Source organism: Alloalcanivorax dieselolei B5 (assembly GCF_000300005.1).
Classification (GTDB): Bacteria; Pseudomonadota; Gammaproteobacteria; order Pseudomonadales; family Alcanivoracaceae; genus Alloalcanivorax; species Alloalcanivorax dieselolei.
In genome coordinates this window covers 3,609,212-3,839,897 of the sequence record NC_018691.1, presented here as the reverse complement: position 1 = coordinate 3,839,897, position 230,686 = coordinate 3,609,212, and the positions used below count along the sequence as shown (strand labels likewise).

General features: G+C 62.8%; 207 protein-coding genes, 1 tRNA gene and 1 pseudogene (2 of these 209 cut by a window edge). 113 read left to right on the top strand and 96 right to left on the bottom strand.

Annotated features, from left to right (window positions below):
- Together groL and B5T_RS17050 are read left to right on the top strand one after the other, a co-directional pair.
- Positions 1-1,161 carry the 3' portion of a chaperonin GroEL gene (groL, locus tag B5T_RS17055; RefSeq protein WP_014995777.1) on the top strand. It extends 480 nt beyond the left edge of the window, so the window shows 1,161 of its 1,641 coding nt (coding positions 481-1,641); its start codon lies off the left edge, out of view; its stop codon occupies positions 1,159-1,161.
- A 412-nt stretch (positions 1,162-1,573) separates the two neighbouring features.
- A complete protein-coding gene (locus B5T_RS17050) occupies positions 1,574-2,518 on the top strand; it encodes an IS110 family RNA-guided transposase (RefSeq protein WP_014992481.1) in 945 nt (314 codons plus the stop codon).
- A 72-nt stretch (positions 2,519-2,590) separates the two neighbouring features.
- Here the strand turns inward: B5T_RS17050 and B5T_RS17045 are convergent, their stop codons facing one another.
- Complete coding sequence (locus B5T_RS17045; RefSeq protein ID WP_014995776.1) at positions 2,591-2,998, bottom strand: DUF1090 domain-containing protein; 408 nt, start codon at positions 2,996-2,998, stop codon at positions 2,591-2,593.
- A 57-nt stretch (positions 2,999-3,055) separates the two neighbouring features.
- Between B5T_RS17045 and rrtA the strand changes: the two genes are divergently transcribed.
- The 5 genes from rrtA to rimI all read left to right on the top strand — a co-directional run bounded on the left by rrtA (position 3,056) and on the right by rimI (position 8,184).
- Complete coding sequence (gene rrtA / locus B5T_RS17040) at positions 3,056-3,655, top strand: rhombosortase (RefSeq protein ID WP_014995775.1); 600 nt, start codon at positions 3,056-3,058, stop codon at positions 3,653-3,655.
- 37 nt (positions 3,656-3,692) lie between these two features.
- Positions 3,693-5,342, top strand: coding sequence for a DUF3592 domain-containing protein (locus tag B5T_RS17035; RefSeq protein ID WP_229682944.1), 1,650 nt, complete (start codon positions 3,693-3,695; stop codon positions 5,340-5,342).
- A gap of 62 nt (positions 5,343-5,404) precedes the next feature.
- Complete coding sequence (locus B5T_RS17030) at positions 5,405-6,952, top strand: 2-isopropylmalate synthase (protein ID WP_014995773.1); 1,548 nt, start codon at positions 5,405-5,407, stop codon at positions 6,950-6,952.
- Positions 6,953-6,986: 34 nt separating this feature from the next.
- Positions 6,987-7,733 (top strand): hypothetical protein, encoded by a 747-nt coding sequence (locus B5T_RS17025; RefSeq protein ID WP_014995772.1) that lies wholly within the window; start codon positions 6,987-6,989, stop codon positions 7,731-7,733.
- Complete coding sequence (rimI, locus tag B5T_RS17020; protein WP_014995771.1) at positions 7,726-8,184, top strand: ribosomal protein S18-alanine N-acetyltransferase; 459 nt, start codon at positions 7,726-7,728, stop codon at positions 8,182-8,184. Before B5T_RS17025 ends, rimI begins: the two co-directional genes overlap by 8 nt.
- Positions 8,185-8,194: 10 nt before the next feature.
- Here rimI and B5T_RS17015 read toward each other — a convergent pair whose 3' ends face one another.
- The 5 genes from B5T_RS17015 to flgA all read right to left on the bottom strand — a co-directional run bounded on the left by B5T_RS17015 (position 8,195) and on the right by flgA (position 11,533).
- Positions 8,195-8,650: a hypothetical protein gene (locus B5T_RS17015; RefSeq protein WP_014995770.1), complete on the bottom strand. Its 456-nt coding sequence runs from the start codon at positions 8,648-8,650 to the stop codon at positions 8,195-8,197.
- An 81-nt stretch (positions 8,651-8,731) separates the two neighbouring features.
- Positions 8,732-9,967, bottom strand: coding sequence for an EAL and HDOD domain-containing protein (locus B5T_RS17010; RefSeq protein ID WP_041717093.1), 1,236 nt, complete (start codon positions 9,965-9,967; stop codon positions 8,732-8,734).
- Positions 9,968-10,024: 57 nt separating this feature from the next.
- Positions 10,025-10,474 (bottom strand): flagella synthesis protein FlgN, encoded by a 450-nt coding sequence (locus tag B5T_RS17005; protein WP_014995768.1) that lies wholly within the window; start codon positions 10,472-10,474, stop codon positions 10,025-10,027.
- Positions 10,471-10,755 (bottom strand): flagellar biosynthesis anti-sigma factor FlgM, encoded by a 285-nt coding sequence (flgM, locus tag B5T_RS17000; protein WP_014995767.1) that lies wholly within the window; start codon positions 10,753-10,755, stop codon positions 10,471-10,473. Before flgM ends, B5T_RS17005 begins: the two co-directional genes overlap by 4 nt.
- Before the next feature lie 112 nt (positions 10,756-10,867).
- Positions 10,868-11,533 (bottom strand): flagellar basal body P-ring formation chaperone FlgA, encoded by a 666-nt coding sequence (gene flgA / locus B5T_RS16995; protein WP_014995766.1) that lies wholly within the window; start codon positions 11,531-11,533, stop codon positions 10,868-10,870.
- A 150-nt stretch (positions 11,534-11,683) separates the two neighbouring features.
- Between flgA and flgB the strand changes: the two genes are divergently transcribed.
- The 11 genes from flgB (at position 11,684) to flgL (ending at position 21,641) form a co-directional block, all read left to right on the top strand.
- Positions 11,684-12,091 carry a flagellar basal body rod protein FlgB gene (flgB, locus tag B5T_RS16990; protein WP_014995765.1) on the top strand — a complete coding sequence of 136 codons (408 nt, stop codon included), beginning with the start codon at positions 11,684-11,686 and terminating at the stop codon, positions 12,089-12,091.
- Positions 12,092-12,120: 29 nt separating this feature from the next.
- Positions 12,121-12,519 carry a flagellar basal body rod protein FlgC gene (gene flgC / locus B5T_RS16985; RefSeq protein ID WP_014995764.1) on the top strand — a complete coding sequence of 133 codons (399 nt, stop codon included), beginning with the start codon at positions 12,121-12,123 and terminating at the stop codon, positions 12,517-12,519.
- A complete protein-coding gene (gene flgD / locus B5T_RS16980; RefSeq protein ID WP_014995763.1) occupies positions 12,519-13,205 on the top strand; it encodes a flagellar hook assembly protein FlgD in 687 nt (228 codons plus the stop codon). Before flgC ends, flgD begins: the two co-directional genes overlap by 1 nt.
- A 14-nt stretch (positions 13,206-13,219) precedes the next feature.
- Complete coding sequence (gene flgE, locus B5T_RS16975) at positions 13,220-14,401, top strand: flagellar hook protein FlgE (protein ID WP_014995762.1); 1,182 nt, start codon at positions 13,220-13,222, stop codon at positions 14,399-14,401.
- Between the two features lie 17 nt (positions 14,402-14,418).
- Positions 14,419-15,159, top strand: a complete 741-nt coding sequence (locus B5T_RS16970) for a flagellar basal body rod protein FlgF (protein WP_014995761.1) — start codon at positions 14,419-14,421, stop codon at positions 15,157-15,159.
- A gap of 58 nt (positions 15,160-15,217) precedes the next feature.
- On the top strand, positions 15,218-16,000 hold the full coding sequence (flgG, locus tag B5T_RS16965; RefSeq protein ID WP_014995760.1) for a flagellar basal-body rod protein FlgG: 783 nt from the start codon (positions 15,218-15,220) through the stop codon (positions 15,998-16,000).
- Positions 15,969-16,661, top strand: a complete 693-nt coding sequence (locus tag B5T_RS16960; protein WP_051015531.1) for a flagellar basal body L-ring protein FlgH — start codon at positions 15,969-15,971, stop codon at positions 16,659-16,661. The genes flgG and B5T_RS16960 overlap by 32 nt, the downstream gene beginning before the upstream one ends.
- Positions 16,662-16,675: 14 nt before the next feature.
- The gene (locus B5T_RS16955) at positions 16,676-17,812 is read left to right on the top strand and encodes a flagellar basal body P-ring protein FlgI (protein ID WP_051015528.1); all 1,137 of its coding nucleotides are present in this window, start codon (positions 16,676-16,678) and stop codon (positions 17,810-17,812) included.
- Positions 17,812-18,726 carry a flagellar assembly peptidoglycan hydrolase FlgJ gene (flgJ, locus tag B5T_RS16950; protein ID WP_014995757.1) on the top strand — a complete coding sequence of 305 codons (915 nt, stop codon included), beginning with the start codon at positions 17,812-17,814 and terminating at the stop codon, positions 18,724-18,726. Before B5T_RS16955 ends, flgJ begins: the two co-directional genes overlap by 1 nt.
- Before the next feature lie 81 nt (positions 18,727-18,807).
- Entirely contained in the window at positions 18,808-20,427 is a 1,620-nt protein-coding gene (flgK, locus tag B5T_RS16945) for a flagellar hook-associated protein FlgK (protein ID WP_014995756.1), read from the top strand.
- 20 nt (positions 20,428-20,447) lie between these two features.
- Positions 20,448-21,641, top strand: a complete 1,194-nt coding sequence (gene flgL, locus B5T_RS16940; RefSeq protein WP_014995755.1) for a flagellar hook-associated protein FlgL — start codon at positions 20,448-20,450, stop codon at positions 21,639-21,641.
- 72 nt (positions 21,642-21,713) lie between these two features.
- Here the strand turns inward: flgL and fliR are convergent, their stop codons facing one another.
- The 13 genes from fliR to fliF form a co-directional block, all read right to left on the bottom strand.
- Positions 21,714-22,499, bottom strand: coding sequence for a flagellar biosynthetic protein FliR (gene fliR, locus B5T_RS16935; RefSeq protein WP_014995754.1), 786 nt, complete (start codon positions 22,497-22,499; stop codon positions 21,714-21,716).
- 3 nt (positions 22,500-22,502) lie between these two features.
- Complete coding sequence (gene fliQ, locus B5T_RS16930; RefSeq protein WP_014995753.1) at positions 22,503-22,772, bottom strand: flagellar biosynthesis protein FliQ; 270 nt, start codon at positions 22,770-22,772, stop codon at positions 22,503-22,505.
- Between the two features lie 13 nt (positions 22,773-22,785).
- Positions 22,786-23,490 carry a flagellar type III secretion system pore protein FliP gene (fliP, locus tag B5T_RS16925; protein ID WP_051015620.1) on the bottom strand — a complete coding sequence of 235 codons (705 nt, stop codon included), beginning with the start codon at positions 23,488-23,490 and terminating at the stop codon, positions 22,786-22,788.
- A gap of 50 nt (positions 23,491-23,540) precedes the next feature.
- Positions 23,541-23,942, bottom strand: a complete 402-nt coding sequence (gene fliO, locus B5T_RS16920; protein WP_014995751.1) for a flagellar biosynthetic protein FliO — start codon at positions 23,940-23,942, stop codon at positions 23,541-23,543.
- 3 nt (positions 23,943-23,945) lie between these two features.
- Positions 23,946-24,461, bottom strand: a complete 516-nt coding sequence (fliN, locus tag B5T_RS16915) for a flagellar motor switch protein FliN (RefSeq protein ID WP_014995750.1) — start codon at positions 24,459-24,461, stop codon at positions 23,946-23,948.
- Positions 24,454-25,485 (bottom strand): flagellar motor switch protein FliM, encoded by a 1,032-nt coding sequence (gene fliM / locus B5T_RS16910; RefSeq protein WP_014995749.1) that lies wholly within the window; start codon positions 25,483-25,485, stop codon positions 24,454-24,456. Before fliM ends, fliN begins: the two co-directional genes overlap by 8 nt.
- A 42-nt stretch (positions 25,486-25,527) precedes the next feature.
- A complete protein-coding gene (gene fliL / locus B5T_RS16905; RefSeq protein WP_051015526.1) occupies positions 25,528-25,995 on the bottom strand; it encodes a flagellar basal body-associated protein FliL in 468 nt (155 codons plus the stop codon).
- Positions 25,996-26,239: 244 nt separating this feature from the next.
- Positions 26,240-27,295 carry a flagellar hook-length control protein FliK gene (locus B5T_RS22375; RefSeq protein ID WP_014995747.1) on the bottom strand — a complete coding sequence of 352 codons (1,056 nt, stop codon included), beginning with the start codon at positions 27,293-27,295 and terminating at the stop codon, positions 26,240-26,242.
- A gap of 17 nt (positions 27,296-27,312) precedes the next feature.
- On the bottom strand, positions 27,313-27,768 hold the full coding sequence (gene fliJ / locus B5T_RS16895; protein ID WP_014995746.1) for a flagellar export protein FliJ: 456 nt from the start codon (positions 27,766-27,768) through the stop codon (positions 27,313-27,315).
- Complete coding sequence (gene fliI / locus B5T_RS16890; protein ID WP_014995745.1) at positions 27,765-29,123, bottom strand: flagellar protein export ATPase FliI; 1,359 nt, start codon at positions 29,121-29,123, stop codon at positions 27,765-27,767. Before fliI ends, fliJ begins: the two co-directional genes overlap by 4 nt.
- Entirely contained in the window at positions 29,120-29,830 is a 711-nt protein-coding gene (gene fliH, locus B5T_RS16885; protein WP_041717092.1) for a flagellar assembly protein FliH, read from the bottom strand. The genes fliI and fliH overlap by 4 nt, the downstream gene beginning before the upstream one ends.
- On the bottom strand, positions 29,823-30,839 hold the full coding sequence (gene fliG, locus B5T_RS16880) for a flagellar motor switch protein FliG (protein WP_014995743.1): 1,017 nt from the start codon (positions 30,837-30,839) through the stop codon (positions 29,823-29,825). Before fliG ends, fliH begins: the two co-directional genes overlap by 8 nt.
- A complete protein-coding gene (gene fliF / locus B5T_RS16875) occupies positions 30,826-32,517 on the bottom strand; it encodes a flagellar basal-body MS-ring/collar protein FliF (RefSeq protein WP_014995742.1) in 1,692 nt (563 codons plus the stop codon). The genes fliG and fliF overlap by 14 nt, the downstream gene beginning before the upstream one ends.
- A 265-nt stretch (positions 32,518-32,782) precedes the next feature.
- Here fliF and fliE point away from each other — a divergent pair, with 265 nt between their 5' ends.
- Positions 32,783-33,100 (top strand): flagellar hook-basal body complex protein FliE, encoded by a 318-nt coding sequence (fliE, locus tag B5T_RS16870; protein ID WP_014995741.1) that lies wholly within the window; start codon positions 32,783-32,785, stop codon positions 33,098-33,100.
- A 48-nt stretch (positions 33,101-33,148) separates the two neighbouring features.
- On the opposite strand, the gene B5T_RS16865 is transcribed toward fliE, so the two are convergent.
- Entirely contained in the window at positions 33,149-33,499 is a 351-nt protein-coding gene (locus B5T_RS16865) for a flagellar protein FlaG (RefSeq protein ID WP_014995740.1), read from the bottom strand.
- Positions 33,500-33,685: 186 nt separating this feature from the next.
- Positions 33,686-34,630: a LysR family transcriptional regulator gene (locus B5T_RS16860; protein ID WP_014995739.1), complete on the bottom strand. Its 945-nt coding sequence runs from the start codon at positions 34,628-34,630 to the stop codon at positions 33,686-33,688.
- 145 nt (positions 34,631-34,775) lie between these two features.
- Between B5T_RS16860 and bla the strand changes: the two genes are divergently transcribed.
- Complete coding sequence (gene bla, locus B5T_RS16855) at positions 34,776-35,672, top strand: class A beta-lactamase (RefSeq protein WP_014995738.1); 897 nt, start codon at positions 34,776-34,778, stop codon at positions 35,670-35,672.
- 112 nt (positions 35,673-35,784) lie between these two features.
- Here bla and B5T_RS16850 read toward each other — a convergent pair whose 3' ends face one another.
- Complete coding sequence (locus tag B5T_RS16850; protein WP_014995737.1) at positions 35,785-36,894, bottom strand: FliC/FljB family flagellin; 1,110 nt, start codon at positions 36,892-36,894, stop codon at positions 35,785-35,787.
- 331 nt (positions 36,895-37,225) lie between these two features.
- Here B5T_RS16850 and fliD point away from each other — a divergent pair, with 331 nt between their 5' ends.
- The 28 genes from fliD (at position 37,226) to B5T_RS16710 (ending at position 68,375) form a co-directional block, all read left to right on the top strand.
- Positions 37,226-38,575, top strand: coding sequence for a flagellar filament capping protein FliD (gene fliD / locus B5T_RS16845; RefSeq protein WP_014995736.1), 1,350 nt, complete (start codon positions 37,226-37,228; stop codon positions 38,573-38,575).
- 115 nt (positions 38,576-38,690) lie between these two features.
- Complete coding sequence (gene fliS, locus B5T_RS16840) at positions 38,691-39,119, top strand: flagellar export chaperone FliS (protein ID WP_014995735.1); 429 nt, start codon at positions 38,691-38,693, stop codon at positions 39,117-39,119.
- A complete protein-coding gene (locus tag B5T_RS16835) occupies positions 39,116-39,532 on the top strand; it encodes a flagellar protein FliT (protein ID WP_014995734.1) in 417 nt (138 codons plus the stop codon). Before fliS ends, B5T_RS16835 begins: the two co-directional genes overlap by 4 nt.
- Positions 39,529-40,635: a flagellar hook-length control protein FliK gene (gene fliK, locus B5T_RS16830; RefSeq protein WP_014995733.1), complete on the top strand. Its 1,107-nt coding sequence runs from the start codon at positions 39,529-39,531 to the stop codon at positions 40,633-40,635. Before B5T_RS16835 ends, fliK begins: the two co-directional genes overlap by 4 nt.
- Positions 40,628-40,915: an EscU/YscU/HrcU family type III secretion system export apparatus switch protein gene (locus B5T_RS16825; RefSeq protein ID WP_014995732.1), complete on the top strand. Its 288-nt coding sequence runs from the start codon at positions 40,628-40,630 to the stop codon at positions 40,913-40,915. Before fliK ends, B5T_RS16825 begins: the two co-directional genes overlap by 8 nt.
- Positions 40,916-41,246: 331 nt before the next feature.
- A complete protein-coding gene (gene flhD / locus B5T_RS16820; RefSeq protein ID WP_014995731.1) occupies positions 41,247-41,573 on the top strand; it encodes a flagellar transcriptional regulator FlhD in 327 nt (108 codons plus the stop codon).
- Between the two features lie 3 nt (positions 41,574-41,576).
- Positions 41,577-42,149 carry a flagellar transcriptional regulator FlhC gene (gene flhC, locus B5T_RS16815; RefSeq protein WP_014995730.1) on the top strand — a complete coding sequence of 191 codons (573 nt, stop codon included), beginning with the start codon at positions 41,577-41,579 and terminating at the stop codon, positions 42,147-42,149.
- A 152-nt stretch (positions 42,150-42,301) separates the two neighbouring features.
- Complete coding sequence (gene motA, locus B5T_RS16810; protein ID WP_014995729.1) at positions 42,302-43,189, top strand: flagellar motor stator protein MotA; 888 nt, start codon at positions 42,302-42,304, stop codon at positions 43,187-43,189.
- On the top strand, positions 43,186-44,046 hold the full coding sequence (gene motB, locus B5T_RS16805) for a flagellar motor protein MotB (RefSeq protein WP_014995728.1): 861 nt from the start codon (positions 43,186-43,188) through the stop codon (positions 44,044-44,046). The genes motA and motB overlap by 4 nt, the downstream gene beginning before the upstream one ends.
- Before the next feature lie 2 nt (positions 44,047-44,048).
- On the top strand, positions 44,049-46,052 hold the full coding sequence (gene cheA, locus B5T_RS16800; protein WP_014995727.1) for a chemotaxis protein CheA: 2,004 nt from the start codon (positions 44,049-44,051) through the stop codon (positions 46,050-46,052).
- Positions 46,049-46,549 carry a chemotaxis protein CheW gene (locus tag B5T_RS16795; protein ID WP_014995726.1) on the top strand — a complete coding sequence of 167 codons (501 nt, stop codon included), beginning with the start codon at positions 46,049-46,051 and terminating at the stop codon, positions 46,547-46,549. The genes cheA and B5T_RS16795 overlap by 4 nt, the downstream gene beginning before the upstream one ends.
- A gap of 59 nt (positions 46,550-46,608) precedes the next feature.
- Entirely contained in the window at positions 46,609-47,838 is a 1,230-nt protein-coding gene (locus B5T_RS16790; RefSeq protein ID WP_081586966.1) for a methyl-accepting chemotaxis protein, read from the top strand.
- Positions 47,831-49,492, top strand: a complete 1,662-nt coding sequence (locus B5T_RS16785) for a methyl-accepting chemotaxis protein (RefSeq protein ID WP_014995724.1) — start codon at positions 47,831-47,833, stop codon at positions 49,490-49,492. The genes B5T_RS16790 and B5T_RS16785 overlap by 8 nt, the downstream gene beginning before the upstream one ends.
- 19 nt (positions 49,493-49,511) lie before the next feature.
- Positions 49,512-50,339: a CheR family methyltransferase gene (locus tag B5T_RS16780; RefSeq protein WP_014995723.1), complete on the top strand. Its 828-nt coding sequence runs from the start codon at positions 49,512-49,514 to the stop codon at positions 50,337-50,339.
- 129 nt (positions 50,340-50,468) lie between these two features.
- Complete coding sequence (locus B5T_RS16775; RefSeq protein ID WP_014995722.1) at positions 50,469-51,521, top strand: protein-glutamate methylesterase/protein-glutamine glutaminase; 1,053 nt, start codon at positions 50,469-50,471, stop codon at positions 51,519-51,521.
- A 33-nt stretch (positions 51,522-51,554) separates the two neighbouring features.
- A complete protein-coding gene (locus tag B5T_RS23765) occupies positions 51,555-53,303 on the top strand; it encodes a methyl-accepting chemotaxis protein (protein WP_014995721.1) in 1,749 nt (582 codons plus the stop codon).
- 25 nt (positions 53,304-53,328) lie between these two features.
- Positions 53,329-53,718 (top strand): chemotaxis response regulator CheY, encoded by a 390-nt coding sequence (gene cheY / locus B5T_RS16765; RefSeq protein WP_041717688.1) that lies wholly within the window; start codon positions 53,329-53,331, stop codon positions 53,716-53,718.
- A 90-nt stretch (positions 53,719-53,808) separates the two neighbouring features.
- Positions 53,809-54,465, top strand: coding sequence for a protein phosphatase CheZ (cheZ, locus tag B5T_RS16760; protein WP_014995719.1), 657 nt, complete (start codon positions 53,809-53,811; stop codon positions 54,463-54,465).
- A 245-nt stretch (positions 54,466-54,710) separates the two neighbouring features.
- Positions 54,711-55,868 (top strand): flagellar biosynthesis protein FlhB, encoded by a 1,158-nt coding sequence (gene flhB / locus B5T_RS16755; RefSeq protein WP_014995718.1) that lies wholly within the window; start codon positions 54,711-54,713, stop codon positions 55,866-55,868.
- Entirely contained in the window at positions 55,865-57,949 is a 2,085-nt protein-coding gene (flhA, locus tag B5T_RS16750; protein WP_014995717.1) for a flagellar biosynthesis protein FlhA, read from the top strand. The genes flhB and flhA overlap by 4 nt, the downstream gene beginning before the upstream one ends.
- 22 nt (positions 57,950-57,971) lie before the next feature.
- Entirely contained in the window at positions 57,972-60,011 is a 2,040-nt protein-coding gene (flhF, locus tag B5T_RS16745; protein WP_014995716.1) for a flagellar biosynthesis protein FlhF, read from the top strand.
- Positions 60,008-60,457, top strand: coding sequence for a hypothetical protein (locus B5T_RS16740; protein ID WP_014995715.1), 450 nt, complete (start codon positions 60,008-60,010; stop codon positions 60,455-60,457). Before flhF ends, B5T_RS16740 begins: the two co-directional genes overlap by 4 nt.
- A complete protein-coding gene (locus B5T_RS16735; RefSeq protein ID WP_014995714.1) occupies positions 60,454-60,846 on the top strand; it encodes a flagellar protein FlhE in 393 nt (130 codons plus the stop codon). Before B5T_RS16740 ends, B5T_RS16735 begins: the two co-directional genes overlap by 4 nt.
- 424 nt (positions 60,847-61,270) lie before the next feature.
- The gene (locus tag B5T_RS16730; RefSeq protein WP_014995713.1) at positions 61,271-61,966 is read left to right on the top strand and encodes an RNA polymerase sigma factor FliA; all 696 of its coding nucleotides are present in this window, start codon (positions 61,271-61,273) and stop codon (positions 61,964-61,966) included.
- A gap of 81 nt (positions 61,967-62,047) precedes the next feature.
- Positions 62,048-63,628, top strand: a complete 1,581-nt coding sequence (gene prfC, locus B5T_RS16725) for a peptide chain release factor 3 (protein ID WP_014995712.1) — start codon at positions 62,048-62,050, stop codon at positions 63,626-63,628.
- Positions 63,629-63,851: 223 nt separating this feature from the next.
- Positions 63,852-65,453: an isocitrate lyase gene (locus tag B5T_RS16720; RefSeq protein ID WP_014995711.1), complete on the top strand. Its 1,602-nt coding sequence runs from the start codon at positions 63,852-63,854 to the stop codon at positions 65,451-65,453.
- Between the two features lie 373 nt (positions 65,454-65,826).
- Positions 65,827-67,383 (top strand): AMP-binding protein, encoded by a 1,557-nt coding sequence (locus tag B5T_RS16715; RefSeq protein WP_014995710.1) that lies wholly within the window; start codon positions 65,827-65,829, stop codon positions 67,381-67,383.
- A 23-nt stretch (positions 67,384-67,406) separates the two neighbouring features.
- Entirely contained in the window at positions 67,407-68,375 is a 969-nt protein-coding gene (locus tag B5T_RS16710; protein ID WP_051015618.1) for an NAD(P)H-dependent flavin oxidoreductase, read from the top strand.
- A gap of 14 nt (positions 68,376-68,389) precedes the next feature.
- Here B5T_RS16710 and B5T_RS16705 read toward each other — a convergent pair whose 3' ends face one another.
- Complete coding sequence (locus B5T_RS16705; protein WP_014995708.1) at positions 68,390-68,737, bottom strand: TraR/DksA family transcriptional regulator; 348 nt, start codon at positions 68,735-68,737, stop codon at positions 68,390-68,392.
- Positions 68,738-68,840: 103 nt separating this feature from the next.
- On the opposite strand from B5T_RS16705, the gene B5T_RS16700 reads away from it, so the two are divergent.
- Positions 68,841-69,407, top strand: a complete 567-nt coding sequence (locus B5T_RS16700; RefSeq protein ID WP_014995707.1) for an LOG family protein — start codon at positions 68,841-68,843, stop codon at positions 69,405-69,407.
- 38 nt (positions 69,408-69,445) lie between these two features.
- Entirely contained in the window at positions 69,446-69,745 is a 300-nt protein-coding gene (locus tag B5T_RS16695) for a hypothetical protein (protein WP_014995706.1), read from the top strand.
- Here B5T_RS16695 and B5T_RS16690 read toward each other — a convergent pair.
- On the bottom strand, positions 69,723-71,165 hold the full coding sequence (locus B5T_RS16690; protein WP_014995705.1) for a phospholipase D family protein: 1,443 nt from the start codon (positions 71,163-71,165) through the stop codon (positions 69,723-69,725). The genes B5T_RS16695 and B5T_RS16690 overlap by 23 nt on opposite strands.
- A gap of 254 nt (positions 71,166-71,419) precedes the next feature.
- Here B5T_RS16690 and B5T_RS16685 point away from each other — a divergent pair, with 254 nt between their 5' ends.
- The gene (locus tag B5T_RS16685) at positions 71,420-74,020 is read left to right on the top strand and encodes a DUF6351 family protein (protein ID WP_014995704.1); all 2,601 of its coding nucleotides are present in this window, start codon (positions 71,420-71,422) and stop codon (positions 74,018-74,020) included.
- A 45-nt stretch (positions 74,021-74,065) separates the two neighbouring features.
- Here the strand turns inward: B5T_RS16685 and B5T_RS16680 are convergent, their stop codons facing one another.
- From B5T_RS16680 to B5T_RS16670, 3 genes are all read right to left on the bottom strand, one after another.
- Positions 74,066-76,504: a membrane-bound PQQ-dependent dehydrogenase, glucose/quinate/shikimate family gene (locus B5T_RS16680; protein ID WP_014995703.1), complete on the bottom strand. Its 2,439-nt coding sequence runs from the start codon at positions 76,502-76,504 to the stop codon at positions 74,066-74,068.
- 163 nt (positions 76,505-76,667) lie between these two features.
- A complete protein-coding gene (locus tag B5T_RS16675; protein WP_014995702.1) occupies positions 76,668-78,470 on the bottom strand; it encodes a beta-ketoacyl synthase in 1,803 nt (600 codons plus the stop codon).
- Positions 78,471-78,735: 265 nt separating this feature from the next.
- Complete coding sequence (locus B5T_RS16670) at positions 78,736-79,917, bottom strand: acetyl-CoA C-acyltransferase (RefSeq protein WP_014995701.1); 1,182 nt, start codon at positions 79,915-79,917, stop codon at positions 78,736-78,738.
- 292 nt (positions 79,918-80,209) lie between these two features.
- Between B5T_RS16670 and B5T_RS16665 the strand changes: the two genes are divergently transcribed.
- From B5T_RS16665 to B5T_RS16630, 8 genes are all read left to right on the top strand, one after another.
- Positions 80,210-80,797: a superoxide dismutase gene (locus tag B5T_RS16665; RefSeq protein WP_014995700.1), complete on the top strand. Its 588-nt coding sequence runs from the start codon at positions 80,210-80,212 to the stop codon at positions 80,795-80,797.
- A gap of 232 nt (positions 80,798-81,029) precedes the next feature.
- Complete coding sequence (locus tag B5T_RS16660) at positions 81,030-81,908, top strand: hypothetical protein (protein WP_014995699.1); 879 nt, start codon at positions 81,030-81,032, stop codon at positions 81,906-81,908.
- 63 nt (positions 81,909-81,971) lie between these two features.
- Positions 81,972-82,056 (top strand) — tRNA-Leu (locus B5T_RS16655).
- Between the two features lie 217 nt (positions 82,057-82,273).
- Positions 82,274-82,870, top strand: coding sequence for an RNA polymerase sigma factor (locus B5T_RS16650; RefSeq protein WP_081586910.1), 597 nt, complete (start codon positions 82,274-82,276; stop codon positions 82,868-82,870).
- 117 nt (positions 82,871-82,987) lie between these two features.
- Positions 82,988-83,932 (top strand): FecR family protein, encoded by a 945-nt coding sequence (locus B5T_RS16645; protein ID WP_041717091.1) that lies wholly within the window; start codon positions 82,988-82,990, stop codon positions 83,930-83,932.
- 280 nt (positions 83,933-84,212) lie between these two features.
- The gene (locus tag B5T_RS16640) at positions 84,213-86,690 is read left to right on the top strand and encodes a TonB-dependent hemoglobin/transferrin/lactoferrin family receptor (RefSeq protein ID WP_014995696.1); all 2,478 of its coding nucleotides are present in this window, start codon (positions 84,213-84,215) and stop codon (positions 86,688-86,690) included.
- 25 nt (positions 86,691-86,715) lie between these two features.
- Positions 86,716-88,524 carry a hypothetical protein gene (locus B5T_RS16635; protein WP_014995695.1) on the top strand — a complete coding sequence of 603 codons (1,809 nt, stop codon included), beginning with the start codon at positions 86,716-86,718 and terminating at the stop codon, positions 88,522-88,524.
- Between the two features lie 67 nt (positions 88,525-88,591).
- Positions 88,592-90,781, top strand: coding sequence for a choice-of-anchor tandem repeat GloVer-containing protein (locus B5T_RS16630; RefSeq protein WP_148279289.1), 2,190 nt, complete (start codon positions 88,592-88,594; stop codon positions 90,779-90,781).
- A gap of 88 nt (positions 90,782-90,869) precedes the next feature.
- Here B5T_RS16630 and B5T_RS23760 read toward each other — a convergent pair whose 3' ends face one another.
- Positions 90,870-90,992: a hypothetical protein gene (locus B5T_RS23760; RefSeq protein ID WP_014995693.1), complete on the bottom strand. Its 123-nt coding sequence runs from the start codon at positions 90,990-90,992 to the stop codon at positions 90,870-90,872.
- A 76-nt stretch (positions 90,993-91,068) separates the two neighbouring features.
- Entirely contained in the window at positions 91,069-91,653 is a 585-nt protein-coding gene (locus B5T_RS16625; RefSeq protein ID WP_014995692.1) for a TetR/AcrR family transcriptional regulator, read from the bottom strand.
- Between the two features lie 137 nt (positions 91,654-91,790).
- Here B5T_RS16625 and B5T_RS16620 point away from each other — a divergent pair, with 137 nt between their 5' ends.
- Entirely contained in the window at positions 91,791-92,588 is a 798-nt protein-coding gene (locus B5T_RS16620) for a MipA/OmpV family protein (RefSeq protein WP_167321225.1), read from the top strand.
- A 21-nt stretch (positions 92,589-92,609) separates the two neighbouring features.
- Here B5T_RS16620 and B5T_RS16615 read toward each other — a convergent pair whose 3' ends face one another.
- The 3 genes from B5T_RS16615 to B5T_RS16605 form a co-directional block, all read right to left on the bottom strand.
- Positions 92,610-94,127: a purple acid phosphatase family protein gene (locus B5T_RS16615; protein ID WP_014995690.1), complete on the bottom strand. Its 1,518-nt coding sequence runs from the start codon at positions 94,125-94,127 to the stop codon at positions 92,610-92,612.
- Between the two features lie 153 nt (positions 94,128-94,280).
- Complete coding sequence (locus tag B5T_RS16610) at positions 94,281-95,078, bottom strand: alpha/beta fold hydrolase (RefSeq protein ID WP_014995689.1); 798 nt, start codon at positions 95,076-95,078, stop codon at positions 94,281-94,283.
- A 61-nt stretch (positions 95,079-95,139) separates the two neighbouring features.
- Positions 95,140-96,060 (bottom strand): LysR family transcriptional regulator, encoded by a 921-nt coding sequence (locus B5T_RS16605; protein WP_014995688.1) that lies wholly within the window; start codon positions 96,058-96,060, stop codon positions 95,140-95,142.
- Positions 96,061-96,152: 92 nt separating this feature from the next.
- Here B5T_RS16605 and B5T_RS16600 point away from each other — a divergent pair, with 92 nt between their 5' ends.
- From B5T_RS16600 to B5T_RS16590, 3 genes are all read left to right on the top strand, one after another.
- Positions 96,153-96,947 (top strand): NAD(P)H-dependent oxidoreductase, encoded by a 795-nt coding sequence (locus B5T_RS16600; protein ID WP_014995687.1) that lies wholly within the window; start codon positions 96,153-96,155, stop codon positions 96,945-96,947.
- Positions 96,948-97,046: 99 nt separating this feature from the next.
- Positions 97,047-97,379, top strand: coding sequence for a DMT family transporter (locus B5T_RS16595; protein WP_014995686.1), 333 nt, complete (start codon positions 97,047-97,049; stop codon positions 97,377-97,379).
- 106 nt (positions 97,380-97,485) lie between these two features.
- Positions 97,486-98,676 (top strand): multidrug effflux MFS transporter, encoded by a 1,191-nt coding sequence (locus B5T_RS16590; RefSeq protein WP_014995685.1) that lies wholly within the window; start codon positions 97,486-97,488, stop codon positions 98,674-98,676.
- Here B5T_RS16590 and B5T_RS16585 read toward each other — a convergent pair.
- Complete coding sequence (locus B5T_RS16585; protein WP_014995684.1) at positions 98,673-99,572, bottom strand: LysR family transcriptional regulator; 900 nt, start codon at positions 99,570-99,572, stop codon at positions 98,673-98,675. The two genes, B5T_RS16590 and B5T_RS16585, sit on opposite strands and share 4 nt — an antisense overlap.
- A gap of 117 nt (positions 99,573-99,689) precedes the next feature.
- Between B5T_RS16585 and B5T_RS16580 the strand changes: the two genes are divergently transcribed.
- From B5T_RS16580 to B5T_RS16555, 6 genes are all read left to right on the top strand, one after another.
- Entirely contained in the window at positions 99,690-101,414 is a 1,725-nt protein-coding gene (locus B5T_RS16580) for an acyl-CoA dehydrogenase family protein (protein ID WP_014995683.1), read from the top strand.
- Between the two features lie 198 nt (positions 101,415-101,612).
- Positions 101,613-102,827: a zinc metallochaperone GTPase ZigA gene (gene zigA, locus B5T_RS16575; RefSeq protein WP_014995682.1), complete on the top strand. Its 1,215-nt coding sequence runs from the start codon at positions 101,613-101,615 to the stop codon at positions 102,825-102,827.
- Positions 102,828-102,883: 56 nt separating this feature from the next.
- Positions 102,884-103,339: a transcriptional repressor gene (locus tag B5T_RS16570; RefSeq protein ID WP_014995681.1), complete on the top strand. Its 456-nt coding sequence runs from the start codon at positions 102,884-102,886 to the stop codon at positions 103,337-103,339.
- A gap of 122 nt (positions 103,340-103,461) precedes the next feature.
- Positions 103,462-104,508, top strand: a complete 1,047-nt coding sequence (locus B5T_RS16565) for a cyclase family protein (RefSeq protein ID WP_014995680.1) — start codon at positions 103,462-103,464, stop codon at positions 104,506-104,508.
- 36 nt (positions 104,509-104,544) lie between these two features.
- Positions 104,545-105,333: a helix-turn-helix transcriptional regulator gene (locus B5T_RS16560; protein WP_014995679.1), complete on the top strand. Its 789-nt coding sequence runs from the start codon at positions 104,545-104,547 to the stop codon at positions 105,331-105,333.
- An 86-nt stretch (positions 105,334-105,419) separates the two neighbouring features.
- Positions 105,420-106,049 (top strand): LysE family translocator, encoded by a 630-nt coding sequence (locus B5T_RS16555; RefSeq protein ID WP_202803015.1) that lies wholly within the window; start codon positions 105,420-105,422, stop codon positions 106,047-106,049.
- Positions 106,050-106,062: 13 nt separating this feature from the next.
- On the opposite strand, the gene B5T_RS16550 is transcribed toward B5T_RS16555, so the two are convergent.
- The 4 genes from B5T_RS16550 to egtB all read right to left on the bottom strand — a co-directional run bounded on the left by B5T_RS16550 (position 106,063) and on the right by egtB (position 109,565).
- Positions 106,063-106,575 (bottom strand): DUF1289 domain-containing protein, encoded by a 513-nt coding sequence (locus B5T_RS16550; RefSeq protein WP_041717090.1) that lies wholly within the window; start codon positions 106,573-106,575, stop codon positions 106,063-106,065.
- Between the two features lie 74 nt (positions 106,576-106,649).
- A complete protein-coding gene (locus B5T_RS16545; protein WP_014995676.1) occupies positions 106,650-107,201 on the bottom strand; it encodes a thioesterase family protein in 552 nt (183 codons plus the stop codon).
- A 113-nt stretch (positions 107,202-107,314) separates the two neighbouring features.
- Complete coding sequence (egtD, locus tag B5T_RS16540; protein ID WP_014995675.1) at positions 107,315-108,286, bottom strand: L-histidine N(alpha)-methyltransferase; 972 nt, start codon at positions 108,284-108,286, stop codon at positions 107,315-107,317.
- Entirely contained in the window at positions 108,261-109,565 is a 1,305-nt protein-coding gene (egtB, locus tag B5T_RS16535) for an ergothioneine biosynthesis protein EgtB (protein WP_014995674.1), read from the bottom strand. The genes egtD and egtB overlap by 26 nt, the downstream gene beginning before the upstream one ends.
- Positions 109,566-109,700: 135 nt before the next feature.
- Here egtB and B5T_RS16530 point away from each other — a divergent pair, with 135 nt between their 5' ends.
- Positions 109,701-110,471, top strand: a complete 771-nt coding sequence (locus B5T_RS16530) for a 3-hydroxyacyl-CoA dehydrogenase (protein WP_014995673.1) — start codon at positions 109,701-109,703, stop codon at positions 110,469-110,471.
- Between the two features lie 152 nt (positions 110,472-110,623).
- Here the strand turns inward: B5T_RS16530 and B5T_RS16525 are convergent, their stop codons facing one another.
- The 3 genes from B5T_RS16525 to dinB all read right to left on the bottom strand — a co-directional run bounded on the left by B5T_RS16525 (position 110,624) and on the right by dinB (position 113,513).
- Entirely contained in the window at positions 110,624-110,839 is a 216-nt protein-coding gene (locus B5T_RS16525; protein ID WP_014995672.1) for a DUF5683 domain-containing protein, read from the bottom strand.
- Positions 110,836-112,233, bottom strand: coding sequence for a nucleotide 5'-monophosphate nucleosidase PpnN (ppnN, locus tag B5T_RS16520; RefSeq protein WP_014995671.1), 1,398 nt, complete (start codon positions 112,231-112,233; stop codon positions 110,836-110,838). The genes B5T_RS16525 and ppnN overlap by 4 nt, the downstream gene beginning before the upstream one ends.
- Before the next feature lie 191 nt (positions 112,234-112,424).
- Positions 112,425-113,513, bottom strand: coding sequence for a DNA polymerase IV (dinB, locus tag B5T_RS16515; RefSeq protein ID WP_014995670.1), 1,089 nt, complete (start codon positions 113,511-113,513; stop codon positions 112,425-112,427).
- A gap of 184 nt (positions 113,514-113,697) precedes the next feature.
- Here dinB and B5T_RS16510 point away from each other — a divergent pair, with 184 nt between their 5' ends.
- Positions 113,698-115,356 (top strand): FAD-dependent monooxygenase, encoded by a 1,659-nt coding sequence (locus tag B5T_RS16510; protein WP_014995669.1) that lies wholly within the window; start codon positions 113,698-113,700, stop codon positions 115,354-115,356.
- Here B5T_RS16510 and B5T_RS16505 read toward each other — a convergent pair.
- The gene (locus B5T_RS16505; protein WP_014995668.1) at positions 115,323-117,029 is read right to left on the bottom strand and encodes a S1 family serine peptidase; all 1,707 of its coding nucleotides are present in this window, start codon (positions 117,027-117,029) and stop codon (positions 115,323-115,325) included. The two genes, B5T_RS16510 and B5T_RS16505, sit on opposite strands and share 34 nt — an antisense overlap.
- 67 nt (positions 117,030-117,096) lie before the next feature.
- The gene (locus B5T_RS16500; protein WP_014995667.1) at positions 117,097-118,047 is read right to left on the bottom strand and encodes a GGDEF domain-containing protein; all 951 of its coding nucleotides are present in this window, start codon (positions 118,045-118,047) and stop codon (positions 117,097-117,099) included.
- A 203-nt stretch (positions 118,048-118,250) separates the two neighbouring features.
- Between B5T_RS16500 and ppc the strand changes: the two genes are divergently transcribed.
- Positions 118,251-120,914, top strand: a complete 2,664-nt coding sequence (ppc, locus tag B5T_RS16495; protein ID WP_014995666.1) for a phosphoenolpyruvate carboxylase — start codon at positions 118,251-118,253, stop codon at positions 120,912-120,914.
- A 139-nt stretch (positions 120,915-121,053) separates the two neighbouring features.
- Here the strand turns inward: ppc and B5T_RS16490 are convergent, their stop codons facing one another.
- Positions 121,054-121,800: a dienelactone hydrolase family protein gene (locus B5T_RS16490; protein ID WP_014995665.1), complete on the bottom strand. Its 747-nt coding sequence runs from the start codon at positions 121,798-121,800 to the stop codon at positions 121,054-121,056.
- Between the two features lie 156 nt (positions 121,801-121,956).
- Between B5T_RS16490 and B5T_RS16485 the strand changes: the two genes are divergently transcribed.
- The gene (locus B5T_RS16485) at positions 121,957-122,367 is read left to right on the top strand and encodes a DUF3830 family protein (protein ID WP_014995664.1); all 411 of its coding nucleotides are present in this window, start codon (positions 121,957-121,959) and stop codon (positions 122,365-122,367) included.
- 81 nt (positions 122,368-122,448) lie between these two features.
- Here B5T_RS16485 and B5T_RS16480 read toward each other — a convergent pair whose 3' ends face one another.
- The 7 genes from B5T_RS16480 to B5T_RS16450 are packed head-to-tail and all read right to left on the bottom strand — an operon-like array spanning position 122,449 to position 128,765.
- Positions 122,449-123,063 carry an LOG family protein gene (locus B5T_RS16480; RefSeq protein ID WP_014995663.1) on the bottom strand — a complete coding sequence of 205 codons (615 nt, stop codon included), beginning with the start codon at positions 123,061-123,063 and terminating at the stop codon, positions 122,449-122,451.
- Positions 123,060-123,842: an ABC transporter permease gene (locus tag B5T_RS16475; RefSeq protein ID WP_014995662.1), complete on the bottom strand. Its 783-nt coding sequence runs from the start codon at positions 123,840-123,842 to the stop codon at positions 123,060-123,062. Before B5T_RS16475 ends, B5T_RS16480 begins: the two co-directional genes overlap by 4 nt.
- Positions 123,839-124,657 (bottom strand): ABC transporter ATP-binding protein, encoded by an 819-nt coding sequence (locus B5T_RS16470; RefSeq protein ID WP_014995661.1) that lies wholly within the window; start codon positions 124,655-124,657, stop codon positions 123,839-123,841. Before B5T_RS16470 ends, B5T_RS16475 begins: the two co-directional genes overlap by 4 nt.
- Entirely contained in the window at positions 124,639-126,111 is a 1,473-nt protein-coding gene (locus tag B5T_RS16465; protein WP_014995660.1) for a dihydroorotase, read from the bottom strand. The genes B5T_RS16470 and B5T_RS16465 overlap by 19 nt, the downstream gene beginning before the upstream one ends.
- A 10-nt stretch (positions 126,112-126,121) precedes the next feature.
- Positions 126,122-126,913 carry an SDR family NAD(P)-dependent oxidoreductase gene (locus tag B5T_RS16460; RefSeq protein ID WP_014995659.1) on the bottom strand — a complete coding sequence of 264 codons (792 nt, stop codon included), beginning with the start codon at positions 126,911-126,913 and terminating at the stop codon, positions 126,122-126,124.
- Positions 126,914-126,920: 7 nt separating this feature from the next.
- Positions 126,921-127,949, bottom strand: coding sequence for an ABC transporter substrate-binding protein (locus B5T_RS16455; RefSeq protein ID WP_014995658.1), 1,029 nt, complete (start codon positions 127,947-127,949; stop codon positions 126,921-126,923).
- Between the two features lie 42 nt (positions 127,950-127,991).
- Positions 127,992-128,765, bottom strand: a complete 774-nt coding sequence (locus tag B5T_RS16450) for a cysteine hydrolase family protein (protein WP_202803014.1) — start codon at positions 128,763-128,765, stop codon at positions 127,992-127,994.
- Between the two features lie 170 nt (positions 128,766-128,935).
- Here B5T_RS16450 and B5T_RS16445 point away from each other — a divergent pair, with 170 nt between their 5' ends.
- Positions 128,936-129,841, top strand: a complete 906-nt coding sequence (locus B5T_RS16445) for a LysR family transcriptional regulator (protein WP_014995656.1) — start codon at positions 128,936-128,938, stop codon at positions 129,839-129,841.
- 5 nt (positions 129,842-129,846) lie between these two features.
- Here B5T_RS16445 and B5T_RS16440 read toward each other — a convergent pair whose 3' ends face one another.
- Both B5T_RS16440 and B5T_RS16435 read right to left on the bottom strand, forming a co-directional pair.
- Positions 129,847-131,328, bottom strand: coding sequence for an amidohydrolase family protein (locus B5T_RS16440; protein WP_148279287.1), 1,482 nt, complete (start codon positions 131,326-131,328; stop codon positions 129,847-129,849).
- A complete protein-coding gene (locus B5T_RS16435) occupies positions 131,325-132,350 on the bottom strand; it encodes an ABC transporter substrate-binding protein (protein ID WP_014995654.1) in 1,026 nt (341 codons plus the stop codon). Before B5T_RS16435 ends, B5T_RS16440 begins: the two co-directional genes overlap by 4 nt.
- Before the next feature lie 244 nt (positions 132,351-132,594).
- Between B5T_RS16435 and B5T_RS16430 the strand changes: the two genes are divergently transcribed.
- The 9 genes from B5T_RS16430 (at position 132,595) to B5T_RS16390 (ending at position 140,545) form a co-directional block, all read left to right on the top strand.
- Positions 132,595-133,419, top strand: a complete 825-nt coding sequence (locus B5T_RS16430) for a GNAT family N-acetyltransferase (RefSeq protein WP_014995653.1) — start codon at positions 132,595-132,597, stop codon at positions 133,417-133,419.
- Entirely contained in the window at positions 133,419-134,213 is a 795-nt protein-coding gene (locus tag B5T_RS16425) for a lysophospholipid acyltransferase family protein (RefSeq protein ID WP_014995652.1), read from the top strand. Before B5T_RS16430 ends, B5T_RS16425 begins: the two co-directional genes overlap by 1 nt.
- Before the next feature lie 134 nt (positions 134,214-134,347).
- Positions 134,348-134,914, top strand: coding sequence for an elongation factor P-like protein EfpL (gene efpL / locus B5T_RS16420; RefSeq protein ID WP_014995651.1), 567 nt, complete (start codon positions 134,348-134,350; stop codon positions 134,912-134,914).
- Between the two features lie 20 nt (positions 134,915-134,934).
- Positions 134,935-135,954: an aminopeptidase gene (locus B5T_RS16415; protein ID WP_014995650.1), complete on the top strand. Its 1,020-nt coding sequence runs from the start codon at positions 134,935-134,937 to the stop codon at positions 135,952-135,954.
- Positions 135,951-136,775 (top strand): rhomboid family intramembrane serine protease, encoded by an 825-nt coding sequence (locus tag B5T_RS16410; protein WP_014995649.1) that lies wholly within the window; start codon positions 135,951-135,953, stop codon positions 136,773-136,775. Before B5T_RS16415 ends, B5T_RS16410 begins: the two co-directional genes overlap by 4 nt.
- Positions 136,776-136,866: 91 nt before the next feature.
- The gene (locus tag B5T_RS16405; protein ID WP_014995648.1) at positions 136,867-137,703 is read left to right on the top strand and encodes a TRAP transporter TatT component family protein; all 837 of its coding nucleotides are present in this window, start codon (positions 136,867-136,869) and stop codon (positions 137,701-137,703) included.
- A gap of 75 nt (positions 137,704-137,778) precedes the next feature.
- Positions 137,779-138,765 carry a TRAP transporter substrate-binding protein gene (locus B5T_RS16400; protein WP_229682946.1) on the top strand — a complete coding sequence of 329 codons (987 nt, stop codon included), beginning with the start codon at positions 137,779-137,781 and terminating at the stop codon, positions 138,763-138,765.
- A complete protein-coding gene (locus tag B5T_RS16395; RefSeq protein WP_014995646.1) occupies positions 138,765-139,259 on the top strand; it encodes a TRAP transporter small permease in 495 nt (164 codons plus the stop codon). Before B5T_RS16400 ends, B5T_RS16395 begins: the two co-directional genes overlap by 1 nt.
- Positions 139,256-140,545 (top strand): TRAP transporter large permease, encoded by a 1,290-nt coding sequence (locus B5T_RS16390; RefSeq protein ID WP_014995645.1) that lies wholly within the window; start codon positions 139,256-139,258, stop codon positions 140,543-140,545. Before B5T_RS16395 ends, B5T_RS16390 begins: the two co-directional genes overlap by 4 nt.
- Before the next feature lie 40 nt (positions 140,546-140,585).
- Here the strand turns inward: B5T_RS16390 and B5T_RS16385 are convergent, their stop codons facing one another.
- The 6 genes from B5T_RS16385 to B5T_RS16360 all read right to left on the bottom strand — a co-directional run bounded on the left by B5T_RS16385 (position 140,586) and on the right by B5T_RS16360 (position 144,706).
- Complete coding sequence (locus B5T_RS16385; protein WP_014995644.1) at positions 140,586-141,335, bottom strand: NYN domain-containing protein; 750 nt, start codon at positions 141,333-141,335, stop codon at positions 140,586-140,588.
- 154 nt (positions 141,336-141,489) lie between these two features.
- Positions 141,490-142,089, bottom strand: a complete 600-nt coding sequence (gene wrbA, locus B5T_RS16380) for an NAD(P)H:quinone oxidoreductase (RefSeq protein ID WP_014995643.1) — start codon at positions 142,087-142,089, stop codon at positions 141,490-141,492.
- A gap of 82 nt (positions 142,090-142,171) precedes the next feature.
- The gene (locus B5T_RS16375; RefSeq protein WP_014995642.1) at positions 142,172-142,426 is read right to left on the bottom strand and encodes a hypothetical protein; all 255 of its coding nucleotides are present in this window, start codon (positions 142,424-142,426) and stop codon (positions 142,172-142,174) included.
- A 64-nt stretch (positions 142,427-142,490) separates the two neighbouring features.
- The gene (locus B5T_RS16370) at positions 142,491-142,871 is read right to left on the bottom strand and encodes a hypothetical protein (protein WP_014995641.1); all 381 of its coding nucleotides are present in this window, start codon (positions 142,869-142,871) and stop codon (positions 142,491-142,493) included.
- A gap of 47 nt (positions 142,872-142,918) precedes the next feature.
- A complete protein-coding gene (locus B5T_RS16365; RefSeq protein ID WP_014995640.1) occupies positions 142,919-143,536 on the bottom strand; it encodes a hypothetical protein in 618 nt (205 codons plus the stop codon).
- Between the two features lie 117 nt (positions 143,537-143,653).
- The gene (locus tag B5T_RS16360; RefSeq protein ID WP_014995639.1) at positions 143,654-144,706 is read right to left on the bottom strand and encodes a YeiH family protein; all 1,053 of its coding nucleotides are present in this window, start codon (positions 144,704-144,706) and stop codon (positions 143,654-143,656) included.
- A gap of 99 nt (positions 144,707-144,805) precedes the next feature.
- On the opposite strand from B5T_RS16360, the gene B5T_RS16355 reads away from it, so the two are divergent.
- Positions 144,806-145,672: a LysR substrate-binding domain-containing protein gene (locus tag B5T_RS16355; protein ID WP_014995638.1), complete on the top strand. Its 867-nt coding sequence runs from the start codon at positions 144,806-144,808 to the stop codon at positions 145,670-145,672.
- On the opposite strand, the gene B5T_RS16350 is transcribed toward B5T_RS16355, so the two are convergent.
- The 7 genes from B5T_RS16350 to acnA all read right to left on the bottom strand — a co-directional run bounded on the left by B5T_RS16350 (position 145,673) and on the right by acnA (position 155,665).
- Entirely contained in the window at positions 145,673-147,382 is a 1,710-nt protein-coding gene (locus B5T_RS16350) for an ABC transporter substrate-binding protein (protein WP_014995637.1), read from the bottom strand.
- Positions 147,379-148,449, bottom strand: coding sequence for an ABC transporter ATP-binding protein (locus B5T_RS16345; protein ID WP_051015523.1), 1,071 nt, complete (start codon positions 148,447-148,449; stop codon positions 147,379-147,381). The genes B5T_RS16350 and B5T_RS16345 overlap by 4 nt, the downstream gene beginning before the upstream one ends.
- Entirely contained in the window at positions 148,436-149,470 is a 1,035-nt protein-coding gene (locus tag B5T_RS16340; protein ID WP_014995635.1) for an ABC transporter ATP-binding protein, read from the bottom strand. The genes B5T_RS16345 and B5T_RS16340 overlap by 14 nt, the downstream gene beginning before the upstream one ends.
- Before the next feature lie 30 nt (positions 149,471-149,500).
- Positions 149,501-150,454 (bottom strand): ABC transporter permease, encoded by a 954-nt coding sequence (locus B5T_RS16335; protein WP_014995634.1) that lies wholly within the window; start codon positions 150,452-150,454, stop codon positions 149,501-149,503.
- Between the two features lie 11 nt (positions 150,455-150,465).
- Positions 150,466-151,425 (bottom strand): ABC transporter permease, encoded by a 960-nt coding sequence (locus tag B5T_RS16330; protein WP_014995633.1) that lies wholly within the window; start codon positions 151,423-151,425, stop codon positions 150,466-150,468.
- Between the two features lie 538 nt (positions 151,426-151,963).
- A complete protein-coding gene (locus tag B5T_RS16325) occupies positions 151,964-152,524 on the bottom strand; it encodes a hypothetical protein (protein WP_041717088.1) in 561 nt (186 codons plus the stop codon).
- A gap of 396 nt (positions 152,525-152,920) precedes the next feature.
- The gene (gene acnA / locus B5T_RS16320) at positions 152,921-155,665 is read right to left on the bottom strand and encodes an aconitate hydratase AcnA (protein ID WP_014995631.1); all 2,745 of its coding nucleotides are present in this window, start codon (positions 155,663-155,665) and stop codon (positions 152,921-152,923) included.
- 224 nt (positions 155,666-155,889) lie between these two features.
- Between acnA and B5T_RS16315 the strand changes: the two genes are divergently transcribed.
- A complete protein-coding gene (locus B5T_RS16315) occupies positions 155,890-156,627 on the top strand; it encodes a TerC family protein (RefSeq protein WP_014995630.1) in 738 nt (245 codons plus the stop codon).
- Positions 156,628-156,793: 166 nt separating this feature from the next.
- Positions 156,794-157,984 (top strand): branched-chain amino acid ABC transporter substrate-binding protein, encoded by a 1,191-nt coding sequence (locus B5T_RS16310; RefSeq protein ID WP_229682947.1) that lies wholly within the window; start codon positions 156,794-156,796, stop codon positions 157,982-157,984.
- 63 nt (positions 157,985-158,047) lie between these two features.
- Here B5T_RS16310 and hpaR read toward each other — a convergent pair whose 3' ends face one another.
- The 9 genes and pseudogenes from hpaR to B5T_RS16270 all read right to left on the bottom strand — a co-directional run bounded on the left by hpaR (position 158,048) and on the right by B5T_RS16270 (position 164,716).
- Positions 158,048-158,476 (bottom strand): homoprotocatechuate degradation operon regulator HpaR, encoded by a 429-nt coding sequence (hpaR, locus tag B5T_RS16305; RefSeq protein WP_014995628.1) that lies wholly within the window; start codon positions 158,474-158,476, stop codon positions 158,048-158,050.
- A gap of 33 nt (positions 158,477-158,509) precedes the next feature.
- A pseudogene (locus B5T_RS22820) lies at positions 158,510-158,671 on the bottom strand (aldehyde dehydrogenase family protein); the annotation flags it as partial.
- Positions 158,672-158,745: 74 nt separating this feature from the next.
- Positions 158,746-159,546, bottom strand: coding sequence for a 4-hydroxy-2-oxoheptanedioate aldolase (hpaI, locus tag B5T_RS16300; protein WP_014995626.1), 801 nt, complete (start codon positions 159,544-159,546; stop codon positions 158,746-158,748).
- A 13-nt stretch (positions 159,547-159,559) separates the two neighbouring features.
- Positions 159,560-160,363, bottom strand: coding sequence for a 2-oxo-hept-4-ene-1,7-dioate hydratase (gene hpaH, locus B5T_RS16295; RefSeq protein WP_014995625.1), 804 nt, complete (start codon positions 160,361-160,363; stop codon positions 159,560-159,562).
- On the bottom strand, positions 160,363-160,752 hold the full coding sequence (locus B5T_RS16290; protein ID WP_014995624.1) for a 5-carboxymethyl-2-hydroxymuconate Delta-isomerase: 390 nt from the start codon (positions 160,750-160,752) through the stop codon (positions 160,363-160,365). The genes hpaH and B5T_RS16290 overlap by 1 nt, the downstream gene beginning before the upstream one ends.
- Positions 160,753-160,808: 56 nt before the next feature.
- The gene (gene hpaD / locus B5T_RS16285) at positions 160,809-161,672 is read right to left on the bottom strand and encodes a 3,4-dihydroxyphenylacetate 2,3-dioxygenase (protein ID WP_014995623.1); all 864 of its coding nucleotides are present in this window, start codon (positions 161,670-161,672) and stop codon (positions 160,809-160,811) included.
- Positions 161,673-161,708: 36 nt separating this feature from the next.
- Complete coding sequence (gene hpaE / locus B5T_RS16280) at positions 161,709-163,169, bottom strand: 5-carboxymethyl-2-hydroxymuconate semialdehyde dehydrogenase (protein ID WP_014995622.1); 1,461 nt, start codon at positions 163,167-163,169, stop codon at positions 161,709-161,711.
- Positions 163,170-163,172: 3 nt separating this feature from the next.
- Positions 163,173-163,943, bottom strand: a complete 771-nt coding sequence (locus tag B5T_RS16275; RefSeq protein WP_014995621.1) for a fumarylacetoacetate hydrolase family protein — start codon at positions 163,941-163,943, stop codon at positions 163,173-163,175.
- On the bottom strand, positions 163,943-164,716 hold the full coding sequence (locus B5T_RS16270) for a fumarylacetoacetate hydrolase family protein (protein ID WP_014995620.1): 774 nt from the start codon (positions 164,714-164,716) through the stop codon (positions 163,943-163,945). The genes B5T_RS16275 and B5T_RS16270 overlap by 1 nt, the downstream gene beginning before the upstream one ends.
- A gap of 119 nt (positions 164,717-164,835) precedes the next feature.
- Here B5T_RS16270 and hpaA point away from each other — a divergent pair, with 119 nt between their 5' ends.
- Positions 164,836-165,735, top strand: a complete 900-nt coding sequence (gene hpaA / locus B5T_RS16265) for a 4-hydroxyphenylacetate catabolism regulatory protein HpaA (protein WP_014995619.1) — start codon at positions 164,836-164,838, stop codon at positions 165,733-165,735.
- A 10-nt stretch (positions 165,736-165,745) separates the two neighbouring features.
- Here hpaA and B5T_RS16260 read toward each other — a convergent pair whose 3' ends face one another.
- Complete coding sequence (locus B5T_RS16260; RefSeq protein ID WP_014995618.1) at positions 165,746-167,647, bottom strand: FAD-binding monooxygenase; 1,902 nt, start codon at positions 167,645-167,647, stop codon at positions 165,746-165,748.
- A gap of 348 nt (positions 167,648-167,995) precedes the next feature.
- Here B5T_RS16260 and B5T_RS16255 point away from each other — a divergent pair, with 348 nt between their 5' ends.
- The 3 genes from B5T_RS16255 to B5T_RS16245 all read left to right on the top strand — a co-directional run bounded on the left by B5T_RS16255 (position 167,996) and on the right by B5T_RS16245 (position 170,934).
- A complete protein-coding gene (locus tag B5T_RS16255; RefSeq protein ID WP_014995617.1) occupies positions 167,996-169,048 on the top strand; it encodes a TRAP transporter substrate-binding protein in 1,053 nt (350 codons plus the stop codon).
- Positions 169,049-169,111: 63 nt separating this feature from the next.
- Positions 169,112-169,603 carry a TRAP transporter small permease gene (locus B5T_RS16250; RefSeq protein ID WP_014995616.1) on the top strand — a complete coding sequence of 164 codons (492 nt, stop codon included), beginning with the start codon at positions 169,112-169,114 and terminating at the stop codon, positions 169,601-169,603.
- Complete coding sequence (locus B5T_RS16245; RefSeq protein ID WP_014995615.1) at positions 169,600-170,934, top strand: TRAP transporter large permease; 1,335 nt, start codon at positions 169,600-169,602, stop codon at positions 170,932-170,934. The genes B5T_RS16250 and B5T_RS16245 overlap by 4 nt, the downstream gene beginning before the upstream one ends.
- On the opposite strand, the gene B5T_RS16240 is transcribed toward B5T_RS16245, so the two are convergent.
- A complete protein-coding gene (locus B5T_RS16240) occupies positions 170,912-171,805 on the bottom strand; it encodes a sterol desaturase family protein (RefSeq protein ID WP_014995614.1) in 894 nt (297 codons plus the stop codon). The genes B5T_RS16245 and B5T_RS16240 overlap by 23 nt on opposite strands.
- Positions 171,806-171,979: 174 nt before the next feature.
- On the opposite strand from B5T_RS16240, the gene B5T_RS16235 reads away from it, so the two are divergent.
- Together B5T_RS16235 and B5T_RS16230 are read left to right on the top strand one after the other, a co-directional pair.
- The gene (locus B5T_RS16235) at positions 171,980-173,545 is read left to right on the top strand and encodes a Na/Pi cotransporter family protein (protein WP_014995613.1); all 1,566 of its coding nucleotides are present in this window, start codon (positions 171,980-171,982) and stop codon (positions 173,543-173,545) included.
- 14 nt (positions 173,546-173,559) lie between these two features.
- A complete protein-coding gene (locus B5T_RS16230; RefSeq protein WP_051015616.1) occupies positions 173,560-174,549 on the top strand; it encodes an AraC family transcriptional regulator in 990 nt (329 codons plus the stop codon).
- Here B5T_RS16230 and B5T_RS16225 read toward each other — a convergent pair.
- The 6 genes from B5T_RS16225 to B5T_RS16200 form a co-directional block, all read right to left on the bottom strand.
- On the bottom strand, positions 174,546-176,504 hold the full coding sequence (locus B5T_RS16225; RefSeq protein ID WP_014995611.1) for a monovalent cation:proton antiporter family protein: 1,959 nt from the start codon (positions 176,502-176,504) through the stop codon (positions 174,546-174,548). The genes B5T_RS16230 and B5T_RS16225 overlap by 4 nt on opposite strands.
- 51 nt (positions 176,505-176,555) lie before the next feature.
- Entirely contained in the window at positions 176,556-177,050 is a 495-nt protein-coding gene (locus tag B5T_RS16220) for a DinB family protein (RefSeq protein WP_014995610.1), read from the bottom strand.
- Positions 177,051-177,368: 318 nt separating this feature from the next.
- Positions 177,369-179,012 carry an acetolactate synthase large subunit gene (locus B5T_RS16215; RefSeq protein ID WP_014995609.1) on the bottom strand — a complete coding sequence of 548 codons (1,644 nt, stop codon included), beginning with the start codon at positions 179,010-179,012 and terminating at the stop codon, positions 177,369-177,371.
- Positions 179,013-179,224: 212 nt separating this feature from the next.
- Positions 179,225-179,437 carry a hypothetical protein gene (locus tag B5T_RS16210; protein WP_014995608.1) on the bottom strand — a complete coding sequence of 71 codons (213 nt, stop codon included), beginning with the start codon at positions 179,435-179,437 and terminating at the stop codon, positions 179,225-179,227.
- Positions 179,438-179,572: 135 nt separating this feature from the next.
- Positions 179,573-180,886 carry a ribonucleotide-diphosphate reductase subunit beta gene (locus tag B5T_RS16205; protein WP_014995607.1) on the bottom strand — a complete coding sequence of 438 codons (1,314 nt, stop codon included), beginning with the start codon at positions 180,884-180,886 and terminating at the stop codon, positions 179,573-179,575.
- 140 nt (positions 180,887-181,026) lie between these two features.
- A complete protein-coding gene (locus tag B5T_RS16200; protein ID WP_014995606.1) occupies positions 181,027-183,906 on the bottom strand; it encodes a ribonucleoside-diphosphate reductase subunit alpha in 2,880 nt (959 codons plus the stop codon).
- 632 nt (positions 183,907-184,538) lie between these two features.
- On the opposite strand from B5T_RS16200, the gene B5T_RS16195 reads away from it, so the two are divergent.
- From B5T_RS16195 to B5T_RS16175, 5 genes are all read left to right on the top strand, one after another.
- Positions 184,539-185,261, top strand: coding sequence for a response regulator (locus B5T_RS16195; RefSeq protein WP_014995605.1), 723 nt, complete (start codon positions 184,539-184,541; stop codon positions 185,259-185,261).
- 97 nt (positions 185,262-185,358) lie between these two features.
- Complete coding sequence (locus B5T_RS16190) at positions 185,359-186,972, top strand: ATP-binding protein (RefSeq protein ID WP_014995604.1); 1,614 nt, start codon at positions 185,359-185,361, stop codon at positions 186,970-186,972.
- 203 nt (positions 186,973-187,175) lie between these two features.
- Positions 187,176-188,645, top strand: coding sequence for a glycerol kinase GlpK (gene glpK / locus B5T_RS16185; protein ID WP_041717087.1), 1,470 nt, complete (start codon positions 187,176-187,178; stop codon positions 188,643-188,645).
- 194 nt (positions 188,646-188,839) lie between these two features.
- Positions 188,840-189,928, top strand: a complete 1,089-nt coding sequence (locus B5T_RS16180; RefSeq protein ID WP_014995602.1) for a GGDEF domain-containing protein — start codon at positions 188,840-188,842, stop codon at positions 189,926-189,928.
- Positions 189,928-191,031 (top strand): GGDEF domain-containing protein, encoded by a 1,104-nt coding sequence (locus B5T_RS16175; RefSeq protein ID WP_014995601.1) that lies wholly within the window; start codon positions 189,928-189,930, stop codon positions 191,029-191,031. Before B5T_RS16180 ends, B5T_RS16175 begins: the two co-directional genes overlap by 1 nt.
- Positions 191,032-191,288: 257 nt before the next feature.
- On the opposite strand, the gene B5T_RS16170 is transcribed toward B5T_RS16175, so the two are convergent.
- Genes B5T_RS16170 through B5T_RS16160 form a run of 3 tightly spaced genes read right to left on the bottom strand, consistent with a single transcriptional unit; the run spans position 191,289 to position 194,442 of the window.
- The gene (locus B5T_RS16170) at positions 191,289-192,341 is read right to left on the bottom strand and encodes an ABC transporter ATP-binding protein (protein WP_014995600.1); all 1,053 of its coding nucleotides are present in this window, start codon (positions 192,339-192,341) and stop codon (positions 191,289-191,291) included.
- 14 nt (positions 192,342-192,355) lie between these two features.
- Complete coding sequence (gene argF, locus B5T_RS16165; RefSeq protein ID WP_014995599.1) at positions 192,356-193,264, bottom strand: ornithine carbamoyltransferase; 909 nt, start codon at positions 193,262-193,264, stop codon at positions 192,356-192,358.
- On the bottom strand, positions 193,261-194,442 hold the full coding sequence (locus B5T_RS16160) for an acetylornithine transaminase (protein ID WP_014995598.1): 1,182 nt from the start codon (positions 194,440-194,442) through the stop codon (positions 193,261-193,263). Before B5T_RS16160 ends, argF begins: the two co-directional genes overlap by 4 nt.
- A gap of 153 nt (positions 194,443-194,595) precedes the next feature.
- On the opposite strand from B5T_RS16160, the gene B5T_RS16155 reads away from it, so the two are divergent.
- From B5T_RS16155 to B5T_RS16140, 4 genes are all read left to right on the top strand, one after another.
- Positions 194,596-196,164: a hydantoinase B/oxoprolinase family protein gene (locus B5T_RS16155; protein ID WP_041717086.1), complete on the top strand. Its 1,569-nt coding sequence runs from the start codon at positions 194,596-194,598 to the stop codon at positions 196,162-196,164.
- 103 nt (positions 196,165-196,267) lie between these two features.
- Entirely contained in the window at positions 196,268-198,448 is a 2,181-nt protein-coding gene (locus tag B5T_RS16150) for a TonB-dependent receptor family protein (RefSeq protein ID WP_014995596.1), read from the top strand.
- Between the two features lie 117 nt (positions 198,449-198,565).
- Positions 198,566-198,898, top strand: coding sequence for a Grx4 family monothiol glutaredoxin (gene grxD / locus B5T_RS16145; protein WP_014995595.1), 333 nt, complete (start codon positions 198,566-198,568; stop codon positions 198,896-198,898).
- A gap of 83 nt (positions 198,899-198,981) precedes the next feature.
- A complete protein-coding gene (locus tag B5T_RS16140) occupies positions 198,982-199,584 on the top strand; it encodes a peroxiredoxin (protein WP_014995594.1) in 603 nt (200 codons plus the stop codon).
- A 130-nt stretch (positions 199,585-199,714) separates the two neighbouring features.
- On the opposite strand, the gene rnt is transcribed toward B5T_RS16140, so the two are convergent.
- Positions 199,715-200,383, bottom strand: coding sequence for a ribonuclease T (gene rnt, locus B5T_RS16135; RefSeq protein WP_014995593.1), 669 nt, complete (start codon positions 200,381-200,383; stop codon positions 199,715-199,717).
- A 222-nt stretch (positions 200,384-200,605) separates the two neighbouring features.
- On the opposite strand from rnt, the gene B5T_RS16130 reads away from it, so the two are divergent.
- The 7 genes from B5T_RS16130 (at position 200,606) to B5T_RS16100 (ending at position 208,677) form a co-directional block, all read left to right on the top strand.
- Positions 200,606-201,829 (top strand): argininosuccinate synthase, encoded by a 1,224-nt coding sequence (locus tag B5T_RS16130; RefSeq protein ID WP_014995592.1) that lies wholly within the window; start codon positions 200,606-200,608, stop codon positions 201,827-201,829.
- Between the two features lie 165 nt (positions 201,830-201,994).
- A complete protein-coding gene (locus B5T_RS16125) occupies positions 201,995-202,429 on the top strand; it encodes an ATP-dependent zinc protease family protein (protein WP_014995591.1) in 435 nt (144 codons plus the stop codon).
- Positions 202,426-203,334, top strand: coding sequence for a 30S ribosomal protein S6--L-glutamate ligase (gene rimK / locus B5T_RS16120; RefSeq protein ID WP_014995590.1), 909 nt, complete (start codon positions 202,426-202,428; stop codon positions 203,332-203,334). The genes B5T_RS16125 and rimK overlap by 4 nt, the downstream gene beginning before the upstream one ends.
- Before the next feature lie 125 nt (positions 203,335-203,459).
- The gene (locus B5T_RS16115) at positions 203,460-204,533 is read left to right on the top strand and encodes a succinylglutamate desuccinylase/aspartoacylase family protein (protein WP_014995589.1); all 1,074 of its coding nucleotides are present in this window, start codon (positions 203,460-203,462) and stop codon (positions 204,531-204,533) included.
- A 51-nt stretch (positions 204,534-204,584) separates the two neighbouring features.
- Complete coding sequence (locus B5T_RS16110; protein ID WP_014995588.1) at positions 204,585-205,706, top strand: App1 family protein; 1,122 nt, start codon at positions 204,585-204,587, stop codon at positions 205,704-205,706.
- Between the two features lie 290 nt (positions 205,707-205,996).
- Positions 205,997-207,904 carry an extracellular catalytic domain type 1 short-chain-length polyhydroxyalkanoate depolymerase gene (locus B5T_RS16105; protein WP_041717085.1) on the top strand — a complete coding sequence of 636 codons (1,908 nt, stop codon included), beginning with the start codon at positions 205,997-205,999 and terminating at the stop codon, positions 207,902-207,904.
- A 116-nt stretch (positions 207,905-208,020) separates the two neighbouring features.
- Positions 208,021-208,677, top strand: coding sequence for a TetR/AcrR family transcriptional regulator (locus B5T_RS16100; RefSeq protein ID WP_014995586.1), 657 nt, complete (start codon positions 208,021-208,023; stop codon positions 208,675-208,677).
- A 9-nt stretch (positions 208,678-208,686) separates the two neighbouring features.
- Here the strand turns inward: B5T_RS16100 and B5T_RS16095 are convergent, their stop codons facing one another.
- The 6 genes from B5T_RS16095 to recQ form a co-directional block, all read right to left on the bottom strand.
- A complete protein-coding gene (locus B5T_RS16095; RefSeq protein ID WP_202803013.1) occupies positions 208,687-209,082 on the bottom strand; it encodes a rhodanese-like domain-containing protein in 396 nt (131 codons plus the stop codon).
- A gap of 13 nt (positions 209,083-209,095) precedes the next feature.
- Positions 209,096-211,003 (bottom strand): AMP-binding protein, encoded by a 1,908-nt coding sequence (locus B5T_RS16090; RefSeq protein ID WP_014995584.1) that lies wholly within the window; start codon positions 211,001-211,003, stop codon positions 209,096-209,098.
- 476 nt (positions 211,004-211,479) lie between these two features.
- A complete protein-coding gene (locus tag B5T_RS16085; protein ID WP_014995582.1) occupies positions 211,480-212,220 on the bottom strand; it encodes an SDR family oxidoreductase in 741 nt (246 codons plus the stop codon).
- A 186-nt stretch (positions 212,221-212,406) separates the two neighbouring features.
- Entirely contained in the window at positions 212,407-213,771 is a 1,365-nt protein-coding gene (locus B5T_RS16080; RefSeq protein WP_014995581.1) for a DEAD/DEAH box helicase, read from the bottom strand.
- Positions 213,772-214,062: 291 nt separating this feature from the next.
- A complete protein-coding gene (locus B5T_RS16075; RefSeq protein WP_014995580.1) occupies positions 214,063-216,030 on the bottom strand; it encodes a metallophosphoesterase family protein in 1,968 nt (655 codons plus the stop codon).
- A 222-nt stretch (positions 216,031-216,252) separates the two neighbouring features.
- Positions 216,253-218,052, bottom strand: a complete 1,800-nt coding sequence (recQ, locus tag B5T_RS16070) for a DNA helicase RecQ (RefSeq protein WP_014995579.1) — start codon at positions 218,050-218,052, stop codon at positions 216,253-216,255.
- A 105-nt stretch (positions 218,053-218,157) separates the two neighbouring features.
- Here recQ and chrA point away from each other — a divergent pair, with 105 nt between their 5' ends.
- Positions 218,158-219,291 (top strand): chromate efflux transporter, encoded by a 1,134-nt coding sequence (gene chrA / locus B5T_RS16065; RefSeq protein ID WP_014995578.1) that lies wholly within the window; start codon positions 218,158-218,160, stop codon positions 219,289-219,291.
- Here chrA and B5T_RS16060 read toward each other — a convergent pair.
- A complete protein-coding gene (locus B5T_RS16060) occupies positions 219,278-220,807 on the bottom strand; it encodes a hypothetical protein (protein ID WP_014995577.1) in 1,530 nt (509 codons plus the stop codon). The two genes, chrA and B5T_RS16060, sit on opposite strands and share 14 nt — an antisense overlap.
- Before the next feature lie 157 nt (positions 220,808-220,964).
- On the opposite strand from B5T_RS16060, the gene B5T_RS16055 reads away from it, so the two are divergent.
- Positions 220,965-221,627: a TetR/AcrR family transcriptional regulator gene (locus tag B5T_RS16055; protein ID WP_014995576.1), complete on the top strand. Its 663-nt coding sequence runs from the start codon at positions 220,965-220,967 to the stop codon at positions 221,625-221,627.
- Complete coding sequence (locus B5T_RS16050) at positions 221,624-223,315, top strand: acyl-CoA dehydrogenase family protein (RefSeq protein ID WP_014995575.1); 1,692 nt, start codon at positions 221,624-221,626, stop codon at positions 223,313-223,315. The genes B5T_RS16055 and B5T_RS16050 overlap by 4 nt, the downstream gene beginning before the upstream one ends.
- A gap of 298 nt (positions 223,316-223,613) precedes the next feature.
- On the opposite strand, the gene B5T_RS16045 is transcribed toward B5T_RS16050, so the two are convergent.
- Positions 223,614-224,354, bottom strand: a complete 741-nt coding sequence (locus B5T_RS16045) for a ParA family protein (RefSeq protein ID WP_041717084.1) — start codon at positions 224,352-224,354, stop codon at positions 223,614-223,616.
- A 380-nt stretch (positions 224,355-224,734) separates the two neighbouring features.
- On the opposite strand from B5T_RS16045, the gene B5T_RS16040 reads away from it, so the two are divergent.
- The gene (locus B5T_RS16040; RefSeq protein WP_014995573.1) at positions 224,735-225,733 is read left to right on the top strand and encodes a DUF4062 domain-containing protein; all 999 of its coding nucleotides are present in this window, start codon (positions 224,735-224,737) and stop codon (positions 225,731-225,733) included.
- Positions 225,734-225,739: 6 nt separating this feature from the next.
- Here the strand turns inward: B5T_RS16040 and B5T_RS16035 are convergent, their stop codons facing one another.
- Complete coding sequence (locus B5T_RS16035) at positions 225,740-227,455, bottom strand: proline--tRNA ligase (protein ID WP_014995572.1); 1,716 nt, start codon at positions 227,453-227,455, stop codon at positions 225,740-225,742.
- Between the two features lie 180 nt (positions 227,456-227,635).
- Here B5T_RS16035 and B5T_RS16030 point away from each other — a divergent pair, with 180 nt between their 5' ends.
- Positions 227,636-228,049: a PaaI family thioesterase gene (locus B5T_RS16030; RefSeq protein WP_014995571.1), complete on the top strand. Its 414-nt coding sequence runs from the start codon at positions 227,636-227,638 to the stop codon at positions 228,047-228,049.
- Here the strand turns inward: B5T_RS16030 and B5T_RS16025 are convergent.
- Positions 228,042-230,686, bottom strand: the 3' portion of a protein-coding gene (locus tag B5T_RS16025; RefSeq protein WP_014995570.1) for a translocation/assembly module TamB domain-containing protein. Its footprint extends 799 nt past the window's final position; 2,645 of the gene's 3,444 nt are visible here — the last part of the coding sequence; its start codon lies beyond the right edge, outside the window; its stop codon occupies positions 228,042-228,044. The genes B5T_RS16030 and B5T_RS16025 overlap by 8 nt on opposite strands.

The window sequence follows — 230,686 nt, the reverse complement described above, 5'->3', positions numbered from 1 at the left end:
ATCGCTCAGGCCATGGAGAAAGTGGGCAAGGAAGGCGTGATCACCGTTGAGGAAGGCCAGTCCCTGGCCAACGAACTGGAAGTCGTGGAAGGCATGCAGTTCGACCGCGGTTACCTGAGCCCGTACTTCATCAACAACCAGGAAAAAATGCAGGTAGAGCTGGAAGAGCCCTACATCCTGCTGGTGGACAAGAAGATCTCCAATATCCGCGAACTGCTGCCGGTACTGGAGAACGTGGCTAAAGCCGGTCGTCCGCTGATGATCATCGCCGAGGACATCGAAGGCGAAGCCCTGGCCACCCTGGTGGTGAACAACATGCGCGGCATCATCAAATGCGCCGCCGTGAAAGCGCCGGGCTTCGGCGATCGCCGCAAAGCCATGTTGCAGGACATCGCCATCCTCACCGGCGGTACCGTGATCTCCGAGGAAGTGGGCCTGAGCCTGGAGAACGTTTCCCTGGAAGATCTGGGTAACGCCAAGAAAGTGAACATCGACAAGGAAAACACCACCCTGGTCGATGGCGCTGGCCAGCAAGGCGATATCGATGCCCGCGTCGAGCAGATCCGTCGCGAGATCGATAACTCCTCTTCCGACTACGATCGCGAGAAGCTGCAAGAGCGTGTGGCCAAACTGGCCGGCGGCGTGGCCGTGATCAAGATCGGTGCCGCCACCGAAATGGAAATGAAAGAGAAGAAAGCCCGCGTTGACGATGCTCTGCACGCAACCCGTGCCGCCGTGGAAGAAGGCGTGGTCCCGGGTGGTGGCGTGGCGCTGGTACGCGCTCTGGCCAACATGGGTGACCTGAAAGGCGACAACGAAGAGCAGAATGCCGGTATTACCATCGCCATCCGTGCTCTGCAGGCGCCGCTGCGTCAGATCGCCACCAACGCTGGCGCCGAAGCGTCCGTGATCGTGCAGGAAGTTCGCAACGGCAGCGGTAACTACGGTTACAACGCCGCCACCGGCGAATACGGTGACATGCTGGAAATGGGTATCCTGGATCCCGCCAAGGTCACCCGTTCCGCGCTGCAGGCCGCCGCTTCCGTGGCCGGTCTGATGATCACCACCGAAGCCATGGTGGCGGACAAGCCGGAAGAAAAAGGTGCTGCTCCGGATATGGGCGGCATGGGTGGAATGGGTGGCATGGGCGGCATGATGTAATCGCCGCTCCGGCTCCCACCGAAGCCTGAAAAAGCCTCGCCCGCAAGGGCGGGGCTTTTTTATGCAGGTCGTTGGTGCTGGCCTTGGAGACTGAATTCAGAGGTTGCTACATGGCCGTTGTAGGAGCTTGCCCTGCAAGCGAATTGGGCCTGTTTACAAAGAATTCGCTTGCAGGGCAAGCTTGTATGGTTTCCCGGCAAGTCTTAGAAAGAAAAGACTTGTCGGGGTGGAGGGACCAAGCAAGCTTCTGACCCTAGGGTACAGACTGTGGGAGATATGGCCCCACCCCGCACCTTCAAACGCCGATAAGGAATCCATCGGCTGAGCGCACACTCAGACCGACGATACTCTGCAAGCCAGCGTTACGGTGCGCCCCGACAAGCCCATTTAACCTAGCTGACAGGGGTGCCCCATGGCAATGCCGGCAAGCCGCCCGGAGATCGGGATTGATGTGGCCAAAGACGACCTGGTGATTCACCTCCAGGACCTGAACCAAACCGTCACCATCGACAATACCCCCCAGGCCATCCGCCAATGGCTGGCCACCCTCCCCAAGGGCTGCGATATCGCCATTGAGGCGACCAGCACCTATCACCTGGACATTACCGAGCGCGCACACGCCAAGGGCCACCGGGTCTATGTGGTGGACGGCTACCGCCTCAGCAACTACCGCAAAGGCGTTGGAGGGCGGGCCAAGACGGATCTGGCCGATGCCCAGTTGCTGGCCCGCTATCTGCGCAGGGAGAAAGACGAGTTACGCCCATGGAGCCCACCCCCAAAGGCGTACCGGGTGCTGCAGAGCCTGCTGCGTCGCCGCGCCGCCTTGGTTAAGGCCCGCACGGCATTACGCCAGAGCCTGAGCGGAGAACCGGAGCTCAAGGCCCCGCTACAGGCCCTGATCGCCGAAATGGACCGGATTGACACTCTGATCCAGAAACGGCTCAAGAGTGCGGTGAGGGCCGCAGGCTTACAGACCCAGGTCCAACGCTGCGACGCCATCGATGGGGTCGGCGAGCTCACCGCCACCGCCTTGGTCATGGCCTTCCTGAGAGGGGACTTCAAGAACAGCGATGCCTTCGTGGCCTTCCTGGGGCTGGATGTCCGAGTGCGTGACTCTGGTAAACTCACAGGCAAGCGTAAGCTGACCAAGCAAGGGGATACCGAGGTCAGGCGACTGCTGCACTGTGCCGCCATGAGTGCCTCTCGACACCCGGTCTGGCGCGCCTTCTATCAGCGCTATCGGGATCGGGGACTGCACACCACCCAAGCCTTGGTGATCCTGGCCCGGAAGATCGCCCGCACCGCCTTCACCCTGATGAAGCAGCAACAAGAATATTGCCCCGCAAAGCTCTTTTAAGCATTGCAGGACACCATAGAATCTCCTACAGCAGTGATCAGAGGGCAGGGCGTTGTACCGGAGGCTCTTTGCTCAGCGTACTTGCAGCAGTGCCTCCAGGTCGGCCTGTTCTTCCGCCCATTCCTGCCGCGCCTCTTTGAGCTTTTCCCGCCGCTTTTTGATATCGTCCTTGTCGCCTTTCCGGATGGCGGCATCCAGGTCGGCCTGGCGTTCGGCGACTTCCTGCTGCGCTGCGTCGACGGCGCCGCGGGCGTCGTCGATCAGGCCTTGATCGGTGCAGTCGTCCCGCAGCGCGTCCAGAGCCCGCTGCAGCCCCCGGGCTTTGTGATCGTGGCCGTGAGCGCGCGCTTCCGCATGCTGACGTTCAACTTCGGCGATCTTCTTCCCGCACAGGGGCTGGTCGGCGAAAACGGGGGCCGCCAGTGCGGCGTGCAGCAGGACCAGGGTGGCGGGCAAGGTGAAAAGAGATGATTTCGGCATGGGGCAAATCCGTTTGGGTGAGCCTGTAGGGTAAAGGCAACGACACGAGAGGACCAGATGGTCGTTCGGGACCGGAAACTGTGGCGCCATGTGGCGATCTTCGCGCTCGTCGTGTTGGCGCTGGGCGTGGCCCACCAATGGGTCAATCCCTGGCTGCGGTACGATCGCGCTGCTCTGGCGGCGGGCCAGGGGTGGAGGCTGTGGAGCGCCCACATCAGCCACCTGAATCTGTGGCATACGGTGATGAATCTCGCCGGCCTCGGTCTGATCGTCCACTTCTTCCGTGATTTGCTGGACCGCTACCGGTTCTGGAGCTGGCTGCTGTTTTGCGGGCTGTTTTCCAGCGGCGCGTTATATCTCTTTGATCCGGGGCTGGATTGGTATGTGGGGCTGTCCGGGTTATTGCATGCCTTACTGGTGTTCTGCCTGTTACTCGGCTGGCGTGGCCATCCGTGGTTGCATTCGCTGGTGCTGGCGGTGGTGGCCGGCCGCCTGCTGGTCGAGCAATGGCCCGGCTATGATGTGGATTATTTGCGCGGCTGGATCGGCGGCAGCGTCTACGTGAACGCCCACCTGTACGGGGCGATCAGTGGTGTTTTCTTGATGATGGGAGTGACAGGGTTTGAACGAAGCCGCATCAGACACAAGGAAAGGTAGCAAAGGGCCGGGTTGCCTGCTGAACGGTTTCGCCGCCGTGTTTCTTTTGGCGGGCCTGGCCGCGATGTACTTCATAGCATTGAAGCCATTGTTTCATTACTGGCAGACCGACAGCTGGGAGCGGGTGCCGGCCCAGGTGTTGGACAGCCGTCTGAATCGCAGCACGTCCGACGGTTCCACCACCTACAGTGTCAGTGCGCGCTATCGATACCAGTATCAGGGACGCACCTACACCAGCGAATCGGTGTCGCTGTACGGTGGCAGTGATAACTTCGATGATTTCTGGCAGCGCCTAGCGCGCCGCCTGGAGCGGGCCCGGCTGGCGCAACAGCCGGTGCTGGCCTGGGTGAATCCGGACAAGCCGGAAAAAGCTTATCTGGAACGCGGCCTGCGCAGCGGGTCGCTGGTGTTCGGCTTCGCCTTTGGCGGCGTGTTTGCCCTGGTGGGCGGTGGCTTGCTGTTTTTCTTCAATCGAAGAGCCAGAGCTTCGGGGAATTCCGAGGGCGGCGGCGAACCGGTCTACAACAGCAACCAGAAATCCGGACACGGGTTTCTGATTGTGTTCGGCTTGATTTTTGCTCTGGTGCCGGCGCCGGGTTATTGGCCCGCTGTCAAGGGCGTGCCGCAGGGCGATTACGCCATGCTGTTTATCTTTCTGTTCCCCCTGATCGGGCTGTTGGTGATGGCCGGAGGCTGGGCCGGTCGCCGCCGTTACAAGTTCTTCGGGCCGACACCGCTGACCCTGGATCCGAACCCGGGCTACGCCGGAGGGCAGGTGGGCGGTGAGGTTCTGATCAGCCGGACGGTACCGCATTCGGCCAAATTCACCGTTTCCCTCTCCTGCGTGCATCAGGAGACCCGCGGCAGTGGCGATGACCGCCGCACGGATACCACGGTGCTGTGGCAGAGCGAGCAGGGTGGCTATGTGGAGTCCGGCATGCGCGACAGCCGCGTTCAGTTCTGCTTCGATGTGCCGGGGGATTTGCCGCCCACCTATCAGCGTGGCCGGCAATCGGTGTACTGGCAGGTTTCCATGGAAGGAGAGATGGACGGTCGCGAATTGCATCGTGACTGGTCCATTCCTGTGGTGCAGGGCGACGCTGGCAGCCGCTTTACTCTGCCGGAGTCCCATGTGGAGGAGGATCGCCGCGAGCGCGAGGAAGCGGCACTGGCGTCGGCCAGGGAACAGATCGTGATCAAACGCACCGGCCTGGGGCTGACAGTGACCAGCCGCGCCGGCCGCAATCTGGGCCTGAAATTGGGGCTGCTGCTGTTCGGCGGCATTTTCGCCGCGGTGGGCACCTTCCTGCTGATGCTGGCCCTCGATGAAGGCGGCATGCTGTATTTGATGGCCGGCGTTTTCGGGTTGGTGGGCTACGGCTTGGTCCTTATCACGCTGTATATGCTCGGACGCAGCCTCCAGGTGGTGATTCGTGGCGATGAAGTACGCAGCCGTCGGCGCTGGCTGGGGATTCCGCTGCGACAGCGCCGCATGCGGCTGCGTAACGCCGATCAACTGGTACTCGACAGCGCGCTCAGATCCACCACCAATGGCCGGGTACAGGAATACATGAATCTCTACGCTCAGGACGAGAGCAGGCGGGTGCGGGTGGCGGAGGGCATCGCCGGGCAGCAGGCCGGGGAGCAGCTCCGCGAGGAACTGTTGCGGGAACTGCATCTGGTTTGATACCCCCGGTCCGGGCTGATTTGCTAGAATTGATGAACCCCCATACTTGGCGAGATACGACGATGAACAAAGAGCGCCTGATCATATTCGATACCACCTTGCGTGACGGCGAGCAAAGCCCCGGCGCCACCATGGACCAGGACGAAAAACTGCGCATCGCCAAGGCGCTGGAGCGGATGCGGGTGGATGTCATCGAAGCCGGTTTCGCCATTGCCAGCCAGGGTGATTTCGAGGCGGTGAAGGCGATCGCCGATACCGTGCGCGAATCCACCATCTGTTCGCTGGCGCGGGCCAAGGCGGAGGACATCGACCGCGCCGCGGAAGCGCTGGCCGGGGCCGAGTCCGGCCGCATCCATACCTTTCTCGCCACCAGCCCCATCCATATGGAGCACAAGCTGCGGATGACTCCGGACCAGGTGGTGGAGAACGCGGTGGCGGCGGTCAAGCATGCCCGTAACCGCATCGACGACGTGGAGTTCTCCTGCGAGGACGCGGGCCGTTCCGAACTGGACTTCCTGTGCCGCATCGTCGAGGCGGCCATCGATGCCGGGGCCCGCACCATCAACATCCCCGACACCGTCGGCTATAACATTCCCGAGCAGTTCGCCGACACCATCCGCTCCCTGCTGGAGCGGGTGCCGAACGCCGACAAAGCGGTGTTCTCGGTGCATTGTCATAACGACCTGGGACTGGCGGTGGCCAACTCCCTGGCGGCGGTGCAGGCCGGAGCCCGTCAGGTGGAGTGCACCATCAACGGACTGGGCGAGCGGGCCGGTAACGCCTCCCTGGAAGAGATTGTGATGGCGGTGCGCACCCGCCAGGATCTGTTCCCGGTGGACACCGGCATCAACGCCCGCGAGATCGTGCCGGCGTCAAAACTGGTCTCCACCATCACCGGCTTCCCGGTGCAGCCCAACAAGGCCATCGTCGGCGCCAACGCCTTTGCCCATGAGTCCGGCATTCACCAGGACGGCGTGCTCAAGCATCGCGAGACCTACGAAATCATGTCCGCCGAGGACGTGGGTTGGCACACCAACCGCATGGTGCTCGGCAAACACTCCGGCCGTGCCGCCTTCCGCGCCCGCCTGGAGGAACTGGGGATCCCGTTGGGCTCCGATGCGTCATTGAACATAGCCTTCCAGCGCTTCAAGGATCTGGCCGACAAAAAGCACGAGGTGTTCGACGAGGACCTGCAGGCGCTGGTCAGCGATACCCGGCAGGCGGCGGAACAGGAGCGCTACCAACTGGTGGTGCTGGAGGTGACCGCCTGTACCGGCGAGACGCCGAAGGCGCGTATCGTCATCAATGTGGACGGTGAGGAACGGGAGGCCACCGCTGCCGGCGCCGGCCCGGTGGACGCCACCTTCAAGGCCATCGAATCCCTGGTGCAGAGCAACTGTTCCATGTCTTTGTATTCGGTGAATGCCATCACCTCCGGCACCGACAGCCAGGGCGAGGTGACCGTGCGGTTGGAAAAAGGCGGGCGCATCGTCAACGGCCACGGGGCCGACACCGATATCATCAGCGCTTCGGCGAAGGCGTATCTGAATGCCTTGAATCACTTCGCCTCCGGGCTACAGCGGGCCCATCCGCAGGCGGCGGACGTATGATAGAACCTGACATCGGACTGGCGCGGAGCGCCCTATGAATGAACCGCAGCGGCAAAGCTATCTGAAGGCCCTGGGGCTGACGCCCTGGGTGGCGCGGGTGGTGCTGCCCGGCGCGGCGCCTTCTCCGGAGCTGGCGCCGCCCGAGCCGCCACCGGCCCCGGAGGCCGCGCCAGCGAGCACCGAAGCACCGCGGGTGGCGGTGGAAACGGAGACGCCGAAAGCGCCGCCGTCGTTGTCCAGTGAATTGGAACGGACGCCACCACCGGCGCCGCGACCCGTCGCAAGGGAACCCGCCACGCCGGTCCAGGCCGCTGCGCAGCCCGTTGCCGCCGATCAGGCGTTGGTCTTTACGCTCGAAGCGCACCTGGCCGGGGAAACCTGGCTGCTGTTTCAACAAAGCGATGCCAAGGCGCCGGGATTGGGGCGTCACGACGGTGCCCTGGCGGCATCACTGCTGGCTGTGTTCGCCGCCGTCCCGTCCCGTCCACGCCGGTTCTATTGTCCGCTGACCGACGATCAACCGATGGACCCTAATGCCGCTTCCCAGGCGTTGACGGCGTTTGTTGCCGGTCTGGCGCGGCTGGATGGCGGGCAGCGCGCTCTGTTTTGCCTGAACGAGACACTGGCGAAGCAGGTGCTCGGCACGGAACGCTATCAAGAGTTCAAACTCGGCGAGATGGGCGCGCTGGTGGTGAGCAGTCTGGATGAGATGCTCTCGGAGCCGGCGCGGCACAAGAAACGCAGTTGGCAGGCAATGGTGGAATCGGGCTTCCATGGCTGAAATCACCGATGACGTGCGCCTGCGCACCATGACCAGCGCGGATCTGGAGCGGGTGCTGGCGGTGGAGCAGGATTGTCAGTTGACGCCCTGGTCGATGACCAATTTCCGCAGCTGTCTTGCCAGTGGTTACCACTGCAAGGTGGCGACCCACGAAGGGGAAATCACCGGTTTCATGGTGTTGTCCACGGTGCTGGATGAAGCCCATCTGCTCAATATCGCGGTGGCGCCGGCCTGGCAACGGCGCGGTATCGCTCGCTGGATGCTGGAGCAGGCCATCGCCCGGGCCGTCGATGGGGGCATGTCGGTGATGTATCTGGAGGTGCGGGCTGGCAATCGGGGGGCCAGGAAGCTCTACAAACAGCTCGGCTTCGAGATATGCGGTCGCCGGCCCGGTTACTACCGGGCCGAAGAGGGTTACGAGGACGCGGTGCTGATGACCCTGATGCTGTGATTGAGACCGGTCACGGCCGGTCCCGGTCCGGCTTCGCTCCCAAAGCGCTTTTCATTTGCCAGCCCTGATCGCCTTTGCTGAATACCAGCCGCCGTTCCCGGTTGAAGGTGTCGCCTTCCTCGAACGGGCCGAACTCCACCCGCACCGCGGCCAGGGCCATGGTCATGGCGAAGCGGTCCATCGGCTCGCGTTCGTCATCGCCGCGGATTTCACCAGCGTAGTCGGCCAGACCCTTGCGGGCGCGTAACCGGTAATTCACTTCCACGCTGTAATCCCCCTGGCTGTCTTCTACCGCGCTGAGTTGTTCCACGTCTTCCACTTCCAGCAATTCGTCGAGATGCGCCTGTTCCAGTTCCGCGTTCAGCGCATCGCGAATCACGTTGTCGCCCGGACCGCTGTCGCAGGCGGTGAGCAGGGCGGCCAGGGTCAGCAGGAGTAACAGAGGCAGGGAGCGCGGCACGGTCATGAGATTATCCTTATTGGCGAAAGACCCATGCTAGCAAGGCGGCGGCGCGGAGCCCATTGACCGCACCGCCGTGATCGGGTGTCACAAACTGCCGAGGGCCTGTTGAATCTGCCGGGCCCAGGCCACGCTGTGACGATAGGCCACTTCGTAGAACGAGGTGTCGTTGAGCCAGGTGAGTCGATCGAAGCGGCCGTTTTCGTAGTGTTCCACTTCGTTGAGCAGATCCCCGAGTTTCCCTTCGCGGGCCACCAGAGCGCGTTTCACGTCCTGGCTCAGGGGGACTTGATCCATCAGTTCCGGCATGGCGATGTCGGTGATGACATCCAGTTGCGACAGCAGGCCGACGATGAAATGGTTCACCGGGACCTCTTCGCCGGAGAGCTCCGCCATCACTTCGCACATGCGTCCGCGCACCAGCATATTGCGGACCAGATGCGCGGGCTTGTTGTGGCTGCCGTGCACCAGCAGCAGATTGGCCCAGCGCCGCATCTCGTCCATGCCCAGCAAGGCGATGGCCTGGGACAGGGAACTCACCTCACGGCGCAAACCCAGGGCGGCGGAGTTGACCACGCGCAGAATGCGCCAGGTCAGATGGGCGTCCTGGATGGCAATGGCCTCCAGCGACGACGGCGTTGATTCCGGGTTGTGCAGTTCGGCGAGCAGCCGCAGTAACAACAGCTGATTACCGGCGATCTTGCGGCCTTTTACCGGTACCGCCGTGGCCAGGAAATCACCCTGGTAATAACTGAACCCCAATTCCAGGCAAACACGGAAACGGCGGCGATCACCCAGATGATCGGCAAGCAGATCGGCGCCGTGGGGCCGGAGCCTTTCCACCGTGGCGCGCAGTGTGTCGTCGTCGAAGCGGCGAACGTCCAGTTTGATGATGTGGACCAGATCCAGCAGCGCCGGATCCACTTTGTCAGCCGGTCCGAACCCGTCCAGTGCCAGCCGGTAGCCCTGGCCGGCCCAGCGCCGGGCCTGGTCCAGCAACACGTCTGGCTCGGCCAAGCCGTGGTCGAGGTCGAGGATATACTGCTTTTTGGGCAGATGGGGTAACGACCGGGCCAGCAGCACTTCCGGGGTCACGCGCAGAAAAGTCGGCACGGTGCGGGTGCGGCCGTCCTGATAAACCTGGGAATAGGTGCCCAGAATCACCGGATGGCTGGATTCAATGTCGGACAGCGTGACGCTGTCGCCGCCGCCTTGCAGCAGCAGTTGGAAGGCGGCCAGATCCTGATTTTTGCTGTACACCGGCCGACAGGCCAGCATGACATCCAGTGCGTCGTCGTCGACGACCGCCTGTTTGAGAGTCATTGCCACGTTGTCATTCCTGCTCGCAGAATACGGAAGAAGCGGAAACGAGCCCCCTTATCAAGCGGACGAGGACAGCCGTCCGCTGCGCGGGCCTGGTTGGCCATCGGGGCCGTATAACGGATTGCCGGCCTGTTCGCGCAGGGCGTTGAGCAGCCGCAGATTGTTGGCCGCACGCAGTTCGATCAACTCGCCGTTGACCCGGTTGTCCGCGGCCACGGCCCGGGCACGGGCCTGGATCGCCCGCCACAACGGCAGACAGCCCGCTTCGCGGGCCGCCTGTTCGTCGCCTTGAGGCGTGTCGTCGTAGCCGAGCCGCTGCAGAGCTTCCCGGCGCCGGCCTTCGAAAGTGTCCAGCGTTTCCAGCAGAGCGGCTTTGCGTTGTGCCACGGCGCCCAACTCCGGACCGTCGATGCTGCCCTGAACCAGCAAGCCCCGCTCTTCGGACAGCAACTGTTCCAGCGAGGCCAGATGGTCGTGTTGGCGCTGCAAATGAATGTTCAGGCTCATGAAGGGGCGGACCGCGTTTCCAGCTCTTCCCGAACTCGCTCAATCAAGCCGTCGGCGATGCGGTCGGCGCGGATTTCCAGGCGGCCTTCACTGATGGCCTGGCGGATTTCCGCCACCCGCGCGGTGTCGATGTCGCCGTCGCTGCGGTCGCGATGCAGATGGGTTACCGCCGCCGGGCTGGTCTCCGCGGGCTCGTTGGCGGAACGCTCGACGCTGCGCTCGGCGGCTTTCTCCGGCACCGGGCGGTTGGCGCTGAAGGGGTGCGGATGATCAATTTTCACAGCTGTCTCTCCATTGCGTTCGCGGAGGCACATAGAGCCTGTTCATGAGCCCGTTCAAGCTCTCCTCTCACGCTTCATCGGCCAAAAAGCCGGGCGCTTGAGTCCGGGAACGTCAAAATGTGACCCGGGTCCGGTTTGGCCCGCTGACCACCACCGTCAGCACCTTCCGGTCCGGCAAGCGCACCCGGATCCGTTCACCCAGTGCGCCGTCCTCCAGAGCATGGGCCGCGCGTTCGATACGAAAGCCGGTCCCGATGGCTTCCACCTTCACCGGTTGCCGCCGCCGTACCAGAGGCCGGACGCGTAAAACGCTGTCCTGCAGCACAGTGCCGGCGTTCAGCGGGCGGGTCAGTTCCTTGCCGACAAGCTCATCCAGGCGGGTGACCGCCCGGCGTGGCAGGGCGCTCAGATCCCCCTCCCGCACCCGCAGATCGTCTTTTTCCAGAAGAGTGCCGGCTTCCAGACTGTCCGCCGCCACCCAGTAGCGTCCCCGGGCGCTGACCCTGGCCTGCAGATAACGGACCTGGCCATCACAGCGCACGCCGACGGTCACCGGGCCGAGCAGGGGCCGCTGATGACCGGGCAGAAACGGTGTGGCGTCGTCACAGGGTGGCAACGGCGCGCTCGGGGATTGCATCGTCACTTCGATGTGATCCCCCAGCCCGGCGGCTTCCCGCAACAGAAAGGCCCTGGCCTGTTGCTCCATCGCGGTGGTCGCCGCCGCCAGCGAGGGAATCAACAGCAACAACGCGCTGATTGCCCATGGCCATGCCTTCATGTTTTGTCATCTCTGATTCGGCCCATGCCCATAGTGTACGAAACCCCGCCGATGGCGAATAAACGAAATGGCCATCAAATGCATGGCTGTTTATCCGTTTGCAGACCCGGGGCCCGTTTTAGTCTGGCTGTATCCAAAAGGAGTTTAGCCATGATCGATAAACTGGCTGGTGCCCTGAACTTCTATCAGCAGGCACTGCAACTTCGTCACGAACGTCAGGGGGTATTGGCCGGCAACATCGCCAACGCCGATACCCCGCATTTCAAAGCGCGTGACTTCAACTTCTCCGACGAGCTGGCGCGGGCCGTGGCCGGGGATGAGCAGGAGCGGGCTTTGCATTTGACCACCACGTCCGAGAGACATCTGGCCACCGGAGTGTCCACTGAGGAGGTGGATTTGCTCTACCGGGTGCCGGATCAACCGAGCCTGGACGGCAACACCGTGAACATGGATGTGGAACGGGTGCAGTTCGCCGATAACTCGGTCCGTTACCAGGCCGCGCTCACCATGATCAACAGTCGCATTCAGGGCCTTAAGGGCGCCATGCAGTCGGAATAAACATGCAATCGGAATAAAAGGAAACCGTTATGTTTTCCATCTTTGAAATTTCCGGCTCGGCGATGGTGGCCCAGGCCCAGCGCATGAACGTCACCGCCAGCAATCTGGCCAATGCCGACAGCGTCGCCGGCCCCGACGGCGAAGCCTACCGGGCGCGCCAGGTGATTTTCGAGAGTCGCCAAAATGGCGAAGGCAGTGCCGGCGTGTCGGTGCGGGAAGTGGTGGAAGATCCGGCCCCCCTGCGCCGCGAGTACCGGCCCCATCACCCGCTGGCGGATGAGCAGGGGTACGTGACCATGCCCAATGTGGAACCGGTTCACGAGATGGTCAACATGATCGCCGCTTCCCGTTCCTATGAAGCCAATGTGGAAGTCCTCAATACCAGCAAGCAGTTGATGCTGAAAACCCTGACCGTGGGAGAAAGCTGATGGCGGGCGCCACCCAGAACATTAGTAACTCCGTGCTGAACAGTATGAACGGCACTGGCGCTGGCCGTGACAGTCGCGGCGCCGCCGGCGAGCTGCAGGACAGCTTCATGACCCTGCTGGTGACCCAGTTGAAGAATCAGGATCCGATGAATCCGATGGAAAACGCGGAGATGACCTCGCAACTGGCGCAGATCAATACCGTCAGCGGCATCCAGGAGCTCAACACCCGCCTCGGCGAGATCAACGACCAGATCGATGCTGGCAAGGCACTGCAGGCCACCGCCCTGATTGGCCGTGGCGTGCTGGTGGCCGGTGATCGGGTGCTGGTTGGGGAAGAGGGTGCCACCACGCCGTTTGGCGTGGAGCTGGAGGAGGCGGTCGACAATGTGGTGGTCACCATCACCGATGGTTCCGGGCAGGTGGTGCGCCGCTTTGAACTGGGCGCCCTGGACGCCGGTGTCGAATCCTTTGTCTGGGACGGCAAGCTGGAAGACGACACCCTGGCGCCGGAAGGCGCCTATACGGTTTCCATGACCGCCACCAGCGATGACGAGCCGGTGGATGTCACCACTTTGAATTATGCCCTGGTCAACGGGGTGAAGATGGGAACCGATGGGCTGCCGCGTCTGGATCTTGGCGGCATTTCCGATCCGGTGACGCTGGACGACGTCCGGCAGATTCTCTGAACAGGAGCTGAAAGATGGGTTTTTCTCAGGCATTGAGCGGTCTTAACGCGGCCGCCAGTCAACTGGACGTGGTCGGCAACAATATCGCCAACTCTCAGACCGTGGGGTTCAAGGGGTCCTCGGTGCAGTTCGCCGATGTCTACACCGGCGCCAAGGTGGGGCAGGGCGTGCGTGTTTCGGGTGTGTTGCAGGACTTCTCCAACGGCACTCTGGAGAGCACCGGCCGCAATCTGGATCTGGGTATCAACGGGGCCGGCTTTTTCCGTTTCCTGCAGGGGGAGCAGATTGTCTATTCCCGTAATGGCCAACTGACCCTGACCAAGGAAGGCTACCTGGAGAACGCCCAGGGCGCCCGGCTCACCGGCTTCCCCGCCGGCGTGGGCACCGGCGGCCAGCCACAGGTGTTGCAGGTGCCGGCCGGCGGCATGAGCGCCAGCGCCACCACCGGCGTGGATGCCACCTTCAATCTGGACGCGGAGAGCGACGTCATCACCGACGCCTTCGATCCGGCGGACGACGGTACGTACTCCTACGCCAACACCGCCTCAGTCTATGACTCCCTCGGCGTACAGCACACCATGACGCTGTATTTCGTCAAAACCGGTGAGAATGAATGGGCGGTTCACAGTGCCGTGGACGGCACCGTGGATGCGGCCAACTCCGGTCAGTTGCGTTTCAACAGCAACGGCACTCTGGACCAGGCCAACAGTACTTTTCCGGACTATTCCTTTGCCATGAACAACGGCGCCGATGACGTGACTTTCGGCATCAACTTCGATGGCACCACGCAGTTCGGTGAGGAATTCGACCTGGGTTCGCTGGACCAGAACGGTTACACCGCCGGCAGCCTGGTGGGGGTCACCGTGGATGACGACGGCAACATCATCGGCAATTACGCCAATGAGCAGTCCCAGGTGCTCGGCACTCTGGCGCTGGCCAACTTCCGCAACCCCGAAGGCCTGCAACCGGCCGGCGATAACGCCTGGGTGGAAACCGGTACTTCCGGGCAGCCGCTGCTTGGCCTGGCCGGTACCGGCATGTTCGGCAACGTGGAATCCCAGGCACTGGAAGTGTCCAACGTGGACCTGACGTCCGAACTGGTGGATCTGATCATCGCCCAGCGCAACTACCAGGCCAACACCCAGACCATCAAAGTGCAGGACGAAGTGCTGCAGAACGCGGTGAACCTGCGTTAATCGCCGAGGCCTGAGACATGGACCGCATCCTCTATACCGCCATGGTGGCGGCCAAGCAAAGCCAGGATCAGCAGGCGGTGGTCAGCAACAACCTGGCCAACGCCACCACCTCCGGCTTCCGCGAGCAGATTCACGCGCTGCGAGCGGTGCCGGTGCAGGGTGACGGCGCGCTGCCGACACGGGTGTCGATGATGGCGACCACGCCGGGTACCGATTTCAGTATCGGCCCGATCAACGCCACCGGCCGTGACCTGGACGTGGCCCTGCAGGAAGGCAACTGGCTGGCGGTGCAGGGTGCCGACGGTGCCGAGGCTTACACCCGTCGTGGTGATCTGCAGGTCAATGGCGAAGGCTTGCTGACCAGTGGTGGGCGGCCGGTGATCGGTGATGGCGGCCCGATCGTGGTACCGCTCGGCGCCAGCCTGTCGATTGGCGCCGACGGTACCGTCAGCGCCATTGGCGCCGGGGAACAGCCGGACGCCATCGCCGAGGTTGGGCGTCTGAAGCTGGTCAACGATGCCGCCGGGAACCTGGAGCGTGGCGATGACGGCTTGTTCCGCGCCGGGGCCGGTGCGCTGCCGCGTGATGAACTGGGGCGCCTGCAATCCGGTGCTCTGGAAGGCAGCAACGTCAGCACCATGGAAGCCATGGTGTCGATGATCAACACCGCCCGCCGCTATGAAATGCAACTGCAGGTGATCGAGCATACCGACCAGAATTCACAGCGGGCCAACGCCTTGCTGTCGATGAACGGATAACCGCCGGGCCGGCCCTGATCCGCCGGTTTGACGACGACGACAAGAAGGGGACGTCAGCATGATTCGCTCTTTGTGGACCGCCAAGACCGGTCTGGAATCGCAGCAGGTGAAGATGGACGTGATCGCCAATAACCTGGCCAACGTCAGCACCAATGGGTTCAAGAAATCCCGTGCCGTGTTCGAGGATCTGCTGTATCAGAATCTGCGCCAGCCCGGCGGTCAGAACGATGTGCAGAACCGTCTGCCCTCCGGTTTACAGATCGGTACCGGGGTGCGGCCGGTGGCCACCGAGCGCCTGCATGCCCAGGGGGGGCTGGAACAGACCGGCAACTCGCGGGATCTGGCGATCAACGGCAAGGGGTTTTTCCAGGTGCTGATGCCGGACGGCACCATCGCCTATACCCGTGATGGCAGTTTCCAGCTGGATGAGAACGGCCAGATGGTGACCTCCAGTGGCTATCCGCTGGAGCCGGCGATCCTGATTCCCGACAACGCGCTCAGCGTCACCATCGGTCAGGACGGTATTATTTCCATCACCGAGCCGGGTTCCACCGATGCCCGCGAAGTGGGGCAATTGACCCTTTCTTCCTTCGTCAATGCCGCGGGCCTGGAAAGCATCGGTGAGAATCTCTACCTGGAGACCGCCGCCTCCGGTATGCGTACCGAAAGCATGCCGGGCATGAACGGGGCCGGCCGGATTTACCAATCCTATGTGGAAACCTCCAACGTCAATGTGGTGGAGGAAATGGTCAACATGATCCAGACCCAGCGGGCCTATGAGATCAACAGCAAGGCGGTGCAAACCTCCGATGAAATGCTTGCCCGGCTCACCCAGCTCTGATCCGCGCCTGTGGGGGCTGGCCCTGGGGCTGTCTCTGTTGGCGGGCTGCGCGCAACTGCCACGTCCTTCCGTGGTGGGTGAGCAGGAGCGGGTGGAGATCGCCCAGCCGCCGGCGCCCCAGGCCAACGGATCCATTTTCCAGGCCAGGCGCGGCTATCACCCCTTGTTCGAGGACAACCGGCCGCGCATGGCTGGCGATGTGCTGACCATTGTGTTCGACGAAGAAGTCAGCGCCAGCAAGGTGTCCAGCAGTAACGCCAATCGTACCGGCAACAGCACCTTCACGCCGCAGGTGCTGCCCAAGGGGCTGGAGGATCTGGCCGACTATGGTTTCGACCTGAGCGGTGCAAATACCTTCGAATCGGGCGGCGGTTCCCGGGCCAACAACAGTTTTACCGGCACGCTCACCGTTACCGTTTTGGAAGTATTGCGCAACGGCAATCTGCGCGTGCGGGGAGAAAAGCAGATCGCCATCAACCAGGGAACGGAGTTTATCCGTTTCGCCGGCGTGGTGGACCCCCAGGTGATTCGCGGCGACAACTCGGTACTGTCCACCCGGGTCGCCGACGCGCGCATCGAATACGTCGGCGACGGCTACATCAATGAAGCTCAGCACATGGGGTGGCTGCAGCGGTTTTTCCTGAATATTTCCCCGTTCTGATGACGGCGCCAACCATGAAACAGTTTGCTTTCCCTGGTCCCCGATCGCACCGCCCGAAATGGTTGGTGGCATGGTTACTATTGCTGTTGTCGTGGCCACTGTGCGCCGGCGCCGAAACCCTGCGGGAACTGGCCAGCTTCGCCGGCGTGCGCGACAACACCCTGGTGGGCTACGGCCTGGTGGTGGGACTGGATGGCAGCGGCGACCAGACCATGCAGACGCCATTCACCACCCAGGGGCTGATCAACATGTTTTCGCAACTGGGCATTACCGTGCCGGCGGGGACCAATATGCAGCTGCGTAATGTGGCGGCGGTGATGGTGACCGCCGATCTGCCGGCGTTCGCCCGCCCCGGACAACGCATCGACGTGGTGGTGTCCTCGGTGGGCAATGCGCGCAGCCTGCGGGGGGGCACCCTGTTGATGACGCCCCTGAAAGGCGTGGATGGGCAAACCTATGCGCTGGCCCAGGGTAATCTGCTGGTCGGTGGCGCCGGCGCCGAGGCTGGTGGCAGCAGTACTCAGATCAATCAGCAGGCCGGTGGCCGTATCAGCGGCGGTGCCATGGTGGAACGGGAGGTGCCGTTGCAACTCGGCGGTGACAACGGCGTGTTGGAATTGCAGTTCCATGACGCCGATTTCGATACCACCTGGCGGGCGGTGCAGGCGATCAATGAGGAATTCGGCTCGCCGGTGGCCAGTGCCGTCAACGGCGGCGTCATTCGTCTGGTCGGCCCTCGCGACGATAATCGGCGGGTGGCGTTCATGGCGCGGGTGGAGCGCATTCCACTGAATCCCTCGGACGCTCCGGCCAAGGTGGTGATCAACGCCCGTACCGGCTCGGTGGTGTTGAACGGGCGCGTCACTCTGCGCCCGGCGGCGGTGGCCCACGGCAATCTCTCGGTCACCATCGATACCCGCTTTGGCGTCAGTCAGCCCGCGCCCTTCGGTGAAGGTGAGACCGTGGTGGTGCCGGACAGTGATATCCGTATCGAACAGGAAAGCGGTGCGCTGCAAGTGGTGGAAGGCGCGGATCTGATGGAAGTGGTGGACGCACTGAACGCGCTGGGCGCCACGCCCCAGGACCTGATGTCGATCCTGCAAGCGCTGAAATCAGCCGGTGCGCTGCGCGCGGAGCTGGAGATTCTGTAATGGCGATTGGCGCAAGCGACAACCAGTTCGCCCTTGATTTGCAGGGGTTGCAACGGCTCAAGCAAAAAGCCGCGCTGGACCCGGAGAAACAGCTGGCGCAGGCGGCGCAACAGTTCGAAGCGTTGTTCCTGCAGCAGATGGTCAAGAGCATGCGCGATGCCATCCCGCGCGCGGATTTGCTCGACAGTAATCAGTCCCGCTTTTATCAGTCGCTGGCGGATCAGCAGTTGGCACAGCATGTGGCGGGTCGTGGTGTCGGTCTGGCGGAGCAACTGATCAGCCAGCTGTCGCCACAAATCGGCGGTAGCTCTGATCTCGCCACGGCTTTTGGTGGCGCGCCCCGCACCTTGGGGGCGAGGCAGGCGCTGCCGGTCACCGCCCCGGACACCATAGCCGGAGCGGTGGAGAGACAGGCGGACTGGAATAAGGACGCGTTCCTGCAGCGGCTCTCCGGTCCCGCCAGGGAAGCCAGTGAGCGCAGTGGTTTGCCGCAGGAATTGTTGTTGGCGCAGGCGGCCCTGGAAACCGGTTGGGGGCGCTACCGCATCAGTACCGCCGACGGTGCCGACAGTCATAACCTGTTCGGCATCAAGGCCGGGACGGGCTGGCGTGGCGACACCACCGACATCGTTACGCACGAGTACGTGGATGGCGAGCGAGTGCGTCAGGTGGATCGGTTCCGGGTCTATGATTCGTACGCCGATGCCTTCGCTGACCATGGCCGTTTGCTCACCGAAAATCCGCGCTATGCCGCGGTGGCGGCGGCCCCGGATGGGCAAAACGCCGCCCGTGCCTTGCAGGCGTCAGGTTACGCCACCGATCCGGCCTACGCGGAGAAGTTGATAGCGATTATGGAGGGGTTGCGCGGCACGTTGGTGGCGAGCCATGCAGAAAGGTCAGACGTCCGATCCTGACGATAAATAAAGCCGCCGTTGGGACTCAAGTACCGCCGGCTGCCGCCGATAACCTGACTAGATAACGCAGGGATACCGTCGATGAGCTTGTTTTCCATTGGCCTGAGTGGTTTGAACGCGGCCCAGAATGCGCTGTACGCCACCAGCAACAACATCAGTAACGTCTACACGCCCGGCTACAATCGGGAGCTGGTTTTGCTGGGTGAGCGTGGTGTCGGCAATGGCGTTCGGGTGAATGATATTCAGCGCCAGTTCGATCAGTACGTGGCCGAGCAACTGAACCAGTCCACCAGCAACGCCAGCGCTTTGCAGGCCTATGAGACCCAGGTCAGCCAGATCGACAATCTGCTGGCGGATCAGGAAGCGGGGCTGGCGCCGCTGATCCAGAAATTTTTCTCCTCCCTGGAAGACCTGGCCGGGGCGCCTTCCGACCCTTCTTCCCGGCAGGGCGTGATCGGCAGTGCTGATACACTGTCCGCCCAGTTCCGCTCGTTCCAACAATATCTGGACGACATGCAGAACGGTATCAACGGACAGATCAGTGACGAAATCACTCAGATCAATAACACCGCCGAACAGATCGCCAATCTGAACCGGGAGATCGCCCTGGCCAAAGCCAAGCAGGGCGAAGCGCCGAACGCCTTGCTGAATCAACGGGACCAACTGGTGGCGGAACTGAGCGAACGTATCGACGTCAAGCTGTCGGTACAGGAAAGCGGCACCTACAACGTGAGCATCGGCAATGGTCAGCCATTGGTGGCCGGAACCCGCAGTTTCGAACTGGAAGCGGTGGAATCGGAAACCGATCCCTCCCGCCTGGTGGTGGGCTACCACGATTCCGCCGGCAATCTGGTGGAGCTGAAGAGCAAGAATATCCAGGGCGGTACCCTGGGCGGCTTGTTGAACTTCCGCGAAGAGACTCTGGATAAAACCCAGAACGAGCTGGGCCGGTTGGCCGTGTCCCTGGCCCAGGCCTTCAACGAACAGCATCGCGCCGGTGTGGATCTGAACGGCGACGCCGGCGAGGATTTGTTCGCCATTGGCTCCCCACGGCTGTACAGCCATGCCGACAATACCGGTACGGCCACGCTGTCGGTTGCCTTTGGCGATGCCGAGGGGCTGACCACCAGCGACTACACGGTGACGGTGGTCGATCCCGCCACCGGTGAGTTCGCCATTACCCGCAAGGACAATGGCGAAACCGTCAATGCCATCCTGGATGCCAATAATCAACTCAGCTTCGGTGGCGTTGTCGTCACCATCGATGACCCGACACAGCTGGCCGTCAATGATCGCTTCGATGTTCAGCCCACCCGGTATGCCGCCGGCGGTATGGAAATGTTGATTCGCGATACCGCCGAGATCGCCGCCGGCAGCGACGCCGGCAGTGGCAACAACGAGAATGCGCTGGCGTTGCAGGAGTTGCAGAACCAGTCTCTGGTCAGCGGCAACGCGACGTTCAGCCAGGCTTACGCTTCGCTGGTGGGGGATGTCGGCAACCGCACCAACATCGTCAAGGTGAATCTGGCGGCACAACAGGGTCTGCAAGAGCAGCTCAGCGCCGTGCAGCAATCGGTATCCGGTGTGGACCTTAACGAGGAAGCCACAAACCTGATTCGTTTCCAACAGTATTTCCAGGCCAACGCCAAGGTGATCGAAGTGGGCAGCACCGTGCTCGATTCGATCCTGGGCCTGCGTTAACCGGTTGAGGAGCCATCGTTATGCGCATCAGTACGGTGACCATGTTCGAACAAAGCATGACTTCCATGAATCGCCAGCAGGCCAACCTCATGAAAGTCAGTCAGCAAATCGCTTCCGGGCGCCGCGTGGTCAATCCCTCCGATGATCCCCAGGCCGCCTCCCAGGCCGTGCGTGTGGCGCAATCCCTGGCGCTCACCGAGCAGTATGGTGACGCGCGGGTCGGTGCGCGCAATGCGTTGTCCCAGGAAGAGAGTGTGCTGAACAGCGTCAGCGATTCAATCACTCAGGCCAAGACGCTGATCCTGCAGGCGGTGAACGGCACGCTCAGCGACGCCGATCGCGACTCCGCCGCCAGTGAACTGCGTGGGATCTATGAAACGCTGCTCGGCCAGGCCAACGCCACCGACGGTAATGGCCGTTATCTGTTCGGCGGCTACCAGGACGACAGCCCGCCGTTCGTTAAAAACGGGGGCGGTGTCGATTATGTGGGCGATACCCAGGTTCGCCAGCAGCGTATCGATGCCTCCCGTTTGATGCCGGTGTCCGATAATGGCGAGGATATCTTCCAGAGTGTGCATGCCAGTGCCGGTTATCTGGCCCGCGCAGATGGCGGTAATAGCGGCTCGGTGACGTTCACCGGACCGGACGTGGTCGACGTTGACGATGCGGATTTCGGCGGCGCCTTTACCATCGAGTTCGCTGATGACGGCACGGATATCACCTACAGCGTCAACGGCGGTGCGCCGCAACCGTATCAGGAAGGCGAACCGATCCGCTTTGGCGGTCTCTCCATGACGCTGGAAGGTACGCCGGCGGACGGTGACAGTATTGCGGTGGATAAAGCCGCCGACATGGATCCGGACTTGTTCGCCACCTTTGAGCGGGCTTTGGCGGTGCTGGAGAATCCGGCCTCTACCGACGCGGAGAAGGCGGCGCGTACCAACACCCTCAATAACACGCTGCGTGAACTGGACAACGGCCTGGACAATGTCCTCACCGTGCGGGCCTCGGTGGGCTCCCGCCTCAACGAGCTGGACGTGGTGGATACGGTGGCGGACAACCGCACCCTCAACTACGAGCAGACCATGTCCGATCTGGTTGACCTGGATTACGTGGAGGCGATTTCCGAGTACGTGCTTCGCCAGGTCGGCCTGCAGGCCGCTCAGCAGAGCTTCATGGGGATCAAGGGGCTGTCCCTGTTCGATCGGATGTAGAAGGCCAGCTTCCCATGGCATGAGCTACGAAGCCGCTGTGGGAAGCTTGCTTGCAAGCGAATGAACGCCCCGTCACGTCGCCAAACGCTCCAGCAGATGCTGCAAAACGCCCAACCCTTCTCCAAACAAGCCTTGAAGAAAACGCCCGAGATCGCCCATCAGCACCGTCAACAGGAACAGGCCCAAGGTCAGTGTCAGCGGGAAACCCACCGAAAATACCGTCAGCTGAGGCGCGGACCGGTTAAGGATGCCGAGCGCCAGATTGGTGATCAGCAGGGCGCAGACCAGAGGCAGTGCCAGCATCAGGCCGGATGCGAAGATGGTGCCGCCATAGCGCACCAGCAATTCGAAGGCATCGCTATTGAGGCCGGCCAGCCCTACCGGCAGCGTCTGAAAGCTGCCCGCCAGCGTATCGATCACCATCAGGTGGCCGTTCACCGCGAGAAACATCAGCAGCGTTATCATGTACAGAAAGCGCGATACGATCATGGTGTTGGCGCCGGTATCCGGTGCCACGAAGGTGGCGAAGGCGAGGCCCATTTGCAGCCCGATGAAATCGCCGGCGGCCATTACCACCGCGAACATGACCCGCAACACCAGTCCCATGGACACGCCGATCAATACCTGCTCCACCGACACGCCGAGGCCGGCCCAGGACATCACCGGAATCGCCGGGGGCGTCGGCAGATGAGGCACGATCACGATGGTGATCAGCAGACCCAGGCCAATCTTCATCTGCCGGGGCACGCTGGAGTGGCCGAGCAACGGCGCGGCACTGAAAAACGCCAGAATACGCAGAAAGGGCCACCAGAAGGCGGTCAGCCAGGCATGCAACTGATCGAAGGTGACCTGGATCATGGCTCAGGACAACAGCAAGGGCAGGTTCTGAAACAGCTCGCGGGTAAAGTCGATGATCAAATGCAGCAGCCATGGGCCGGCCAGCACCACCACCGCGAATACGCCGAGGATTTTTGGAATGAACGACAGGGTCATTTCGTTGATCTGGGTGGTGGCCTGAAACAGACTCACCAACAGGCCAATCACCAACGCGGTGATCAGCAGGGGCGCCGCCAGCATCAGCGTTACCATCATGCCCTGATAGGCCAGGCTCATTACCGCTTCCGGGGTCATGGCGTTTCTCCGTTCAGACGAAAAAGCTTTGTGCCAGCGAGCCGATCAGCAATTGCCAACCGTCCACCAGCACGAACAGCATCAGTTTGAAGGGCAATGAAATGGTGGCCGGCGGCACCATCATCATACCCAGCGCCATCAGCACACTGGCCACCACCAGATCAATGATCAGAAACGGAATAAAAATGGTGAAGCCGATCTGAAACGCGGTCTTCAGTTCACTGGTCACGAACGCGGGCAGCAATACGCGAAGCGGCACGTCCTCCGGTCCATTCAGGTTCTCCGTCTTGGCCAGCCGGGCAAACAACGCCAGATCCGGTTCCCGGGTCTGTGCCATCATGAATTCCCGGAACGGCTCGCTGCCCACACTGAGCGCCTGCTCGAAGCCCATTTCATCGTTGGATAAGGGGACCCAGGCTTCCTGGTACACCCGGTTCAACACCGGCGACATAATAAAAAAAGTAAGAAACAGGGTAAGTCCGAGCAGCACCTGGTTGGGCGGAGCCGATTGGGTGCCCATGGCCGTGCGCAGCAGACTGAACACGATAATGATGCGAGTGAAGCAGGTCATCATCAGTAGCAGGGCGGGCAGGAACGCCAGACTGCTGAGCAGTAACAGCGTCTGCAGTTGGATCGACCATTGTTGGCCGCCGTCGGCGGTGGGCTGGCTGGTGAGGCCGGGGATGCTGGCCTGAGCCCAGGCCAGACCGGGCAGCATCAGAGCGGGCAGTAAAAGAGCCGCCAACAACCGCCAGCGCGGGCCGCGCTTCACGATCCGGCCCTGCCGTTTTTGCCGTTGCCGCCGAGCGCCCTGGCGAAGCGCACGGCGAAGCTGACGTCGTTGTTTTCTCCATCAAGCGGCTCGTGCGGTGATGTGGCAGGTGTTGGCGCGGGCATTTCATGAACCTTATTGATGCCGCCGCCGCCAACGCCCAGCACCAGCCAGGTACCTTCCACTTCCACCACCACCAGCCGTTCCTTTGGACCCAGGGCGCGACTGCCGACCACTTTCAATGTCTGACCCTGCCCGGGCAGACCGTTGAGGCGGCGCAGCAGCCAGGCGCACAACAGGATAATGGCGACGATCAGCAGCAGCGCGAATGCGGTTTTACCGATCATCGCCAGCCCGATCCAGCCTTCACCGTGTTGTGCCAGGGTCTCGGTGTCCATGGTTCAGCGATTCAGCTTCTGTACCCGCTCGGACGGGGTGACGATTTCGGTGATGCGGATGCCGTAGCGGTCGTCCACCACCACCACCTCGCCCTGGGCGATCAGGTAACCGTTGATCAGAATGTCCATCGGCTCACCGGCCAGACCATCGAGCTCGATCACCGATCCCTGGGCCAGTTCAAGCAGCTGTTTTATGGTGATGCGGGTGCGCCCCAGCTCCACCGTCAGCTTGACGGGAATGTCCATGATCATTTCCAGATCACGGGGACCGGAGCCGATGCCGGCCTCGCCTTCCAGCGGTTTGAACACCTGGCCGCCGGCATTGCGGGTGGTGTCGCCTCCGTTGTTACCGTTGCCCTGGTCGTTGCCGGGGGCCGCGGACTGCTGTTCGGCCAGGGCTTCGGCCCAGGGATCATCCTCGCCGCCGCTGTTCTGTTCGTTCAACGCTTCGGACCAGAGGTCTTCGTGGTCCGGCTTCTCCGGTTGATCCGGCTGATCGGGTTTGTTGGGATCACTCATCTTCGGATTCCTTGGGTTGCGGCGTGGACGCTTTGACGAACGGGGAGGTCGAAGGCGGGCCGGTGTGATCGATCATGCGTACCACGCGCAACGCCCGTTGGTCTTCACGGCTGCCGTATTCGCACTCCATGACCGGCACACCGTCCACGTGGGCGCGCACGCTGTCCGGTAATTCGATGGGCAATACATCGCCTTGCTTCAAGGCCATCACGTCCGCGATGCGGCTGGCCACGGAAACGAATTCCGCCACCAGTTCCACTTCGGTCTGGCGTAACTCGCCGGCCATCCGCCGGGTCCAGCTTTGATCGCCTTCACGGCCATTGGGCCCCAGATTGGTCAGCACATCGCGCAGCGGCTCGATCATCGAGTAGGGGATGCACACCTGAAAATCGCTGGCCAGATTGCCGACTTCCAGATGGAAGGTGGTATTGACCACGATCTCGTTGGGGGAGTTGGTGATGTTGGCGAACTTGGCCTGTATCTCCGAACGCAGGTACTGGACATCCAGGGCGAAGACCGTGGTCCAGGCTTCCTGGTAAGCGTCGATGGCGAGGCGCAATACCCGGCGAATGATCCGCTGTTCGGTGTTGGTGAATTCCCGGCCCTCGGATCGGGTCAGAAAGCGGCCGTCACCACCGAACAGGTTGTCCACCACCATGAACACCAGCCCCGGGGGGAACACCACCAGGGCGGTGCCGCGCAGCGGCTTCATGGCAATCAGGTTCAGGTTGGTGGGGACCGGCAGATTGCGGGCGAAATCCTTGAAACTCTGATAGCGCACGGAATCCACGGTGATGTCGGCGCTACGCCGGATCAGGTTGAACAGCGCCACGCGGAAATGACGCGCGAAGCGCTCGTTGATGATGTCCAGGCTGTGCAAACGCTCCCGGATCACCCGATGCTGCGAGGCCGGGTCGTACGGTTTGATGCGCGACTCGTCGGCTTTGCCGCTGTCGTCATCGCCGCCGGGGCCATTCAGCAGGGCGTCGATTTCTTCCTGGGACAGCAGATCGTCTTGGGACATGGCGTTATCGTCAAGCAGCTTCGGTGAATATCGGAAGGCGGGTCATTGGACAATGAACTCAGTGAACAGAACGTCGTCCACTCGCAGGGACGGCTGGCCGCTCACCAGTTCCTCTTCGAACAGGGCGAGGATCTTTTCGATCAGTGCCTCTTTCCCTTCCGGCGTCATCATCTCCTCGGCCTTCTGGCCGGAGGTCAGCAGCAGTAGCCGGCTGCGCACCTGGGGCATGAAGTCATTGAGGAAATCCTCGGTGGTGCTGTCGCCTACCTGCAGGGATATTCCCGCATACAGCAGATGGCGCCCACATAGATCGTCACGCAAGTTCACCGTGAAGGGGGCGACTTTGACATAGATCGGCGAACGGGCGGTCTGCGCCACTTTCGACGCAAGTTTGTCGCCGCCGTTCTTATCCATCAGCAAATAGACATTGGCCGCCGCCAGAGAGGTGGTCATCACCAACAACGCGGCGATCAGCCACACCAGTTTCCGTGAACCTTTTTTTTCGGCCATGCTCATCCGCCTGATCAACTACTTCTCACGCCGCCGAGTATGCCGCCGAAGAAGCTTTGACCATGGCCGGAATAGAACGCGCTAATGGGGTTATCTCGAGGTTTTAGCGGTGGGGAGAAGGCTAGTGGTGCATCATTCGCTGCCAAGGCAGGCTCCCACAGCGGCTACGTAGCTCCTCTTCTGTAGGAAGCTGGTCTGTGGGAAGCTGGCTTGCCAGCGAATAACGAGGCGGGAGCCCGGCATCTCAAGCGTACAAATCCACTCCCGGATTCATTGATACGCGAGCAGTCGGCGCGGCGGGCTCGGTGACTTCGGACTCCACGGAAGAGGGGCCGGCAGTATCATGGGTCTGGGCAAACCGGGACGGTTGCTGCTGCCCCGGTTGCTGATCACTAACGCTCGCCTCGCCCAGGTTGATGCCTTGCTGCGCCAGCGCTTCGCGCAATTGCGGCAGTGCCTGCTCCAGGGCCTGGCGGACCAGGCCGTGGGCGGAGAAGAACTGGGCCTGGGCGCCTTGGTCATCCACCTTGAGTGAGACCGACAGCGGTCCCAGCTCCGCCGGATGCAGATGCAATTCCACACGATGTTCACCGCGCTGTTGCCATTGCGCCAATTGCAGACCCAGCTCTTGTCCCCAGCCCGGCTGGCCCACGGTGGTGGTGATGGCGGCGCTGGTGGTACCCGGCGATGCCGGCGCCGGTGCCGTGATGGTGTGAGAACGCTCGGTACCCGGCGTGCTCAGTAGCGGGGTATCAGCGCCGGAGGGAGCCACCGTCGGCCGTGGCAGGTCCGCTGATTCCGTCGCGGCCACGGTTTGTGGCAAGGACGGCGCGGGGCCTTGGTTTTCCGGTTTGATGACCTGGGACTCCGCCGTGACCGGAGAGGGGGAAGTGGCGACCGCCGGCATGCGGGCTTCCCGTGATTCGGCGCCTGACTGGGCGTTATCGCCGGCGGGCGCCGCCGCGATGGCGGTCTGAACCACCGGCGCCAGCAGCGCCGTCGTCGCTGCCGGCTCGTCTCCGGCATCACTGTCCGCGGCGTGCTCCGGCAAGCCTTTCTGTTGAACCTTTGCCTCGCCGAGCAGGGGAGCGCGCAGTGCCTGACTGAGTGCGTCGTCGGTCAGCGGCGCCAGCGCCGTGGTGGCGGCAGCGCTGACCTGAAGCCCGGCCTGTTCTGGCAGGGCGGTATTCTGGCTCAGCAGCCGCAAGGCCGTGGCGAAGTCCGCGCCTTCGGCGGGGGTGGCGTTGGTGGCGGGCTTCAGGCCACTGCCGGGCAAGGTCAACAGAGATTGAATGTCCATGGGGCTCCTCCGACTCTTCAGGTCGCTGTGCCGGGTAACCGGCGTTGGTGCAGGTTGCCGGCGATGTCATCGGTTTGCCGCCGTTCCTGGCGCTGTTCCCGATGTTGCTGCTGCTGTTGCCGCCGCGTCGCCAGGGTGTCGAACGAGGACAGCCGCTGTTGCCGTTGACGCCAATGGTCCTGGCCGGCGTCGACGGCGCGTTGTTGTTCGCGCAAGACCTGCCGCGCCTGTTCGATGGCCTGATCCAGGGAAGCCAGGAAGCGGCGGTAGGTATTCAGCGTCAATGTATCCATGCCCTGGGCCAGGGCGTCCTGTAACCGGCCGGCGTACTCATTGCGGTAATTCTCCAGCGTGGACAACTGCGCCGTGGTGTTTTGCTGGCCGCGCCGGGCTTCGGCCAGGCTGTGCCCGGCCTGGTCACGGGCCTGGCGGGCCTGCTCGATCAAAGTGTCCAGCGGCGACGACGGTGTCATGGCGGATCTCCGATCAGGTGGGTCAAGGCGCCGTGGGCGTCCTGCAGCCCGGCGCATTCGTTGATGTCCTGGCGCAGCAGCGCTTGCAGACGCGGATACAGTTGCACCGCCTGATCCAGCTGCGGATCGTGGCCGGGGCTGTAAGCGCCGACGCCGATCAGATCGCGGTTGCGCTGGTACAGGGAAAAAAGCTGCTTGAAGCGCTGTGCCCGGCGCAGCTGCGCAGTAGGTACCAGTTGCGTCATGGCTCGGCTGATCGAGGCTTCAATATCGATGGCCGGGTAATGGCCGGCTTCGGCCAGGGGGCGCGACAGCACCACGTGGCCGTCGAGAATGGCGCGGGCGGCGTCGGCGATCGGATCCTGTTGGTCGTCACCCTCGGTGAGCACGGTGTAAAACGCCGTGATCGAACCGCTGCCGGGGGCGCCGTTACCGGCCCGTTCCACCAGCCCCGGCAGCTTGGCGAACACCGACGGCGGGTATCCTTTGGTGGCGGGTGGCTCGCCGATGGCCAGCGCGATTTCGCGCTGCGCCATGGCGTAGCGGGTCAGTGAATCCATGATCAGCAAGACGTTATGGCCGGCGTCCCGAAAGCCCTCCGCCAGCCGGGTGGCATAAGCCGCGCCTTGCAGGCGCTGCAACGGCGAGGTATCCGCCGGCGCCGCCACCACCACCGCCCGGCGGCGGCCTTCGGGGCCGAGGATATGCTCGATGAATTCCTTGACCTCGCGGCCCCGTTCGCCGATCAGGCCCACCACGATGACATCGGCGCTGGTGTAGCGGGCCATCATCCCCAGCAGTACCGATTTGCCCACGCCGGAACCGGCGAACAGACCCATGCGCTGCCCCCGGCCGATGGTGAGCAAGGCGTTGATGGCGCGGATGCCGACATCGATGGGCGTGTCGATGGGCGCGCGGTCCATGGGGTTGAGCGGGGCGCTGTCGAGGCCACCGTGGGGGCAGTCGCCGAGCGCCGCGCCGCCATCCAGTGGTACGCCGTTGCCGTCCACCACCCGTCCCAACAAGGTTTCACCGAGCGGGAAACGGCGGGTGCCGCCTTCATCGGCGAGCGGCAGTACCCGGGCGCCGGGTGTCAGCCCGTGCAGTTCCGCCAGGGGCATCAGATACAACCGCTCGCCGGCGAATCCCACCACCTGGGCCTCGGCGAAACCGCGTCCGGCCAGTTCGATACGACAGCCGCTGCCGAGAGGAATACGCAGGCCCACCGCTTCCAGCACCAAACCGGTGGCCCGTACGATGCGGCCGCTTTCCCGGTAGGGGGGCGTGCTGGTCAGGCGCTGACCGACCCGTTGCAGGGTTTCGCGCCAGTGGTCGTGGTGGGCGGCGGCATTCATGTTTCGCTCTCGCGCGGTTGGCGCCGCAGTTTGGCCAGTAGCATGTCCCAGCGGCCGGCGCGGCTGGCATCCCGTTCGCCGGCGTCACCGGTGACCCGGCAGCCGCCTCGTTGCAGGTCCGGGTCGACCCGGGCTTGCCAGCCGGCGGCGGTCAGTTCCATGGCGAGATGCTCCTCCACCAGGGCCAGGTCATCCGGGTGCAGCCACAGGCGTGGATGGGCTCCCAGCTGCGGTTCCTGCTGGAGCAACTCGCGCACTAGGGACAACACCTGCTCCGGCTTGGCCGCAAGGGCCTCGCCGGCCAGTTGCTTGCCCACCGCCAGGGCCAGATCGACAAGGTCGTCGGCGATCTGACGATCCAGGGTCTGGACCGCGTTTTGAAACTGGCCGGCGAGTTCGGCCAGGGGAGCGAGAGCGGCAGCCGCTTGTTCCCGTGCCTGTTGCTCACCGTCGCGACGGCCCTGTTCCAGGCCCTGGCTATAACCCTGTTCCTGGCCGGCCTCGAAACCGGCCTGGTGTCCCTCCTGATAGGCCTGATCGCGAACCTGACGGCGCAAGGTATTCAGTTCGGCGCGGGCGTCGAAGGTCTGATCCGCCGGGCGTTGCGGTTTGGCGGCCCGTTCTCCCGGACGCTCGGACCGTGGGCGTTCCAGGTCGCCCATCCGCCAGCGTTGCCAGGAAGTCTTCGGCGCGGTCGAATCAGACATAGAGGTCGTCCCCGCCGGACAGCACGATGTCGCCGTTGTCGGCGAGACGGCGCACCACCTGCAGAATGGCTTTTTGTTCGTTCTCCACCTGCGATACCCGGATCGGACCGCTGGCCTCCATGTCCTCGCGCAACAGCGAGGCGGCACGCTGGGACATGTTGCGCAGGAATTTCTCGGTGAGCGCTTCCTCGGCGCCTTTGAGGGCCACCATCAGCGACTTGGTATCGATTTCCTTGAGCAGCAGCTGGATGCTGCGGTCGTCCAGCTCCAGCAGATTCTCGAACAGGAACATCTCGTCGATGATGCGCTGGGCCAGATCCTCGTTGTGGGCGCGCACGGTTTTGATCACCGCCTCTTCCTGGCTGGAGTTCATCAGGTTGAGAATCTCGGCGGCGGTGCGCACCCCGCCCATCTTGCTGCGCTTGAGGTTCTGACCATCGAGCATGCCGCCGAGTACCTCGGTGAGTTCCTGCAACGCCGCCGGTTGCACACCGCTGAAAGTGGCGATACGCAGTACCACATCGTTGCGCAATTTCTCGTCGAACTGCTCCAGCACATCGGCGGCCTGGCGCCGTTCCAGATGCACCAGAATGGTGGCGATGATCTGCGGATGTTCGTCGCGAATCATCTCCGCCACCACGTTGGCGTCCATCAGATTGAGCGCGTCGATACCGGAATTGCCGGCGTGCTGTTCGAAAATATCCTCGAGCAGACTGGAGGCCCGCTCCTGTCCCAGCGCCTTGACCAGCACCGAACGGATGTGATCGGTGGAACGCAGGTTGAGGGCGGCGAACTGTTCCTGCTCGTCGTAGAAATCCTCCAGCACCTGGTGCATTTCCTCGTGGGAAATATGCTTCAAGCCAGCCATTTCCTGACTAATGTCCTGCACCTCACGGGCGGACAGGTGACGGAACACCTCCGCGGCACTGTCTTCGTCCAGCGCCAGTAAAAGGATGGCGGCGCGACGGGCTCCGCTGGCGGTACGCGCGCTGCTGTCAGGTCGGCTCATTTCGGTTCATCCAGCTACGCAGAATCATGGCTACCATGGCCGGATCGTCCCGGGCCAGGTCCTGCAGGTCCTGCAAATTGCTTTCGTACATCAGGGTCTTGCGCCGCTGGCGCCGACGTCGGGCCACGGCTTCTTCCGGATCCGGATCATCGTCCTCGTCGTCGCCGACCACGGCGGAGACATTGCCCCCCGTCACCGGCTGGGCAGCGGCGGGGGTGGCGGTATAGCGCTGTATCAGCGGACGCAGGATCAGCCGGTAGAGCAGCAGGGCGGCCAGCGCCACCAGCAGATAACGGCCCAGGCCCAGCGCCAGATCCACCCACTGTGGTGATTGCCACCAGGGTCTTTCCTCGAACGGCTCGGACAAATCGGCGAACGGGCTGTTGACCACTTCCAGGCCGTCGCCGCGCTCCGCCGAGAACCCCATGGCGTGCCGGGTCAGATCGGTGATGCGGTTGAGTTCCTCGTCACTCAGCGGTGCCAGCTGGACGGTGCCGTCCTCGCCGGTTTTTTCCCGGTAGTTGAGCACCACGGCCACGGAAAGGCGTTGAATGCTGCCCTGGTGATGCTGGGTGTGGGTGATGTTGCGATCCAGCTCGTAATTGATCAGGTCGTCCTGGCGGACACGCTGGGGCGGGGCATCTTCTTCATTGCCATTGCCGTCGGCATCGTTGTTGATCGGCGAGGCGGCTTCCCCCGGCGGTGTGTTGCTGAGCGCTCCGGGGATGCCACTGGCGCCGCCGTCCGGGTCTTCATAAACGGCATTGATCCGCTTGCTGCGGATGGCCGCTGAATTGCCGTCCTGGTTCGGGCCGTAGCGTTCCTCGGTTTCCTCGCGGCGGCTGAAGTCGATCTGCGCGGTGACCTGGGAGCGGACATTGCCACGGCCAAGAATCGGCTCCAGGATTTTTTCGATGCGTTGTTGGTAGGCGCGCTCCACTTCCTCGGTATAGCGCAGGCGGGTGCCGTCCAGGTCATGGCCGGGACCGGTCTCCCGGGACAGCAGGCGGCCGCTTTGGTCCACCACGGTGACGTCTTCCGGCGCCAGCTCCGGTACGCTGCTGGCCACCAGATGGACCATGGCATTGACCTGGGCGTCGCCGAGCGCGCGGCCGGGTTGCAATGTCAGTACCACCGAGCCCTTGGCGGGCTGGCGGTCGCGAATGAATACGGAGGGTTTGGCCAGCGCCAGATGCACCCGGGCCCGTTCCACCGGACCCAGTGCTTCGATGGAGCGGGCCAGTTCGCCTTCCAGGCCACGCTGGAAGTTCACCTGTTCGGCGAACTGGCTGACACCGAACGCCTGCTTTTCCATGATGTCCAGGCCCACGTTGCCGCCTTCCGGCAGCCCTTGTTCCGCCAGTTGCAAACGCAGCTTATGCACCTGGTCGCCCGGCACCAGCAGGGCCTGGCCACCTTCACTGAAACGGTATTGCACGCCTTGCTGCTCGAGGGCGGCGATGATTCTTCCGCCGTCCGCTTCGGTGAGGTTGCTGAACAGGACGCGATAAGTCGGCGCGCTCGCCCACATCAATAGCGCGGCGACGATCGCCACCACCGCCGCGCCCGCCACCAGCAATGGAATCAGCGGATTGGCGCGCAGTCTGGCCAGCCAGGGCGTCAGTGGACTGGCCTGGCTGGCCGCCGCGTTGGCATTACCGGTGGACGCCCCGCTCATGACGGCAGGGTTCCCGCTTCAAGGCGGTGCGCGGGGCCGCGCCGGGGACGCTGTCGATGCAGAAAAACGCGATACATGATCACCCTTGCCTAACGTATGGTCTCTTGCCGGAATGGGCTCATGGAGCCTTGGGCTTTGCCATTATGCGTAGAGCGCCGCCACGCAAAGGCGAGAAAAGCCTGTCTTTTTGTCGTCAATTACCGGCATGGCCATCCGCCGCGTCTTGCTAATCTGGGTGCCATCAGGAAAACCGGAGAAAGTGACAATGAGTACGCCGGAGATTCAATCCGTACTGAGCCAGATGCGACAGCTGGCCGCCGACGCCGGCGGTGTGTCCCGTTCCGCCTCCACCGACGGAGGTGGTGGTTTTTCTGGAGAGTTGCGCGCGTCGCTGGAGCGGATCAATGGTCTTCAGCAGGCCGCCGGTGAGCAGGCCCGGGCCTTCCAGGCCGGGGATCCGAACGTGTCGTTGCCGCAGGTGATGGTGGATTCGCAGAAGGCCAGTGTGGCGTTTGAAATGGGCGTGCAGATGCGTAACCGGCTGGTGTCCGCTTATAAAGAAATCATGAATATGCAGGTGTGAGGAAGTGCATCGAGGCCAAAGCCGTCCGTTGGCAAGCCCGCTCCCACGCTACACCTCCAGCCGCAACAGCCGCCCCTTCATTTCTTCCATGCGTTGATAGGCATTGAGCGCTTCCTCCGGGGGAATCTGCCGGATCACCTGACCGCTTTCCCGGTCCACCACCAGAATGATGGTCCGGCCGGAATCATCGCTGAGGTCGAACTGCACGCCGTAAGGGCGCAATACGTCGTTGATCCGTTGTACCGGTTCCACCAGGCTGTCGCGGTCCGGTTCGGGCTGCCGGGCTTGCGAGTCGGTCAGGGGTAACTGGGCCAGCACTCGCTCCACCCTTTGGCGGGCGGATTGAAACGAAAACTGCGACGGCAAAGACGAGGCCAGCGGGTCCACCGGAGCACTCATGGCAATGATCCTTATTGGTTTTCACGGGTAGCGTTTGACGAAATTATCGGCGCGCCATGAAAAAACTTTAGAGGGAAAGGGGCGCCACTGGTGCTTTCCGACGGTACTAAATAGATTGCGACTAGGGAGCTTGCCTTGCAAGCGAATGAGCCTTCGCGCAAAAAGATTCGCCAGCAAGGCTGGCTCCTACAGCGGCTTCGTAGTCCGGTCTGAAGGAAGATGTCCGGGCGGCGCTCCGCTGGGCCGCGAATCGGTGTTCGGATGTTGCCGCAATTGCTGTTCCAGCCATTCCCTCAAGCGCCCCATGGCCGGTGTTTCTTGCCGCGATTTCAGTTTGGTCAGCCAGTAGCGGCCGGTATCCACGGCCAGCTCGAAGGGTTGTTTCACCCGGCCTTGTCCGAGCGCCTGCTGGAACATCGTCACTGGTAACAGGGCCACGCCTTCGCCGCCGGCGGCGGCTTCCAGCAGCAGGGCGGAGGAATCAAACATGCCGCCCCGCGGTGTCGGCGGCACCATGCCGGCGGCCTGGAACCAGCGCTCCCATTCATCGCGGCGAAAGGAACGCAGCAGCGGCACGCCGTGCAAGTCCGCCGGCTGCTTCAGTTGATCCGCCAGGGCCGGGGCGCAGACCGGCGACAGCGGCGCGTCCAGCAGCGGCAAAGCGTCGGTGCCGTGCCAGGCGCCGTCGCCGAAACGAATAAAATAATCCAGCCCCTCGGCAACGATATCCGCCACGTTGTTATTGGTCTTCAAACGCAAGTCTATGGACGGGTGGCGATCGCGGAAGTCGGACAGGCGCGGCAGCAGCCAGCCGATGGCGAAGGTGCCCACCACGCCAAGGGTGACCACTTCCTGAAAGCGCCCTTCCTGCAAACGGGTAACGGCGCCGCTGATGCGCTCAAAGGCGTCGGTCAGCACCGGCAGCAGGGCGTGGCCTTCATCGGTGAGCGCCAGGCCCCGGGGAAGCCGGGTAAAAAGGGTAACGCCAAGTTGGTCTTCCAGTGCCTTGACCTGATGGCTGATGGCGGTCTGGGTGACGTTCAGCTCCTGGCCGGCGCGGGTGAAGTTACACAGCCTGGCGGAGGCTTCGAAGGCGCGCAGGGCGTTCAGGGGCAGTTGCGGGACATCCATGGGCGTGGTCGGATCCTGAGGCCAAGATTTTCTCATATCTGAGTGGAGAATTGATCGTTTGTCAACGCGCCGGCGGCTTCCCATAGTAGCCGTCGCGACCGGACGGAAAGGGCCGAAGGCGCGGTAACGACAAGGAGAACGGGACATGAGCGCGGGACTGTCACGCAGAGGTTTCTTGCTGGGCTCCATGCTGGCGCTGCCGGCCATGGGACTGGCGGCGAAGACCGCCGATCACGGTAAGGTGAGCGATGCGCTGAGTCGCCGCTGCCGGGAGTGGGAGCGGCGGCATGGTGGTCGTGTCGGGGTGGCGGTGTGGCATCTTGCTACCGGCTATCGTGCCGGCCACCGCGTGGATGAGCGTTTTCTCATGTGCAGTACCTTCAAGGCACTGGCGGCGGCGCTGGTGCTGGCGCGGGTGGATCGTGGCGAGGAGAGCCTGGACCGGCGGTTGCTGGTGTCCAGGAAGGATCTGGTGGGCTGGTCGCCGGTTACCGAGAAGCGAACCGGAGAAGGGGGTATGACCGTGGCGCAGCTGTGTGAAGCGGCGGTGGCCTGGAGCGATAACGGCGCCGCCAATCTGCTGATCAAAGGCTTTGGCGGACCCGGGGCGCTGACGGAATTTCTGCGTAAAAGCGGCGATCCGGTGACGCGGCTGGACCGGCTGGAGCCGGAGCTGAACGGTTATGGCGACGCCAATAAGGAAAGCGATACCACTTCTCCGGCGGCGATGCTGGGAACACTGCACCGGCTGCTGTTTGGCGAGGTGCTGTCCGCCCAGGGACGCGCGCAACTGGCGGCGTGGATGATCGCCAACAAAACCGGTGACCGGCGACTGCGCGCCGGCTTTCCGGCTGACTGGCTGGTGGCCGACAAGACCGGTACCAGTGGCGATGAGCTGGGCTACAGCAATGATATTGGTGTGGCCTGGTCGCCGCAGCGGGGGGCGGTACTGGTGACGGTGTACTGCGAGATGCCGAAGGCGGAAGCCGGGGTGCGGGACCGGATCATCGCCGAGGTGGCGGAGATGGTGAGCGGCGAATAGAGATGTAGGCATGCCGGTGTCCGGCCACAAAAAAAGCCCCCGAAAAACGGGGGGCTGATGCGAAGGTGAGCGCAAAAGCGGCACCCGGCGAAGCGCCGGGCGCCGATAAGCATTAACCCAGCAGGGACAGCACGGACTGCGGTACCTGGTTGGCCTGCGCCAGCACGGAAGTACCGGCTTGCTGCAGAATCTGTGCACGGGTCATGTTGGACACTTCCACCGCGTAGTCGGCGTCCTCGATACGGGAGCGGGCGGCGGACAGGTTGGTGGTGGTGGTGCCGAGATTGGTGATGGCGGACTCGAAACGGTTCTGCATGGCACCCAGCTCGGAGCGCAGGGAATCCACGGTATTCAGGGCGGTGTCGAGACCGGCCAGCGGACTGGTGGAACGATCTCCAAGCAGAGTGGCGGAGTCGGAGTCGATGTTAACTTGCATGGTGCCATCATTGGCACCGCCGCCGGCGCCATCGGTAATGGCGAAGTTGCTTTCATCGACGCCGATGGCCACGGTCTCGCCATTGGCATCGGTTCCGGTAACGAACCAATTGCCTTCGGCATCCTGGGTCAACGCACCACCGGTAATTGCGCTGCCGCTATCGTTGATGGTCACGCCGGCGGCCAGAATGTCGTCCCCGGTGCCGTCTTTAAGATCACCATCGGCATAGGCTGTCAGGCTGCTGACTCCGCCTTTGACACCGTTAACATTGAAGGTGTCGAGGCTGAGCGTCTGGGAGGTGATTTCTTTCAGGTTCAGCGTAATGGCTTCGCCGTCGTTGGCGCCAACCTGGATGGTCAGGTCCTGATCGCTGGCCAGCACCTTCACGCCGTTGAAGTCGGTTTCCTTGGAGATGCGGTCGACTTCGGACAGACGCTGGTTGATTTCATCCTGAATGGAGTTCAGGTCGGACTGGGAGTTGGTGCCGTTCTGGGCCTGAACGGTCAGCTCACGAACGCGCTGAAGGTTGTCATTGACCTGGTTCAGGGCGCCTTCCGCGGTTTGTGCCGCGGAGATACCGTCGTTGGCGTTGCGCTGAGCCTGGGACAGGCCGGTGATCTGGGAGCTCATGCGGTTGGCGATGGCCTGGCCGGCGGCATCGTCCTTGGCGCTGTTGATACGCAGGCCGGAAGACAGGCGCTCCATGGAGGTTTGCAGGGCGCTCTGGGAACGGCCCAGGTTCTGCTGGCCGATCAGGGCGGTAATATTGGTGTTGATGACTGACATATCAGTGTCCTTTTGCTGGTGACCAAATCGGTTTAGCTACACCGGCGGCTCCCGTCGGGAGCGCCGCAACGGCGCGGGCCGTTACTCTGTCTTTCGGCGGCTCATCGGGGAGCTTTAGGGAGCAGATAAAAAAAAGCACCTCAGAACCCGAAGAAGCCGCCCATCAACCCTCCTAATCGACGCTTCACTTTTTGCCAGAGACGCTAAAGTCCGCTGCGGTGAGGCCGATAGCCTGAGGTAAGCGGTGAGGATTCGGGAGGCCTCTCGCCGGGGAGGAATCCGTCCCTTTAGTACCTTCCATTTCACTTTCCTGCCAGGAGAAGGAAGCACTATGGCCAGCATCGCATCTTTAGGTATTGGGTCCGGTTTGGACCTGAATGGATTGTTGGATCAACTGGAAGCCGCTGAACGGCAAAAGCTGACTCCGATCACCAATCAGGCGGCCAGCTACAATGCCAAGATCTCCGCCTTCGGCACCCTGGAGAGCGCGCTGGACAAGTTCCGTGACGCCGCGGATAAGCTGGGAGAAGAAGACAGCTTCCGTAGCGTGGCCACCAACCAGACCGGTGAATCGGTCACTTTCTCCACCGGTACGGATGTGGCGCTGGGCAGCTTCGATATCAATGTGACCCAGCGCGCCCGCGCCTCGAGTATCGCCACCCAGGGTGTGGCCGATAAGGACGCGGATCTGGGCGCGGGATCGGTCTCCATTGATCTGGCCGATGGCGAGTCCTTCGAGGTGACGTTGAGTGCGGACAAGAGTTCCCTCAAGGATCTGCGTGATGCCATCAATGACCAGAACAAGGGCGTGCAGGCCTCCATCGTCAACGATGGCAGCGGCACGCCCTACCGGCTGGTGATGACGTCGACGAAGACCGGAACGGAACAGGCGATCAGTGGCGTCAGCTTCTCCGGCGGGTTGGGTTCCGCGCTGTCTCTGGATGGTGCCTCCGAGGTGACCGCCCGCAATGCCGAGTTCACCATCAACGGCATTGCCATGCAGAGTCAGAGCAACAAGGTGGAAGACGCTATCCAGGGCGTGACGTTGAATCTGGTGGAAGAAGGCGAATCCAGCCTGGATATCACCCGGGACACGGATGCGATCAAAAAGGCGGTCAACGATTTCGTCTCCGCCTTTAATAACCTCAAGGAAAGTATCGGAAGCCTGACCAGTTTCGACAGTGAAACCGGAAAAAGTGGCGAGCTGATAGGGAATTCCACGGTGCGTCGTATCGAATCCGAGTTACGCGGAGTGCTGAGCGCCGGTGTGGACGAGGGCGATTACCGGGTGCTGGCGGACCTGGGGGTCTCCTTGCAACGGGATGGCACCTTGAAGGTGGATGACGATGAACTCGACGAAGCCATCAGCAATAATCTGGAGGGGGTGTCCCGTTTCTTTGTTGGTCGTGATGAGGACGATGGCATTATCGGCAAGCTGGACACCGCGCTGGAAGACATGCTTGAGGACGATGGCATGATCGATCGCGTCACCGAGGGTTTTCAGACCAGCATCGACAGTTTGTCGAAACGCTATGACCGCATGGAGCAGAGCATTGCCGACACGGTGGAGCGTTATCGCGTTCAGTTCCAGAAACTGGATAGCATGGTGGCGCAGATGAACGCCACCAGCAGCTATTTGACCCAGCAGTTCGACATGCTCAATGCACAGTTGAAGAAATAAAAGTTGAAGCAGTAAATATGACCCAGGAAGCTGGCGAAGCCGCGGCGTGTGGTGAACGGATAGTGGTTCCTCTGTCCATGCCGGGTTGGCTTTCCATACCAGGTTGGGAGCGCAGATGATGAACAATACCGGTGGCTATTCCGCCTTTGCACGCGGAGCCGGCGCCTACGCCAGAGTGGGAGTGGAGAGCGGCGTGATGTCAGCCAGTCCACACCAATTGATTACCTTGCTCTTCGATGGCGCGCAAAGCGCCATCCGCACCGCCCGCCTGCATTTGCAGGACGGCCGCGCCGCGGAAAAGGGCGCGGCGATCTCCAAGGCGCTGGACATCGTCAACAATGGTCTGAAGGCCGCGCTCGACCAGGAGCGTGGCGGTGAGCTGGCCGAGCGCCTGGCGGCGTTGTATGACTATGTGGCGCGGCTGCTGCTGGCCGCCAACCTGCATAATGATGATGAGCGTCTGCAACAAGCGGCGGAACTGCTGGAGAATATCGGATCCGCCTGGCGTGAAATTGATCCACGACATTCCGCGGAGGGGGTATGAGTAACCAAAACACGGACACCGTGCCGACCCCCCAAGGGGTGTTGGTAAGCTATGAGACCCTGCTTGCCCGGTCCACCCGGATGCTGGACTGTGTTCGACAGAAAGACTGGGACGCGCTGGTGGATGAGCAATCCCGCTATGTATTGGAAGTGGACCGTCTGTCCCGTATCGAGCGGGATTTGTCCTTCAATGTGGAGGAGCAGGAGCGTAAGGCGGCGTTGCTGGAGCGGATCCTCGAACAGGATCTGGAGGTGCGCCGTTGTCTGATGGCGCGCCGCGACGAGCTTGACCAATTGCTCGGCACCAGCCGTCGCCGCCAGGACCTGCATCGTACCTATCAGTCTCATTCCGCCCAGGTGGTGGACGGCCGCGCGCGCTTTCACCGCGACCCGTTACTTAAAGGCACGCCGTGAGCACCATCACGCCGTTGCTCGATACCTTGCTGCACCAGGTGCTCGGACGACGGATGGATGGACCGCCGCCAACGCCGCTCAATCAGCCGGTAACCCCCTTGGTGCCGGGGCAGGCGGTGGAGGCGCTGGGACGCGACGACCGTCTGCCGTTGGCGCCGAAATCGCCGGCGCCGACGTCACCGGGGGTGGAAGGGGCCGGCGCCCGGGATGCCGCCAAAGCCGGGGAGCGGGCGCCCTTGCCCGCGCCGGCATCGGCGCCGGACACCACGCCGGTATCCGCCAGAACCCATTTCAGCGGCGCTGCCCGCGCCATCGCCGACCTGTTGATCCGCTATCCCGCGCCGCCTTCCGGTGTGCGGCCGACGGAGCCGCTATTGCCCGGACCGCCGGTGTCCTCGGCTCCGTTGGCGGCGGCTTTACGGGGCAGCGTGGAGCACAGTGGCCTGTTCTACGAATCCCACCTTGGCGAATGGTTTCGCGGTGAGCGTCCGCTGGCAGCGTTGCGGTCGGAGCCACAGATGCGGCTTGCCCCCGGGGCGGCCTCTGTCACCTCCGAGCCCGCCACGGCGCCGGCGCCACCGCCGACCAGGGGGCAGGAGGGCATGATGAATGCCGGCGGCGGAGAAATGGAAGGGGGGACGGAAGGGGAGCCGCGAGTGGCCGCGGCGGGCGGCCACCGTGGCCCGGCCGGCGTGGAAGAGAGTGTGCAGCCCGTGGTGCGCCATCAGTTGGAGTTGTTGGCGACGCCGGTGTTGCGCTGGGAAGGCGACCTTTGGTCGGGGCTGTTCGCCGCGTTGCTGATCCTGGCCCCGCCACGGGAATCCCGGCCTGACGCCGACGCTGAACACCCGGACCGTTCCGGTGAGGAGGAGGGACCGTGGCAGTCGCAATTGGAGGTGCGTAGCGAAGCGCTGGGTGAGATCCGGGTCCAACTGCGGCTGCACGGCGGCCACCTGAATCTCGAATTGACGGCGCCGCGACCGGACACCATGGCGCGTCTGAGTGAAGGGCAGCCGGTGCTGCGGGATCGCCTCGAGGCTCTGGGGCTGCAGGCCACCATCAAGGTGGTGAATCGTGATCCGGAGCAAGACGTCGATGAGTGAGAGGGGGGATGCGCCGCGCCGCCGGGCGGTGGCTTTGGCCTATCGGGAAGGTGACGGCGCTCCGAGGGTAATGGCCAGGGGCTACGGCGACGTGGCCGAGCGGCTGGTGGAAGAAGCCCGCCGCCACGGCGTCTTCGTTCATGCCGCGCCGGAATTGGTGGCCTTGTTGATGACCGTCAATCTGGACCAGCGTATTCCCGAATCCCTGTACCAGGTGGTGGCGGAGTTGCTGGTCTGGGTGCAACAACTGGAACAGGGTTCTCCGGGCGAGCAAAGATAAAGGCAGCCGGTTCGCTGCCGTTTCCCGCATTCTCCCGTCTCTATCCCGCAAGAAACCGAAAGTTTGAAATAATTCAAAAGTGGTATGTGAAATCTGTCACTATTTTGGTACTTTAGTGTGATGCTCGTCACGCTAAAAGCTTAGTCGTGGCTGTACGTCGCGGCCCAGGAGCCTGCCGGAACAACACTATCACCGGCGCTGACGAGCAGGCTCCCGCCGCCCATCGAAACGATGCCGGCGGGCAAGACTGATGGATCGGGGGATCGGGAGTCCTCGGCCAAAGCCGGTCAGGGACTCTCTCGGTATCGGTACCGAAGGAGCAAGCGCAACAATGAATGTCGACAACGTACTGAACGAAATTCAGGATCTGAATCTGACTTATCTGCTGCTGGCGCAACGCCTGCTGCAAGAAGATTTCGCCACCGCTTTGTTTCGTTTGAAGATCGACGAGTCCATGGCGGAGGTGCTGTTGTCCCTCTCCGCGCGTCAACTCAGCCGCCTGGCACGTACCAACCAGTTTCTGTTTCGTCTCGGGTTGGACGATGCCGGCCAGTTGCAAGCGCTGACCAACCATAAGCGGGAGCAGGGACTGGGACAGACCCATGCCGCCCTGTTGATGACCGCCACCGGCGATGCCGTGGCCGCGCGGCAAGGGTGAGACATGAGTGAAAAGAGTCTGGTTGGGGAGATGCAGCAGGTGCAGCTCGCCATCGAATTGATTGAACTGGGCGCCCGGTTGCAAGTGCTGGAATCCGAGACCGAGCTCAGCCGTGGCCGGCTGATCCGTCTGTACAAGGAGGTGCGGGGCATGTCGCCGCCGAAGGGTATGTTGCCGTTTTCCACGGACTGGTTCATTACCTGGCTGCCGAACATTCACTCGTCGTTGTTCTATGGCTTCTTTCGCCACCTCACCGTGCAGCAGCGATGCGGGCGCATGGAGGGGTTCGTCAAGGCCTACCGGCTGTACCTGGAGCAAATGGCATTGGATGGCGCCGAGCCGGTGCTGGGGCTGACCCGGGCCTGGACCCTGGTGCGCTTCTTCGAAAGCGAGATGTTCGAGTTGTCCGCCTGTACCTGTTGCGGGGGCCGCTTCGTCACTCACGCTCATACCCCGACACAGAATTTCGTTTGCGGTATTTGTCAGCCGCCGTCGCGAGCGGGCAAGACCCGCAAGCGGTCCCGGCGGACGGAACCGCTGCTGGACGACGACGCCATGTCGGCCTCCTACGCCTAGGAGGCCGCCCGGCTGGCAAGCGAATAACCCACCACGCCCGCGCACATTCCCCCTAAAGCCCCGCCCATTCCTGCCGATACAGAAATGAGAGTGTTCGTAAACCGCGCCCCCGGGAAGCGGTGAACTGATCCAGCGGCGTAAGGAATCCGGTTGTGCTGATCCCCATTGGTTTCATCATCGTGGCGTTCTCCGTGTTCGGCGGCTTTTTCCTGGCTGGCGGTCATCTCGGTCCGCTCTATCAACCCAGTGAAATCATGATGATCTGCGGTGCCGCCGTGGGCTCCTTCATCGCCGCCAACAATGGCAAGGCGATCAAGGCCACGCTGCGTTCTTCGTCTCAGCTCAAGCGTACCACCCGTTACGGCAAGGACACCTACATGTCGTTGATGTCGCTGCTGTACACGCTGCTGTCGAAGATGCGCCGTGAAGGGGTACTGGGCATTGAACGGGATATCGAAAACCCGCGGGACAGCGACCTGTTCGCCGACTATCCGGAGCTGCGGGAAGATCCGATGATCATGGGGTTCATCACCGACTACCTGCGGCTGATGATCAGCGGCAGTATGGATCCGCACGAACTCGATGAGCTGATGGTTCATGAAATCGAGGCCTTCGAGGACGAAGCGCATATTCCCGCCGATGCCTTGTCCAAGGTCGGCGATGCCTTGCCGGCGTTCGGTATCGTCGCCGCCGTGCTCGGGGTGGTGAAGGCGCTGGGGGCCGCTGATGCGGGCGTGGACGCCATGGGCTATATGATCGCCCAGGCTCTGGTGGGTACGTTTCTGGGTATTCTGCTGGCTTACGGTTTCGTCAATCCGCTGGCCAGTCGTATCGACCGGCAGGTGCGCGAGGGCGTGAAAATGCTGCAGTGCATTCGCGTCACCCTGCTCGCCAATCTGAATGGCTACGCCCCGCAACTGGCGGTGGAATTCGGTCGCAAAGCGCTGCACACCAGTGAGCGGCCCAGCTTCAGTGAACTGGAGGATCATGTGCGTGGCACCCCGCGTGACGACAAGGGCGTGGGTGTGGGTGAAGCATGAGCGAAGCCGTTCGTCGCATCGTCGTTCGCCGCCGCTCGCATCGCGCCGAAGCGCACCACGGCGGTAGTTGGAAGATCGCGCTGGCCGACTTCATGACGGCATTGATGGCGTTGTTCCTGGTGTTGTGGATGATCTCCACCGCCACGCCGCAGCAATTGCAGGGGCTGGCCGAGTATTTTCGCACGCCGCTGAACGTGGCGATGACCGGCGGAGACCGTAGCACCGCCAGTACCAGTGCAATTCCCGGCGGCGGCGATGATCCCGCCCACGCCAAGGGCGAACAGGCCCGTATTGATCTGCGTGATCAGACCCGGCCGGCGGAAACGCAGCGTCAGTTTCTGGAACTGCAGCGCCGTATCGAGAGCACTATCAGTGCCGATGACAGCCTGCGCGAGTTGCGTCAGCAAATGCGTTTCGACGTCACCCCGGAAGGGCTGCGTATTCAACTTCTGGATACCGATCCTCGTCCCATGTTCCATCTTGGCAGTGACCAGGTGGCGCCGTATATGCGCGAGTTGTTACGCACGCTGGCGCCGCTGCTCAATGACCTGCCCAATCCGCTCAGTATCACCGGTCACACCGACAGCGTGCCTTACGCCAACGGTGAACGCGGCTACAGCAACTGGGAATTGTCCGCCGACCGTGCCAATGCCAGTCGCCGTGAACTGATTACCGGTGGTTTGGCGCCGGAAAAACTGTTGCGCGTGGCCGGTCTCGGCGACCGTGTGCCGATGGCTGGCAGCCACCCCGGTGATCCGGTGAACCGCCGTATTACGCTGCTGGTGTTGAATGAGCAGGCGGCACGCCGCATCCGTGCCGAAGGCGAGCCCGCCGGCCGCGCCCCGCTACAGGAGTAACCATGGATATCAGCGATTTTTACAGCACCTTCTTTGAGGAAGCGGAGGAATTGTTGGGGGACATGGAAGCCCATCTGCTGGCGCTGGATGTCGATAATCCGGACATGGAGCAACTCAACGCCATCTTCCGGGCGGCTCACTCCATCAAGGGCGGTGCCGGTACCTTCGGGTTCGAGGCGCTGCAGCGCACCACCCATTTACTGGAGAACCTGCTCGATTACACCCGTCGCGGCGAACTCACGCTGCGTCGTGACATCGTCGATACCTTTCTGGAAGCGAAAGACATGCTACACGACCAACTGGACGCCTACCGCCAAGGCGTGGAGCCGGACGCGGAGGCGATGGCCCGTATCTGTGAGGTGCTGCAAAAGCTGGCGCTGGAGGAAATTGGTGAGCCGGCGGGCGATGTCGCCCCCGCTACCACGGTGGCCCCCTCCACGCCGCCGCCGGCCAGTGGCGGGACCGGACAATCCCTGAGCGTGGCTCTGCTGGGTGTGTCGGAAAGCGACCGGAAACTGCTCATCGAGGAGTTGGGCCAGCTTGGCGATGTGCTGGAAACGCGAGGTGAAGACGACCGCTACGAAGTGCTGATGAAGTCCACCGCCAGCGCTGACGACATCGAGGCGGTGATGTGTTTCATCGTCGAGCCGGAGCAACTGGACATTCGCAGTATTCCCCCGGAGCAACTGCCGGTGCCGGTGAAAACACCGGAGCCGCAACCCAAGGCCGAAACGAAAAGCGCCGCGCGACCGGCCGTCGACAGCCGTGACGGCGGCGCAAATTCCTCGATCCGGGTGCCGGTGGCCAAGGTCGATCACATCATCAATCTGGTGGGCGAACTGATCATTACCCAGTCGATGCTCAATCAGGTGGTGGAGGATTCCGAGTTCACCGGCGATGCCGGCTTCGCCTCCGGCCTCAGCCTTTTGCAGCGTACCGCCCGGGATCTTCAGGAAGCGGTGATGTCCGTGCGAATGGTGCCGATGGACTATGTGTTCAGCCGTTTCCCGCGTCTGGTGCGCGACCTGGCCGGCAAGCTGGGCAAGGATGTGGAACTGATTACCGAGGGCAAATCCACTGAGCTGGATAAGAGCCTCACTGAACGCATCATCGACCCTCTCACGCACCTGGTGCGCAACAGCCTGGATCATGGCCTGGAAACGCCGGAGCTTCGTGCCGCCGCCGGCAAGCCGGGCACCGGCCGCCTCACGCTCTCCGCCCAGCACCAGGGCGGCAATATTCTCATTGAGGTGAGCGATGACGGTGCCGGCCTGGATCGCGAGCGGATTCTTGCCAAGGCCCGCAGCAATGGACTGCCGGTGTCCGACAACATGAGTGACGAGGAAGTCTGGCAATTGATCTTCGCGCCGGGCTTCTCCACCGCAGAGGCCGTCAGTGACGTCTCCGGCCGTGGGGTCGGAATGGATGTGGTCAAGCGAAATATCCAGGCCATGGGCGGCCATGTGGATGTGATCTCCGAAGCCGGCCAGGGCACCCGCACCCGCATCGTACTGCCGTTGACCCTGGCCATTCTTGACGGCATGTCGGTGCGGGTCGGTGAGGAGACCTTCATTCTCCCGGTCAGCGCGGTGATCGAATCGCTGCAGCCGCGTGCCGATGACCTCTACACCATGGCCGGCGGCGATGTGCTGCTGAAAGTGCGTGAGGACTATCTACCGTTGGTGGCATTGCACCATGCCATGGAGGTGTCCGGCGCGGTGACCGATCCGACCTCGGCCATCGTTGTTATCGTGCAGGGCGAGGGGCGCCGCTATGCCCTGCTGGTGGACGAACTGGTGGGCCAGCAGCAAGTGGTGGTCAAGAATCTGGAAACCAATTACCGCAAGGTTCCCGGGGTGTCCGCCGCAACCATTCTCGGTGACGGCAGCGTCGCGCTGATTCTGGATATCCCCGACCTGCACCGTCTCAGCCAAAGCAAGAAAGCGAGTGACGCGGTCGCTCGAAACTCCACTGTTCTTTCCTCCAAGGAGGTTTCCGCATCATGAGCAACCTGGTTTCCGTCAATCCCGTCAAGAAAGCCGCCGAGATCAGCAGCCGCGAATTCCTGGTGTTCTCCCTGGGTGACGAGGAGTACGCCATCGACATTCTCAAGGTCCAGGAGATCCGGGGTTACGAAAACGTCACCCGCATCGCCAATGCGCCGGATTTCATCAAGGGGGTGGCCAACCTGCGTGGCGTGATCGTGCCGATTGTCGATTTGCGCCTGAAATTCCGTCTGGCCAATGCCGACTATACCCAGCAGACGGTGGTGATCGTGATCAATATCGGTACCCGCGTGGTGGGTATCGTGGTGGATCAGGTGTCGGACGTAATGACCTTGACCGCCGAGCAGATCAAACCGCCGCCGGAGTTCGGTATCAGCCTGCCTCTGGATTACATCCATGGGCTCGGCAATCTGGAGGAACGCATGCTGGTACTGGTGGACATCGAGAGACTGCTCACCAGCGAGGAACTGGCCATCGTCGAGCGCGTTGGTGAATAAGAGCTGTTCAGGGTCTCTACGAGACGAGTGAGATAACCATCGTGAAAGTACTGGATAACATGACGGTCAAAGTAAGTTGGGGGCTGGTTCTGGCGGCGTTCTCGCTGTTGATCCTGATTCTGAGCGCGCAGAGTGTGTACATCCTCAATCAGAGCCATGACGCGATGATCCGGCTGGCGGCGCAATCCGGTGACGCCGGCAGTCAGGCGCTGGCCGCTTTCGATACCTACACCGCCACCATGCGTTGGGGGATAGGCGTGGTGATCGCGGCGTCCGTGGTGCTGGTGGTGATCGTGCTGTGGGGCGTGACCGTCAATGTTATCCGGCCACTGCGCAAGGTAGTGGGGCACTTCGAGCGGATGGCCAAAGGCGATTTGTCGGAGCGGATCGAGGCGCGTGGCGATAACGAAATTGGTCAACTGTACGCGGCCTTGTCGGATATGCAGCAAAGCCTGTCCCGAACCGTCGCCACCGTGCGCGACAGCAGTCAGGGGATCTATCAGGGCGCGGGTGAAATCGCTCAGGGCAACAGTGATTTGTCCTCGCGCACGGAGCACCAGGCCGCCTCGCTGGAGCAGACCGCCGCCAGTATGGAGCAGCTCACCTCGACGGTGGAGCAGAACGCCGACAACGCCCGTCAGGCCAGCCAACTGGCCGCCAGTGCTTCTCAAACCGCGCAGCGGGGCGGAGAAGTGGTGGGCGAGGTGGTGGGCACCATGGCTGAGATCAGCGGCAGCGCGCGCCAGGTGACCGAGATCATCGAGGTGATCGATTCCATTGCCTTCCAAACCAACATTCTGGCGTTGAACGCTTCGGTGGAAGCCGCCCGGGCCGGCGAGCAGGGCCGCGGTTTCGCGGTGGTGGCGGGGGAAGTCCGTGCCCTGGCCGGACGCAGTGGCGAGGCGTCGAAAAAGATTCGTGCATTGATCGAAACGTCGGTGGAACGTATCGACGCCGGTACCCGGCTGGTGGATCAGGCGGGCAGCACCATGACCGACATCGTCGAAGCGGTGCGGCGAGTCACCGACATCATGGATGAGATTGCTTCCGCCTCGCAGGAGCAGAGCAAGGGCATCGGCCAGGTGAATCAGGTCATCACACAAATGGATCAGGTTACCCAGCGCAACGCGGCTTTGGTGGAGGAGGCGGCCTCGGCGGCCAGTGAGCTGGAAGGGGAGGCCGCGCGACTGCGGCAGGCCGTGGCGCTGTTTAAGCTGGCCCAGGTGAAGGACGGTTTCGCCGACGATGGCGCTGCCCTCACTGTCGAGGCAGAGGTGGTGCATGCGTGATAACCAGCCCGTCACTCAACGGGATTACCCGCTGCGCGATGACCACTTTCTGATTTCCCGCACGGATCTGCGTGGCAAGATCACCTACGCCAATCCCGCCTTCATCGAGGTCAGTGGATTCAGCCGGGAGGAGTTACTGGGCGCGCCCCATAACCTGATTCGCCACCCGGATATGCCGTCACTGGCGTTTGAAAACCTCTGGCATACCCTCAAGCAGGGCGGCACCTGGGTCGGCGTGATCAAGAATCGCCGCAAGAACGGCGACCACTATTGGGTCAAGGCGCACGTCACGCCGATCATGGAAGACGATGAAATCAAGGGTTATGTGTCGGTGCGACTGAAGCCGGACGCCGACAGCGTGGCCCGGGCGGAGCAGGAGTATGCCGCCATACGTCAGGGTAACGGACAGCATCTCTTGCTGGAACGGGGAGAGATCCTGCGGAGGGGACCGCTCGGCTGGTGGCGGCGCCTGGGGCAGCGCGGTGGCGTCTTGCGCCTGGGGGGATTGGCGTTACTGGCCGTGGTGTTGTTGGCGATCAGCAGCGCGGTGGGGCTCTATGGCGCAAGTCATTTGCAGTCGGACGATCCCGTGCGCGGCCGGTTGATCCTCGCGCATGGTGTACTGTTGGCCGCCGGTGTACCGATGTTGGTTTTGCTTGGCGTGCTGACCGCTGGCGCCTTGTTGAAGCCGCTGCGCGAGGCGGTGATGTTCACCTTTCAAATCGCCGCCGGCAATCTGGCGGCGCGGCCGCCGAAGGCTACCGTGGGCGAAGCGGGGCGGCTGATGCTGGCTCTGGCGGTGATGCAGCGCTGCCTTGGCAGCATCGTCGGCAACGTCAATGAGGGTATCGCGGCGGTGACGCCGGCTGCTCGCGGCATCGCCGAAGCCAATCGGGATTTGTCCTCCCATACCGAACAGCAGGCCGCTTCCCTGCAGCAAACCGCGTCCAGTATGGAACAGATCACCAGCGCGGTGCGGCAGAACGCGGACAATGCCCGGCAAGCCAGCGGGCTGGCATCGCAGGCGGCCAGCCAGGTGGCGCACAGCGGCGAGGTAATGGGAGAGGTGGTCAATACCATGGATCGCATTACCGCCAGTTCCAGCAAGATGACGGTGATCATCGACAGTATCGACGCCATCGCTTTTCAGACCAATATCCTGGCACTCAATGCCTCGGTGGAGGCTGCCCGGGCCGGTGAGCAGGGGCGCGGCTTCGCGGTGGTGGCCAGTGAAGTTCGTAACCTGGCTGGACGGTCCGCCGCCGCGGCGAAAGAGATTCGCGAGCTGATCGCCAACTCGGGCAGGGAGATTCAGGGTGGCGCCGACCTGGTACACCGGGCGGAGAGCACCATCCGTGAGGTGGTGGCGTCGGTAACCCGGGTCAACGACATCATGGGGGAGATCACCTGTGCATCCGAAGAACAGAGCTCCGGTATCGCCCAGATCAACCAGGCGGTGACACGGATGGACGAGACCATGCGGCACAACGCGCGACGTATTCAGGGCTCCGCCGATGCCGCCGGCGCGCTGCGGGCCGAGGTCGATACACTCGGCCATTCCGTGGCGGTGTTTCGTTTGCGCGACACCGCCCGGGATGAGGCGGGCCGTTCCCTTCAAACCGGGCCCTCGTTGGTGATGGAAGCGGGGAGCTGACTTGAATCCGACGCATGAGATGGCCGCTTCGTCCCTGTTTTCAGAACGTGATCTGCATTTTTCCGCCGGCGATTTTCAAACCATTCGGACACTGATTTATCAGCGCGCCGGCATTGTATTGGCGGAACACAAGAAGGACATGGTCTACAGCCGTGTCGGTCGCCTGGTGCGTGCCCGGGGCCTGACCCGTTTCGCGGATTATCTGGCAAGTCTGGAAGCCAGTGGGGAAGGTGTCGAATGGCAGGCGTTCGTCAACGCGCTCACCACCAACCTGACCTCCTTTTTCCGTGAATCGCACCACTTTCCAGTGCTGGCCGATCATGTCCGTGGCCGTCGTGATCCGGTCCGGGTATGGAGCGCCGCGGCGTCCACCGGCGAAGAGCCGTATTCCATCGTCATGACGTTGCTGGAAACCCTGGGTGAGCACGCCAACGTGGAGGTGCTGGGCACCGATATCGACACCGAGGCCCTGGACCGGGCCCGACGTGCCGTTTACCCGCTGGAACAGGTAGCGCGCCTGGATGACCAGCGCATGCGGCGTTTTTTTCAGAAAGGCAGTGGCGCCCGGGCCGGCTATGCCCGGGTAAAACCCGCCCTGGTAGCGAAAGTGCGTTTTCAGGTGATGAACCTGGTCGCCCGGGACTGGCCCTCCGAGCACCGTTTCGATGCCATCTTCTGCCGCAACGTGATGATTTACTTCGATCGTGAAACCCAGACCCGGGTGCTGGGGCGGCTGGCCGACCGGCTCAAGCCTGACGGCCTGTTGTTCGCCGGCCACTCAGAAAACGTCTCCTACCTGAGCGATCGCTTTCGCTCCCGCGGTCAGACGGTGTACTCGCTGGTATGAACGCGGCGGTGGCGGCCTTTCTTCAATCCGGCCTCAAGCTTGGCGCGTCACGGCCGATAAGCTAACCAGTAGGACTTTTGAACCAACGCCATTGCAATGTTTCCACCGTAACAGGGGCGGGTTTGGGCTATGGAAAAAATTCGGGTGCTGTGCGTCGACGATTCCGCGCTGATTCGTGACTTGATGCGCGAGATCATCAACCACCATCCCGACATGGAAGTGGTGGCGGTGGCGCCGGATCCCATTGTGGCGAGAGACCTGATCAAGCGGCATAACCCGGATGTATTGACGCTGGATGTGGAGATGCCGCGCATGGACGGGCTCGACTTTCTGGAGCGTCTGATGCGCCTGCGGCCGATGCCGGTGCTGATGGTGTCGTCACTGACCCAGGCCGGATCGGAAATCACCTTGCGGGCGCTGGAGCTGGGCGCGGTGGATTTCATCGAAAAGCCGTCGTTGGGGATTCGCTCGGGCATGCTCGATTACAGCGAACTGATCGCGGAAAAAATCCGCGCCACGGCTCGCTCCCGGCCGCGCCGGGCCAATGAGACCCGGATATCGCCGCCGAAGTTGAAGGCCCCGATCATTTCCAGCGAAAAGCTGGTGATTCTGGGGGCTTCCACGGGCGGAACCGAAGCGATTCGGGAAGTGCTGTCTCCGCTGCCGCCAAACAGCCCGGCGATTCTGATCGCGCAACATATGCCCGGTGGATTCACCTTGTCGTTCGCTGAACGACTGAACCGGCTCTGCGCGGTGACGGTAAAGGAGGGGGAACACGGAGAGCGGGTGCTGCCCGGTCACGTGTACATCGCGCCGGGGGACGCGCACATGCTGTTGGCCCGTAGCGGGGCGAACTATGTGATTCACCTTGATCAGGGGCCGCCGGTGAATCGTCATCGGCCCTCCGTGGATGTGCTGTTCCGCTCAGCGGCGCAGCACGCCGGCCGCAACGCCATTGGCGTCTTGCTCACCGGTATGGGCAAGGACGGTGCCGGGGGACTGCTTGCCATGCGTGAAGCCGGTGCCCACACCCTGGCCCAGGATCAGGACACCTCCCTGGTGTTCGGGATGCCCCGTGAGGCCATTGCCCTGGGCGCGGCCACCGAAGTGCTGCCGCTGGATCAGGTGGCGCCGCGTCTGATGGCACTGGCGGCCGCTTCCGGGCGGGCTCAGCGGGTATAGACAGAACAACCTTGAAGAAAGGAAAGGCCGGCTATGATGAAATTCGTGCGAAATATCAATATCAATACGGCGGTGGCCGGGGCGCTGATTTGTTGTGCGCTTTTGATCAGTGGTCTCGCCGCCATCCGCATCCTGACCAACCAGATGGTGGAATCATCGATTACAACCCTGAATCAGGTCAACGTGCAGCAACTGAATCAGGTGGCCCGGGCGACAACCCTGTTGAACCAGGCCCGTATCGAAATGGATCTGGCCGCCGATTATCTGGATAACGGCATGCGCTTGGTGGCGGACAACCAGATTCAGCGCGTAAGTGGCTTTCTGGAACGGGCGGAAAGCCGGTTTCAGGGCTTTCTCGATAGTCCCAAGACCGAGATGGGTGCAGCCCGGGCGGATGAGCTGGCCGGCGCTTACAATGAAGTACTGCGTCTGGTGAAAATGCAGTATGACTATCTGCAGAAAGCGGACTTGCGCACCTACCGCAATCTGCGTCAGGAACTGCTCACCCCCAACGACGATCTCAATGACACCCTGACCAACTTTACCCGCTATGGGGATGAGCACGGTCAGGAGGTGATGGACCATTACCACCAGCAGACCACCTTGTTCTCTTACATCGGTACCGGCATGTTGGTGCTCACCGGTATCATCATGGTGTTGGTGTATCTGATGTTGCGGGGCGTGGTGGTGAAACCGCTGAGCTGGGCGGTGGAGAATCTGCAGCGCATCGCCCGCGCGGATCTGTCCGAGGACATCAAAGTGCCGGGCAACAATGAAATCGGCAAGCTGTTCACCGCCATGGCGGAGATGCAGCACAGTCTCGGCAAGATCGTCACCGAGGTGCGCGAAAGCGGCAACGCCATTTATGTCGGCGCCTCCGAGATCGCCAGCGGCAACGCGGATCTGTCTTCCCGCACGGAACAGCAGGCCGCCTCCCTGGAGGAGACCGCCACCAGCATGGAACAGCTCACCGCCACGGTGAAGCAGAACGCCGATAACGCGCGCCAGGCCAGCGGCCTGGCCAACGACGCCTCCGGCACCGCCGGTCGTGGCGGTGCCGTAATGGAACGGGTGATCGGCACCATGCGCGGCATTTCCGACAGCTCCCGCAAGGTGGCGGAAATCACCAGCATGATCGACTCCATCGCCTTTCAGACCAACATCCTGGCGTTGAACGCCTCGGTGGAGGCGGCGCGCGCCGGTGAACAGGGGCGCGGCTTCGCGGTGGTGGCCGGTGAAGTGCGCAACCTGGCGGGCAACAGTGCCGATGCCGCCCGGCAAATCAAGGAGTTGATCGAGAGCTCCGTCTCCCAGGTGGATGAAGGCTCCCGCCTGGTGGAGGAAGCCGGTGAGACCATGCGGGAAGTGGTGGCCGCGGTGAAACGGGTGACCGACATCATGGATGAGATCTCTTCCGCCTCCCAGGAACAAAGCGGGGGTATCGAGCAGGTCAGCCAGGCGGTAACGCAAATGGACGAAGTGACCCAGCAAAACGCGTCGCTGGTGCAGGAAGCCAGCGCCGCCGCGGCGTCACTGGAAGAACAGGCACGGCGTTTGGAAAAAGCGGTGGCCATCTTCCGCCTGCAACCAGAACAACTGGCCGCCTTGTCGCTTTGGCGCAAGCCGGAGCAGGGCGATGACCCGGAAACCTCCGGGGAGATTGAGGGTGACGACGATCGCATCACCAAGGCGGGAAAGCCGGTACCGGCGGAAGAGAAAATGAAAAAGGTGGTGCCGCGCCGCGAAGCGGTGACCACCGAGGATGACTGGGAAGAGTTCTGACCGGAATCAAGTAGCGGAGAGCACAATCGTGGACAAGAACATGAGTATTCTGGTGGTGGATGATTTTCCCACCATGCGCCGCATCATCCGCAGCCTGCTCAAGGAGCTGGGATACGGCAATGTGGATGAAGCGGAGGACGGTCAGGAGGCCTTGACCAAGTTACGTGGAGGCGGCTTTCAGTTCGTGGTGTCGGACTGGAACATGCCCAACCTGGACGGCCTGGAAATGCTCAAGCAGATTCGCGCCGACGGCGAGCTTAACCACCTGCCGGTGTTGATGGTGACCGCGGAGGCGAAGAAAGAAAACATCATTGCCGCGGCCCAGGCCGGTGCCAACGGTTACATCGTCAAACCCTTTACCGCCGTCACCCTGGAAGAAAAGCTCAACAAGATCTTCGAGAAACTTGGCGCATAACCCGTTACAGGCAGCATCCGGGAATGGTGATGGCACGCCGCCGGCCAGGGCCGGCAGGATGCCAGACATCCCGAGGCAGGAGAAAGCAGCATGAGCAACGAGGCCGGGCATATCAGCGAAGGGGCGGCCGGATCCGACGATCTGGTCCAGCGTATTGGTCAGCTTACCCGCATGTTGCGCGACAGCATGCGCGAACTGGGTCTGGATAAGGAAGTGGTCAAGGCGGCGGAGGCGATTCCCGATGCCCGCGCCCGCTTGGATTACGTGGCCACCATGACCGAACAGGCGGCCGACCGGGCGCTTAATGCTATTGATCGCGCGCAGCCACTGCAGAATCAAATAGCCGACCGTGCCGGTGATCTGGATCAGCGCTGGCAAGCCTGGTTCCAGGAACCGAAGGAGCTGGATCAGGCCCGCGACCTGGTCAACGACACGCGAGCATTTTTCGGCGAAGTGCCGGACCTGGCTCAGGCCACCAACAAGGAGCTGTTGGAAATCATGATGGCCCAGGACTTCCAGGATCTCACCGGCCAGGTGATCAAGAAGATGATGGAGGTGATCCAGGAGGTGGAGCGGCAGTTGCTGCAAGTGCTGCTGGATAACGTTCCGGAAGGCCGTGAGCGTGATGACATGCAGCGCCGCCGCGACGACTCCCTGATCAACGGGCCGCAGATCGACGCCGCCAAGGAAGACGTGGTCAGCAGCCAGGATCAGGTGGATTCCCTGCTGGATGAGCTGGGGTTTTAAGCCCGGCGGTGCGGACATCCGCTTGGCGGTCGCTACAAGGCCGCTGTAGGAGCTTGCCCTGCAAGCGAATAGGGCTCCTGGTTCCCAGGAATTCGCTTGCAGGGCAAGCTCCTACAACGGCTCCGTGGTGGCTTTCGTGGGAAGCCGCCGAATAACCGCCATTCCCTGCCTCTAATCCACCGTTAGCCGTGCCGCCGCTTTGCCGACAATGATGGGCCGAATACCCAGCCCTCCTTGACGGTGCCATGGCGGACGATACCCAGGACCAGGAAAAGACCGAACCGGCCACCCCCCGACGATTGGAACAGGCGCGGGAAGAAGGCCAGGTGCCGCGTTCGCGGGAGCTGGCCACCTTTCTGTTGCTGTTCGCCGGGGTCGGTGGTCTGTGGGTGATGTCCGGCCCGTTGTTCGGCCAGCTCGCTCTGGTGATGGAGCAGTCCTTCCTGTTTGAGCGGCGCCAGGCGCTGGATACCGGCCCGATGCTCGGCCACGCGGCGGATCTGGGGGTACGGACCCTGGTGGCGCTGATGCCGTTATTCCTGACGCTGCTGGTGGTGGCGCTGGTGGCGCCGATGCTCACCGGCGGCTGGTCGATGAGCGCCAAGGCGTTGCAACCGAAATTCTCCAAACTCAATCCAATCGCGGGCCTGAAACGCATGTTTTCCAGCCAGGCGCTGGCGGAGCTGGCCAAGGCGCTGGCCAAGTCAGTGCTGGTGGGCGGCGTGGCGGTGCTTTTCCTGCTGCGCCACAAAGGGGAATTCATGGCGCTGATGGAGCAGCCTTTGCGTCTGGCACTGACCAACGCGCTGACGCTGGCCGCCTCCGCCAGCGGTCTGATGGTGCTGACGCTGCTGGTGGCCGTGCTGATCGATGTGCCTTACCAGCTCTGGAGTCACGCCAAGAAGCTGCGTATGAGCAAGGAAGAGATCAAACGCGAACACAAGGAAAGCGAAGGCGATCCGCAACTCAAGGCGCGTATTCGTTCGCAGCAGCAGAGCGTGGCGCGCCAGCGCATGATGAGCAAAGTCCCCGAGGCGGATGTGATCGTCACCAACCCCAGCCATTTCGCCGTGGCCTTGCGTTACGAAGAAGGCCGCATGTCCGCGCCGCGGGTGGTGGCTAAAGGGGCGGATCAGGTGGCGGCCCGTATTCGTGCCCTCGGCGAGGAACACCGGGTGCCGTTATTGGAAGCGCCGCCGCTGGCGCGAGCCCTGTATCGCCATGTGGATCTGGACCAGGAAATTCCCGCCGCTTTGTACACCGCCGTGGCGGAGGTGCTGGTCTGGGCTTTCCGTCTCAAGAGCGCCCGTGGCAGTGGCGAAGCAGCGCCGGTGCCGCCGCGGGATCTGCCGGTTCCCGATGACCTGGCGGTGCCCGCCGCCGATCAAGGAGGCGCATCATGATGGGATCGCTGCTGGGTGCGGGCTCTTCTTTGTCGATGAAGAACGTGCCGATGAAGATCATGGCCGGACCGGTACTGATCCTGCTGGTCATGTCCATGCTGATCCTGCCGCTGCCGCCGTTCGCGCTGGATCTGTTCTTTACCTTCAATATCGCCCTGGCGGTGATGGTGCTGCTGGTCAGCATGTTCACCCTCAACTCCCTGGACTTCTCCGCCTTTCCGTCGGTGCTGCTGTTCACCACCCTGATGCGGTTGTCGCTGAACGTGGCCTCCACCCGGGTGGTGTTGATGGACGGGCACGAGGGCGGCGACGCCGCCGGTAAGGTGATCGAGGCGTTCGGCCAGTTCCTGGTGGGCGGCAACTTCGCCGTTGGGCTGGTGGTGTTTCTGATCCTGGTGGTGATCAACTTCGTGGTGATCACCAAAGGCGCCGGGCGCATCGCCGAAGTGGGCGCGCGCTTTACCCTCGACGCCATGCCCGGCAAACAAATGGCCATCGATGCCGATCTCAACGCCGGCCTGATCGGCGAGGAAGACGCCCGCCGCCGCCGTGCCGATGTGGCCAAGGAAGCGGATTTCTACGGTTCCATGGACGGCGCCAGCAAGTTCGTTCGCGGCGACGCCGTGGCCGGGCTGGTGATCATGGTGGTGAACGTGCTCGGCGGTTTGTTGATCGGCATGCTGCAGCACGACATGAGCTTCGCCGAAGCGGGCCGCACCTATGCGTTGCTGACCATTGGTGACGGCCTGGTGGCGCAGATTCCGGCGTTGGTGATCTCCACCGCCGCCGGCGTCACCGTGTCGCGGGTCAACACCGACCAGGATATCGGTGAGCAGATCATCGACCAGTTGCTGATCAATCCCAAGGTGATGTTCCTGGCCGCCGGCGTGATGGGGTTGCTGGGGCTGGTACCGGGGATGCCGAATCTGGTGTTCTTGCTGTTCACTCTCGCGTTGGGGGGGATTGCCTGGTATCTGATCCGGCGGCGCGACCAGAATCTGGCGGAACAACACATCGAGGCCGCGGCGGCGCCGGAGCCGGAAGCCCCGGAAGCCACCTGGGACGATGTGCGCCTGATCGATACCTTGGGCCTGGAAGTGGGGCACCGGCTGATTCCGCTGGTGGATCATCGTCAACATGGTGAGTTGCTTGGCCGCATCAAGAGCGTACGCAAGAAATTCGCTCAGGACGTGGGCTTCCTGCCGCCGGTGGTGCACATCCGCGACAACCTGGAGCTGGACGCCAACAGCTATGTGATCACCCTCAAGGGCGCTGAAGTGGGGCGTGGCCAGGCTTTCCCCGGCCAGTGGCTGGCCATCGATCCCGGTCAGGTGTCCGGCACCCTGGAAGGGCGTGCCACCCAAGACCCCGCCTTCGGCCTGCCAGCGGTATGGATCGACGAATCCCAACGGGAACGGGCCCAGGTGTACGGCTACACGGTGGTGGACGCCGGCACCGTGGTGGCCACTCACTTCAATCATCTGTTGCACCGCTATGGCGCGGAAATGCTGGGACGCAAGGAAGTTCAGCAACTGCTGGACAAACTGGGCGAAGAGCAGAAGGCGCTGGTGGAAGAGGTGGTGCCCAAGGCCGTGTCGCTCACCACGCTGCAGCGCATTCTGCAAAACCTGCTGGACGAGGATGTGCCGATCCGCGATCTGAGCACCATCCTCGATGCCCTGGCCGAACCGGGCAATGCCCAGGCCGACGCGGAAGAGCTGACCGCCCGGGTCCGCGTGGCCCTGGGTCGGGCTATCACCGACCGGTGGTTCTCCGCCACCGGCGAGCTGTCGGTGATCGGTCTCGACGCCGGTCTCGAACAGGTGCTGGAACAAGCGCTCAACGGTGGTGGCGCGCTGGAGCCGGGCCTGGCGGATACGCTGATGAATCAGGCCGGCGCCGCCCTGGAGCGGCAGGAAAATGCCGGCTTGCCGCCGGTGCTGGTGGTGGTGCCGGCCCTGCGTGGTCTGCTGGCCCGTTTCCTGCGCCGCCGTCTGCGTCACCTGGTGGTGCTGTCCCAGGCGGAAATCCCCGATGACCGTACCTTGCGCGTCACCGAACTGATCGGAATGCAGCCATGAACGCCGATGAAGGAAGAGGGCCATGAGTGTCCATCGTTTTGTCGCGCCCACGCAGCGTGAGGCCATGCGCCGGGTCCGCGAGGCCCTGGGCGATGACGCCCTGATCGTGGCCAACCGCCCGGTGCCCGGTGGCGTGGAACTGGTCGCCCTGCGCGAAGGGGAAGAGGCCCCCGCGTCCCCGCCTTCCGGCGAAGCCCTGCCGATGGCGGAAGGCGACGCCGATGTCAGCCGGTTATTGCTGAAGGAAGTGGAAACGCTGCGGGCGCTGTTGCGGCGCCGGGAGCGTGGCGAGGGCGCCACCGATTCGCCGTTGGCGACGACGCTCCGTGGCGCCGGTTTCAGCGCCGCCCTGATCACCGATGTGCTGGCGGGGCTGCCGGAAGAAGCCGGTGAGGGCGATGCCGCCCGGGCCTGGGTGGAAGAACAGCTGGCGCGCCGCCTCAACGCCCAGGCGCAGCCCTGGGACAAATTGGCCGAGGGCGGTGTCCTGGCGTTGCTGGGCCCCACCGGCGTGGGCAAAACCACCACCGCCGGCAAGCTGGCGTCGCACTACGCGATGCGCTGGGGGGCGGATCAGGTGGCCCTGGTCAGCGCCGACGGTTACCGGGTGGCGGCCCGGGATCAATTGCGTGTCTACGCGGAACTGCTCGGCGTGGAGCTGCATCTGCTGTCACCGGGGCGCACGCTGGCCTCGCTGGCGGGGGTATTGAATGAAAAGCGTCTGGTGATCATCGACACGGTGGGGCTGGGACAGCGGGATGAGCGTCTGGCGGAGGGGTTTGCGCCCCTGGTGGGTGGCGCCCGCGGCACCCGGGCAGTGCTGTTGCTGAATGCGGCCAGTCAGGCGGAGACCCTGGATGAGGTTAGCACTCACTATCGTCGTGCCGCGCGACAAGCCGGTATGACGCTGGACGATGTCATCATCACCAAGAGTGATGAAGCGGCCCGTCTGGCGCCGTTGCTGGACGTGGTGATCGGTCAGGGACTGCGGCCCTGGTTCCAATGTCACGGCCAACGGGTGCCGGAAGATCTGGCCCCTCTGGACGGCGTCGAGCTGGTCCGGCAGGCGTTGAATCAGGGCGGCAGCCGAACCGGCGGCGCGCTGCCGTTCAATCCATTGGCGCAGACCGGCACCCTGGTGAATACCCTTACCGACCTGCGTCGCGATGTGCCCGGCTTCTCCTGGCTGGAACAGGCGCTGGCGGGGCAATGGCAGAGGCAGCCACCGCTGCCGCCGGGCGACGAGGCCGGTTGGCTGTTCTGGCCGGCGGCGCGGGATCAGGCCGCCCTGGTGCTGGGCAAAGAGGGCGAGGCCTGGCCGCTGTGGCCGCCGAACGAGGCCTCCCAGGTGCGTTGTCTGCAATGGTGCCATCGCCATTACCCGTCACTGATGCCGGTGCTCTCCGGTGTGCCGCGAGCCACGGTCTGGCGGTGGCTGGATCGCCAGGGGATCGACTGGATGGCCAGGGCGCAGGCGCAGGCGCGGGTGCGTTATCGAAGTGACATCCAGCCATTGTGGGCGCTGCGCGAACAGGCGCCGGAACAGGGAGAGGCGCTGTTGCGCCAGAAGGGGCGCACGTTGCGGGTCAGCCTGCGCGCCTTGCCGGTGGCGGCGGCTTCCGGCCGTCGTTATAGCGGGCTGGTCCGCGCCTGGTTCCTGCAAGCGCGGGATCCTGATACCGATCGGGTGCGCGGCTGGCGTTATGCCCTGTTGCCCAATGACTGGGACCTGTCGCGGGCGCGACCGCATTTGCTGGCGTTGTGGCGGGGACAGGCGGTGACCGGGCTCCACCAGCGGGCCTTGCGGGAACTGTCGGAGGGGGTCGCTTCGTCATCGGGCGATTCTTCACCTTCCTTTCCTTCTCATTGTTCGGCTGCTGTCGGACTGGCGGCCCTGGCCTGTCGTCTCGACGAGGAGCAAAGCGACTGGGCGGTGGCGACTCGCGGCCGGGTCCTGGGCCTGCTCGGGCCACGCCGCCGGCGCACGCCGGAGCGGTTGTTGACGGCGCTGCTGCATGTGATCCGCACCCATGACGCCCTGCGTCTGATGAGGGCGTCATGACCGTCATGCCCGGCGCGGATCAGGCCGCCGGCCTGCGGGCCTGGGCCGCCACGCGCGGTCAAAGTGTCGCGCCGACCCTGGTGGTGGTGGGCGATCCGCTACCCGCCCAGGCCGGACGGCGGGCCCGGGCAGTGCTGGAGCATTGGGCCGACTGCGGTTGGCGTTGGGTTGGCGTGGCACAGGACTGGCGCATCGTGCCGCTGTCTCCGGCCCTGCCGGTGCCGGTCAGTGCCCAGCGTGAACCTCGTTGGGCGCTGTGGGTGGAGCCGGACGGCGCCGGTCTGCGCCGGGCCCTGAGCTGTCTGGAATCGGTGCGGCGTCAGCAAGGACCGCGACGCCTGCTGGCGCTGCACCCACCCCGGCTGCAACGGCGTGGTCTGCTGGACAATCTGCAGCAGGCGGCCCGGCGCTTTCTCGATACCGATCTGGTGGTGCTGGCGCCATGACGCTGCTGCGCGGGCTGTTATGGATGAGCCTGCTGTGGCCCTGGCTGGCGCCGGCGGCGCCGGGCAGCTGGAGCGCCGAGGCGCCTTCGGTGCGGGTGGCGGTACCGGGACGGGTCTATCACAGCGAGCCGTTGCTGCCGCCCGGCGACGCCGCTGCGCGGGGCAACTACATCCAGAAAGTTCGCTGGCGTTACAGCACGCCGCCGGGGCGCTCGTTGCGCGCCTGGTTATGTCGGGGCGAACGCTGCCTGCGGCTGTCCGGCAACCGGGGCATCAGCGAAGCGTTACAGGGACCGGCGTGGTCGCCGCTGTCGTTCCGTTTCCAACTGCCCGACGGTGAACGCCGCGCGGTGACGGTCTCCGACATTCAGGTTCTGGTCAATTATTGATCTCAACCCCATCGTGGTCCTTTCCGGTATGGAGAGGGCCAATGCTGTCCCACAGTTCGCCAGCACGCTTACACGCAACACGCAACACGCAACACGCTTGCACGCCAGCACGCTAAGCCTGAAAGCCTGATTATCAGCCTTGGAGACATGAATTCGCGCTGTATTCGCTGGCAAGCCAGCTTCCCACAGCTGCTTCGCAGCGCTCTTTGTGGGAGCGGCCTTGGCCGCGAATCGGGGTGTTAGCGTGCAAGCGTGTTGCGTGTTGCGTGTCAGCCAGCTCCCAGTCTCCGCCAGTCGCCGGAATAACCCCCAACAATACCGTCTTTTCCGGGCATGGCCGTCGCCATGGAAGCGAATAATGGATGGACGCCCGCGATTCGGGGTGATCAGTGCGGACGCCGATGGGCGCTGTTGAGGACAGGGCATGTACACCGCTCAAGGGAAAATCGACCAACAGGCACTGCTGGAGGAACACTTGCCAGCGGTGCGGCGACAGGCGCTGGCCTTGCAGGTCAAGCTGCCTGCCAGCATTGAACTGGACGACCTGATCCAGGCCGGCACCGTCGGCCTGCTGGATGCCCTGCGCCGCTATGATCCCAACGCCGGCGCCAGTTTCTCCACCTTCGCCAGCCAGCGCATTCGCGGTGCCATGATCGATGAATTGCGCTCGCGTGACTGGTTGCCACGCAGTGTGCGCCGCCATGCGCGGGAACTGGACCGGTGCGTGCACCAGCTCGAGCAGCGCCTTGGCCGTGCGCCCCAGGAACGGGAAGTGGCGGCGGAGATGGGCATGAGCCTGGAGGACTACCGGCGGTTGCTCAGCGACACCAACAGCGGCCTGCTGCTGCCGTTCGAGGACATCGTCGCGGAACAGGGGGAACCGGATGCGGGTAGCAATGGCCCGCCGGACCCGTTCAGTGCTCTGGTGGACGGGCAGCAGCGCGACCGCCTGATCGCCGCCATCGAGGCGCTGCCGGATCGGGAAAAACTGTTGATCGGGCTGTATTACCAGGAAGACCTCAACCTCAAGGAAATCGGCGCCGTGCTGGGCGTCACCGAATCCCGCGTTTGTCAGTTGCACAGCCAGGCGGTGAGCCGGTTACGCGGTCGCCTGGGCTGATTCTCGTCCCGGGTAACGCGGCTTCCTACACGAAGCGGCCCGTCAGCGCTACAATGCGCGCCGACGCAGACCGAGATCGCTATGAAGCCCATCGACGAAATCCACAAACGGCGCACTTTCGCCATCATCTCTCACCCGGACGCCGGTAAGACCACCATTACCGAGAAGCTGCTGCTGTACGGCAACCAGATCCAGCTGGCGGGCACGGTGAAGGGGAAGAAATCCGGCCGTCACGCCACCTCCGACTGGATGGAGATGGAGAAGGAGCGGGGGATTTCCGTGACCACCTCGGTGATGCAGTTCCCCTACCAGGGTGCCATGGTCAATCTGCTCGACACGCCGGGGCACGCCGATTTCTCCGAGGACACCTATCGCACCCTGACCGCGGTGGATTCCGCCTTGATGGTGATCGACGCCGCCAAGGGCGTGGAGGAGCGAACCGTCAAGCTGATGGAGGTGTGCCGGCTGCGCGACACACCGATCCTCACTTTCATCAACAAGCTGGACCGCGACGTGCGTGATCCCATCGAGGTGCTGGACGAGATCGAGGACGTTCTCAATATCGAGTGCGCCCCGGTGACCTGGCCGATCGGTATGGGCAAGAGCTTCAAGGGCGTCTACAACCTGCTGCGCGATACCACCGTGCTGTATAAGACCGGCCAGGGCCATACCATCCAGGACGTGCGCGAGATCAAGGGCCTGACTAATCCGGAACTGGATCAGGCGGTGGGGGCGGACTACGCCCAGGAACTGCGTGACATGCTGGAACTGGTGCGCGGCGCCAGCCACGATTTCGATCTGGAGCGGTTCCTGGACGGCCGGCTGACCCCGGTGTTCTTCGGTACCGCCCTGGGCAATTTCGGCGTCGATCACATGCTCGATGGCCTGGTGAAATGGGCGCCGCCGCCGCAGTCGCGGGAAGCGGTGGAACGCCAGGTGGAAGCGGAAGAGCCGAAGATGACCGGCTTTGTGTTCAAGATCCAGGCCAATATGGATCCGCGTCACCGCGACCGGATCGCTTTCATGCGCATCTGTTCCGGCAAATATCAGAAGGGCATCAAGCTCAAGCAGTGCCGTACCGGCAAGGAAGTGCGTATCTCCGATGCGCTGACGTTCCTGGCCGGGGAGCGGGACAATGTGGAAGAAGCCTTTGCCGGCGACATCATCGGCTTGCACAACCACGGTACCATCCAGATCGGTGACACCTTCACCGAGGGCGAGGACCTGCGCTTCACCGGTATTCCGCATTTCGCGCCGGAGCTGTTCCGCCGGGTGGTGTTGAATGATCCGCTGAAGAGCAAGCAGCTCCATAAGGGGCTCACCCAGCTTGCGGAGGAGGGCGCCACCCAGGTGTTCTTCCCGCTGCGTAACAATGACGTGGTGCTGGGCGCGGTGGGGACGCTGCAGTTCGACGTGGTGGCGGCGCGCCTGAAGGCCGAATACGGCGTGGAATGTCGTTACGAGCAGGTCAACGTCACCACCGCCCGCTGGATGGAAGCGGACAGCGAACGCGAGCTGGCGTCTTTCGAACGCAAGGCCTACGACAACCTGGCCCGCGACGGCGCCGGCCATCTGACCTACCTGGCGCCCACACGCGTCAACCTGCAACTCACCGAGGAACGGCACCCGGAAATCCGTTTCCTGGAGACCCGGGAGATTTGACCGCTCGGTCGCGCCGGCCCCCGCCGGCGCGGCGTTCTCGGGCGATTCCGGGCTTTGCCACCATCATTCACCAGAGAAATGTTGGGTATAACCCATATTGATTGTTTTTATGGGTGAGGGCCCCCTAGAATGCGCGCCATCGGTAGCCGGCGTCGGGTAGGGGCCCTTTTCCCTGCATGACCGGCGGCTTCGGTGTTCATTCTTCTATCGACAAGGATTGACCATGTCACAGTACCTCAAAGAGATCGAAGCACTGAGCTCCGTGGTTGGTGCCAATAACACCTGGCACGACATCAACCCGGAATCCGCTGTTCGCATGCGCCTGCAAAACCGCTTCAAAACGCATCTGGACATCGCCAAGTACAACGCCAAGATCATGCGCGAAGACATGGCGGCCTACGATGCGGACACCTCCAAGTACACCCAGTCCCTGGGTTGCTGGCACGGTTTCATTGGTCAGCAGAAGCTGATTTCCATCAAGAAGCACTTTGGCAGCACCAAAGGCCGGTACCTGTACCTGTCCGGCTGGATGGTCGCGGCCCTGCGTTCCGAGTTCGGTCCGCTGCCGGATCAGTCCATGCACGAGAAGACCGTGGTGGCCGACCTGATCCGCGAACTGTACACCTTCCTCAAGCAGGCCGACGCCTGGGAACTGAACCATCTGTTCCGTGCCCTGGACGACGCCAAAGCTGCTGGTGATGAGGCTAAACAGGCCGAGATCATCAGCCAGATCGACAACTTCGAAACCCACGTTGTGCCGATCATCGCCGACATCGATGCTGGCTTCGGTAACCCGGAAGCCACCTACCTGATGGCCAAGCAGCTGATCGAAGCCGGTGCTTGCTGTATCCAGATCGAGAACCAGGTTTCCGACGAGAAGCAGTGTGGTCACCAGGACGGTAAAGTGACCGTTCCCCACGCCGACTTCCTGGCCAAAATCAATGCCGTTCGCTACGCCTTCCTCGAGCTGGGCGTTGACGACGGCGTGATTGTTGCCCGTACCGACTCCCTGGGCGCTGGCCTGACCAAGCAGATCGCCGTGACCAACGAGCCGGGCGACCTGGGCGACCAGTACAACGCCTTCCTGGATGGCGACATCATTGAAAGCGCCGCCGACATCAACAACGGCGACGTGGTGATCAAGTCCAACGGCAAGCTGCTCAAGCCGAAGCGTCTGGCTTCCGGTCTGTTCCAGTTCAAAGCCGGCTCCGGTATTGACCGCGTGGTTCTGGACTGTATCACCAGCCTGCAAAACGGCGCCGATCTGCTGTGGATCGAAACCGAGAAGCCGCACGTGGGCCAGATCGCGGAAATGGTGAACCGTATCCGTGAAGTGGTGCCGGACGCCAAGCTGGTGTACAACAACAGCCCGTCCTTCAACTGGACCCTGAACTTCCGTCAGCAAGTGTTCGACGCTTGGGAGAAGGAAGGCAAGGACGTGTCCGCTTACGACCGCGACCGCCTGATGAGTGCCGACTACGACAGCACCGAGCTGGCTCAGCTGGCCGATGAGTGGACCCGGAACTTCCAGCGCGACGCGTCTCGCGAAGCGGGTATCTTCCACCACCTGATCACGCTGCCGACCTACCACACCGCTGCTCTGTCCACCGATCAGCTGGCCAAGGGTTACTTCGGCGACGAAGGCATGCTGGCCTATGTAGCTGGCGTACAGCGCCGCGAGATCCGCGAAGGCGTTGCCACCGTGAAGCACCAGGACATGGCCGGTTCCAACATCGGTGATGACCACAAAGAGTACTTCTCCGGTGAAGCCGCGCTGAAAGCCGGTGGTAAAGACAACACCATGGGTCAGTTCGAGAACATCTAAGTCTCGATCTTACTCAGGTAAGTCTGGAAAAGGCGGGCCCTCGGGCCCGCCTTTTTTTGTTTGACGGAATTTTCCACAGACCGTGCTACGAAGCCGCTGTGGGAGCTTGCCCTGCAAGCGAATTCTTTGAATGCAGCGCAATTCGCTTGCAAGCAAGCTCCCACAGCAGCCTTGTAGCTACCTCTGAATTCATGTCTCGTGCCTCTGCTCCATGACCGTTTTCGTCAATGGATCTGGCGTGATCCGCGATTGTCCCGGCCCGCTCCCCGGGCGGATGATGCGGAAACCCTCATAAAAGCGTGGGCAAGCGCCCGCCATATCAGAACAACAACACCCGACCCCGGCTGCGGGGCATGAAGAACGGAGAGCCGAGATGCAAGACGCTCACGATGTCGGTCTGACGCTGGGCACGCTCGTCCTGCGTACGCTGGCACGTTATCCGGATCGCACCGCCTTTACCTGGGAAGGCGGGGAGCTCAGCTATCGCGGTGCCGCAGACCTGATCGGCCGCCTGCAGAAGGTCTTTCTGAACCATGGCCTGCAGCGTGGCGACCGGGTCGCCGTGCTCAGCGCCAACCGGGCCGATGGCTGGTGCGCCGGGGTCGCGGCGCAGCTCTGCGGTGCGGCCACCACCGCTTTGCATCCCAAGGGGGCGTTAGCCGATCACCAGTTCCAACTGGAGGACTGTGACGCCGCTTTCCTGGTGGCGGACGCCGAAGCGTTCGGTGACGTCGGCGCGGCGTTGTCGGTCCGGCCGGGGATGACCACGTTTACCCTGACGGCGGCGCAGTACGGCATCGACCTGAGTCGGGCCGTGGCGCAGGCCGGTACGGCGACGGCTCGTGATCTGGCCCACGCCAGTGATATCGCCACCCTGAACTACACCGGCGGCACCACCGGGCGCGCCAAGGGCGCGTTCCGTCGCCATCAGGCGCTGGTGGCTTCCGCCGTGGCGATCCTGGCGGATTTCGAGCTGCCGCGCCGGCCCTATTATCTGGCGGTGGCGCCGGTCAGCCATGTGTCCGGTACCAAGGTGTTGCCGACGCTGATTCGTGGCGGCTGTGTGCATTTGATGCATGGCTTCGATACCGGCGAAGTGCTGGCGGCGATCGAGCGGCGGCGGATCAATTTCACCTTGATGGTGCCGACCATGCTCTACAGCCTGCTGGACGACGCCCGCCTGGCGAAGACTGATCTGTCTGCCCTGGAACTGCTGTTGTACGGCGCCTCGCCCATGTCGCCGACCCGGCTGGCCGAAGGCATGGATCGGATCGGCCCGGTGTTCGCGCAACTGTTCGGCCAGACCGAATGCTACCCGATCACCTATTTGCCAAAGGAAGACCATGACCCCGCCCATCCACAGTGGCTGGCGTCCTGCGGCTTCCCCGTCTCCTCCAACCGTATCGCTCTGCTGGACGACGAGGGCCATGCCGTGCCGCTTGGCGAAGCGGGGGAAATTTGCGTACGCGGTCCGTCGATGATGGAAGGGTACTGGAACCAGCCGGAGCAGACCGAGGAGGCGATGCAGTTCGGCTGGCTGCATACCGGTGATGTGGCGAGGGCGGATGAACAGGGCCGGCTGTATATCGTGGACCGCAAGAAGGACATGATCGTGACCGGTGGTTTCAACGTCTACACCCGCGCGGTGGAGGATGTGCTCAGCGCTCATCCGGCGGTGGCCATGGCGGCGGTGATCGGCGTGCCGGATCCGCGCTGGGGCGAAGCGGTCACCGCCATCGTGGTTTGCCACCCGGGAGAGCAGGTAGCGGCGCGAACCCTGATCCAGCAGGTCAAGGATTTGAAAGGCGCCGCTCACGCACCGAAAAAGCTGGAATTCGTCGATGCCCTGCCACTGACCAGCCTGGGCAAAATCGACAAGAAAGCGCTGCGGGCCCGTTACTGGGCCGGCCAGAGCCGGCAGATAGGATGAGCGGCGTGACGCGGAACAAGACCATGAGATTGCCGCCTGCTCTTGCCCGCCGGCTGCGCTTGCCGCTGATCGCCGCGCCCATGTTCCGGGTCTCCGGGCCGGAACTGGTGATCGCCGCCTGCCGTCAGGGTGTGATCGGTTCGTTTCCCACCGCCAACTGCCGCACGGTGGAAGAGTACGACCGCTGGTTGAGTGAAATCAGCGCCGCGCTGACGCCTGAAGACGCCCCGTTTTGTCCCAACCTGATCATGCGACGGCGGAGCCTGAAGGAAGAGCTGGCCTGCCTGCTGAAACACAAGGTGGAGATGGTGATCACCAGTGTTGGCGCGCCGGAGCCGGTGATCGCGCCGCTGCACGACATCGGCTGTCTGGTGTTCGCCGATGTGGCCAATGTCCGCCACGCGGAGAAGGCCATCGCCGCCGGCGCCGACGGCCTGATTCTGCTCACCGCCGGTGCTGGCGGCCAGACTGGCTGGGCCAATGGCTTCGCTTTCGCGCGGGCGGTGCGGGCCCTGTTCGATGGCCCCATGGTGATGGCCGGAGGCATCAGCGATGGCCAGGCGCTGTGGGCGGCCCAGGCCCTGGGCTGTGATCTGGGCTATATGGGCACCAAGTTCATCGCCACCCGGGAAAGCCTGGCGGCGGACGGCTACAAACAAATGCTGGTGGATTCCCGGCTGGATGACATCATGCTCAGCCGTGCCTTCACTGGTCTGGAAACCAATACGTTGAGGCCGTCGGTGATCGCCGCCGGTCTTGATCCGGATGATCTGCCCACGGATATGACCGAGCAGCGCGCCGCGGCTTTATACGGCGGTGGTTCCGGCCATTCCGGCCCGAAACGCTGGGTGGATGTGTGGAGCGCCGGGCACTCGGTGTCCGGCGTCGGCGGAGTGCCGTCGGTGGCGGAACTGGTGGCGGGCACCGTGCAAGAATACCGGCGGGCGCGGGCGGAAACCCTGGCGTTGCTGCATGCCAACGGTGGTGGATAAGACGCTGATCGCGTTCACGCCTCCCGGGATTGGGCGCAAGTCAGGCACAGGCGCGCCGTCGGGTCGACACGCAGCCGGCGTGGATCGATGTCCCCGCCACAGTCGTCGCAGTAGCCATAGTCATCGTTGTCCAGGTCCCTGAGGGCCCGCTCGATCCGTAGCAACTGATGTTGCTGGCGTCGCCTCGTTTCCTGTGCCATGGCCTGTCCCTGCAGGGCATCCATTCGTGACAGCCGGCCGATGCTGGGTTGGTCCAGGGCCACCGGTTTGCTGGCGTCTTCACTGTGCGCCAGAGTGTCCTCAAGCTCGTGCCGCAGCGCGGTTAGCCGATCCTTCATTTCTTTGCGATCATCCTCGTTCATTCTGGTACCTTGCTCTGATCATGCTTACTGTTGTGGCCGGTTTGTCCCGATTGGTCAATAGTCAGGGCCTGACAGGATTGTTCGATAGTCAAACGGAGTAGTAATGAACGTTGCGGTGTTTTGCGGTTCCAGTTCCGGTGTCGATCCCATCTATGAACAACAGGCGCGGGCGCTGGCCCGGACGCTGGTGGCACAGGGGCATGGCCTGGTCTACGGTGGCGGCCGGGTGGGACTGATGGGCGTGATCGCCGATGCGGTGCTGGAGGCCGGCGGCGAGGTTATCGGGGTGATTCCCCAGGCGCTCAAGGATCGGGAAATTCAGCACACCGGGATTACCGAATTGCACGTGGTGGCGGACATGCACCAACGCAAGGCGATGATGGCGGAACTGGCGGACGGTTTCATCGCCATGCCCGGTGGCGCCGGTACCCTGGAAGAGATCTTCGAGGTGTGGACCTGGGCGCAGCTGGGCTACCATTACAAGCCCTGCGGTTTTTTCAACGTGATTGGCTATTACGACGGCTTGATCGGTTTTCTTGAACACATGGTGGAGCAGGGCTTCATGAAGCCCGCTTACCGGGAAATGCTCACCGTGGACGCGGATCCCGGGGCGCTGGTGGCGGCGTTCGCCGATTACCGGGCGCCGGTGGCGAAATGGGAGAAGGGGTAAGCTGTGCCGGAAACACAACCTGATCAGGAGATGTGCCGATGATGGCGGTGCTCACCGGCGGTTTGATCATCATATGGCTGGCGCTCTCCGCCGGCCGGACCTTGCTGAATTATCTGCAGGTGGAACTGCATCGTCCCGCGGCCATCGCCGCGCCGCTGCTGCTGGCGGTATTGGAATCGGTGCTGTTCCTGTGTCAGGTGCGGGGCACGTCATTGCTGCCGGAATCCGAAGTGCCCCTGGCCTTGTCGCTGCTGCTGGCGCTGACCTGGGGAATTAATGGCCTGGTGGCGGCGAAGGCGGTGCGGGCCGCTTCGCTCAGAACGTCGACCAGCCGGTGAACTCCATGATCCGGTACAGCGCCTTACGCCAATACGAGGTGTCCTCGTAGGCTTCATAGGGCAGGCTGAACCGCATGCCGCCCGGGTTACTCCAACGTTTCTCGAACGTGGCCCGGGCATGGCTGATGACCTCATCACCGGCTCCGGCCACCCATTCCACGCTGGTTTCCAGATTCAGATCATCCAGGTTGCGCCGGGTGTAATTGGCGGAGCCGAGGATCAGCCGCGCCGGACGGTCGCTGTCCGCCGCCGGAAAACGCAACAGCATCTTGGTATGGCATTGTTCCCCGGTGGTGGCGCACCAGCGCACCGCGCCGCCGACGTCGTGCAGCTCCCAGGCCACCTGCCGGTTGGGCACGCCGTTTTTCTCGCGGCCGAAGGCATCCTTGTTCGGATCCAGCAGCAGGCGCACCTGGACGCCCCGCCGTTGCGCCTCGGCCAGGGCTTTCACCAGCGGACGGTGGGAAAGATAAAACACGCCGACATCCAACTGCTCGCCCTGGCGTGCTTCGTTCACGGTGGCCAGCAGGGCATCGCGGATGGCGCCCTCGGTGAGCAGGCGTAAATGGGGCAGGGCGTCGTCGCCGGTTTCGGAGGGTGGCGCCGCTGGCCAGTCCTCGCCCACCGCGGCGCCGGACCAGCGCGCCACCGCCAGTTCCGAGTGCAGGACGTCGAGCGCCGCCGGGCCGCTGAAGCGCAGGGCAATGTTGGAGTGGGCACTGCTGGCGTCGTGGGCGTTGGCCGAGGTGACCAGCGCGGTCCAGTCATCGCCTTCGTCCACCACCAGGGTTTTGCGGTGGTTGGCTTTGAAATTGAGCAGGCTCAGATAGGTTCTCAGCGTCACCTCGTCGCCGCCAGTGGGGTTGGGCAGCCAACCATCGCCGCTGCGGTTGCCGAACCACTGACAACACATCCGCCATAGCGCCGACCAGCTCGGGTTGGAGTCGCGCAGCCGGGTCAGATCGGTGAACACCACGGTAATGCCGGCCTGACGCAGACGCTCCAGTTGCGGCGCCCGGACGCCGCCATAAAGAGTGTTAAAGGGATCGGTAATGACCAGCATGCGCAGCCCGGGCACCGCTGCGTGACGGGCCAGCAGCGCTTCGGTGAGCTGTTCGCTGAGTGGCCGGTGGGCGCTGCCGCTGTCGCCGGCGAAGGTGTTGAACAGGAACATATCCACCACCACCAGCTTCCTGGCCTGGCCGATCAGGCGAAAATACTCGTCGAAAATGGCCTGATCGAAATGGCGGTCACTCTGCTCATCGCTCCAGGTGTCGTCCACCAGCAGCGCCACCTGATGGGCGGAACGTGGCGGCCCGGCTTCGCCAACGCCTTCCGGCAGGGGCTTGTAGCGTTGCCAGATCGCTATCGCGATGAGCAGTACCAGCACCGTGAGCAGTGCTTTTTTCCATGGCTTCATAGTGTGTCCTGTTGCAAGTAGGGAGCAGCCTGACCGGGGCCGACCGCTGATATTCACGGGGAGCGCGGGGGTTGGTCAAGGCGGACGATGTCATTCGATGGTGCAAGGGGTAGCGGCACCGTTGTACATCTTGTGAAAAAAATGACGGTTTGGTTAACGCTCCGGCAACCGCCGGCCAACAGTGTTTTCGCCTCCGTTGGGATAACAATCGGGGACAGCCCGGTATCGGCCGGGACTGAAAACGGAGAATAATAATGAAACGGCTGTCTTTGATCGGACTTTATGGTCTGTGTTTGCTCCTGGCCGCGTGTGGCGGTTCGGGCTCTTCGTCTTCCGGTGATCCTTCGCCTTCCCCCAATCCCGGTGGTCCGGATGAACCGGGGGAAACGGTGTGGGCGGACGGCGAGATTCAGGTGTTGTCCAATCGCGCCGATCTGATCAGCGGCGGTGACGCGTTGATCAACATCGTGGTGGATGACCCCGCCTTGCTGGCAGGCGCCCGCGTCACCGTGGGCGAGCAGGATGCCGGCGCCGGCCTTCATCACACCGGCGATACCCTGAGCGGTTTGATTGCCGGCCTGGCGGAAGGCGGCAACACCGTCACCGTGACGCTGGCGGACGGTTCGCTGTTGCAGCGCACCCTGGTCAACCACCCGATCGGCGGGCCGGTGTTCTCTGGTCCACAAATCCAGCCCTGGACCTGTACCAATGCCGCCGCCGAGGACGCCTTTTGCAACCAGCCGGTGGAATACCGCTTCAAATATGTGCCGGCGGACCGCCTGCAAGCGCTGATCACCGGCTTCGATCCGATGAACCCGGGACTGCCCGGTGCTTTCCAGGATTATGACCCGGACAACCCGCCGCCGGCGGACCAGATCGCAAGCGTCACCACCGACCAGGACGTGGAGGTGCCGTTCATCGTTCGCGTGGAAACCGGCGTGATCAACCGTGACCGCTACCAGATCATGGCGCTGTACCAGCCGGATCAATCCTGGAGCGCGCTGGCACCGCAGCCGCAATGGAACGGCAAATTGTTGATTCATCACGGCGGCAACGTGGGCGTCAGTTATGGCCCCGGCGAACCGCCCAATGGCGACATTGCCGGTACCGCGCCGGAAGGGGCGGAGATGCTGTTGGGTGACAGCATTTCCGTGGCGCTGGGGCGCGGCTTTCTCACCCTGTCCACGGCTCAGGCCAATCTCGGCCACAACGTCAATCTGGTCACCGCCGCCGAGTCGCTGATGATGGCCAAGGAGCGCATTGTCGAGCAGTACGGACCGCTGCGTTACACCATCGGTACCGGCTGTTCCGGTGGCGCCATCGCCCAGCAACACATCGCCAATGCCTATCCGGGTATTTATCAGGGCCTGATCGTGCAGTGCTCCTACCCGGACGTGTGGACCACCGCCAGCCAGTTCGCCGATTACAATCTGCTCAGCCGCTATTTTGGCAATCAGTTGCCGGAAAACCCCACGGACCTGTTGTCGGTGATCACCTCATTGCTGACTTCCGGTGTGATTCCGGCGCTGCAGTGGTCGGCGTTCTACGGGCATTTGCCGATCAACCCGGTGGTCTCCGACCTGGCGTTCTTCCCCTCGGCGTACCCCACCCAGGACCAGTGTCCGGGGCTGGCGGACGGCGTGCCGGTGTACCACCCGGAAGAGCGGCCGGACGGGCTGCGCTGCGGCCTGATCGACTACATGGTGAATCAGTTCGGCACCCGGCCGCCGTCGGTGTGGGGCGCCAACGAACAGGCGCTCGGACGGGGATTCACTGGTATTCCGCTGGATAACGTGGGGGTGCAATACGGTCTGGAAGCGCTGCGTGACGGGACCATCACACCACAGCAGTTTCTCACCGTGAACCGGGAGATCGGCGGCTTCGATGTGGACATTCGTCATCGACCGGAGCGTACCGTCGCCGACCCGGAAGCGCTGCGTAATGCCTACCGTACCGGCGCCATCAACACCGCCGAGCATCTCGCCAATGTGCCGATCATCGATCTGCGCGGTCCGGATCCGGGGCTGGCTCACGACGCCTATCATTCCTGGCAGATGCGCGAGCGGCTGAAACGTACCCAGGGGCATGCCGACAATCACGTGATCTGGTTCGGCGCCTTCCCGCTGGCCGGCGACACGGTCTACACCACCGAGGCGTTGCTGGTAATGGACCGCTGGTTATCCGATATCGAGGCCGATCCCGAGCCGGGGGCTGTCGAGGAAAAGGTGCTGGCGCGCAAGCCGATTCAAGCACGTGACCGTTGCCTGTCGGTGTCGTCGCTGTTGGGCGCCGATGGCCCGATCGTGCCGTTCACCGGCAATCTGTTGTATCCGGATCCGTTGATTCCAGGGCTGGATTTGTCCCTGCTGCCACCGCCGCCGCCGGAACTGGGCGTGGTGGTGGATGCGGTCACCGCCCAGGTGTGCGGTCTGGATCTGAGTGCACTGGGGCTGCCGGGCATCGTCGGTGATCTGCTGTCGCCGATCACCGATATCGTCGCCGGATTACAGCAAACCGTGGTGCAGACCCGCTTCGGCACGCCGCGTACGGTGGCCGGTGACGACATCACCACCCTGGTCAATAAATGCCAGTTGAAACCGGTGGACCCGGCGGACTATCCGTCCGGGCTGCTGTCCGGCATCCCCGATCCGGAAGCCTTCGCCGCGCAGGTGGCGGAGATTTTCCCGGATGGGGTGTGTGACTACAGCCAGCCGGGCGTAGAGCAGGTGCCCACCGAAACCTGGTTGCGGTACGGCACCGCGGAGCAGGTGATCACCGGTGGCGCGCCGCTCACCGGCGGTGCCGGCGGCTCCCGTCAGGGGTGGGCGTCACCGGCATTCGGGGTGGGATTGTAGATCCGCACGGGAGAGCCCCCAGGGCGGGGGCTTCCGAACCCGGGGTCAGTCGGATTCCGGCAGGGCGTAGGTGACGACGTAGTCGCCACTCGGTGTTTCCATGAAATGGTGCCCGGTGGCGACGATCATCAGGTACTGCCGTCCGTCCGCTTCGTACACCAAAGGCGTGGCCTGGCCACCGGCGGGCAGGGCATCCTGCCAGATGGTTTCACCGGTGGTGATGTCGATGGCACGGATCAGATCGTCGGTGGCGGCGGCAATGAAGATCAGACCGCCGGCGGTGACCACCGGGCCCCCGTTGTTGGGCGTACCGATGGTGAATGACAGACCGCTGCGAATGCCCCAGGGCCCGTTGGCGCGGGCGGTACCGAACGGGCGGTCCCAGAGGGTTTCGCCGGTGCTCACGTCGATGGCGCGGATACCGCCGTAGGGCGGCTGTTTGCACAACAGCCCGGTCCAGGGCACCCGCCAGCCGGCGTTGACGTCAATGGCGTAGGGCGTGCCCGCTTGTGGGTCGCCGGCGCCCTCGGCACCACCATGATCCCCGGCGTCTCCCTCGCCGCGTGGCAGCCAGCCGTATTTATTGGCCAGCTCCCGTGGCACCAGTCGATTGTAGTTGGGGGTGATGTTGTAGTTGGCGATCATCACGCCGCGGGACGGGTCCAGCGCCACGCTGCCCCAGTCGGAGCCGCCGTTGTAGCCGGTGAACTCGATCCACGGCCGGTCCGCGTTGGGCGGTGTGTACATGCCCCGGTAATCGGCTTTGTGGAACTGCACCCGGCAATACATCTGATCGAATGGCGTCATGCCCCACATGTCATGCACGGTGAGGTCGGGCTGTTTCAGGCTGTGCCAGGTGGAGAAGGGTTGGGTCTCGCTGCGTTGCTCCGGTTCGGCGCCGCCCTGGGGCACCGGTCTTTCCTCGATGCCGGTGAGCGCTTCGCCGGTGCGCCGGTCGAACACATAGAACTCGCCTTGCTTGGTCGGCAGCAGAATCGCTGGCACCGGTCCCTTGCTGGTGGGGAAGTCCAACAACGACGGTTGCGAACCCAGGTCGTAATCCCAGACGTCCTTGTGCGCGACCTGGAAGTGCCAGACCGGTTTGCCGGTGCTGGCATCCAGCGCCACCAGCGACGCCGCCCATTTGTTTTCCGCTTCGCTGCGCGGTGTGCTCCAGTAATCGGCGGCGGAGTTGGCCATCGGCAGGTACACCATACCCAGAGCGTTGTCGCCTACCGCGGTGGTCCACATATTTGGCGAGCCACGGGTGTAGATCCGGTCGCCGCTGAGGGGCTCGCTATGCTCTGGCCGGCCGGCGTCCCAGGCCCATTTCAATTCGCCGGTGAGGGCGTCGAACCCCTTGATCACGCCGGACGGCGCATCCCGTTTCTGGCCATCCAGTACCTGGTGCCCGGTGATCACCACATCCCGTACGATCACCGGTGCCGAATTGATCGAGACATAGCCGGGCGGGGTGTCGCCCATGTTTTTCTTGATATCCACCTGGCCGCCGTCGCCGAAGTCCTGACAGGGTTCGCCGGTGGCGGCGTCCACGGCGACGATGCGACCGTCCAGGGTGCCGGAAAAAATACGGCGGGCGCAGGCCGGGCCGTTGCCGTCTCCGCTGCTGCCAGGCAGTGTCGCCAGACGCTCTTCCGGTACCTGATAGTAGGTCACCCCGCGGCAGGCGGCGGTATAGGGAATGGCGTCCTCGGATACTTCGGGGTCATAGCGCCAGTTTTCCCCGCCATCGGCGGCGTTCAGCGAAATAATGATGTTGCGGGAGGTACACAGAAACACGTCGTCGCCAACTTTGAGCGGCGTGGTCTCCGCGCCCCAGCGGCGGTCCAGCAGATCGCCGGTACGGTAGACCCAGGTCCTTTCCAGGCTGGCGACGTTGTCGGTGGTGATCTGATCCAGCGATGAGTAGCGTTGCGCGCTATGGCCACCGCCGTAGGCGGGCCAGTCGCCGGGGTGCGGGTTGTCCGCCGGTTGCGCGTCACCCACCGTGGTGGCCAGTTGGGCGCTGTCCGGTCCGGGGACCGGGTTGGGATTGGCCGCGCCGAACGGTAGGAACGCCAGCCCGAGGCCGACCACCATCAGCACCACCAGCGCCCCCGCGACAGAATAAGAGGCACCAGGGGCAAAGCCGTTACGCAATCTGGGAGCGGCCAGCGCCACCGCCACACCGAGCCCGATCACCACGTCCATGCGCGGAATCCAGCCCCAGTAGTTGCCGCCGGCTTCCCACAGCGTCCACAGCAGGGTGCCAATAAACACCAGAACGTAAATGCCGACGCCGGCCCGGCGCCCGGTGATCAGCAACAAACCGGAAACGATCATGGCGAGGCCGGCCAGCAGGTAATACCAGGTGCCACCCACCGACACCAGCCAACCGCCCTCGATGGCGAAGGCAACACCGAACAGGGCAACGACGGCGCCGATCAGGAAGAGCAGGACATCGCGGGAACGTGAGGCGGCCATGGAGAACTCCTTCTCTGCTTATTGTGAGGGAACATCCGTGCACCCCACGGTAACGCAGCGAAGCAGGCCCTCGCCCATTTTGCCGGCCGGGTTCCGCAGATTTTACCAAACTTTAGAATTGCGCCCGCCGGCGGGTCCGGCGGGCGGGAGCGATCTGCTGTCTTTAGCGGTAGTCGTCGAAGCCCGGATCGTCGCGGAAGGTCAGCGCCTGATCCCAGCCGGGCAGGCGAATGGACTGGTCGGTGATGCTCAGGTCATCGCCACTGAGGACGCCGTCGTTGAAGTAGTAATCCGGCGCGGTTTCGCCGGCCAGGGCCCGTCGTTCGTAGTCGGCGGCGGCTTCGCGGGTGTCGGCCACCCGGTCCTGCCAGCTGTCCAGCGTGCTCTGGCCATGACGGCGGCGCAGCAGGTCCAGGGTGACGTCCGGGGACAGCATCACGGCGGTGGCGTTGTTGCCGCCGAACCCTTTCGAGTTGAGCAACGCCGCCGAGGGCCGCAACTCCCGGTGCTCGCGGGAGAACGACAGATGGCTGTCGTGCAGATCGGCGGCGAAATGATCCACCGTGGCGATCCCCGGCAGTAATCCATCCTGGAAAGTCCCCGCCGCGGAAGCCAGTTGATCACCGCCAGCGCTGCCCAGGGAATGGCCCACATAGGCTTTGATCGCGGCCACCGGCCAGTCGCGGATATCGAAGGCCTTGGCCACTTCGTTGAGGACGTGGGATTCGGTGACCCGGTTCTGCGGCGTGCCGGTGCCATGGGCGTGCACCACACTGTTGTTGCGCAGGGCATCCTCGCCCAACAACTGGCGCACCAGGGAGGCGGCACGACCCAGCGTCAGATAGTTGCCAATGCCAGGAGAGGAAATGGACTTCTTGGCGCCATCGGCATGGACGAAGACATCCGGTACCGCCCCCAGAATGTCCGCGCCCAGCTCCAGCGCCAGGCTGTCGTCCATCACCACCGCGAACTGGGCGGACTCCGCCATGGTGAAACCGCAGTTGTCCGAGAACGGCCGGCAGGCACGGCGCAGGTCAGCCTGTTTGGCGCCGTCCAGGGCCGCCAGGGCTTCATCCTCGGCCAGGGCGCCCATGGCACGGTAGCCTTCCAGCACTTCCGGCACCAGTGGGGCTTCGCTGGTGCCCACCACCACCAGCCGGGCGCGGCCGTTGCGGATCGCGTGCACGGCTCTTTCCAGGTTGTAGAGGAAAGTGGCACAGGCGCCGAGCATGCCACCGGTACCACCGGGGCTGCGCAGCACATAGGCGTTGATGAAATCGGCGGTCATCTCGCCGAGGCCCAGCGGACATTGTTTGGAGGTGGTGCGCTGGCCCAGCGACGGGGCGCGCATCATGCCGCCCAGACCGTGGTCGTCCAGTTGCGCCATGGCATTGGAGGCGAACACCGCGACCTCGTCCGGTGCCAGCCGGCCACGTAACTGATCCCAGGGAATACCGAGCATGCCAAAGGCGTCACTGACACCGTAAATGGCCATCTGCAGGGCGCGGGGATGGTTGCGTGAAGCGTACAGAGTGGCGGGGTCGAAACCGCTGGGTAACTGGCCGGCGGCGCTGACCCGCCGGGCGATGGCCGCCGGTGCGCGCAGTTCGGCCCCGGCGGGCACGGTGACCCGGCTGCGATGCCGGTTCAGCTCGGTGGCCTGCCAGCCTTCCGGCAAGGGATGGGGCAGATCCAGATTGCGCATCTCCAGAGTCACCGGCGTGTCGCTGTGGCCGTTGCTCGCCATGGTGATGCGCACCGCTTCCGGCAATTCGCGGATCAAGGTGGCGTTCAGCAGTTGCTGGCGGTCGCTCAGGCCGGTGAGCGCGGACAGGCTGTCCAGAGTCTGTTGTTGTCGTTGGGCATCCAGCGCTTCGAACACCATGCGGCGAAAGCCGTGGTGCATGGAGGTGCGGCCGGCGGCGTTGATGCCGCCCACGGCGGTAATGACGGGCAGGGCGGACATGATACTCCCTAGAATGATGACTAATCGGTCAATTCTAGGCCCCAGGATAGCGTTTGCGTATCAATGCCGCCGCCGGAGTTGCAACGGGATATTACCGCTGGCATGTCTGCACGCTGATCACTTTCCCATCGAGGGCGTTACGAAGCCGCTGTGGGAGCTTGCCTGCAAGCGAATCTTTTGGGGTCGGTACATAATTCGCTTGCAGGCAAGCTCCTACAGTGGCTCCGTGGCCCGGTCTGTGGGGAGCTGCCTGACGCAGCGTTTTTTACAGCAGTTCGACGGCCACCGCGGTGGCTTCGCCGCCGCCGATACACAGGCTGGCCACGCCGCGTTTGCCGCCGGTGCGTTTGAGTGCATGAATCAGCGTCAGGATGATGCGCGAGCCGGTGGAACCGATGGGGTGGCCCAGGGCGCAGGCGCCGCCGTGGATGTTCAGTTTGTCGTGGGGGATGCCCAGATCGATCATCGGCAGCATCGCCACCATGGCGAAGGCTTCGTTGATCTCGAACAGATCCACGTCCGCCACGCTCCAGCCCACTTTCTTCAGCAGTTTCTCGGTGGCGCCGATGGGGGCCACGGTGAACTCGCTGGGGTGACGGCTGTTGGTGGCATGGCCGAGAATGCGTGCCACGGGCCGCAGACCCCTTTCGGCGGCCACCGATTCCCGTGCCAGCACCAGCGCGGACGCGCCGTCGGAAATGGAACTGGCGTTGGCGGCGGTGACGGTGCCGTCCTTCTTGAACGCCGGTTTCAGATTCGGAATCTTGTCGATATTGGCGTTGCCCGGCTGCTCGTCGGTATCCACCACGGTTTCGCCCTTACGGGTGGTCACGGTCACCGGAACGATCTCATCCTTGAACCAGCCCTGCTCGATGGCGGTCTGGGCGCGTTTCAGCGATTCGATGGCGAAAGCGTCCATCTGCTCGCGGGTGATGCCACGCTGGTCCGCCACTTCCTGGGCGAAGGAGCCCATCAGACGGCCGGTCTCCGCGTCTTCCAGACCATCCAGGAACATATGGTCATGGACCTGACCATGGCCCATGCGCAGGCCGGCGCGGGCCTTGTCCAGCACATAGGGGGCGTTGGTCATGGATTCCATGCCGCCGGTGACGACGATGTCATGGCTGCCCGCCTTGATCATGTCGTGGCCGAACATGGTGGCGCGCATGCCGGAGCCGCACAGTTTGTTGACGGTGGTGGCGCCGGTGCTGTCCGGCAGACCGGCCTGGCGCATGGCCTGGCGCGCCGGGCCTTGCTTGAGACCGGCCGGCAGCACGCAGCCCATCACCACGTCCTCGATGTCGGAGGCCTTGAGGCCGGCGCGGGCCACCGCCTCGCGGATGGCGGTGGCGCCCAGAGTGGGCGCGGTCACCGGCGCCAGGCTGCCTTGGAAGCCGCCCATGGGAGTACGGGCGCCGTTAACGATGACAACGGAGTCTTGGGACATGATTTTTCCTCGATCATGGTGGCCGTCCACCACTCCATGGCGGTCAGCCAAGATGTAAAAACCGCCATTATTGTACTTGAGATGGGCCGGATCGTCCCCAAGTGTCAGAGACACCGACGCGGATGACACAGCCGCAGCCAATCGACACGATAGTGCCGGTCTATGTGGTTCCCCGAAAAGCCGCTTGCTATGATGCTCCGGGCCACGGGTGGGAGCGCAACTTCCGCCTGCGGGTGGCTGCGATCATCCGCTTCAATGGCAACACGTCAGATAACAGTCAGGGGAAATGACTATGGCTTTTGAACTTCCGCCGCTTCCGTACGAGAAGAACGCCCTGGAACCGCACATCTCCCAGGAAACCCTCGAATACCATCACGGCAAGCACCACAATGCCTACGTCACCAAGCTCAACGAGTTGACCAAAGGCACGGACGACGAGAACAAGTCCCTGGAGGAGATCATCCAGTCCGCCAAAGGGGGATTGTTCAACCAGGCGGCGCAGGTATGGAACCATACCTTCTATTGGAACAGCCTGAGCCCCAACGGCGGTGGCGCCCCCACCGGTGATCTGGCCGATGCGATCAACAAAGCCTTTGGTTCCTTCGACAAGTTCAAGGAAGAGTTCAACGCCAAAGCGGTTGGCAACTTTGGCTCCGGTTGGACCTGGCTGGTGAAAAACAGCGACGGCAGCCTGGAAATCGTCAACACCGATGACGCCGACACCCCGATCGCCCACGGCAAGGGCCAGACCCCGCTGCTGACCGTGGACGTGTGGGAGCACGCTTACTACATCGATTACCGCAATGCCCGTCCCAAGTATCTGGAAACCGTCTGGAACCTGATCAACTGGGACTTCGCCGCGAAAAACTTCGCCGGCTGATCCAGCCCAGCCTGCCGGCGGCGCCGTAACGCGCCGCTCCAGGCTCACCGCGCCGCCAGACGAGGCCTTCGGCCACGTTGTGGTGGCGGCGGTATCTCCTCTCCCCACCGGCCGTGACGCGATGCCGGACAAGATTCCCCCGACACGGTAATATGGATGCCTTGAACGGCGGCCGTTTCCGCCTGTCTGACAGATTCCCGTTCACTTTATTGTTACCACTTCAGGATGCCCTATGACCCAAGAGCGTGACGTCAAGCTGGGTGATATCGACGATCTTTCCCTGGATGATCCGCCCCATTCCAGCAACCAACGGCCGCCGGCCAGGGAGCCGGCCCGTCGTAGCGGCGGCGGGGGAGGGGGCGGCGGCCGACGCGAGCCACCGGCGCGCGCCAACGGCGGTGGTGGCAGCGGCGGCTGGATCGCCGCCACTCTGGTACTGGCGGTACTGCTGGCGGTGGTCGCGGGCTACTTCTATACCGAAATCGCCCGACTGCAAGCGCAGATGGAAACGCGTATCAGCGAGTCGTCCGAGCAACTCGGCAATCTGCAATCCAAGCTGTCCGAGACCGGCGAATCCGCCATCGAGTCCTACGGCAAACTGCAGGCCAACGTCGGTGATCTGAACAAGATGGTGAAGGAGCACGGTTCCGAAATCCGCAAACTGTGGGACCTGAGCAACAAGGGCAATAAGGATGCCATTGCCGCCAATGACGCCGCGATTAAGAAACAGGCCCAGAGTGTCCAGTCCACCCAGGCCAGCCTGGCGGAACTGAAGAAAACCGTGGCCGGTTACGATGACGCCATCCGCAAGGCCGGCGGTCAGGCGGACGCGGTGCGCAAGCAACTGGATAGCGCGGTGAAATCGGTCAACGACAGCAACGCCCAACTGCGTACCCAGGTTGGCCAGTTGCAAACCCAGGTGGATGTACTGGTGGATTCACTGAAACAACTGGAACAGCAGAGCAAGAACCAGCAAACCGCCATCAGCCGCCTGCAGACCCGCACCAGCGGTCAAAGCGACCAGCGCCTCAAGGAAATCGAGGCCGCCATCCAGGCTTTCGACGCCTACCGCATCCAGGTCAACAACCGCCTGGATCAATTGGAGCGCTGATCGCTTATCGGCCCATACAGCCGGCTGGCTTTTGCCCGGCCGGCTGCTACAATGTGCCCGCCCGCGCCAGTGGTGGAATTGGTAGACACGCCAGATTTAGGTTCTGGTGCCGAGAGGTGTGGGGGTTCAAGTCCCTCCTGGCGCACCACTATCCCCTTGATTTTCCCCGCCCTTCTTCTTTTCGGTCGACCGAGTGTCGAAACGGACTTCCCGCCCCTGACGGCGTACAGCCCCGCTGTATGTCGATGGACGCTCAGTATCGTAGTGTTACCCCAATATAAGTATTCATTGCATCGAGGTGATGGAGACGGTTGGGAAAACCGGTGCTGACTCGTCTATGACTAGCCCATTGTCCCGAGGTTGGTGTGGTTCGTGGCGGTGAGGGTTTACGGCTCTCGGAGCTGGACGCACAAATTGAGAATAAATATCATTATCGGATCTGGAACGCGGATTGGGGACGGATAGTGAGGCAAGTCGCGCTGTTGGAAGCATACCAGCAACACAGGGAGGACTTGTTGGGGTATTTGACCCGCCGTTTGCAGTGCCGTTTCACAGCGGCGGACCTGCTCCAGGATTTGTACTTGCGCTTGGTCCAGGCAGAAGGGCAGGGACCGGTCCTCAATATGAGGGCCTATCTTTATCGAATGGCGGCCAATCTCGCCACCGACCATATTCGGGTGGAAAGCCGCCGCCGTGAGATTCTGGAACAGAATCATCAGCCCGAGGACCTTTTCGAGACCCGCGGACCCGAGCGTAATTGTATGGCCGACGAGACCTTGCGGCGTCTCCAGGACGCGCTGCAGGATTTGCCGGAACGGAGCCGGCGAATTTTCTTTGCCAATAGGTTTGAAGGCAAAACCCAGCAGCAAATCGCGAAAGAGATGGGGGTTTCCACCACCACGGTGGAGAATCATATTCGTCGAGTGTTCGAGCATCTGGCGAGAATCCGGGATCGACGGTGAACGGTAGGCCGGAAATCGGATGAAAAAGTGGGGCAGGCCGGGCGCTGAGTCGTCCTATCGGATATGGGGCCGGACTGCCCGGTATGGCACCGGGCTTGCAAAGATCCTGGATGGTTAATGACTTCGACGGACAACGACACAAACGCCGAGACAATCGCGGAAACCGCTCGCCATTGGGTGATCCGGATCGCTTCGGGAACGATGGAGCAGGGCGAACGGGAGCGACTTGCGCGGTGGCTGGCCACGGATCCTCAACATCGTCAGGCCTTTGAGCACGAGCAACAATTTTGGCGCGACCTGGCTGCATTGGAGGCGGATCTATGTCCCGCGCCGGTGGTAACCGAGTCGCCGATTCGCCGCCGCTTCCTGCCCCTGGCGGCAGCGGCCAGTGTTGTGCTGGTGATGATGGTCCTGGCTTTTCGTCCGCAGGGCGATTTTCACACCGCTACCGGAGAGATACGCACCGTTGCTTTGGAAGATGGGTCCCGTCTGATTCTGGACACGGACTCCGCCGTGGATGTGCACTATGACTCCGGGCTGCGGCGTATCGAATTGCTCCGGGGGCGGGCCTGGTTTCAGGTGGAACCGAATAAGCGGCGACCGTTCGAAGTGCTGTCCCAAGGGGGGGCGGCTCAGGCGGTGGGCACGGCGTATCAGGTGGAAGACCGGGGACGGTCCGTGCGGGTGACGGTGACCCAAGGTGTGGTATCGGTGCGTTCGCCGGAGCGGGGCGGCGAGCATGCGGTAATGGTCCATGCCGGCCAGACGGTTGTCTATGACAGCGGACAACCGCCGTCCGGCGTGTCGGACGCGGACGTCACTGCTGCTCTGCTGTGGACCGAGGGCCGGCTGGAGCTGGATGATCTGCCACTGGATGATGTGCTGACGGCGATTCAACGCTACCACCCCGGCAAGATTCTGCTGTTGGACTCCGGCGTCGGCCGACGTCGTGTATCGGCAATGCTGTCCGTGGCCGAACTCGACAAAGGGCTCGACGCGCTGGCGGAAAGTCAGGGTTTGGCTCTGCGCCGTCTGACACCCTACCTGACCCTGCTTTACTGATTCGCCTCCCAAGGCCTGCTCCCTGCGGATTCGTGTGCGGACGTTTGCGTCCGCCGTGGGCGATGAACAGGGCATGGCTTCTCCAAGGGCGAAATGCAAAAACTTCTTGGGAATGAAACTCATTCGCTCGTCCTAGTGGTCAGTAGCGCGTTTGATCGCGTGGCATGGACAACAGGACGGAGTAAGCAGAGTGTCGGGCTCGAGGTTTTTCGCTTTCCCCCATCGCCGCCATAGCGCGGCGTGTTGGATTCTATCGGTCGTCCTGGCGGGGGGGGTTGCGATGGCGCACGCCGAAGACGAGAACAGCCAGGTCACGGCGGCACAAGCGCGGCTGACGTTCAATATTCCGGCCCAGAGCCTGGAATCGGCATTGAAGCTGTTCGCCCGGCAATCCGGCGGGCAGTTGATATACGGCGGTCTGGATCTGTCGCCGTATCAAGCGCCGACGGTGCGGGGCAGCATGACCTACGTCGAAGCGCTGTCCCGTCTGCTTTCCTCCTCCCGCATCGAGTTTCGTCTGCGCGACGGCAACGTGGCGGTGCTGCGCGAGCGCCCCGACCCGTCCGTTCAGGAGAGCCATACCCTGCAACAGGTGAACGTGGTGGGCACCTTCGAAGAAGAGCGGGAGCGGGTTTACCAGACACCGGGATCCGCCGGAGTTGTAACCCGGGAACAAATTGACCGGCTACCTCCGCGCAACACCTCCGACGTGGTGGAAAACGTGTCCGGCGTCTATACCTCGCAAAGCCGCCAGAACCCGGGCGTGTCGGTGAACGTGCGCGGCATGCAGGATTTCGGCCGTGTCACCGTGATGGTGGACGGCGCCCGTCAGAACTTCCAGAAAAGCGGCCACGGCTCCAATGGCCTGGTCTATGTGGACCCGGAGCTGCTCTCCGGCGTGGACGTGTTCAAGGGGCCGGTGTCCACCGTCGGCGGCGCCGGCAGCATCGCCGGCACGGTCAACTTCAAGACTCTGGACGCGGACGATCTGCTGGAGGAGGGCGAGCGTGCCGGCGGGCGGCTGAATCTGAACAGCGGCGATAACGGCTACCACTTCGCCGGCAGTCTGGCCGCTGCGTTCCGGCCCACCGACAACTTCGACATGACCGCCGCCATCAGCCGCAAGAATCTGGGTGACTATGAGCGCGGTGCCCGTGGCATTCCTGATGACTCCCCCGATTATATGCACGGCGTCAGCCAGTTCACCGGCCAGGAACAATGGTCCGGCCTGTTCAAGACCCGCTGGCGTTTCGCGCCGGATCAGTCCCTGGAATTCAGCTATGTGGGCATGCGCGCCGACTACAGCGAGAGTTACCAGGACACCAGCCTGCAAGACAACCAGCGTGGTGACAATGAGGCACGCACCGACACTCTCACTGCCCATTACCACCAGGGTGGCGGCGAGAATCTGCTGCTCAATCTCAACGCGAGCCTGTACTACACCCTGACGCGCGTCAATGAGAAGCGCTGGGGGTCCAACTATTACGACGATTTCGCCGTCGAGTACGAGACCAACACCGTTGGCGGTACCTTGACGAACCGCTCGGTGTTCCCGTTCAAGCGCTTCGATCTGGCCTTGGACTATGGCACCGAGTTTTATTACGACTGGACCGATCCCCAGGCCCAGTCGCAGTCCGACGATTCGCAAAGTTCCTCGGAGTGGTTCACCGGCGCCACGCCGGAAGGCGAGCGTTGGGTCTCCAGTGTGTTCACGGAAGCCACCTTCCAGCATGACGACTGGCTCAAACTGATCGCCGGCCTGCGCTACGACTGGTACCAGATCAAAGGTGACGGACGCATCTTCAACGGTCTGATCCCCAACCCGGAAGGCGTGCGTCCCCCCTATACCCGCATGTACACCAACTTCGACGTGGAGCGCCACGCCGGCGCCTTCGCGCCCAAGCTGACTCTGTCCCTGTCACCGTATCGCTGGCTGGAGATCTACGCTTCCTACGGCGAGGGGCTGCGCCCACCGGCGATCACCGAATCGCTGCTGTCCGGCGCCCATGTGGGCAACATGTTCTTCTACTACCCGAACCCGGGCCTGGAGGAGGAACGCTCCCGCAACTGGGAAATCGGCACCAATCTGAAATGGGACGGCCTGTTGGCGAGGGGGGACACACTGCGCACCAAGATCGCCTGGTTCGATTCCACCGTGGAAAACTACATGGTGCAGGGCGCCATCATGACCCCGGTGGACGAAAAGCAGCCCAACGGTTTCAGCGGCTTTGCCTTCGTCAATCTGGACGACGACGTGCGCTTTCGTGGCCTGGAGCTGGAAACCGATTACGACGCCGGCTGGGTGTTCGGTGGCGTCTCCTACACCCGCATGTTGATCGACATGGGCAAGGGCGGTTACGACCCCTTTCCCCTGGGCAGTATTTACGGCTACCCGGACACCGTGTTCGGCGACCCGAACGGCTACAACGGCGGCTATGTCTGGTACGTGTTGCCGCCCCGGCATCGCGTGCTGGCCAACCTGGGCGTGCGGCTGTTCAACCGCAAGCTGACCCTGGGCACCCAATTCCGTTATGAACGGCCCACCGACGCCCAGAGCGACGCCGGCTGGGTCTCCGACAGCGCCATTGATTCCTGGCGCACCTGGGATCTGTGGGCCCGCTACGACCTTACCGACAACGCCACCCTGCGGCTGTCGGTGAACAACTTGCGCGACACCTACTACACCGAGATGAACGGCGGCAGCTACCAAGTGGGTACTGGCCGCACCGTCATTGGCGGCATTTCCATTCGATTCTGAACCGATTCAGCAAGAGGGCGGAACCATGAAAGCAAGATGGCAAGCAACGGCGGTACTGGTACTGTGCGGCACCGTGTCCCTGACCCACGCCGCCGAGGGCGATTTCACCCCGCAAGTGATCGTCGATTTCACCGGCGCCAGCGGTGAATTCCGTGGTATGCGCCCGGAAGCACCACCGCTGCTGGCGGACGATGGCCGGCTTTATGGCGTGACCTTCGACAGCGGTGAGCCCGGTGCCGGTGACTATTTCGTCATTACCCAGGGCGTTTATTACAGCCTGGATCCCGATGCCCAGACACCGGATTACCAGTATCAGTTGCTGGGTTCGGACATCGGTTCTCCCTTGAGTACCGTGGTGGCTCGCAGCTCCGGCTCCCTGCTGGTGGGCAGTTCCCGTGCCGTGGATGTGGACGGCATTTCCTCCGACGGTCAGGCCGGTTGGAATGGCATTGGCGCGCTGGCGGAACTCAATGGTGAGCTTGCGCTGCAGGCGGAGCGTATCGTCGTGCCGGCCGGCTTCGAGGACGCCGACCCCGCCGATATGAAAGTGCGTGGGCAGATGACGGTGGACGGTGATGACAATGTCTACTTCTCCAGTGGCGGGCGCCTGTGGCGATTGAGCGCTGACAATACCCTGGATGTATTGACGGAACTGCAAAACGAACGTTTCGAGCGTGAAGGTCCTGGGAATACCGACTATTACGTCCTCGGCCGGGAAGTGGCCGCCCTGGTCTGGAGTGAAAGTGACCAGGCGCTGTACGGCGTGACCAGTGGCGGCAGCGCGGTGTCTGCCGGTGGCGATCCGGCCGAAGTTGACGCCGGTGATCCGTCGGGCACCCTGTTCCGTATCGGCGCTGATCAATTGTCAGGGGGCGACACCACCGATCCCACCTTGTTGTACACCTTCTCCTATTCGCTGCATGGCAACCCTTCGGTCAGCGATCAGGGATTCACCGGGCTGGTGGAGGACGGCGACTGGTTGTACGGCACTACGACTCAGTTGGCGTGGCGGATGAAAAAGGATGACCCGAACAGTTTCACGGTGATCCATCGGTTTGAAAACACCGACGGCACGGCCCCCAGGGGCGCGATGGTACGCGCCGCCGACGGCAATATTTACGGCACCACCGAATTCGATTTCAGCGACGGCGAGGGCAAAGGGCCGGGCACCCTGTATCGCATCGTGATGGGTCAGGCCGAGGACCGCGCCGATGACACCCTGGAGTTTCTGCATACTTTCGATGCGGCCACCGAGGGCAGCGCTCCCATGGGGCTGTCGGCCGGAGATATTCTGACCAAGGAGGATGGCGGTCAGGTACAGCGCCTGTTTGGTGTCACCCAGGGCGGCGCGACCAATGATGAAGGCGGTATCTTCAGCGTGGAAGTGCCGTTGGCGGCGCCGGCCATCACCACGTTCGCCGTGGACCCGGCGAACGTCACCGTGGGCGATGGCCAGGCTCCAGTATTGAGTTGGAGCACCACTGGTCTGGATGGTGACAACGTTTGCACCATCGACGCCGGAGATTCCGCCGACTACGCCGCCCTGACCGGCGAACCCCGTGCCGCCAGTGGCAGCCTGGAACTGGCCGAGCCGGGTCAGTACGGCACCGTCACCTTCACCCTCGAATGCACCGCCGCCGATGGTGAAACCACGGTGGGGGACACCGCTGTATTAACCGTGGCTCAGAACGAGGGTGGTGAAGACGGCGGGGATGACGACAATTCCGGTGGCGGTTCCTCTGGCGGCGGTGGCGGCGGCAGTACCGGTACGCTGGTGCTGGGCCTGTTGGCGGCGGTGGGGCTGGCGCGCCGGCGTTATGTCCGCCGTGCCTGATCGTTCCCATGATTCCGCCATGGGCCGGGTTCACGCCCGGTCCCAGTTCGTTTTTCAGGAAAAGTTTATGAAAGTGCTCCGATTGTTGCCGGCCCTGGCTTCCGGTGTGTTGCTCGCCGCTCCCGTCGGTGCGGCGGAGGAGGTGACCTTCACCACCATCACTTCGCTGCATTACTTCGCCGACGCCACCGGTGAGGGCACCGAGGATCAACCCAAGGGGTGGCCGCCGGCGGAAACCCCGCTGGCCCCGCCGCTGTTCAGTATCACCGAGAACAGTCAGTACCTGCTGTTGCCGGTGGAGCGCGCGCGGGCCGATTCGTACGGCGCTCTGGCGCGCTCTCCGGTGGTGGCCTCCCACTATCAGGTGGAGTCACCGAAAACGGAGATGGGCATTGAGCCGGAAACGGTGACCGTGCAAAGGGTCGATGGCACCAGCTTCCAGGCCAGCGCGAATTACCGGCTATTGGGCAACTATGTCCAGCGTAACAATGGTGATGTGATTGGTGTTCTGGTGCCGCCGATGGGCCGCTTTCAGGAGGCCTCCCCTGCCAACCCCAACAGCGCGTCGTTCTCAACTGAACTGGTCACCAGCGGCGAAGTGCAAGGGGGCGCGCTGTACCGGTTGGACAGTGACGGCAACTACGCGGAGCTGCTGGAAGAGAGTATCGGGGTGCTGTACGCGCCGGTGGGATATCTGCTGCATGACTCCGATTCCGACGTGGTGTACGGCGTCGACGAAGGACCGGACGGCAATGGCCGGATTTTCCGTCTGTGGCCGGATAACCGAGTCGATATTCTTTATACCTTTGCCAATCAGACGGGCCGGGATCAACTACCCAACAGTCTGGTACTCGGTGGCGGCGGCCAGCTGTACGGCCTGCTGGGCTATGATCGTGGCATGCCCTTCAAACCCGGCACCCTGACCGATCCGGAGACCGAGGTGGGCGCGGTCTACCGGCTGGACCTGAATTCGCCTGAAGACGGCATCAAGATCCTGCACACTTTCACTTTGTCGGAAGGGGAAATCAACGTCATCAATCCCGGACGGCACCGCTGGCTGCACGGCAGCGGCTCCTATTTCAAGGCGGACGGCGCCGGTCATGAAAGTCATTCCACGGCCCCGGTCCTGTCCCATCTGGTGGAGGGTCCGGATGGCTGGCTCTACGGCGGCACCGCCGTTGGGCAGTGCGAAGTCTGGGTGGAAAACAGCTATTGGCAGGACGACCGCGCCATGTCGGCGCCCCTGTGTGGCTGGAATATCAGCATGACCAGCAGCCTGGGCTACTACGTGTTTCGCAAGGAAGGCTACGTCGCGCCGTACATCTATAACAGCAACGGCTATCCGAATTATCCGAATGGGGTCACCGAATGGCCCTACGGAATTCAGCATCCCTTCTACGATGGCCCGCGCCCCTACGGCGCCCTCTATCGGGTCAACAAGGACACCGGTGAATTCCAGTTGCTGCATGAGTTCGATTACGACGACGGCGCCTCGCCGCGCGGGCCCATGGCGTTGGGGCCTGATGGCAATATTTATGGCACCACCCTGACCGGTGGCACGCTGCGTGAATTCAAGAAAACCAACGGTCAGATCCATAAATCCCGCAACGGCACCCTGTATCGCATCGACCCCATCGCCATCCAGGTGGACGCCGACGGCAACGTCACCGCCGACGGCTTCGAGCTGCTGCGCGATTTTACCTATAACCAGGAAGGTAACACGCCGATCGGTGTGGTCAGGGGCAGCGACGATCGCCTTTACGGCGCCGCGCTGTACGGCGGCCAGGAATTCGTGCGCGGGGCCAGCAACACCACGGTACCTTACGACGACTACGGCACCCTGTTCGTGGTGGACACTTCCGGCACCGCCGCCAGCGGCTCCATTGTGCTCACGGCCACGCCGCCGGTGATCCAGTTGGGCGAAATCAGCGAACTGACCTGGACGGGCAGCGGTGTGGAAAATTGCCAGGCGAGTTCCTCCCTGGAGGCCTGGTCCGGATCGCTGACGCCGTCCGGCAGCATTGACGTTTCACCGGCGGCGGGCAACTACTACCTGTCCATCGCCTGCGAGGACCAGAGCACCGGCCGTGCCGTGTCCGACACCAGCGTGTTGCGCGTGGATATGGCGTCGGAAACCGAGGACGACAACAACGTCAGCTATGGCAACGGCGGAGGGGCCATCGGTTGGTGGTGGGTTGGTGCGGGAGGGTTGTTGTTCCGGTTCAGGACCTGGAAGACCATAAAAACAGTGAGATGAACGAGTACCCGACCCACCGAGTGGCAAGGCTCCGAAACTTGCCACTCCTCTCCCTTGCAAACCTGCCCAAGCCATCGCGCGAGTCGCTTCAGCGCTCCTGGCCGGCATAGAACGCATCCACGTGATCGGCCAGTTCGGTGATCGGGTTCGAGGCGGAAAAGTATTTTGAATCGAAATCGTGGAACTCAATCAAGCCGATTCTGGTTTCCACGTCGTATTCGCCCAGCGCCTGGTCCAGATATTCGGCGTTGAATTCGCCCGCTCAACGGCATTTTTCCGCAACGCTCCTAGCTTTTGCGATTTCTCACCAACGGCAGAAAGATCTTGTCCACCCATGCCTCTCGTAGCGCCTCCGGCGGCGGCGAGAAGGTCATCAGGACGTGGTGACGAAACAGAACTCCCAGCAGAGTATCCACCGGAGGGGCAAGGTTCTCCTGCACAATCTCACCACGTTCCACGGCTCTGTCCAGTAGCGTTCTGAGCGTTTCCTTGCCGCCCGCCAACAGGGCGGTACGCAGGTCCTGCGGTGTGGTGGACGTGTCTTGAAAATACTCGCTGGAGAACAGTGTGAAGACGGCGGCGATACCTTTGGCGCGGGTGGAAGCCAGCTCCAGGTATTCCAGCAACTCGGTGCGCAGATCACCACGATCCGCCACGGTCATGGGGTGTTTTGTCATCTGATGCCGGATCGCCGCGATGGCCAGTTCCGCTTTGTCGTTCCAGCGTCGGGCCAGAACCGGCCGGCTGGTGCCGGCTCGATTGGCCACGCCCTCCATGGTTAAACCGCCATATCCGCGTTCGGTCAGTTCCGTCCAGGCCGCTTCCAGCAGAGCGGCCTCGAGATCCGCGCCGCGCCGACGTCCTTTCATCATATGAATCCTTTATTAAGATGCATGAATGTATCTTGACTTGCCGGGAAGTCAATCAATAGGATGCGTCAACGCATCTTAATTGACGGGGCATGAAAATGACAGATGGTTATGGGTTGAGACGCTTGGGCGAGGCGGGTTTGAGATGCTCGCTGGGTATGGTGATGCTCGGTATTTCGGCGTCGGCGACGGCGGATTCGGATCTGGAGGCGGGGCCGTCGGAGGAATGGGAGCTTGGCACGGCGGACTCAGGGCAATCCCGCTCCCGTCATTTGGCTCTGGGCCTGGGGGTCGCGGGGCTGCCCCGATACCAGGGCTCCGATGAGTATGAGGCCGAGCCCGTTCCCCTTATTGACGCACGCTACGGTCGCTTCTTCGCCAGCAGCGGCGAAGGCATTGGTATCACCGCTATCGATACCGACGGTTTCACCGCGGGCGTCAGCGCTAACTGGATGAGAGGTTACCAGGATGACGATGTGCCCAAGGGCATCGACGAGGTGGACAGTGCTCTGGGGGCACGGCTGTTTGTCTCGACGACACTTTGGGGCGCGGTGGCTACCCTGGCAGTCACCCGGGCCATTACCGAAGTGGAACGCGGGTTGCTGGTCAAGGCCGCTCTGGCTTATCCCGTTCACGCCACGGAACGGTTGCTGGTGACCCCGAGCCTGGGCGCGACCTGGGCCAATGAGAAATACATGATCAGTTATTTCGGTATTGATGCCACCGAGTCGGCGGCGTCAGGATTGGCCGCGTATCAGCCGGAGGACGGTTTCAAGGATGCCTCGCTCCGTATCAGCGCCAGCTATCGAATAACGGAGAAAGTCAGCGCCTGGGGGGCCGTCGGGGTAACGCGTCTGCTTGGCGACGCGGCGGACAGCCCTCTGGTCGAGGACGACACGCACGCCATCGGGTTGCTCGGATTCGTCTATAGATTCTGAATCAAGGACGGTGTGGCAAGGCTAGTGCATTTCGTTCATGTCGTGGGTCAGGTTACGTTGCAGAGTGTGCTTGAGCATGGCGTTCAGATCCACGTCCAGTTCGGCCAGTGAGCGTGCCGGCCGTTGTTCCCGGGTCGAGAACGGAGTGATACCTGTGGGTGCCGTGACTCGGGGGGCAAGGGTGAATTCATCAAGCAGTATTTCCTCGCCCTCGGGGTACAGGTTGCCGTCCTCGTCGCTGACCGCGTAGCTGCGTGCGCGGATCCGCCGCTCTTCCACATCCACGACGGTGAAGCCATGGCATACCCTGGAAACGGCGGCCCAGTCGGCGGGATCCTCGATCAGGTCGTAGAGGCTTTGCCCGCCGCCTCCCTGGGTGACCTGTACGTAACCATTATCGGATTGCTTGCCGTAGGCCATCGGATGCGAGCGCTCGAAAACATGGTCGTGGCCCACCAGGACCAGGTCCACGTCGTAGCGCAGCAGAATTTGTTCTTCCACCGCCACCAGGGCAAAGTTGGCGGGGTCGCGGCCTTCGCAGTTGGTCCAGAGGGTGTAGTGCTGGACAAAAACGATGAAGTCGATTTCGCCGTCACGCCGGCGGCGCCAGGCTTCGGCCAGGTCTTTTTCCATTGCCGCCAGTTCCACCAGAAGCTCTGTGGTGGAGGACAAATCGGTCAGCAGTGAACCGCCGGTACTGAAAAAGAAATGTACGCGGTTGTAGTCGAAACCGTAATACATTCCTTTGCCCGGCTGGCTGACGCGGCTGCGGTAGCCCTGCCCGCCGCCGTCCTTGTTTTCGTGGTTGCCGGGGCAGGTCATTACCGGCACCCGGGCAGCGAGGGGCTCGAGCATGTCGAAATAGCGGTCCCATACCGGCTGGTCGCCGTTGGCATAAGAGAGATCGCCGGCGACGATGAAAAAATCCGGCGCCAGGGTTTCCACGTTGCTCAGAACACGCTGGCTGGCGTCCTGCAATCCGTGATCGCCGAAGTGGCAAAAACGAAAGCCATCGGTGCGAGTGGGCGCGAATACCCGTGTTGGGCTCCAGCCGCCGTTGTCCGAGCCCACCCGATAACGTACCGCCTGTCCCGCTTTCAGTCCGGTCAGTGTGGCTACGTGAGTGAGAGCCTCCACACCGTAAGTCTCATGGGCCGCGCCGGTGACCTCAAAAGGAAAGGCGGCGGTGGTGAGTGAGCATGAATCCGCATCCCCGGTGATGGGCCCGTATTGAACCCGGGTGCCGGGATCCGTGGTGCCGTCGGTGAACCAGGTCAGGGTGCGGGTGGTGTGAGGATCATCGGTCCAACTGGCGTGAAGCCCTCGCGGCGGTTGCGCACCGGCGGTTTCCTCGGGAGGGCATTCGGGTTCCTCAGGTGTCTCCGGATCGTCCGGTTGGTTCGGGGAGGGGGCGGGGGAAGGTGGAGTGGAAGGTGGCGCGGAGCCGGAGCCCCCGCCGCCGCAGGCGGTGAGGGTCGACGACGCCATTCCCAACAGAATGGCCCGGACGATAGCGCGACGAGTAAAACGGGAATCCACGGTAGGCACCTTCAACGTTGGGTCGATTGCAGCAATAACGGCAAACCCTAGGAGCCTTTGTTGTCGCTAATGTGACGTTCCCGTTTGGGGATACATAAAAAAACAATAATCCGGAAGGAATAAAAATTGCCGTGCCGGATAAACCCGTCAGGTCTATCCGTTCAGTTTTTTCTGAAAAAACGCCGTGATCGCGTCCAGCACGTCCGCCGGCTTTTCCTTGTGCGGTACATGGCCGCAGTCCGGCACGATCTTCTTCGTCGCCGGCCCGGCGCACAGCGAAGTGATGCGTTCAGGGTGAATCAGCGAGCCGTATTCATCCTGGTCACCATGGATGGCGAGCACCGGACAGCGCACCCGGGGCAGGGTGTCACTGAGCGTCCAGTCCTGGAAGGGCTCGGAAAGCCAGGTGTCGACCCAGGCGCTGAGCACCCATTGCGCTTTGTCGCCGTGGTACTTGCGCAGGCGATCCATTTGTTCTTTTTCGGCGAAGCCGCGGTCGGCGTCACGAATGCCGGCCAGGGTGACATCCTCGACAAAGGTCTGGGCGGATTCCGTGATCAAAGCCTGGCAGCGGTCGGCAAAAACAGCGGCGCAAAACGTGGCCATGCCGCCGCCGACGCTGTGTCCGAACACCACCGCACTTTCCCGTTGCAGCGCCTGGCACAGTTCGGGGAAGGTGTCCTGCGCTTCCTGTCGTACGAAGTCGGGGCCCAGTGTGCCGGGATGGGGATCCGATTGGCCGAAGCCAAGCCGGTCATAGGCGATTACTTCCCGTCCGGTGGCACTGGCAAGCTGTTGTGGGAAGTCACGCCAGAGTGCGACACAACCCAGTGAATCATGGAACAGGATTATCGGCGCCGGCCCGGTGATGTTTTTCGGTATCCAGCGTTTCACGAAAAGGCGCCCCTGGGAGGCGTTGATCCAGGTTTCTTCCACGAAAAGCGAGTGCATGCGGCTTCCTTGATTCAATCGGTTGCGGGCATCCGTCGCGATCATAACAAGGGCGTGTTTTTCATGCCCGCTCCATCCCGGGAATGTCTTTCATCTTCTCAACCAGAAAATCGACCAACAAGCGTACCCGGGCGATGCCGGCGCGTTCCGGCACGATCAGCAGATTGATCGGTACTGGCGGCAACGTATAGTCCGGCAGAATCCGCACAAGGCGGCCCGAGGCCAGCAGGTCATCCACCAGCCAGTGATGGACGGGGCCGAGTCCGCGGCCGGCGGCGAAGGCTTCACGGGCAGCCAGGCCGTGATCGACGCGCAGACGTCCGCCGAACGGCACGGCATGTTGGCGGCCATCCGGTCCTTGCAGGGTCAGGGTATCGCTGCCCGCCACATTGATCATGCGCACGCCCTGATGCCGGGACAGGGCCTCGATGGAGGAGGGTGTACCGTGGAGGGCCAGATATTCCGGTGAGGCCACCAGCAGGCGTTGGGAGCGACCCAGCGGGCGCAGCTTGAGGTTGCTGTCATTGAGCGGACCCAGACGCAGGGCCAGGTCCACGCCTTCGCGGACCAGGTCAATGCGCTCATCGGTGAGATTGAAATCGACGTCGATGTCCGGGTAACGATCCTGGAAGGCGAATACCAGCCGGCTGGCTTGCCGCACGCCAAACGCGGCGGAGCAGGACAAGCGGATGGTGCCGGCTTCGGCGCCACGGGCACTGCGGGCTTCCGCCGCCGCCTGATCCAGCAGGCGCAGAATCTGTACGCATCGGGCGTAATAACGGCGGCCCTCCTCGGTGACGGTAACACGGCGAGTGGTGCGGCTGAGCAGCGGCACCCCCAACGCCTCCTCCAACTCCCGCAGGTGACGGGTCACGGTGGACTGTCCGACGCCCAGTTCCCGTGCCACCGCCGACAGACCACCCCTTTCGACGACGCGGACGAAGCTGCGCAGGCGTTCCAGGCTGATGTTTGATTTATCCATTTTTCGGCTAAATGTTATGTATTGCATTGGTATACCGGATTAACGCCTTCCTGGCTATGGTCCTTTCTCCGAGCAATCAATGGAGAGGATCCATGAAGGTATTATTGGTGTTTGCCCATCCGGAGCCCCGTTCGCTGAATGGCGCCCTGCGTGATGTGGCGGTGAGCGAATTGGAAGCGCAGGGGCATGAGGTGCGAGTCTCGGATCTTCATGCCCAGGGCTGGAAGTCCCAGGTGGATCGCGCTGATTTCCCGGCGTTGCCGGCGCGGTCGCGGCTGAAAGTGCCCGGTGCCTCCAAGGACGCGTTCGTTGCTGATGGTTTGAGCGCGGATGTGGCGATGGAAATTGAGAAACTGCGATGGGCGGATACCTTGATTCTGCAGTTCCCGCTGTGGTGGTTTTCCATGCCGGCGATTTTGAAGGGTTGGGTGGATCGCGTGTTCGCCTATGGTTTCGCCTATGGAGTGGGGGAGCATAGTGATCATCGCTGGGGAGACCGCTATGGCGAGGGCAGCCTGGCGGGAAAGAAAGCCATGCTGATGGTGACCGCCGGTGGTTGGCGGGAGCATTACTCGGCTCGCGGCATCAACGGCCCGATAGGGGATCTGCTGTTCCCGATCCATCACGGCATCCTGTTCTATCCCGGTTATCAGGTGCTGCCGCCGTTCGTGGTGTATCAGGCGGACCGGTTCGGTGAGCGGGACTTTGAGACCGCGGCACAGCGGCTGCGGGAACGGCTGCGCAATCTGGAAACCACCGCACCGATGGCATACCGGCGGCAGAATGCCGGTGATTACACCATCCCCGAATGCGAATTGCGGCCCGGATTGGAGGGCGCCGGTGACAGCGGATTCGCTCTGCACCTGCGCGATGACGGAAAACGGTAACCTGATCAGGGTGTAATTAGCGTAACCGAACGTGCCGAACGTCATCCTGGATGGGTATCATGCTTCCTTCTGGAGTGACGCCCGGCATGGGAGGCGCGCATGAAAAACGGACTGTTCCTGTTGATTGCCATTGTCTCCGAGGTGGCGGCGACGTCGGCGTTGAAAGCCAGTGAAGGCTTCACCCGGCTGTGGCCGTCGCTGGTGGTGGTGTTGGGGTACGGGTTGGCGTTCTACTTCCTGTCGCTGACGTTGCGAGTGATTCCGGTGGGCGTGGCCTACGCCATATGGTCTGGTCTGGGCGTGGTGTTGGTGGCTTTGCTGTCCTGGCTGATCTATGGGCAAAAGCTGGATGCACCGGCGATGTTGGGCATGGCGCTGATCATTAGCGGTGTGGTGGTAATGAATCTGTTCTCCAGTTCCTCGGCTCATTGAGCCGGGCGATCAGACAGCCGAGGTTGAAATTGGCGCTGCTTGTTCTTATTATTTGACTTCGTCAACTACTTGTTGTCCCCGTTCACACCTCAACATCAGGTCTCCTATGTCCCGTCCTTATCCGGTTACCTTGCCTGTCGTATTGGCACTGGCCATGGCGCTGGGGCCTTTATCGGTGGACGCGTATCTGCCGGCGTTTCCCCGCATGGCCGAAGCGTTGGGGGTGGAGATCAGCGAGATCGCCCGCAGCCTGTCGATTTACGTGTTCGGCCTGGCGGTAGGGCAATTGGTGGGCGGGCCGTTGTCCGATGCCATCGGGCGGGCGCGGGTGATGTATCTGGGCTTGGCGATTTTCATGGTCGCCTGCCTTGGTGTCAGCAGTTCGGAATCAGTCTCCGCGCTGCTCGGCTGGCGGGCGCTGCAGGCGTTTGGCGGCGGCTGCGTCGCGGTGCTGGTGCCGGCGTTGGTGCGGGACCGGGTACATGGCGTGGATGCCGCCAAACTGTTCAGTATGATCGGTTTGATCATGGTGGTGGCACCGGGGGTAGCGCCAAGCATCGGCAGCGCCATTCTGGCGGTGGGAAGCTGGCATACCATCTTTCAGTTTCTGTCGGTGTACGCGGTATGTCTGGCGCCACTGACTTACTTTTTCGTGCTGCGGCAGAGTCCACGCAATGGCGGCGGTGCGGCGTCGACCGAATCTCTCTGGCAGCGTTACAAGGCGGTGTTCGCCATCACTCCGGCGTTGCCTTTCCTGTTCCTGCAGGCGTTCGCGTTTTCGGTAATGATGCTGTTCATCACCCATGCGTCCTTTATTTATCAGGAACACTTCGGTCACTCGGAGAGCGTATTCGCGCTGATGTTTGGCGCCAACATCGTGATGATGCTGGTCGCCAACCTCACTAACCGGGTATTGCTGAACCGGTTTTCTTCCCGCCAGATTCTGTGCGGTTTTCTGGTGCTGCAGTTTGTCGGCTGCCTGTTGCTGGCGGTCATGACCGCCATTGAAGCTCCGGTGTGGCTGTTCCTGCCGGCGATGATGCTCACCGTGGGAGCTCAGGGTGGGGTGGTGCCGAACAACCAGGCCTGCTTCATGGAGTACTTCGACCGTCACGGTGGCACCGCCGCGTCGCTGCTGGGCGCCGCTCAATTCGGTATCGCCGGGGCGTTGAGTGCTTTGTCCACGCTGCTGCCGGAAACCCTGTCGTCGGTGATCGCCGCCATGTTCGCTTGCTCGCTGGTGTGCATGGTGATCGTCATGGCGGTGCTCAAACCCTTTTTTAATCCCGCCCGCTAGCTTTTGCCGCTTTCCACATTGGCGGCGATCACCTCGATGACCAGATCCCGGCTCGGATTGGGCTGATCCCGAGGCCAGATGCACAGCGACTGATGATGGGCCGGGGCATCGTCGATCGGCAGGAACACCTCCTGACGGAAGCGCGCTCCGGTCAGCGCCTTGGGCACCAGCGAGACGCCCATGCCGTGGGCCACCAGCGCCATGATGGTCAGCCAGTGCGTCACCTGATGGCGGATCTGCGGCTCCAGCCCGGCCAGGTGGAACTGGGAAATGATGCGATCGTAATAATGGGGTGCCAGATTGCGGCTGAACATGATCAGTGGCTCGCCGGCCAGATCCCGCAGTGTCAGCGAGCGCCGCGAAGCCAGCGGATGGTGCGGAGGCAGGCAGGCCAGGAAAGGGTCATCGGCAATGGGCAGCGAGGCGATACCGTCTGGCAGTGGCATGGCATGGATGAAGGCCAGATCCAGCTGCCTGGCCTGCAGCGCCGCCAGCTGTTCCGCTGAGTTACGTTCGATCAGTTGGACCTCGATGCCGGGATGGGCGTCTTCCAATTGCCTCAGCATCGCCGGCAGCTGGCGAAAAATCATCGCCGGGGTGAATCCCATCCGCACCACGCCGGAGGCGCTGGAAGCGATCCGCTGCACCAGGTTCTGCGAGGCTTCCAGATTTTCCAGCAGCCGCCGGGCTTCGCGCTGAAACACCTCGCCGGCCGGCGTCAGGGCCACGTGCTTACTGCTGCGTTCCAGCAGCTTTACCTCCAGTTCCTCTTCCAACTGACGCAGACTGGCGCTCAGCGGCGGCTGGGAGATGTGCAGACGTTTGGCGGCACGGCCGAAGTGCAGGTCCTCGGCGAGCACCAGGAAGTAGCGTAATTGGCGGAAGGTCAGGGCCATGGTCCGGCTCCCATTAAGAATACTGAAAATGCTATTGATGAATAGAAAAATCGGATTGGAGGTCGGAAAAACCCCTTTATATCATGCGATAAATACTATGAATAAGAGAGGTTTGCCATGGCCAAGGCGATTTATCGCAATATTCCGGACAGCCAGGGGAACAACGCTTACCAACAGGACCCGGATTTCGCCCGTTTGTTGTCGGTGTATCTGCCCGCGGAACTGCGTGATCACCTGGAGCCGGTGTTTCAGGAGCTGGGCGCCCTGACCGGGGACGAACTGGAAAGGCTGGCGCGGGAGGCGGACCGCAATCCTCCGACGCTGCGATTCCGTAATCGGGACGGCAGCGACGCCCAGGTGGTGGAGAAGCATCCCTCCTATCAGCGGCTGGAGTACTACGCTTTTTCCCGCTTCGGCCTGGCCGCCATGTCCCATCGCGGCAATGTTCTGGGCTGGCCGGAAGTGATGCCGCCGTTGGTCAAATATGGACTCACTTATCTGTTCGTGCAGGCGGAGTTCGGCCTGTGCTGTCCGTTGAGCATGACCGATGCGCTGACCCGCACCCTGCGCAAGTTCGGTGACGAGGACCTGATCAATCGGTTCATCGACGATCTCACCTCCCAGGACGAAGATACCCTGTTCCAGGGCGCCATGTTCATGACCGAACAGGACGCCGGCTCCGACGTTGGCGCGATCACCACCGAGGCCCGCTTCGAGGATGGCGCTTGGCGGCTGTACGGTGATAAGTGGTTCTGCTCCAACGCCGACGCGGATCTGGCCATGGTGCTGGCCCGTCCCTCCGGTGGTGACGGCGGCACCAGGGGGCTGACGTTATTCCTGCTGCCCCGCCGGTTGTCCGACGGTAGTCTCAACCGCTATCGCATCATCCGCCTCAAGGACAAACTGGGCACCCGCTCCATGGCCAGCGGCGAAATCGTGCTGGAAGGGGCGGAAGCCTATGTGGTGGGGGAGCCGGGCAACGGCTTCAAGCAGATGACCGACATGATCAACATGTCACGGCTGTCCAATGGCGTGCGTTCCGCCGGCATGATGCGCCGCTCCGTCAATGAGGCCCTGTTCATCGCCCGCAACCGGGTGGCGTTCGGTCGCAAGCTGATTGACCTGCCGCTGCTGAAGCGGCAACTGGTGAAGATGATGGTCACCGCCGAGCAAGGCCGCAGCATGGTGTTCCATACCGCCGAGTGTCTGCGCCGCGCGGACCAGGGTGATGCGGTGGCGGCCAAACTGCTGCGTATCCTCACGCCGTTGATCAAGTTCCGCACCACCCGGGATGCCCGCAAGGTCGCCGCGGATGGCATGGAAGTGCGTGGCGGTTGCGGCTATATCGAAGAGTGGTCCGATGCCCGGGTATTACGCGATGCGCACCTGGGATCGATCTGGGAAGGCACCAGCAACATCGTCGCGCTGGATGTGTTCCGGGCGATCCGGCGGGAACAGACTTTGCCGGTGCTGAGCGAGCATCTTCAACAACTATTGTCGGAAAGCGCCTTGTCCGACAGCGAACGCCAGCGCTTCGAGGCGGTGCTCAAACAAGTGACCGCCGCCGCCGATCAGGTGGCCGGCGACACTACTCTGGAAGCGGACGCGCGCCGCATCGCCAGCGCTCTGTACAACTTCACCTCGGCGGTAGTCCTGGCCTGGGAAGCGGCGCGAATCGGCGATGACCTACGCCGCCTGGCGCTGGCCAAGTTGGTGTTGAGCCATAAACTGCTGCCACGGGATCCGCTCAAGCCGGAGGCCGGCGACGGCGCCTGGCTGGCGGCCCTGCTGGCGGAAACGCCGCTGTTCCGGGATCAGGTGGACGCGGTCTGGGACGATTAGGTATCGCGGCTCACGAGCCGCGATTGGCGTGCCAGCGTGCTGTCCCAAAACTACGGGACAGCACTGGTCCACGGACCACGATTCGCAGGCCAGGTGCCGCCGGTGCCTCTTTATTGCTCCTTTATTCCTTCTTTATTGTTACGTTATAACATGTAAAAATGCGCTCCATTGTTCTGCTTTCAGCCCAAGGAGCCCGCCATGGAGCCAGCCCAACGTTTGCCCGTCACCGTACTGTCCGGTTTTCTCGGTGCCGGTAAGACCACGGTCCTCAACCATATCCTCAATAACCGGCAGAACCGCCGGGTGGCGGTGATCGTCAACGATATGAGCGAGATCAATATCGACGCCGCCCTGGTCAACCAGCAGGTCAGCCTCAACCGCGCCGAGGAAAAGCTGGTGGAGATGAGCAACGGTTGTATCTGCTGTACGTTGCGCGAGGATCTGCTGGTGGAAGTGCAGCGGCTGGCCGGGGAAGGGCGTTTTGATTACCTGGTCATCGAATCCACCGGTATTTCCGAGCCGTTGCCGGTGGCGGAGACCTTTACCTTCGAGGACGAAAGCGGCACCAGCCTGTCCACGGTGGCGCGGCTGGACACCCTGGTAACGGTGGTGGACGGCGCCAATTTCCTGAGTGACTACCGCGAAGCCCGCTCGCTGCAACAGGTGGGGGAAAGCCTGGGAGAGGAGGATCAGCGCAATGTGGCGGATTTGCTGGCCGATCAGATCGAATTCTGTGACGTGCTGCTGGTCAGCAAGACCGATCTGATCGACGAGGACGAACTCAAGCAGGTGGTCGCTTCCCTGCGGGCGCTGAATCCGGAGGCGGAGATCGTGCCGATCCGCCAGGGCCAGGTCGATCTGGACCGGGTGCTGGAGACCGGCCGCTTCGATTTCGAGCGCGCCAGCCAGGCGCCGGGCTGGCTCAAGGAGATGCGCGGCGAGCACACGCCGGAAACCGAGGAGTACGGCATTGCCAGCTTCACCTACAAGGCACGTCGGCCGTTTCACCCCAAGCGCTTTTTCGAGTTTCTCCATCGTGACTGGGAACAGGGCAAACTGTTGCGTTCCAAGGGCTTCTTCTGGCTCGCCTCGCGCCCGCAGTGGGCCGGCAGTTGGAGCCAGGCCGGCGGTATCGCCCACCACGGTCCCGCCGGCTTGTTCTGGAAGGCGGTGCCGCGAAGCCACTGGCCGGAGGATCCGGAGTACCGTGATAATATCCTCGCCAGCTGGGAAGAGCCGTTTGGCGATATGCGTCAGGAACTGGTGTTCATCGGCCAGGATCTGAGTCCGGAGCAGGCCCGCCGCGCGCTTGACGCCTGCCTGCTGGATGATGATGAGCTGCTGGCCGGGCAAGACCACTGGCGCACCCTGGAAGACCCGTTCCCGGACTGGGGTGAGCCGCCGGTGGGGTAAAAGCGGCGGGGGTTGATGTAGAATAAGCGGTTCGCATTCCGCTCTCTGGAGCCCGCATGACGGAAACCGTGGAAAAGCAATTGCGCATCGCCGAGCAGCGCTGCGCTGAACAAGGCCTGCGCCTGACGCCGCAGCGGCGTCAGGTGATGGCGCTGTTGCTGGAACAGGACGGGCCGCGCAGCGCCTATGATCTGCTGGATGCGCTGCAAAACCGGCATCATCCCGGCGCCAAGCCCCCCACCATTTATCGGGCGCTGGACTTTCTGGTGACCGCCGGACTGGCCCACCGCCTGGCGTCCACCAACCGCTACCTCGCCTGCGGTCACTTGGCCTGTGAGCACGGCCATGACGGCACCCTGTTTCTGGTCTGCGACCGTTGCGGCGCGGTGCGTGAGGCGCCGATGGAAGGCCGCTTCAAGCAGGCACTGAACAACAGTCTGGCCCATCAGGATTTCGTCGTCGGCGTGCAGCCGGTGGAAATCCACGGCCAGTGCCGCCAGTGCCAGGACTGATTCCCCTCCCGACCCTCTCCCGTTGAAGCCTCCGCGCGGTGCTTGAAAACGCGCGTGGATGCAGTGGTGCCAACGGTTGTGTTTAGATAAATCCAAATAACACAGCAAATCGGGAGAGACGTATGAAAACAACAATGTCAGGTCTTGGTTCGGGATGGCGCTGTTTGCTAGCCGGCTGTCTGTTGGCTTCGGCCGCGCCGCTGCTGGCGGAAACCGCCATGGAAAGATTGCAAAAGGATGCCCCCAGCAACTGGAGTAAATGGGGCGAGGAGGATCAGGTCGGGGCGCTCAACTATCTCTCGGAAGAGTCCGTACTCACCGGTCTGAAAGCGGTCAGCAAAGGCCGCACCTTTACGTTGCAGATTCCGATGACTTCGGGGAGTGGGCCGGTCTTCCCCGGGCGTATTCCAACCCAGCATTTCATGGCCCAGGACGCCAGTGTCTACTCCGCCGGCAAGGCCGAGGCGCTGGCTGGCGGTGTCAAATTCTCCGATGACGCGGCCTTCATGTATCTGCAGGGCACCACTCACGTGGACAGTCTTGCCCATGCCTGGTACGGAGATCAGGTCTACGGCGGCAAGAGCGATCAAACCACGGTGCACGGCCATTCCCACGCCGATGTGGCGGCGTTGGGAGAAAAGGGTATTGTCGGCCGGGCGGTGTTGCTGGATGTAGGGCGGTATCAGAACAAGAACGCACCCTATCGATTGGCGCCCGACACCTGTATCAGCCTGCGGGACCTGCAGGACACCGCCAAGGCGCAGAAGGTGAAAATCAACAAGAGCGACATTCTGGTGATCCGCACCGGTTCCATCGCCCGCTTCTGGGAAGAAGAGCCCGATGCCGAGTGGGACGCCAATACCGAGCCGGGTCTGTGTTACAGCACGGAGTTGGTGAACTGGGTGGATCAGATGGAAATCCCGATGATTGCCGCCGACAATCTGGCCATCGAAAAAGTAGTCCAGGAAATTGATGGCGAGACCGTGATCATTCCCCTACACGGTGCGTTCATCCGCGACCTGGGGGTGGTGCTCTCGGAGATCTATTGGCTTGATGATCTGGCGGCGGACAGCGCCGAGGACGGCAAGTACGACTTCCTGCTGGTGGCGGCGCCGCTGAAGATGGAAGGCGGCACCGGCGCGCCGGTGAACCCGGTGGCGATCAAATAGCGTAAACTGGGGCTCCAAGCCGAGAACGGAGCCCCCATGCCCCCCGCTCAATTCTGGCGTGACCCGGCGCTGCCGTTCGTGGAGAGCCGCCGGGCCTGTCGCAGTCGCGCCTGCTACCGCGCCCACAGCCATCGCACCTGGTCCATCGGGGTGGTGGATGGCGGACGCAGCCGCTTCACCAGCCTGGGGGTCAGCCGCGTTCTGTTGCCCGGCACCTTGATCAGTATTCCCGATGAACAGGTGCACGCCTGCAATCCGGCCGCAGGCGGAGACTGGAGTTACCAGATGCTCTATCTGGATCCTCGCTGGCTCGGACAGATACTGGGGGAGATCCCACCGCGACGGGTGGAAGTGGGCCGGGACCCGGTGGCCTACGCCGCTTTCTGCAAGCTCAATCGATGTCTGTTCTCGGCGGCCTCGCCGGCGCTCAAGGAGCGTCACCTGACCGGCTTCCTGCGCGCTCAATGGTGGCGCGGCGAACCTCTGGAAGGGGAGCAAACCGGCGAACCCGGAGAGCTGGAGGCCGCGCGCCGGGCATTGCGTGACGCCGACCAGACGATTCCGCTGGACGATCTGGCCGCTGCCAACGGCCTCAGCCGCTATCAACTGATCCGCCGCTTTCGCCGCCATCTGGGCCTCACTCCCCACGCCTATGGGCTGGACCAGCGCATAGACCGTGCCCGGGCCTTGTTGCGGGCCGGGCTGGCGCCAGCGGATGTGGCACAGACATTGGGGTTTACCGACCAGAGCCATTTTCAGCGGGCGTTCAAGGAACGGGTGGCGGCGACACCGGGGCAATACCGACGGGTGGCCGTGGACGGCTGACCGCCGGCTCTCCTCGCAATTTTCTACAATCCCATCCATTCCCGCGCCGCTAGCATGCCCCTCCCTGTCTGTCGGGAGGCAATGCTTTGGAGCAGTTTCTTATGGTGGCCGGCGCCCATTTCCTGGCGTTGCTCAGCCCCGGTCCGGATTTCTTTTTGATTCTGCGTAGTGCCTTGGTGGAGGGCTGGCGCAGTGCCGCCGGTGTGTGCCTGGGAGTGGCCCTGGCCAACGGCGTCTTCATCGCCCTGGCGCTGGCCGGTTTCTCGGTTCTGAGGCCGGGAAGCCCTCTGTTCATGGTGGTGCTGTGGGCCGGATCCGGTTACCTGTTTTACCTCGGCGTTCGCCTTATCCGCTCGGCCGCGCCCCTGAGTCTGCCGGCGGCGCCGCTGCCCGTGGCCGGTACCGGTGGCCGCCTGCGCGGCTTGGGCATGGGCTTCGCTTCGGCCATTCTCAACCCCAAGAACGCCTTGTTCTACGCCAGCCTGTTTTCACTTCTGGCAGCGAATGGCAGTGCGTTAACGATCCAATTGGGCTATGCACTGTGGATGGTGACCGTGGTGCTGGGCTGGGACTTGCTGGTGGCGTGGCTGGCGGCTCAGCCACGCTGGATGAGCGTGTTCGGGCGCCGGCTGGCCTGGGTGGAACGGGGCGCCGGCGCGGCCTTGATTCTGCTGGCCGCGGCGGTGGCGTGGGAGGGTCTGGGCGGCGTGCGGTGACGGGCGCCGGGATTCAGTCGCTACTGCCCACCAGCCCTTTTTCCTGGGCGGCGCGCAGGATCAGGTCGCCGGTGCTCCGCACCGGGCGGGCGAAGGAGCGGTCATAATGGGCCTGGTTGAGGGCGTGGCATTCACGGCTGATCACGTCGTAAAGCTCCCGTGGCGTGAGGCCATCGGCGGTGGGCAACGGTTGCAGCCCGTAATCCTCATATCGGAGCGGCTGTCGACCGGCGGCCTTGAGCAGCTCAGGGACCCAGCCTTCCGGTGACATTTGCCGCTGGTAGCGCAGATTCTGGTAGTCCAGTTGCGCCGCCAGCCGCTCACCGTCCAAGACCTGGAAGTAGTTGCGCACCACCAGCGTGAGCAACTGGTCCAGACGACGCCAGACGATACGTTTTTCATCCTCGCTGTAGGCGTTCCAGTCCACCACCTCATGACTGAAGCGGCGGCAGCCGCGGCATACGGTGTCGCCGAAGACGGTGGAACAAACGCCAATACAGGGGGTACGGATGCGGGAAGTGCTCATGGCCACAGTGTACTCAATCCGCCGCGGTCGGGGCAGGGGCAAAGGGCGCCTTTTACGAATTCCGGGAGGTGTGTTTAACGGGAGCCGAGCGCCAGCGATCCGTCGTCCTGCTCGGTCAGGCGGCGCTTGCTTTGCAGCAGGTTTTTCCAGTCCTGGACATAGTCCGGCAGCACCGGTGAGCGCCGGTTCAGGCCAGTCATTTCCTGGAACGCCTGGGGGCTGATGGGCTTGCCGCCATACAGGTGCGCCAGACGCAGCAGGGCATGGGTATGCAGTTTGCGCTGCGATTCGAAACGTTGATCGTAGTAGGTGTACTTGTCATCCCAGCCGAGGATGCGGGTGTGCACCTGGAAGCGCTGGTAAGGCCGCAGCTCGCGAATATAGGCGATCTCGGTGTTGGCGACGATGGTGTGGGTGCGCGCCTTGATCATGCGATCGAGCAGGCCGGTGACCACGCCATGTTCCAGGCGACAGCGGTCCATGATCTTGACGTATTTGCCGTTGTTCAGATGCAGGTTGATGTCGATGTCCAGCAAGCCGACACGGAAATTCTGGCTGACCACGTCGAACAGTTCATGGGTCGGTGGCCGGCGGCGGCGGCGGGCGGCGCTGATCAACTCAAGCATGGGTGCATTCCAGAAAAGTCATGACCCCAGTATAGCCAGCTTGGCGCGCCACTGTGGAGCCCGTTCATAATCTTTAAGCCCTGCCCGGCCGAAGCGCCGGAAAGCCGTTGAGCTCATGCGGCGCGGGCCAGATGCACACTGAACAGGGCCTCGTCGTCGAGCCAGCAGGACAGCGGCTGGAAGCCGGCGGTGACCAGCTCGCGGCTGAAGTCCTCCACGGAAAACTTGTAGGAGTTCTCGGTGTGGACCCGGGTGCCGGCGCTCAGGGTCAGGGATTCGCCGGCGATTTGCACATGCTGGTCCCGGTGGCAGTGCAGGTGCATTTCCACACGCTGCTGTTCTTCATTGTAGAAGGCCTGATGTTCGAAGGCGTCGAGATCGAAGCCGCAGTCCAGACGGCGGTTGAGATGGGCGAGGATGTTGAGATTGAAGGCGGCGGTATGGCCGGCGCTGTCGTTGTAGGCCTGGTGCAGCCGAGCCGGATTCTTTTGCAGGTCGGCGCCGATCAGCAGGAAGCCGTCATCGCCGGCCAGCTGTCGCAGGTCGGTGAGAAAGGTGCGGCGGGCCACGGGTTCGAAATTGCCGATGGTGGAACCGGGGAAGAACACCAGCCGGGGCAACTCCTGGTGACCGGTGGGCACGGTGAGGGCCTGGGAATAGTCGGCGCAAACCGCCTGGAACTGGACTTGCGGGTACTGAGGCGCCAGCTGCCGGGTGGCATCGAGAAGGCATTCACGGGAAATTTCCAGCGGCATGTAACCGCGCGGCTGCCACTGATCCAGCAGGATCCGCGCCTTCTCGCAGCCTCCGGCGCCCGGCTCCACGATCGTCAGTTCGGTATTCAGGGTGCGGGCCATGGCCTGGGCGTGCTCGCGCAGCAGACCGGTCTCGGTACGGGTGGGGTAATACTCCGGCGTCCGGGTGATGGCGTCGAACAGGGCGGAGCCCTGCTCGTCATAGAAATATTTCGGATCCAGATGCGGGGTCGCCGCGCTGAGCGACGACAGTACCTCTCGGGCGGCGTCCGCGGTCGGTGGATACAAATCCAGAAAGGTCAGATTAGGGAGCAGTTGCCGGGGTTGCATCGCACGCCTCCATGCTTTGGGCCAGCCGCACGCCGCTGAACTGCCAGCGCAAATGAGGATAGAAAAAGTTACGGTAACTGGCACGCAAATGATCGCGGCTGCTGGCACAGGAACCGCCCCGCAGGACCATCTGATTGCACATGAATTTGCCGTTGTACTCGCCCACCGCCCCGGACGCCGGTTGAAAGCCGGGGTAGGGCAGATAGGCGCTGGCGGTCCACTCCCAAACGTCGCCGAACAGCTGCCGTGGTCCCTCTCCGGGAGTGGCGATGGCGGGGTGATAGCGGCGGTTTTCCACGAAACCGCCAGTCACTGGCCGGGACGCCGCCGCGTGTTCCCATTCCACTTCCGTGGGGAGCCGCTTGCCGCACCAGCGGGCGAAGGCGTCCGCCTCGTAGTAATTCAGATGAGTGACCGGTTCCGCCAGATTCAAAGGGCACCGGCCGGCCAGGGTGTAGTGCTCGGCCAGACCGTCGTTCAGAAACCAATACAGTGGCGCTTTTACCTGCTGCTGGCTGCGCCAGGCCCAGCCGTCGGAGAGCCACAGCTCCGGCCGCTGGTAACCGTCGTCCTCGATGAACGCCAGGTATTCACCGCAGGTGGCCGGGCGGCTGGCGAGAGCGAAGGGCTCCAGCCATTGCCGGTGGCGCGGGGTTTCGTTGTCGAAATAAAACGACCCCGGTGACGAAGAGGCGTCGCCGGCGCCGATCGTCACCAGCCCGCCGGCATACTCCAGCCAGCTTAGCGCGGGCGCGCCGCCAGCCTGGTCCTCGTGGGGCTGATATTGAGGGTACAGCGGATTATGAGAGAAATTGAATTTGAGGTCGGTGAGCAGCAACTCCTGATGTTGTTGCTCGTGCTCGATACCCAGCCTCACCAGGGCAGCCAGTTCCGGGGTGACGGAGCGGCTCAGCAAGTCCGCCAGGGCCTCGTCCACCTGCCGGCGCCAGGCCAGCACGGTGGCGGTGTCCGGACGTGACAGCAAATGCCGTTGCGGTCGCGGATATTGTTCGCCGACGCCGTTGTAATAACTGTTGAACAGGTATTCGAAACGGGGATCGAGGGGGCGGTAACCGGGAACATGGGGCTTGAGAATGAACGTCTCGAAAAACCAGGTGGTGTGCGCCAGGTGCCAGCGCGGCGGGCTGACCTCCGGACAGGCCTGCAGGCCCATATCCTCCGGCGTCAAAGGCGCGCACAGCGTTTCGCTGAAAGCACGATTGGCCAACAGCGTTGCGGCCAGGTAGTCCTCCCGGAGCCTGGCTTGGGGATAGCTCATAGGCGCTGCCCTCGTATGGCGAGCGGGTGAAATGAACCGACCCGTACAAGAATGCGTATGTTGACCCGCGGACGCAAGACTGCGGCCCCGTCCCGAGCTGGGTATACTCCCTGTTTCTGAAATCGAGGAGGATGTATGGATATCAAAAACAAAGTGGCGGTGGTGACCGGTGGCGCGTCCGGCCTGGGCCGGGCCACGGTGGAAGCGCTGGCCGCGCGTGGTGCCAAGGTGATGATTCTGGACCGTGACGCCCAGCGGGGAGAGGAAGCCGCCGCCGCCATCGGTGCGTCCGTGGCCTTCACGCAGACCGATGTCACCGATGAAGCCTCGGTGCAGGCGGCCATCGATGCCACCCGGGATGCCTTCGGCGCGATTCATCTCTGCGTCAACTGCGCTGGTGTCGGCTCCGCCATGAAAACCGTGGGACGGGACAACAAGCCTCACGATCTGGGTGTGTTCAACACCGTGGTGCAGATCAATCTGATCGGTACTTTCAATGTGACTCGTCTGGCCGCCGCGGTGATGGCGGAAAACGAGCCGGGTGAGGACAACGAACGGGGACTGATCGTCAACACCGCATCCGTGGCTGCCTTTGATGGCCAGGTGGGGCAGGTGGCTTATTCCGCCACCAAGGGCGCGGTGGTCGGCATGACCCTGCCCATCGCCCGTGATCTGGCGTCCCTGGGCATCCGCTGCAACACCATCGCGCCGGGCATTTTCAATACGCCGCTGATGAACGCCGCGCCGGACAAGGTAAAAATGCCGCTGATCGAAATGACCCAGTTCCCGAAACGCCTGGGTCACCCGGAAGAATACGCGGCCATGGTCTGTCATATGGTGGAGAACCGCTTCCTCAACGGCGAAACCATCCGTCTGGATGGCGGCATCCGCATGCAGCCTCGGTAAAGGAGCGCAGCAAGCACGCGGCACGCCTGCACGCTTGCACGCAGAAGGAGGCGGCCTGGCTGGCCGCACTCTTGATCCGGAAAAGCATTGACAGGAGAGGTTGGTCTGGCAGTGTTTTTGTCAGCGTGTCAGCGTGTCAGCGTGTCAGCGTGTCAGCGTGTCAGCGTGTCAGCGTGTTCCTGCGCCTTGTGCCAGGCGGTCCAGGCGGCGATCAGATGGCATACCCAGCCGAACAGGCCGCCGCTGCCGATCCATAGTCCCGGTGTCACTATCAGCCAGAACAGTGCTCGCCAGATATGGCCGTTGTAGAGCTGGCCGGCGCCCGGGATGACAAAGCTCAGCAGCGCGGCGAGGGTGCTCGGTTTCATGAACCCAGCCGGTAGCAGGGTTGATAATAGCTGCCGGGCAGTTTCATGCGCTGTTGCTCGACGAACGCCTTCAGCAAAGTATCCAGATGGGTCATCAGGCCCGCCTCCGCGTGCAGCTCATAGGGGCCGCGTTCCTCGATGGCACGAATGCCCGCCTCCTTCACATTCCCCGCCACGATGCCGGAGAACGCCCGGCGCAGGTTGGCGGCCAGCTCGTGCACCGGCAGAGAGGTGCTCAAACGCAACTCCGCCATGGCTTCGTGGCTGGGCTCGAACGGTTGCTGGAATTCCAGCGGCACGGTGAGTCGCCAATTGAAGTAAAAGGCATCGTCGTTTTCGCGGCGAAACTGGGTCAGTTCCCGCACGCCCTCGCGCACCGCCAGCGCCACCGCTTCCGGGTCGTCGATGATGATGCGATAGCGGCCGGCCGCTTGTTCGCCCAGGGCGTAGCGGATGAACTGATCCACCTTGTGGAAGTACTCGGCGCTGTCCGCCGGCCCGGTGAAGACCACGGGAACCGGAAGATGCTGGTTGGCCGGATGCAGCAGGACGCCGAGCAGATAAAGAATCTCCTCGGTGGTGCCGACACCGCCGGGAAAAACGATGATGGCGTGGGCGACCCGCACGAACGCCTCCAGACGCTTCTCGATGTCCGGCATGATCACCAGTTCATTGACGATGGGGTTGGGGGCTTCGGCGGCGATAATGCCGGGCTCGGAAATCCCCAGATAGCGGCCATTACGACGGCGCTGTTTGGCGTGGGCCACATGGGCACCCTTCATCGGGCCTTTCATGGCGCCAGGGCCGCAACCGGTGCAGATGTCCAGATGGCGCAGCCCCAATTGATAGCCCACGCTCTTGCTGTAGTCGTACTCTTCCCGGGAGATCGAATGGCCGCCCCAGCACACCACCAGATTGGGGGTCTCGCCGGCGTGCAGCACGCCGGCATTGCGCAGGATATGAAATACCGCGTTGCTGATGCCGTCGGTGCTGTTCAGATCGAAACGGCCGCCGGTGTGAATCTCGTTGGCCACGTAGACAATGTCGCGCAGTACCGCCGAGAGATGCTCGCGGATACCACGGATCATGCGGCCATCGACGAAAGCACCGGCCGGTGCGTTGTCCAGCTTGAGCATCAGGCCGCGGTCTTCCTGCATCACCTGGATATCGAAATCCGCGTAGGTTTCCAGCACCTGGCGGCTGTCGTCGGTGGGAGTGCCGGCGTTGAGCACCGCCAGCGCGCAGCGGCGCAGCAGATCATGCAGCCCCCGTGACGAGGTATCACGCAGACGTTCCACCTCCTGCTGGCTGAGTACTTCCAGGCTGCCTTCCGGGGCGACGATAGTGGACACTGTGGCCGGCCGCGTGGCGGTGGCCGCGTTAATGACGGTCATTCAGGGCGGTTCCTTGCTCCAGGGGTTCAGACCCCTAATCTGAGGGCTGGTGATGGGGGAATCAAGGTTCCTGACCAGCTACAAGTCCACTGTAGGAGCTTGCCCTGCAAGCGAATTGAGCCTTGCTTAAAGAATTCGCTTGCAGGGCAAGCTCCTACAGCGGCGTTGTTACTCTTGGGTGTCGTAGCGTTTCACTGCCGCTTCTCCCGCAACGCCCGTTCCCTCTCCTCCGGGAACAGGTCCGGTTGTTGCGGAGACTTCAGATCACGCAGGCGGGCGCCGATGCCGAGCAGGCGCACCGGGGCCGAATGCCGCTCCCACAGTTGCCGCAGCAAGTGCTCGAACACGGCTTTGTCCAGGGCGGTTTCGGTGTGGTCGGCGCTGACGATGCGGAAGTCGTTGTAACGCACTTTCACCGTCAGGCCCTGCACCAGATAGTGGCTGTCGAGACGGTCCAGGCGCTGCTCCAGACGGGGCATCAGTGCCGCCAGTTCCCGCAGCCAGTCGCTGAAATGGGTCAGGTCCTGGTGGTAGGTCTCCTCCACGCTGACCGATTTGCGCCGCCGGCTGGTCTGCACCGGCCGGTCGTCCTCGCCCCGGCACAGGTGATACAGGCGCTCGCCAAAGCTGCCAAACTGCTGAGCCAGTTCCAGCCGGCTCAGAGGCTGCAGATCGGCGCAGGTGCGGATGCCCTGCAGCGCCATTTTCTCCGCGGTGACCCGGCCGACGCCGAAGATGCGGGTGACCGGCAACGCCGCCACGAACGCCGAGACCTGATCCGGCGCGATCACGAACAGGCCGTCCGGTTTGCGCCAATCGCTGGCCACCTTGGCGAGAAACTTGTTCGGCGCCACGCCGGCGGACACGGTGATGCCGACGTTGTCGCGTACCCGCTGGCGGATGGCCTCGGCGATACGCGTGGCACTGTTGCTGTGCAACGGGCTCTCGCTCACGTCCAGGAAGGCCTCGTCCAGGGACAGCGGCTCGATAATCGGAGTAAAGGTTCGAAAAATGTCCTGAATCTGCGCGGAGACCCGGCGGTATTTGTCAAAGTCCGGGCGCAGTATGACCAGCTCCGGACACAAACGCAGGGCCTGGGCGGAGGACATCGCCGAGCGCACGCCGAAGTCCCGGGCCGGATAATTGCATGTGGCGATAACACCCCGGCGCTGGGGATCGCCGCCCACCGCCACTGGCCGGCCGCGCAGGCGCGGCTCGTCGCGGACTTCCACCGCGGCGTAGAAGCAGTCGCAATCAACGTGGATGATTTTGCGGCTCATGACGCTTCCGGGGGCAGGAATGGGCGGACCGCGACGCGCGGGCGGCCCTGGATGTGATACATTTCGTCGCGGTGCCGGTGGCGGGTTGCACGGGCATCCTCGACGGCGGGGCCGCCGTCGCATCTGTTCCGGGGAGCCGGCCGCGCATGACGGCTTTTCATACACCGATTGTAGCATCGCATTCATGATCACGGGATCACGTCAAGCCAAAGTACTGATCGTCGGCGCCGGCCCCACCGGCCTGACCCTGGGCGTCAATTTGCTGCGCGGCGGCATTCCCTGCCGCATCATCGACCGCCTGCCGCAACGCCGGCCCTGGTCCAGGGCGCTGGGGCTGCACGCCCGCACCCTGGAATTCCTCGACGCCATGGGGGTACTGCAAACCCTGCGTGAACGCAGCCGTCCGATTCGGGCAGTGAATCTCCATGGCGAGAAAGGGCCCCTGCTGCATCTGGATTTCACCGCCCTGGACACGCCGGAGCCGGCCCTGCTCAGCTGCCCGCAGTCACAGGTGGAAGCGGTGCTGGAGGAACGTTTCCGTAGCCTTGGCGGGGAACTGTGGCGCGACGCCGAACTGCTCGACTGCTCACAGGATGGCGCCGGGGTGCGGGCCCGGGTCCGTGTTGGCGAGCAAGTCACCGAAGTGGAAGCAGAGATCCTGGTGGGCGCGGACGGCGCCCATTCCCGGGTGCGGGAATTGCTCGGCCTGCCCTTCGAAGGCATGGATTACGAAGAGACCTTTCTGCTGGCGGACCTGGATATGGAACTGGATCTGCCGGAGGATCAGAGCCACGGCTTCCTGCTCCCCGGCGGTGCCCTGATGGCGATTCCGCTACCGTCCGGCTGGCGTTTGATCACCGTGCTGGAAGAAGACGCGGAACCGGGGCCGGCGGACCCGGAACGGGATCTGGCGCTGTTGAGCGAACGCCTTGTCCAAGTGCTGGATCCGGTGCCGGAACTGCCGGAGCCGATCTGGTTGACGCGCTTTTCGGTGCACCGCCGGCTGGTCAGCCATTATCGGCGCAATCGTATTTTCCTCGCCGGCGACGCCTGCCATATCCAGAGTCCGATGGGCGCCCAGGGTATGAACACCGGGATCGCCGACGCCGTGAATCTGGCCTGGAAACTGGTGCTGTTCCTGCGTGGTTACGGTGGTGGCGCCTTGTTGGACAGCTACCAGCAGGAGCGCCGGCCGGTGGCGGTGGAGATGCTGCGTGAAGTGAATTTACTGTCCCGGACCTCGACGTTACGGCGGCCATTTCTGCGTGGTGCCCGGGATTCATTGTTGAAGCTGACCGGCCAGCGCGGGCCGGCGGAAAACAAAGTAATGCGTCGGGCCAGCCAACTGGACATCCACTATCGCGCCTCGCCGCTGGTGGACGCCGGTCCGGACGCGGATCTGGGGTGGCGGCATCAGGGGCCGCTGCCCGGCGACCGGGTGCCGGATGTGTCCCTGGTGTCGCTGCACGATGGCGGGCCCCGGCATTTGCACGGCCTGCTGCGCCAGCCGGTGCATCACCTGCTGCTGCAACCGGGCGAAGCCCCGGACCATCCCACCCGGGTTATCCTGCATGCGCTGCTTTCCAGGGTGCCGGACGAATACCTCAATGAGCTGCGCATTACCCTGATCCTCAATGAGCCGCCGGAAGGGGCCGCGCCGGACATGGCGCCGGGGCGGGCCCACCTGTGGCATGACAAGGACGGTGATTTCGCCGAGCACTTCGGTAATGGCAGCCGTTTATGGCTGATGCGCCCGGATGGCCACCTGGCTTACCGGGCGCCGTTGTCCGACGCGGACTTCCTGCTGGCTTACCTGGAGCGGTTGTTCCGGCGCGGCGTCTGAGCACGCAGCGCCAGCCCCGCCAGAGCAAGCAACCAGCCGACGCCGAACGAGCCGCCACCGCCCGAGCCGCCGCTGTCGCCATCGCCACTGTCGCTGGCCGCCTTGACGCCGGAGTAGGCCACGGTCAGTTCGTGCTGGTTATTATCCTGGGGAAAGTCTTCGCCATTCTGGTCGGCGGCGGCCAGGGTCAGCGTGCCGCTCTCCGGCGTTCCGCTGGTCAGCGTCAAGGTGAAATCGACACTGGCACCGCGGGCCATGGGCCCTATCCAACACAACGTATCGCACTGGACAGTATCGTCACCGCTGGCGGTGGTGCCGGCGGGCAGGGTCAGCTCCACGCTGGCATCGCTGGCGGCGTTCACGGTGGAGAGATTGCTGACCCGCACCGCGATGGTGGCGATGCCCTGGCCATTGCTGTCCAGATCAGCGGATGTCTGCTCGGCGCTCACGGTGAGGTCCGGCCGGTTGGAGAAGACCACCGTGACCGGGGCCTGATTGTTCTTGATCCGGTATTCATCTTCGTCGCTGCTCACCGCCAGGGTCAGGATGGCGTCGGTTTCGGTGACGCCGTTGTGGCTGACTGCCACCTGCCCGTTGCTGTCGTTGCCGGCGGTCAGGGGGAACGTCAGGGTGCACTGGTCATTGCCCGCCAACGGGCCGCCGTTGTTGTCACAGTCGCTCCACTGCAAAGAAGCGTCGATGCCGGTGGTGTTGGTGGCGGCCTGGATCATCACGTTGCGGGCGCTGTTTCGCAGGCTGCCGTTGGTGACCGTGGCGGGGACCGTGATCTGTCCTCCCAGAGAACCGTAGTAGCGTTGCGGATCGCTGCTGACGCTGACGTCCACCAGGGGGCTGTTGGCTTCCACGAAGTCCACCATGTTCAGCACCCGGTTGAACACGGTGGGGCGGCCGGCCTGGCAATTATCGGTGGAGCCAAAGCTGGTCAGCCCGACGATATAAGGCGCCGGATCGTCGCCCAGAATCAGCGGACCGCCGGAGTCGCCCTGGCAGGTATTCTCGGTCTCGTCATCTTCCGGGTTCAATTCGGTGGCGCAGAGGACGCTGTTCTCGACCGGCGTGAGAAAACCATTCCAGCTCTGATTGCAGGTGGAAAACGGCACATAATCCAGAGCCACCTGCTGTAGGGTGTTGGAGACCGTTGGATTATCCGGATCGGTGACGCCCCAGCCGATGGCGGTGACGGCCTCGTCGTGGCCCATGGCGTCGCGGGCAAGCAATTCTTCGAAATGGGCTTCGTCCACCAGACTGGGCAAGGAAGACACTTCGATGGCCCTGCTCAAGTGGACCAAGGCGATATCGTTGCCAATGGGATTGGCTTCGTTGTCGTAGCCGGAATGCAGACGATACTCATCCGCCTCCCGGGTTGGATTGGTCCCCTTCGGGCCACTGCCGATGTGAACGGTGATGGTGGACACGTCCATTGCCTCGCCGTCGTCGTTAAAAAAGCAATGAGCGGCGGTCAGTACCCATTCCCGGTTAAGCAGGGAACCGGAGCATGAGTTCTCGAAACCGTTTCCCAGATCGAGGGCGACCCGTGTCGCCCAGGGCCAATCACCGGTGGCGTCCTCGCCGCCGACGATATAGGTCTGGAAATCATCCGCCAGGGCGGGGCCGGATAAGGCAAGCGCAAGAAGGGTAAGGCGGTAGACCATAACGTTTCCCCTGTTGTCGGCATGGGGTTGGCCGGGTCTCCCTTCCCGGGTTTCCTGTGTTTTCTTCTTAATCCAGCGGCGGCGCGTAGACCAGCCAGTGGGTGTCATCATCCCGGCTGCGGGGCAGGGCCTGCTGCAAATGATGCAGTACCTGTTCCAGGGCCAGGTTGGAACTGTTCAGGGTCAGCACGGCGGCGCGCAGATCCGGCACCCGCTGGCGCAGGTGCTCGATCACCTGGCTGGCTTCCGCGCCGCCGGTACAGGGCAACAGCAAAGCCAGTTGATGTTCATCGTTGCGGGCCACCACGTCGCTGCGACGCAGCCTTTGGATGATGACGTCCGCCAAACCATTAAGGTCATCGTGTTGCAGCAACACCACGGTCAGTGGCGAGGACAGGCGATCGTGCAGGGGAATCATCCAACCGGCGGTGCTGACCAGCGCGGCGCGGCTGATGAAACCAGTTTGTGGATCGTTCCAGGCCGCTTCCAGGGCGGACCGGCCCAGCACCTGATTGCGCCATATCATCAGCCCGAAATAGATCATGCACACGGTCAGCGCGGCGAGCAGGAACAGGCTGGCGGAAGCCGGTTGCGTGGCGCCTTCCGGCAAATACGCCATGCGGATCGGCAACACGATGGCCAAGACCACTTCGGCGGCCAGCAGCATCACCAGGAAACGCTTGAGACCGTACAGCAGGCCGTTGCTGAGCACCGCCAGGAATAACAGCGCCATGGTGGGCGGCGGCTCGCCGCCATCCAGCAGCATCACCACGCCGAGCACCACCATGTCCAGGGTCGAGGCGAGAATGACCGCGTAATCGGCACGGCTGACCAGCAGCAGCAACTGCAGCCCCAGATAGGCGCCGGCGATCAGCCAGGGGGTGCTTTCCGGCACCGTGACGAAGAACTGCGGGGTGTGATGGAAGTAAATCACCGCCAGCACGGCGAACAGGGCCCGGGCCAGATACTGCAGAATGATGGCGCCCTGTTCGGAGGACACGCGGTTGGTCGAGTTCATTGAGGTTCCGTGGATAACCAGATGCGCCTATGTTGCGGTAGCTGGCCCGGGGAATAAAGACTTGCAATGGGCGTAATGTTGTAAAAAGGTATTTTGCGCGGCCTTTCTTGCCACGGACCATTGTTGCCACGGACCATAGTGCTATTGCCTGTCCCCCCGTTCCCGGTAGCATGAAGGATCTCTATTAACGGAGAGACGTATTGATGGAACAGGATCAGCACGCGCCGTTGCGCGAAGATGTCCGTTGGCTGGGGGAGCTGCTTGGCCACACGTTGCGTGAGCAGGTGGGAGAGAACCTGTATGAAACGGTGGAGAGGATCCGTCTGGCGGCGGTGGAAACCCGCTCCAACGATGAAATGTCGGTGGCGCGTCTGCGGGCCCTGCTCGATCCCCTGGAAGATGATGCCCTGCTGGAAGTGGCACGGGCGTTCAGCCAGTTCCTGAACCTGGCCAACATCGCCGAGCAGCATCATCGCGAACGTCTGCACCGTCAGCATCAGCGCTATCCCGGCGACCCCGACAGCGATCAGGGTTTGCGCAATGTGCTGGAGCGGCTGTCCGCCAGGCAGGTGTCGGCGCAAACCGTGCGCGACACCCTGACGGACCTTTCCGTGGAACTGGTGCTCACCGCTCATCCCACCGAGGTGACCCGGCGCACGTTGATTCGCAAGTACGACCAGATGGCGGACCTGCTCACCGAATCGGATCGCCCGGATCTCACAGGGGAAGAGCGGCAGCGACTCGAACAGCGTTTGCGCGAGCTGATTATCTCCGCCTGGAGTACCGACGAGATTCGTCGCGAGAGACCGACGCCGGTGGACGAAGCCAAATGGGGTTTCGCCACCATCGAACAAAGCCTGTGGCGGGCGGTGCCGGACTTCATGCGGCAGCTCGATGAGGAACTGCAACAGGCCGGTCTGCCATCACCGCCGGCGGACTGGGTGCCGGTCCGCCTGGCCTCCTGGATGGGCGGCGATCGTGATGGCAATCCCAACGTCACTGCCGCGGTCACCCGCGAGGTGCTGTTGCTGGCGCGCTGGATGGCGGCGGACCTGTATTTGCGTGATGTGGAGAATTTGCTGGCGGACTTGTCCATGCATCGGGCCAGCGACGAACTGCTGGCTCGCACCGGGCCCAGCCACGAACCCTACCGCGTGGTACTGCGTGATGTGCGTGACCGCCTCAAGGTGACCCGGCGGCGTATGGAAGCGCTGGTGGAAGAACGGCCGGTGCCGGATGGCGAAGGCTTTCTCAACGGTGCCCAGTTGCGTGACGAATTACGCTTGCTGGACCGTTCCCTGCGCGCCGTCGGTCTTGAGTCCATCGCCAACGGCCAGCTCAAGGACACCCTGCGCCGCCTGAGTTGCTTTGGCATCACGTTATTGTGTCTGGATGTGCGCCAGGAGTCCGGCCGGCACGCCGACACTGTCGATGCCATCACCCGCTACCTGGAACTGGGCTCCTATCTGGAATGGGATGAAGCCGAGCGGCAACGTTTTCTGCTGACCGAGCTGGAGAATCGCCGCCCATTGGTGGATGACCTCTTCTACCAGAGCGAGCTGTGCGACCCGCAGGTGCGTGAGGTGCTGGATACCTGCAAGGTGATCGCCGAACAGGGACCGGAAGGGTTGGGTGCCTATGTCATCTCCATGGCGCACGCCCCCTCGGATGTGCTGGCGGTGATGCTGCTGCAGAAGATCGCCGGGGTGACCCGGCCGATGCGTGTGGTGCCGCTGTTCGAGACCCTGGACGATCTGGACAACGCCGGGGAGACCATGTCCGCGCTGTTGTCGATTCCGTTTTATCGGGAGCGGGTCAAGGGCGGCCAGGAAGTGATGATCGGCTATTCCGATTCCGCCAAGGACGCCGGTTTTCTCGGTGCCGCCTGGGCCCAGTTTCGCGCCCAGGAAAAACTCACCGCGCTGTTTCGTGAGCACGGCATACCGCTGACCCTGTTTCATGGCCGTGGCGGTTCCATTTCCCGTGGCGGCTCGCCCACGCGCATGGCGCTGCTGTCCCAGCCGTCCGGTTCGGTGGCCGGGCGCATCCGTGTCACCGAGCAGGGCGAAGTGATTCGCTTCAAATATGGCCGCCCGTCGGTGGCCGCCTTCAATCTGGAGCAGTACGTCGCCGCCACCCTGGAAGCGACGCTGCTGCCGCCCCGTGAACCGCAGCCGCAATGGCGCGAGCAAATGGAAAAGCTCACCCGGGTATCGGTGGAAGGTTACCGTCAGGTGGTGCGCGATGATCCGGCGCTGGTGCGTTATCTGCGCACGGTGACGCCGGAGACCGAGCTCAGTCGTCTGGCTCTGGGCAGCCGCCCGGCGCGGCGTAAAAGCGACGGCGGTATTGAATCCCTGCGCGCTATTCCCTGGGTGTTCGCCTGGACACAGATCCGTCTGATGCTGCCGGCCTGGCTGGGCACTGGTGCCGCCCTGGAAGCCGCCTTGCAAGATCAGTCCGACACCGACCAGGTACGGGAAATGGCCAGCCATTGGCCGTTTTTCCAGGGCGTGGTGGACATGCTGGAAATGGTGCTGGCGAAAGCGGATTCTCGGGTGGCCGCCTGGTACGAAGAGCGGCTCACCGATGACGCCGACCTGATGCGGCTGGGCGATTCCCTGCGCCAGCGTCTGGCCGGCACCGTGGAGGCGTTGGGCCGGCTCACCGGCCGTGGCGATCTGCTCGACAACAATCCGGTGATGCGCTGGTCGATCCGCGTGCGCGATCCCTACACCGATCCGCTGCACCTGTTGCAGGCGGAACTGATGGCCCGTCTGCGTGACCGCGATTCCGACAGAGTGCTGGAAAGCGCCTTGATGGTCACCATCGCCGGCATCGCCGCCGGCCTGCGCAACACCGGCTGAGCGGTTGTGTCCCAAGAAATTCGCCAGCAAGGCTGGCTCCTACAGACTATGCTACAAGGCCGCTGTAGGAGCTTGCCTTGCAAGCGAATCCGGTCTTCGTGGTCCCTCTTGGCGGGACACCGCCGGGCGATGTTCCGCTTTAGCCATGAAGAGCAGGTTCCGACTCCCGCAATGTTTTCTCGAAAAACGACAACACCCGGCGCCAACTGTCCTCGGCGGCGTCGGGATCGTGCCGGGAGCGCAGCGGTGAGTACCAGCCCAGTCGCTTGAAGGTGAACGTCTGGTGGTCGTTCATATAGGAATGGCCGGCGTGATCGTAGGTGCGTATGTCGTGGGGAACGTCGAGCCGGGTCAGATGGCCGGCCAGCCGGTCACCGTGATTTCCATAAATCAGATCCTTGCGTCCCCAACCGCCCACCACCGGGCAGATGCCGTGGAGTGATTCCGCCTTTTTCGGCACACCGCCATAGAACGGCGCCACCACCTGTATCGGCGCCCGCGCCGCGAACAGCAGGGCAAAACGGCCGCCCATGCAGAAGCCCATGACCCCCACCTTGGTGACCTCGGCGTCGCGTTGTTGCAACAACCATTGACGGCAGGTTTCCAGTTGTTGGAAGGCGAACCCGCGTCCCCGTTCATGATCACGCAGTGTTCTCACCACGCAGGAGGCTTTGCCGCCGGCCTGGTCGTAGAGGTCCGGCGCCAGCACCGGGTAGCCGGCGCTGGCCAGCCTCTCGGCGATCCGTTGCAGATCCGGCGTGAAGCCGAAGATGTCGTGAATGACGATGATGCCAGCGCCGAGGCCGTTGTTCCGGTCCGGAACGATCCAGCGCGCCCGCATCGGATGGCCGTCGGGCAAGGACAGGTTTATCGCTTCAGCGTTCATGGCAGGGTCCTGTCGTGGATGAATGAGCCGGAATCAACCGTTGCCTTTCCGGCAACGTTGTCGTGGTTTTAAACCACCTTTCCGGACCGGTAAAAGCCGGCGCTTTTGGGTATTGTTAAGCCGGCAATATTGCTCATTGCTTGTGGATAACATTCTATGTCTTTGATTCGTATCACCGCCGGCGGCTTTACGTTTATCGCTGAAACCCAGGCCGATGCGCCGAACACGGTGGCGGCGTTCGAGGCGCTGCTGCCTTACCGTCAGCGCCTGATTCATGTGCGTTGGAGCGGTGAGGGCTGTTGGATTCCGCTCGGTGACTGGCAGTTGGGCGTGGCATTCGAGAACCACACCAGCCATCCCTCGGTGGGTGACATCCTGTTCTACCCCGGCGGCTACAGCGAAACCGAGATCATTATGGCCTATGGCAGTTGCTGCTTCTCCAGCCAAATGGGCCAATTGGCCGGAAATCATTTTCTCAGCATTGTCCAGGGCAAGGAGAATTTGCGCGCGCTGGGGCAGAAAGTGCTGTGGGAAGGAGCGCAGGATATCGTTTTCGAGAAAGCGTGACGGTCAGAAAAACGCGGTCGTCACTGGCGACAGCGCGAAATCCGGAAGGGCGCGGCTAGCGTGCCCTCCGACGGCCCCGGATCAGGAGCCGGGCTGGCCGATCCATTTGTTGACGTCCGGCGGAACCCACTGCTCCAGCGCGGCCAGTAACGCCGCCGGCGTATCCGCCACGGCGATGAGATCCAGGTGGGCGGCCGGCATGAACCCTTCGGCCGCGGCATGGCTCAGTAACGCCTGCAATGGCGAATAGAAGCCGCGAATATTCAGCGCGCCACAGGCCTTGCTGGGGCGGTTGACGTGATCACGCAGCTGGCTCAGCGTTGCCGCTTCCAGCAACTCCTCCAGGGTTCCCAGGCCGCCGGGCAGAGCGATGAAGGCGTCGGCCAGTTCCGCCATGCGCGCTTTGCGCTGGCGCATATTGTCCACCACTTCATGGCCTGAGAGCCGGGGATGGAGATGGCCGCGTTCGAACAAGCGGCGATTGATGACACCAAACACCTCTCCGCCGGCGGCGAGGGCGGCGTCCGCCGCCACCCCCATCAGCCCTTTGCTGGTGCCGCCGTAAACCAGGGTAATACCCTGCTCCGCCAGCAGTGTGCCGAGGGCCGCCGCCTGTTCCCGGTAGTCATCGTGGGTGCCAAAATTGGAGCCGCAGAATACGGCGATGCGTTGTAATGTCTGAGTGTTCTGGTTCATGTCATGTTCTCGGTTTTGCGATGGGCCCAGCCGGTAACGCGGTGCTCGACGTAAGCGGAAAGCGCGTACAGCAACACGCCCATTACCGCCAGAATGATCAGCCCGGCGAACACCAGGGCGACGTCGAAGTTGCCGCTGGCGATCATCATGACGTTACCGATGCCCTTGTTGGCGGCCACCGACTCGGACAGAACGGTGCCGACGAAAGCCAGGGTGATGGCGACTTTCAGGGATGCGAACAAGTAGGGCAGTGCCCGCGGCAGACTGACATTCCAGAGAATATCTCTTTTGCTGGCGCCGAGTACCTTGAGCACATCCTCGAATTCCGGCTCGGTGCTGGCCAGACCGGTGGCCACGTTGACCACCACCGGGAAGATACTGATGATCATCGACGTGAGCACCGCCGGGACCGTGCCGGCACCGAACCAGACCACGAAAATCGGCACCACGGCCACCTTGGGAATACTGGAGAATCCCACCAGTAGCGGATACGCCACATTGTAGGCCAGCCGCGAGGAGCCGACCATGACGCCGAGCAGTACGCCGCTGATCACTCCCAGGGCAAAACCCAGCACCGTGGTGTAGAGCGTTTGCACCGTGTGTGGCCAGAGCAGCGGCATTTTTTCAAACAGGACCAGGAAGATTTGTGTCGGCCGTGGCAACACCAGATCGGAAACCTGGAACGCCAGGCAGGCCAGTTCCCAGAACAGAAAAAAACCGATCAGTACCATGACCGACAGCAGCCGCTGGCGTTGTTGGGTATTCAGCGGTTTCATCATGCGCTCTCCTGGGCGGGTTCGTCGGCGCGGGCGTTGGCAATCTGTTTGCGCAGGCTGTGAATCAGACTGACGCACTCCGGTTGGTAAGCCGTTTCCTCGCTGCGTGGGCGAGGAAAGGGCACCGGACAATCTTCCAGGATGCGCCCGGGCCGGGACGACATGACGCAAACCCGGTTGGCCAGATACGCCGCCTCGCGCAGATCGTGGGTAACCAGCAGGACTGTGGAGCCGGTGTCCATCCACAACTGCTGGAGAATGCCCCAGAGTTCCTCCCGGGTGAATGAATCGAGGGCACCAAAGGGCTCGTCGAGCAATAATAATTGCGGCTCGTGGATCAGTGCCCGGCACAGCGAGGCCCGCTGTAACATGCCGCCGGACAGTTCCCAGGGCCGTTTGTCACCGAGGCCGGCCAGCCCGACCCGGGCCAGCATGGCATCGGCTTTTTCCGCGAATTCGCCTTTCTTTTTGCGCGCATACTGGCTGCGGTATGGCTCGACGATTTTCAACGGGATCATGATGTTTTCGCGGATCGTCAGCCAGGGCATCATGGTCGGATTCTGAAACGCCAGACCGATGCCGATGCCTTTGTAGTTGGCTTCGCGGCCGTTCAGCAGCACGCCTCCGGAACTGGCGGTGAGCAATCCCGCCACCAGTTTCAGAATGGTGGATTTGCCACAGCCGCTGGGGCCGACCAGGGCGACAAAGTCGCCGCGGTCGATGCGCAGGCTGGTCTGTGCCAGAGCCAGGGTGCCGCTCTCCGGATCGCCGTAGCGAACGGTAACCTGGGACAGTTCGATCAGCGGTGTATCTTGCATGATGCTCCCCCGGCAGTGGCTCTGGCTTCCCGCTCCGCCGCGCCCGGCTCGGTGATGGCACGGGTGGTGGTGTCCGGGTGAGCGACCCGCGCGGGCGGCATTCGTTGCACCGGTTTTATCGATTGGCCCCAACCCGCGGTGTGTTCCAGCAGCTCACCGTCACGCACCACGAAACGACCGCGCACCATGGTGTGCAGTGGGCAGCCTTTGACTTGCCGGTCGTGCCAGGGGGAAATCTTGCCGATTGACTGCAGGCGGTACTGGGAGAGATTTTCGCTGCGGCCCATGTCCACCAGGACGATATCGGCATGGGCGCCGGGGGCGATCACCCCTTTGATGCCCTGCAAACCCCAGGCCCGGGCCGGGGCTTCGGCACTCCAGCGCACATAGTCGGTGATCGCCGCGCGGCCGCCATTGATTTCGGTGAGCATCAGCGGCATCTGCGTTTCCACGCCGGGAAAGCCGCAGTCGCATTCCCAGATATCGTCGCGGGTTTTCTCCTCCGGCGCATGGGGAGCGTGGTCGGTGGCGATCATGTCGATCACGCCGTCGAGCAGGGCCCGCCATAACGGCTCGTTGTGGCGTGGTTCGCGTACCGGTGGATTGACCCTTAACAGACCGCCCAGATCGAGCATATTGACGGTATTGAGCAACAGATACTGGGGACAGGTTTCGGCGGTAACATCGACGCCGCGCCGTTTCGCTTCACGCAACAGATAAAGGGAATCCGCGGCACTGTGGTGGGCGATGTGGACCCGTGCGCCAGTCCACTCCGCCAGAGTGATGATGCGGCCGATGGCCTCGATTTCAGCAACCGCCGGCCGCGCCGCCAGATGCGCCAGGGGATCGGTACGGCCGGCGTCACGCAGATGTTTCTGGCGCCGTGCCATGATTGAGGAATTTTCCGCGTGCACGGTGGTACGAATACCCAGCGGCGCCAGTGTTTCAAAGCCTTCCAGCAGAGCGCCGTCACTGGGGGCGGGCAGATTGCCGAAGGTGTTGCCGACGAACGCCTTGAAACTGGTGGCGCCGCCGTCGAGCAGGTCGATGAGGGTTGCCACTGTGCTGTCGTCGAACAGCGCGTGGATGCCGAAGTCCACATAGGAACTTTCCGCCGCCTTCAGTTTCATCGCCAGGGCTTCCAACGTGCCGGTGGGCGGGTTGGTGTTGGGCATGTCGAACACCGTGGTGACGCCGCCGCAAGCGGCCGCCGCCGAGCCGGTTTTCCAGGTTTCCTTGTGCGGATACCCTGGATCGCGGAAGTGGACATGGCTGTCGATGGCGCCGGGCAACACATAGAGCCCTTCGGCGGACACCGTTTCCCGTGCGTCGGGCATAACCGCATCATCGCCGACGGCGACGATCAGACCATTATCGATGGCTACGGAGGCTTTCACTATCCGCTGGGACGACACCACGGTGCCGCCGCGAATAACCGTATCTACCGTTTTCATACTCTTCTCCTTATAAGGCGGCCCAGCCGCCATCCACCGGCAGGTCCACTCCGGTGATCTGGCGTGACACCTCGCTGGCCAGGAACAGGCAGGCGTGCGCCACGTCCTGGTCGGTAGTGACACGCCGCAGGGCATAGTCCTCGGCGTGACGCTGCATCGCCTGTTCCAGCGAAATGCCCTGGGCGGCGGCCATGTTGGCGCAGACTTTGTCACGGAAGCGGGGGCCGTCGACCATGCCCGGTGCCACGCAGTTGACGTTGATGTTGTGCGGGCCGGCTTCGATGGCGAAGCTCTTGGTGATGCCGCGCAGTCCCCATTTCGAGGCGGAATAGGCCATACGCCCGGCGCGGCCGTGCATACCGAAGGTGCCGCCGACGTTGACGATCTTGCCGCCGCTGTTGGCGATCATGCCGGGCAGCACCGCGCGCATGGTGTTGAAGCAGCCGGTCATATTGATCCGGACGATGTCGTCGAATTCTTCCTGGGTGGTCTCCCAGCCGGTCTTGCCGATCGGGCCGGAGCCGCCGGCGACATTGATCAGGGCGTCGATGGGGCCGAGTGTTTTTTCCGCTTCAGCGACCATCGTGTTCACTTGCGCACCGATGCTCAGGTCACAGCGCAGTACCGTGGCGGTCACGCCCAGAGCACGGGCTTCCTCGGCGACCGGTTCAATCGCCGCGATGTCCCGGCCGGTAAGCGCCAGATTGGCCCCTTCGGCGGCGAACGCGAGGGTGACGGTCCGGCCCATGCCCTTGGCCGGGCCGGTGATGATGACGTTTTTTCCTTGCAGATTGAGCTTCATGCCGTCCTCATTTCAATTGATGAATACGATCTTCCTCGGCAGGCAGGAAACGGCTGTCGAAGATTTGTTCCACGGTGGGGACGCGCGGCAGGTTTTTCGCTTGCACGTCGATATCGATGCTGCGTTTGAGACGGGCCTGATCCACCGCGCCCAGGCCGATTTTCCCGATTTCCGGGTGGTTCATTTCCCATTGCAGAGTGGCCAGAAGACGGGCTTTCTCCACTTCCCTGTTCAGCAGTGGTTCCTGCTTCAGCACGTAGTCGACGCCGGCGTCCGGATCGGCGATCACTTCCTTGATCGCTTTGTTCAGCGCCCGCACGAAACCGTGCACGACTTCCGGTTTTTCGTTGATGATGTCCTGGGAGAAGAACACCGCGTTGGAATACAGATCCAGACCATGGTCGCTGTAGCGGATGAAGCGCAGGTCCTGGTCCGGGTTCATGCCCACGAGTTTGGCGGAGAAGCGGATCGTATTGAGGTAACCAAAGATGCCGTCGGCACGGTCACGCAGCAGCGTTTGTTCGCGCAGGTTCGGCGCCACGTTGAGAATGTTCACCGAATCGGTGTCCAGGCCGACCTGGCGGGCCAGCGCCGGGAACAGTTTCAGCGCGCCGTCGTTGGCTGGGCCGGCCAGGGTTTTACCAGACAGATCGCCCGGTGTTTTGATGTCACTGCCGCTTTTTACCGCGATCACGAACGGCGGCGTGTTGTAGATCATGTAGACCGCCACCGGGGCGCGATCCGGATGGGTGGCGGCGGCCTCGATGATGGCGTTGGTGTCGCCGAAGCCGACGTCATAGGCGCCGCTGGCGACCTTGCCGATGGACGCGGCGGAGCCTTCGCCCTGGTCGAGCACCACATCGATGCCTTCCTCCTTGAAATAACCTTTTTCCTTGGCCAGGAAGAACCAGGCCTGGGAGCCTTCGTATTTCCAGTTGAGCACCATCTTCAAACGGGTATCAGCGCCGGCCAGGGCGGCGCTGACCAGCAGGCTGGCCATAAGGCAGTAGCGAAGCAGACGGGTAAACGATGTCATGGCAAATCCTTAACGTTGGCGGTTATGGAATGAAAACCGGTGTCACGGTGCGCAGGCGTCGAGCAGATGCGTGGCGCGGCCGACGAAGCCGTGTAATTGGCGAACAAGAAAATAAATGGCGTCGCTGACGTACTGTGGAGAGGGCGTGCCGCACGCGTCTTCGAGCAGCACGCAGTCGTAACCAAGAAAGGCGGCGTCCTGCAGTGTGCTGAACACGCAGCGGTCGGTGTTGATGCCGGCGAACAGCAAAGTGGTGATGCCACGCTGACGCAGCACCGAATCCAGCTCACTGTCCCAGAATCCGCTCAGGCGATGTTTGTGAATCAACAAATCGCCTTCCCGCGGCGGCAGTTCATCGACGTTGCGCGCGCCCCAATCGCCGGCCACCACGGCGCGGCTGTCCTGGCCGGGGAGGGCGTCGCCGTAACCAATACCGTCGGGCAGACGCCGTCCCTTGTGCAATTGGGTGGGGCTGAGATTGGCGCAGTCTGGACGAATCCCCCAATTCAGCCACAGCACCGGGTAGCCCAGTGCGCGCCAGCCGTCCACCAGCGGGATCAGGGTGGTCAGCGGTGAGCGCATCGGTGAAATATCGACTCCCTGGATACCGAACCAGCCTTGCGGGTGGCAGAAATCGTTCTGCATGTCGACCACCACCAACTGGGTACGGTTGAGGTCCAATTCGATGCATTCCGGCTGCGCCTGCATCGTAATGGGGCGGGCCGGCAGGGGAAATCGGATCAGGCTGACGCCCTGTTCGGTGTCATGCCATTGTTGGCTAAGGGGGGGCATCCTGGTGGTCGGGGGCTGGGTCATGTCCGGCATCGCTCTTCACGTTGTATTCAACGCCAGTAACCAAGCACGCCACGTGCCATAGGCTGTTCTCTTTTATTGCTTTTTGGGCGCTTAACTGTTGCGATTTTGGCAACGGTATATGGCACTAAACCTGCTTGCGTGATCGACCATCACAGCAAACGGGCAGGGCTATGAATCACCTTCGGTTTCTTCGTTACGTGGATGAGGTGGCACGGGTGGGATCGGTGCGGCAGGCAGCGGAGCGCTTGCATGTGGCCCCCTCGGCGGTGATTCGCCGGATTCAGGACCTGGAGGACGAACTGGGAGCACCGATCTTCGAACGGCTGCCGCGGGGGATGCGCCTCACCGCCGCCGGGGAGCTGTTCGTCGCCTATATCCGTGATCGCACGGCGGAGCTGGAGCGCGTGCGGTCCAATATCGAGGATCTGTCCGGACTGCGGCGTGGCCTGGTGCGGCTGGTGTGCAGCCAGGCGCTGGCGCCGGTGTTTCTGCCCCATGCGGTGCAGGCGTTTCGTGAAGCGCACCCGGCGGTGGAATTCGAAGTGAACGTTGCTGATCATCTGCACGCGTTGGACGTACTGCGTGACTTCGACAGCGACCTGGCGCTGGTTTTCAACCTGCAGCCGGAGCCGGATCTGCAGATACTCGGTTCCTACGAGCAGAAGCTGGTGGCGTGGATGCACCATACCCATCCGTTGGTGGAGAAACCGTCACTACGGCTCAGGGATTGTGTCGACTGGCCATTGGCTCTGGCGGGAAGGGGCACCGCCGGGCGAGAAATGCTGGATCGCTTTCTGGCCCGCAGCTCGGTGCGTTTCACGCCGGCGGTGCAGAGTAATTCCTTTGAATTTCTGCGTGGCTTTCTGCATCGCGAACAAGCAGTGTCGTTCCAGATTTCAGTGGGCGCACTCACCGACGGCGGTGATCTGGTGGCACGGGAAATTGAAGATCACGGCTTCCCCCGCGGCAAACTGCTGCTGGCACAGCTGCGCGGCCGCCGCTTGCCGGTGGCCGCGTACAGTTTCGCGGAACATCTGAAATGGCACCTGGCCGAGCCGGCGGCACTGTTGGCCTGACCATCTCAGCCACAGCAATGTCCCTGATGGTGATAGAAGGCTTCCAGCTCGCGGCTGAATGTGGTGAGAGTCCGGCGCCATGCCTGTATCCCGGCACTGTCACGGTCAATGGCATGCCGCGCGCGTCGATGTAATTCGTCGGTGAGCGCGGTTTCGTCCACGGTCAGTACCTGGCCCTGGTCGACAATCAGCCGCCCCGAGGCCACTACCTTGTCGATATGGCGGCCACTGGCCCGCGCCAGTATCAACGGCCAGGGGTCGTGGTCGGGCCAGAGTCCGTCGTCGTTGAGAGCGTCCCAGTCCAGCATGATCAGGTCCGCCGGAGCGCCGTCGTCGATCACGCCGCCACCATCCTGTTCGCCGGTGACCGCGCGCCGGCCGTCGACGGCGGCGAATCGCCAGAGGGTGGCGGCGTCCAGCGCCGGCCGGAATTCGCTTCCCCGATGCAGAGCCCAGGTCAGACGTAATTCGCGCCAGGCGTCGTCGTCTTCGTCCAGTGCCAGACCGTCCAGCCCCATGGCCACCCGGCAGCCCTGACGCTGCATCTCCTCAAACGGCGCGATACCGGAGCCCAACAGCAGATTGGAACTGGTGTTGACGGCGATGGTGACCCCCCGTTCCACCAGCAGGGCCAGTTCCTCCGGCCGGCACCAGGTACAGTGCGCCAGGGTCAGCCGGGGAGTGAGCAGTCCCAGTTGGTCCAGATGGTGGACGATGCCGCCGGGGAAGGCGTGATCGGCCCATTGTCTTTGCCGCCTGGTTTCCAGCAAGTGCATGTGCACTGGTCTTTGTTGATCGGAGGACGCCTGCGCCACGCCTTCCAGTAAAGCGTTGGAGCACCACTGCACGCCGGTAGGGCCATACTGCACCGTCATTGGGTAGTCGGCGCAGGCGGCAGCCACTTCCTCGACCAGTGCCAACTGCTCGGCCACGGGCAGCGCCGGGCTGGCGAGTTGGCGACGGATAGCGTCGCGAATCGCGGGGGACAACCGCGCCAGCACGGTGTGGTCCGGAGCATAGGCGAGAGACTGACGATCCCTTAGCGCCAGGGCGAAGCCGATATGCACGCCGACATCGCGGGCGGCACGGCCCACCTCCCGAGCCTCTTCCAGGTAAGGCAGGCCGCCTTGCACGCGGGTGTAATGGACCAGGACGTTGACCACGCCGTGGCGTGCGGACCGGGCAAGGGAAGTGGCCGCGCACAGATAAGGCGGCATTGGCGGCATCCAGCCAAGAAATGGCAACCAGCTTTCCAGGGGTTCGCCGAAGGCGCCAAGGCTGGCGTTGCGAAAGCCGCGGGCATGGTCATGGGCATTGGCCAGTGCCGGCAGCACCAGTCCCCGAGGGGGAACGGGGTCATCGACGGCCCGATTCCGCCACGAGGTCAGGTTGGCGCCGTTCCATTGCAAGCGGGCGCCCCGCCGGGCCGGGCGCTGTCCCGGTGCGGGCAGCAGCCATTCGCAATGCCAACGAGCGGGCGTGTTCATTGTCCGGCCTGACGTTGCGCCCTGGGGGGCAGGAATTCATCGGTAAAAACGCGACTGGCGCTGGGTCTGGCGGGTAGCTCGAATACGTCGGCAACCTGCTCGATAGATCGGGCCAGACGCTCGGGATCCGTTTGGCCCAGGCCGTTGTCACTGACCTCCGGCGTCAGCATCACGGTTTTCAGGGTGTAAAGAAGGCGCTGTTTTTCCAGGGCCTTGTTGATCAGCGGCTCCCGTTTGGCCAATGCTTCGATGGCCGCGTCCGGATCGGCGATGGCATCGCGAATACCGTGGTTGATTGCCCTTACCAGCCCGTGCACGGCCTGCGGATGCTGCTCAATCAGTTCGGGTGAGACCATCACGCCGTTACCGTACAGGGCCACGCCGTGGTCGGCGTAATGAAACCAGCGCACGTCCTGCTCCGGGTCCTTGCCCTGAGCCAGCAGGTTTACATAGCTGGTCACCGAGAATACCGCGGAGGCATCCACCTCGCCGCGTAGCAACATCTGTTCCTGGAGGTTGGGAGCCATGTTGACCCACTCGACGCTGTCGGCGTCCAGGTTGTTGAGACGGGCCAGGGTGTCGAACATGCGCATTGCCGCGCCGCCGGCCGGTGATCCCAGGCGGGCACCCTGCAGGTCCTCGAGCCTGTGAATAGGGCCGTCAGCCAGCGTCATTATGGCGAAGGGCGCCCGGTTATAAACCATGTAGACCATCACCGGTGTGCTTTCCGGGCGCCGGGCCGCGTTCTGGATAATCGCGTTAACGTCACCGAAACCGGCCTGATAGGTTCCCGCCATGATCTTGGTGACGGTGGCGGCGGAGCCATCGCCCTGATCGATGTTCAGTTCGATGTTTTCCCGATCAAAGTAGCCTCGGTCCTCGGCCAGGTAGTACCACGAGTGCACGCCCTGAAGTTTCCAATCGAGAACGAAGGAAATCGGCAGACGGCCGTCCGCCATGGAGGTCAGAGCACAAACAAGGGTGGATATGGCAAGCAGCGCTCTGGCGGTGGTTAAGAACATGTTGGTTTCCCCACTTGATACCGAAAGAGAGCGCCGCGCGCGGCGCCGGTCTGGCCATGAAACACGGATTGTGGCGACCGGATAATTTCTTTTTTGGCGACGGCACGTTGCCGTGGCGGCACCTGTTGATGGCCAGAGAGCGGGTAATTGGTGCGGCGGTCCTGTCGCGGAACTGTCACAAGGCTGTCACGGCGTCGACATGGCGGGCTTACAGACTGCCGGAAAAAGAGCCATGGAGCCCATTATGCTTGCGCAAGCCGCTGGAAAATTGAAAGCCCTGAAGCCGCAATGGCGGGTGGTTTTCCGCCAGCCTGCCCGTGAGCGGGAAGAGGCGAATACCAACAACAGCCGTTTCAGCGCCTACTTTACCCGGTCTCGACGCGAGATCCTGAAAGTGCAGCGCATGCGCTACCGGATTTTCTCCGAGGAATACGGTGCCAGCTTCCATGCTCCATTCGGTCTGGACCGGGATCGCTTCGACCGCCATTGTCTGCATTTGGTGGTGCGCGATAACCAGACCGGAGAATTGGTGGGCTATACCCGGGTGCTGCCTGGTGATCGGGTGGCGCGCACCGGTGGCTTTTACTCCACCGGCGAGTTCCACATGCCCCTGGTGCGGCATCTGGATGGCCAGGTGGCGGAGATTGGCCGCACCTGCATCGACCCGCGCCATCGCGGCGGCGCCGTGATCACCGTGCTGTGGGCACGGCTGGCCCGTTACATGATCGAGCAGAACACCCGTTACCTGATCGGCTGTGCCAGTATCGCTCTGGGCGAGGGTTATAACGTGGCCGCCATAGACCAGCATATTCGCGAGAATCACAGAGCACCGGCGCAATACCGGGTGTCACCGCGGTACCGTCTGGAAAGTCTGCCCGGCGATCCGCTGGAGAACGGCAAGCGCATGCCGCCACTGCTCAAGGCCTACCTGCGCATGGGCGCCAAGGTCTGCGGCGAACCGTGCTGGGATCCGGATTTCAACTGTCTGGACTACTTCATCCTGCTGGCGGTGGACGATCTGCCCAGCCGCTACGTCCAGCATTTCCTGCAACCGGCGCAGGCGGTGTGATGGAACGGCTGGAGACCGCCGCCGCCAATCGCCATGGCACGGGGCTGGCCGCCGCGCTGCGCCGGGCCTGGCGGCTGCCGCTGGTGGTGCTGCATATCCTTGCCGGGGTGCTTGAGGCATTGTGGCTGCGCGCCCGCTATCCGCGGTCTCATCCGGCCATGGTGATGGCCAAACAGCGCTGGTATTTGCGGCTGTTGTCGCTGCTGGGGGTGCGGCTACGGGTGACCGGCGCACCGGCCGGTGGCGCCATGCTGTTGATCAGCAACCACGTTTCCTGGCTGGACATTCCCGTGATCGGCGCGCTGCGGCCCTGCGATATGTTGTCCAAGGCGGAAGTGGCCGAGTGGCCGGTGATCGGCTGGCTGGCCCGCAATGTGGGGACCCTGTTCATTCGTCGCGGCCGCGGCGAAGTCAGCCGCAAGGTCGAGGAAATCCGCGAGCGCCTGGCAGGTGGCCGTTCGGTGCTGGTCTTCCCCGAGGGCACCACCACGGATGGCCGTGCCGTGCGGCGGTTTTTCCCGCAGTTGCTGGCCGCCGCTGATCAGGCGCCGGTGCAGCCGGTGGCGCTGCGTTACCGGGACCATAACGGTGACTTTGATCCGACTCTGGCGTTCATCGGCAACGACGAATTCCACCATCATCTGTGGCGGCTGCTGGGCCGTCCGCGGGTCATTGTCGATCTGACCTTCGGCGCGCCCTTGCCGGCGGACGACGACCCCAAGCGCCTGAGCGAACGCGCCCGGGACTGGATTGCGGAACGCCTGACGCGGGACGCTGGACGCCAGACGCTATAGAACACCGTGTCTCGGAACATTGCGGATATAAACAACCACTTTTCATGCTTGCCAGGGCGTCCGGCGTCACGACTGTAGGACCGTCTTGCCCTCTGGGCTAGAATGGCTGGCGACCATTCAGTGAGGATTGTTTTGTGACCCGCGCCAGCGACCTGAAGAAATCCGATGTGATCGAGCATAACGGCGGCCTCTACGTGATCCGCCAGATCGAAGTGCAATCCCCTTCCGCCCGTGGTGCCGCCACCCTCTACCGGGTCCGCGCCACGGCCGTTGGCGGCGGCTCCAAGTTCGAGGAGCGCTTCAAGGGCGATGACGACGTGCCCACCGTGGATCTGCAACGCCGCCCGGTGCGTTTCTCCTATGTGGACGGCGCCGAGCATATCTTCATGGACGAGGAGGATTTCACCCAATACCCGCTGCGGTCCGAGGACATCGAGGATGAACTGGCGTTCGTTACCGAGGCTACCGGCGGGTTGCTGGCCTTGCGGGTCGGTGATTCGGTGATCGGCCTGGAACTGCCGCAGGCGGTGGAACTGACCATTGAGGAAACGGCGCCGGCGATGAAAGCCGCCTCCGCCAGCGCCCGCACCAAACCCGCCACCCTGGAAACCGGCCTGGTGATCCAGGTGCCGGAGTACATTCAGGAGGGGGAGCGGGTGAAGGTCAATACCCTGGAACGGAAGTTCATGTCCCGCGCATGAGGCGTAAACGGATCTGGCTGTTGGCCGCTGTCATTGTGGTGGCGGTGCTCTCCGGCTGCCAACTGGGCTATTACGGCCAGGCAATAAAGGGGCATTGGTCTCTGATGTCGAAACGGCAGCCGCTGGCCGACGCCCTGGCCGATCCGGCCACGCCGCAGCGGGTGCGGGATAATCTGCGGCTGGCGGAGGAGGTGCTGGACTTCGCCGCCGACCGCATGGGATTGCCCGCTCGCGGTGTCTATCGGCAGTACGTGGCCCTGGAAAGCCGGGCGGTGGTCTGGAATCTCATGGCCGCGCCGGCGTTCTCCTTGACGCCAGAAACCTGGTGCTACCCGTTTGCCGGTTGTGTCAGCTATCGCGGTTATTTCGATCGGCAGGCCGCCTTGCGTGCGGCACATGATCTCGATGAGCAGGGTTTCGACACCTATGTGGGCGGTGCCGCCGCTTACTCCACGCTGGGCTGGTTCAACGACCCGCTCACCACGCCGATGATGAACCGTTCCCGCGCCGACATGGTGGACCTGCTGTTGCACGAACTGGTGCACCGGCGTTTGTATGTGAAGGGCGATACCCGCTTCAATGAGTCCCTGGCCACCATGGTGGCCCGTGAAGGCACCACCCGGTTCATTGCCGGCCATGACCTGACCGTGGACCTGGAGCGCTGGCGCGATGTGGACCGTGCCCGTGCCGCCTTTCTGGCCATGGTGACCGACACCCGCGCGGCCTTGACCCGACTCTACGCCAGTGACATCCCGGGATCGGCGATGGCCGAGAGCAAGGACCGGCTGATTGGCCAGTTGCGCCAGCGCTATCAGTCCGAGCGCCGCCAACTGCCCGCCCTGGACGCCTATCAGGGCTTTTTCCAGGGCCCGCTCAATAATGCCCAACTCAACGGCGTGGGGGATTATTACGGTTTGGTGCCCGCTTTCCAGGCCCTTCTGTTAGGCTGTGGCGGGCATTGGCACTGCTTCTGGGAGCAGGTGGAGCGGCTCGCCGATGACCCACGGGCCCGGCGGCGCTGGCAGCAGGAGATTCCATGATTGAACTGGTTCGCGTGAACAACGCCGCGCTCGCCGCGCGGTTGGTGCATATGCTGGGGCAGCGCGGTATCCGCGCGGAGCTGCGACCGGAGCAGGACGGCCAGGTGGTGTCCGTGGCGGCGGACCGCTTTGAGGAAGCCCGCGAGCTGTGTCAGGCCTTCCTGGCCAGCCCCGATGACCGGCGCTGGCAGGAAGACGCCTGGCACAGCAATGCCCCCGCCGACGTGCCGCGGCAGGCGCTGTTCAGTGGCGGCTGGTTTCGCAGCCTGGGGCTGGTGACCAAGAGCGGGCTGGTGCTCTGTGTTCTGGTGTATCTGTCCCCCTTTTTACTGGGAGACCGGCTTTACGCGGCGCTGATGTTTCCGCCTTCCCTGGACGGACTGGCCGTGCAGCCATGGCGGGTGGTCACCCCGATGCTGCTGCACATGTCGCTTCTGCATATCCTGTTCAATCTGTTGTGGTGGTGCGATCTGGGCCGGGTGATTGAACGGTTCCAGTCCAGTTTTCAACTGCTGTGGATCACCCTGGTTACCGCCGCCGTCAGCAACCTGGCTCAGTTCTACGACACCGGCCCCAATTTCGGCGGTCTGTCCGGTGTGGTGTATGGCCTGCTCGGGTATCTGTGGCTGTACGGCAAGGTCAATCCAGGGGCCGGCTATCAACTGCGCAAGGAAGTGGTGGTGTTGATGCTGGTGTGGCTGGTGATCTGTTATGTCGGGCTCTCCGGCATCGTCGCCAACTCAGCGCATCTGGCCGGATTGCTCAGCGGCATGGCGATTGGCACCGCGGTGGGGCTCTGGCGCCGTCAGCGGCCGGCGTGAGGCAGAGCGTCATGGCCGGTTTCCAACGGTCGTTTGAGTTTGGTCGGTGGCCGCTGCTATAAAGAGTCCCGGAATAGGAGGCAACAACAGCGTGAAACAATGGCGAGCAGTCTGTTCGGTGGTTCTGTTGCTGATTGTGCAGGGCTGCGCGGTGAATCGGATCGGCGACAATCTGGCCAAGGGCATCGAGGACAACAACGATCTGGTCCTGGTGGGTGAGGGACTGCCCAGCTATCTGCTGATGGTGGATGGTCTGATCCTGACCTGGCCGGAGCGTACCAGCCTGTTGCGTGCCGGCGCCGATTTGTATGGCGCCTACGCCGGTTTGTTCGTTGAGGACCCCGATCGCGCCGCGACACTCAACGAGAAGGCCCTGGATTACGCCATGCGCGCCGCTTGCAGCCAGCGGAGCGATTACTGCGATTTGCGCCAGACGCCGGTGCCGGAGTTCGAGGCGTTGCTGGCGGAGGCCGGCGACGAGGATCTGCCCCTGTTGTTTACTCTGGGCAGCGCCTGGGCCGGCTACATCCAGACCCATTCCGACGACTGGAACGCGGTGGCCGAACTGGCCCGGGTGCGTGCGCTGATGGAGCGGGTGGTGACATTGGACGAAGGCTACCAGAACGGTCAGGCGCATATGTACCTGGGAGTGCTCAACAGTCTGCTGCCGGCCTCCCTGGGCGGCCAGCCGGAGCAGGCCAAGGCGCATTTCGAGCAGGCGGTGGCGTTGTCCCAAGGGCGCAACCTGCTGGCGCGGGTGCTGTACGCCGAGCACTATGCCCGTCTGGTGTTTGATCGTGAGCTGCATGATGCCCAGCTTCATAAAGTGCTGGAAGCGGATCCGGAGCAGCCCGGACTGACCTTGCAGAACGTCTACGCACAGCAGCAGGCACAACGTCTGCTGGACAGCGCCGACGCGTATTTCTGAGCGGCATTTTTGAGCAGTATATGTGAGCCGTGTATGTGAGCGATGGAGCGCCCGGCCCCATCGAAGCTGGAGAGGATGATGTTGCGATTCGTGGTGGCCGTCATGGCCCTGTTTCCGGTGCTGGCCTTGGCCACCACCTTCAAGATTTCCACCCTGTATCCGGATGGCACCAGTGTGGTTCGGGCGCTGAAAAAAGCCGGCGCCACCATCGAGGAGCGCACCGAGGGACGAGTGGCCCTGAAGATTTATCCCGGCGGTGTGATGGGGGACGACAGGGCGGTACAGCGCAAGATTCGTATCGGTCAGTTGCACGGCCAGATGGCCCAGGGCGGTGCCTTCGCCGACGCCTATCCGGATGGCCAGATCCTCAACGTGCCGCTCACGTTCAATGATTACGGCGAAGTGGACGCGGTTCGCGAAGAGCTGGATCCGGTCATCCTCAAGGGGCTGGAAGATAACGGCTGGATCAGTTTCGGACTGGTGGACGGCGGCTTTGCCTACATTATGTCGACGCAGCCGGTGGTCAGTCTGGCGGATCTGCAGGCGCGCAAGTTGTGGTTGCCGGCCAGTGACTCGGCTTCCGCCAAGGCGGCCAAGACACTGGGATTGTCTCCGATCGTGCTGAATATCGGCTCGGTGCTGACATCGTTGCAGACCGGCGCCATCGACAGCTTCGCCGCGCCGCCGGTGGCGGCGCTCACTCTGCAATGGTACGCGCGGGTGAAGTACATCACCGACCTGCCGCTGCTGTACACCTACGGCCTGCTGGCCATCGACAAGCGCTATTTCGATCGTCTTTCCGAGGGGGATCAGAAGATCATGCGCGAAGTCCTGGGCAACACCTTCACTCAATTGGATCAGGAAGGCCGCGAGCAGAACCGCGAAGCGTTCAAGGCGGTGCAACAGCAAGGGCTGGAAACGGTGACCCCCAGCGACGAACAACGCACCGAGTGGAAATCCGCCGCTGATAAAGCCACCCAGTCGCTGGTCAGCGACGGCGAGCTGAGCAGTGGCATGCTGGACCGGCTGCATCGGCTGCTCGACGACTACCGGGCCCGTTGATGCGGCGCCTGCTGTCCTGGTTGCACCGGCTGGAGGATGGCCTGATCGTGGCCATCCTGCTGGGCATGGTGCTGTTGGCGGTGGTGCAAATCGGGCTGCGCAACATGGCCGGTGTCAGTCTGATCTGGGTGGAGCCGCTGCTGCGTAACGCGGTGTTGTGGATCGGCCTGCTCGGCGCCATGATCGCCTCCCGCCGGGACGAGCACATCCGCATCGATCTGCTGGGACAGTGGTTGCCCAAATCCTTCCAACCCTGGATCACCGGTGCGGTGGATCTGTTCACCGCCGCCATCTGTACTCTGGTGGCCTGGTACAGTATTGGTTTCGTGATCGAGGAGTATCAGTACGGCGAGATTGCCTTCGCCGGCATCCCGAGCTGGGTGCCGCAGGTGATCATTCCGTTCGGCTTCAGCGTCATGGCGCTGCGTTACCTGGTGCTGTTCGTGCTCGGGTTGGGCGGGCGCCGGCCCTGCATGCGGGAGCCGCTGGGATGATTATCGCCGCCATTGTTCTGTTGATCGTGCTGGCACTGATGGGCGCGCCGCTGTTCGCCATTCTGCTGGCCGCGGCCGCCATCGGCTTCTTCACCCAGGAGACACCGCTGTCGGTGCTCCACATTGATATTTACCAGCTGTCCGATTCGGTGGTGCTGATGGCGCTGCCGCTGTTCACCTTTGCCGGTTTTCTGCTCAGTGAATCGCGTACCGCCGATCGCCTGGTCCGTCTCAGCCAGGCCGCGTTCGGCTGGATGCCCGGCGGCATGGCCTTCGTGGCGCTGGTGGCTTGCGCCTTTTTCACCGCGCTCACCGGCGGCTCCGGTGTCACCATCGTGGCGCTGGGCGCGCTGTTGCTGCCGGCGCTGGTCAAGGCCGGTTATCCGCAGCGTTTCAGCCTCGGGCTGGTGACCTCGTCCGGCAGCCTGGGGTTGCTGCTGGTGCCATCGGTGCCGCTGCTGATCTACGGCATCATCGCCCAGCAGTTGTCGCAGCAACTGACCATGCCGCCGGTGGAAATCGTCGATCTGTACCTGGCCGGGGTGGGACCGGCGCTGCTGATGGTGGTGTTGCTGTACGGCTACTGTGTGTATGTCAATCGCAGCGACCCGCTGCCGCGGCAACCGTTCAACGCGCGGGAGCTGGGGCAGGCGCTGTGGGATGCGCGCTGGGAATTGCCGCTGCCGCTGGTGGTGCTCGGCGGTATCTTCTCCGGCTTCCTGGTGGTGAGCGAGGCGGCGGCGGTCACCGCCCTTTATGTGCTGCTGGCGGAAGTGGTGCTGTACCGGGAGATTCCGTTGCGCCGTCTGCCGGGGCTGACCCGCGAAGCTATGGTCATGGTGGGGGGAATCCTGCTGATTCTGGCGGTGGCCCAGGCCTTCGCCGACTATCTGGTGTATGCCGGCGTGCCTGAGCATTTGTTCGCCTTCATCCAGACCCACGTACAGAGCAAGCTGGCGTTTTTGATTCTGCTCAATATTCTGTTGCTGTTGCTCGGCGCCGTGCTGGATATTTTTGCCGCTCTGGTGATCATGGTGCCGTTGATTCTGCCGGTGGCGCTGCGCTACGGCATCGATCCGGTACATCTGGGCATTATCTTTGTCGCCAACATGCAGATCGGCTACATCACGCCGCCGGTGGGGATGAATCTGTTCATCGCCAGCTACCGGTTCCGCAAGTCGATCACCGAACTGTTCCGGGCCACGCTGCCGTTCATGCTGGTGCTGATCATCGCGCTGCTGCTGATTACCTATGTGCCGGAATTGAGTCTCTGGCTGGTTCGATAGGTGGGGAAGCAACAGGAGAATCGCGGGGCGTGGACCGCGATCACCCGTTCTTGTTCTTCACCCACAGTCCGCCGTTTTCCCCTTTCTTCAGCTCGAAGTGGCCGGTCTGGGCATTGAGCAGCTCGCTCAGTTTGCGGAAGCCGTAGAGCCGGGTGTCGAACTCCGGGCGGCGCTGGCTCAGGTTCTGTCCAAGCACCCCCAGATGGGCCCAGTCGTCTTCTCCGGAGACATCGTCGATGACCCGGGCGATGAACTTCAAAGGCGGCGTGTTGCCGCTGGTTTTGTCCTTGCCGGCTTTGCCGCCCTTGCTGGCGGCGCTGTCATCGCCGGCGCGCAAAATCTCGGTGTAGATGAATTTATCGCAGGCCGCCACCAGCGGTTTGGGGGTCTTTTGTTCACCGAAGCCATACACGGTGAGGCCGGCTTCCCGTAATCGGGCCGCCAGCCGGGTGAAGTCGCTGTCGCTGGAAACCAGACAGAACCCATCCAGCTCCCGGGTGTAGAGCAGATCCATGGCATCGATGATCAGCGAACTGTCGGTGGCGTTCTTGCCGGTGGTGTAGGCGAACTGCTGCACCGGCTGAATCGAATGATCCAGCAGTACTTTCTTCCAGCCACCAAGGTTGGGCTGGGTCCAGTCACCGTAGATGCGCTTGATGGTGGCGGTGCCGTACTTGGCGATCTCCTCGAACAGGCCCTCGACGATGGCCGGTGGTGTGTTGTCCGCGTCGATCAGAACGGCCAGGGTGGGTTGCCGGTTGGACTCGGAGATAGCGGTGGTGTCGGCCATGGTGATTCCTTGCTCAGTGGAGTCTCTACCATAACGTGAATGGCGAGCTCCGGCATGATGGCAGGCAAAAAAGAAGGCCGCCTGTTCAGGAAGGGGAAGGCGGCCAAAGGGGGGATCAGAGCAAGACGAGAGAAGTGTCAGGCTGAATCGGAGGTCACAGTTTCGCGGTCAGGCGGGCCACCTGTTCTCCCTGGTAGCGGGCCAGATTGAGTTCCTTGGTGCTGGGCTGGCGGCTGCCGTCGGGACCGGCGATGGTGCCGGCTCCGTAAGGGGAGGCGCCATGCACTTCACTGATGTCCATTTGTTCCTGACCGGGATCGGCATAGCCCAGTGGCACGATGATGAAGCCGTGGTGGGCCAGGGTCAGCCAGGTGCTGATGATGGTGGTTTCCTTGCCGCCGGCGGTGCCGGTGGAGGTGAACACACTGGCGACTTTGCCGGCCAGGGCACCCTGGGCCCACAGGCCGCCGGTCTGGTCCCAAAAAGTGCGCATCTGGCCACTCATGTTACCGAAGCGGGTGGGGGTGCCGATGATGATGGCATCGTAGTCCTTGAGTTCCGCCGGGCTGGCCACGGGGTAGGCCTGGTCGGTTTTGCCACCGGCGTTCTGGAACGCCTCCGGATCCATGGTCTCGGCCACTCGTTTGATCTCCACTTCCACGCCGTCGACTTTGGCGGCGCCTTCGGCCACGGCCCGGGCCAGGCTTTCGATATGGCCGTACATGGAGTAGTAAAGAACCAGAACGCGCTTCATCGGACTCTCCTGTTGAGGATGGGAGAGCCCAAGATAGCGTTGTGTTACCAGGGGAGGGAGAGGACTGGCTGAAACGGATTGATCAGTTTTTTTGATCTGATTCTGGAGCAGCTTTCAATGACTGGATTTCCTTTTCCAGGGCGTCCAGATAAGCCTGCTGCTGTTCCAACAGCCGTTGTGTGGTGGCCTGCTGGTCGGCCAGGGCCTCGGCCCGCTCATTCAGTTCCTGCTGCTCTCGCAACAGGGCGTCGCGGGTTTCGTCCCGGGCCGCGTCCGCCGCCGTGGCCAGTGGCGCCCACAGCGGCAGAGCGAGTGTAAAAAAAGCGATAAAACGCATGACTTGAATGGCTGTGACTTTGACGCGGGCAGTGTAGCAGATCCCGCCGATCCCGTGAGCCGGACTACTTGATCATGCCGTTGAAGGCCTGACTCATCTGTTGCCGCAGTTCCTCACAGGCGGATTTTTGCTCGGCTTTGGACATGGTGTCCCAGCGCTCATCGGTTTTTTTCTTGCCGGTGTCAAAGGCGGTGTCGAATTCCTGGGCGGTGAGGCCCATTTTGGTCATCTGCTGTTTCTGCTTGGCTTTCATATCCGCCAGTTGGTCCTTGGTGTAACCGCCGCACACCTCGGCGGCGGCGTGCATGCTGCCGCTGAAGGTGGCCACCTGGTTACCCATCTGGGCCATGTTGGGAGCCCCCCCGGAAGTCTGCGCATGCAGTGGGCCGAAGGCGGCGATGGCGATGGACGCCGCCAACAGGCGGGTCAGAATGGATTTCAGCATGGTTTCCTCTCCTTGAAGTGAAATGGGGCAATGAGTGCCGTTCGGATCTAGCGTAACGAGCGATGCAGGGCGACCGCGGCTTCGATGACACGGTCGTTGGTGATACTTTTCAGTTCTTCCACTTTTTGCAAGTACAGGCCGCCGGCGGCGAAGGAAATGTTGACGCTGCCAACCACCACTTGCGGTCCGATCATGCCCAACTGGGCGGAGGGATCGAGTTTGCCGCCCATGTCGACGACATAACCGCCAAGGGCTTCGACGCGGGCATCGTCATACACCATGCCCAGGTCGCGTAGTGTTTTCTCGTCGGAGCTGTGTTGAGGGTCCACGGTGATACCGATCGACAGACTGCCGCCCTTGACCATTTCGAAAGCGTTATCACTTTCCACCCGGGGCGTCAGCCAGGTGCAGTTGACGCCATAGCGGCCGTCTTCCTGATAACGACCTGGCTCGCCTTCATCGTCGGCGGGCGTCAAGCCACTGACCAGGTCCCCGAGGATCGCGGCCATGCCGTCGCAATCGGGGATGCGTTCATAGGCGGGAAGCGTCGCCGTGGCGGCGTTGGCATCGCCGCCGGATTCGTTATCGCCACATCCACTCAAAACGAGCGCGGCAAACAAGAAAAGAGAAGCGGAGTGAAAAAACGGATCCTTGTATCTGTTCATGTCCCTGATTCTTTTAAGTTGAGGGTGGTCGTCACAAACAGGGGCATTATCGATGGCCCCGGAGGGGGCCGATACCCCCCAAAGGGGGGGTAAAGAGGGAATGATCGGTTTCGGCGACTAGAGAGCCCCGCTGAACAGGGCGGCGAAGACCACCGCCAGGGTGGCGAGCCAGAGTATCGCGCCCAGGGCCAGAGGGCGCCATCCGGCGCGGCGTAGCAAATCGAAGTGGGTGCTCAAGCCCAGTGCCGCCATCGCCAGCGCCAGCAGAATGTCGTCCAGGCCGGCCAGGGGAGAGGCCAGGGAATCGGGTACCCAGCCCAGGCCGTTGACCACCAGGGCACCGACGAACCAGAACGTGAAAGCGGGGAGAACCGGCCGTGCCTTGATGCCACTGTTGCCGATGCTGGTGCCGGCGCCAGTGCCGGCGGCGCGGCGCGCGCCCATGCCGAGTATCAGCAGTACCGGCGCCAGCATCATCACCCGCACCATTTTGACCAGCAGGGCGCTGTCCACCAGCGCCGGCGACATGGCCTGGGCGGCGACGATCACCTGGGCCACCTCCTGGACGCTGGCCCCCACCAGCACGGCGAAGTGATTCTGGTCCGGAAACAGTGTTGGCAGATGGTGATACAGCAGTGGCAGCAACAGCATGTTGAGCGTGCCGAACACCACCACCGCCGCCACCGCCATGGCGGTATCCCGGTCGCGGGTCCCCAGCACCGGCTCGGCGGCGAGCACCGCGGCGGCACCGCAGATGCCGTTGCCGGCGCCGATGGAAAGGGCGGCGGCGCGGCTCATGCCCAGCCAGCGCTGCCCCAGCCAGCCGCCGAGTATCAGGCTCAGGGCGATTTGCCCGGCGTTCAGGGCGATCACGCCGAGGCCCAGTTCGCCCACCGCGTCCAGGGGAATGCGCAGTCCGTACAGGACGATGGCGATTTTCAGAATCGGCCCCTTGAACAGCGCCAGGGCGGATCCGCCGGCCTCGCGCAGTGGCGCTGGCAGCGGTTGCGCCACCACCAGGCCAAGCAGCATGGCCAGGGCCAGCGCGCCCAGTCCCCAGTGTTGAGCCAGCCGGCTGTGGGCCAGGCCGATCCCGGCCAGAGCGCAGGCCAGGACCAGCAGCGCCATGGGCCAGTGCGGGCGGGGCAGGGAGAGAGAGAGGGTGCGCATCGGTGGTTCCTGTGATCCTTTGGCAAGGTCAAGCCACTATGCCGAAGCGCCATAAATAATAATATTTGATAATTATAAACTTATAACTAAAATAAATTTATGAATGAAACAACACTCAAACAATGGCGGCTGTTCCTTGCGGTGGCGGAAACCGGTTCGGTGGCGGCGGCGGCGGAACGGGTGGCGCTGACCCAGCCGGCGGTGAGTCAGGGCCTGGCGCAGTTGGAGCAGCGGCTGGACGCGCGGCTGTTCGATCGTGTTGGCCGCGGGCTGGTTCTGAATGACCGGGGGCGGGCGCTGATTCCGGAAGCTCGCGCCTTGCTGACACAGCTCTCCCGTTGCGAGAGGTTGTTCCAGTCGCCCCCGTTGGAGGTGATGCTGGCCGCCACCCACACCTTGGGTAATTACTATCTGCCGCCATTGTTGTCGACATTCAGGCAGCGTCATCCGCGGGCGCGGGTGCGGATGGATGTGGTCAATACCCGCCAGGCGGTGGCATTGCTGCTGGAATTGAAAGTGGACCTGGCGCTGGTGGAGGGGCCGGTGTCCCATGCTCTGCTGCGGGTGCGGCATTGGCGCGACGATGTGCTATTACGAGTGGCGGCACCATCGGTGGTGGAGGCATTGAAGGCGGATCCCGCGTATTGGCCCTGGGTGATGCGTGAGCCCGGTTCGGGCACCCGGGCGGTGATTGAACGCAGTCTGGGGACCGATTTTCCGGAGCCGCAACGGATACTGGAACTGGGGGCCGGCGAGGCGGTGCGCCAGGCGCTGATGGCCGGGGCCGGTGTCGGTTATGTCAGCGAGACCAGTGTGAGCGCGGCGCTGGCCGACGGTCGGCTGTGTCCGGTGCCGGGGCCGCATCAGCGTTTGGTGCGGCCGCTGTACTGGGTACGACACGCCCGGCATGAGCCGGGCGCGGGGGAAACGGCCCTGGGGGCCGTGTTGCGGGAAGCGGTGCCGTGATCAGCGCGCTTTGCCCATGCTTTCCTTCATTTTCTGATCGATCCAGATGCGTGAGTAGATGGCGTTGGGTTTGACCGCGCCGATACGTTGCTCACCGTAGTAGTTTTTCACCCACGGCCACCAGGCGGAGTAGCCCATTTCCGTCGGCAGCCACACGTGCGGCACGGCTTCATCGATGATGAAATCATTCAACTCTTTCAGCATCGCGTTGCGTTTCTCGGTGTCCGGTTCCTTGATGGCGGCGTCGATCTTCCGGTCAAACTCCTCGTTGCTGTACCAGGACGCGTTCCAGGTCTGATCGGTGCGGAAGCTCTTGCGCAGTACCTGGATCGGATTACCGGAGCCGTTGTTCATCAGATAGCCGCCGGCCTGGGTCTTGCCACGCATGTTGGAGCGGAAGGCACCGTACTCCATGGTCTTGATGTTCACTTTCACACCGACCTGCTGATAGTAAGCCTGCAGCATGGGCGCCACATCCATGTGGTAGGGGCTGCAGGAGCAGACCTGGAGATCGAAGCTGAAGCCTTTTGGATAACCGGCTTCGGCCAGCAGCTTTTTCGCTTTCTCCGGGTTGTATTCAAACAGTTCCCGGGCTTCATCGGAGAGCTGGTCCAGCGGGGTATAAAACTCGGTCCAACGCTGTGCGAAGGGATAGTTGAGCAATTCCCCTTCACCATTGAGCAGCGAGGAGAGAATCGCTTTCTGGTCCACCGCGATGTTCAGGGCGCGGCGCACGCGTACATCGTTGAAGGGTTTTTGATCGGTGCGCAGGGCGATATAAGTGCCATTGGTGGACAGGTTCTTGCGGAACTGCAACTCCGGCGCGGTTTTCTTCAACTGATCCACCAACTGCCAGCGGATCGCCTCCATGATATCAATGCGGCCGGAACTGAGCGCCGCCACCGCGCTCGCCTCATCCTTGATGATGTGATAGATCACTTTGTCGTTCAGCGGCAGCGGATATTCCTTGCCGTTGAGGGTCACCGAATCCCAGTAGCCGTCGTTCTTCGCGTACACCTGCTGACGGCCGGTCTCGATCTTTTCGATGCGATAGGGGCCGGTGCCGGCGGCGTTACGCCAGTCCGCCCGTTTGTCCTCGCTGAGATTCTGCCACTCCGGCGGAGAGATGCCGTCGTAGTATCCCCAGGCAATCCGGTACGGCCAGTTGCCGTGGAACTGGTTGAAATAAGCGATCACGGTGTGGTCATCCGGCGCTTCCCAGCGCTCGATGAAATCCCAGAAGGTGGGGATGGCGCGGGGACTCTCGCCACGGCTTTGGAACGAAGTGATGACGTCGTTGGCCACCAGTTCCCGCTTTTTCATCACGCCGGGCACTTCCTGCCACTGGACGCCCTTGCGCAGGTGGAAGATCACCCGCATCGGGTCTTCCTTCACCTCCCAGCTTTCCGCCAGGCTGCCTTCCAGCTGGTTGTAGGGAATATAAGCCTGCTCGACGAACGAGTTTTCATTCTTGCCTCGCGGGCCGTATTGCAGGTCGCCGCGCAGCAGGGATTCCAGTTGCAGATTGTCGTGGTTGCCTTTCCAGGTCCAATTCTGCAAATCCCAGGTGGTGGCATCCAGAGTGCGGTACATGGTGGAGATATTCACGGTACCGCCGAGCTGGGGTGTTGCTTCCTCGGCGGCCTGGATAGCACCGGCGGCGCCGAGCGTGGCCAGAACCAGAGTGGTTCGAAGAGTGCGCAGAGTCATGCGATGTTCCTCGCTTGTTCTTGGTATGAAGGTTCGGAGTGATTCATCTCCGCCACCCGGGACGGGTCGTGAAGATGGCAGGCGACGCTGTGGCCGTCTTCCACGTCGATCGGCCGTGGTGCCTCGCGGCGGCACAGATCGGTGGCGTGGGGACAGCGGGGATGGAACGGGCAGCCCGGAGGCGGATCGATGGGGCTGGGGACTTCGCCGTCGACCGAAGGGTTGAAGCGGGCCTGGACCACCGGATCCGGATCGGCGATGGGAATGGCGCCCAGCAGCGCCCGGGTATAAGGATGGCGTGGTGCCTGATACAACCGCTCCCGATCCGCCACTTCCACCACTCGTCCCAGATACATGACCACGATGCGGTGACAAAGGTGACGCACCACCGCCAGGTCGTGGGCAACGAATAAATAGGTCAGACCGAGATCCCGTTGCAGGTCTTCCAGCAGATTGATGACCTGGGCCTGGATCGATACGTCCAGAGCGGACACCGGTTCGTCGCAGATGATCAGTGACGGATCCGCCGCCAGTGCCCGGGCGATACCGATGCGCTGCCGTTGGCCGCCGGAGAATTCGTGGGGATAGCGGTCGGCCATTTCCGCTTTGAGACCGACCCGGTCGAGCAGGTCCATGACCCGTTCCCGGTATTCCGCCCGGGTGCGGGTGAGCCGGTGCACGCGCAGCGGTTCGCCAATGATATCCAGTACGCGCATGCGGGGGTTGAGCGCCCCGAACGGGTCCTGATACACCATCTGCATCTTGCGCCGCAGCCGCTTCGTGGTGGCCGCGTCCGGATGGCTGATGTCCTCGCCGTCAAAGACGATGCGTCCTTCCGTGAGCGGGGTCATGCGCAGTACCGCCAGACCGGTGGTGGACTTGCCGCAACCGGATTCGCCCACCAGGCCCAGCGTTTCGCCACGACGTACGGTGAAATCGACACCGTCCACCGCCTTGACCATGGCGGCGGGTTTGCCGAACAAACCCGGGCGCAGCGGGAAATGGACTTTCAAGCCGCTGACCTGGAGTAGCGGATCGGTGTCGGCGTGAGAATCAGTGTGTGTCATCGAGATTCACCCAGCAGGCTTTCCAGTGTTCTTCGTCGAGCCGCTCCAGCGGAGGCCGTTCCTGCTTGCAACGGGGCAGGGCGAAGCGGCAGCGGGGATGGAACGCACATCCGGACGGAGGATCGGACAGATCCGGCGGTGAGCCGGGAATCGGCGTCAAACGATTGCCAATGGCGTCGTCGAGCCGTGGCATGGATTCCATCAGGCCCACCGTGTACGGGTGTCGCGGCCGATGAAAAATATCGTGGGCGGTGCCACGCTCGACGATACGGCCGGCGTACATGACGTTGATGCGGTCGGCGTAGCGGGCCACCACGCCGAGGTCGTGGGTGATCAGTATCATCGACGACTGACTGGCGCGGGTGATGTCGCGCAGCAGTTCCAGAATTTGCGCCTGCACCGTGACGTCCAGGGCGGTGGTGGGTTCGTCGGCGATGATCAGCCGGGGCAGGCAGGCCAGTCCCATGGCGATCATGACGCGTTGGCGCATGCCACCGGACAGCTCATGGGGATAGGCGTCGAGGCGTTTTTCCGGGTCACCGATACGCACCTGGCTGAGTAACTCGATGCATCGCTCACGAACCTTGTTCTTGGGCACACTGCCATGAACGCGCAGCGGTTCCGCCAGCTGCCGGCCGATGCGCAGACTCGGATTCAACGAGGTCATCGGTTCCTGGAAGATCATGGAAATGTCGCGGCCCCGGAGCTGACGAATGGCATCGTCGGACAGATCCAGCAGGTCCTGACCGTCAAACAGCACCCGGCCGCCGATGATCTGCCCCGGCGGGCTGGGGATCAAACGCAACAGCGACATGGCGGTGATGCTTTTGCCGGAGCCGCTTTCGCCAACAATAGCGAGCACTTCTCCACGGCGCACATCGAAGCTGACATCGTTGACCGCGTGCACCAGGCTGTCGTCCTTCTCGAACACAGTGTGCAGGTTTTCCACCCGTAGCAGTGTGGGGGCGGGCTTGTTGCGCGGCGCGGCGGCGGCCGTCGCCGTCGAAGTCTCTGTGGACATGGTCTCTCCCTTCCTCGGGCCAGGGGCTGGTCAACTGCCGATGGTGCGTTTGACGCGGGCCAGATAACGACCGCCGCCACCGCGCATTCTCGGGTCGAGCAGGTCACGCAGGGCATCGCCGAACATGTTGATGCCGAACACCGCCACGGTCAGCGCGATGCCGGGCGCGATCGCCAGCCACGGTGCCTGGAACATATAGCTACGTCCGTCCAGGCTGAGCATGCCGCCCCAGCTCGGCTCCGGCGGGGGGATGCCGAGGCCGAGAAAACTGAGCCCGGATTCGGCCAGAATCACCGCCGCCAGACGGGTGGTATAAAGCACGATCAGCGGTGCCATGACGTTGGGCAGAATATGTTTGAGCAGAATACGGGCGCTGGAGGCGCCCATGGATTGCGCGGCGTGAACATAGACGTTCTGTTTGGCACTGAGCACCGCGCCGCGAATGATGCGCGAACCGGAAATGCCAAACAGCAACCCCAGAATAAGGATCACCTGCCAGGTGCCCGGGCCCAGGACCGCCACCGCCACGATCAGCAGAATCAGATCGGGAAAACACATCCAGCCATCCACCAGGCGTTGAATGATCATGTCCAGACGGCCACCGAAATAGCCGCTGAGAATGCCCAGCAGCGCGGAGATCACAATCGACAGCGTGGTGGCGGCGAAGGCCACGATCACCGACAGCTGGGCACCGTGCACGATGCGCGCGAAGACATCGCGGCCCAGTTGATCGGTGCCCAGCCAATGCGTGGCCGAAGGGGCTTGCAGCCGTTCGATGGGGTTAATGGCGTTGAACCCTTCGGGGGCGATGACGTCGGCGAACAGGCCGGTCAACAACAGCACCAGGCAAATCATCGCGCCCAGCGCGCCCAGTGGCCGCTCCTTGCACAGGCGCCGCAGGAAACGCAGTGTTTTGGGGCGGGGACGACGGCGCGGCGGTGTGGCCGGGATGGCGGCCGCGGGGGGCTGTATGGACAGGCTCATGGCGGTCTCCGTCAGCGGTCGTAACGAACTTTGGGGTCAAGATAGCCGTAGCACAGATCAACCAGCAGGTTGACCAGCATCACCACCACGCCGGTGACCAGAAAGACGCCGGTGATGACCGGGTAATCGCGGGTGCTCACCGCTTCCAACAGCAATTGTCCCAGCCCCGGCAGGCGAAAGATCTGCTCGATAATGACGGTGCCGCCGAACAGAATCGGCACCAGGATGCCAACCAGAGTGATCACCGGAATCATGGCGTTCTTCACCGCGTGCATCAGTACCACCCGGCGCTCGCGCAGCCCCTTGGCCCAGGCCGTGCGGATGTAATCCTGACGCAGCACTTCCAGCATCATGGTGCGGGTCATGCGCATGATCACCGCCGATAGCGAGGTGCCCAGAATCAGAGAGGGCAACAGGAAGGTCTTGAGATTTTCCAGCGGGTTTTCAAAGAACGGCACCAGCTCATTGGGCGGGGACCAGCCCCACCACAAGGCCGGCAGAATCACCACCAGGGTGCCAAGCCAGAAATTGGGCATGGCCAGGGCAAGGATGGAAAAGGTGCGGCCAATATGATCGCCCAGAGTCTCCTGCCGGACCGCGGCGAAGATGCCGATGGGCAGCCCGATCGCCAGCGCGATCAGTAGCGCCAGAATGCCCAATTCCAAAGTGACGTCCAGGCGCGCCGCGATTTCCCCGGTGACCGGGGTGTTGCGCCACAGCGATTTCCCCAGATCCCCTTGCAGGGCATCGCCGGCCCAGTGCAGATATTGTTGATAGAGCGGCTTGTCCAGGCCCAGCGCTTGTTCCAACTGGGCCCGGTCTTCCGGCGCGCCGGAAGAGTACACGTTCTCGCTGAGCATCAGGTCGAGAACATCACCGGGAACAAGACGGACCACGGTGAACGCAATGACACTGGCGATGAACAGGGTGGGAATCAGCGCCAGCAAGCGCCGTAATACATAGAAACCCATGTTGACTACCTGCTTCCCGAGCCTGGCCCCGGCGATGTTCCGCTCTTGTCGGGCCATATTGTTGTCGATAGTTGTTGTGAAAAGTTGTCGTGGCTGCTGATTCCCCGCCAGGAGCGAAGCCTGGTGATCCGGCAGAAGTAAACGTCAGAGCATTAAAATAATGCCTGATCTCTCAAATAATGAACTTCAATTTCACTTTAGCCCTCCCCATTTTCGGGTGTCAAGGCGTGCTATGAATGAGGGCGGGAGGAGGAAGCGATAGTGCGGTTCAGGTCTCTCTTCTGATATATAACTTGTTGTTATAAAAAGATTATTTAATTTTTCAAGAAGAAAAAGGAAAGGGCGGGACAGTGGCGAAAAGGAGCAATCAACGGTTTCAAGGCTCGAATGGAAGGCTCTTATGGTCAGGTAAAACTGAGTGTTCTTGTATTAAAGATTAATACAAATACATTATTTTGTTGTGTTGTTACCAAAGAACTCAACCGGCAGGGAAGAAGGGTAACAGAGCCGCCGGATTGGCGGCTCTGTGTTGCCGGGATCAGGTTTCCACCCGATGGCTGATCAGGGTGTCGCGGTTGCGACGAGCCCAGTGTTGATAACGGCGTTTGAGGTCTTCTTCGTCGGGCATTGGTTCGCCGACCCAGCGACAGCGCTGCTCCACCGCCCGGCGGAAAGCGCCATAGCCACCATAGCGACGCATGGAAAACCACTTCTTGCGCCCCCGGTTGGCGGTGACCGAAAAGTTACCCCCCAGGGGTTTGTCGCGAAAGGTGGCGGTGATGCCCACCAGGCCGAAGGGGTTCCGGGTCTCGGACATGCGATCCAATTCGTCGGTGCTGCAAAGGATCAATGGTCGGTGTTTTCCCATGGCGGCGCGTACTTCTGGCCGCTGGATCTGCCGGTCGCGCCAGATCCTTGCCTGATAGAGCGCCGCTTCGGTGCTGCCAAACTTGCTGTCGCGGAAAGTACAGCGTTTCTGGCGGCGCCTTGCCCGCTTATCGATGTAGGGAATCGCACACCACCAGAAATCATCTTCGCGGCTGCGATAGACATATAGAAAAGGATGAATTTTCGGGTTGATTACCGTGGAAATATTCATTCCCTGTCTCTTGCCTCCTTGTGTGATTTTTTGGTCCGTGATGATCAACAGTGGCGGCGTCGCCCGGGGCAGGAGCAACGCCTTGCCGGCTTGCCCCAAATGCTGCCGGCGAACCTATCTTTGCTCTGTTATGCGCCGAACGCAAACTCGTTCCTATAAAAAATGCGTAATCCATAAAAAAGGGGACAGATAGAATGTTTTCCGCTTGGAAAAAACGGCAACTGGCCGGCTCTTTATGCCCCACTTTTGAGGGCAATAAAGACGGTAAAAAAGCGCTTATCGACGTTTTCCGGTAGGCGAAAAAAAGGGGAATGAAAAGACGTGTATGAAAAAGGTAAGGAAGAAAAAAAGAAAGAAGAGCGCCGACCCCGTTTATGCAGGGCCGGCGCGGGAGGGTTACATCATTTGCCGCAGCACATAGTGGAGAATGCCGCCATTCTTGTAATAGGTCACCTCGGCGCCGGTATCCAGACGGCTGATCGCCTTGACGCTGTGCGCCTTGCCGTTGCTCTTGCGGAATACCACCTCGATTTCCTGGCCCGGTTTCAGGTCGTTGTTCAGACCGGGGATATCCACTTCCTCGCTGCCATCCAGGTTAAGCGTTTTGCGGTCCACCCCTTCCGGGAATTGCAGCGGCAACACGCCCATGCCGATCAGGTTCGAGCGGTGGATCCGCTCGAAGCTTTCGGCGATCAGCGCGCGTACCCCAAGCAGACGGGTGCCTTTCGCCGCCCAGTCGCGGCTGGAGCCGGTGCCATATTCCTTGCCGGCCACCACCACACTGGGGACGCCTTCCTTACGGTAACGCATGGCGGCGCCGTAAATCGGCATTTCCTCACCGCCAGGCATGTGCTTGGTGTAGCCGCCCTCGATGTTGGGTGTCATCTCGTTGCGGATACGGATGTTGGCGAAAGTGCCGCGCATCATCACCTCATGGTTACCGCGCCGGGAACCGTAGGAGTTGAAGTTGATCGGCTCCACGCCGTGGCCCTGCAGGTAATGCCCGGCCGGGCTGTCCGCCTTGATCGCCCCGGCCGGCGAGATGTGGTCGGTGGTGATGGAATCGCCGAGCAGAGCCAGCACGCGGGCGTTGCTGACCGGCTGCACGTCTTCCACTTCGGGGGTGAGGCCTTCGAAGAAAGGCGGGTTCTGGATGTAAGTGGATTTGCTGTTCCACTCATAGGTCTTGGAATCCGGTATCGGCAGACTCTTCCAGATTTCATCGCCGTCGAACACGCTGGCGTACTCGCGGGTGAACATGTCGTTGTTGACCATCAGCATGGCATCCTGGATTTCCTTGCTGCTGGGCCAGATGTCCTTCAGATAGACCGGTTTGCCGTCGTTGTCGCGGCCCAGCGGGTCCTTGTCCAGATCGATCCGCACGGTACCGGCCAGGGCGTAGGCCACCACCAGCGGCGGTGATGCCAGCCAGTTGGTGCGCACGCTCTGGTGCACCCTGCCTTCGAAGTTGCGGTTACCGGAGAGCACCGACGCCACCACCAGATCGCCTTCGGTGATACCGTGGTCGATCTCTTCCGGCAAGGGGCCGGAGTTACCGATACAGGTGGTACAGCCGTAGCCCACCAGATCGAATCCCAGTTCGTTCAACGGGTCCTGGAGGCCGGTTTTGTTCAGGTAGTCAGTCACCACCTTGGAGCCCGGTGCCAGCGAGGTTTTTACCCAGGGTTTGCGGATCAGGCCCCTTTCCACCGCCTTTTTTGCCACCAGACCGGCGGCCAGCATGACGCTGGGATTGGAGGTATTGGTGCAGGAGGTGATCGCGGCGATCACCACGGCGCCATGGTCGAGGTGAAAGCGCTCGCCGTTGAGTTCCACTTCCACACCACTGTTGGGTTCGTGGTTGCCCACCGCGGTCTGTCCGCCTTCGCCTTCCAACTTGGAGATCTCGGCGTCATCGAGTTTCAGCTCCTTGGTGAGCAGATCGGCGAAAGTGCGTTTCACTTCCGTCATCGGTACCCGGTCCTGGGGTCGTTTCGGACCGGCCAGGCTGGGGACCACGTCGTCCAGGTCCAGCTCCAGGGTATCAGTGAAGACCGGATCGGGATCGGCGCTGGAGCGCCACAGACCCTGGGCCTTGCAGTAGGCTTCCACCAGATCCACCACTTCCTGGGGACGGGCGGTGAGTCGCAGATATTCGGTGGTCCGTTCGTCGATGGGGAAGAAGCCGCAGGTGGCGCCGTATTCCGGTGCCATGTTGCCGATGGTGGCGCGGTCCGCCAGGCTCAGGTCGGCCAGGCCGTCACCGAAGAATTCGACGAACTTGCCCACCACGCCACGGCGGCGCAACATTTCGGTCACGGTCAGCACCAGGTCGGTGGCGGTAACGCCCTCACGCAGTTTGCCGGTGATCTTGAAGCCGATCACTTCCGGGATCAGCATGGCCACCGGCTGGCCGAGCATGGCCGCTTCCGCTTCGATGCCGCCGACACCCCAGCCCAGTACACCCAGGCCATTGATCATGGTGGTGTGGGAGTCGGTGCCCACCAGCGTGTCCGGATAGGCATAGGTGTTGCCGTCGTCGCTGTCGCCGGACCAGACGCCGCGGGCCAGGTACTCCAGATTGACCTGGTGACAGATACCGGTGCCCGGTGGCACCACGCGGAAATTGTCGAAGGCCTTCTGGCCCCAGCGAAGGAACTGATACCGCTCGCGGTTGCGTTCGTATTCAATCTCCACGTTTTCCGAGAACGCCTGGGGATTGCCGAACTTGTCCACCATCACCGAGTGGTCGATGACCAGATCCACCGGGGCCAGCGGGTTGATGCGGTCCGGGTTGCCGCCGGCCTTGCTGATGGCGTCGCGCATGGCGGCCAGATCCACCACCCCGGGTACACCGGTGAAGTCCTGCATCAATACCCGGGCGGGGCGGTAGTTGATTTCGCGATCAGAAGTGCGTTTCTCCGGCCAGCGGACCAGGGCTTCGATATCGTCCACGGTGACGGTGTCGCCATCTTCATGGCGCAGCAGGTTTTCCAGTAGAACTTTCAGGGAAAAGGGCAGTTTGCTGAGGTCACCCCATCCTTTGTCGGCCACGGTGTTGAGATCGAAGTAATGATAGGTCCGATCGCCGACGTTCAGCGGCTTGGCGCTGTTCAGGGTGTCCTGGCCAATCCTCGTCACTGCGCACCTCCTTTTCATGCAAGTTGTGGGGTTGGGGTCCCTTGATACTACGCCCATATGGCCGGTACATGAACCAGTGGGCGAGAGGGGGGGACTATGGGTAGGATGGGGGGCGGCAATGGCGCTTCAATGGCCGAAAATCGATGCCTGGGGAGCGGGTGAGGCGCTTGGTTCGGCCCCCTAACGCCAGGACTTAACGTTGGTGGCTGGACGAAGGATGATACATGCTTGAGTGGATGACCTCTCCGGAGGCCTGGGTGGCGCTCGCCACGCTGACCGCCCTGGAGATCGTGCTGGGTATCGACAACATTATTTTCCTGTCCATTCTGGTCGACCGGTTACCAGAGCGGCAGCGTCCCAAGGCGCGTTTGATCGGCCTGTCCCTGGCCATGATCATGCGGCTGCTGTTGCTGGCGTCACTGGCCTGGCTGACCAGACTCACCGCGGATTGGTTCACGGTGCTGGGGCAGGGCATTTCCGGTCGCGATCTGGTGTTGATTCTCGGCGGTTTGTTTCTGCTGGCAAAATCGGTGATGGAAATCCATCACTCCATCGATGACGTGGGCGAACAACATCAGTTCACCAAGTCCAGGGGCAGCGCTTCCTTTCTCAGTATTCTGGTGCAGATCGCATTGCTGGATGTGGTGTTCTCGCTGGACTCCGTGATTACCGCTGTCGGCATGGCCAATCATCTGGAGGTGATGGTGATCGCGGTGGTCATCGCGGTGGGCTTCATGATGGTCTTCGCCAATGCCATCGGTAATTTCGTTACCGAACACCCCACCCTGAAGATGCTGGCGCTGGCGTTTCTGGTGCTGGTGGGCACGGCGTTGGTGGCGGACGGCCTCGATTTCCACATACCCAAAGGCTACATCTACTTCGCCATGGCGTTCAGCTTTGGCGTGGAAATGCTCAACTTGCGTATGAGCGCTCGTCGACGCCAGGCGGACAGTGGAGACTAGGTGGTGGAAGGTAAAATAGACATGGCCTCGTTGTTGTGCACATACTCTTTGGTATATACAAAGAGTAAATATTAAAAGCCTTGCTTCGGGAGGCATGAATAACGCTTATCAAAATAACAACGGAGGCTTTATGCGGAGTGCCATTTCTGTTCTATTCGCTGCATTGATGATGATAACGGGACCGCTGTTGGCGGCACCGGTAAAAATTGCGCTGATTGATCCACTGACCGGTCCCATGGCCAGCACCGGCCTGCCGGTATTGGAGCACCTTCGTTTCGATGCGCGACGGCTTAACGCCAACGGTGGGTTCAATGGGGATTCCATCGAAATCATCGGGCTGGATAACAAGATCAATCCCCAGGAAAGTCTGGTGCAGTTGCAGAAAGCCATCGATGAAGGGGCCCGATACATTGTTCAGGGTAACGGCTCGGCGGTGGGCTCGGCTCTGATCGCGGCGGTGGATAAGTATAACCGGCGTAACCCCGGAAAAGAGGTGCTTTATCTGAACCACGGCGCGGTGGAGCCGAGTTTCACCAACGACCGCTGTTCGTTCTGGCACTTCCGCTTCGAAGCCCATTCCGACATGAAGATGAAAGCGCTTACCGACTGGATCGCCAAGCGGGATGACATCAAGAAGATCTACCTGATTAACCAGGACTACAGCTTTGGCCATGCGTTGGCGGAAGCGGCGCGTACCATGCTCAAGGAAAAACGTCCGGACATCGAAATTGTCGGTACGGATTTCCATCCGTTGAGCAAGGTGAAGGATTTCACGCCTTATGTCTCCAAGATCAAGGCATCCGGGGCCGACGCCATCATCACCGGTAACTGGGGGCAGGACATCTCCTTGCTGGTCAAAGCGGCGGCGGAATTCGGTCTGAATGTGCCGTTCCTGACTTATTATGGCGGCAGCCCGGGGGTGGTCAGCCAGTTGGGCGAGCAGGGAGTGGACCGCATTTATGAGATTTATGGCTATTACGGTGATACCGACGACGACGCCATCGGCGAGCGTCAGAAGCAGATGTATAAAGACAAGAAGTGGGATTACTTCCTGTTCTATCCGCGTATCACGGTAATGTTGGAAATGCTGCAAAAGGCGGCGGACAAGGCCGGCAGCAATGATCCGGTGGCCGTGGCCCGGGCGCTGGAAGGGCTGTCATTGGAAACGTCCTATGGCACCGTCACCATGCGTGGCGAGGACCACCAGCTGCAAACACCGTTGTTCGTTTCGGTACTGAAGGACAACATGCCCTATGGTGCCGAAGGAACGGATTTCAATTTCGCCAAACTGGATCGCATCGAACCGGAGGCGGTCACCATGCCGGCCACCGGTTGCCGCATGCGCCGGCCACAATAACAGAAGCGGCGGCGGCCTCTGGTCGCCGCCAGCCTGTTTCCGGGTTCAGGACTGCGTCCGGAATCAGGGCTGCAGGTCCCGCAGCCGGCTGAGCAGATCCATCAACGTCTGGTAGTCGTCTTCGCCGAGTCGCTGCTGGATCTTCTGATACTGTCGATTCATACCTTTGCTCATCTGCGCGAATACCTCATGTCCCTGGTCGGTGAGGGTGACGCACAGGCGCCGTTGATCGGTTTCCGGTTTCCAGCGGCGAACGTGGCCGGCTTTTTCCAAGCGCACCAGCACGCCGGTAAGGCTGGGCCGGAGAATACAGGCCAGGGCGGCCAGATCACGGCTTTCCAGGGTAAAGTCAGGGGCTTGTTTAAGAATACGAATGACGCGCCATTGCTGCTCGGTCAAGTTGTGTTTGTTGAGCAAAGGGCGGAAGTACGCCATCACGGCTTCGCGACCCTGCAACAGGGCCAGGGTGAGGGAGGGTGCGGCTTTGGGCATGCGGGATCGGCGTCCTTACAGTTGGAATGGGCATCAACCGATGCCCAGACACATGTATTTTACTTCCAGATAGTCCTCTATTCCGTAACGGGAGCCTTCGCGGCCCTGACCTGATTCCTTGGTGCCGCCAAAGGGTGCCCGCTGGTTGGAAATAATACCTTCATTAACGCCGACCATGCCATATTCCAGCGCTTCCTCCATTAAGGAAACAGAGCGGCTGCGAACAGCAGCGTCGTGGCGTTAATACACGGGTCAATACACTGCACGGGTCAATACACGGAAGGTGAGGTGGGATTGTCGTCATCGGGTTTAAACTGACCGGCCAGGTTTTTCAGAGCCCCCATTAGCAGGCTGGTGTCCACGCCCACGGCCACGAACAGACAACCCAGATCGAGAAAATGGCGGGCTTTTCCGGTATCGGCGTAGAGAATGCCGGGGGCCTTGCCGGCGGCCAGGATGCGGCGAATGGCATCCTCGATGGCGCTTTGTACTTCTGGATGGCCGGGGTTGCCGCGATGGCCCAGGGCGGCACTGAGGTCCGCCGGACCGATGAAGACACCATCGACGCCATCCACCGCAGCGATGTCGTCCAGATTATCCAGGCCGGCCCGGGACTCTATTTGCACCAGCAGACACATTTCGTGGTTGGCCTTGTCCAGGTAGCCGGGCACGCTGTTCCAGCGTGACGCCCGCGCCAGAGCACTGCCGACACCGCGTACGCCCTCTGGCGGGTAACGCATGTCACGAACCAACTGACGCGCCTGATCCGCTGTCTCCACCATTGGCACCAGCAGTGTCTGCGCGCCCAGATCCAGGTACTGCTTGATCAGGGCGGTGTCGCCCACTGGCGGGCGTACCACCGGTTGCGAGCGATAAGGGGCGATGGCCTGCAATTGCGACAGCAGACTGCGCAGATCGTTGGGCGCGTGCTCTGCGTCCAGTAACAGCCAGTCGAAGTCGGCGTTGGCCGCCAGTTCGGCACTGTAGGCGTGGGCCAGGCCGAGCCACAGGCCGATCTGCGGTTCACCGCGAAGCAGGGCCTGCTTGAAGGTGTTCAGAGGCATGTCCATGACGTCTCTCCATTCAGACGAAGCGGCAGGCAATAGCACCCAGTTCGCCATAGTCCACGTGGAAGGTATCTCCGGGGCGGACCGCCACCGGCCGAGTGAAAGAGCCACCGAGGATCAACTGGCCGGGTTCCAGGCCGATACCGTAGGGGGCCAGCCGGTTGGCGAGCCAGGCCACGCCCTTGGCCGGGTGGTTGAGGACGGCGGCGGCGACACCGGATTCCTCGATCACGCCGTTGCGATAAAGCACCGCCGATACCCGTCTGAGATCCACGTCCATGGGGCGGATGGCGCGGCCGCCCATGACCACGCCGGCGTTGGCGGCGTTGTCGGAGATGGTGTCGAACACCTTGCGGGTGACACCGCTTTCCGCATCCACCTGCTGAATGCGGGCGTCGATGATTTCCAACGCCGGAATGACATACTCGGTGGCATCGTAGACATCGAAGAGGGTGCAGTCTGGTCCTTGCAGCGGCTTGCCGAGCATGAAGGCCAGTTCCACTTCCAGGCGCGGCACGATGAAACGGTCGCAGGGAATGTCACTGCCCTCGTTGAACAGCATGTCATCCAGCAAGGCGCCGTAGTCCGGTTCGTCAATGTTGGATGAAACCTGCATGGCGCGGGAGGTGAGGCCGATTTTATGGCCGATCAGCTTGCGGCCGTCGGCGATCTTCTTCTCCACCCAGGCGCGTTGGATGGCGTACGCGTCCTCGATGGTGATGTCCGGCTGTTCCAGTGACAACTGCCGGATCTGGGTGCGCCGCTGTTCGGCGTCGTCGAGCCGCCGGGCGGCCTGGCGAATGAAAGCCTCGTCGAGCATCAGCTCTCCCCTTTGAGAAAGGCGTGAATGTTGTTGTGTTTGAAGTTCAGGTCCGGGTTCAGCTCGGTCATCTCGAAGGACACCGCCAGCAGTCGCTTTTCCTGCAAGGGCGCGAAGTGCGCCTTGATGGTTTCGAACAGGGTTTCGGCCACCTGTTTGCGCGTCGCCAGATCCCGTCCGCTGCCGACCTTGAGCGTCATGTGCACGAAAGCATAGTCGTGTTGGCCGTCGGCGATGCGCCAGGTGTCATGACGGATCGCCCGGCTGCGGATGCCGCCGAGTGGAAACACGCCGCTGTTACCGAGAACCTTGTGGACGTTGGCGAACAGACCGTCGAAATCCGCTTCGGATTCGAGGTTGCCGCTGTATTCAGCAATGAAATGGGGCATGACCCTTACTCCGTTTGAGTACGTCCGTTTGAGTACGTCCGTGTCAGTGCGCGCGGTTACCAGGGCAGGGGGAACACCGCGTTGATCTGGCCGGTGCCGGAACTGCCGAACGGTTCGGTGAGAATCTCCACCGGCTTGTCGTAGTCGGCGCCGCCGAGCAGCCCCAGCAACATGGCGGTATCGTGCATGCCACCCTCGCCATAGCAGTGTTCGGCGTAGTCCGGCAGCATGGCGCAGAACTCCCTGAAGCGGCCCTGGCGCCACAGTTCCACCACCCGCATGTCCACCTGACGATCGAACTCCCGGGTCCACTTGTGCAGGTTGTTCTCCGCTTCGCGATCGTCGGAGAAGCGGTGGGAAAGCGATCCCGAAGCCAGTACCAGAACTTTGCGATCGCTGGCCTCGATGGCGCGGCGTACGGCGGCGCCGAAGGTGAAGCTGTCCTCCAGCCGGTGCCAGGCGTTCCAGGCGGCGATGGAAATGACACTGAGATGCTGTTCCTCGGGTACGTCCATGTGCATGTAGCGCATGGGCACCAGGGTGCCGTACTCCAGTTCCAGACTGGGAATGTTGTGAGCCAGGGTGCGCACGCCGGCGGCGTTGGCTGCGGCGGCGATGTTTTCTCCCAGCGCGGGGTTGCCGCGATAGCGGTAGCGCATGTCCTTGATGAAGTGTGGCAGCTCGTTGCTGGTGTAGATGCCCTCGAACCGTTCGCCGCAGTTGATATGGAAGCCGCTGTTGACCAGCCAGTGCACGTCGAACACCACGGCGGTGTCGGCGCCGAGCTCACGGGCGCGGCGGCCGATCTCCTTGTGGCCATCAATGGCCGCCTGCCGGCAGCCCTGATGTTTGCCCGGCAACTCCGACAGGTACATGGAGGGCACGTGGGTGATTTTCGCGGCGAGAACGACTTCGCCCATGATTGTTCTCCTTATCGGTGAGGCCTGGGCCTCGGCTCACACGCCCCAGCGGGGAATGTGGTGGCTGCCCATGGAAAGGCAGACGTTCTTGACTTCGGTGAAGGCCTCGAAACTGTATTCACCACCTTCGCGGCCGGTACCGGACTGTTTGACGCCGCCAAACGGCTGACGCAGATCGCGCACGTTCTGGCTGTTGATGAACACCATGCCGGCCTCGATGCCGCGCGCCACCCGGTGCGCCTTGCCCACGTCATTGGTCCAGACATAGGAGGCCAGACCGTATTCCACGCCGTTGGCCAGTTCCAGAGCTTCGCGCTCGTCCTTGAATTTACCCAGACACACCACCGGGCCAAAGATCTCTTCCTGGCAGATGCGCATGCGGTTGTCCACGTCGGCGAACACGGTGGGTTGAATGAACTGACCGTTGGCGACCCGCTCCGGCAGCCCGGCGGGACGCTCCAGGCCGCCGGCCACTAATTTGGCGCCTTCCTCGATACCCAGCCGAATATAGCCGGTGACCTTCTCGTAGTGCTGACGGGTGATCATCGAGCCCACCTGGGTTTCCGCATCGGTGGGGTCGCCCACCTTCAGGCGTTTGGCGCGCTCGGCGAAGGTCTTCACGAACTCGTCGTAAACACTTTCCTGAATGAAGATACGGCTGCCGGCGGTGCAGCGTTCACCGTTCAGAGAGAAAATGGTGAACAGCGCCGCGTCCAGGGCCCGATCCAGGTCGGCATCCTCGAACACCAGCACCGGCGACTTGCCGCCCAGCTCCATGGAGTATTTTTTCATGCCGCCGTTCTGCATGATCTTGCGGCCGGTAGTGGTGCCCCCGGTGAAGGACACCGCACGTACGTCCGGGTGGCGAACCAGGGCGTCACCGGCGGTGGCACCGTAACCCTGGATCACGTTGAACACGCCGTCGGGCAGACCCGCTTCCTGGGCCAGCCGTCCCAGTTCGTTGGCGGTGAGCGGCGACAGTTCCGACATCTTGAGCACGGCGGTGTTGCCCAGAGCCAGGCAGGGCGCGGTTTTCCAGGTGGCGGTCATGAACGGTACATTCCAGGGCGACACCAGCGCGCACACCCCGACCGGCTGGTACAGGGTGTAATTGAGCATCTGGTCGTCCACCGGATAACTGTGCCCGTTCATGCGGGTACACACCTCGGCGAAAAAGTTGAAGTTATGTGACGCGCGCGGGATCAGCACGTTTTTGGTCTGGTGGATCGGCAGCCCGGTATCCAGGGTTTCCAACTCCGCCAGTTTCGGTACGTTCTCATCGATCAGTTCACCGAGCCGGCGCATCAGCCGCGCCCGCTCCTTGGCCGGGGTGGCGGCCCAGCCGGGAAAGGCGGCTTTGGCGGCGGCCACCGCCTGTTGCACTTCCCGGTCGCCGGCGCTGGCCACCTGGCCGATCACTTCGCCGGTGGCCGGGTTGATATTATCGAAGGTCTCGTCGCTGGCCACCTGCTGGCCGTTAATCCAATGCTTGATCACGGGTTACTCCTGATTCTTCCGGAAAAAGTCGCTCTCGCTGACCATGTGGTTGCGCAGCCTGCCGATCCCTTCTATCTCCACGTCCACCACATCACCGGGCTGGACGTCGGCCATGCCCTTGGGGGTGCCGGTGGCGATCATGTCGCCAGGGGACAGGGTCATGAAGCCGGACAGGTACTCGATCAGGAAAGCGACATCGAAAATCATGTCGGCGGTGGTACCTTCCTGGCGCAGCTCACCGTTGATGTAGGTGCGCAGGCGCAGGTCATTGGGGTCGGGCACATCGTCACGGTCGACGATCCACGGGCCCACCGGGGTGGTGCTGTCGCGATTTTTCACCCGCAAATTGGGGCGGTAGTAGTTTTCCAGGTAATCGCGAATGGCGTAGTCGTTACACAGGGTGTAGCCGGCCACAAAGTCGAGGGCGTCGGCGCGCGGCACATTACGCGCGGTCTTGCCGATTACCGCCACCAGCTCGCACTCGTAGTGCATGTACTCGACGTTGTCCGGGCGCCAGCTGCGGCCGTTATGACCGGTGTAGGCATTGGCGGCCTTGACGAACACCAGTGGTTCCTTGGGCGCTGCCTTGAAGGACAGTTCAGCGGCGTGGTCGGCGTAGTTGAGCCCCAGGGCGAACAGGGTACCGGTGGCGGGCGGCAGCCATGTGACCTGTTCCGGGGCCAGCACGGTACCGTCCGCTAATAGCGGATGGCCGTCGTCATTCACGGACACCGCCAGCGTATCGCCGTGGTATTGAATGCGTGCACTTTTCATTATTCCGCCTCCCCGCTGTGGTCGGTGACGATATGATTGCGGAGGGTGCCAATGCCCTCGATGGTGATGTCCACCTGATCCCCTTCGCTGACGTCCACCCGGCCTGGCGGCGTTCCGGTGATCAGCACGTCGCCTTCATTCAAGGTCATGAATTCGCTCAACTCGGCGATCAGGCGGGGAATCGGGCGAATCAGGTCGGCGCTACTGCCGCGCTGCTTTTCGACCCCGTTCACCGTCAGGGTCAGCGTGAGATCATGGGGATTGGCGATATCGTCGCGGTCCACCCACCAGGGACCCAATGCGCAAAAACCATCCCGGCACTTGGCCTTGATCGCCGGCCGGTAGTAGCTGTCTTCCGGCAGGCTGAATTCGTTGACCACGGTGTAGCCGCGCACATGATCGAAGGCGTCCTGCTCGCTGACGCGACTGGCGCGGCGACCGATCACCACGCCCAGGGCGGGGCCCGGTTGCAGCCGTTCCCCCGGAGGCAGGGCCACGGTGCCCTGGTGCGCGTTGCGCGTGTTCGGGGTCTTGATGAACAACACCGGTTTCTCCGGCGGCTTTTGATAGGGCGGCTGATGAAACTCCGGCAGCCGGGCCTCCAGCAGACCCCGATAGTTCAATGCCACGCCGAACAGGGTGCCGCCGCTGGCGGGGAGCCAGCGCAGCGCGGCGGCGTCAAGAACCGCGCCGTCGTCGCTCATGGGGAGGTCGTCCGGACCGACGGTGACCGTCCGGACGCGCCCTTGATATTCCACTTTAGCGTGCCGCATGAAGGCTCCTTTTTTGTTAATAGGTTAATATTTACATTAATATATTAATGAAATCAAGAAGACGTTGCCGGATCCGCTAAAGCGGTGAATGATGCCGGTATCAGGCAGTGGGCAGGACGATGACAACAAGTGACCCCATACCCAACATCAACATCGGTCAGGTGTACGACAAGCGTTACGCCGACGCCGAGGTGCACTACGATGCGCTGGGCCGCATGGCGGACTTCTTCGGACGCAACATGCCGGCGCACCGCCATGTGCGCTTCTTCCAGGTGCATTACGTCAAGTCCGGCATGGTGCGGGTGTACCTGGATGAGCATCAGTACCATCAGCCGGCACCTCTGTTCTTCCTCACGCCTCCCACGGTGACCCACGCCTTCGTCACCGATGCGGACGCCGACGGCCATGTGCTCACCGTGCAGCAGCAATTGGTGTGGTCGCTGCTGGAGGAAAGCGGTGACCTGGGCGATGTCAGTGACATCGCACCGCTGTGCGTGGCGGCCTCCCAACTGCCGGCGCCACAGGCACCGGCGATGGCGGGGCTCGACCGTCTGTTCGATCAGCTGCGCGGGGAAATCCACCGGCCGCGGCCAGGGCAGCCGCAGGCGGTGCGGGCGCTGGCACAGCTGATCTTCATTGATCTGTTCCGGCTGGCACGCAACCGCGTGACGCCGCAGCCGGTACGCCATGAGGACCTCTCCCTGTTTCAGCGTTTTCAGATGCTGATCGAGGACCATTACCCGCATCACTGGACCCTGACCCGCTATGCCGACGAACTGGGCGTTACCGAGAACCGGCTCAACGAGATCTGCCGGCGCACCGCCGGCAAATCCAGCAAGCGGTTGGTGTTCGACCGGCTGATGCAGGAAGCGCGTCGGTTGCTGATCTTCACTACCGCGTCGATCAACGAGATCGGCTACCAGCTGGGCTTTAATGACCCCGCCTATTTCTCACGCTTTTTCACCCGCGAAGCGGGCATGACTCCGGGGCGCTACCGCGCCGACAAGCGGGCGCTCTGAGTCCGGGCTGTCATTGGCCTCGCCGCAGCATGGCCCCATCGAAGAAGGCGGTCAGTTCATCGGTGGCGTGCAGAGCGGTCACCAGGGAAACGTACTGGTCCGGCCGCACCACCACCACCGCGCCTTCCGGGGCAATACCCCGGGCCTCGAAGATGTCGTGCTCCGGGTCGACGGCGTAAACCTTTTCGTAGTCCGTCAATTGGAACGGGCCGACCTTTGGCGTGAACAACGCCGGAATCATCGGGCCGAACTCCACCTCGCCATGGGGCCGCCGATAGATCACCTTGATATCGAAGAGACTGTCGAGATCGGTTCCTGCCGGAGTGTATTTCACCACCGGGGAGTCGGTGCTGTTCAGCATCCAGTCGGCGAAGGTGGTCAACGGGGAGTGCCCGGCGGGAGCGGCCCGGTCGGCGAAGACATAGATCCGCCAGCGGCCGTCAGCAGTGGCGTGATGCCCCAGGTGAACGTCATTGCCATCACACACCCGCATGACCGGGGCGGATTTGAACCGCTTGCCGATCGGGAAGCCGGTGGCCAGATGCTGGTGTGCCCTGCCGCCAGTGATCATCGAGGGTTGATATTCGGTCATGAAGCCCGCCGGGAATTCGGCGGTCTTGACGTAGAATTCCTTCAGCTCTTGCGGGTCGCTGAATTGCTCGGCCGGTTTGGCCATCAGGCTCGACCATTCGCGATCGAAATCAATCAGGTTCTGAGCCACCACCTGACGCTCGCTGGAATAGGTTTCCAGCAGCGATTCCGGGGCGATGCCCGAGAGCACGTGGCCCAGTTTCCAGGCGATGTTCCAACCATCCTGCATGGACACATTCATGCCCTGGCCGGCCTTGGCACTGTGGGTATGGCAGGCATCGCCGGTGATGAAAACGCGGGGCGCGCGGGTGCCGGTAGCCTCGGGGGGCACGTCATCGAACTTGTCGGTTACCCGGTGGCCCACTTCATAGACGGTGTACCAGGCGCAGTCCTTCACTTCCAGGGTGTAGGGATGGAGGATCCGGTTGGCCTTGGCGACGGTGGTTTCCAGCGTGGTTTGGCGTACCCGGCGGTTGTCGTCTCCGGCCACTTCGCCGAGATCGACGTACATGCGGAACAGGTGACCGCCCTCGCGGGGAATGTGCAGAATGCTGCCACCGGAGGCGGACTGGATCGCGCACTTGGTGCGGATGTCCGGGAAATCGGTGGTGGCGAGAACATCCATGACGCCCCAGGCGTGATTGGCGACCTTGCCGATGTGCTTGCGGCCGATGGCTTCGCGCACGCGGCTGTGAGCACCGTCGCAACCGATCACGTACCTGGCTTTCACGGTGCGTTCCAGACCTTCCCGATCGCCGCAGACATGGCGCAACGTCACCGCCACCGGGTAGTCCTCGCCATGATCGATGCGTAAATCCTGGAATTCCAGCCCATAGTCCGGAGTCAGGCGGGCGGGGGCGTTGCGGGCGAACTCGGCGAAATAATCCAGCACCCGAGCCTGGTTGACGATGAGATGAGGAAATTCGCTGATTTCGCCGCTGGCGTCATCGGGGGCCACCGAGGAGCGGACAATGTGGGAGGGGTTGTCCGGGTCCGGTGTCCAGAACGCCATCTCGGTGATCCGGTAGGCTTCGGCGGTGATCCGTTCGGCGAAGCCGAACGCCTGGAAGGTTTCCACACTGCGTGCCTGGATGCCGTCGGCCTGGCCCAGCCGCAGGCGCCCGGGGCGGCGTTCGACGATACGGGTGGTGATATTCGGAAACTTCGCCAACTGGGCGGCGGCGATCATGCCCGCCGGTCCGCTGCCGACAATCAGCACGTCGACCTGGTCCGGCAAGGTGTCGGGGCGATCGATCCCGGTGCCGGTCGCGTCCTCGATTCTCGGGTCATCGGATACATAGCCGTGATGGTGGAACTGCACTGTTACCTCTCCTGTTTTCCGGGCTGGCCGGAGGTCTGTGAACATCGAACCGGCCCGCCGCGATTGTTGTTATCGGCGTATGACGTTCCGCATCTTGGCCGAGCCATGAAAGCGAGCCCAGGTGATTTCCGCAGGAAAAATTGCACTTTTCATGGGGGGAAGGACGGCACGGAAGACAACAGAAGAGGGGCAAACGCGGTTTTTCCCAATCCTTCGTTGACCTGACCAGGACGAGGTGTTAGAAATTCATTAATACATTAATGGAATCCGGGCGGGCCAGTGAAAGGAATCGATGGCAAGGATGGATTTCGATGAATAACAATCAGGGTATCAACCCGAGAGGTGTGTATGAATTCCAAAAACATCATGGCCCTTCTGGCGATCGTATGGCTGTCCTTGAGCACCCAGATCCAGGCGGCGGAGCAGGAAAAAGAAAAAGTCACTTTACGTATCATGCATTTCCTGCCGGCGGTGGCGAATGCCCAGAAAAACGTACTGGAACCCTGGTGCGCCGATCTGGCCGAGCAGTCCGGCAACCGCATCGAATGTCAGATTTATCCGTCCATGCAATTGGGCGGTACTCCCGCGCAGCTGGCCGACATGGCGCGCAATGGCGTGGTGGATATTGTCTGGACCGGTCTCGGTTACGCCGCCGGCCGTTTCCCCCGTAGCGAGGCGCTGGAGTTGCCGTTCGTGATGCCTCCCGGCGGCGTTGACGGCAGTGAAGTGGCTTGGGAGTTTTACCAGCGCTATGCCAAGGACGATTTCCGTGATTACCACGTGCTGGCCATTCAGAGCGATGGCGGTGGTACTTTGCACACCGCGCGCAAGAAAGTGGCCTCCCTGGATGACATGAAAGGGCTGCGAGTACGGGCGTCCACCCGGCTGGCTTCCGAGATGCTCACTTCCCTGGGCGCCACTCCGGTGAGCATGCCGCCGGCGCAAATCGCCGACACGCTGGCCAAGGGCGTCATCGACGGGGCCCTGGCGGTGTGGGAAGTGGTGCCGCCGACCAAACTGGACGAAACCACGCACTATCACATGCAAACCGCCGCGGATCAGGCTACCCCCACGGTAACCACGCTGGCGGTGCTGATGAACAAGAAGCGCTATCAGAATCTGCCCGACGATCTGCGCGCGATCGTCGACCGGCTTAGCGGAGAGGCGCTGTCCCGCCGTTTCGGGGAAGCCTGGGATGTGACCATCGATCAGGTGGTGGAGCAGTTGTCCGCCGATCCGGACCACGAGATCGTGACGCTGGATGATGCCACCTATCAGTCCATGCGTGAGGCCTCGCAGAGGGTCACCGATGAGTGGGTGGCCTCCGACAAGGGCGGCATCGACCGCCAGGCACTGTATCAGGGGTTGCAGGATATCGTGCGCGAGCACGCCGCCCGCTAACGCCGCCAATTAGTGCCGCCCGTCAATTCTGCCCTTCAACTCTGATAAAGGCCGAGGTTTCCCATGGTTGAAACGGTATTGCGCCGTCTCAGCATCGCGGTCGCCGTGCTTGGCGGTGCCGTGGTGTTGTCGGTGATCGCCATGTCGCTGGTCTCTCTGCTGGGGCGCAAGTTGTGGTCCGCGCCGATTCCCGGTGACATCGAAATTCTGGAAATGGCCATCGCCGTGGCGGTGGCCTCGTTCATGCCGCTGTGCGAGCTGCGCGATAACCACATCCGCGTGGATCTGATCGCCGGGCTGTTACCGGCGGGAGTGAACCGGGCGTTGTTATCGCTCAGTCATCTGCTGCTGGCGCTGGTGGCGGCGTTGCTGATCTGGCGAACCGGTCTGCTGACCCTGGACAGCCACGAATACGGGTCCACATCCACCATGCTGGCGGTGCCGCTGTGGATTCCGCAGATGCTGATGCTGCCCGGTCTGGCGCTGCTGTGCGCCTGTGCCCTGTATCAGGCGGCGCGGTCGCTGACTGGTAAACCGCTGCAGGTGCCGTCATGAGCGGTATGGAAATCGGACTCTGGGTACTCGGCGGTGTGCTGCTGATTCTGGCGCTGCGCGTGCACGTGGGCGTGGGCATGCTGCTGGGCGGCGTGGCCTGCTATCTGATCGTCAATCACGGTGACACCACGGCGCTGCTGTTCACCATCAACAATCTGGTTTACGCCCGGTTTTCCAATTACGACCTGGCGGTGATTCCACTGTTCGTGTTGATGGGGCAGTTCGCCATTCACGGCGGTCTGTCGCGCGCCCTGTTCAAAGCGGCGGCGGCTTTCATTGGTCATTGGCGCGGTGGTCTGGCGATGTCCGCCGCCGGTGCCTGTGCCGGTTTCGGTGCTATTTGCGGCTCGTCCCTGGCCACCGCCGCCACCATGAGCCAGGTGGCGTTACCGGAGCTGGAGAAACATCACTACCCGCCCAAACTGGCCGCCGGGACGGTGGCGGCCGCTGGTACTCTGGGCATTCTGATTCCGCCGTCGGTACCGTTGATCATCTATGCGGTGCTCACCGAGGAGTCCATCGCCAAGCTGTTCATGGCGGCGGTGATTCCTGGTCTGGTGGCGATGTTCGGTTATCTGGTGGTGATCCGCCTGGTGGCGGTACGTACCATGGCGTCGGTGCCGAGGGTAGACAAGGCCGGCTGGCCTCAACGGTGGCGGGCGTTGCTGGAGGTGTCTCCGGTGCTGTTGATCTTCATCGTGGTGATCTTCGGTATCTACGGAGGCTGGGCCAACCTCACCGAGGCGGCGTCCATCGGCGCCGCCGCCTGCGGGGCGTTCGCGGTGGTACGCGGTGGCTTGCGCTGGAAAGGGTTGTATCAAAGCCTGATCGGCACCGCCGAGGCCACCGCCATGATCTATCTGGTGGTGGTCGGCGCCGATCTGCTCAACAGTGGTCTGGCGCTCAGTCAGATGCCGGCGGAACTGGCGTCCTGGGTCGCCGACAGTGGGCTGGCGCCGTTCGTGGTACTGCTCTCGATTCTGGCCATCTATCTGCTGCTGGGCTGCGTGATGGACTCCCTGTCCATGATTCTGCTCACCGTGCCGATCTTTTATCCGATCGTGGTCAACCTGGAATTCTTCGATCTCACCTATACCGAAAAATCGATCTGGTTCGGTATCCTCGCTCTGATGGTGGTGGAGATCGGTCTGATCACGCCGCCTATGGGCATGAACCTGTTCATCGTGCAGAAGTACAGCGTCAATACATCTCTGGGCACGGTGAGCCGGGGTATTGTCCCGTTCCTGTACGCGGATGTGATTCGTATCGCCATCCTGGTGATGGTCCCGGCCCTGTCGCTGTTTCTGCTTAATCTGCCGGGGAGCGGTTGAGTGCGCTTTCCTCTTCCTGTTCCGGGCGCTGCCATTCCGGCGGCGCCCAGAAATGTTTCAGGCGTTGCCTTAGCGGGCCGGGCCGCAGCGCATCCCGAAACATGTCGCGGGCCTCGTGCACCGTCAATGTGACCGGATTGAAGCTGTCCACCGGACGGGTAATGCCGTACTCCACCGGCGCTGTTTCCTGCTCTTCCACGAAAGTGCCGAACAGCCGGTCATACAGGATCACAATGCCACCATAGTTGCGATCGATGTATTCGGGATTGCGGCCATGGTGGGCGCGGTGATGGCTGGGCGTATTGAACACAAACTCGATGGGGCGCGGCAGCTTGCCAACCCATTGGGTATGGATGAAGTACTGATAAGCCAGATTCACCGTGAGCATGAAGAATACCCACACCGGTTCGAAGCCGAGAAACGCCAGCGGAATATAAAAAATCCAGTTGCCGGCCAGGCTGTACAGGGCGCTTTGCCGCATGGCGGTGGAGAAGTTCATATAGCGGCTGGAATGGTGCGCCACATGGGCCGACCAGAACCAGCGGATGCGATGGCTGGCGCGGTGAAACCAGTAATAAAAGAACTCCAGAAGCACGAACAGCAGCGCTCCGGTGAGCGGGGTCATGCTGACGGTGAACAGCCGGTGCTGGTAGGCCCAGTTGAACAGCAGCGCCACCAGGGTCACGGTGACCAGCGTATCGAACACCATATACAGGGCCCCCAACCCCATACTGGCAGCGGTGTCGCGCAGCAGGAAGCGGCCGCGACCGCGAAAGCGGGTCCACTCCGCCAATAACACAGCGATGAAGATCGGCACCATTGCGGGTAATACCAGGGTGCGCCAGTCCAGATGTTGTAAAGCCTCGAGCATGGGGACCTCGCGAAAAAACGGTCGCCACCACCGCCATGGTGGGCGGCGGGACGGTCCGGGAAGATTGACGGACCTCAAGATTGTTCCCTGATGGCGCAGAAAACGCTTGACGCAGCCGGACTCTTTTTTGACAAATGACGACAAGGGCGCGAGACACGGTCAGAGAGAAGGCACATGGGGTATATAAGCGCCAGCCTGGGCGGTCTGGGACTGTTCTTGCTGGGCATGTGGTTGATCACCGAAGGCTTGCGGGTCGCCGCCGGACCCTCCCTGGAGCGGCTGCTGTCCTCCTGGACCTCGAGCCGGTGGCGCGGCCTGGTGTCGGGCACTTTGCTGACCGTCATGGTGCAATCCTCAAGCGCTGTCACCGTGGCGGCCCTGGGGTTCGTCAATACCGGATTGTTGCGCTTCGAGCGGGCGGTTTGGGTGATTTTCGGCAGTAATCTGGGAACCACTCTGACGGCGTGGCTGGTGGCGATGATCGGCTTCAGCTTCAAGATCGATCTGTTCGCCTTGCCCATCATCGGGGTGGGTGCGCTGCTGCGCGTGTTCGCCCCTTTTGACCGTTACCGCAGCCTTGGCATGGCCTTGGCGGGATTCGGCTTGCTGTTCATGGGTATCCAGGTGCTGTCCTCCGGCTTTGGCCAGATGGGAGAGCGGCTGTCGCTGGGCATGGCGGGCCAGCCGTTGGTGCTGATGGTGGGAATAGGCGTGTTGCTGACCACCTTGATGCAGTCTTCCAGTGCCGCCCTGGCGGTGGTGCTCACCGCCCTGGCCGGTGGCGTGATCGATTTCGACGGCGCCGCGGCGCTGGTGATCGGCGCCAACGTGGGCACCACGTCCACGGCGCTGCTGTCCATCCTCGGTGCCACCGTTCAGGCCCGGCGTTTGGCGGTGGCCCATGTGTTGTTCAATCTGCTGACCGCGCTGGTCGCGTTGGCGTTACTAGGGCCCGGCGTCGATCTGGTTGTGGCTGTCGCCAGTGGTTGGGGGCTGGCGCCGCCGGGGCAGCTGGCTCTGTTTCATACTGCGTTCAATGCCTTGGGCATAGTGCTGATGTGGCCATTGGAGCCGGTGCTGACGCGTTTTTTGCTGACGCGCTTCAAGGAACGTCAACGGGCCACGGCGCAGTTGCAGTTCCTGGATCGTAACGTGGCGGATTTGCCGGACGCGGCAAGGACGGCGCTGGCCAGGGAGATCGAACGGATCCTTGCGCGCTATCCGGATGCGCTCGGTGGCTTGCCGCGGCCTCATGACGAGCGTCTCAAGGGCATCGCCGAGCGGCGCCAGCTGCTGGCGGGATTGGGTGATTTTCTGGCCATGGCCGGTCGGCAACAGCTCACCGAGGAACAGATGAATGGCTTTCGTATCGGCTGGCGGATCCAGTTGAACCTTTCCAACATGGAAGATGCCCTGGCCGGGATGAACGAGCATGGCCGCCAGATGATCCGGCAGCCGGATCATGAGGTCGCCATGGCGGTACTGGCGGCCTGGTTCGAGCAAATGCACCAGCAACTGCGGCGCGGGGGTGATCCCACGGAGCCGTTGCGTTTCGCCTACGAGCAGGTCAAGGACGCTTTGATGCAACGCGCCATGGACGGCGCGCTGACACGCTATACGTTGGATCTGGCCTTGCAGGATTTGAGTTTGTCCCGCCGCTTTCTGGAACAATGGTGGCGGGCCACGGTACATCTCCGTGCTCTGCTCGATGATCCCGAGCCACAGGCACCGATACCATGATCGACGATACGACAATGACGGCTTCCGCCGAAAATTATGTGGCCGCCGCCTATGTGCGGTTGCTTTACGATTACCTGGAAAGCCAGGGGGTGGAGGCCGAGGCGTTGCTGGGCGCGCCGACGGTGCTGGCCGAGGATGGGTTGGAGAAAGTGCCGCTGGCGTTCTGGCGGCACAGTCTTGAGATTGCCAGCCAGCACCTGGATGAGCCGGCCCTGGGGCTGGCGGTGGCGCGTACCATCACCGCCCGGCATTTCGATGTGCTTGGCTATGTGGTGTCCCACTGCGGCACACTGGGCGAAGCGCTGGCGCGGCTGGAGCGGTATCACCGGTTGGTTTATGACGTGAATCCAGCCCGGGTGGCCACGGTGGGCAATAGTCTGGAGGTGCGTTGGGGCGTGGAACGCGGTCGTCCGGGTGCTCTGGTGGATGAGACCGGCGTGGCGGCGGTGGTGCAGTTCATTCGCAACCTGGTGGGTCGGAATTTGCCGGTGGAGGCGGTGCATTTCGTTAACCCCGAGCCGGTGGATCCGGCGCCTTATCGGGCGTTTTTCGGCGCGGAAGTGCGCTTCGATTGCGCATGGACGGTGTTGCGGATACCGCTGACCTATCTGACGCTGCCGCTGGGCGCGCCGGATCCGGGCCTGGTGGATATCCTGGACCGGCAGGCGCAGTCGTTACTGGAACGTCAGCCGCGCGCGGGGTCGCCCTATGACGCCGACCTGGTGCGTTTGATGCGCGAAGGGCGGCCGACGCTGGAAGCTCTGGCGGAACGCCATCATGTCAGTGCACGTACCATGCAACGCCGTCTGGCGGAACAGGGGGAGACGTTCCAGGCCGTGTTGCAGAGGGTGCGTTACCAGATGGCCCGGGAATACCTGGCGGACGGCCGCCTGGAACTGACGGAAGTGGCGGCGCTGCTCGGTTACTCCGAGCACAGCGCTTTTACCCGGGCGTTTCGTCAATGGGCCGGTGTCGGCCCCAAGCGCTGGCGCCGCGAGCATTAGCCGCCGAGCAGTTTTTCCTCGATGGCTTCCACCGCTTCCAAAGGCCCGTAGAGAATGAGAATGTCACCGGCCATCAGCGTCTGATCCGCGGCCGGGTGATGGATGGTCTGTTCCTGCCGGCGCAGGGTCTGCACTTCCACCTTGCGGGCGGGCAGGTCCAGGTCGCCCAGAGTTTTGCCGATACACGCGGCCTGTTCGTCGAGGGTGACCGCGTGCAGAAGCCGATAGGGATTGCCGGCGCTGTCGCTGGTGGGCAGCGACTCACCATGATAGTAGCCGTGCAGCAGCTTGTAGCGTTCGCGACGGCTCTGACGCAGCATGGCCAGCACTTTGCCGAACGGCGTATCCAGCATCATCAGGGCATGGGCCACCAGCATCAGCGAGGCTTCCAGCACTTCCGGCACCACTTCGGCGGCGCCAGCCTGCAGCAACTCATCCAGATGGGTGTCGTCGCGAGTGCGCACCAGAATCCGCAAGTCCGGACACAGCTGATGGGCGGTATGCAGGATACGCTCGGCCTGTCGTGCGTCGTCGAAGGTGACCACCAGCAGGCTGGCGCGATGAATACCGGCCCGTTCCAGGATCTCCTTGCGGGTGGCGTCGCCAAAGATAATGCGTTCGCCGGCCTGGCTGGCTTCCTGAATCCGCACCAGGTCGGTATCGATGGCCACGGCCTGATGATGAAAGCGGTTCAGATAGCGCATCAGGTTCTGACCGACGCGGCCATAACCGCACAGCAATACGTGCCCACTGGTGTTCTCGTCAACCGCCGGGGTGTCCGGTTCCTGTTCCCAGCGCCGGAGCAGGTGACGGGTGAGGGTGCGGCTGTGCTCCAACAGCGCCGGGGTGGCCGCCATGGTCAGCACGGCGATCGATATCAGGATGCCGGCCTGTTCGCTGTTCATCAGGCCGTGTGACACCGCCAGGGTCACCAGCACGAAACCGAATTCGCCGCCCTGCGCCAGCATGATACCGCTGCGCAGGGCCGTTTCCTTACGTTCGCCCAGCAACGTCAATAGCGCCGCTATTAGCACTGATTTGAATACCATTAGAGCGGCGGCGCCGAGCAGGATCCAATACCAGTGTTTGGCGAACAGCTGCGGGGACACCAGCATGCCCACGCCCATGAAAAACAGTCCCAGAAGCAGATCACGGAAGGGCCGGATATCGGCTTCGATCTGATGACGGAAGTGACTTTCGCCAAGCATCATGCCGGCCAGAAAAGCGCCCAGAGCCATGGACAAGCCCAGGGCATGGGTCACCCAGGCGGCCAGCAGCGCCAGCAGCAGAGCCGTCATCACGAACACTTCATCGGAACGGGCGCGGCCGGTTTCCTCCAGGGCGCGGGGCAGTACCCACTTGCCAATCACGTAGATGCCAAAGAACAACAACAGGGCTTTGCCCAATGTCGTCCCGGCGGTGATGAACGGATCGCCGATTTCCGGATGCGCGAGGACCGGCAACAGCACCAGCATGATCACCGCCGCCAGATCCTGGAACAGCAGAATGCCGGTGCTGGCGCGGCCATAGCCGGTGTTGACCGCGCCCCGGGCGATCAGATCGCGGATCACGATGGCGGTGGACGACAGCGCGAAAGCGCCACCGGCGATCAGGGCGATGGCCAGTGGGAAATCCAGCAGCCACATGATCAGCAGTACCGGCAGGCCGGTCAGCAGCACCTGCAGCGGTCCGGCGCCGAATACCACCCGGCGCAGGGCAAGCAGACGCGGTATGGAAAATTCCAGCCCCAGGGAGAACAACAGAAAGACAATGCCGAACTCGGCCAGATACTGCATGCCGGAGGTATCGTCGACCCAGCCCAGCCCCCCCGGTCCGGCCAGAACCCCGGCTCCGAGATACGCCAGGATTGGAGGCAGATGCAGACGCCGGAACAGCACCACGGCGAACACCGCGGTGGCGAGCAGAATCACGACAAGAGTGAGAGCATCGGGCATGGCGCGTCCTGTGAGTACAATCGCTTGAGAATCAGAGTACCGCAGTTCGCGTCATAGAGAAGGCATGAAGATCAAGTCCGTGACGCCCACATCATGGCCCAGCTGGCCATAGGCGGTGGTGATCTGGCCGCGATGGTGGGTCTGGTGGTTGAAAAAATGAGTCAGGCAAAGCCGCAACGGCTGGCTTCGGGATTGGCCGGTGGAGGCGGAGACGTAGCTGAGCTCTCCGTCCAGACGGCTTTCCTCGAGCCCGGCGATATAGTCGAGGATGGCCTGATCGGTATTTTCCCGTTCGCGCCATAATTGATCGAAATCCTCATACAGCTCCTGATCCAGTCTCTGGACATGAAAAGGGCGGTCAAGGAACCGGCCCAGCCACAGCCGGTCGGCGAGCAGAAGATGGTTGAGCGTGCCATGGATGGAGTGAAAGAACAGGCCCCGGTCCGCCTTGCGCTGGGTGTCGTCCAGCCTGTCGCAGAGTTGGTAGTGTTGCTGGTTTTGCCACTGGTTGTAGCGGGCCAGTGTCGAGTAGTGCGATAACCACATCACAACCTCCGGGGATTGGGCCGTTCAGGCAGGGATGTTGGCAGGTAATCCGGGGCTTGCCAATCGTGGTTTGATACCGGGGATGCTCGCTGTTCGCGAGTGAACTCGCTTCCCACAGCGGCTTCGTGGCCCCTGTGTGGGAAGCTGGCTTGCCAGCGAATCGGCCCGCAGGGTGGCCGCCATGGACGGCAGGCCACAAAAAAGAGACGCCCCGGGAGGCGTCTTCAAGGAGTGCGCGATTGTTATTCAAGGTGCCGGTACGGAATCACTCCGCGGCGCCGGATTATGAATCCGTTCGCGCCGCCCGGTGTCGTCAACTCAGACCTTGCTGCTCAACTCGCGGATTTCCTGGTTGAGAATGCGGTCGTTCTGGGAGTAGTCCACCGGCAGGTCGATGACGTGAACGCCGCCAGCCTCGAAGCAGCTCTCCACCAGGGGAACCAGCTGATCGCTGCTTTCCACCCGGTGTCCCTCGGCGCCATAGGCCTTGGCGTAGGCGACGAAATCCGGATTGTGGAAATCCAGGCCGAAATCGTGGAAGTCCATCTGGCTCTGTTTCCACTTGATCATGCCGTAGCCGTCGTCGCGCAGAATCAGCACCACCAGATCCAGCCCCATGCGCACCGCGGTTTCCAGCTCCTGGGAATTCATCATGAAGCCGCCGTCGCCGCAGACCGACAGAACCCGGCGATTGGGATGAACCATCTTCGCCGCCATCGCCGAGGGCAGGCCGGCGCCCATGCTGGCCAGAGCGTTATCCAGCAACACCGTGTTGGGGTGAGTGGCCGGGTAGTTGCGGGCGAACCAGATTTTGTACATGCCGTTGTCCAGGGCGATGACGCCGTCGTCCGGCATCACCTTGCGCACCTCGTGCACCAGCCGCTGGGGCAGCATCGGGAAACGGTCGTCACGGGCGCCTTCGTTGATGTGCTTCTGCAGCGCATCGCGCACCCGGTGGAAGTCGGCGAAGCTCCAATGCTCCTGCGGGTCCAGGCGCTCCTTGAGCTGCCACAGGCTGTTGGCGATATCGCCGACCACTTCGATTTGCGGGAAGTAGACCGGGTCCACCTGGGCGGAGTTGAAGTTGATGTGTACCACTTCCGGCCCGCCGGGGCGCATGAAGAACGGTGGCTTTTCCACCACGTCATGGCCAATGTTGATGATCAGGTCGGCGGCGCTAATGGCGCGGTGCACGAAGTCGCCATCGGACAGCGCGGTATTGCCGAGGAAGTGAGGCCCGGTTTCATCCACCACGCCTTTGCCCATCTGCGTGGTGACCACCGGAATGCCCAGCTTGTCCATGAACTGGCGCAGCATCTTGCTGGTCAGCTTGCGGTTGCCGCCGGCGCCCACCAGGATCAGTGGTTTGCGCGCGTTCTGGATCGCTTCCACGGCGCGGCAGATGGCCTTGTCCTCGGCGATGGGCCGGCGCGTCAGGCTCGGCTCCAATACCGGCATGGTGGAATGTTCGCGGGCGATGTCTTCCGGCAGTTCCAGATGGGTGGCGCCGGGGCGCTCCTCCTGGGACAGACGGAACGCCTCGCGGATGCGGGCGGGAATGGTGTCGCCGCTGACCACCTGCTTGGTGAACTTGGTCAGCGGACGCATCATGTCGACCACGTCGATGATCTGGAACTGACCCTGTTTACTGGACTTGATCGGCTTCTGGCCGGTGATCATCACCATCGGCATGGCGCCGAGCTGGGCGTAGGCGGCGGCGGTGACCAGGTTGGTGGCGCCGGGCCCCAGGGTGGACAGACAGACGCCGGCCTTCCCGGTGAAGCGGCCGTAGGTGGCGGCCATGAAACCGGCGGCTTGCTCGTGGCGGGTAATGACCAGTTTGATTTTCTTGGATCCCCGCAGGGATTCCAGCAGATCCAGGTTCTCTTCCCCGGGGATGGCGAACAGGTATTCGACGCCTTCGGCTTCCAGGGCACGGACAAAGAGATCCGACGCTTTCATGAACAGGGGCTCCCTAACGCAGCAACAACGCAGCAACTTTATATGCAGCAATTCTTACATGGAAAGCAGTGCGGCAACATGTAAAAAGACGGCGCGACCTTCCGGTCAACGCCGTCTCACACTATAACGCCTTGGGCGCCCGGTTGCGCGTGGATTGGCTGATGGATGTCATCGGATTATCCAATCAGCGCCGGTTTAACCAAATTAAGGGCTCAGTGCCAGGTACCGGCCAGGTTTTCACAGCGCTCGAGAAATTCCTCGGCGGTTATTTCCTCGGTATCGTCTTCCAGATGGGTGGCCACCTGCTCCTTGAGCTGGGCCACCACGGTGGTCATCACCGTCAGGGCTTCTTCCACCTGCTCGATGGTGTCGAGCAGTTCCCGCGCTTCCTCTAGGGTATCGTGGTCCTGATCGTGTTGGCTCATGAAGGCCTCCCTGTGTGGATAGGGGAATGGTGCCAAGGAAATGGCACGAGAACAATTGCCGTCATGCCGACAGGCCGGTAAAACAGGCCATGAAAGGCAGCGGGTGCCGTTGGTCCCCGCTGCCTTTCGGCGGACTCAGTCCCAGCTCAGCGCGCCACCGACCTGATACTCGGTGACCCGGGTCTCGAAGAAGTTCTTCTCCTTGCGCAGGTCCATGATCTCGCTCATCCAGGGGAAGGGATTGCTGACGCCCTTGAACTGTTCGGGCAGCCCCAACTGAGTGAGACGACGGTTGGCGATGAACTGCAGATACTCTTCCATCATCGCGGCGTTCATGCCCAATACACCACGGGGCATGGTATCGCGGGCGTACTGAATCTCCAGCTCGGTGCCTTCCAGGATCATCTGGGTGGCCTGGTCACGCATGGCCTGATCCCACAAATGCGGGTTTTCCAGCTTGATCTGGTTGATCACGTCGACGCCGAAGTTCACGTGCATGGACTCGTCACGCAGGATGTACTGGAACTGTTCGGCCACGCCGGTCATCTTGTTGCGACGGCCCATGGACAGAATCTGGGTGAAGCCGCAATAGAAGAAAATACCTTCCAGTACGCAGTAGAACGCAATCAGGTTCTGCAGTAGCGCCTTGTCGGTTTCCTCGGTGCCGGTGGTGAACTTCGGATCGGACAGTTCGCGGGTGTACTCAATGCCCCATTGCGCCTTCTTGGCCACGGAGGGGATTTCCCGGTACATGTTGAAGATCTCGCCTTCATCCATGCCCAGGGATTCGATGCAGTACTGGTAGGCGTGGGTGTGGATCGCCTCCTCGAAGGACTGGCGCAGGATGTACTGGCGGCACTCGGGGTTGGTGATCAGCCGGTACAGAGCCAGTACCAGGTTGTTGGCCACCAGGGAATCGGCGGTGGAGAAGAAGCCCAGGTTGCGCTTGACGATGCGGCGCTCGTCCTCGGTCAGGCCGTCCGTCCGCTTCCACAGCGCCAGGTCCGCGTTCATGTTGATTTCCTGGGGCATCCAGTGGTTGGCGCAGCCGTCCAGGTATTTCTGCCAGGCCCAGTCGTACTTGAAGGGCACCAGCTGGTTGAGGTCGGCGCGGCAGTTGATCATCCGCTTGTCGTCCACTTGCACGCGGCCGGCGGTGCCTTCCAGCTCGGCCACGCCTTCGGCGATGTCCATTTTCTCCACCGCCTGCCGGGCACGGGCCACGGCATCGCTCAGGGCGCGTTCCCGGGCGCTTTCGTTGGCGGCGTCAGCGGCTCTTCCTCGCTCTTTCTGAGGTTCAGCATTCGCTGCACTTCCCGCTGCCGGTGCTTGAGGTGCAGATGCCGCTTTCTCAGCGACCGGCTCAGATTGCGGCGGCGTCGGCTGTGCGACGCGGGGCTGCTTGTTGGCGGGCGTCTCTTGCGCATCAAAATCGTCCCAGCTCAGCATGTGATTTCTCCATTCTTTCAGGGTGGCGCCTTGGCGTCACTGGTGGTGCATTCTTTAAAGAAGCCGCTTACACGCAACACGCTTCACGCTGGCACGCAAAAAGGCGTGGTGCGTGCCAGCGTGTAAGCGTGCTTGCGTCTTTATTGGCACGCCTCGCAGTCCGGGTCGTCGAGGGAGCAGGCCTGCGGCACATCCGCCGCCTTGTCGAACTGGGCCGGCTCCTCCGCCACGGCGGATACCCGGTTGAGCTTGTTGTCGTTGACCGTGGACTTCTCGGTCTGGGTGGCGCCGATGGCACGCAGGTAATAGGTGGTTTTCAGACCCAGCAGCCACGCCATTTTGTAGGTCACATCCAGTTTCTTACCATTGGCCTCGGCGATGTACAGGTTCAGGGACTGGGCCTGATCGATCCACTTCTGGCGGCGGCTGGCGGATTCCACCAGCCAGCGCGGCTCCACCTCGAAGGCGGTACGGAAGCGTTCCTTCAGGTCCGCCGGCACCCGCTCGATCGGCTGCACGGAACCGTCGTAGTACTTGAGGTCGTTGACCATCACGTTGTCCCACAGACCGCGTTCCTTGAGGGCGTTCACCAGATACGGATTGACCACGGTGAATTCGCCGGACAGGTTCGATTTCACGTACAGGTTCTGATACGTGGGCTCGATGGACTGGGACACGCCGGTGATGTTGGCGATGGTGGCGGTGGGCGCGATCGCCATCACGTTGGAATTGCGCATGCCCTGGCGCGCTCTTTCACGAACGCTGTCCCAATCCAGGGTCTGGCTGCGATCCACCGTGCAATAGTCTTCGCCACGCTGTTTCACCAGGATGTCGATGGAGTCGATCGGCAGCACGCCCTGGCTCCACAGGGAACCGTCGAAGGTCTGGTAGGCGCCGCGCTCCTCGGCCAGATCGGCGGAAGCCTGGATCGCGTAGTAGCTGACCGCTTCCATGGACTGGTCGGCGAACGCCACCGCGTCGGCGGAAGCGTAGCTGATGCCCTGCTTATACAGCGCGTCCTGGAAGCCCATGATGCCCAGGCCCACCGGGCGGTGCTTGAGGTTGGAGTTCTCCGCCTGGGGCACGCTGTAGTAGTTGATGTCGATCACGTTATCCAGCATGCGCACGGCGGTTTTCACGGTGCGCGCCAGCTTTTCCCGGTCCAGGCCGTTGTCGCCGATGTGCTGGGCCAGGTTCACGGAACCCAGGTTGCACACCGCGATTTCCTCGCGGTTGGTGTTCAGGGTGATCTCGGTGCACAGGTTGGAGGAGTGCACCACACCCACGTGCTGCTGCGGGCTGCGCAGGTTGCACGGATCCTTGAAGGTGAACCAGGGGTGGCCGGTCTCGAACAGCATGGAGAGCATCTTGCGCCACAGGTTGATCGCTGGCAGTCGCTTGTAGTGCGTGATGCGGCCGTCACGGGTCATTTCCTCGTATTCGTTGTAGCGTTGCTCGAACGCTTCACCGTAGAGATCGTGCAGGTCCGGCGCGTCGTTGGGGCTGAACAGGGTCCACTCCTGCTCGTTCACCACCCGCTTCATGAACAGATCCGGAATCCAGTTGGCGGAGTTCATGTCGTGGGTACGACGGCGGTCATCACCGGTGTTCTTGCGCAGCTCGAGGAATTCCTCGATGTCCATGTGCCAGGTTTCCAGGTAGGCGCAGACCGCGCCCTTGCGCTTGCCGCCCTGGTTCACCGCCACCGCGGTGTCGTTGACCACTTTCAGGAACGGCACCACGCCCTGGGACTTGCCGTTGGTGCCCTTGATGTAGGAGCCCAGCGCCCGCACCGGGGTCCAGTCGTTGCCCAGCCCGCCGGCGAATTTGCTCAGCATGGCGTTGTCGTGGATGGCGCTGTAGATGCCGGACAGGTCATCGGGCACCGTGGTCAGGTAGCAGCTGGAGAGCTGCGGACGCAGGGTGCCGGCGTTGAACAGGGTCGGCGTGGAGCTCATGTAATCGAAGCTGGACAGCAGATTGTAGAACTCGATGGCGCGCTCTTCGCGGTTGTCCTCGCGGATCGCCAGGCCCATGGCCACGCGCATGAAGAAGCACTGCGGCAGCTCGATGCGGGTGTCGTTATGGTGGATGAAATAGCGGTCGTACAGGGTTTGCAGGCCCAGGTAGGAGAACTGCAGGTCGCGTTCGCCCTTGAGCGCGGCACCCAGTTTTTCCAGATCGAAGTCCGCCAGTTCCGGGTTCAGCAGCTCGCACTCGATCCCTTTGTGCACGTAAGCGGCGAAAGTCTGGCTGTACAGCGCTTCCATTTCTTCCTGGTTGGCACGCTCGGCCACGTCCAGGTACTGCAGCGCTTCGGCGCGGATCTTGTCCAGCAGCAGGCGGGCGGTGACCAGGGAGTAGTTCGGTTCCACCTCGATCAGGGTGCGGGCGGTGATCACCATGGAGGTGTTCACGTCCTTGATGGAGACGCCGTCGTACAGGTTCTTGACGGTCTCGGCGATGATCTTGTCGGCGTCCACGTAGTCCAGGCCGCGGCAAGCCTCGCGGATCAGGTGTTCCAGGCGGCCCATGTCCAGCGGCGCGCGGCTGCCGTCTTCCATGGTCACGGCCAGATCCACCTGGTGGGTGGGCTCGGGGAACTGGCTGTCGCGCTCGGCGCGCTTGCGCGCCTGCTGCTCACGGTAGAGGACGTAATCCCGTGCCACTTTGTGTTCGCCACCGCGCATCAGCGCCAGCTCCACCTGATCCTGGATTTCCTCGATGTGGATGGTGCCACCGGAGGGCATGCGGCGCTTGAAGGTGGCACTGACCTGCTCGGTGAGCCGGGCGACGGTGTCGTGGATGCGAGAGGAAGCCGCGGCGGTACCGCCCTCCACGGCCAGGAAGGCCTTGGTTATGGCGACGGTGATTTTGTCGTCATCGTAGGGAACCACCTTGCCGTTGCGTTTGATCACGCGCAGCTGGCCCGGGGCGGTGGTGGATACGCCTGCGTCCTCGATGTCGATCGCATCGCGGTCGTCGCCGGGTTGCGAGTCGCGATTCATCTCCGTTTGCATGATGCCCTCTCCGTAAAAGTGTGGTGCGATGCTGTTTAGTGTCCGGCCCGGTGGTCCGGGGCAGCGTCGTTACGGCGCTGCCGTGGTGTCGGGTTCGTGTTCTGTCCGCGGCCCGGGCGCCGCTTTCACCGTCTTCTCCCGCCTTTTCCGGGACATTCCGGTGTATCCGGACTGTCTGGATGCCACTATATCTTGTGTGCCCGAATGGGGCGGGTACCCAGCTGGAGACGCTGCCGCCGGCCCCGTGGCGCCGGCCCGTCACCGTCTCCAGCTGCCTTCAGCCATGGCCAAATAACCGGGGTGGTGACATTTTACAAAACCCAATATATTGGGTTGCTGGCTCTGATTGGGTACAAGTTATAGTTGAGCGGGCGGATTTGCAAGATGCCGGCCTGGGGAAATCCTGTGGATAATGTGTGAACTTCTGTGAGTCTTTTCCGGCGCCGGCAATGACAGTGGTAGTGCGGCGCCGCTATCCCATATATTGTGTCATCTTGCCGCCATCATCATGGTTGCCGCCGCCGGGGTGTATGCGCTAAAAGAAGAATATCGCCACGCCACTGGGGGTGGGGCAGTTTGTACCGGGGCAACCCGGTCCCTTGTGAACAGAAACGGATAAGGATAACGACGGGATGACAACCGTGCAGGATAACCCGCCGACCATCATGATCGTCGAGGACGATGACCGCCTCGCCGATCTGACCCGAGAATACCTGGAATCCAACGGCCTTGCCGTTACCGTGGTGCGCGATGGGGAAGACGCGATCCGCCGGATCCGCGCCGAGCAACCGGATCTGGTGGTACTGGATCTGATGCTGCCGGGGGCGGACGGTCTGACGGTGTGCCGGGAAGTCAGGGGGGCGTACAAAAAGCCGATCCTGATGCTGACCGCGCGCACCGACGACATGGATCAGGTACTGGGGCTGGAGATGGGCGCCGACGACTACGTCGCCAAACCGGTCAAGCCGCGGGTATTGCTGGCGCGGATCCGCGCCCTGCTGCGGCGGGTGGAAACCGACAATGAGCGTGACAATTCACCGGCCCGCCTTGAATTCGGCGCTCTGGTGATCGACAACGCCGCCCGCGAAGTGACGCTGAGAGGCGAATCGGTGGATCTCACCAGCGCTGAATACGATCTGCTCTGGTTGTTGGCTTCCAATGCCGGCACCGTGCTCTCTCGGGAGACCATCTTCGAGAAACTCCGCGGCATTCAGTACGATGGCCAGGACCGTTCTATCGACGTGCGCATATCCCGGATCCGTCCGAAAGTCGGCGACGACCCGGAAAATCCCAAGCGTATCAAGACCGTGCGTTCCAAGGGCTACCTGTTCGTCAAGGAAATGAGTTCCGGTTGAAGACACCGTGCCCGCTTCCCCGCCCGCGCCGTGACCGGTGCCGGCGGCGCGGGCCCGGCTGTCGGCGCCATTTGCCCGGGTTGACCGGAGAGGCCTTTTGAACAGCATTTTCGTGCGCATCTACGGTGGCATCCTGGTGGCCTTGCTGATCATTGGTGCCGCCACCTATGTTGGCGTTGATCTGATCAATCAGTACCGCGCCGATCAGTACCGCGAGCGCATGGCGGAAGGGACCTTCTTTCTGCTCGGGGAGGGGCTGCGGGAGCAATCCGGAGCCGACCGCGCTGAATGGCTGCGGGAGATGAGCCGCCGGCTCGGCGCGTCCTTGCGGATACACCCGGGGGCGGATCTCAGCCTGACCTACCGGGAGCGACTGCATCTGGATGAAGGCCGGGTGGTGATCCGCGAACACCGGGAGTCCGAGCGGATCACCGTGCTCTATCACGTTCCCGGTGGGGACGATTATCTGGTCACCAGCCTCGAACGTCTCTCCGAGCAGCAGGCACGCGCCACCGCCGGCCTGATCCTGGACCGTCTCAAGGTGGTGGCGCCGGAGCAGCGGGCCCAGTCCCTGGCGCGGCTGGTGCCGTACTTCGGATTTCCACTGTCCCTGGCGGAGTGGGGGGAAGTTGGTCTGGACGAGGAGCAGTACCAGCGCCTGGATCGCAACGAGATGGTGCTGCTGCTCACCGACAGCACGCGCCGGGACGCCACCCTCTACCTTTACGTGCCGATCCCGCGGGACCATCGGGTGCTGGTGCTCGGGCCGATGACCCTGTTCGACCCGTTCCCCTGGGAATTACTGGTGGTCGCCAGCCTGCTGGCCTTGTGTATGGTGGCGTTGTCCACCTATCTCCAGGTCCGGCCGCTGCAAACCCGCCTGCGCCATCTCGAGCGCGCGGTGAAACGGCTCGGCGGTGGCGATCTTACCGCCCACGCCGACGTGCGCGGCAGCGATTCCATTGGCCAACTGGCCGCCACCTTCAACGGCATGACCGCTCACATCCGCCGGTTGATCCATGCTCAGCGGGAGATGACCCGGGCGGTCTCCCACGAGCTGCGCACGCCGGTGGCGCGCCTGCGTTTCGGTCTGGAAATGCTGGCCGACAGCGAATCCGCCGAGGCCCGCCGGGAGCGCCTGGACGCTCTGGACCGGGACATTGACCAACTGGATCAGTTGATCGATGAGATCCTCACCTATGCGCGGCTGGAGCAGGGCACGCCGACCATCGATTTCCAACCGGTGTATCTGGTGGAAGTGTGCGAGCAGCTGCGAGGGGAACTGGACACGATTCGCGGGGATATCGTCATCGAGGTGGCAGGGGACCGGACCCTGGCCGTGGATGGCGACCCCCGCTATCTGCACCGTATCCTGCAGAATCTGGTCACCAACGCTCTACGCTACGCACGGGCGCGCATCCTCATGACCATACGCCTGGAAGAAGGCGGCGAACGGGTGGTGGTGGAAGTGGACGACGACGGTTCGGGGATCCCCGAACATCAACGCGAGCGGGTGTTCAAGCCCTTCGCCCGTCTGGACCAGTCCCGGCACCGCGCCAGCGGCGGCTACGGCCTGGGGCTGTCCATCGTCAAGCGCATTGTCGACTGGCACGGCGGCGAAGTAAGGGTGCTGGAAAGCGACTGGGGCGGCGCCCGTTTCCAGGTTATCCTGCCCCGCGAACAGCAGCGCCAACATGTGCTGGGAAGGTAGAAAAGAAAGTTGACAGTTGATAGCGAAAAGCAAAGGCATTGCGGAACCGCAAAGATCGTTTGCGCATCCGCAGGCCATTGTTTTTTATCCAGGAGACTGTCACACCCTATGAGCGCGGCCTCTTTGCTTTGGGGGTAGATAAAAATTTCTCGCGCAGCTGTCAACTGTCCACTATCAACTGTCAACTGATTTCCGGGGTTCTCATGTACATCCTCGCCATCGACCAGGGCACCACCAGTTCCCGCGCCATTGTGTTTGATCGCGATGGGACCGCGGTGGGGCAGGCGCAAAAGGAGTTCAAGCAGCATTTCCCCCAGGACGGCTGGGTCGAGCACGACGCTCAGGAAATCTGGAATGATGTGCTGGCGTTGTGCCGGCAGGCGTTGCGCAACGCCGCGGTGGAGGCGGCGCAGCTGGCGGCCATCGGTATCACCAACCAGCGCGAGACCACGGTGCTGTGGGACCGTGCCACCGGTGAACCGGTGGCGCCCGCCATCGTCTGGCAGGACCGTCGTACCGCCGCCTTGTGCCAGCAATTGAAGGATCAGGGGCATGAGGATACCGTGCGCGAGCGCACCGGCCTGCTGCTGGACCCGTATTTCTCCGCCACCAAGCTGGCCTGGCTGCTGGATACCGTGGACGGCGCACGGGCGCGGGCCGAGGCCGGTGATCTGGCCTTCGGCACCATTGATTGCTGGCTGCTGTGGAAGCTCACCCGCGGCAAGGTGCATGCCACCGACGCCACCAACGCCTCGCGCACGCTGCTGTTCAATATCCATGAGCAGCGCTGGGATGACACCCTGCTGCGCCTGTTCAACATCCCCGCCGCCCTGTTGCCGGAGGTGCGCGACAGTGCCGGCGATTTCGGCAGCACCGCGCCGGAGTTGCTGGGGGCGTCGGTGACGGTGGCGGGAATCGCCGGCGACCAGCAGGCGGCGTTGGTGGGACAGGCCTGTTTCCAACCGGGCATGGTCAAGAGCACCTACGGCACTGGCTGCTTCATGATCATGAACACCGGCGCCGCGGTGATCTCGGAAAACCGTCTGCTGACCACCGTGGGCTATCGCCTTGGCGGCGAAACCACCTACGCGCTGGAAGGCTCCATTTTCGTCGCCGGCGCCGCCATCCAGTGGCTGCGCGATGGCCTCAACCTGATTTCCCACGCCAGTGAAACCGAGGCGCTGGCGCGCCGTGCCGGCTCCTCGCGCGGTGTCTATCTGGTGCCGGCATTCACCGGGCTGGGGGCGCCCTGGTGGGATCCCCATGCCCGCGGTGCCTTGCTGGGGCTGACCCGGGATACCGGCATCGCCGAGGTGGTCACCGCCGGTCTGGAGGCGGTCTGCTACCAGTCCAGGGACCTGTTGGAAGCGATGGCGGCGGACTGCCGGCGGCGGCCCACCACCTTGCGGGTGGATGGTGGCATGGTGGTGAACAACTGGCTCAGTCAGACCCTGGCGGACGTGCTGGGCATCCAGGTGGACCGCCCGGACGTGACCGAAACCACCGCTTTGGGCGCCGCCTACCTGGCTGGGCTCGGTTGCGGCTGGTACAGCGATCTGGCCCATGTGGGTGATCACTGGCGGTGCGAGCGCTCCTTCCTGCCGTCGCTGGCGGAGGAAGAACGCGAACGGCGCTACCAGGGCTGGCAGGCAGCGGTGCGCCGGGTGATGTGACTTTCTTTTACACAGGCGGCATGGGCCGCCTCACCGGGTTTCAGTATCATTTCCGGGCTGCTCTAGGAAAATAGCCTGATGCCTGTTGCCGATACCGCCCCTGCGCGGCTCCGGCAAACCCGGATCCGGCTCCGGAACAGCGTTCGGCGTGTGGTGCATAGGCCCCCGCCTGCCATCATTCGGGGACCCGGCGCATGCAGCAAAGAATCTCGCGGGGATATGACAAACAGGAATTCCGGCGGCTGTCCCTGGCGGCGCTGCTGGGTGCCGGTGCTCACACCCTGGTGTGCTGGCTGGCATTGCAATGGGGTTTTTTCGCGCTGTCCCCGGAGGCGTTCTTCCTCACCTTCCTGGCGCTCTGGTTCGGCCATCTGGTGGTCTGGAGCCTGGCCTGCCTGACCCTTCGCAATGGTGGCGACGTCCGCCGTTTTACCGAGCCGGTGCTGGTGTGGAGCACGGTGGCGCTACTGGTCAGCGCCTTGTTCCTGAGTGACCACCGCCTGCTGGTCATGGTGTTCTTTCTCGCCGTGCTGCAAATCGGAGTGTTCCGTGTCGGTCGCTGGCAATTGCTGCGCCTGGCGTTGCTCGGCGTGGGCGGTTACGCGCTGGTGTTGCTGGAACTGCAAAGCAGTGAGCCGCGCGCCTTCAACGCCATGGTGGAGTGGCAGCACTGGCTGCTGTTCACCCTGGCGGTGGTGCTGATGATGTTGCTGGCGCTGGAGATCGTCGGCATTCGCCGCCGCATCGACGGCCGCAACGAAGCCTTGCAGCAAATGGCGCGCCAGGTTCGTGATCTGGCGATCCGCGATGAGCTGACCGGCCTGTACGGCCGCCGCCACGCCATGGAGCTGCTGACCAAGGCCTGTGGCCAGGCTCGTCGGGGTGCCTATTTGCTGGCGGTGGTGTTCGTCGACCTGGATCATTTCAAAGCCATCAACGACCGATACGGACACCTGATCGGTGACCGTGTCCTGATCCGTTTCGCCGATTTGCTGCGCCGCCATCTGCAACCGCCGGCGTTGGCGGCGCGGATGGGGGGCGAGGAGTTCCTGCTGATTCTGCCGGTCAGTCACCGGGAGCAGGCTCGGGAACTGGTGGAACGGATACTGGCGGAACTGCGCGAACAGGGCTTCGAGGACCAGCCGGACTTGAACGTGACCGCTTCCGCCGGTCTCGCCCTGGCCGGTACCGGGGAAGAGGCGGATCAGGTACTGGCCCGCGCCGACCGGCTGCTGTACCAGGCCAAGCAGGCCGGCCGTGACCGCTTGCTGGAGGACGCGTGATGAAGCCGGACTGGCAGCCGCTGGGTCGCCTGACAGTGAATGAACGCCGCCTGCTGCGGGTGCACGGCCGCTCGGTGGTGGCGGTGGCGCTGTTCTATTCGGCGGTGGCGACGGTACTGTGGAAGCTGGGGCACAACCGTGTCGACGGGGAAGTGCTGGCGTGGGCGCTGGTGTTGCTATGGAGTCTGATGGTGCCTTACCTGGCGATGATCGAGCGTGGTCTGACCCGGGCCTGGCAGGAACCGACGCTGTCGTTTCCGGCCGGGATCATGCTGGCCGCCATGCTGTTGCTGACGGCGGTACACACCACGGACGGGCGTCTCGCCGTGATGTTGCTGTATTTCCCGCTGCTGTTGCTGCTGTCGTTCCGGTTGGAGCCCAGAGCACTGGGGCTGTTGTCGGCGGTGGTCAGCGCGGCTTACGGGCTGGCGTTGCTCGGCCTGTATCAGCACCGGGATGAGCAACTGGAGCTGGCGTCGGCGCTGCTGCAGTGGCTGGCTTTCGTGGCGGTGAGCGCTTGCTTCACCATTACCGGGGGCGGCGTCAACGCCCTGCGCCGCACCCTCGGCCGGCACAATCGGGAACTGGCGCGGATGGTACGGCAAAGCCGGGAACTGGCGATCCGTGACGATCTGACCGGGCTGTTCAACCGCCGTCATATCGTGGAAGTGCTGGATTATCAGAAGAGTCTGGCGGACCGCCATCATTATCCGTTCGCGGTGTGTTATCTGGACATGGACCACTTCAAGGCAATCAACGATCACTACGGCCATCAATGGGGCGACCAGGTGCTGCGTGCCTTCGCCGAACACGCCGCCGCTCTGTTGCGCGAGGGGGACTACCTGGCGCGGCTCGGCGGCGAGGAGTTCCTGATGGTGCTGCCGCAAAGTAACGAGGCTGGCGCCCTGCGCGTGGTGGAGCGCCTGCGCCAGCAGTGGGCCAACGCCGCTTTCGACCATATGGGCGGGCCGGCCACGGTGACGTTGTCCGCCGGCGTCGCCGGTTATCAGCCGGGGGAAACCGTGGAGGCCTTGCTGGCCCGCGCCGATCACGGCCTCTACCTGGCCAAGAGCCATGGCCGTAATCAGGTGCGGACGGGGTAGGCGCGGCGTGCAACATGCTGACGCCAACACGTTAATCGCGGCCATGGCCTTGCTATGAGGCCGCAGTAGAGTTGACAGTTGATAGTGGACAGTTGACAGCGAAACAAACAGCCCATAAATCGCTTACACGCTTACACGCTTACACGCTATTCGCTGCTAAAGCGGAGCGCTGCCCGGGCAAGCGCAAGGTCCTCGCAAGGGCTTTGGGTTTGGCGTGCCGGCGTGTTGCATGTAAGCGTGCCAGCGAATTGGCTACCCTAGTTGTCTTCAAGGGGAAAGGCCACCAGGGCCGTGGGCGCCATGGTCACCGGCATCATCTCGCCGGGGCCCGCCGGCGGTTCCCGGCCGCTGGTCTGGCACAACAAGGTACCGCCGTCCGGCAGCCGTAACCGGTGCAGGACCGTGGGACCGGTGAACAGGCTTTTCTCCACGGTCAGGAGCACGCCCTGGGGATCCGGCAACAGGTCATCCGGTCGCAACAGCACGTCCACCTCGGTGCCGGCCGGCCAGGGCAGGGGGCCGTCACGCAGTTCTCCCAGCACGGTGCTGACGGTGCCTTCGTTGGTGACGGTGCCGCGCAGGAAGGTGCCGTAGCCGGCGAATTCCGCCACGAACCGGCTGCTCGGGGCGTGATAGATGCGATGGGGGCTGTCCCACTGGGCCAGGGTCCCGGCCTGCATGACGCCGACCTGGTCGGCGAGTAGAAACGCCTCTTCCTGATCGTGAGTAACCATCAGCGCCGCCACTTGCTCCTGGCGCAGGATATCACCCAGTTCCTCGGCCAGGGCCCGGCGCAGATCCAGGTCGAGGCTGGCGAAAGGCTCGTCCAGTAACAGCAGGCGTGGACGCGGCGCCAGGGAGCGGGCCAGGGCCACCCGCTGTTGCTGACCGCCGGACAGTTCGTGGGGATAGCGCTGATCCAGCCCTTCCAGGCGTACCCGGCGCAGGCACTGGGCGACCCGTTCGCGGCGTTGCTCCGCCGTCTCCCGGCGCAACGCGAAAGCCACGTTCTCGGCCACCGTCAGATGCGGAAACAGGGCGTGTTCCTGGAACACCATACCCAGCCGCCGGCGTTCCGGAGCCAGTTGATAGCCGGGGCGGGCCACTTCCTCGCCGCCGATATGAATGCGGCCGGCCTGGATCGGTTCCAGCCCGGCCACGGCTCTCAGGGTGGTGGTCTTGCCGCAGCCGCTGGGTCCCAGCAGACAGGCGATCCGGCCTTCCTCCAGGGTGAAACTGACGCCATTCACGGCGCGGTATTCACCATACTGACAGGCCAGGTCGGTAACGGTCAGCAGGGGCTGGGACATGGGCCGCGGTGTTGTCAGTGCTGGCCGTGGAGCAGGAATTCCAACAGCGCCTTCTGCGCGTGCAAGCGGTTTTCCGCTTCGTCCCAGACCACGGAGCGCGGGTCGTCGAGCATGTCGTGGCTGATTTCCTCGCCACGGTGGGCGGGCAGGCAGTGCATGAAGAGCGCCTGCTCGTCGGCCAGGTCCATCAGCGCCGGGGTTACCTGATAAGGGGCGAAATGCCGGGCCCGTTCCTGCTGCTCCTGCTCCTGGCCCATGGAGGCCCACACGTCGGTGGTGACCAGATGGGCACCGGCCACCGCCTCGCGCGGGTCGCGCACCACCGACACCCGCCCGGCGTTGTCCGCCATCAGGGCGGCGTCGGGTTCAAAGCCTTCCGGGCAGGCCACCACCAGTTGGAAATCGAACTGGCGGGCGGCATTGATGTAGCTGTTACACATGTTGTTGCCGTCGCCGACCCAGACCACCTTGCGGCCCTTGATCTCGCCCCGATGCTCCACGTAGGTCTGCATGTCGGCCAGCAACTGGCAGGGGTGGAAATCGTCGGTGAGGGCATTGATCACCGGTACCCGGGAATGTTGCGCGAAGGTTTCCACGGTACCGTGATCAAAAGTACGGATCATCACCGCGTCCACCATGCGCGAGAGCACCCGGGCGGAATCCTCCACCGGTTCGCCACGGCCCAACTGGGTGTCGCGGGAAGACAGGAAAATACTGGCGCCGCCGAACTGGGTCATGGCCACTTCGAAGGACACCCGGGTACGGGTGGAGGACTTTTCAAAGATCATGCCCAGGGTTTTGCCGCGCATCGGCTCATGGAACTGGCCGGTGCGCTGCATGGTTTTCAGCTCCACCGCCCGTTGGAGCAGGTAGCCCAGTTCTTCCGGGGTCAGGTCCAGCAAAGTCAGAAAGTGGCGGGTCATGAGGCCTCCTGCTCATCGGCATGGCGGTGGATCACGGTGCTCAGGGTGTGGACCAGTTGATCGCGCTCCGCGTCGCTGATAATCAACGGCGGCAGCAGCCGGATCACCGAGCCGGCGGTGACATTGATCAACAGCCCGGCTTCGCGGGCCCGGTCCACCAGCTCGCCGCAGGGACGATCCAGTTGAATGCCCACCATCATGCCCCGGCCGCGGACCTCCTGGACCAGGGACAGATCGGACAGCGCCTCGCGCAGTTGCGTGCGCAATGCTTCACCCTTGTCGGCGACCTGTTCCAGTACGCCGTCCTGCAGCGTATCAATCACCGCCAGCGCCACCGCGCAGCCCAGTGGGTTGCCGCCGAAGGTGCTGCCGTGATTGCCGGGCCCGAACAGATCGCTGGCCGCGCCGCTGACCAGGCAGGCGCCGATCGGGAAGCCGTTGCCCAGCCCCTTGGCGGTGGTCAGCACGTCGGGACGGACCTGTTCCGCCTGGCAGGCGAAATAGGTGCCGGTGCGGCCGTTGCCGGTCTGGATCTCGTCCAGCATCAACAGCCAGCCGCGCTGATCGCAGAGTTCGCGCAGCTTTTGCAGATAGCCGGGGCTGGCCGCGTTGACGCCGCCTTCGCCCTGGACCGGTTCCACCAGCACCGCCACGACATTGTCATCGGCGGCTTGGTGAACCGCATCGAGGTCGTCGTAGGGCAAACGGCGGAAACCTTCCAGCAGCGGTCCAAAGCCTTCCTGGACTTTCTGGTTGGCGGTGGCGGACAGTGTTGCCATGGTGCGGCCGTGGAAGCTGCCTTCCATTACCAGCACCACCGGCTTTTCCACGCCGCGGCGGCGGCCATGCAGCCGCGCCAGCTTGATCGCGGCCTCGTTGGCCTCGGCGCCGGAATTGCCGAAGAACACCTTGTCCATGCCGGACAGCTGGCACAGTCGCTCGGCCAGTCGTTCCTGAACGGGAATACGATACAGGTTGGAGGTGTGCATCAGGCGTTCGCTCTGTTCGCGAAGCGCCTGGACCACCGCCGGATGGCAGTGACCGAGATTACACACGGCGACACCGGACACCGCGTCCAGATACGCCTTGCCTTGTTCATCGTACAACCATACCCCCTGGCCGCGAACGAAAGCGATGGGCTGCCGCGCGTAGGTGGGGATCAGGAACTGCTCGCTCATGATATTAGGGTCCGTGAAAATAAAAACGGCAGCCGAGGCTGCCAGTGGACCAACGATAATACTCACGCTTGAAGGGCGGCGCAACGCGCGGGCCCTGGGGCGTCCGGCCTGTGGCATACTGCCTGTCCACTCTCCGCCGACCCGATAATGTCCATGAACCCGGTACAATTGAGTATCTTCGCCAACCGCCTGGCCGGCATCTGTGACGAGATGGGGGCGCTGCTGCGGGCCAGCGCGCTGTCACCGAACATCAAGGATCGCCTGGATCTGTCCTGCGCGCTGTTCGACGCCGCCGGCCAGCTTTGCGCCCAGGCCGCCCACATACCGGTGCATCTGGGTTCCATGGCCTACGCCATGGCCGATCTGGTGGGGCAGCGGGACTGGGCCGCCGGCGACCTGCTGGTGGTCAACGACCCTTACCTGGGCGGCACCCATCTGCCGGACGTCACCGTGGTGGCGCCGGTACTGGTGGCCGATGAACTCATCGGTTTCGCCGTTACCCGTGCTCATCACGCCAACATTGGCGCCCATTCGCCGGGATCCATGCCGGTGTCCCGGACGCTGGAAGAAGAAGGCCTGGTGATCGCGCCGCAGTGGCTGAAACGGCGCGGTGAATGGCAGGTGCCGCTATGCCGGCGACTGGCCGGGCTGGACGGTCCCGGTCCGCTGCCGGTGGATGTGCCCCGGTTCGCCGATTTCGCCGCCCAGGCCAGCAGTTGCCTGGCCGGTGCCCGCCGTCTGGCGGAACTGGCCGGGGAGCGGGGCACGGCGTGGGTGGTGGCGGCGATGGGCGCTCTGAACCGCTATGGCGAGCGGCGTATGCGTCAGCGCCTGGCGGCGCTGCGTGACGGCGTTTATCGCTTCCGTGACTGGATGGACGACGATGGCCAGGGCCACCGCGACATCGCCATTGCCGTGACGTTGACGGTGGACGGCGAACGGGCCCATCTGGATTTCAGTGACAGCGCCGGCCAGGTCGAGGGCAACATCAATTGCCCGCTGTCGGTGGCGGCGGCCGCGGCTTATTACTGCTTCCGCTGCCTGCTGCCGGACGATGCGCCGTCCTGCGCCGGGCTGTTCCGGCCGATCACCCTGGAAGCGCCCGAGGGCAGTCTGGTCAACGCCCGCCGCCCTGGCGCGGTGGCCGCCGGCAATGTGGAAACCAGTTCACGTATCGTTGACGTGGTGCTGGGGGCGCTGGCCCAGGCGGAGCCTGAAGCAATCCCCGCCGCCAGCCAGGGCACCATGAACAACCTGGCCATGGGCGAAGGCGGCGAGCGGCCCTGGGATTATTACGAGACCATGGCCGGCGGCACTGGCGGCCATGCCCTGGGACCGGGGCTGTCGGCGGTGCACAGTCACATGACCAATACCCTGAATACCCCCATCGAAAGCCTGGAAGAACACTATCCGCTGCGCGTCTGGCGGTACCGGCTGCGGCGCGGCAGCGGTGGCGAAGGCCATCACCGTGGCGGCGACGGCATCGAGCGGGAACTGGAGTTCCTGGCGCCAGCCCGCTTTACCCTGCTCACCGAACGCCGCTACCACCCGCCCTGGGGGCTGACCGGTGGCGGCGCCGGGGCGATGGGGGAGAACCGGCTCAACGGTGAGCTGCTGCCGGCCAAGGTGAGTGCCCGCGCCAAACCCGGAGACCGGCTGTTGCTGGCCTCTCCCGGCGGCGGCGGCTACGGCCCGGAGGATGACCACCAGGGACGGCGGTAACAAGAGAGTCACAAAAGGTAAAGTGACTTCGCTGTAAACGCGAATTGTTTTCATTATTCTTCCTGCTTCTTTACAAAACTGACAAAGTTGCGGGAACGATAATATGCAAATTCGTACTCTTTTCTGGGGCGCGGCGCTAACGCCAGCCCTGGTGCTTGCCGAAACCGAGTCCCACCGGCTGCCGGCGGTGGACATCATCGGCTCCTCCGCCGACGCTTTCAGTCTGTCGGGCTCCGCCTACGTGTTGAGCAATGAGGATCTGGAAAAGAAAGAGTACACGGACGTACATCGCATGCTGCAGGGCGCTCCCGGCGTTTACCTGCAAGAGGAAGACGGCTACGGACTGCGCCCGAATATCGGCATTCGCGGTGCCGCCAGCGGCCGTTCCGAACGGGTGTCGCTGATGGAGGACGGTGTGCTGATGGCGCCGGCGCCCTACGCGGCCCCGGCGGCGTATTATTTTCCCAGTGCCGGCCGCTTTCACGGCATCGAGGTGCTGAAAGGGCCGGGCACCTTGCGTTACGGTCCCTTTACCGTGGGCGGGGCGATCAACTTCCTGTCCACGCCGATTCCCGACTCCCCGGCCGGCATGGTGCAACTGGAAACCGGTGAAAACGGCCACCAGCGTGGCCATGCCTGGTATGGCGCCACGCATGGACAATGGGGCTTCCTGCTGGAAACCCATCAGCAAAGCAGCGACGGATTCAAGGACGTGGACCGCTCCGACCGCGATACCGGTTTCGACAAGCGCGATTATATCGCCAAGCTGCGCTGGACCAGCCCGGCGGAGGCGTCGCTGCGGCAGGCGCTGGAACTGAAGCTGTCCCATTCCAGTGAAGTCTCCAACGAAACCTACCTGGGCCTCAGCGATGGCGATTTTCACGCTGATCCCAACCGGCGCTATGGACTCAGTGCCCTGGATCAGATGGACAACGATCACGATGGTATCGCCCTGCGCCATCTTCTGGTGCTCGGCGACCGCACCCAACTGACGTCGGTGATTTACCGCAATGAGTTTCAGCGTGACTGGTTCAAGGTCAGCGGTGCCGGTGGCCGCGGCCTGGGCGGCCTGATCGATGACGCCAACGGCGGCGACGCCGCTGCCCGGGCCATCCTGGACGGCAGCCAGGACGTGTCCGACGTGACGGTGAAACACAATAACCGGGAATACACCGCCAAGGGGGTCCAGAGCGAGCTGGCCCACGCCTTCACCACCGCCGCTCTGGAGCATGAGATGGTGGTGGGGGCGCGTTTCCATCAGGACGAGGTGGATCGCTATCAGCCGGTGGAGGTGTTCTCGCAGACCAACGGCGTGCTGGTGCCCAGCGGCTACGTGGCGCCCACCGGCGGTGATAACCGGGTGGAAGAGGCCGACGCCTGGTCGGCCTGGCTGGTGGACAAGGTTTATATCGGCAAGTTGATTCTGACCGGCTCGCTGCGTTATGAGGATATCCAGTCCAAAGCCCGCCGCTACGGTGATCCGGGGCGCGATACCGTGAGCCGGCGCGACAGCAATGACGTCAGCGAGGTGCTGGCCGGATTGGGCGCCACCTATTTGCTGAGCGATCAATGGTCCTTGCTGGCCGGCGTGCATCAGGGGTTCGCCCCGGCGGGCGCTTCCGCCACCGATGGCACCGACCCGGAAAAAAGCGTGAATTACGAGGCCGGCGCCCGCTACTGGGGCGAGCGTGTGAACGTGGACGCCATCGGTTTCTACAGTGATTACGAGAACACATTGCAGAATTGCTCGCTGGCCTATCCTTGCGATCTGGCCGGCGGCGGCAGCCAGGACTCCGGCTCGGTGAGCTTCGGTGAATCGCGCGTATACGGGATGGAGCTGGCGGTCGGCAGCACACTCTGGCGGGCGGCCAATGGCCTGACCGTGCCGCTGCGGTTGGCTTACACCTACACCCGCGGCAAGATCACCCAATCCTCGGAGTCCAGTGATGCCGCGGTGGAAAGCGGAGACCGCCTGCCTTACCTGCCGGAGCACCAGGCCAGTGTGACCGTGGGGCTGGAGCAGCCGGCCCAGTGGGGCGGTTATCTGACCACCCGGTACGTGGAGGGGATGTGCGTCACCGGCGGCTGCGACAACGGGCTGGAGCGTACCGATGATCTGTTGGTGGTGGACCTGACGGCGTCCTACTATCTGACCAGCGCGGTGGAGGTCTACGGCAAGGTGGACAACCTGTTCGATGAGCAGAAAATCGTCGCCCGCAGCCCGGACGGCGCCCGCCCGAACCTGCCGCGTACCGCCGCGCTCGGCATTCGCGCCCATTTCTGAGCGACCTCCGGCGCCGGGCTTGAAAGGGCCCGGTGCCGTCCCCACCCTCTGCCCACGGCGCCGGAAGTGCTACACTGACCGGTAACTTCAATCAGCCACCCAGCCAGGTAGTCTTTTATGGACGACGTGCTTCAGGTCATCAAAGACCAGATAGCCCAAAACCCGGTGCTGCTCTACATGAAAGGCACCCCGCAATTTCCTCAGTGCGGTTTCTCCGCCCAAGTGGTGGAAGCGATGACCAAGGTGAACAAGCCGTTCGCCTACGTGAACATCCTGGAAGCCCCGGAAATCCGTGAGTCGCTCAAGGAGTACGCCAACTGGCCGACCTATCCGCAATTGTGGGTCAATGGCGAGTTGGTCGGCGGCTGCGACATCATCATGGACATGTTCCGCTCCGGGCAGCTGCAAACGCTGGTCGAGAGCGCCGCGGCGGAAAGCGACGCCGAATAAACGTCGGATGCGACGAGAACGCACCGGCACACCCGCCGTTCACGGCGGGTTTTCCCTTGTGATTTAACTGGAGAGAAAACGAGATGGGCGTATTGGTAGGTAAACCCGCACCCGACTTCACCGTTCCCGCGGTATTGGGCGATGGCAGCATCGTCGACGAGTTCACCCTGTCCGAGGCGATCAAGGGCAAATATGGTCTGGTGTTCTTTTACCCGCTGGACTTCACCTTCGTCTGCCCGTCCGAGCTGATCGCTCTGGATCACCGCATGGATGCGTTCAAGGAGCGCGGCGTGGAAGTGATCGGTGTCTCCATCGACAGCCATTTCACCCACAACGCCTGGCGTAACACCCCGGTGAACGACGGCGGTATTGGCGCGGTGCAATACACCCTGGCCGCCGACATGAATCACCAGATCGCCCAGGCCTACGATGTCGAATCCGAAGGCGGCATGGCGTTCCGTGGTGCCTTCCTGATCGACAACAACGGCGTGGTGCGCAGCCAGATCGTCAACGATCTGCCGCTGGGCCGTAATATCGACGAGCTGGTGCGTCTGGTGGACGCCATCCAGTTCCACGAAGAGCACGGCGAAGTGTGTCCGGCCGGTTGGCAGAAAGGGGACTCGGGCATGAAGGACAGCCCGGAAGGCGTGGCGTCCTATTTGTCCCAGAACGCCGACAAGCTGTAAAAGCGTAGCGCGCCGGACGTTTGGCGCGGGAAGCTGAAACCAGCGCGGCCCGTGGGCCGCTCCTACAATCCGTGGGAGTGGCCCACGGGCCGCGATGGTTTCCGGATGCCGGTACCCTGCCCGGTGTCCCTCAGTCCAGTTCCCGCACCAGGGTCGGCGGCATCTTGGCGGGCGGCGGCGGCGGCCAGCCGCCCAGATCGCGGAAGCGATTGACCATGGAGCAGAACAGCTCGGCGGTGCGGGTGGCGTCGTACAGGGCCGAATGCGCCTCGCGCTGGCTGAAGCGGATGCCAGCCGCCTCGCAGGCTTTGGCCAGCACCGTCTGACCGTAGACCAGACCGGCCAGGGCGGCGGTATCGAAGCTGGAAAACGGGTGGAACGGGTTGCGTTTGACGTCGTTGCGCTCGGAAGCGGCGTTAAGGAACCCCTGGTCGAAGAAGCTGTTGTGTCCCACCAGCACCGCCCGGTTACAGCCGTTCTGCTTCACCGCCTTGCGTACCGGATCGAAGATTCCGCTGAGCGCGATGTCCTCGGCCACCGCGCCGCGCAACGGGTTACTCGGGTCGATGCCGGTGAAATCCAGGGCCGCCTGCTCGATGTTGGCACCGGGGAACGGGTCCACGTGGAAGTGGATGCGGGTGGCTGGACGCAGGTAGCCCCCGGAGTCCATTTCCAGCAAAACCGCCGCGATTTCCAGCAGGGCGTCGTGGCGCGCGTCAAAGCCGCCGGTCTCCACGTCCACCACGACGGGCAAAAAGCCCCGGAAGCGCAAGGCAAGGGAAGGGTGTTTCTCGCTCATGGGGTCTCCGTACAAAGCGTGCCCATGCTACGGGGCCAGATATCCCCGCACAAGGCCGCCGGCCCCGGGCTGAGGCGCCATTCTACACAAAACCGGGCGGCAGGACGTTGCTCTCGGGGACAGGTGACGGCGACGGACGGTGGCGGGTACAATACGCGGTCTTTCGTTCACTGCCATCGTCCGGCCAGGCCGGCGGTGCGCGTCCATCGTGTGGAGCTTTGCATGTCCGGCATCAATAAAGTGGTATTGGCCTATTCCGGTGGCCTGGATACTTCGGTGATCGTCAAATGGTTGCAGGAAACCTACCAGTGTGAGGTGGTGACCTTTACCGCCGATATCGGCCAGGGTGAGGAAGTGGAGCCGGCCCGCGCCAAGGCCCAGGCCATGGGCGTGAAGGAGATCTACATCGAGGATCTGCGCGAGGAGTTCGTGCGTGACTACGTGTTCCCGATGTTCCGCGCCAACACCATCTATGAGGGCGAGTACCTGCTGGGCACCTCCATCGCGCGCCCGCTGATCGCCAAGCGTCTGGTGGAAATCGCCGAGGAAACCGGCGCTGACGCCATCTCTCACGGCGCTACCGGCAAGGGTAACGACCAGGTGCGCTTCGAACTGGGCGCCTACGCGCTCAAGCCCGGCATCCAGGTAATCGCGCCGTGGCGGGAGTGGGAACTGAATTCCCGCGAGAAGTTGATGGCCTTCTGCGAGGACCACGAGATTCCGGTGGATTTCACCAGCAAGAAGAAGAAATCCCCGTACTCCATGGACGCCAACCTGCTGCACATCTCCTATGAAGGCGGCAATCTGGAAGATCCGTGGTGGGAAGCCGAAGAAGACATGTGGCGCTGGAGCGTGAGCCCGGAAAACGCCCCGGATCAGCCCACCTACATCACCCTGACCTACGAGAAGGGTGATATCGTCGCCATCGACGGCGAGCGTCTGAGCCCCGCCGAGGTGCTCACCAAACTGAACAAACTGGGCGGTGACAACGGCATTGGCCGTCTCGACATCGTCGAAAACCGCTATGTCGGCATGAAGTCCCGGGGTTGCTACGAAACCCCCGGCGGCACCATCATGCTGCCGGCCCACCGCGCCATCGAATCCCTGACCCTGGACCGTGAGTCCGCGCATCTGAAGGATTCGGTGATGCCCAAGTACGCCGAACTGCTCTATAACGGCTACTGGTGGAGCCCGGAACGTCTGGCACTGCAGAAGCTGATCGACGCCACCCAGGAACACGTCAATGGGGAAGTGCGGGTCAAACTGTATAAGGGCCATGTGGCCGTGGTCGGCCGCCGCTCCGACAACGACAGCCTGTTTGACGCCTCCATCGCCACCTTCGAGGACGACGCCGGCGCCTACAATCAGAAGGACGCCGAGGGCTTCATCAAGCTCAACGCCTTGCGTTTGCGCATCGCCGCCAAGAACGGTCGCAAGTTGTCGTAACCGGGCCGTCATCAACGGCCTGTAAAAAGCAGATCGCGGCCCGTGGGCCGCTCCTACAGTTGGTGGTCGATGCCAGTGTAGGAGCGGCCCACGGGCCGCGATCGTTTGAGAAGACGTCGCGCGCGCTTCTGTGTAGTCTGCGCAGAGAAGTGGTGAGGGTTCAGGATGAAGAAATCCGTCGTTGGCTGGCGGGAGTGGGCCAGCCTGCCGCAGCTGGGTATTCAGGCGATCAAGGTCAAGGTGGACACCGGGGCGCGCACTTCGGCGTTGCACGCCTTCAGTGTCGAGCACTTTCAGCGTGATGGCGGTGATTGGGTACGTTTTCTCATTCATCCATTCCAGCATTCCGACGATGTTCGTGAGTGCGAAGCGCCGGTGCTGGAGTACAGGGTGGTGTCGGATTCCGGTGGTCACCGTGAACGGCGCCCGGTGATCGTCACCGAAGTGGTGATGGGCGGGCAACGGTGGCCGATCGAGGTGACCCTCACGGATCGTGACACGATGAAATTTCGCATGTTGCTGGGACGCACCGCCATGGGACGCGTCATGGTGGATCCCCGGTCTTCTTTCTTACTCGGTGGTAATGAGCGTCAGCCATGAAAATCGCCATTCTTTCCCGTAACAAGCAGTTGTATTCCACGCACCGTCTGTTGGAGGCGGGCAGGGAAGCCGGCCATGAGATGCACGTCATCGATACGCTGCGCTGCTATATGAGCATGGTCTCGCACAAGCCGGAGATTCATTTCAAAGGTGAAGTGCTGGAAGGCTTTGACGCCGTCGTCCCGCGGATCGGGGCGTCCATCACCCAGTACGGTACCGCGGTGCTGCGTCAGTTCGAGATGATGGGTGTGTTCCCGGTGAACGAATCGGTGGCCATTTCCCGCTCCCGGGACAAGCTGCGTTCCCTGCAGTTGTTATCCCGCAAGGGCGTGGGGTTGCCGGTGACCGGGTTTGCCCACTCCCCGGATGACATTCCCGATCTGATCAGCATGGTCGGCGGCGCGCCGCTGGTGATCAAAATGCTGGAAGGCACCCAGGGCATCGGCGTGGTGTTGGCGGAGACGGTGAAGGCGGCGGAATCGGTGATCGAGGCCTTCATGGGGCTGAACGTTTCGGTGATGGTGCAGGAGTACATCAAGGAAGCCGGCGGTGCCGATATTCGTTGTTTCGTGGTGGGCGGCAAGGTGATCGCGGCGATGAAGCGGCAGGCGAAGGCCGGAGAGTTCCGTTCCAATCTCCATCGTGGCGGCACCGCCAGTCTGATCCGCATTACCCCGGAAGAACGTGCCACCGCGGTCCGTGCCGCCCGCATCATGGGGTTGAACGTGGCCGGCGTGGATATCCTGCGTTCCAATCATGGTCCGCTGGTGATGGAAGTGAACTCCTCGCCGGGCCTGGAAGGTATTGAATCGGCCACCGGCAAGGACGTGGCCGGCATGCTGATTCGTTTCATTGAAAAGGACGCGAGGCCTTTCCGCACCCAGACCAAGGGGGCGAAAGGGTGAAAAGCAGTTGACAGTGGATAGTTGACAGTTGACAGCGAAAGGCAAAATCAAAGGAATTTGTAGGAGCCTGCCTGCAGGCGAACGCCGCTGGCCTCGTCGGTGGTACGATCAGACGCGGGTAATTGATGAAAAACAGTAATACCAAGAACCCTAAAGAACAAAAAGCGGCGCCGTTTCAGTTGAACGGTATCACCGTGGCGCCGGGTACCCGCGCCAAGGTGGAGTTGCCGTTGGCGCAGCTTTATACACAGACGCCGTTGAACGTGCCGATTCATGTCATTCATGGCCGCCATCCCGGGCCGGTGCTGATGGTCAGCGCGGCCATTCACGGTGATGAACTCAACGGCGTGGAAATCATCCGCCGCCTGCTGCGCCATTCCTCCTTGCGCCGGCTTAATGGCACCTTGCTGGCGGTGCCGGTGGTCAATGTGTTTGGCTTCATTCACAAGACCCGTTATTTGCCGGACCGCCGGGATCTCAACCGCTGTTTCCCCGGCTCGGAGACGGGCAGCCTGGGCGCCCGCATGGCCTGGCAGTTCAAGACCCAGGTGCTGGATCGCGCCACCCACGCGGTGGATCTGCACACCGGCGCCATCCATCGTGCCAATTTGCCGCAGATCCGCGCCGACCTGTCCAACCAGGCCACCGCCGAGATGGCCAGCGCGTTCGGTGTGCCGGTGGTGATCAATTCGGTGCTGGGCGAGGGCACTCTGCGGGAAGTGGCGGAGGCCCAGGGTATCCCGGTGGTCACCTACGAAGCCGGCGAGGCGCTGCGCTTCGAGGAAGGCTGTATCCGCGCGGGGGTGCGGGGCGTGCTCAATGTCATGCACCATCTGGGCATGACCGGTTCGCGCAAGACCCGGGCGCCGCTTGAGCCCCATATCGCTCGCTCTTCCAGTTGGGTCCGCGCGGACCGGGACGGCGTGTTCCTGCCGTTGGTGGCGCTCGGCGCCTGGCTGAGGAAAGGCCAACTGATCGGCCGTATCTCCAGCCCGTTCGGTGGCGACGATGTATCGATCCATTCCCCCTGCGCCGGCATTCTGGTGGGCCGCAACAATCTGCCATTGGTGAACGAGGGCGAGGCGCTTTATCACATCGCCCGCTTCGATGAGGTGCAGGAAGTGGCGCAGAATCTGGAGGTGTTTACCTCCGACATCGAACACGGCCCCACCCTGGCGGGGGAGCCGCCCATCGTTTAGCGTTGCCGCTTTCGCTATTCTTTGTCCCACTGATCGTGATGGGGAGACACCATGCCTGTGCCTTCACCCCGGGCCCTGTACCGGGGGCTGCGGAACCTGCTGCGTTTTCTTGCTCGCCCGGTGCGCCGCGCCGAGGGGCGGGGAGCGCGGGTGATTCAATGCTATCGGGGCTATGGCTCGCGCCAGGAGCTGTTTCTCATCGGTCGCGTGTTTCGCCAGCCGGGCCTGGGGTTGGACCTGGCGGAGGGGCCGCTCAACGATCTGGTCAACGTGGGGCGGCGCACGGTGCGTTGGGGCATTGGCGGAGCCCGGGTGCGGGTACGCGCTCTGGGCTCCCGGGACGAAGTGAAAACCGACGGTGACGGCTACTTTACCGTGCGCCTGCCGATTCAGGATACGTTGCCCGCCGAATCGTCCTGGCAGACCGTGCGACTGACGCTGTTGCCGGAGCGGGACAGTGACGAGCCGGCCAACGCGGACGCCAAAGTGTATATCCCGCCCGTGGATGTGGACCTGGCGGTGGTCAGCGATATCGACGATACCGTGATGTTCACCGGCGTCGCCAACAAGCTGTGGATGCTGTACCGGTTGTTCGTGGAAAAAGCCCGTCATCGCACCGCCTTTCCCGGCGTCTCCGCGTTGTACCGCGCCTTGTTTCAAGGCCTCGATGGTGAACGGCGCCGGCCCATGCTGTATGTGTCCCGGGCGCCCTGGACCCTCTATGAAATGCTGTCGGAATTCTTTCACCTCAACCGCATTCCCCATGGCCCGATTCTGTTCCTGCGTGAATGGGGGCTGACGCTGCAACGGCCCTGGCCGCGCCGCGCCAAGGATCACAAGGCGCTGCTGATCCGGCGCATGATGGCGTTGTATCCGCAATTGCCGTTCGTGCTGATTGGCGACAGCGGCCAGCGCGATCCGGAAGTGTATGCTCAGATCGTCGCCGAGCACCCGGGGCGGGTGAAGGCGATCTACATTCGCCATGTCCATCAGAGTCCGTCCCGGGACTGTGAGATTCACCAGCTGGCGCGGCAGGTATCGGCCCAGGGCTGCGAAATGATCCTGGCTCGCGACAGTCTGGAGATGGCCAGCCACGCCCATCGTCTGGGGCTGATCAGCGACGCCGGCCTGCAAGAAGTCCGTGCCGACAGCCAGCGCCGGCAACAGGACTAGGCCGACCAGCCAGCCGGCACGGTGACTCTCCCTCCGTTTGCTACAAGCTCCCACGGATCATGCTACGAAGCCGCTGTGGGAAGCGGCCTTGGCCGCGAATGCCCCCGGGCCGTTGGCCATTCGCTTGCAAGCAAGCTTCCCACAGCAGTCTTGACTCCTTCGCGCAAATATTCAACGCTTGATGAGTTTTTATTCATCGGGTGATGAATAAGGCGGCCGGCCGGGCATCGTGTTGCGCGCCGGTCCGGAAACACCATCGAAAAACAACAACGACAATCAGGAGAACAACAATGACCAGAAGACCAATGCGGTCCCTGATGATCGCGTTCCTGACCCTGACGGCCGCCGCCATCCCGGCGCTGGCCAGCGCCGGTGCCTGGCAGAACAACCTGTCCCTGGGCGGCTTCAACAAGGTTCATCTCTATACCCCGGACGGCGACTCGCCGGTGGGCAACGGCAAGGCGCTGCTGATCGTGCTGCACGGTTGTACCCAATCCATCGACGCCTACAAAACCGCCAATCTGGAAGTGGCCGCGGAAGAGTACGGCATGGTGGTGGCGGTGCCGGATGCCATGAACAAGGCCGGGTTCAGCTGCTGGTCCTACTGGCAGGGTAGCAAGTCCCGTTCCGCTGGCGACTACAAGAACCTGATCAACCTGGCCAATACCCTGTCCAGCGACGCCGCTCGCGGCATTGATCCGAACCAGGTTTATATTGCCGGTTTGTCTTCCGGCGCCAGCTTCGCCAATACCACCGCCTGTCTGGCGCCGGATGTGTTCGCCGGGGTCGGGGTCAGCGCCGGCCCCAGTGTCGGCACCAGCTCCGGCGGTGCTATCGGGACCTGTGAGCAGGCGGACGTGGAAAGCCGCTGCCGCAACCTCGGCGGCAGTTATCAAGGCGCCTTCGACACCCAGATCGCTTCGATCGCCCATGGTGATGCCGATACCACCGTGGACACCTGCTATAACCGGCAAAACGCGGAAGGCATGGCGGCGCTGTACGGTGTCAGCGAGATCCCTGGCAGCACCGTGATCAGCGCCGACGGCGGTAGCGCCGAGGAATTCCTGTGGCAGGATGGCCGCGTCTCCATGCTCTGGTTTCACGGCCTGGATCACTCCTGGTCCGGCGGTCAGGGCGCCTCCGGCAGCTATGTCAGCGGCGCCAGCATCAATTACGCCGGTTATCTCGGTGGCTTCTTCGCCGAACACAATGCGCGGATCGATCGTAACCGGGTGCCGGTATTGGTCCAGGTGGACGTTACCGCCAGCGCGGACCGGATCCAGGTCAGCGGCCAGGCCAGTGACGAGGACGGTGTGGTCAGTGGTGTATCCATCGTCATCGAGGGGGTGAGCGGAGGCGGCACGACCCTGTCCGCCGCCACCGACAATGACGGTTACTTCCAGGCCACCAGCGATCCGCTGGCGGACGGCCTGTACTCCGTGGCGGTGACCGCCGCCGATGACGACGGCGGTGAAAGCGAACCGGCTATCCGTACCGTGCGGGTGGGGCCGGAACCGCCTGCCAGTGCTCCGGTACTCAGTGACATCGCGGTGAGCGTGGATGGGCAGTGCGCGACGATCAGTGGCCAGGTGGTGGACGACAATCAGGATCTGGCCGGGGTGACGGTGACCTTCGCCAGCGGAGCGCAGGCGGCGGAGATCGACGGTATGCGCTATAGCGCCCGGACCTGCGATTTGCCGGGCGGTCCCCAGAACGCCACGGTAACCGCCGAGGACGAAGGCGGGCTGAGCAGCAGCGATCAGATCGACTTCGTTATCGACGCCGGCCAGGTGGCGACCCTGGATCAGCACATCAGCGCCGGACGGCTGGACTACACCAATTACGCCGATTGCTATCTGGAATACGGTGCGCAGGCGTTCAAGCTGACCGAAGCGCCGGTCAGTGGCCAGTGCCAATGGCGGGACGACGACGCCAGCTGTGAGGGACCGGTACAGGCCTGTTCCGGATCCGGCGGTGGCGGCGACCCGCAGCCGCAGCCGGGCGACGAGTGCCAGGCTCAGTCCACTTACAACTACTACCACAAGGTGGCGGGGCGGGCTTACAGCACCGGCAATTACTATGCGCCGGACTACTTCGCCCAGGGCAGTGATGAACCGATGGCCGGCTCCACCTGGGGGGTGAGCGCGTTGTACAGCGAGGATGGCGGTAACGTCTGGCGGCTGGGGGACTGTCCCTGAAGTGAGACTGACGCCGGGAAAAACCGGCGGTTGTTGAAGCCGGGGGGCTTGCGTACTATCCGTCCATGACGACCAAGCCCCCCAAGTCCGCGAAATCCCCGGCCAGGAAGAAAGCCGTGGGCCGGCCGCGTTCCCGCGATGGCGGGGGCAACCGCGACACGCTGATTCTGGACGCCGCCGAGCGTCTGTTCGCCTACCACGGTTATGACGCCGTCACGTTACGGGCGGTGGCCGGCGAAGCCGATGTCGATCTGGCCCTGATCGGCTATTACTTCGGCGCCAAGCAGAAGCTGTTCGATACCGTATTTCAGCGCCGCGCGCGCATTCTCAACGAAGACCGCCTGGCGGCACTGGCTTCGGCCCGTGCCGAATGCGATCCGATACCGCTGGAAAAAATCATCGAGGCGTATCTGCGGCCACTGGAAATGGCCCAGGAAAGCGAGGATCAGGGGTGGCGTAACTATTGCGCGCTGCTGGCCTACGTGAACACCTCGCCGGTGTGGGGACCGGTACTGATGAGCCGCCATTTCGATGGCCCCATGGAAGCGTTCGTGGAGGCGTTGGCGGCGGCCCTGCCACGGGCGGAGCGCGCCGATCTGTATTGGTGCTACCACTTCATGTCCGGTGCCATGTCACTGACGTTCGCCAACACCGGCCGTATCAACGTCATGTCCGGCGGCCTGTGCCGCTCCGACGACTTTCAGACCGCCTACGACCGCATGATCCCGTTCGTGGTGGCGGGATTCGAACGGGTGTGCGGTCCGCTCAAGTGAGCGCCGGATTCAGTCTTTCTTGTCCACCGCGCCGCCGGCTTCGCGCCAGGCCTTGAAGCCGCCTTCGATGTCACACACCGGGCCAAAGCCCATCTCCACCAACTGCTGGGTGGCCAGGGCGGAACGATGGCCCAGGGCGCAAAACAGGACGAAACGCTGGCCGGTATCGAAAGCCTCCTTGTGATAGGGGGAATCCGGGTCGACCCAGAACTCCAGCATGCCGCGCGGGCAGTGCAGGGCGCCGGGCACGGTGCCTTCGCGCTGCAGCTCGCGCACGTCGCGCAGATCAACGAAGCGGGTGCCGGGGTCATCAAGCAGCGCCACCGCGTCCTCCGCCGTCAGGGATTCGATGCGGGCCTTGGCCCGCCGTACCAGTTCGTCACTGCTCAGGGTCAGTGTTGTCATCATTCTCTCCTGATCATAGAACCTGCCCGGGTCGCGCGACTTCGCCCTCACGGATCAGCACATCACTGATCTCGTTGAGAATGGCCGGGTCGTCGATGGTGGGCGGCAGGGGGAAATCCTTACCGTTGACCATCTTACGCAAAGCGGCGCGCAAGGTCTTGCCGGAGCGGGTTTTCGGCAGCCGTGGCACGATCAGCGCACGGCGGAAGCAGGCCACGGCGCCCACCTGGTGGCGGATCAGGGCGATCAGTTCCTGTTCCACCTGTTGCGACGATTGCGCCACGCCGTCCTTGAGTACCACCAGACCCAGCGGCACTTCCCCCCGCAGTTCATCGTGGCGGCCCACCACCGCCGATTCCGCCACCGCCGAATGGGTGGCGATGTGCTCCTCCATGATCCCGGTGGAAAGCCGGTGACCGGCCACGTTGATGACGTCATCGGTGCGGCCCATGATGTGCACGAAACCGTCTTCGTCCAGGTAACCGCCATCGCCGGTGTGGTAATAGCCGGGATAGGTGCGCAAATAGCTTTCCAGATAGCGCGGATGATCGTTCCAAAGCGTTTGCGCGCAGCCCGGCGGCAACGGCAGGCGCAGCACGATATCGCCTTCCTGGTTGGGCGGCAGCGGCTGGCCGTCCTCGCCGAGCACTTCCACCAGATAGCCGGGTACCGCCCGGTTGGTGGAGCCGTTGCGCACTTCCCGTTCGCCCAGGCCGGCGCAGGGGGCGGTCACCGGCCAGCCGGTCTCGGTCTGCCACCAGTGGTCGTACACCGGCCGCCCGGTGAGATCGCTGAGCCATTGGTAAGTGGGGGTATCCAGCTTCTCGCCGGCGACGAACAGGTGCTTGAGCGTGTCGATCCGGTAGCGCTGGAACAACCGGCCTTCGGGATCTTCCTTGCGCATGGCGCGGAACGCGGTGGGCGCGGCGAACAGACCGTTGATGCCGTACTCTTCCACCAGACGCCAGTAGGCGCCGGCGTCCGGCGTCTTCACCGGCTTGCCTTCGAACATCACCGTGGTGCAGCCGCCCAGCAGCGGCGCGTAGACGATGAACGAGTGGCCCACCACCCAGCCCACGTCGGAGCAGCCCCACCAGATTTCCCCGGCTTCCATGCCATAGACATTGCGCAGTGCGTAGAGCAGCGCGACGGCATGGCCGCCGTGGTCGCGGACGATGCCCTTGGGCTTACCGGTGGTACCGGAGGTGTACATGATATAGAGCGGATCGGTGGCGTTGAGCGCCACTGGCGGTGCCGGTTCGCTGCCGGTGACGGTCTCCTCCCAATCCAGAAATCCGAAGCGGGCCAGGTCCGCCGGCGCGTTTTCCCGCTGCAGCACCAGTACCTGATCCACCGGGTGTCGGCACTGTTGCAGCGCGCCGTGAACCAGCGGCGGATATTCGATCACGCGATCGATCTCGATGCCGCAGGAGGCGGTCAGGATCACCTTGGGTTGGGCGTCGTCGATGCGCACCGCCAGTTCGTTGGCGGCGAAACCGCCGAATACCACCGAATGCACCGCGCCAATGCGGGCGCAGGCGAGCATGGCCATGGCCGCTTCCGGCACCATCGGCATATAGATCACCACACCATCGCCGGCGCCGACACCAAGACGGGTGAGCGCACCGGCCAGCTCCGCCACCCGCGCCAACAGCTGATTGTAGGTGAAACGTTGGCGGATGCCGGTGACCGGGGAATCGAAGATCAGCGCATCCTGCTCACCCCGGCCCTGCTCCACCTGATGGTCCAGAGCCAGATGGCAGGTGTTCAGGCGGCCATCGCCGAACCAGCGGTGAGTACCGTCGTCCAGGGTTTCAAGGATGCGCGTGGGCGGCTGGTACCAGGCCACGTTGCGGGCCTGTTCGGCCCAGAAGACTTCCGGTTGTTGGCGGGCCTGCTGAAAGGCATTCCGATAGCTCATTTCCGATTCCTTGCCGTTTGTTGTTTTGTGGCGCGCGGAGGCGACGTCGGCACGCCGTGCTGTTATCCAAGCACCGGAGCTGTCGGGATGCCAGTAGACGATGGTCGGCTTTTTGGGCGGGCTGGACGTGAAAGCATCGCTGGCACGCAACACGCCGGCACGCTAACACGCTCCATTCGCGGCCCAGGCCGCTCCCACAGCGACCCTGTAGCCCTCTTGTGGGAAGCGTGTATACACACGCGAATTGAGCCCGGCGCCCAATCCGCCAAAATGGATCGGGCAGCAGTGCCCACGAACCGCGCATCCGACCGGAATTCATGTCTCGAAAACCGGCTGGCATGCCGGGCGGTTAGCGTGCCAGCGTGTTGCGTGTAAGCGTGTCAGCGAATTATGGGACGAGGGTATAGAGACCTTCCGGTAACCCCGGATTGGTCGTGGGAGCGGCTCACGAGCCGCGGTTGCCCGCCGTGTTGGATCTAGATCACGCCACCATTGGCGCGCAGGACCTGGCCGTTGACCCAGCCGCCATCGGCGCCGACCAGGAACGCCACGGTGCCGGCGATATCCCTTGGCGTGCCGAGCCGTTCCATGGGGCTGAGTTTCGCCAGCCGTTCCACCAGCTCCTCCGATTTGCCATCCAGGAACAGATCGGTGGCGGTGGGGCCCGGGGCCACCGCATTGACGGTGATGTCACGACCGCGCAGTTCCTTGGCGAGAATGCCGGTCAGCGTTTCCACCGCCGCTTTGGTGGCGGCGTAAACGCCGTAGTTTTCCAGCTTCAGGCCCACCACGCTGGTGGAGAAATTGACGATGCGACCACCCTCGCGCAGGCGCCGCGATGCCTGGCGCAACGTATTCAGTGTGCCCTTGAGATTGATGGCGATCTGGCTGTCCACCAGCTCGTCGTCGCCGTCGGCCAGTGACGCCAGCTTGAGAATACCGGCGTTGTTGATCAGCACGTCGACGCCACCGAACGCCGTTTCGGTGGCATCAAACAGGCGCGCCACCGCCTCCGGGTCACTGACATCGGCCTTGACCGGCAGGGCGGTGCCGCCGGCCTGCTCGATTTTCGCCGCCAGGGCTTCCGCCGCCGGGGCGCTGGCGGCGTAGTTGATCACCACGGCATGGCCATCGGCGGCCAGACGTTCGGCAATGGCGGCACCGATACCGCGGGAGGCGCCGGTGACGATGGCAACGTTGTGATGGGGAGCGGACATGCAGGTTCTCCTTGATCGGTTTATGCGGGAAACCGGGACACCATACGCCTGTGTGCAGAGCGAATAATCAGGAGAAATTCGATATCACTGTTCATGATTTTTGAACAGTAGAGGAACAATTAGACCGGATAGTGGATGGTGAGGAGTCGCTCGCGGCGGGGCAAGGCGCCGCGAGCGTGGGTTCGATCAGCCGCGGCTGGCGCGATTGCCGCCGTTGCCGCTGCGTTGGCCACCACCACCGCCACTGCGGCGGCGCCGGCGTGGCGCCGGTTTGCCGTCGGCGCCGCGGGGCGCGGAGCGACGCTGGCCGCCCTTGTTGGGAGAGGCACTGTCGGAACGGGGGCCAGAGCGAGAGCCGGAGCGGGAACCATTGGGACGGGAACGCGGCTCCCTCTCATCAGGGATATCGGCCACCGCCGGCGGCTCGAAGTTGTCCACCTGGCGGCGTTCGATGGGCTGCTTGATCAGCCGCTCGATGCCCTTGAGCAGTTTCTGGTCCTCGCCGCTGACCAGGGACACCGCTTCGCCGTCGGCGCCGGCGCGGCCGGTACGGCCGATCCGGTGCACGTAGTCCTCGGCCACGTTGGGCAGGTCGAAGTTCACCACCTGCGGCAACTGGTCGATATCCAGACCACGGGCGGCGATGTCGGTGGCCACCAGGGCGCGCACGTCACCGCTTTTGAATCCGGCCAGGGCGCGGGTACGGGCGTTCTGGCTCTTGTTGCCATGGATCGCGACGGCCTCGATGCCGGCACTTTCCAACTGTTTGGCCAGGCGGTTGGCGCCGTGTTTGGTACGGGTGAACACCAGCACCTGGAACCATTGCTGCTCGCCGATCAGATGGGTGAGCAGTGCCGCCTTGTGCCGTTTGTCCACGGTCACCACCCATTGACGCACCCGCTCGGCGGTGCTGTTGCGCGGGCTGATGTCGATTTCCTTGGGGCTGCGCACCAGGGTTTTCGCCAGCGTCCGGATCTCATTGGAAAAGGTGGCGGAGAACATCAGCGTCTGCCGCTGCTTCGGCAGCAGCCGCAGCACCTTGCGGATGTCGTGGATGAAGCCCATGTCGAGCATCCGGTCCGCTTCATCCAGTACCAGGATTTCCAGTTGATCGAAGGACATCGCCTTTTGCTGATACAGGTCCAGCAACCGTCCGGGGGTGGCCACCAGCACATCCACACCGCCGCGCAGACGGTTGATCTGCGGGTTGATGTTGACGCCGCCGAACACCACGGCGGAGCGCAGCGCTGGCAAATATTTGCCGTACTCGGCCACGCTTTCGCCGACCTGGGCGGCCAGCTCACGGGTGGGCGTCAGCACCAGCGCGCGCACCTGGCGGCTGGCTGCCGGCTTGCCTGGCTCCAGCCGTTGCAGCAGCGGCAGGGTGAAGCCGGCGGTCTTGCCGGTGCCGGTCTGGGCGGCGGCCATCACATCACTGCCACCCAGAACCGCGGGAATGGCCTGGGCCTGAATCGGCGAGGGACGGTCGTAACCCTGTTCGGCCACGGCACGCAAAAGGGGATCGATCAATCCGAGGGAAGCGAAATCCATAGAGGGAGTCTTTAGAGGTTCAGGAGGGTGAGAGGCGGGGAAGGGTACCTGATTGGCGGGGGGTGTACGAGGGTTTTGTTGGGTTTATCGCGGATAGGGGGAAGTTTTTCCTTTCCAGCAGGGGATGTCTTTCTAGGGAGGAGTGTTGCCGGTCAGGGTGCTCCGGAGGTGGGTCTTGCGTGTTCCCCCGGGGGAACACGCAAGACCCTCGGTCACAGCCAACCGAAAGGTTCAACGCCCTGACCGGCAACGCTCCCCCTCTGCAAAGACGAACCGGCCGATATAGCCAGTTCAGCGTTGAAGCAAAGCCAACTCGGCGTCCTGCTGCAGTACCGCCCACCAGCGCCGGCCGTGATCCGCGTCGAAGCCCACCAGGGGGGCGTCGGCGCAGGCCTCGGGGCGGGTTGGCGGGGTATTCACGAAGGCGCCGTCGAACGGTTGTTGCACCACGCAATCGCTGCTGGCGATGGGTTGCCAGCCGTCGGCGGTGCGCCAGCCCAGGATATGGCTGGTGGCGTCCAGGCCCTCGGCGGTGTCGAAGGTGATGGCGTAGGTGTCGGACACGGCGGTGGCCAGATCCCAATCCTTGCTGGCGGTGGCCGGCAGGGTGTGGGGCTGCTTGGCGGTGCCGTCGGGCTGGCTGCCGGGCAGGCCGACCATGCTTTCGATGTCCTTCACCGCACCGTAGGCGCTGGAGTAGGTGCCGGTCTGGTTCTGGGTGCCGCTGACGATCAGGATGTCCGAGGCGGTTTCCCCGTTGCCCTGCTGCCAGCTCATGGTCACCAGCTCTTTCAGATCAATGGTGGTTTCGGGAATCTCCACTTCGGATTCGTTGAGCGGCACCAGACGGTTGTTACCATTGAGATTGGGAGTCCAGTTCTGGTGATACTGGAACAGGAACTGGTAGCCCAGGCGCATCAGGTCGGTGACGGTTTCGGCACGACTGAAGCCAGGGGTCACGCCCATGTCGCGGGTACGGCTTTCGACCCGGTTAAAGGTGTTGTTGGTGCCGGCCACCATGCGCGCCACGCTGCCGTCGTCGCCGGTGCAGTCGTTGCTGATGTAGCTGGCGTCCAGGTACATCACCGGGCGGGTGCCCTCGGGGATGGAGTTGGGGTAGACCAGCCGCTCGCAGCGGTTCTTGGTGCGTGAGAAGCGGTCCATCAGTTTCCATTGCGGGTCGGCCAGTTCTTTGACGCCGTCTTCGTTGCTGCCGATGGTGTGTTCGACGTACCAGGACTCATAGTCGACCCGGTCGCCCTGGAAGGTGAGCACCGAGGCGTTGGCGTCATAGGCCGGGGAGCCGTTGCTGCGAGTGTTCATCTTCTGCTGCACGATGCGCTGCACCAGCTCGCGCTCGCCGTAGCGGAATTCATAGCCTTTATAGGAGGCGTTGCCGGACATGATCTGGGTGTACTGCGGCAGGCGGTAATTGCCGTCGGCGGTGGTCCAGGATGACGGGTCGACCCAGATCGGCGCGGTGACCACGGAGCGCTGATACATGTGTTCGTGGCCCTGTACCCAGAGCACGTCATAGCGGGCGAAGAAGGCACGGATGTCGTCCCACATGTCCATCAGGGCATTATCGCCTTTGGTGCCCTCGACGATCATCTCGCGGGTTTCGCCGTATTTGGCACCGATCAGGCCGTCGTGGCTGGCGATCACCAGATGGTCGAATTTGCCTTCGTTGGCGGCCACTTCCTGCTTGATCCATTCAAAGGCGATCGGCAGGTTGTAGTACTTGAGCAGGATGATCATCACGTTGTCGCGGATCACGTAGTAGTTCAGGTACTGGGCGCCGGCCATGTGCACCGCATCCTCGGGGATGTAGTGCTTCATGTTCTCGATCCATTCCACCGAGTAGGCGTAGCTGTCTTCGTGGTTGCCCATCAGTGGCAGGAACTCAATGCCGGCGTCGCGGTAGCTTTCCGCCACCGAGGTCCATTGCTCGAACTCGCGGGTGGTGCCGTGGTCGGTGAGGTCGCCCACCGGGATCACGATGTCCACGCCCAGTTCCTGCTCTTTGTCGAGCACCGCTTTCATCGGATGCATGGAAACGTTATCGCCACCGCCCTGGGTATCGGGTAACAAGCCAATGCGCAGGGTGGAAACCGGTGTGGGCGTGGGTGTGGGTGTTTCGCCGCCGTCGCCGGGATCGGTGGGTGGCGTGCCGGAATCGGACGAGGACGAAGAACCGCCGCAGGCGGACAACAGGCCGCCGAGCAGCACCGCGTACAGCGGTAGTGCCGTGAATCGCATGATGTGAACCCCCAGATAGGTATTGGTATGCCCGGGTGCACCCCATCACGCGCCTTGCTTCGCGCTTCTCCGTGGAGACGGAGGCTGGGTGTGGAACCCGGGTCGGGAGCGGACTCCCGAAGCGCTGCCTATGCTGGATAAAGGATGTGATGATTTGGCGTCATTGAAATGACGGTTTGATGATCGCCCGTGCTTAACCGGATAGTCCGTTAAGGCGGACCGTCACGAGGCGTAGCGGTGGAACACTTCCAGGAAAGCGTCGCCGTAGGCTTCCAGCTTGCGGTCGCCGACCCCGCTGACACTGGCTATGTCGCGCAGAGAGGTCGGGTGAATCGCCATCATGTCGAGCAGGGTGGCGTCGTGGAAGATCACATAGGGCGGCACGCCGGCTTCTTCGGCCAGTTGCTTGCGGCAGGCGCGCAGGGCTTCCCAAAGCGGGCGCTCGGCGTCCGTCACCGGAACCCGCTCGGCACGGCGGGAGCGGGTCTGGGCACGGGCCACGTCCTTGCGCAGTTGCAGCGATCGTTCACCGCGTAAATACGGACGGCAGGTCTCGGTGAGTTGCAGCGCGCCATAGCCGGCGGCATCCACGGCGAGCAGGCCCAGTGCCACCAGTTGCCGGTAAATGGCCCGCCACTGATTGGCGGAAAGCTCGCCGCCGATGTTCCAGGTGGAGACATGGTCGTGGCCGGCGGAGGCCACCTTGTCGCTGCGATTGCCGGTGAGCACATCGACCAGATGGTTGACGCCGAAGCGCTGGCCGGTGCGGTAAACGCAGCTGAGCGCCTTGCGCGCCACCTCGGTGGCGTCGAATGTCTGCGGCGGATTCAGGCAGGTATCGCAGTTGCCGCAGGGTTGCTCCAGGGTTTCGCCAAAATAATTCAGCAGCGCCTGGCGCCGGCACTGGGTCACTTCACAGAGACCGAGCATGGCCTCCAGCCGCTGATGCTCGTGACGCTTGAACTGTTCGTTGCCTTCCGATTGCGCCAGCATCTGCTTGTGACGGATGGCGTCTTCCAGGCCATAGGCCATCCAGGCGGTGGCGGGGGCGCCATCACGGCCGGCGCGGCCGGTTTCCTGGTAATAGGCCTCAATGCTTTTGGGCAGATCCAGGTGGGCGACGAAACGCACGTCCGGTTTGTCGATGCCCATGCCGAACGCCACCGTGGCCACCATCACCAGGCCATCCTCGCGCAGGAAACGCTGCTGGTGGCGAGCGCGCATCTCGCCGCCGAGACCGGCGTGGTAGGGCAGGGCGGCAATGCCCTGCTGGTTGAGCCAGTCGGCGGTCTGGTCCACTTTATTGCGGGACAGGCAATAAACGATGCCGGCGTCGCCGGCGTGTTCGTTGCGGATCAGCCTTAGCAACTGCTGGCGGGCGCTGTCCTTGCGTTCGATCCGGTACTGGATATTGGGCCGGTCGAAGCTGGAAACGAAGTGGCGGGCACCACCGAGATCGAGCCGCTCGGCGATTTCCTGGCGAGTGCGCGGATCGGCGGTGGCGGTGAGCGCGATGCGTGGCACCTGGGGGAACTCCCGGTGCAGCAGGGACAGTTGCAGATAGTCGCTGCGGAAATCATGGCCCCACTGCGACACGCAATGCGCCTCGTCGATGGCGAACAACGCCAGCGGCGACTGGTGCAGCAGTTCCAGAGTGCGTGCCTGGGTCAGCCGTTCCGGCGCCACGTAGAGCAGGTCGAGAGTGCCGTCGCGGACCTGTTGTTCCAGTTCCCGGGCGCGGCCGGCGTCCAGAGTGGAATTGAGGAAACCGGCGCTGACCCCGAGAGCATTGAGCGCGTCCACTTGATCCTGCATCAGCGCGATCAATGGGCTGACCACCACGCCGACGCCTTCCCGCGCCAGGGCGGGGATCTGGTAACACAGGGATTTGCCGCCGCCGGTGGGCATCAATACCAGGGCATCGCCACCGCTGACCAGGGTGTCGATAATGGCGGCCTGCTGGTTACGGAACTCGTGGTAGCCGAATACGTGCTGGAGAATCGAAAGGGGATCGCGTTGCATGGCGGCAGTATACCTGTCCGTGGACGCGGTGACATCCGCGTGACATGTGCGCCGCGCACAATCCGGCGCGACTGTGACAAAACCGTGACGGGGAACAAAACGACAATGCAGGCATGGCGGGTTTTTCGTGAATTTTTTCTGTTGGGCTGGATCAGCTTCGGTGGTCCGGCGGCGCATGTGGGGTATTTCCACCGCCGTTTCGTCACCTCCCTGGGCTGGCTGGACGAGGACGAGTTCGCCCGTCTGCTGGCGTTGACCCAGTTTCTCCCCGGTCCGGCCTCCAGCCAGTTGGGGTTCGCCATCGGCCGCCATCACGCCGGGCTGGCCGGGGCGGTGGCGGCGTTCCTCGGTTTTACCCTGCCGTCGTTCGTGATCATGGTATTGGTGGCCCTGTTCGCCGCCCAGTGGGCCGGCGACGGGTTGGATGGTGTGGTGCGGGGGCTGAAATGGCTGGCCGTGGTGGTGGTGGCCGACGCGGTCTGGAACATGGGACGCCGCTTTTGTCCCGATACCCTGACCCGGGGACTGGCACTGGCCACGGCGGTGTCGCTGTGGTGGTGGCCGGGCATCGTCACGCAACTGCTGGCCTTGCTGCTGGCGGCGGCGATCGGCGCCGGCCGGCTCAAGCGTACCGTGGAGTCGGTGCTGGAAAGCGGCGCCATCAGGGTGCGCCCGCTGGCGCTGTTCGTCGGGTTCTGGCTGTTGTTCACGCTGGTTGGAGGCCTGTGGCTGCTGCGGGACTTCTACAGTGCCGGCGCCCTGGTGTTCGGCGGCGGCCATGTGGTGTTGCCGTTGCTGCAGGGCTTCGTCGGTGACCGCGTCGGTACCGACGCCTTTCTGACCGGCTACGCCGCCGCCCAGGCGGTACCCGGCCCGATGTTTTCCCTGGCCGCCTATCTGGGCGCGCTGCTGATGCCAGCGGCGCCCTGGTCCGGCGCGGCTTTGGCCACGGTGGCGATTTTCCTGCCCGGCTTTCTGTTGGTATGGGCACTGGCCGACGCCTGGCGCGGTCTGGCCGGCCGCCCGGCCATGGCCGGCGCGATCGCCGGCGTCAACGCCGCCGTGGTGGGACTGCTGCTGGCCGCCCTCTACGACCCGGTTTTTCGCTCGGCGGTGGCCGGTGGAGGAGACTTGGCGATGGTGGTGGTGGGTTTTTTGTTATTACGGTCGGGAAAAGTGCCGTTGCTCTGGTTGGTCGTGGGTATGGCGTTGCTGGGATGGGCTGTCACGGCTTTTTGAGGGCGGCGTTCTGAAAAAAGGGTCGCCAAGCGGTTTCGTTGTTGATCGCGGGAATCGCCTTTTTCAAGGCCGCCAGATCAAGTTGTTTGAACCAGGCCGCCGCTTCCTGGCACTCCGGCAGGCTGTTGGAGTTGACATCGAACAGCAAGCTCAATTCCTGATGTTCGTTTATCCGGGTGATGGGCAAATGGTAACGGCTGTTGCAAGTGCTCCGCCGCGGGTTGATGCGCAGTTTCAAGGCCGGGCCGGCCGTCGCCACCGTCTTGCCATATTCTTCTTCGGCGGGGGCATGGGGCCAGATGTCCTGGAGAGCCGGTGGATTGGCGCTTTCCCAACGTAGAAGAAAGATCTGTATGGACGCCGCCCCCTCTTGATCGAAGGAAAAAAAGTCAAGCCTCCATGGATGATCCGGCGACGTCATACGGTTTGATCTTCCGTGAAATAAATCGGCGTCGGGATTGAAGAAAGGGTCCAGCCGCTGCCCGAGAAAGCCCACGAATTCCGCATAGTCTTTTGGCGTCATAGTGGAGTCCATGGAGGGGATATACTCGCCTGAAAGCAACTGCATGGAGAGATCTTCCGTCCCCAGCTGTTTGATGATCCCGATAAAATCACTGGCTACCTGAGTATCGGGTGTTTCCGCCCTGGCATGGATATAAGTGTCGCCAATATCGCGTTCGGCCTGAATAAAATAGTAGCCGTTTGCCTCTCGGGCGATGTGGATGTCGTGTCCGAGGTTTTGGTGATCGGGGTGAATGGAGAAAAAGTTTTTTGCCACTTTCCGTCGTTGGTATTTATCTTCGTTGGTGGTGGCAAAGAGGGTCATTTGGTGGGCTTTGACATCGGTTCCACGCCGCTGCCAAACCTTGAACGCGATGGCATCGGACGCCGCTTCGGGATACCTGAGAACATAATTCTCTGGCAGCTTCAACGACAGCATGCCCTCGTGGGAGGTCTGCCATGTTGGCGTCACCTTGGCCTGGGCGAGCTGCTGGAATACTTCTTGCGTCCGGTTTCGCGCGTCCCGCCACTCGGCCTGGATGCGCAGGAGTTCGGGGTTGTCTGGCTCGACCGGGACGAGTTTCAGTGCCTGGATACCGTTTATGTCGGTAGCGAGGTTGTCCTTGCTTCGCTCTTTCAGCGCATCGAGGTCACTCTCGTCCTTGATGTCCGGATAGCTATTACCGAATAAGCCTTCTTCCTGAATAAAGCGAACCGAGCCGTCCGTCTCGGCAACATACTCCTTGCCATGACCACGCAGCGGGAGGGCCTCTTTTTTGAACGGCACCATCAAATAGCTGCGCAGTTTGGTCCCGTCCGGCCCATAGAGCCGCATTACCGGCAACAGGCGGTCAACCTCGGCCCAGGTGACCTCGGCATAGGAGTCAAACTTGGAGTTGATGGGCTGAGGGAAGTAGGTCCCCCCGGGCACATCACGGGTGATGGTAAGGGCAAGAACCACAGTGATCGGGATCAGCAACAGGATCGAGGCAAGGACCAAAAGGATGCGTTTCATGGTTGTGGTGATGTCCGACCCGTCTGCTTTTCTTAACTCTACTATAACAATCTGAATGGTATCGAGAGAGGGCGTGTTCCCCCACCCCACCCCCTCCCTTGCCTCAAACCCGGAACCATGATTCAATTCTTTAAAAGTAGGAATCAGGATTCCGATCATGGCATACCGGGAAACCGCTCAGGTGCGGGCGCGTAAGGCGGCGCAGCGGGAGAATTTGCTGCAGACCGCCGAGAGGCTGGTGCGGGAAGGGGGCTTCGCCGCCATGACCATGCAGGCGGTGGCGGAACGCGCCGGCGTTGGCGTCGGCACGCTGTATCGCTATTTCGACAACAAGGCGACCCTGGCGGCGGAAGTGTTCCGTGTCGCCACCGAGCGGGAAGTGGACGCCGTGGCGCGGGCACTGTCCGGGCCGGGCGGCGCCGGCGCCCGTCTGGAGCAGGCGTTGCGGGTGTTCGCCGGCCGTGCCATGGCGGCGCCCAAGCTGGCCTGGGCGCTGATCGCCGAACCGGTGGAGCCGGAGGTGGATGCCGAGCGTCTGCATTATCGGGCCACCTATGCGGCGCTGTATCGGGATGTATTGGATCACGGCGTGGCCAGTGGCGAGCTGCCGCCCCAGGCCACCGCTCCCAGCGCCGCGGCGCTGGTGGGGGCGGTGGCCGAAGCTCTGGTGGGGCCACTGGCGGCGCCGCTGGCGGATGCCGCCCTGCCGGATCAGATGGTGGCCTTCTGCCTGCGGGCGGTGGGCGCCACGCCATCGCAATCGAGACAACCACAACAAAACACCACCACAGGCGCCGTTGGCGCTGGAGGTCAATCATGAATGCTCAACACGATGCTTTGAATGTGGAAGCCCTGGCCGACACCCATGAGGTGTTCAACCAGTCCGGCGATCTGCAGGATTACAACGCCTATGACACCGACAATGCCCTGCGTGAAGCGGTGCGCCGCCACGGGGCGGGCTGGGCGGAACCGGCATTGTCCGCCCACGGTGCCAGGACCGGCAGTGCCGAGGTGATCGAGTGGGGCTTTCTGGCCAACGAAAACAAACCGCAATTCTTCTCTCATGACCGTCACGGTTACCGGGTGGATGAGGTGAAATATCACCCGGCCTATCACAACCTGATGGCGTTAGGGCTGGAGAGCGGCATCCATTCCGCGCCCTGGACCGATCCCAAGCCCGGCGCCCATGTGGCCCGGGCGGCGCGCAGCTACCTGCAGGCCCAGGCGGAAGCGGGCCATGGCTGCCCGCTGACCATGACCTTCGCGGCGGTGCCCTCGATCCGGCTGACCCCGTCCCTGGCGGAGGAATGGCTGCCGAAGATCCTCAACAACGGTTATGACCCGCGCAATGTGCCGCACTATGAAAAGCAATCCCTGACCATCGGCATGGGCATGACCGAGAAGCAGGGCGGTTCCGATGTGCGTGCCAATACCACGCGCGCTTATGCGATCGGCGCTGGCGGCCCCGGCGAGGCCTACGAACTGATTGGCCATAAGTGGTTCACCTCCGCGCCCATGTGCGACGCCTTCCTGGTACTGGCGCAGACGGACGACGGCCTGAGCTGTTTTCTGGTGCCGCGCTGGCGGCCGGACGGCAGCAAGAACCCGATTCAGGTGCAGCGCCTGAAAAACAAGGTGGGGAACGTCTCCAACGCCTCCTCCGAGATCGAGCTGCGCGGAGCCCTGGGCTGGATGGTTGGCGAGGAAGGGCGCGGCGTGCCGGCGATCATTGAGATGGTGGCGATGACCCGCTTCGACTGCATGATCGGCTCTTCGGCGGGGCAGCGTCAGGCGGTGGCGCAGGCGGTCAATCACGCCAGCGGCCGGGCCGCGTTCGGCAAAACGCTGATTGACCAGCCGCTGATGCGCAACGTACTCGCCGACCTGCAATTGGAAGTGGAAGGCTCCCTGGCCATCGCCATGCGCATGGGGGAGGCGCTGGACAACACCGCGTTGGACAGCGACAACGAACATGAACAGCTGCTGTTGCGGTTGGGGCTGCCGGCGGGTAAGTACTGGATCTGCAAGCGCACCCCGTTCCATGCCTACGAGGCCATGGAATGTCTGGGCGGCAACGGCGCCATCGAGGAGTTCATGATGGCGCGTTTGTACCGGGAAGCGCCGATCAACGCGATCTGGGAAGGGTCCGGTAATGTGCAGGCGCTGGATATGCTGCGCGCTCTGGCGAAGACGCCCAAAGTACTGGACGTGTGGTTCACGGAACTGGGCCGGGCGGCCGGCGCCGACAGTCGTCTGGACCAGGCCGTGACCGCGTTGAAAGGTGAGTTCTCCGATATGGCGGATGCGGAATACCGTGCCCGCGACATCGTCGACCGTCTGTCGCTGACCATGCAGGCCAGTCAGTTGGTGGCCGCTGGCAACAGCGCCGTGGCGGAGGCTTTCATCGCCTCCCGTCTGGGTGAGCACGGTGATCGCAACTACGGCACCCTGCCGCGTGGTCTGGATCTGGATACGATCCTGCAACGGGCCGATCCCTGGAACGAATAGGCCGACATTGGAGACATGAAGTCAGATGTGGGTTGGGGGGAGTTCTTTGCCAGGTAAGGAGGGCCGGCGGGCAGCGTTTCAGGACGTGGGAGAAGCACGGTCCTGGAACGCTGCCCGCCGGCCCTCCACGAGCTCTGCAACCGTCCGGTTCGATTTGCCACCTGGCTTTGTTTGACGCCGCCGCAGGAGCTAGCCCTGCTGACCAACCAGGTCCCCCAGCGTTGGGGAATTCGCTTGCAAGGCAAGCTCTTACAGTAGCTTCGCAGCCCCTTCCGTGGGAGGCTGCTTTGCTCCCCGCTCAGAGCTTGATGCGATCCAGCAGTTCGAACCACAGCGCCCGGTAGGCGTGGGCGGCCGGAGTGTGCGGGGCGAATTCCGCCACCGGTGCGCGGTGATCGCCCATCTGCTCCACATGGGTGGAGTAGGGGATCCAGGTCTGCAGGCCGTTACGCATGATCGGCGGCCGCTTCACCAGCAAATCCAGATGCAGGGCCCGGCGCCGGTCCACCATGTTGTAGAACGGGATCAGCTCCAGGTTCTTGAGCTTCTTGCTGTCCAGCCAATCGCGCACCTGTTCCAGCGCGCGCAGGGAAAGGTGCGTCGGGATCACCGGCACCACCAGGTAGTCGGCGGCGGAGAAAATACTCTCGGCCACCGGGCTCAGGGTGGGCGGGCAATCCAGCAGCATTAACTCGTAGCTTTCGCCGAACGGTGCCACCAACTGTCGCAGTTGGCCGCGCCCGGTCTCCGCCAGTTTCAGGTCGGCATTGCGCAGGCTGAGGTCAGAGGGAATGGCTTCCAGCAGCGGCCAGCGGGTTTCCCGCTTCAGGTTGCCCATGGGCTGCTTGCCCTTGAGCACCGCGCCCGCCTTGTAGCCGGCGCCATCGTCGACACCGAGATAGAAACTGGCGGCGCCCTGCGGGTCCAGGTCCCAGAGCAGGGTACGGTGTTTCCAGCGGGCCGCGTGCCAGGCCACATTGATGGCCGTGGTGGTCTTGCCCACCCCTCCTTTCAGATTATAAAAGGCGATGGTTCGCATGATCGGCACAGTTAGTGATGGACGGTGTCCGGCAGGCTAGCACGAACCGGCCGGTGTGTCCCGCCATGACTGTCGTGGGCCTGCTGTTGTGGAGAGGTTCCTTGTCGGGTGTTCGCGCAGGGGCTTTAATCGGTGCTAGGGTCGCCGATACCAGGAGGTACGGTGGGGGTCGGGGCCTTTTGCCGGCTCTCCACGAACTCTGAAACCGTTCGCTTCGAATCACTCTCCGGGTTACGAAGTCGCTGTGGGAGGTTGCTTTAGCAGCGAATGAGCGCGCGTGGGCACAAACGGGCTGCTTACAGCCGTGGGGTGGCAGGGGTTGAGGGGCGATATTGTCAGGGGGCACAGGGAAAGCGATGGGGTCGCAAGGAAACACGCTGATGGAAAAACGCCATCCGGTTTTTCTCAGCACCGGGTATCCGGATCCACTGGGGGTGCGCCAGAAGGTGCTGGCGCCGCTGTTGAATCAGGCGCTGATGCCTTTGGGGATGACGGCGTTGGATGACGGCGCCGATCACATGCCGCTGGCGCAGCGTCTGATCGACGACAGTGACTATGTGGTGTTGGTTCTGGGCGGGCTTTACGGCGCTCTGTCACCGCTGGGGCTGAGCCAGATGCACCGTGAGTTCGTCTATGCCGCCACCAAGCGCAAGCCGGTGCTGGCGTTCATTCACGAAGCGCCGTCGCTGTTGCCGGAAGTGGCCCGGGAAGGGTCCCGTGAGGGGGCCGTGCGGCGTGACGATTTCGCCCGTCTGCTGCAGGGCAAGACCCGTTGCCATACCTGGCGCGAGCCGGCGGATCTGGTGGATCGGTTGGCGCGGGTGTTGCCGGATTGGCTGCGAACCCATCCGGCGGCGGGCTGGGTCCGGCCCGGCACCGCCGGCGGTACCGAGGACGCGGTTCTGCGCCGGCGGCTGGCGGCCCTGGAAGCGGAGCGCGAACGCTGGCTGACGGATCAACGGCCGGCGGCGCTGGCCCGTGGCGGCGATCCGGTGGAACTGGAATACAGTTGCGCGGTGTATCAGGGCGGCGCCTGCAAGTTGGCGCGGGGGCGCAGTCGTTGGCAATGGGACGCGGTATTCGGTTCGCTGGCGCCGAAGATGCTGGAAGGCGCCAGTGAGGCGGTGTTGCGCAAGACGCTGGAACAGGCGCTGGCGCGGCGGGCGCTGGAGGAATTGAAACCCCGTTTCCCGGAGGCCCACGCGGTGCGCAATGTGACGCTGGCGGAGCCGGTGCTGCAGCAGATCAAGGTGCAGTTACGGGCGTTGGGGTTGATCCGTCACGATGAGAGAGGTGCCGGGGCGGGTTGCTGGCGGCTCACCGCCACGGGCGACGCCGCCATGACCCAGCTGCTGGCGCGGCGGCGCGAAGGGGGCTAGGCGCGGTCAACGCCCGGCCAGCTTTTCCTTGAGCACGTCCACCACCTGATCCAGCGGCAGGTCCTCGTTGTCCTCGGCACCCCGGCGTTTGTATTCCAGTACCCCGCGGTCCAGTCCTTTTTCCGCCACCAGGATACGGTGGGGAATGCCGAGCAGTTCGGAGTCGCTGAATTTCACGCCCACCCGTTCTTTCTCGCGGTCGTCGTAAAGTACCTCAATGCCGGCTTCGGTGAGGGTCTGGTAGAGCTGCTCGGCGGTGTCTTTTTCGCGCGGGCTCTTCTTCGGGTTGAGCGGCATCAATACCACCTGGAACGGGGCGATGGCCTCGGGCCAGATGATGCCACGCTCGTCGTGATTCTGCTCAATGGCGGCGGCCACGATGCGGCTGACGCCGATGCCGTAGCAACCCATCGGCATGGTCACCGCCTTGCCGTTTTCGTCCAGCACAGTGGCGTTGAGCGCTTCGGAATATTTGGTGCCGAGCTGGAAGATGTGACCCACTTCGATGCCGCGTTTGATCACCAGGGTCCCCTGGCCATCCGGGCTCGGGTCGCCGGTCACCACATTACGCAGGTCGGCCACTTCCGGCAGCGCCACATCGCGCTCCCAGTTGATATTGAAATAGTGCTTGCCGTCCTGGTTGGCGCCGGCGCCGAAGTCGCTCATCTTCGCCACGGTGCGGTCGACGATGCAGGGAATGGGCAGATTCACCGGACCCAGGGAGCCGGGACCGGCGCCGATGGCGGCGCGGATTTCCGCTTCCTCGGCGAAGGCCAGCGGCGCCGCCACCGCCTCTAGTTTTTCCGCTTTGACATCGTTCAGCTCATGGTCGCCACGGACCAGCAGGGCCACCAGCCCGCCTTCCGACCCTTTCACCACCAGGGTCTTCACGGTCTTCTCGATGGGCAGGTCGAATTGCGCCACCAGTTGCTCGATGGTTTTGGCGTCAGGGGTGTCCACCAATGTCATTTCAGCGCCGGGAGCCGGCCGCTCGCCGGCGGGGGCCAGCGCTTCGGCCAGTTCCACGTTGGCGGCGTAGTCGGAGATGTCGGAGAACGCGATGTCGTCCTCGCCGGAGGCCGCCAGGACATGGAACTCATGGCTGGCGGCGCCGCCGATGGAGCCGGTGTCCGCTTCCACCGGGCGGTAGTCCAGCCCCAGGCGATCGAAGATCGCGCAGTAGGCGCGGTGCATGTGCTGATAGGTCTCGGCCAGCGATTCCATGTTCAGGTGGAAGGAGTAGGCGTCCTTCATGGTGAACTCCCGCGAGCGCATGACGCCGAAGCGCGGGCGGATCTCGTCGCGGAATTTGGTCTGGATCTGATAGAAGTTGAGCGGCAGCTGTTTGTAGCTGTGAATTTCGTTGCGCGCCAGATCGGTGATCACTTCCTCATGAGTGGGGCCCAGGCAGAAGCCGTTGTCGTGGCGGTCGGTGATGCGCAGCAATTCGGGGCCGTAGGCGCTGTCGCGGCCGGATTCCTGCCACAGCTCGATCGGCTGCACCACCGGCATCAGTACTTCCTGGGCGCCGGCCCGTTCCATTTCCTCGCGCACGATCCGTTCCACCTTGCGCAGCACGCGCAGGCCGCTGGGCAGCCAGGTGTAGAGGCCGGACGCCAGCTTGCGGATTATGCCCGCGCGCAGCATCAACTGGTGACTGATGACCACCGCGTCGGCGGGGGTTTCCTTGACGGTGGCAAGCAAATAACGGGAGGTACGCATAATTTGTACGAATCCGGATCCAATGAAAGGCGATTGACGGTGCCGAAGCGTTAAGTGGGCTATTCTACATAGTCGGCCCGGCGCTGACACCGGTACGCTTCCCGTCAAAGCGGGCCTCTGGCACTATCTACCCCTCTATTCATCTGCCAATCGCCTACTGAAGAAAGAAGGAAAACAACCGTGCTGAGCGCGCAGGAAGTACAGACCATCATGTACAACGGCTTGCCTTCGGCGGCCGATACCGCTTTGCAGGTGGAGTGGGTGGAAGGGAACCGGGCGCGGGTGCGTTACCCGTTCCAGCCGTCCATGATCCGCCCCGGCGGCACCATTTCCGGCCCGACCATGATGGGGCTGGCGGATTCCGCCATGTACGCGGTGATTCTGGGCCGGCTCGGGGCGCTGGAAATGGCGGTGACGCAAAACCTGAATATCAACTTTCTCAGCAAGCCGGCGCCGGTGGACATGATTGCCGACGCCGAGATCATCCGGCTGGGACGGCGCTCGGCGGTACTGGAAGTGCGTCTCTACAGCGTCGACAGCGATGACATGGTGGCCCATGTCACCGGCATCTACGCACTGCCGGCGCCTACCTGAACTCCTTCTCCCAGATCAGATCGAGGGCCTGGTTCTTGCTGCTGGACTGGGCTTCCAGGTGCAGTTGCCGGGTCAGGGTGTAGCGCAGCATCACCGTGGAGATGGCATCGAAGATACCCACGGCGTAGGTCAGGTACAGGCGCTCGGAGATTTGTTTGCCGAGCATCAGCGCGGCGTCCTCGGCGCCACCCCAGTCGCTGCCGATAGTGACTTCATCCAGACCGAGGGTTTCACTGAGCTTGCGTGTCACGCCACTGCCCTGCAGGCCGTAGATCGCCAGTGCCTGGGCCACCATGGCGGCATCGCTTTGATTGGCGTTGCTGAGCCCGCGGCCGGTGAGCAGGTAGGACATCGCCTCGCTCTCCTCCAGGGTCGGATTGGAAAAGATCAGCGCTTTCGGCTGCTGCAGGGTGCCGCTGAGACGTACCCCCACCACCAGGTTTTCACTGGGAATCTTGCGGATGGCGAGGATATCCAGACCCGGATTCTCCGGCGGTCCCTGGAACATCAGACGGCCGTTGTCGATGGCCAGATTCTGGCCGTAGGCGCGGTAACGGCCCTCCTTGATGGTCAGGTTGCCGTTGAGCTGGGCCGGCTGATCCACCTGCTGACTCACTCGCAGATCGCCGCCCAGGGTGGCGGTGAGGCCGAAGCCCTCGAAGCTGACCTTGTCGCCCAACACCACGTCCACCGACATGGCGAAGGGCAGCGGCGCGCGGTCCTCGGTTTCGGCGTCGATAATCACCTGGTCGGCGCTGACCGACACCGCGCTCTCCGGTAGCTCGCGGGGTTCCAGGTGGGCCTCGGGCACGGTCAGGGTACCGTCCAGGGTAAGGTCCTGGCCGTTGCCCTGGAGTCGCAGGGCCGGACTGACCCAGACCTTGGCATCCGGGCGGTTGGCCACCTGCAGGCGTTCGCCGTCGATGTTGAGCGTGACCGCCAGCGGCGATACCTGCGGACGCCACTCGCCGTCCAGGGTGAGGGTGCCTTCGCCGAACCGGGCGCGCCCATCCAGGCGCAGCCCGGCGGCATCGCCGGCGGCGGTAAAGGTGATCTCCTCCATGGCGATCCCCAGTTCCGGCACACTGGCGCGGCCGCCGGTGAGATCGATCTGGCCGTTTAGCCGTGGCGTGTCCTGCGTGCCACTGAGGTTCAATTGGCCACGGACGGCGCCGTTCAACTCGCCGATTTGCGGGATCAAGGCGGCGAAGTCATCGAGTTTGGGAATATCCAGACGCAGCCGGCCGTCAATCGGCGCCGCCGCGCTCAGGCGAGTATTCAGCTCCGCGTCCAGGGAGCCGTGTCCGGCCACCACCAGGGCCAGTTGGCTGGCCAGATGCCCTTGTTCGAGGGTGCCGTCGAGACGGGCGGTATCCAGGTCGAAGACATGGTCCTGTCCCACATCGCGTACGGTCAGCCGGGTGTGGTCGGCGCTCAGGGTCCATTCCCCGTTGGCGGCGGCCAGGGTGCCGGAGAAACGGCTGTCCAGGTTGACCTCTCCGGCCAGGCTGAGTTGATCGCCGAGCCAGGGATTCAACAGCGTCAGCGGCAAGCGGGCGAGCCAGGCTTCGGCGTTGAAGCGGCCACCGTCGCCATGCTCACCGCCTAGGCAAAGACGGCCCTCGCCACTTTGGCGCTGCAGGCACAGTGTTTCCAATTGCTGCCGGGCGGCGCTGACGCTGAAGGGCGTCGGCGTATCCAGCGCCCAGTGGCCGGCACGTGGTTCACCGAGCCGCCACTGTTCGACCCGGCCGTGCCAGCGCCAGTCCTGACTTAGCGCCGCCTGCAGAGCGAGTTCCATCTCGGCGGCATCCTGGTGGGCGGCGAGTGTCACCCGGTGATTCGAACGGGTGCCCTGAACCGCCAGCGTCAATTGCTCCAGGCGCTGGTCCGCGCCCTGACTCACCGGGCCCAGGGTCATGGTCAGGCTTTGCTGGCCGTTGCCGGGCGTGAGGTTGTTGAAGCGGGCATCGAGACGGGGCAGGCGCCAATCCTCCCAGGCCAGTTGCTGGCCGCCCAGTTCACCGCTGAGCAGCGGGTTTTCCAGCGTGCCGGCCAGCCGCCAGCGCAGATCGAGGGCGCCGCGGGCCTGACCCTGCCACGCTGACAAATCCGCCACCGCGGCGGTTCCCGCCAGCGCCAACTGTTCCCCCACCTTGCCTTCGGCGGTGATCCGGTCCCGGCCCCAGCGGCCATTCAGCGTCAGGCTCAGATCGCCGCCGGCGGGCTGGCTGGCCTTGCCGGTCAGCGCCACCGGTTTCTTTTGCAGGGTGCCGGTGAGTGACAAGGGTTCGACGCTGACGCGCCAATCGTCATCACGCCAATGCCCTTTGCTTTGGGCTCGCAGGGTCAGATTGCCGGGCCAGTCCGGTGCCACCAGCGCCGGGTTGAGGGCGTCGCCGTTAACGTTGAGGTCCCAGGCCAGCCCGTCCTGATAGGACAGACTGCCGGTGGCGCTGACGCGCTGGCCGGCGCCTTCCAGATGCAGCTGCTTCAAGGCCAGGGATTGGGTGCTGGCGGTGGCGTCCAGATTCAGCGTGAGCGGATGGCCGTCCGCTTCCAGGTCGGCATCGCCTTGGATGTGGAGGGCGTCGAGGGTGCCCACGGTGGTCAGTTTGCCGGCGCCCAGTTGCACTG

Coding starts and splice junctions, on each gene's coding strand:
- flgD (WP_014995763.1), top strand. CDS start 12,519: ATGGCGGGCGCCACCCAGAACATTAGTAACTCCGTGCTGAACAGTATG.
- B5T_RS16130 (WP_014995592.1), top strand. CDS start 200,606: ATGTCCGGCATCAATAAAGTGGTATTGGCCTATTCCGGTGGCCTGGAT.
- B5T_RS16675 (WP_014995702.1), bottom strand. CDS start 78,470: ATGTCCGCCCTGCCCGTCATTACCGCCGTGGGCGGCATCAACGCCGCC.
- B5T_RS16140 (WP_014995594.1), top strand. CDS start 198,982: ATGGGCGTATTGGTAGGTAAACCCGCACCCGACTTCACCGTTCCCGCG.
- B5T_RS16040 (WP_014995573.1), top strand. CDS start 224,735: ATGGAAAAACGCCATCCGGTTTTTCTCAGCACCGGGTATCCGGATCCA.
- B5T_RS16310 (WP_229682947.1), top strand. CDS start 156,794: ATGATGATAACGGGACCGCTGTTGGCGGCACCGGTAAAAATTGCGCTG.
- B5T_RS16340 (WP_014995635.1), bottom strand. CDS start 149,470: ATGTCCACAGAGACTTCGACGGCGACGGCCGCCGCCGCGCCGCGCAAC.
- B5T_RS16375 (WP_014995642.1), bottom strand. CDS start 142,426: ATGCGTTTTATCGCTTTTTTTACACTCGCTCTGCCGCTGTGGGCGCCA.
- fliS (WP_014995735.1), top strand. CDS start 38,691: ATGATGAACAATACCGGTGGCTATTCCGCCTTTGCACGCGGAGCCGGC.
- fliL (WP_051015526.1), bottom strand. CDS start 25,995: ATGGCCGAAAAAAAAGGTTCACGGAAACTGGTGTGGCTGATCGCCGCG.
- flgA (WP_014995766.1), bottom strand. CDS start 11,533: ATGAAGGCATGGCCATGGGCAATCAGCGCGTTGTTGCTGTTGATTCCC.
- flhD (WP_014995731.1), top strand. CDS start 41,247: ATGAATGTCGACAACGTACTGAACGAAATTCAGGATCTGAATCTGACT.
- fliJ (WP_014995746.1), bottom strand. CDS start 27,768: ATGACACCGTCGTCGCCGCTGGACACTTTGATCGAGCAGGCCCGCCAG.
- glpK (WP_041717087.1), top strand. CDS start 187,176: ATGTACATCCTCGCCATCGACCAGGGCACCACCAGTTCCCGCGCCATT.
- B5T_RS16505 (WP_014995668.1), bottom strand. CDS start 117,029: ATGGTCTACCGCCTTACCCTTCTTGCGCTTGCCTTATCCGGCCCCGCC.
- B5T_RS17005 (WP_014995768.1), bottom strand. CDS start 10,474: ATGAGCCTGAACATTCATTTGCAGCGCCAACACGACCATCTGGCCTCG.
- B5T_RS16105 (WP_041717085.1), top strand. CDS start 205,997: ATGACCAGAAGACCAATGCGGTCCCTGATGATCGCGTTCCTGACCCTG.
- B5T_RS16715 (WP_014995710.1), top strand. CDS start 65,827: ATGCAAGACGCTCACGATGTCGGTCTGACGCTGGGCACGCTCGTCCTG.
- B5T_RS16355 (WP_014995638.1), top strand. CDS start 144,806: ATGAATGAAACAACACTCAAACAATGGCGGCTGTTCCTTGCGGTGGCG.
- ppnN (WP_014995671.1), bottom strand. CDS start 112,233: ATGACCGTCATTAACGCGGCCACCGCCACGCGGCCGGCCACAGTGTCC.
- B5T_RS16640 (WP_014995696.1), top strand. CDS start 84,213: ATGGCGCACGCCGAAGACGAGAACAGCCAGGTCACGGCGGCACAAGCG.
- B5T_RS16210 (WP_014995608.1), bottom strand. CDS start 179,437: ATGAGCCAACACGATCAGGACCACGATACCCTAGAGGAAGCGCGGGAA.
- B5T_RS16825 (WP_014995732.1), top strand. CDS start 40,628: ATGAGTGAGAGGGGGGATGCGCCGCGCCGCCGGGCGGTGGCTTTGGCC.
- B5T_RS16480 (WP_014995663.1), bottom strand. CDS start 123,063: ATGAACCAGAACACTCAGACATTACAACGCATCGCCGTATTCTGCGGC.
- B5T_RS16220 (WP_014995610.1), bottom strand. CDS start 177,050: ATGTGGTTATCGCACTACTCGACACTGGCCCGCTACAACCAGTGGCAA.
- B5T_RS16850 (WP_014995737.1), bottom strand. CDS start 36,894: ATGTCAGTCATCAACACCAATATTACCGCCCTGATCGGCCAGCAGAAC.
- B5T_RS16775 (WP_014995722.1), top strand. CDS start 50,469: ATGGAAAAAATTCGGGTGCTGTGCGTCGACGATTCCGCGCTGATTCGT.
- dinB (WP_014995670.1), bottom strand. CDS start 113,513: ATGAGCCGCAAAATCATCCACGTTGATTGCGACTGCTTCTACGCCGCG.
- B5T_RS16595 (WP_014995686.1), top strand. CDS start 97,047: ATGAAAAACGGACTGTTCCTGTTGATTGCCATTGTCTCCGAGGTGGCG.
- B5T_RS17030 (WP_014995773.1), top strand. CDS start 5,405: ATGAACAAAGAGCGCCTGATCATATTCGATACCACCTTGCGTGACGGC.
- B5T_RS16605 (WP_014995688.1), bottom strand. CDS start 96,060: ATGGATAAATCAAACATCAGCCTGGAACGCCTGCGCAGCTTCGTCCGC.
- B5T_RS16215 (WP_014995609.1), bottom strand. CDS start 179,012: ATGAAAGCGTCGGATCTCTTTGTCCGTGCCCTGGAAGCCGAAGGCGTC.
- B5T_RS16385 (WP_014995644.1), bottom strand. CDS start 141,335: ATGGCCGACACCACCGCTATCTCCGAGTCCAACCGGCAACCCACCCTG.
- B5T_RS16055 (WP_014995576.1), top strand. CDS start 220,965: ATGGCATACCGGGAAACCGCTCAGGTGCGGGCGCGTAAGGCGGCGCAG.
- egtD (WP_014995675.1), bottom strand. CDS start 108,286: ATGCAACCCCGGCAACTGCTCCCTAATCTGACCTTTCTGGATTTGTAT.
- B5T_RS16365 (WP_014995640.1), bottom strand. CDS start 143,536: ATGAACAGATACAAGGATCCGTTTTTTCACTCCGCTTCTCTTTTCTTG.
- B5T_RS16545 (WP_014995676.1), bottom strand. CDS start 107,201: ATGCTTGAGTTGATCAGCGCCGCCCGCCGCCGCCGCCGGCCACCGACC.
- hpaA (WP_014995619.1), top strand. CDS start 164,836: ATGACAACAAGTGACCCCATACCCAACATCAACATCGGTCAGGTGTAC.
- B5T_RS16435 (WP_014995654.1), bottom strand. CDS start 132,350: ATGTTCTTAACCACCGCCAGAGCGCTGCTTGCCATATCCACCCTTGTT.
- fliN (WP_014995750.1), bottom strand. CDS start 24,461: ATGAGTGATCCCAACAAACCCGATCAGCCGGATCAACCGGAGAAGCCG.
- B5T_RS16705 (WP_014995708.1), bottom strand. CDS start 68,737: ATGAACGAGGATGATCGCAAAGAAATGAAGGATCGGCTAACCGCGCTG.
- B5T_RS16795 (WP_014995726.1), top strand. CDS start 46,049: ATGAGCAACCTGGTTTCCGTCAATCCCGTCAAGAAAGCCGCCGAGATC.
- B5T_RS16325 (WP_041717088.1), bottom strand. CDS start 152,524: ATGAATATTTCCACGGTAATCAACCCGAAAATTCATCCTTTTCTATAT.
- B5T_RS17045 (WP_014995776.1), bottom strand. CDS start 2,998: ATGCCGAAATCATCTCTTTTCACCTTGCCCGCCACCCTGGTCCTGCTG.
- B5T_RS16315 (WP_014995630.1), top strand. CDS start 155,890: ATGCTTGAGTGGATGACCTCTCCGGAGGCCTGGGTGGCGCTCGCCACG.
- B5T_RS22375 (WP_014995747.1), bottom strand. CDS start 27,295: ATGGACATTCAATCTCTGTTGACCTTGCCCGGCAGTGGCCTGAAGCCC.
- B5T_RS16835 (WP_014995734.1), top strand. CDS start 39,116: ATGAGTAACCAAAACACGGACACCGTGCCGACCCCCCAAGGGGTGTTG.
- B5T_RS16645 (WP_041717091.1), top strand. CDS start 82,988: ATGACTTCGACGGACAACGACACAAACGCCGAGACAATCGCGGAAACC.
- B5T_RS16370 (WP_014995641.1), bottom strand. CDS start 142,871: ATGCTGAAATCCATTCTGACCCGCCTGTTGGCGGCGTCCATCGCCATC.
- B5T_RS16470 (WP_014995661.1), bottom strand. CDS start 124,657: ATGCAAGATACACCGCTGATCGAACTGTCCCAGGTTACCGTTCGCTAC.
- fliQ (WP_014995753.1), bottom strand. CDS start 22,772: ATGACCCCGGAAGCGGTAATGAGCCTGGCCTATCAGGGCATGATGGTA.
- flgJ (WP_014995757.1), top strand. CDS start 17,812: ATGGCGATTGGCGCAAGCGACAACCAGTTCGCCCTTGATTTGCAGGGG.
- B5T_RS16400 (WP_229682946.1), top strand. CDS start 137,779: ATGATGTTGCGATTCGTGGTGGCCGTCATGGCCCTGTTTCCGGTGCTG.
- B5T_RS16255 (WP_014995617.1), top strand. CDS start 167,996: ATGAATTCCAAAAACATCATGGCCCTTCTGGCGATCGTATGGCTGTCC.
- flgK (WP_014995756.1), top strand. CDS start 18,808: ATGAGCTTGTTTTCCATTGGCCTGAGTGGTTTGAACGCGGCCCAGAAT.
- B5T_RS16550 (WP_041717090.1), bottom strand. CDS start 106,575: ATGAGCACTTCCCGCATCCGTACCCCCTGTATTGGCGTTTGTTCCACC.
- B5T_RS16860 (WP_014995739.1), bottom strand. CDS start 34,630: ATGGATGTCCCGCAACTGCCCCTGAACGCCCTGCGCGCCTTCGAAGCC.
- B5T_RS17025 (WP_014995772.1), top strand. CDS start 6,987: ATGAATGAACCGCAGCGGCAAAGCTATCTGAAGGCCCTGGGGCTGACG.
- B5T_RS16735 (WP_014995714.1), top strand. CDS start 60,454: ATGACGCTGCTGCGCGGGCTGTTATGGATGAGCCTGCTGTGGCCCTGG.
- B5T_RS16275 (WP_014995621.1), bottom strand. CDS start 163,943: ATGAAAAGTGCACGCATTCAATACCACGGCGATACGCTGGCGGTGTCC.
- B5T_RS16200 (WP_014995606.1), bottom strand. CDS start 183,906: ATGCAAACGGAGATGAATCGCGACTCGCAACCCGGCGACGACCGCGAT.
- flhB (WP_014995718.1), top strand. CDS start 54,711: ATGGCGGACGATACCCAGGACCAGGAAAAGACCGAACCGGCCACCCCC.
- B5T_RS16510 (WP_014995669.1), top strand. CDS start 113,698: ATGATCACGGGATCACGTCAAGCCAAAGTACTGATCGTCGGCGCCGGC.
- B5T_RS16580 (WP_014995683.1), top strand. CDS start 99,690: ATGGCCAAGGCGATTTATCGCAATATTCCGGACAGCCAGGGGAACAAC.
- B5T_RS16395 (WP_014995646.1), top strand. CDS start 138,765: ATGCGGCGCCTGCTGTCCTGGTTGCACCGGCTGGAGGATGGCCTGATC.
- fliR (WP_014995754.1), bottom strand. CDS start 22,499: ATGATCCAGGTCACCTTCGATCAGTTGCATGCCTGGCTGACCGCCTTC.
- B5T_RS16465 (WP_014995660.1), bottom strand. CDS start 126,111: ATGAAAACGGTAGATACGGTTATTCGCGGCGGCACCGTGGTGTCGTCC.
- bla (WP_014995738.1), top strand. CDS start 34,776: ATGAGCGCGGGACTGTCACGCAGAGGTTTCTTGCTGGGCTCCATGCTG.
- B5T_RS16180 (WP_014995602.1), top strand. CDS start 188,840: ATGCAGCAAAGAATCTCGCGGGGATATGACAAACAGGAATTCCGGCGG.
- B5T_RS16565 (WP_014995680.1), top strand. CDS start 103,462: ATGAAAACAACAATGTCAGGTCTTGGTTCGGGATGGCGCTGTTTGCTA.
- flhA (WP_014995717.1), top strand. CDS start 55,865: ATGATGGGATCGCTGCTGGGTGCGGGCTCTTCTTTGTCGATGAAGAAC.
- flhF (WP_014995716.1), top strand. CDS start 57,972: ATGAGTGTCCATCGTTTTGTCGCGCCCACGCAGCGTGAGGCCATGCGC.
- B5T_RS16960 (WP_051015531.1), top strand. CDS start 15,969: ATGAAATGCTTGCCCGGCTCACCCAGCTCTGATCCGCGCCTGTGGGGG.
- cheZ (WP_014995719.1), top strand. CDS start 53,809: ATGAGCAACGAGGCCGGGCATATCAGCGAAGGGGCGGCCGGATCCGAC.
- B5T_RS16635 (WP_014995695.1), top strand. CDS start 86,716: ATGAAAGCAAGATGGCAAGCAACGGCGGTACTGGTACTGTGCGGCACC.
- B5T_RS16720 (WP_014995711.1), top strand. CDS start 63,852: ATGTCACAGTACCTCAAAGAGATCGAAGCACTGAGCTCCGTGGTTGGT.
- motB (WP_014995728.1), top strand. CDS start 43,186: ATGAGCGAAGCCGTTCGTCGCATCGTCGTTCGCCGCCGCTCGCATCGC.
- fliG (WP_014995743.1), bottom strand. CDS start 30,839: ATGAGCCGACCTGACAGCAGCGCGCGTACCGCCAGCGGAGCCCGTCGC.
- B5T_RS16560 (WP_014995679.1), top strand. CDS start 104,545: ATGCCCCCCGCTCAATTCTGGCGTGACCCGGCGCTGCCGTTCGTGGAG.
- B5T_RS16235 (WP_014995613.1), top strand. CDS start 171,980: ATGGGGTATATAAGCGCCAGCCTGGGCGGTCTGGGACTGTTCTTGCTG.
- B5T_RS16430 (WP_014995653.1), top strand. CDS start 132,595: ATGCTTGCGCAAGCCGCTGGAAAATTGAAAGCCCTGAAGCCGCAATGG.
- B5T_RS16970 (WP_014995761.1), top strand. CDS start 14,419: ATGGACCGCATCCTCTATACCGCCATGGTGGCGGCCAAGCAAAGCCAG.
- egtB (WP_014995674.1), bottom strand. CDS start 109,565: ATGAGCTATCCCCAAGCCAGGCTCCGGGAGGACTACCTGGCCGCAACG.
- B5T_RS16485 (WP_014995664.1), top strand. CDS start 121,957: ATGTCTTTGATTCGTATCACCGCCGGCGGCTTTACGTTTATCGCTGAA.
- hpaH (WP_014995625.1), bottom strand. CDS start 160,363: ATGCTCGACGAGGCTTTCATTCGCCAGGCCGCCCGGCGGCTCGACGAC.
- B5T_RS16240 (WP_014995614.1), bottom strand. CDS start 171,805: ATGCTCGAGGCTTTACAACATCTGGACTGGCGCACCCTGGTATTACCC.
- B5T_RS16160 (WP_014995598.1), bottom strand. CDS start 194,442: ATGAGCGAGCAGTTCCTGATCCCCACCTACGCGCGGCAGCCCATCGCT.
- B5T_RS16345 (WP_051015523.1), bottom strand. CDS start 148,449: ATGACACACACTGATTCTCACGCCGACACCGATCCGCTACTCCAGGTC.
- B5T_RS16335 (WP_014995634.1), bottom strand. CDS start 150,454: ATGAGCCTGTCCATACAGCCCCCCGCGGCCGCCATCCCGGCCACACCG.
- B5T_RS16530 (WP_014995673.1), top strand. CDS start 109,701: ATGGATATCAAAAACAAAGTGGCGGTGGTGACCGGTGGCGCGTCCGGC.
- B5T_RS16590 (WP_014995685.1), top strand. CDS start 97,486: ATGTCCCGTCCTTATCCGGTTACCTTGCCTGTCGTATTGGCACTGGCC.
- ppc (WP_014995666.1), top strand. CDS start 118,251: ATGGAACAGGATCAGCACGCGCCGTTGCGCGAAGATGTCCGTTGGCTG.
- B5T_RS16155 (WP_041717086.1), top strand. CDS start 194,596: ATGAACCCGGTACAATTGAGTATCTTCGCCAACCGCCTGGCCGGCATC.
- B5T_RS17010 (WP_041717093.1), bottom strand. CDS start 9,967: ATGACTCTCAAACAGGCGGTCGTCGACGACGACGCACTGGATGTCATG.
- fliH (WP_041717092.1), bottom strand. CDS start 29,830: ATGTCTGATTCGACCGCGCCGAAGACTTCCTGGCAACGCTGGCGGATG.
- B5T_RS16500 (WP_014995667.1), bottom strand. CDS start 118,047: ATGAACTCGACCAACCGCGTGTCCTCCGAACAGGGCGCCATCATTCTG.
- grxD (WP_014995595.1), top strand. CDS start 198,566: ATGGACGACGTGCTTCAGGTCATCAAAGACCAGATAGCCCAAAACCCG.
- B5T_RS16390 (WP_014995645.1), top strand. CDS start 139,256: ATGATTATCGCCGCCATTGTTCTGTTGATCGTGCTGGCACTGATGGGC.
- rimK (WP_014995590.1), top strand. CDS start 202,426: ATGAAAATCGCCATTCTTTCCCGTAACAAGCAGTTGTATTCCACGCAC.
- B5T_RS16690 (WP_014995705.1), bottom strand. CDS start 71,165: ATGAAGCCATGGAAAAAAGCACTGCTCACGGTGCTGGTACTGCTCATC.
- B5T_RS16445 (WP_014995656.1), top strand. CDS start 128,936: ATGAATCACCTTCGGTTTCTTCGTTACGTGGATGAGGTGGCACGGGTG.
- B5T_RS17015 (WP_014995770.1), bottom strand. CDS start 8,650: ATGACCGTGCCGCGCTCCCTGCCTCTGTTACTCCTGCTGACCCTGGCC.
- hpaD (WP_014995623.1), bottom strand. CDS start 161,672: ATGGGCGAAGTCGTTCTCGCCGCGAAAATCACCCACGTGCCCTCCATG.
- fliP (WP_051015620.1), bottom strand. CDS start 23,490: ATGCTGCCCGGTCTGGCCTGGGCTCAGGCCAGCATCCCCGGCCTCACC.
- rrtA (WP_014995775.1), top strand. CDS start 3,056: ATGGTCGTTCGGGACCGGAAACTGTGGCGCCATGTGGCGATCTTCGCG.
- B5T_RS16080 (WP_014995581.1), bottom strand. CDS start 213,771: ATGGATTTCGCTTCCCTCGGATTGATCGATCCCCTTTTGCGTGCCGTG.
- B5T_RS16695 (WP_014995706.1), top strand. CDS start 69,446: ATGATGGCGGTGCTCACCGGCGGTTTGATCATCATATGGCTGGCGCTC.
- B5T_RS16425 (WP_014995652.1), top strand. CDS start 133,419: ATGGAACGGCTGGAGACCGCCGCCGCCAATCGCCATGGCACGGGGCTG.
- fliD (WP_014995736.1), top strand. CDS start 37,226: ATGGCCAGCATCGCATCTTTAGGTATTGGGTCCGGTTTGGACCTGAAT.
- B5T_RS16095 (WP_202803013.1), bottom strand. CDS start 209,082: ATGACAACACTGACCCTGAGCAGTGACGAACTGGTACGGCGGGCCAAG.
- B5T_RS16600 (WP_014995687.1), top strand. CDS start 96,153: ATGAAGGTATTATTGGTGTTTGCCCATCCGGAGCCCCGTTCGCTGAAT.
- B5T_RS16170 (WP_014995600.1), bottom strand. CDS start 192,341: ATGTCCCAGCCCCTGCTGACCGTTACCGACCTGGCCTGTCAGTATGGT.
- flgB (WP_014995765.1), top strand. CDS start 11,684: ATGATCGATAAACTGGCTGGTGCCCTGAACTTCTATCAGCAGGCACTG.
- B5T_RS16060 (WP_014995577.1), bottom strand. CDS start 220,807: ATGAAACGCATCCTTTTGGTCCTTGCCTCGATCCTGTTGCTGATCCCG.
- B5T_RS23765 (WP_014995721.1), top strand. CDS start 51,555: ATGATGAAATTCGTGCGAAATATCAATATCAATACGGCGGTGGCCGGG.
- rnt (WP_014995593.1), bottom strand. CDS start 200,383: ATGAGCGAGAAACACCCTTCCCTTGCCTTGCGCTTCCGGGGCTTTTTG.
- fliM (WP_014995749.1), bottom strand. CDS start 25,485: ATGTCCCAAGACGATCTGCTGTCCCAGGAAGAAATCGACGCCCTGCTG.
- fliI (WP_014995745.1), bottom strand. CDS start 29,123: ATGAATGCCGCCGCCCACCACGACCACTGGCGCGAAACCCTGCAACGG.
- prfC (WP_014995712.1), top strand. CDS start 62,048: ATGAAGCCCATCGACGAAATCCACAAACGGCGCACTTTCGCCATCATC.
- B5T_RS16230 (WP_051015616.1), top strand. CDS start 173,560: ATGACGGCTTCCGCCGAAAATTATGTGGCCGCCGCCTATGTGCGGTTG.
- B5T_RS16490 (WP_014995665.1), bottom strand. CDS start 121,800: ATGAACGCTGAAGCGATAAACCTGTCCTTGCCCGACGGCCATCCGATG.
- cheA (WP_014995727.1), top strand. CDS start 44,049: ATGGATATCAGCGATTTTTACAGCACCTTCTTTGAGGAAGCGGAGGAA.
- B5T_RS16360 (WP_014995639.1), bottom strand. CDS start 144,706: ATGCGCACCCTCTCTCTCTCCCTGCCCCGCCCGCACTGGCCCATGGCG.
- fliO (WP_014995751.1), bottom strand. CDS start 23,942: ATGGACACCGAGACCCTGGCACAACACGGTGAAGGCTGGATCGGGCTG.
- flgG (WP_014995760.1), top strand. CDS start 15,218: ATGATTCGCTCTTTGTGGACCGCCAAGACCGGTCTGGAATCGCAGCAG.
- rimI (WP_014995771.1), top strand. CDS start 7,726: ATGGCTGAAATCACCGATGACGTGCGCCTGCGCACCATGACCAGCGCG.
- B5T_RS16790 (WP_081586966.1), top strand. CDS start 46,609: ATGACGGTCAAAGTAAGTTGGGGGCTGGTTCTGGCGGCGTTCTCGCTG.
- B5T_RS16475 (WP_014995662.1), bottom strand. CDS start 123,842: ATGATGAAACCGCTGAATACCCAACAACGCCAGCGGCTGCTGTCGGTC.
- B5T_RS16740 (WP_014995715.1), top strand. CDS start 60,008: ATGACCGTCATGCCCGGCGCGGATCAGGCCGCCGGCCTGCGGGCCTGG.
- B5T_RS16665 (WP_014995700.1), top strand. CDS start 80,210: ATGGCTTTTGAACTTCCGCCGCTTCCGTACGAGAAGAACGCCCTGGAA.
- B5T_RS16115 (WP_014995589.1), top strand. CDS start 203,460: ATGAAAAACAGTAATACCAAGAACCCTAAAGAACAAAAAGCGGCGCCG.
- B5T_RS16090 (WP_014995584.1), bottom strand. CDS start 211,003: ATGAGCTATCGGAATGCCTTTCAGCAGGCCCGCCAACAACCGGAAGTC.
- B5T_RS16700 (WP_014995707.1), top strand. CDS start 68,841: ATGAACGTTGCGGTGTTTTGCGGTTCCAGTTCCGGTGTCGATCCCATC.
- B5T_RS16195 (WP_014995605.1), top strand. CDS start 184,539: ATGACAACCGTGCAGGATAACCCGCCGACCATCATGATCGTCGAGGAC.
- flgL (WP_014995755.1), top strand. CDS start 20,448: ATGCGCATCAGTACGGTGACCATGTTCGAACAAAGCATGACTTCCATG.
- B5T_RS16455 (WP_014995658.1), bottom strand. CDS start 127,949: ATGACATCGTTTACCCGTCTGCTTCGCTACTGCCTTATGGCCAGCCTG.
- fliF (WP_014995742.1), bottom strand. CDS start 32,517: ATGAGCGGGGCGTCCACCGGTAATGCCAACGCGGCGGCCAGCCAGGCC.
- B5T_RS16450 (WP_202803014.1), bottom strand. CDS start 128,765: ATGACCCAGCCCCCGACCACCAGGATGCCCCCCCTTAGCCAACAATGG.
- B5T_RS16085 (WP_014995582.1), bottom strand. CDS start 212,220: ATGTCCGCTCCCCATCACAACGTTGCCATCGTCACCGGCGCCTCCCGC.
- B5T_RS16035 (WP_014995572.1), bottom strand. CDS start 227,455: ATGCGTACCTCCCGTTATTTGCTTGCCACCGTCAAGGAAACCCCCGCC.
- B5T_RS16610 (WP_014995689.1), bottom strand. CDS start 95,078: ATGCACTCGCTTTTCGTGGAAGAAACCTGGATCAACGCCTCCCAGGGG.
- fliE (WP_014995741.1), top strand. CDS start 32,783: ATGAGTACGCCGGAGATTCAATCCGTACTGAGCCAGATGCGACAGCTG.
- B5T_RS16110 (WP_014995588.1), top strand. CDS start 204,585: ATGCCTGTGCCTTCACCCCGGGCCCTGTACCGGGGGCTGCGGAACCTG.
- hpaI (WP_014995626.1), bottom strand. CDS start 159,546: ATGGACATGCCTCTGAACACCTTCAAGCAGGCCCTGCTTCGCGGTGAA.
- B5T_RS16780 (WP_014995723.1), top strand. CDS start 49,512: ATGGCCGCTTCGTCCCTGTTTTCAGAACGTGATCTGCATTTTTCCGCC.
- B5T_RS16245 (WP_014995615.1), top strand. CDS start 169,600: ATGAGCGGTATGGAAATCGGACTCTGGGTACTCGGCGGTGTGCTGCTG.
- B5T_RS17050 (WP_014992481.1), top strand. CDS start 1,574: ATGGCAATGCCGGCAAGCCGCCCGGAGATCGGGATTGATGTGGCCAAA.
- B5T_RS16685 (WP_014995704.1), top strand. CDS start 71,420: ATGAAACGGCTGTCTTTGATCGGACTTTATGGTCTGTGTTTGCTCCTG.
- wrbA (WP_014995643.1), bottom strand. CDS start 142,089: ATGAAGCGCGTTCTGGTTCTTTACTACTCCATGTACGGCCATATCGAA.
- B5T_RS16410 (WP_014995649.1), top strand. CDS start 135,951: ATGATTGAACTGGTTCGCGTGAACAACGCCGCGCTCGCCGCGCGGTTG.
- B5T_RS16460 (WP_014995659.1), bottom strand. CDS start 126,913: ATGAAGCTCAATCTGCAAGGAAAAAACGTCATCATCACCGGCCCGGCC.
- B5T_RS16075 (WP_014995580.1), bottom strand. CDS start 216,030: ATGCGATTCACGGCACTACCGCTGTACGCGGTGCTGCTCGGCGGCCTG.
- B5T_RS16150 (WP_014995596.1), top strand. CDS start 196,268: ATGCAAATTCGTACTCTTTTCTGGGGCGCGGCGCTAACGCCAGCCCTG.
- B5T_RS16730 (WP_014995713.1), top strand. CDS start 61,271: ATGTACACCGCTCAAGGGAAAATCGACCAACAGGCACTGCTGGAGGAA.
- B5T_RS16045 (WP_041717084.1), bottom strand. CDS start 224,354: ATGCGAACCATCGCCTTTTATAATCTGAAAGGAGGGGTGGGCAAGACC.
- B5T_RS16865 (WP_014995740.1), bottom strand. CDS start 33,499: ATGAGTGCTCCGGTGGACCCGCTGGCCTCGTCTTTGCCGTCGCAGTTT.
- B5T_RS16710 (WP_051015618.1), top strand. CDS start 67,407: ATGAGATTGCCGCCTGCTCTTGCCCGCCGGCTGCGCTTGCCGCTGATC.
- hpaR (WP_014995628.1), bottom strand. CDS start 158,476: ATGCCCAAAGCCGCACCCTCCCTCACCCTGGCCCTGTTGCAGGGTCGC.
- B5T_RS16630 (WP_148279289.1), top strand. CDS start 88,592: ATGAAAGTGCTCCGATTGTTGCCGGCCCTGGCTTCCGGTGTGTTGCTC.
- zigA (WP_014995682.1), top strand. CDS start 101,613: ATGGAGCCAGCCCAACGTTTGCCCGTCACCGTACTGTCCGGTTTTCTC.
- B5T_RS16440 (WP_148279287.1), bottom strand. CDS start 131,328: ATGAACACGCCCGCTCGTTGGCATTGCGAATGGCTGCTGCCCGCACCG.
- B5T_RS16225 (WP_014995611.1), bottom strand. CDS start 176,504: ATGCCCGATGCTCTCACTCTTGTCGTGATTCTGCTCGCCACCGCGGTG.
- B5T_RS16670 (WP_014995701.1), bottom strand. CDS start 79,917: ATGTCCCAAGACTCCGTTGTCATCGTTAACGGCGCCCGTACTCCCATG.
- chrA (WP_014995578.1), top strand. CDS start 218,158: ATGCAGGCATGGCGGGTTTTTCGTGAATTTTTTCTGTTGGGCTGGATC.
- B5T_RS16175 (WP_014995601.1), top strand. CDS start 189,928: ATGAAGCCGGACTGGCAGCCGCTGGGTCGCCTGACAGTGAATGAACGC.
- B5T_RS16525 (WP_014995672.1), bottom strand. CDS start 110,839: ATGAAACCGAGCACCCTCGCCGCGCTGCTGAGCTTTGTCATCCCGGGC.
- recQ (WP_014995579.1), bottom strand. CDS start 218,052: ATGCAACGCGATCCCCTTTCGATTCTCCAGCACGTATTCGGCTACCAC.
- B5T_RS16955 (WP_051015528.1), top strand. CDS start 16,676: ATGAAACAGTTTGCTTTCCCTGGTCCCCGATCGCACCGCCCGAAATGG.
- B5T_RS16250 (WP_014995616.1), top strand. CDS start 169,112: ATGGTTGAAACGGTATTGCGCCGTCTCAGCATCGCGGTCGCCGTGCTT.
- B5T_RS16350 (WP_014995637.1), bottom strand. CDS start 147,382: ATGACTCTGCGCACTCTTCGAACCACTCTGGTTCTGGCCACGCTCGGC.
- B5T_RS16570 (WP_014995681.1), top strand. CDS start 102,884: ATGACGGAAACCGTGGAAAAGCAATTGCGCATCGCCGAGCAGCGCTGC.
- B5T_RS16585 (WP_014995684.1), bottom strand. CDS start 99,572: ATGGCCCTGACCTTCCGCCAATTACGCTACTTCCTGGTGCTCGCCGAG.
- B5T_RS16270 (WP_014995620.1), bottom strand. CDS start 164,716: ATGCGGCACGCTAAAGTGGAATATCAAGGGCGCGTCCGGACGGTCACC.
- B5T_RS16125 (WP_014995591.1), top strand. CDS start 201,995: ATGAAGAAATCCGTCGTTGGCTGGCGGGAGTGGGCCAGCCTGCCGCAG.
- B5T_RS16660 (WP_014995699.1), top strand. CDS start 81,030: ATGACCCAAGAGCGTGACGTCAAGCTGGGTGATATCGACGATCTTTCC.
- B5T_RS16205 (WP_014995607.1), bottom strand. CDS start 180,886: ATGCTGAGCTGGGACGATTTTGATGCGCAAGAGACGCCCGCCAACAAG.
- B5T_RS16680 (WP_014995703.1), bottom strand. CDS start 76,504: ATGGCCGCCTCACGTTCCCGCGATGTCCTGCTCTTCCTGATCGGCGCC.
- B5T_RS16290 (WP_014995624.1), bottom strand. CDS start 160,752: ATGCCCCATTTCATTGCTGAATACAGCGGCAACCTCGAATCCGAAGCG.
- B5T_RS16785 (WP_014995724.1), top strand. CDS start 47,831: ATGCGTGATAACCAGCCCGTCACTCAACGGGATTACCCGCTGCGCGAT.
- flhC (WP_014995730.1), top strand. CDS start 41,577: ATGAGTGAAAAGAGTCTGGTTGGGGAGATGCAGCAGGTGCAGCTCGCC.
- argF (WP_014995599.1), bottom strand. CDS start 193,264: ATGACCCGCCACTTTCTGACTTTGCTGGACCTGACCCCGGAAGAACTG.
- B5T_RS16625 (WP_014995692.1), bottom strand. CDS start 91,653: ATGATGAAAGGACGTCGGCGCGGCGCGGATCTCGAGGCCGCTCTGCTG.
- flgC (WP_014995764.1), top strand. CDS start 12,121: ATGTTTTCCATCTTTGAAATTTCCGGCTCGGCGATGGTGGCCCAGGCC.
- B5T_RS16330 (WP_014995633.1), bottom strand. CDS start 151,425: ATGGGTTTCTATGTATTACGGCGCTTGCTGGCGCTGATTCCCACCCTG.
- flgE (WP_014995762.1), top strand. CDS start 13,220: ATGGGTTTTTCTCAGGCATTGAGCGGTCTTAACGCGGCCGCCAGTCAA.
- B5T_RS16050 (WP_014995575.1), top strand. CDS start 221,624: ATGAATGCTCAACACGATGCTTTGAATGTGGAAGCCCTGGCCGACACC.